The sequence below is a fragment of the Falsiroseomonas sp. CW058 genome (genome assembly GCF_050563535.1).
Classification (GTDB): Bacteria; Pseudomonadota; Alphaproteobacteria; order Acetobacterales; family Acetobacteraceae; genus Falsiroseomonas.
The window spans coordinates 1-190441 of record NZ_JBNXUO010000007.1; the positions used below are offsets into that span (position 1 = coordinate 1).

Genomic DNA, 190441 nt, shown 5'->3' on the forward strand with positions numbered 1-190441 from the left:
GAAGCGCGCGCCGCGCGGCTTGCCGCCATGCAGGCCGCGCTCGACGACCTGCCGCGCGCGGGCGGCCCGCGCTAACCTCGCCTTCACCACCGGCCGGCATGATGGGCGGCGCGGGGCCAGCAGAAGGTGCGGCCCCCGCCGGCCGCGCCGCGGCGCGCCGGCTTCCGCGGTAGGGCGGCAAGACGCTTCATCCCACTGTGGCGTGATCTCCAAGGATCAGGCGCCATGTCCTCCATCAACACCAATGTCTCCGCGATGGCCGCGGTGCGCTCGCTGAACAGCATCTCGACCGAGATGGGCCGCACGCAGCAGCGCATCGAAAGCGGGCTGCGCATCGGCAAGGCCAACGACGACCCGGCCGTCTTCACCATCTCGCAGAAGATGCGCGCGGACCTGAACGGCCTGAATGCGGTGGTGGACAGCCAGAATTTCGGCCGCGCCACGCTCTCCGTCGCGCGCGACGCCGCGACGCGCATCAGCACCGAGCTCGGCAAGCTGAAGCAGACCATCACGCAGGGCCAGCAGCAGGGCCTGGATCAGGCGACGATGAACGCGCAGATCACCTCCGCGCTGTCCAACATCGACGCCTTCGCGGGTTCGGCCTCCTTCAACGGCGTCAACCTCATCAATGGCGGCGGCGGGTCGCTGACCGTGCTGCGCGACATCGCCGGCAGCACCACCTCCATCGCCGCCTCCGACATGCGCTCCTCGGCGGGCGGGCTGAACCTGGCAGGGCTGACCGTGACGCAGGGCGCGCGGCAGATTGCCTTCGACAGCTCGCTCGCCATCTCCGACGGGATGGGGCTGTCGGTGACGGTCGGCACCACCACCTTCGTCTTCGAATTCAACAGCGACGCCAGCCTCGCCGGATCGGCCGGGCCGAACACGGTGGTGCGCGCGGTCGAGTTCAGCACGGCGCAGTCGCCGTTGCAGCGCCTGGGCTCGCTGCTGAACGCCATGTCGGAGGAGGGCATCAATGCCAGCTTCGACAACAGCGGCAACATCGTCGTCAGCAACGCCACCAACGTCGCTTCCGGCGGCAACGGCGCCACCGCCATCACCGGCGCGACGGTGACGCAGATCGGCGGCGCGCAGGGCGCGATCGCGCGGGTGGACGGCGCCATCACCACGGCAGGCAACGTGCTGGCCCGCCTCGGCGCCTCGCTCCAGCAGATCGAGGGGCTGCGGGACTTCAGCGTGCAGCTGCGCGACAGCCTGCGGGAGGGGCTGGGCGCGCTGGTCGATGCCGACCTGGCGGAGGAGAGCGCGCGGCTGTCCAGCCTGCAGACGCGCCAGCAGCTCGCCACGCAGTCGCTGTCCATCGCGAACCAGCAGAGCCAGTCGCTGCTCGGCCTGTTCCGCTGATCCGCGGCCGCGTGGGGAAGGGCGCCGCCGCCGCGTGCGGCGCCCCGCCCGTCACTCCGCCGCCGGTTTCAGCACGCCGCGGCGGATCTGGTCCAGCTCGATGCTCTCGAACAGAGCGCGGAAGTTGCCCTCGCCGAAGCCCTGGTCGCCCTTCCGCTGGATCAGCTCGAAAAAGATCGGGCCGATGACGGTGCCGGTGAAGATCTGCAGCAGCCGCCCGCCTTCCGGCGTCGGCGCGCCGTCGGTCAGGATGCGGTTGCGCGAGAGCCGCGCCACCTCCTCCCCGCCCAGGTCCGGCATCCGCTTCGGCAGCAGCTCGTAATAGGTGTCGGGCGTGTCCATGAAGGACAGGCCGTTGGCGCGCAGCCCCTCGACGCTGGCGAAGATGTCGTCGGTGCCGAGCGCGATGTGCTGGATTCCCTCGCCGTTGTAGGCGCGCAGGTATTCCTCGATCTGCGACCGGTCGTCGGAACTCTCGTTGATCGGGATGCGGATCTGCCCGCAGGGCGAGGTCAGCGCGCGGGACTTGAGCCCCGTCAGCTTACCCTCGATGTCGAAGTAGCGGATCTCGCGGAAGTTGAAGAGCTTCTCGTAGAACTGCCACCACACATCCATCCGCCCGCGATGGACGTTGTGGGTGAGGTGGTCGATCACCGTCAGCCCGTCGCCCGCCGGCCGCGGGTCGGCCCCGTCGAGCCAGCGGAAATCCACGTCGTAGATGCTGCCCTTCGCGCCGTAGCGGTCCACGAAATACAGCAGCGACCCGCCGATGCCCTCGATGGCCGGGATGTTCAGCTCCATCGGCCCGACCTTGCCGGTGACCGGCTTCGCGCCGAGCGCGACGGCGCGCGCATGGGCGCGGGCGGCGTCCGCCACGCGGAAGGCCATGGCGCAGGCCGAGGGGCCGTGCACCTTCTGGAAGGCCTGGGCGAAGCTCTCCGGCTCGGCGTTCAGGATGAAGTTGATGTCGCCCTGCCGCCACAGCGCCACCTGCTTCGACCGGTGCCGCGCCACGGGTGCGAAGCCGAGCCGGCGGAAGGTGGCTTCCAGCGCCGCGATGTCCGGGCCGGTGAACTCGACGAATTCGAAGCCGTCGGTGCCCATCGGGTTGGCGTCGCTGATCGCCCCGGCCAGGGCGGTGCGGTCGGGGGGGATGTCCATGGCGCGTTTCTCTCCGGCGTTCCGTGCCGCTAGCGATAGCGCAGCCGGCGGGGTGGAAAGCGCCGGAGATCGCGCCTAGCCTGCCCCTGCGTGCAGTCTTTCACTCAAACCGGGGCAGTGCATGGCGGGATCCACCATCGAGCTCGATGCGACCGACCGCCGCCTGCTGCGCGCCCTGCAGCGCGACGGCCGCGCCCCGGTGACCGCGCTGGCCGAGCAGGTGGGGCTGTCCGCCACGCCCTGCCTGCGCCGGATCAGGCGGCTGGAGGAGGCGGGCGTCATCGCCCGCTATGCCGCGGTGGTGGATGCCGCGAAGGTCGGGCTGCCGATCCAGGCCTTCGTCCAGGTCGCGCTCTCCTCCCACGCCGAGGAGGTGGTGGCGGCCTTCCACAAGGCGCTCGCCGCGCGGGAGGAGGTGCTGGCCGCCTGGGCGATGAGCGGCGAGATGGACTACATGCTCCACGTCCTCGCCCGCGATTTCGAGGCCTATGCCGACTTCGCCCTGAAGGCGCTGCTGCGGATGCCCGGCGTGAAGGAGACGCGGAGTTCCTTCGTGCTCACCGCCCTCAAGCCGCCGGGGGCGGTGCCGGTGTGACCTGCGAACGGGCAGCCGCGAAGGCCAGCGCGCCCCTTGCCGCCGCCACCCCGGTCGCGAAGCAGGCCTGCATCAGGTAGCCGCCGGTCGGCGCTTCCCAGTCCAGCATCTCGCCGCAGGCGAAGACGCCCGGATGGCGGCGCAGCATGAACGCCCCGTCGATCTCCTCCCAGCCGAGCCCGCCGGCCGAGGAGATGGCGCGCGCCAGGCCCTGCGCCGCGCGCGTGGTCACGGGCAGGGCCTTGGCGAGCCCCGCCAGGTCGTCGCGCGGGGCGCCGGCATGCAGGGCCTCCTGCACCAGGGCCACCGCCACGGGCGGCAGGTTCAGCCCCTTGCGCAGCCGCGCGCTGACCGTCTCCGCCCGGCCGCGCATCGCCATGCGGGCGCGCGCCTCGGCGGGCGGGATGTCGGGGCGGAGGTCGAGGGTGAAGGTCGCGCTGCCGTCGCGGGCGATGGCGTCGCGGATGGCGGCGGACAGCGCATAGATCGCGCCCCCTTCGATCCCGGTCGCGGTCAGCACCGCCTCGCCGCGGAAGGTCCGGCCCTCGAAGGTGGCGGCGATGCGCTTCAGCGGCGCGCCCGCATGCGCGTCCCGCAGGCGCGGCGACCAGTCCACCGCGAAGCCGACATTGGACGGCGCGAAGGGCGCGGTGCGGAGGCCCGGCAGCAGCGCGGGCCAGGTGCCGTCCGAGCCGAGCCGGGGCCAGGAGGCGCCGCCGAGCGCGAGGACCACCGCCCCCGCCTCGTGGCCGGCCTCGCCCGCCGGGGTGGCGAAGCGCAGCGCGAGCGGACCGGCGCCGAAGCCGGTCCAGCGGTGGCGGGGCCGGATCTCCACCCCGAGCGAGGCCAGGCGGCCGAGCCAGGCGCGCAGCAGGGGGGACGCCTTCAGCGGCTTCGGGAAGACCCGGCCGGAACTGCCGATGAAGGTCTCCACCCCCAGCCCCTCGCACCAGGCGACCAGCGCCGCGGGCGGGAAGGCGCGGACGGCGTCGAGCAGGCGGGGCTCCGCCGGGCGGTACTGCGCGAGGAAGGCGTCCAGCGGCTCGGAATGGGTCAGGTTGAGCCCGCCGCGACCGGCGATCAGGAATTTCCGCGCCACCGAGGGCATGTGGTCGAAGACCGTCACGCGCGCCCCGGCGGCGGCGAGCGTTTCCGCCGCCATCAGCCCGGCGGGGCCGGCGCCGACCACGGCGATGTCTGCTTTGCTGTCCATCGCGGCTTTCTGCGCCCCGGCGGGCGCGATATCCACCCGCCATGGACGCGACCCTGGTCACCGGCGGCGCCGGCTTCGTCGGGCTGAACCTCACCGAGGCGCTGCTGGCGCGCGGGGGGCATGTGGTGGTGTTCGGCCGCGAAGCCGCGCTGCCCGGCGCCGCCCCGGCGCGCTTCGCGCGGCTTCCCGGACGGCTCGAAGTGATCGCGGGCGACGTCAACGACGCCTCTGCCCTGCGCGCCGTCTTCGCGGGGCGGCGCATCGGCGCGGTCTTCCCCTTCGCCGCCGTCACCGCCGGGCCGGAGCGCGAGGCGGCGGACCCGCATGGCGTGCTGGACGTGAACCTGCACGGGCTGATCCGCACGCTGGAAGCGGCGCGGGATGCGGGCACGGTGCGGCGCGTGGTGCTGCCGGCCTCGGCCGCGGTCTATGGCGAGTCGGCCTATTCCCACGCGGTGCTGGACGAGGCGACGACGCCGGCCGTGCCGGTCAGCCTCTACGGCGTCACGAAATACGCGGTGGAACGTGCGGGCCTGCGGCTCTGCGCGCATTGGGGGCTGGATGCGGTGGCCGCGCGCATCGGCGCGTGTTTCGGCCCCTGGGAACGCGACACCGGGCTGCGCGACACGCTGTCCCCCCATCTGGCGCTGGCCACGGCGGCGCGGGCGGGGCGGGAGGCGGTGCTGCCGCCCGGCCTGCGTCTGTCCTACGACTGGGTCTATGTGCGCGACCTGGTGGCGGGGCTGCTGGCGCTGCTCGATGCGCCGGCGCCGCCGCACCGGGTCGTGAACCTCGCCTCGGGCGAGGATTTCGCCCCCCGTCTCGATGCCTGCCTTGGCGTCCTCGCGGCGCGTTTCCGGGGCTTCCGCTGGCGCGACGCGGCGGCAGGGGAAGCCGCGACCATCCGCGTCAGCGAGGCGCGGCCGAGGGGCGTCATGGCCATCGCGCGCGCGGCCGCGTTCGGCTGGCGCCCGCGCTTCGCGCCGGTGGCAGCCTATGAGGATTACGTCGGCTGGCTGTTGGCAAGCGCGGATCAGGGCCTAGGGTAGGGAAGACGCCCTCGATCGCCCCGGCCCCCGCGCCGCTGCCGGCCCCACGCAAGGGGGGAGCACGCCGGCGGCCGGGCCGAGGATGGGGGCAGGGAGAAGCAGGACCACATGCCCGACACGAATGTCTTCGATCCGACGCGCCTGAAGTTCGGCATCGGCCAGCCCGTGCCGCGGGCCGAGGACCCGGTGCTGCTGACCGGCCGGGGCCGCTACACCGACGACCTCTCGCTGCCCGGCCAGGTCTGGGCCGTGATGGTGCGCAGCCCCTACGCGCATGGCGTGATCCGCTCCGTCGGGACGGAGGGTGCGCGCGCCATGCCCGGCGTGCTCGGCGTCTGGACCGGCGCCGACCTGGCCGACTATGCGCCGATGACCTGCGGGATGCCGCTGAAGAACCGCGACGGCACGCCGCTGGTGACGACGAGGCGCCTGCCGCTGGCGACCGACAAGGTCCGCCATGTCGGGGACCCGGTGGCCTTCGTGGTGGCCGAGACCCGCGCGCAGGCCAAGGACGCCGCCGAGGCGGTGGAGATCGAGGTGGACGCGCTGGACGCGGTGACGGAGGCCTCCGCCGCCGCCGCGCCGGGCGCGCCGCTGCTGTACGACGACATCCCCGGCAACCAGGTGCTGGACTACGCCGCGGGCGATTCCGCGAAGGTGGCGGAGGCCTTCGGCCGCGCGGCGCATGTCACGCGGCTGACGCTGCGCAACAACCGCGTGGTGGTCGCGGCGATGGAGCCGCGCAGCGCGATCGGCAGCATCGAGGACGGGCGCTGGGTGCTGCGGACCGGCAGCCAGGGCGTGTTCGGGATGCGCGCGCAGCTGGCCGGGCTGCTGCGGGCGGACACGAAGCAGGTGCGCGTGCTGACCGGCAATGTCGGCGGCAGCTTCGGGATGAAGGCGGCGGTCTATCCCGAATACCTCTGCGTGCTGCACGCCGCGAAGGCGCTCGGCCGGCCGGTGAAGTGGACGGATGAGCGCAGCGGGTCCTTCCTGTCCGACGCGCATGGCCGCGACCACGAGGTGGAGGCGGAGCTCGCGCTGGATGCGGAGGGGCGCTTCCTCGCGGTGCGGCTGACCAGCTTCGCCAACATGGGCGCCTGGCTCAGCCCGGTCGCGCCGCTGATGGGCACGGGCAACTTCTTCAAGAACGTGCAGTCGAACTACGCCACCCCGGCGATCGAGGTGGTGACGCGCTGCCTGGTGACCAACACCACCCCGGTCAGCGCCTATCGCGGCGCGGGACGGCCGGAGGGCAACTACTTCATGGAGCGGCTGATCGAGGCCGCGGCGGAGGAAATGGGCATCCCCGCCAACGAGCTGCGCCGCCGCAACCACATCCGCGCCGAGCAGTTCCCCTACGCCGCCGCCTCGGGCAGCAGCTACGACGGCGGCGACTTCACCGCCCTGCTGGACGAGGCGGTGGCGGCCGGCGACGTCGCCGGCTTCCCCGCGCGGCGGGAGGAGAGCCGGGCGCGGGGGATGCTGCGCGGCCTCGGCATCGGCAACTTCCTGGAATGCACCGCGCCGCCGGCCAAGGAACAGGGCGGCATCCGCTTCGAGCCGGACGGCACCGTCACCATCGTCACCGGCACGCTGGACTACGGGCAGGGGCACCTGTCGCCCTTCGCGCAGGTGCTGCACCAGCATCTCGGCGTGCCGTTCGACAGGGTGCGGCTGCTGCAGGGCGATTCGGACGAGCTGGTGGCGGGCGGGGGCACGGGCGGGTCGAAATCCGTCATGGCCTCCGGCGCCGCCATCATCGAGGCCTCGGCCAAGGTGATCGAGAAGGGGCGCGCCGCCGCGGCCTGGGCGCTGGAGGCGGCGCCGGGCGACATCGAATACGAACCGCATGGCGCGGGCGGGGAGGGCCGCTTCCTGGTGGCCGGCACCGACCGCGGCATCGGCATCATGGACCTGGCCGCAAGGCTGCGCGCGGCGCCGAAGCTGCCCGAGGACGTGCCGGGGAGCCTCGACGTCACCCATGTCTTCGACCAGGCGCCGATGGCCTATCCCAATGGCTGCCATGTCTGCGAGGTGGAGATCGACCCGGAGACGGGCATCACCCGCATCGACCGCTACCTGGCGGTGAACGACTTCGGCGTGCAGGTGAACCCTCTGCTGGTCGCGGGGCAGGCGCATGGCGGCATCGCGCAGGGCATCGGCCAGGCGCTGATGGAACATGTGGCCTATGGCGAGGACGGGCAGCTGCAATCCGGCAGCTACATGGACTACGCCCTGCCGCGCGCGGGCGACGTGCCGGCCATCGCGACCGGCAGCCATTCGGTGCCCTGCACCACCAACCCGCTCGGCGCCAAGGGCTGCGGGGAGGCGGGCTGCGCGGGGTCGCTGCCGGCGGTGATGAATGCAGTGGTGGACGCGCTGCGCCCCCTCGGCATCCGCCACATCGACATGCCCGCGACGCCGGAACGCGTCTGGCGCGCCATCCAGGCGGCGCGTCAAGGCTGAGTGAGGCGGGCGGCGGCCGCATGGCCGCCGTCCGGCCTGCCGTGTTGTGACGGAACGACCGGCATCGCATTCCGCATGGCATGCGGCTTGCGAAGCCCGTGGCGCCCCTGAAGGGGCGTCGGATGCCGTTGCAAGATGCGAGGACCGTGGTGCCTGCCAGCCCAACCCTGCGACAGACCTTCCCGCGCTGGCGGATCGAGCGGAGCGCGGCGGAGGTCCTGCCCGCGCCGCCACGCTGCGCGAAGGTCATCCCCTTCCCGGGGGCGGCGGCGCGGCGATCCTCCGTCGTGACCTATCCGGCGGCACTGGTCATGCCGGCACGGCAGTTGCCCGCGCCGCCGCCGCCCGCGCTGACGGAGGACCGCCGCGTGCGACTCGCCGCGGCCGGCGGGCTGGCCGCGTCCCTTCTTGCCGCCTTTCTCCTGATGCCGTGACGCCCGGCCGGGCGGGCGCCGTCAGGCGGCGCGGCGGGTGACAGACCGGGCGGCGCTGCCGAGCGCGGCATCCCGCTGTTCGGCCGCCCAGACGGGGCCAGCCGCGAGGAAGGCATCGAGTTCGGCCACTGCCAGCGTCTCGAGGTGTTCGGCGGCGGTGGTGGTGGCGGGATCCCAGCCGCGCATCACGCGCAGCACGGTCGCTTCCGCCTCGCTCGGGGCCTCATGCCGCGGCAGGGCGATGGAGGCGACGCGGCGCGCAGTCACCAGCAGCCGCACCCCGGCATCGATGCGCATGCGTTCGGCCAGGCCGCCATCGGCCAGTTCCGCCACCGCCTGCATCACCCGCGCCGCCTGACGCGACACGGCAACCCCGATATCCGGCATCGTCCAGCATCTCCCGGTTGCTTCGCCGCGCCCCGCTGCGGCGCGCGTGGGAATGGTGACGCTCAAGCCCGCCTGCAAGACCGTGATGCACGAAAATGTGAAAATATGACATGCGGGACGCCGTCCCGCGACCGCGTCGGGTGGTCAGATCCGCTCCCAGAGTGAGGTTTCCTCGTTCAGCCGAGCATGTTCGATGGCGCGGAAATCCCCGCGCGAGACGACGCCCACCACCCGGCCCTCCCGCACCAGCGGCACGTGCCGGAACCCCCCATCCTGCATCAGCCGCAGCGCGTCCAGCGCGCCCGCGCCGGGCGGCAGGCTGACGGGGCGGTGCGTCATCGCCTCCCGCAGGGTGGTGGCGCGCGGGTCGCGGCATTCGGCACCGATGCGGCAGACCGCATCACGGCCCGTGAAGATGCCCAGCAGGCGGTTGTCCTCCGCCACCACCACGACGCAGCCGACGCGCTTCTCGCGCATCTTCTCGCAGGCCTGCTGCACGGTGGCGTCGGGCGGCAGGGTCACGGGGTCGCGGTGATGGACCAGGTCGGCGAGGGGACGGTTGTGCATCGCGTCCTCGGGGGCTGTGTTGCGTCCGGATGACACTTTCTGCGCGCAGTCTTCCATCGACCATGATCTGGCGCAATTGACGCGCGCGCCAGGGCCGGGCGAGCCTGGGGGCCATGCCGCCGGGGGTTGATGCCAGGGTGCCCGATTCGCTGACCGCCGACGAGGCCGCGCGCATCCATGCCGCGACCCTCTCCCTCGACACCCATGTGGACATTCCCTGGCCCGACACCCCCGACCCGGCCGGCGAAACCGGGCGGCGGGTGGACTTCCCGAAGATGCGCCGGGGCGGCATGTCGGGCGCGATCTTCATCGCCTACCTGCCCCAGGGGCCGCGCACCGCGGAGGGGCACGCCGCCGCCGCCGCGCGGGCCGAGGCGATGCTGCGGGCGATCGCGGCCTCCGCCGCGCCGGATGCCGCGCGCGCCCGCTTCTGCCGCGATGCCGCGGCGCTGGAGGCGGCGCATGCCGCCGGCCTGACCGGCGTGCTGGCCGCGGTCGAGAACGGCTACGCGATGGGGGAGGACCTGTCGCGGCTCGCGCTCTGGCGCTCGCTCGGCGCGGTCTACCTGACGCTGACCCACAACGGGCACAACCTGCTGGCCGATTCCGCCATCCCGCGCCCCGATCTCGGCGACGGGCCGGCGCTGCATGGCGGGCTGTCCGCGCTCGGCCGGCAGGCGATCGCGGAGATGAACCGGGTGGGGCTGCTGGTCGATGTCTCCCACGCCTCGCGCGATGCGATGCTGCAGGCGGCGGAGGCCTCGCGCACGCCGGTGGTGGCCACGCACACCGCCTGCGCCGCGCTGCGGGCGCATCCCCGCAACCTCGACGACGGGCAGCTCGATGCGCTGAAGGCGGTGGCGGGGCTGGTGCAGGTCACCGCCGTCGCATCCTTCCTGAAGGAGGCGCCGGCTGGCCATTCTGCGCGGGCGACGGTGGCGGACTACGTGGACCACGTGGACCACGCGGTGCGCCGCATCGGCATCGAGCATGTCGGCCTCTCCTCCGACTTCGACGGCGGCGGCGGCTTCGCGGGCTGGCACGACGCGTCGGAGACGGCGGCGGTCACGGCGGAACTGCACCGCCGCGGCTACGGCGCGCGGGAAATCGGGCTGCTGTGGAGCGGCAACTTCCTGCGGCTCATGCGGCTCGCGGCGATCGCGGCGCGGTAGGCGGGACAGCGCGCCTACCAGAGCCCCATCAGGCGGGTGTCGAAGGTCACCGCGGTCAGCTTCGGCGCGTCGGTCCGCAGCGAGTCCGCGTAATAGGCCGATCCCTGGATCACCTTGTCGGTGTCGAGCGACTTGGCGGCGAGGACATCCGCGAAATTCTCCCGCAGGACGTCCTCGATCCCCGCCATCAGGTCGCTGCCGACGGCCCCGCGCGCGCCGCGGTCGCTCCAGTGCTGGAGCTTGCCGATCCAGGTCTTCACCGACCTGATCTCCTCGACCCGCTTCAGCAGGTCCTGCCTGCGGGAGATGGTGAACTTGGATTCCTTCGAGCCGGGATTGATCGGGCTCAGCAGACTCATGTTCAGCGACGTCCCGATGGAGCCGTCGGACTGCTTCAGCCAGGTGTCCACGATGAAGATCGCCCGCCGCTTGCTGGGCGCGTGCTTGAACTGCTGGACCGCCGCCCAGCACGCATACTCGTTGCCCATCAGCTCCTGGCACCAGAAGCAGAAGATGCGGTGGTAGGTCTCGACCGGCGGGGAGGCCGCCATCATCGGATGGGCCGTGGCCAGCTCGTCCATCGACTTGTATTTCGGCATGCGACGTCCTGCGTCCTCGCGAGAGATGCCGGCCGCCGCCGGGCCCGGCACGGAAGCCAGAGGGTTCGAGGCCGTAACATAGGCGGTCCGGAACGCGCCGGGAATATCTGCGGTGTCGAAGCCCCCGCGCCGACACCACTTCACGTTGCATCGCCGGCCTTGTTGCGATACGCTTGAGACGTAACGTATTTTCTGGACAGGCGCGCAGCCGTGACGCTGGTCCGGGACGAACCTCACCGGGCCGACCGATGACAGACCAGGCCGCGCCACTGTTCCGCCGCGAGGCGGTGGCCGAAGCCGCCGCGCCCGACCGCTATGACGAGGCGCTGCGGGTGATGCGGCCCTGGACCTGGGCCGTGGGTGCCGCGCTGTTCGCCATGGCGCTGGTCGGACTCGTCTGGGCGTCGCTGGTCGACGTGCCGGTTAAGGTCCAGGGCAGGGGCATCCTGCTGCCGCCGGGCGGCGTGGTGGACGTGGTCGCCGACACCGATGGCCGGATCGACCGCCTGCTGGCCCGCCCGGGGCAGCGGGTGGAGGCGGGCGCGCCGGTGGCGATGGTCGACCAGTCCGAGGTTCGCCTCCAGCTCGCCCTGGCCGAGGGCCAGGCCGCCGACGCGATGCGCCAGCTGCGCGAGCTTCGCGCCTTCCACGCGCGGGAGGAGGCGGCGGCGGATGCCTTCCGCGTCGCCCGCGACGCCGCGCTGGTGCAGACGCTGCGACTGCTTGAAGACAGGCTCGGCATGATGCGGGAGAGGGAGGAGGTGCTGCGCGGGCTCAGCCAGCAGAACCTCGTGAACCGCGACCGCTTCCTGTTCTCCCGCGTCGAGGTCTTCCAGGTGCGCGAGCAGATCGCGGGGGCGCAGAACGAACGCCAGCAGCTCGTGCTCGACCAGCAGCTGAAGCGCACCCAGCGCGAGCGCGAGGTGCTGGAGGCCGAGCGCCGCCAGGACGAGACGGGGCGGCAGGTGGAGGCGCTGCGCGAACGCCTCACCCGCCTCGGCGCCGTGCTCGCCCCCTTCGCCGGCCGCGTGGTGGAGGCGAAGGCCAATCCGGGCCAGGTGGTCACCCGCGGCACGCCGCTGCTGACCATCGAACGCGACCCCGAGGGCGGCCGCGGCGCGCCGGTCGCGATCCTCTATGTCGGGGCGCAGGACGGCAAGCGGCTGTCGCCGGGGATGCGGGTCGAGGTCTCGCCCTCCTCCACCCGGCGGGAGGAGCACGGCTTCGTCTTCGGCCGCGTCGCCCGCGTGGCCGACACCCCGGCCTCCTCCGCCGGCCTGCTGCGGACGTTGCAGAACGACGGTCTGGTGCGCAGCTTCACCACCGCCTTCGGCGGCACGCCCTTCGAGGTGGAGGTGGCGCTGGAGGCCGACCCGGCGACGCGCAGCGGCCTGCGCTGGTCCACCGCCGCCGGCCCGGAATTCGCGATCGAGAGCGGCACGCTGGCGGATGGCGAATTCACCGTCCGCTCCGTCCGCCTCATCGGCCTCGCCTTCCCCGCGCTGCGCGGCTGGCTGACGCGCAACGCCGAAGCGGCGGCGCCGTGACGGGCGGGCAGGGCGCGGCGGCGGCGCGGGCGCGGCGCGTCCGCACGCCCACCGTGCTCCAGATGGAGGCGGTGGAATGCGGCGCGGCGGCGCTCGGCATCATCCTTGCCCATCACGGCCGCTTCGTCCCGCTCGAGGAGCTGCGGCTGGCCTGCGGCGTCTCGCGCGATGGCAGCCGGGCGAGCCATGTGGCGAAGGCCGCGCGCGGCTACGGGATGGAGGTGCAGGCCTTCCGCATCGAGCCCGCGCACCTGCCGGAGATGGAGCTGCCCCTCATCGCGCATTGGGGGATGAACCACTTCGTGGTGGTGGAGGGGATCGGGCCGCGCCACGCCTGGCTGAACGACCCCGCCACCGGCCCGCGGCGCGTCCCGATCGAGGAGCTGGACCGCAACCTGACGGGCGTCGTCATCACGCTGTCGCCCGGGCCCGCCTTCCGGCCGGGTGGCGAGGCCCCGCGTGCCATCGCCGGGATCCGCCGCCGGCTTCTCGGCAACGAGGCGAGCTTCGGCTACGCGCTCGGCGTCAGCCTGCTGCTGATGGTGCCCTCGCTGCTGGTGCCGGCCTTCAGCCAGGTCTTCGTGGACGACGTGCTGGTGGGCGGCTTCCATGACTGGCTGCGGCCGCTGCTGCTCGGCATGGCCGGCACCGCGGTCGTGATGGTCCTGCTGACCTGGCTGCAACTGGACACGCTGCTGCGGCTCGAGACGCGGCTTTCCGTCGCCGGCTCCGCCCGCTTCCTGGAGAGGCTGACGCGGCTGCCGGTGGGCTTCTTCGCGCAGCGCCACCCGGGCGACGTGGCCGGGCGCGTGCTGCTGAACGACCGCATCGCGCGGCTCGTCTCGGGCGATGCGGGGCGGGGGCTGCTCGGGCTGATCCAGGCGGCGATCTACGCGGCGGTGATGGCGGTCTACGATGTCGGGCTGACCGCCATCGTGGTGCTGGCCGCGGGCGTCAACCTCGCGGCCCTCGCCTGGCTCGCGCGGTCGCTCAGTGACGACAACCAGCGCCTGCTGTCGCGCACGCTGCGGACCGACGGCCTTGCGAAGCAGGGCCTGCAGATGATCGAGACCTACCGCGCCTCGGGCACGGAAGGGATGCTGCTGGCGCAGCTCGCGGGGTCGCGCGCGGCGGTCGCCAACCTCACCCAGGGGCTCGCGCTGCGGCGCGCGGTGCTGGAAGGGCTGCCCGGCTTCATCGCCATCCTCGCCGCCGCGGCGGTGCTGGTGGTGGGGGGGGCGCGGATCATGGCGGCGGAGATGACGGTCGGCCAGCTGGTCGCCTTCCAGGCGCTGGCCATGGCCTTCATGGGACCGGTGACGATGCTGGTCGGCGTGGCGACGCAGATGCAGGACGCGAAGGCGAACCTCACCCTGCTCGAGGACACGCTGCACCATCCGCTGGCCGCGGAGTTCGCGCAGCCCCCGGCGCGCGCCGCCGCCGCGCGCTTCGCAGGCCATGTGGAGCTGCGGGAGGTCACCTTCGGCCACAGCCGGCTGGAGCCGCCGCTGCTCGACCGCGTCTCGCTCGTCATCGAGCCGGGGCGGCGGCTCGGCATCGTCGGCGGGTCGGGGTCGGGCAAGTCCACGTTGGCGCTGCTGATCGCGGGGCTCTACCGCCCCTGGTCGGGGGGGGTGCTGCTGGACGGGCGCGACATCGAGGCGATCCCCCGCGCGGAGCTGCGGCGCGAGGTCGCGGTGGTGGACCAGCAGGGCTTTCTGTTCGACGGCACGGTGCGCGACGGCATCGCCATGTGGGACGCGACGCTGGCCGATGAGCGCCTGGTTGAATGCGCGCAGGACGCGGTGGTGCACGCCGACATCCTGGCGCGCCGCGGCGGCTATGCCGGCCCGGTCGCGGAGGAGGGGCGCAACTGGTCGGGCGGCCAGCGCGCGCGCATGGAACTGGCCCGCGCGCTGGCGACCGACCCCTCGATCCTTGTGCTGGACGAGGCGACGGCCGCGCTCGACAACCGCACCGAGGCGATGCTGATGCGGAACCTGCGCCGCCGCGGCTGCACCATGCTGATCGTGGCGCACCGGCTGAACCTGGTGCGCGACTGCGACGAGGTGATCGTGATGGAGCGCGGCCGGATCGTGCAGCGCGGCCGGCCCGAGGACCTCGCCGCGGCGGAGGGGCCGTTCCGCGCCATGCTCGCCCATGGCTGACCCCGGCGTCCCGGCGCCCGAGGGCGCGGCCGCGCCCCCGCCGCCCACCCTGCCGCTGCCCGCCCATGCGCCGCTGATGCTGCACGAGCCCGGCCGGCGCTGGCTGGTCGCGGCGGGGGAGGTGTCGCTGTTCCTCCAGCGCCCGCCGCCCGGCCCGGCGCAGGAAGGCAGCCGGCGCTTCCTCGGCACCGTGCCGATGGGCGGGATGCTCTGCGGGCTCGGCACCGACGATGCGGGGGGCGTGGTCATCGCCGTCGGCACGGCGGAGACGCAGCTCCAGGACTTCGACCTGCCCTGGCTGCTGGCCCAGCCGGAACCGGGGCGGCGGCTGGCGGATGCCGTCGCGGCCTGGACGCGGGCGCTGGCGGAGGGGATCGCGCGGCCGATGTCGCCGCGGCCGCGGGCCGATCTGGCGCTGGCGGAAGGCGGGCCGGTGCTGCGGCCCGGCGCGGGCGCCACGCTCGCGGCGCGGGGGCGGCCGGCCTGGGCGCGGTTGCAGGGCGGCAGCTTCCTGCTGTTCGGCCTGGAACGCGTCTCCGGCCTCGTGCCCCTGCCGGCCGAGGCCTGGCTGACCGGGGGCGGGGGCACCGCGCAGGCGGTGCCGGCGGCCGAGGCGGTGGCGGACCCGGACTGGGAAGCGGGCCTTGCCGCCTTCAACGAGGCGTGCCTCGGCGCGCTGCCCGCCGCGCTCGCGCTCGACGCGGCGGACGAGATCAACCGCCTGCGGCTCCGCAACGCCCGCGATGCGGAGGCGGAGGCGGAGCAGGCGGCGGCCTTCGGCAGCATCCTCGGCGTCGCGCCGGCCGAAGGCGGCGCGGCGGCGGACGGCGACCCGCTGATGCCGGTCTTCCGCCTGGTCGCGGCCGAGTTCGGGTTGCGGGCGAAGCGGCCGGTGCGGGTCAGGCGCATCGACGTGGACGCGGTGCCGACGCTGGAGGAGCTGGCGCGCGCGACGGGCCTGGCGCTGCGCCCGGTGCGGCTGGAGCCGGGCTGGTGGGGCGCCGACCAGGGGCCGCTGCTCGGCCATCGCACCGACGGCACGCCGGTCGCGCTGCTGCGCCGGCGCGGGGGCTACCGGATGCATGCCGCGGGCGCGGCGCCGCAGCCGGTGGATGCGGCGCTGGCGGCCACGCTGCGGCCGGTGGCGCAGGCGCCGCTGCTGCCGCTGCCCCGCCGGAAGCTGACGATGATGGACCTGCTGGCGGCGGGGATGGAGCGGGGCGGCGGCGACGTGGCGGCGCTGGTCGCGCTGCTGCTGCTCGGCGCCGCGCTCGGCCAGGCGGTGCCGCTGGCCACCGGCGTCGCCTTCTCGCTGCTCATTCCCGGCGGGCACCTGCCGGAACTCGCGCAGCTCGGCGTCGCGCTGGGGCTGGTGGCGGGGGTGGGGTGGGTCGCGCAGATCGGCGGCGCCATCGCGCGCGCGCGGATCGAGGCGCGGGCCGGCCCGGCACTGCATGCCGCGGTGTGGGACCGCGTGCTGCGCCTGCCGCTTGCCACCTTCACGAAGCAGACGGTTGGGGAGACATCGGGGCGCGCGGCGTCGGCGGTCGGCATCGCGGCGCAGCTGCGCATGTTCGCCTTCGTGCTGGCCACCGCGGTCGCGACCATCCTGTCCTCCACCGCGATGATGCTGCTGTCGCAGCCGGTCGCGGCGGGCATCGCGCTCGGCCTGCTGCTGGTGCAGATAGGGGTGGCGAACCTGTTCGGCTGGCTCCAGGCGCGCGCCTTCGCGACCGGCGAGTCCCTGTCGGGCCTGGCGGATGCGATGGTGTTCCAGATCGTCTCCGGCGTGGTGAAGCTGCGCCTGTCGGGGGCGGAGGCGCGGGCGCAGGGCGTCTGGGCCACGCGCTTCGCGGAGATGCGCCGGCGGATGACCGCGGCGCGGCGCATCGGCAACGCCTATGACGCCTTCGCGGCGGGCTTCGCGGTGCTGTCCACCGCCGGCGCCTTCTTCATCATCGCGATGATGCAGCGGGTGGAGCCGGGCCAGGCGCCACCGAGCCTGGCGGCGGTGATGACCTTCATCTCGGCCTATGGGCTGATGGTGGCGGCGGGGACGCAGCTGGGCAAGGCGATGTTCGGCCTGTGGTTCCTGATCCCGAGCGTCAAGTTCGCCCGGCCGCTGATGGATGCGGTGCCGGAAGGCGATGCCGGCCGCGTCGATCCCGGCCGGCTCGCCGGGCAGGTGGAGCTGTCGAACGTCACTTTCCGCTACCCGGGCGCGGAGGCGCCGGTCTTCGCGGGGCTGTCGCTGCGGATCGAGGCGGGGGAGTTCGTGGCGATCGTCGGCCGGTCCGGCGTGGGCAAGTCCACGCTGGTGCGGCTGCTGCTGGGGCTGGAGGAGCCGGCCTCGGGCGCGATCTACCTCGACGGGCACGACCTGCGGGGGCTCGACCTCGCGGTGCTGCGGCGGCAGGTGGCGACGGTGCTGCAAGCCGGCCGGGTGCCGCCGGGCAGCCTGCGCGACGCCGTGCGCGGGCTGACCGACGCCGCCGAGGAGGAGGTGTGGCGCGCGCTGGACCGCGCCGCGCTCGGTGCCGATGTCCGCGCCATGCCGATGGGGCTCGAGACGATGCTGACGGATGCGGCGCGCGTGCTGTCGGGCGGGCAGGTGCAGCGGCTGCTGCTGGCGCGCGCGCTGCTGCAGAAGCCCGCCGTGCTCGTCCTGGACGAGGCGACCAGCGCGCTCGACAACGTCACCCAGCGCGCGACCATGCGGGCGGTGCGGGACCTGCCGGCGACGCGCATCGTCATCGCCCACCGCCTGTCCACTATCCGCCATGCCGACCGGATCATCGTGCTGGATGGCGGCCGCATCGCCGAGATGGGCACCTTCGAGCAGCTGCTGGGCCGCCGCGGCGGGATCTTCCACCGGCAATACGCCGAGGAGGCGAAGTGGCAGGCGGGCCGGAAGGGATAGGCCACCCGCCGGCCGGGGACGCGGTGGGCGGGGAGGGGCGATACCGCCGCGCTACCCCCTGACCTCCGCGATCAGCGTCTTCATCCGCCGCACCGCGCCCGGCAGCCCCTCGAACACCGCCTGGCCGACCAGGAAATGGCCGATCGACACCTCGTCGACCTCGGGGATGCGGGCGATGTCCTGGATGGTGTCGTAGGCGAGGCCGTGGCCGGCATGGCAGGCGAGCCCGTTCGCCGCCGCGGCGCGCGCGCCGTCCCGCAGGCGGGCGAGATGGGCGGGACGGTCGGCCGGCGCCGCATCGGCGAAGGCGCCGGTGTGCAGCTCGACCGCGCGCGCGCCGAGCCGCGCCGCGGCCTCGATCTGGCGGGGATCGGCCTCGACGAAGATGGAGGTGCGGATGCCGGCGGCGTTGCAGCGCGCCACCGCCTCGGCCAGGAATGGGCCGGCGCGCGTCACGTCGAGCCCGCCCTCGGTGGTCAGTTCCGCCCGCTTCTCCGGCACGATGCAGCAATCGGCGGGGCGCAGGCGTTCGGCGATGGCCACCATCTCCGCGGTCGCCGCCATCTCGAAGTTCAGCGGCGCGGCGATGGCGGCGCGCACGCGTTCCACATCGGCGTCGCGCACATGGCGCCGGTCCTCGCGCAGATGCATGGTGATGCCGTCGGCGCCCGCCTCCAGCACCGCCAGCGCGGCGGCGAGCGGGTCGGGGTGCGACCCGCCGCGGGCGTTCCGCAGCGTCGCGACATGGTCGATGTTGATGGACAGCCTCATCCGGTGGTCCCCTTCGCGCGCGATGCCGCGATTTCCGCCGCCATCCGCAGGGCGGCGACCAGGCTGCCCGGGTCGGCGCGGTCCTGCCCGGCGATGTCGAGAGCGGTGCCGTGGTCCGGGCTGGTGCGCACGATGGACAGCCCGAGAGTGACGTTCACGCCGCCATCCATGTCGATCGTCTTGATCGGGATCAGCGCCTGGTCGTGGTACATGCCGAGCGCGCAGTCATATCCCGCCCGCGCGCGCGGCGTGAACAGCGTGTCCGCCGGCAGCGGGCCGCGCGCGTCGATGCCCGCGGCGCGCAGCCGCGCGACGGCGGGGGCGACGACCTCGATGTCCTCGCGCCCCATCGTGCCGTCCTCCCCCGCATGCGGGTTCAGTCCGGCGAGGACGAGGCGCGGGCGGGGAAGGCCGAAATCCTCGCGCAGCGCCGCCGCAACCAGCATCCCGTGCTCCACGATCATGGCCGTGGTCAGTCGGGCGATGGCGTCCCGCAGCGACAGGTGGACGGTGACCGGCACGACCCGCAGCCCGGGGCAGGCCAGCATCATCACCGGCGTCTGCCCGGTGCCCGCCAGCTCGCCCAGGAACTCGGTATGGCCGGGATGCGGGAAGCCCGCGGCGGCGAGGACGGATTTCTGGATCGGGTTGGTCACCACCGCCCCGGCGCGGCCCGATTTGGCGAAGCCGACCGCCTGCTCGATGGAGGCGATGACGGCGGGCGCGTTGGCGGCATCGGGCCGTCCGGGCAGGGCGGGCGCGGCAAGGCGCAGCGGCAGCACCGGCAGCGCGCGCGGGAAGGCGGCAGCCGCATCCTCGGGTGCGGCGATCACGGCATGGGGCACGCCGCGGATCAGCGCCGGATCGCCGAGGAAGAAGAAGGGCACCGCGCCCGCGCGCGTGGCGGCCCAGGCCTTGGCCGCGATCTCCCCGCCGATGCCGGCGGGCTCGCCCATGGTGAGCGCGAGGGGAAGGGATGGCATGCGGACTTCGTGCCCCCGGCCGGGTCATCCCCGCAAGCGGGGGAGGGGGCGCGCGGCGGCGTCGGCATCCACCTGGCGTTGCAGGCCACGCAGCCGCGCCAGCAGGGCGTCCACCTCCTCCGCGGTCTGGTAGATCCCGAAGCCGAAGCGCAGGCGCGTGCCGCGGCGGTCGGTGACGATGCGCGCCGCCTCCAGCCGCGCCTGCCATGCGCCGGCATCGGCCAGGTCGAAGGTCAGGAAGTTGCCGCGGCGCGGTTCGTCCAGCGGCACCACCAGTTGCGACGCGTCCAGCCCCGTCCCCTCCAGCCCCGCGGCGAAGCGGCGTTGCAGCGCATGGGCGTGGGCGTGGATCGCCGCCGCCGTCAGGCCCTGGGCGCGGACCCAGCGCAGCGCGGCCCGCAGGCGATACAGGCCCGAAGGGTCGAAGGTCGCGCCCATGAAGCGCCAGCCATCATCGGCGTAGCCGACCTCGCGCCCGGTGGCCGCCAGCGCGCCGAAGGCGGCGTACCAGCCGGTGGCGCGCGGACGCGGCAGCCAGCCGGGCGGGCAGTGCAGGAAGCAGCATCCCTCGCCCGCCATCGCGTATTTGTAGCCGCCCGCGGTGTAGAAGGCGCGCGCCGCGAGCCGCGAGAGGTCGACCGGGCGCGCCATGAAGGCGTGGTAGCCGTCGAGGACCAGCACCGCCTCGCCGGCCGCCCCGGCCAGCGCCTCCAGCCCCGTCAGGGCGAAGCCGGATGAGAACAGCACCTCGCTCACCCAGACCAGGTCGAAACCGCCGCGCGCCGCCGCGACCAGGCGCTCGAGGCAGGTGGCATGCGGCGCGGCCGGCACGCGGGTCACCTGCACCAGCCCTTCCTCCTCCAGGCGGGCAAGCTGGCGGGTGAGGCTGTGGAACTCGGCATCCGTCGCCAGTACGCGGGGCGGGCGGCCCACGGGCAGGGATGAGAGGATGCGGAGCAGGAAGTCATGCGTGCTGGGGGCGAAGACCAGGGTGGCGGGGTCGGGCAGGCGAAGCTCGGCCGCCACCAGGGCACGGCAGTCGGCCAGCACCGGGCCCAGCACCTCCTCCCATTTCGCGTCCTGCAGTCGCGCGGCGGTGTCCCAGGCCTCGACCTGCGCGTCTCGGGTGGCGTCGGGCCAGGGGTGGTGGCTGTGCGCGGCGAAGTGCAGCCGCCCCGGCTCGGCGGCGAGGAATCGGGAGAAATGCGGGCGGAGGTCGAGCATGGCCTGTCGCATGTGGCGTCGGGCCGCCGCCGCACCAGATAGGAGGGGGCGGAGGATGTCCCGATGGACGACAGGGCGGATGGCGCGGCACCGGGGGGGATCGAGACCGACTTCTCCCGCCGGATGAGCTATGGCGACTACCTGGGCCTCGATGCCCTTCTCGCGGCGCAGAAGCCGCTGTCGGGGCAGCATGACGAGATGCTGTTCATCGTCATCCACCAGGTCCAGGAACTGTGGATGAAGCTGATGGCGCATGAGATGGCGCTGGCCATGGAGTGCCTGCGCGCCGACGACCTGCGCCCCGCCTTCAAGGCCACCGCCCGCATCGGCCGCATCCAGAAGCAGATGGTCGAGGCGTGGGAGGTGCTGACCACCATGACCCCGCATGACTACCTGGCCTTCCGCCCCAGCCTCGGCAGTTCCTCGGGCTTCCAGTCCTGGCAGTACCGGCTGCTGGAGATCCGCATGGGCGCGCGGGACGCCTTCCTGCTGAAGCCGCACCGCCACCGCGCCGACATCGCGGCGCTGCTGGACGAGGCCTTCCGCGCGCCTGGCATCTATGACGAGGCGCTGCGCCTGCTGGCGCGGCGCGGCCTGGCGGTGCCCGCGCATGTGCTGGAGCGGGACGTGACGCAGCCCCACGCGCCCGACCCCGGCGTGGAGGCCGCCTGGGCCGAGGTCTACCGCGACGCGGAGCGGCACTTCGACCTCTACGAGCTGGCCGAGGAGCTGGTGGACCTGGAGGACGCCTTCCGCACCTGGCGCTTCCGCCACCTGAGCACGGTGGAGCGCATCATCGGCGGCCGCCCGGGGACGGGCGGCAGCGCAGGCGTGGGCTATCTTCGCGGCGTGCTGGAGAAGCACTTCTTCCCGGAGCTCTGGACGGTCCGGGGCAGGCTGTGAGGGATGGGGCCGGGCGGCGCGCCGCCCGGCCCCCTTCGGCGTCAGAAGATGCCGTCGGCCTGGTACATCCGCACGTTGTCGAGGCTGATGGTCACCTGCCCCGGCGTGCTGCCGTCCGGCGCGCCGCCCATCCAGGTGTCGGCGTCGCTGCCGACGAAGCCCATGGCGCCGAAGCCGTGCGGCACGTCCGGGATTTCCGCCGGATCGGTCCAGTGCGCCATCACCTGGCCGTCCACCTCGATGGTCAGGCTGTCCGGCAGCCAGGTCACCTCGTAGTGGTGCCATTCCGAGGCGTCGTAGGTCGAGGAGCGGATGGAGTCGAAGTAGTGCTCCCCGTTCGGGCCCTCGTAGTGGGTCGAGAACATGTTCTCGCTGAACGGGGTCTCGAGGATGTCGATCTCCCCGTCGCGCGGCCAGTTGTCGCTCGACGGCCAGGTGAGGATGGCGGTCATCGTGCCCTGGTGGTCGGGGACCTTCGCGTCGAACTCGATCTTCCCGTAGGTGATCGTGTGCCCGGCGGTGAAGGAGTTGAAGCCCCCCGCGGTCCAGTTGCCGTCATCCTGCTGCGTGATGGTCACCTGCATCTCGCCGTCGCGCACCGCCACGTCGTCGGCGTTCCAGGTGAAGGCGCCGTTCCAATAGACGCTGCCGTGGTAGGGGTTGCCCCAGGTGGCGGTGGAGTAGCCGTCCGAGAAGTCGTCGGCGAGGACGAGGGTGTAGCCGTCCGGCGTCGCGCCGCCGGTCGGGGGCGTGCCGCCGCCCGTGCTGCCGCCCGCATCTCCCGGGGGCTGCCCGGCATCGACCTCGCCGCCATCCGCTTCGCCGCCGTCGGCGGGGGGCGCGCCGGCGGTCAGCGTAGCGCTCCCCTCGGTCCAGAGCGTGCGGGCCGCGCCGGCGATGGCCTCGCCGTTGTAGCTGGCGCTGTCGATGTGGAGGTTGCGGTCGGTGTCGGCCGTGCCGCCCCAGCCGTCGTTCAAGAAGGCCACGCTGACCTTCGTATCGGCGCCCCAGTCGCCGCGCAGGGTGACGGTGTCGCTGCCGTCGCCGTGCTGCGTGACGGCGGTGAGGACGCCGCCGACCTGCTCGCCATTCACCTGCACGGTGAACTGCGCGTCGCCCTGCCAGGATTCGCCGCTGACCTTCAGCACCAGCTCGTCGGCGCCCTGCGCCGGCGGGGCCGTGCCGCCATCGGCCGGGGGCGTGCCGGCGGTCAGCGTGACGCTCTCCTCGGTCCAGAGCGTGCGGGCCGCGCCGGCGATGGCCTCGCCATTGTAGCTGGCGGCGTCGATGTGGAGGTTGCGGTCGGTGTCGGCCGTGCCGCCCCAGCCGTCGTTCAAGAAGGCCACGCTGACCTTCGCATCGGCGCCCCAGTCGCCGCGCAGGGTGACGGTGTCGCTGCCGTCGCCGTGCTGCGTGACGGCGGTGAGGACGCCGCCGACCTGCTCGCCATTCACATGCACGGTGAACTGCGCGTCGCCCTGCCAGGATTCGCCGCTGACCTTCAGCACCAGCTCGTCGGCGCCCTGGCCGATTTCCGTGGCGTGGCCGGCAGCGGCCGAATTGTTGCTGTCCTGCACCGACGAAGCGCGCAGGGTCTCGGGCAGGGCGGTGAGCCCCGTGCTGGCGGCCTGGGTCATTCCTGATCCTCGATGTCGCGTCCGAGCGGGGGTCGGATCGCAGCGGTTGCCGGTGTGCCCCTTGGGGCGATCCCCTCCATATCCGCGTTCAAAGCGTATACAGTATTCCTACCTAGGGTTTCATTGACCGCCCCGTCAACCCTAAATTTCACGGTTCCGTGATCGCACAACCTTTGCGGGTTGTGCGGCCCGTGGGCGGCGCCGAGGCGTGCCGGCGGTTGATGCACCGCAAGGACGACGCTGGCCTTCCCCTGTAGGAAGGCTCCGATGCTCGCGAACTGCCTTCACGACCTGACCGCGATCGGGCCCGGCGGCCTGCCGGCGGTGGCGCTTGCCCTGTTCCTGGCGGGGCTGGCGGGTGGGCTGACCCATTGCGCCGGGATGTGCGCGCCCTTCGTCATCGCCCAGTCCGGCGCGCTGGCGGACCACGCGGCGGGGGGCGGGATGCTGGCGCGGCTCTCGGGCGCGGCGCTGCTGCCGTACCATGCCGGGCGGATGATCGGCTATTCGCTGCTCGGCGCGCTCGCGGGCGGCACGGCGGGGCTGGTGACGGGACTGTCGGGCATGCGCTTCCTGTTGGCGGCGCTGCTGGCCGCGGCGGCGCTGCTGATGCTGGTGCAGGCCTCCACCCGGCTGCCGGCGTCCTGGCGGGCATGGCTGCCGCGGATGCCGGTCCGGCTTCCGGCACCAGGCGCGGCGCTTGGGCGGCGGATGGCGCCGCTGCTGGCCTCGCCGACCGGGGGGCGGGGCGTGATGCTCGGCCTGATGCTGTCGGCCCTGCCCTGCGGGTTGCTCTATGCCGCGCTGGCCGGGGCGGCGGCGACCGGCAGCGCGCTGGCTGGCGCCATCGCCATGGCCGCCTTCGTGGTCGGCACCGTCCCGGCGCTGGTCGGGGTCGCGCTGCTCGGCCGGCTGTTCCTGCGCCGCGCGGGGCAGGGGTTGCAGCTTGCCGCCGCGGCGCTCTTCGCGCTGAACGGCGTGGTGCTGGCGGGCATGGCGTGGAACCTGGCGCTGTGACGGCCTGTCCGGCCCTGTCGTAACCAGCGGGAAACCGGCGCTGCCCTAACCCTGGCCGGTCACCAGGACGGGACGCGGCCGATGTCCGGCACCGCGCCGGCATCGGTCACGGGCATCGTGCCGGCGACGATCTTCGAAGATGCGCGGCCGGGCGACTGGGTGGCGGAACTGCGCCCGTCCCCCGGCGTGGTCGAGGTTGCGCTGACCGGCCCCGACGCGGCGCGCTTCGTCGCCACCCTGTCCGCCGGCATCGTCCTCATCACCCCCGCCGAGGCCTTCGATGCCGAACGCCTCGGCCCCGCCATCTTCCGCTTCGGCCTGGCGGCCCGCACCGCGGCGGGCTGGCAGGACCTGCCCGGCGGCTACGAGGTCGCGCTCCTCGGCATCGACGACACGCCGCCTCAGGCGCTGCGCTTCGCCCTTGGCGGCAGCGTGGCTGCGAACGACGTCGGTGGCGTCGTCGGGACGCTGCTGGCCGAGGACCCGGACACCGACGGGCCGCTCGACTACGCCGTCGCCTGGCCGGACGCGGCCTTCTTCGAGATCATCGGCGCCACGCTGAAGCTGCGCCCCGGGGTCGACCTGCTGGCCCTGGCCGGCACGCAGCGCGACGTGCTGGTCGAGGTGTCGGACGGCCTCAACACGGCCGCCTTCACGCTCGCCATCGCGGTCCTGCCCCCCGCCGCGCGCGACGTGCCGCCGCAGGACGGCACGCTGGAGGCCGACACCATGCAGGGCGGCGCGGGCGCGGACTGGCTGCTCGGCCATGGCGGCGCCGACCTCCTCCAGGGGTTCGACGGGGCCGATACGCTGGAAGGCGGGGCGGCGGGGGACGCGCTGGATGGCGGCGCGGGCGCCGACCTGCTGCGGGGCGGCGCGGAGGGCGACCTGCTGGTCGGCGGCACCGGCGCCGACCTGCTGGCGGGCGGGGAGGGCAACGACACCCTCCGCGCCGGCGCCGATGCCGACACCCTGCTGGGCGAGGCGGGAGCCGATTTCCTCGATGGCGGCAACGGCGCCGACAGCCTCGATGCCGGCGAGGGGACGGACCGGCTGTTCGGCGCCGGCGGCACCGACACGCTGCGCGGCGCCGCGGGCGCCGACACGCTGGACGGCGGCACGGAAGCCGACCTGCTGGATGGCGGCCCCGGCGACGACTGGCTGACGGGCGGCGACGCCGGGGACTGGCTTTCGGGCGGCGCCGGCGCTGACACGCTGGAAGGCGGCGCCGGCGCGGACACGCTGGCCGGCGGCCCCGGCGACGACAGCTACATCCACGAGGACGCGGCCGACCTGGTGGTGGAACTGCCGGGGGAGGGCCTCGACGAACTCGTCGTCACGCTGTCCTTCACCATCCCGGCCGGGTTCGAGCGGCTGCGCCTGCGGGACGGCGCGGGCGCCATCTCCGCCACCGGCGGCGCGCTGGCCGACCTGCTGGCCGGCAACGACGCCGCCAACCTGCTGCTGGGCCTCGCCGGGGACGACACGCTCGACGGCGCCGCTGCCGGCGACACCATGCGGGGCGGCGAGGGCGCGGACCGGCTGCTGGGCGGTGCCGGCGCCGACCTGGTCGAGGGCGAGGCAGGCGCCGACACGCTGGAGGGGGGAACGGACGCGGACACGCTGGCGGGCGACGAGGGGGCGGACCTGGTGCTTGGCGGCGCGGGGGCGGACCGGCTGGAAGGCGGCGCGGAGGCCGACACGCTGGAAGGCGGCGCGGAGGACGACACGCTGGCGGGTGCATCGCAATCCGACCTCCTCTCGGGCGGGGAGGGCGCGGACCTGCTGGCGGGCGGGGAGGGGGCGGACCTGCTGTCCGGCGGGGGGGGCGCGGACCGGCTGGCCGGCGAGGCCGGGGACGACCTGCTGTTCGGGGGCGCGGAGGCCGACACCCTGGCGGGCGGGGATGGGCGGGACACCGCCTGGAGCGGCGAGGGCGCGGACCTGCTGGATGGCGGCGCGGGCGAGGACCTGCTGCTGGGCGGGGCGGGCGCGGACACGCTGCTCGGCGGTGCAGGGGACCGGCTGGATGGCGGCGAGGGTGACGACCTTCTCCGCGCGGGTGCCGGGGGCGGGGTGGAACTGCGCGGCGGCGCCGGGGCCGATACGCTCGACGCGACCGGGGACGGGGGCGCCGCGGCATGGCTGTCCGGGGGCGAGGGGGATGACCTGCACCTGGTCGATTCGCCGCGCGACCTGGTGCTGGAGGAACCCGGCGGCGGCGCCGACACGGTGCGGGCTCTGATCCCCGGCGGCGGATACGCGCTGCCGGCGGAGGTGGAGACGCTGGTCCTGCTCGGCGCCACCGCCTGGGGCACCGGCAATGCGGGCGCCAACCGCATCGCCGGCAGCGACGGTCCCAACCTGCTGCGCGGGGGCGCGGGCGCGGATACGCTGGAAGGCGGCGGCGGCGACGACACGCTGCTCGGCGGGGCGGGCGCGGACCTGTTCGTGGTGGGCGTGGGGCAGGGGCGGGACGTGCTGCGCGACTTCGCGCCGGGCGAGGACCGGCTGCTGCTGTCGCGCACCGGCCATGCGGATGCCGCGGCGGTCAATGCGGCGCTGGAGGTCGCGGCCTGGGGGGCCTGGCTGCCGCTGCCGGGGGGCATGGGTCTGGCGATCGAACGGCCCGGGCTGGTGGCGTTCCGCCCGGGCGACCTGCTGTTCGGCTGACGCGGCGCGCGGACGCTACCGCACCAGGTCCCGGTAGGCATGCCAGGTGGCATGCCCCACCAGCGGCAGCACGAGCGCGAGGCCGAGGAAGAACGGCACCAGCGCCATCGCGGTGAAGACCACGATCAGCCCGGCCCAGAAGGCCATGGCGCGCCAGTTCTCCGCCGTCGCCTTCATCGACACCATCACCGCCTCCATCGCGGTGATGTCGCGGTCCACCAGCATCGGGATCGACACGGCGGAGACGGCGAAGGCGGCGGTGGCGAGCACGAAGCCGATCCCGGTGCCGATGACCAGGAAGGGCAGCAGGTGGTCCGACCGCAGCAGCGCGGTCGGCAGCGTCTCGATCGCCGGGCTGAAGCCGAGGCCGAAGAACACCGCGAAAAGCAGCCCCGCCATCCGCACCCAGAACAGGTGGATGATGGTCAGCAGCGCCCCCATCAGCGCAAGCTGCGGCCCGTTGCGGCGGAACGCGGCGAAGGCCGCCGGCAGGGAGGCGTCCTCGCCCCTCTCGCGCCTGCGGCTGGTCTCGTAGATGCCGGCGCCGAGCAGGGGGGCGATCAGGAAGAAGCCCGCCGTCGCCGGCAGCACGGCCCAGGCGGCGCCCATCTGGAGCAGCATGATCACCACCACCCAGCCCGCCGCGACGACCGCCGCGCCGTAGAAAAAGCCGACATGCGGCGCGGCCATCAGGTCGCGCCAGCCGGCGGCGAGCCATGTCCAGGGGCGGTCGGGGGCGACGTGGTGGATGCGCACCGCCGCGGGGGCGGGTGCCGGGATCGCGTCGATGTTCATTCTCGGTCCCTCCTGGGGAACTTTCCCCGCTTGCGCGCAGCCTACAGCAGGACGGCGTCCGGCAGGAAGTTGACGCGTTGGGAGGGTCCCTGGACCCGACTGCGGACCGCCGCCGCGGCCGTTCCGGTCCGCCCCCGGAGCGTTCGTGCTGCGGTGCACGCGGACTTGATCCGCATCAAGGACGCGCGGCCCGGCCCCGTGTTCTCTGCGCCCCTGACGCCTGGTCGGTCCGCGACCTGTGCGTGCGCAGGGGAGACCGACCCAATGGCTCATGTCGGCACTACCGCGGACCTGGCTCCTGCAGCCAGCGTCACGCGGTCAGAGCCTTATGTGGAGGCGCCGATCCGCGCCTTCGCGATCGCGACCGTCTTCTGGGGCGTCGCGGGATTCCTGGTGGGCGTGCTGATCGCCTCGCAGCTGGCCTGGCCGCTGCTGAACCTCGACCTCGAATGGACCACCTTCGGGCGGCTCCGCCCGGTGCACACCAGCGCCGTGATCTTCGCCTTCGGCGGCAACGCGCTGCTCTGCACCAGCCTCTACGTCGTGCAGCGCACCTGCCGCGCGCGGCTGTTCGGCGGCGAGCCGATGGGGTGGTTCCTGTTCTGGGGCTACCAGTTCTTCATCGTCACCGCCGCGCTCGGCTACGTCATGGGCGTGACCCAGGGGAAGGAATACGCCGAGCCGGAGTGGTACGTGGACCTGTTCCTGACGGTCCTGTGGGTCCACTACCTGGTGGCCTTCGGCGGCACGCTGCTGCGGCGCGAGGAGCCGCACATCTACGTGGCGAACTGGTTCTACCTGGCCTTCATCGTCACGGTCGCGATGCTGCACATCGGCAACAACCTGGCGCTGCCCGTCGACTGGTCGGGCAAGAGCTACGGCGCGGCGTCGGGCGTGCAGGACGCCATGATCCAGTGGTGGTACGGCCACAACGCGGTGGGCTTCTTCCTGACCGCCGGCTTCCTCGGCATGATGTACTACTTCATCCCGAAGCAGGCGGAACGGCCGGTCTATTCCTACCGGCTGTCGATCGTGCACTTCTGGTCGCTGATCTTCCTCTACATCTGGGCCGGCCCGCACCACCTGCACTACACCGCCCTGCCGGACTGGGCGCAGACGCTGGGCATGGTCTTCTCGATCATGCTGTGGATGCCGTCCTGGGGCGGCATGATCAACGGCCTGATGACGCTGTCGGGCGCGTGGGACAAGCTGCGCACCAATCCCGGCCTCCGCTTCTCGGTCACCGCAGTCGGCTTCTACGCCATGGCCACCTTCGAGGGGCCGGTGATGTCCATCAAGGCGGTGAACGCGCTGAGCCACTACACCGACTGGACGATCGGCCACGTGCATTCCGGCGCGCTGGGCTGGAACGGCTTCGTGACCTTCGGCGCGCTGTACTGGCTGTTCCCGAAGCTGTGGGGCAAGAAGGCGCTGTATTCCGAGCGGCTGTGCTCCTGGCACTTCTGGGTCGCGACGCTGGGCATCGTGCTCTACATCACCGCGATGTGGGTGTCGGGCATCCTGCAGGGCCTGATGTGGCGCGCCTATGACGAGCTGGGCTTCCTCCAGTACTCGTTCATCGAGACGGTCGCCGCGATGCACCCCTACTACGTCATCCGCACCCTCGGTGGCCTGCTCTACCTGAGCGGCGCGCTGATCATGGTCTACAACCTCTGGATGACCGTGACCCGCGGCGAGAACGAGGAGGTCGCGGCCCAGCCCGCGCCCGCCCCGATCGGCGCCCCCGTCCCGGCACCGGCCGAATAAGGGAGGCCGCACCATGCGTCGGTTCACCCACGCCATCATCGAGAAGAACCTGATCCTGATGGGCGTGCTCACGCTCATCACGGTCTCCATCGGCGGGCTCGCGCAGATCGTGCCGCTGTTCACGGTGGACAGCACGATCGAGCGCGTGCAGGGCATCCGTCCCTACACGCCGCTCGAACTCGCGGGCCGCGACATCTACGTCCGCGAGGGCTGCTACACCTGCCACAGCCAGATGGTGCGGCCGTTCCGCGACGAGCTGGAGCGCTACGGCCACTACAGCCTGGCCGCGGAGAGCATGTACGACCATCCCTTCCAGTGGGGCTCGAAGCGCACGGGGCCGGACCTCGCGCGCGTCGGCGGCCGCTATTCGGACGCCTGGCAGGCGGCGCATCTGCGCAGCCCGCGCGCGGTGGTGCCGGAAAGCGTCATGCCGCCCTACGCCTTCCTCGACCGGCCGCTCGACTACTCCGGCATCGCGGGCAACCTGCGCGCGCTGCGCGCGGTGGGCGTGCCCTACACGGACGAGATGATCGCCAATGCCCGCGCCGACCTCGAGGCGCAGGCGATGCCGGACCGCGACGGCAGCGCCTTCCAGGGCCGCTATGCCCGCGCCCGCCAGTCCGCCTTCGATGGCGAGGGCGGCGCGGTCACCGAGATGGACGCGCTGGTGGCCTATCTCCAGATGCTCGGCACGCTCGTGCAGTTCCGCGACGTGACGCCCGAGCAGCTGCGGCAGCAGTGAGGGGGGAAGCCATGCACGCCCTCGCCTCGCTCCAGTCGCTGTTCTCCACCCTGTGGGTGGTCTGGTTCTTCGTCCTCTTCACCGGGATCATCCTCTACGTGATGGCCCCGCGGCGGAAGGGCACCTACGAGCGGGCGGGCGACATCCCGTTCCGCGACGAGGACGCCGCCCCCTCCGCCCGCAAGCGCTCCTGAGGAGTGGCATCCGATGCCGACCAAGATCGAGAAGGATGCCCTGACGGGCACCGACACCACCGGCCATGAGTGGGACGGGCTGAAGGAGCTGAACACGCCTCTCCCGCGGTGGTGGCTCTATGTGATGTACGCGACCATCGCCTTCGCCGCGGTGTGGGTCGTGCTCTACCCCGCCTTCCCCTTCAAGGGCGCCACCGGCACCACCGGCTGGGTCGCGCGCGAGGCGGTGGTGGGCGACGTGGCCGAGGCGAATGCCCGCATGGCCCCGATGATGAACCGCATCCGCGAGGCGACGCCGCAGCAGATCGCGGCCAACCCGGAGATGCGGGCCTTCGCCATGGCCGGCGGGCGCATCGCCTTCGCCAACAACTGCGCCGCCTGCCACGGCGCGGGCGGGCAGGGCGCGCCGGGCGGCTTCCCGAGCCTGGCGGACGACGACTGGATCTGGGGCGGCACGCATGACGCGATCCGCGCCACCATCACCCACGGCATCCGCGCGGGCGAGAGCGACGAGGAGCGGACGAGCATCATGCCGCGCTTCGTGGCCGACGGCGTGCTGACCGTGGCGCAGGTGTCGGACGTGACCGAATACGTCCTCGGCCTCGGCGGCCGTTCCACCGACGCCGCCGCACGCGGCCGCGGCGAGGCGCTGTTCGCCGAGAACTGCGCGAGCTGCCACGGCGAACGCGGCGAGGGCAACCGCGACGTCGGCGCCCCTCGCCTCGGCGACCGCGTGTGGCTGAACGGATCGGAGAAGGCGGAGATCGTCCGCTTCATCGGCAACCCGCGGCTCGGCGTCATGCCGGCCTGGGGGCCGCGCCTCGACCAGGCGACGATCAACATGCTCACCGTCTACGTCCACGCGCTGGGCGGCGGCGAGAACTGAGCCGAACCGACCGCGAGCAGGGCACGAGCATCCCCCCATGACGTCGATCCCGGCCAAGGACCATCTGAAGCCGACCGGCGCGGCCCCCGGGCCCGACCAGCCGCTCTACGCCACCCGCCAGAAGGTCTATCCGAAGGCGGTCTCCGGCGCGGTGCGGCGGGCGAAATGGACGGTGCTCGCGCTCTGCCTCGCGGCGTACTACCTCGTGCCCTGGCTGCGGTGGGACCGCGGCCCGAACGCGCCGGGCCAGGCCGTCATCGTCGACATGGAAGCCGGCCGGCTGCACTTCTTCTTCTTCGAGATCTGGCCGCAGGAGGTCTACTACCTCACCGGCCTGCTGATCCTCGGCGCGCTCGCGCTGTTCGCCGCCACCTCGCTCTTCGGCCGCGTCTGGTGCGGCTTCGCCTGCCCGCAGACGGTCTGGACCGACCTGTTCATGTGGGTGGAGCGCCTGATCCAGGGCGACCGGAACGAGCGCATGCGCCTCGACAAGGGGCCCTGGACCGCCGAGAAGTGGCGCAAGAAGGTGCTGACGCACGGCGCCTGGCTGCTGATCTCGGCCGCCACCGGCGGTGCCTGGATCATGTATTTCAACGACGCGCCGACGGTCACGCGCGACCTGCTGACCGGGCAGGCGAGCCTCAACGTCTATTTCTTCTTCGGCCTCTTCACCGCATCCACCTACCTCCTCGCCGGCTGGGCGAGGGAGCAGGTCTGCACCTACATGTGCCCCTGGCCGCGCTTCCAGGCGGCGATGCTGGACGAGAACTCCCTCGTCGTCTCCTACCGCGACTGGCGCGGCGAGCCGCGCGGCAAGGCCAAGGCCGAGGGCGTGGGCGACTGCGTGGACTGCCGCGCCTGCGTGAATGTCTGCCCCACCGGGATCGACATCCGCGACGGGCAGCAGCTGGAATGCATCGGCTGCGGGCTCTGCATCGACGCCTGCGACGACATCATGAAGAAGCTCGGCCGCCCCACCGGCCTGATCGCCTTCGAGACGCTGACCAACCTCGCCGCATCCACCGCCGCGACGCGGGCGATGCCCGTCTCCCCCGCGCGCTGCGCGAAGGGGATGGAGGTGCGGCGGGTGCCGAAGCTCATCCGGCCGCGCACCCTGCTCTATGCCGGCATGCTGTCCGTGGTGGTCGCCATCATGCTCGGCGCCTGGATGCTGCGGCAGACGGTGACGCTGTCGGTCATCCGGGACCGCGCGCCCCTGTTCGTCACGCTGTCCGACGGCGGCGTGCGCAACGCCTACACGCTGAAGATCGCCAACAAGCTGCGCGAGGCGCCGGAGCTCACCCTCGTCGTCGAGAGCCCCGCCCCCCTGCAGCTGAACGTGCAGGAGGCCGAGGCCATCGGCCCGAACCGCGTGCGCGTGACCACGCGCGCCGACGGCATCACCCAGTGGCGTGCCCTGCTGACGCTGCCCGCGGGCGAGCCGACGCGGGAGAGCACGCCCGTCACCTTCCGCCTGCTGGATGGCCGCGGCCGCACGGTCGAAAGCCACGGCAGCGTCTTCCTGGGGCCGCAATGACATGAGCGACACCGTCCTCCGCGCCGGCCGACCCGCGCCCGACCACGATCCGCGCCGCAGCAGGTGGATCCCCTGGGCCTTCGTCGGCGGCATGCTCCTCGTCGTCGCGGTCAACGTGATGCTGGTGTATTTCGCGCTGTCCACCTTCACCGGCGTGACCGTCGGCCAGTCCTACGACCGGGGCCGCACCTACAACAACGTCATCGCCGAGGCCGCGCGGCAGGATGCGCTGGGCTGGCGCGCGCAGGTCGCGCTGGACGGCGCGGTGCTGTCCGTCGCCGTCGCCGACCGCGAGGGCCTTCCCGCCCAGGGCCGGATCGAGGGCGTGATGCTGCGCCCGCTCGACGGCACGACGCTGCCGCTGGACTTCGCCGCCGCCGGCGCGGGCCGCTTCATCGCCGCCGCCCAGCCGCCGATGGCCGGCCAGTGGGAGGCCCGCCTGGTCCTGCACGGACAGGACGGCGCGCGCTTCGACATCCGGGAGCGGATCTTCGTGCGGGAGGCCGCGAGGTGACCATCGCCGCCCCCCTGACGCCCGAGGGATTCGCGCCCGGCCAGGCCGGCCTGTCGCGCGCGCATTGCGCCCATTGCGGCAGCGGGCTCGCGCCCGGGCAGGGGGAGTTCTGCTGCAACGGCTGCGCCGGCGCGCATGCGCTGGTGCGGGGCCTCGGGCTCGACAGCTTCTATCGCCGGAACGAGACGGCGGCCGGCACGCTGCGCCCGCCGGAGGCGCCGCCCGCGGCCGATTTCGCCGCCCTCGCGCAGGCGGGGCCGGGCGGCACGCAGACGCTGGAGCTGATCGTCTCCGGCCTCACCTGCGGCGCCTGCGTGTGGCTGGTGGAACAGGCGCTGGCGGCCGAGCCGGACGTGGTGAAGGCGCGCGCGAGCCTGTCCACCCGCCGCCTGTCGATCGCCTGGCGGGGCGAGGCGTCCCGCGGGCGGGACCTGGCGGCGCTCGTCGCGCGGCTCGGCTTCCGCGTTGCGCCCTGGTCGCCGGCCTGCCTCCGCGCGACGGAGGATGCGGAAGGCCGCGCGCTGGTGCGCGCGCTCGGCATCGCGGCCTTCGGGTCGATGAACGTCATGCTCGTCTCCGTCGCGGTCTGGGTGGGCGGCGACATGGACGCCTCCACGCGGCACCTGATGCACTGGCTGGCGGCGCTGATCGGACTGCCGACTGTGCTGGTGGCGGGGATGCCCTTCTACCGCTCCGCCTGGGAGGCGATCCGGGCGGGGCGGGTCAACATGGACCTCGCCGTCTCGATCGGCGTCATCGCGACCACGCTGATGTCGGTCAGCGAGACGATGCGCAACGGCGACTACACCTGGTTCGACGGCGCGACCGCGCTGCTGGCGCTGCTGCTGGCCGGGCGCGTGCTGGACCGCGCGATGCGCCGCAAGGCCCGGCAGGCGGTGGCGGAGCTGCTGGCCCTGCAGGAGGGCAGCGTGGCGCTGCGCCTGCCGGACGGCACCACCCGCCAGGTCCCGGCCGAGAGCGTGCGGGCGGGCGACCTCGTGATGGTCTCCGCCGGCGAGAGGCTCGGCCTCGACGGCGTGGCGGCGGAGCCGGTGCTGCTCGACACCTCCGCGACCACCGGCGAATCCCTCCCGCGCGAGATGGCGCGGGGCGAGCCGCTGCCGGCGGGCGCGGTGAACATGGGCCAGCCCTTCGTCCTGACGGTGACGGCGGCGGCGCGGGACGGCTCGCTCGCGCAGCTCGCGCGGCTGCTGGAGAGGGCCGAGCAGGGGCGCGGGCGCTTCGTCTCGGTTGCCGACCGGGCGGCGCGGCTCTACGTGCCGGTGGTGCATGCGGTGGCGGCGGCCACCTTCCTCGGCTGGTGGCTCGGCGTCGGGGTTTCCTGGCAGGCGGCGCTGGTGCCGGCGGTGGCGGCGCTGATCGTCACCTGCCCCTGCGGGCTCGCCATCGCGGTGCCTGCGGTGCAGGTCGCGGCGGTCGGCGCGCTGTTCCGCCGCGGCGTTCTCGTCGCCTCGCCGACCGCGCTGGAGCGGCTCGCCACCGCGGACCATGCCGTGCTCGACAAGACCGGCACCATCTCCGAAGGCCGGCCGGAGTTGCTGGCCGATGACGCGGTGGACCCCGCCGTGCTGCGGGACGCGGCCGGCATGGCGCGCGCCAGCCGCCACCCGCTGGCGCAGGCGCTGGTGCGCGCCTGTCCGGACGCCCCGGCGCTGGACGGCGTGCGGGAAGTGCCCGGCCGCGGCCTGGTGCGCGGCAGCCGGCGCCTGGGCAGCCCCGCCTTCTGCGGCGTGCCGGACCGCGAGCATTCCGGCATGACGCTGATCCACTGCGTGGCCGGCGAGGAGCCGGTGACCTTCCGCTTCGCCGACCGCCTGCGCGGAGATGCGGGGGAGGCGGTGGCGCAGCTGCATGCGCTCGGCCTCGGGACCGAGCTCCTGTCGGGCGACGGGCCGGGCGCGGTGGAGGCCGCGGCGGCGGCGACCGGCATCGGCCCCTGGCAGGCCCATGCCACGCCCGCCGACAAGGCCCACCGGATCGAGACGCTGCGCGAGGCGGGGGCCCGGCCGCTGATGGTCGGCGACGGCATCAACGACACGGCGGCGCTGGCGCTGGCGCATGTCTCGGTCAGCCCCGCCAACGGCACCGACGTGGCGCAGGCCGCCTCCGACATCGTGCTGCGGGGGGAGGGGCTGTCGGCCCTGCCGGCCGCGATCCGCGTGGCGCGCAGGGCGCAGCGGCTGGCTTTGCAGAACATCGCCTTCAGCCTGGCCTATAATGTGGTGGCGGTGCCGATGGCGGTGCTGGGCTTCGTGACGCCGCTGATCGCGTCGGTCGTGATGGCCAGCAGCTCCATCATCGTCATCCTGAACGCGCTCCGCGCGGGGAAGGAGACTGCCGCATGAACATCCTCGTCTTCCTGGTGCCGGCCGCCCTGTTCCTGGGGCTTCTCGGCCTGGCCCTGTTCCTCTGGACGCTGCGCAACCGCCAGTACGACGACCTCGACGGCGCGGCGTCCCGCATCCTGTTCGACGACCTCCCGCGGAAGGACCCCACGAGATGACCTATTTCCTCGCGCTCTCCGGCCTCATGGCGCTGATCGGCCTGACCATCGCCGCCGCGGCGACCACCGGCCCCTTCACGGCCTTCGGCTTCGCGCTGTTCGCCTTCGGCGTGCTGTTCGGCTTCTTCCTGATCAAGCGCCACTTCGACGAGAAGGACGCGGCGCAGCACTGATACTGGCCGGCGTGAATGCTGACACATTCACGCCCCTCAGACGCCGGGCGGGCCGCATCCGCGTCCCCCGGCTTCGCCGCAGATGCGGCGGCCGCCATCCGGCGGCTCGGCGGGCTTCGCCCGCCGCCATCGGATCACCTTCAACGCCGGCCGGTATGACACGCGCGGCGACCTGGCGGCGCGCGGGGCGCGCCGCCCGCCTCATTCCGGCACCGGCGACAATTCCCGCTTGAGGCAGCGCAGCGCGAAGCTGGTGCGGGTGTGCCGCACGCCCGGCAGGCGGTACAGGCGGTCCCGCAGCAGGCGCTCGTACCCCGCCGTGCCGCCGACCGCGGCCTTGATGACGTAGTCGTATTCGCCGGTGACGAGGTGGCATTCCAGCACCTCGGGGATGGCCAGCACCGTCGCCTCGAACCGGCGCAGGCTGTCCTCGTCGTGGCGCTCCATCATCACCTCGATGAAGACCGTGTCCGGCAGGCCGAGCGCGGCCTGGTCCAGCAGCGCGGCATAGCCCTTGATGATGCCGGCCGCTTCCAGCCGGCGCACCCGCGTCCAGCAGGGGGAGGGCGAGAGGCCGACCTGTTCCGCGAGTTCGGCATTGGTCAGCCGGCCGTCGCGGGCCAGTGCGCGCAGGATCTTCCGGTCGATCGCGTCCATCGCGGAAGCTCTTTCCATTTCTTCGGCGCTGCACAACAGACTACGGAAGCACCCGCTTGCGCAACCGGCGCATCCTTCCCATGGTCAGGATGCAAGCCGGGAGTCGTCCATGGGCAGCCTTCAGCGCCCCGAAGCCAGCCTCGAGGATCGTTGGGACGCGGCGGGGGAGCCGGTGGTGCTGACCGGCATCCAGGCGCTGGTGCGCCTGCCGCTGCTGCAACGCCAGCTCGATGCCGCCCGGGGCTGGAACACGGCGGGCTACATCAGCGGCTATCGCGGCTCCCCGCTCGGCGGCTACGACAAGGAGCTGGAGAAGCAGGCGGCGCGGCTGGCGGCAGCGGGCATCGTCTTCAACCCCGGCCTGAACGAGGACCTGGCCGCCACCGCGGTCTGGGGCACGCAGCAGCTGCACCTGTCGCCGGGCGCGCGGCATGAAGGCGTGTTCGGCATGTGGTACGGCAAGGGCCCGGGGGTGGACCGCAGCGGCGACGTGCTGCGCCACGCCAATTCCGCCGGCACCTCGCCCCGCGGGGGCGTGCTGGCACTGTCCGGCGACGACCCCGCGGCCAAGTCCTCCACCGTCACCTCGGGCTGCGAGTTCACCTTCCAGGACCTCGAGATCCCGATGCTGGATCCGGCGGATGTCGCGGAGGTGCTGGAATTCGGGCTGAAGGGCATCGCGCTGTCGCGCCATGCCGGCACCTGGGTCGGCATGAAATGCGTGGCCGAGACGATGGATGCGGGCGCGACCTTGCGGGTGGACCCCGCGCGCTACGCCACGCAGCCCCCGCCGGGCCCGGACCTGCCGCCTGACGGGCTGCACCTGCGCGTTCCCGACACGGCGCAGGCGCAGGAGAGGCGGCTGCGCCTGTTCAAGCTGCCCGCCGCGGTCGCCTTCGCGCGCGCCAACGGGCTCGACCGCATGGTGGTGGACGGCCCGGCCGCCCGCTTCGGCATCGTGGTGCGCGGCAAGGCCTTCGCCACGCTGCGCCAGGTGCTGGCCGATGCCGGGATCACGCCCGAGGCGGCGCGGGCGGGCGGGCTGCGGATCTGGAAGGTCGGGCTGGCCTGGCCGCTGGATGCCGAGGCCGCGCGCGCCTTCGCCCAGGGGCTGGAGGAGGTGCTGGTCATCGAGGACCGGCGCGCCTTCCTGGAGCCGCAGCTGAAGGACGCGCTCTACCCGCTTCCCGACCGCCCGCGCGTCACCGGCAAGCGCGACGAACGCGGCGCGCCGCTGCTGTCGGAACTGACGGAGCTGGACGCCGCGCAGGTCACCCGCGCGCTGGCGATGCGCCTGCCCGCCGCCCTGCGGACCGAGGCGCTGGCCGCCCGCCTGCGCGAGATCGAGGCGCTGGAGCGCGCGGCGGCGGAGCCGCTGGCCGCGCGCGATCCCTTCTTCTGCCCCGGCTGCCCCCACAACACCTCGACGCGCCTGCCCGAGGGCTCGCGCGGATTGGCCGGCATCGGCTGCCACTGGCTCGTCACCAAGATGCCGGAGCGGGACTCGCTTCCCTTCACCCAGATGGGCGGGGAAGGCGTGCCCTGGCTCGGCGTCGCGCCCTTCACGGACGAGCGGCACATCTTCGCCAATATCGGCGACGGCACCTGGGCGCACAGCGGGTCGCTGGCGCTGCGCGCGGCGGTGGCGGCGAAGGCGAACATCACCTTCAAGGTGCTGGTGAATTCCGCCGTCGCCATGACCGGCGGGCAGCATGTGGAATCCGACATCACCGTGCCGAAGGCGGCCGCCCAGGCGCGGGCCGAGGGCGTGCAGCGAATCGCGGTGGTGGGCGACGACGAGGATCGCCACCGCGGCGACCCGATGATCCCGCCCGGCACCACCTTCCACCACCGCAGCGCGCTCGACGCGGTTCAGCGGGAGCTGCGGGAGGTGCCGGGCGTGTCCTTGCTGGTCTACGACCAGGAATGCGCGACGGAACGCCGCCGCAAGCGCAAGCGCGGCACGGCGGCGAAGGCGGAACGCCGGGCGGTGATCAACCCGCGCGTCTGCGAGGATTGCGGCGAATGCTCCCGCACCTCCAACTGCATCGCGGTGGAGCCGCTGGCCACGCCCTGGGGCCGCAAGCGCCGGATCGACCAGTCCGCCTGCAACCAGGACCTGTCCTGCGTGCAGGGCTTCTGCCCGTCCTTCGTCACGCTCGTCGGCGCCGAGCCGGCGAAGCCGAAGCCGGCGACACCGATGGCCGGCGCGCTGCCCGATCCCGCCCTGCCGGAGCCGCCGGACGGCGTGGCGTGGAACGTGCTGGTGGCCGGCGTCGGCGGGCAGGGTGTCACCGCGCTCGGCGCCATCCTCGCGATGGCGGCGCATCTGGATGGCCGGCCGTCGAAATCGGTCGATACGCTGGGCTTCGCGCAGAAGGGCGGCGGCGTGCATGTCCAGCTCCGCATCGGCCGCCCCGGCGCGGGGGAGGACAGCATCCCCGCGCCCCGCATCGGGGCGGGGCAGGCGGACCTGCTGATCGCCTCCGACATGGTGGTGGCGCATGGCCGCGCGGCGCGGCCGCTGCTGGGGCCCGCGCGCAGCGTCGCCATCGTCAATGCCGCGATGGCGCCGACCGCCGCCTTCGTGCGGGACACGGGCACGCGCTACGACACGGCCGGGATGCTCGACAGCCTGCGCGCGGCGACGCGGGAGGCGCATGTGCTCGACGCCGCGGCCGAGGTGGTGGCGGCGCTCGGCGATGCCATCTTCCTCAACATCTGGCTGCTCGGCCTCGCCTTCCAGCGCGGGCTGGTGCCGGTGACGGCGGCGGCGATCGAACGCGCCATCGCGCTGAACGGCGCGCAGGTGGAGCGCAACCTGGCGGCCTTCGCTCTCGGCCGCCGCGCCGCGCTGGGGGACCGGCCGCCGCCGCCGCGGGAGGAGACGGTGGAGGAGATCGTCGCCCGCTGCGCCGCCGACCTCACGCAGTACCAGGACGCCCGCTATGCGGCGCGCTACCGGGACTTCGTGGCGAAGGTCCGCGCTGCCGAGAATGCGGCCCTGCCGGGCGAGGCGCGGCTGTCCCGCGCGGTCGCGGTGCAGCTGCACCGGCTGATGGCCTTCAAGGACGAATACGAGGTGGCGCGGCTGCATGCGTCGCCCGAATGGCACGCCCAGCTTGCCCGCGACTTCGCCGGCGCGCCGCGGGTGGAGATGAACCTGGCGCCGCCGATCCTCTCGCGCCCCGATCCCGCGACGGGGCTGCCGCGCAAGCGCCGCTTCGGGCCCTGGATGCTGCGGGCCATGGGGCTGCTGCGCCACGGCAAGGTGCTGCGGTTCACGCCGCTCGATCCCTTCGGGCGCACGGAGGAGCGGCGGATGGAACGCGCGCTGGTCGAGGAGTATCGGGCGGCGATCGAGGGGTTCCTGCCGCGCCTGTCGCCCGCCACCCATGGCGCGGTCTGCGACTGGGCGGAGGCCGCGGCCGGCATCAAGGGCTTCGGCCCGGTGAAGGCGCGCAACCTCGCGGCCACGCGCGCGCGGTGGCGGGAGGTCGAGGCACGGCTATAGTCGGCGCGGAGGGACGCCTCCCGCCCCGAGGAAACGACCCATGCCGCTCGACGACGCCGCCATCTTCGACCTGCCGGACGCGACGCGCGACCTGCGCGAGACCGCCCTGGCCTTCGCGCGGGACCGCCTGGCGCCGCATGCGCTGGACTGGGACCGGGACCGCCACTTCCCGGTGGACGTGATGCGCGAGGCCGCGTCGCTCGGCATGGCCGCGCTCTACGTGCGGGAGGGGTCGGGTGGCGCGGGGCTCACCCGGCTCGACGCCGCGGTGGTGTTCGAGGCGCTGGCGACGGGCTGCCCGACGGTGTCCGCCTTCCTGTCCATCCACAACATGGTCGCCTGGATGATCGACCGCTTCGGCAGCGACGCGCAGCGCGCGGAATGGCTGCCGCAGCTCGTCGGCATGGACCGGATCGCGAGCTACGCGCTGACCGAGCCGGGGGCGGGCAGCGATGCCGCCGCGCTGGCCACGCGCGCGGTGCGGGACAACGAGGGCTACGTGCTGAACGGCACGAAGCAGTTCATCAGCGGCGCGGGTGTCTCCGACCTCTACCTCACGATGGTCCGCACCGGCGGGGCGGGGGCGGGCGGCGTCTCCGCGCTGCTGGTGCCCAAGGACACGCCCGGCCTGTCCTTCGGCGCCAATGAGCGGAAGATGGGCTGGAACGCGCAGCCCACGCGCCAGGTGGTCTTCGAGGACGCGCGCGTGCCGGCGGCGGCGCTGCTGGGCGAGGAGGGGCAGGGCTTCCGCTTCGCGATGGCGGGGCTGGATGGCGGGCGGCTCAACATCGGCGCCTGCTCGCTCGGCGGCGCGCAGCGCGCGCTGGAGATCGCGCTGGCCTATGTGCAGGAACGGCGCGCCTTCGGGCAGGAGGTCGCGCGCTTCCAGGCCACCCAGTTCCGCCTGGCCGACATGGCGACGGAGCTGGAAGCCGCGCGCACGCTGCTGTGGCGCGCCTGCGCGAAGCTGGATGCCGGGGCGCCGGACGCGACGGCCTTCTGCGCCATGGCCAAGCGCCTGGCCACCGACACCGGCTTCAAGGTGGCGGACGAGGCGCTGCAGCTGCTCGGCGGCTACGGCTACCTGGCGGAATACGGGGTGGAGAAGATCGTCCGCGACCTCCGCGTCCACCGCATCCTGGAAGGCACCAACGAGATCATGCGCCTGATCGTGGCGCGCGGCATGCTGGGGCGGTAGCCGGCCGGCCCGCCCTGGACCTGTGCCTCCATCCGGCGCATGGTCCCGGCCCTGATCGTCAACCGCGACGGGGTGAGTGAATGGGTACGCGCGAAGGCGCCATCGGCCGGGCCCTGGGCTTCTTCGACGATGGCGGGTTCGAGGATCTGCTCGGACGGCTCGTCGCCACGCCCTCCACCTCGCAGGAGGAAGCTGCCGCGCCGGCGCTCGCCCGCTATCTCGACGCCGAGATGCGCCCCTGGCTGGAGCGGCTGGGCTTCGAGGTGGCGATCCATCCGAACCCGCTGGCCGGCTTCGGCCCCATCCTGACCGGGATGCGCGTGGAGGACCCGGCGCGCCCGACGGTCCTGCTCTACGGCCACGGCGACACGGTGCGCGGCCTCGACGACCAGTGGCGCGCCGGCCTCGCGCCCTGGGCGGTGACGCGCGAGGGCGACCGCTGGTACGGCCGCGGCACCGCCGACAACAAGGGTCAGCACGCCATCAACCTGGCGGCGCTGGAGGCGGTGATCGCGGAGCGCGGCGGCCGGCTCGGCTTCAACGTCAAGCTCGTGCTGGAGATGGCGGAGGAACGCGGCTCGCTCGGCCTGAAGGACTTCGTGGCGGCGCATGCCGCGGAACTGGCGGCGGATGCGCTGATCGCGTCCGACGGGCCGCGGGTGGAACCGGGGCTGCCCACCATCGCGACCGGCACGCGCGGCACCTTCCACTTCGACCTGGCGGTGCGCCTGCGCGAAGGCGGGGTGCATTCCGGCCACTGGGGCGGGCTGACGACGGACCCGGCGGTGCTGGTGGCGCATGCCATTTCCACCATCATGGACCGCGACGGCAAGATCCTGGTGCGGGACTGGCTGCCGCCCGGCGGCGTGCCCGAGGAGGTGCGCTCCGTGCTGGCCGGCTGCCCGGTCGGCGGCGGCGAAGGCGCGGCCACGATCGACGCGGCCTGGGGCGAGCCCGGCCTGACGGCGGCCGAGAAGATCTATGGCTGGTGCAGTTTCATCGTGCTGGCCATGGTGTCCGGCCGGCCGGAGAACCCGGTGAACGCGGTGGCGCCGGATGCGCGCGCGCATTGCCAGATCCGCTACACCGTCGATGCCGACGCGACGGGGTTCGAGGCCGCGCTGCGCGCCCATCTGGATCGCCACGGGTTGCAGGCCGTCGCGATCGAGAATGCGCGCATCCGCATGCCGGCCAGCCGCACCGCGCCCGACCACCCCTGGGTGCGCTGGGCGCAGGCGTCGATGGAACGCAGCCTCGGCAAGCGGGTGCAGGTCATCCCGAACAGCTCGGGCGGCCTGCCGGGGGATGTCTTCGTGGACCATCTCGGCGTGCCGCTGGTCTGGGTGCCGCACAGCTACAACGGCTGCAAGCAGCACGGCCCGGACGAACACCTGCTGATCCCCGCGGCGCGGGAGGGCATCGCCGCCTTCGCCGGGATGTGGTGGGACCTGGGCGAGGGCGGGACGCCGCCGCGGGGCTGAGCAACGCGGCTGTTACCTTTCATCACCGCCCGACACCGCCTCCGAAACGCGCGCGTTGCATGCGCGCTTCATCTTCATCGTGTCGCCGGCCCCTGCCGGTGCAAGGAGACCAGACGATGAAGACGACGAGGATCGCCCTGCTCGCAGGCGCCGCTGTCACCGCCGCGGCGCTCGCCATCGCTCCCGCCTTCGCCCAGCCGGGCCCCGGCGGCGGCCCGGGCGGCCCCGGTCGCGGCGCCCCCGGCTTCGCCATGGGCGAGGCCTTCGCCCGCGCCGATGCCAACAATGACGGCCGCGTGAGCCGCGACGAGGGCTGGGCCTGGCTGCAGGCGCGCTTCGCCGAGGTGGACGCGAACCGCGACGGCGGCGTGACGGTCGAGGAATTCCGCGCCCACGCGCAGTCCCGCATGGGCAACCGCCAGCCGCCGGCCGAGATGCGCGAACGCGCCGAGCAGCGCGGCCAGGGCATGTTCCGCGCGCTCGACGCCAACTCCGACGGGCGCGTCACGCTCGAGGAGATCCGCCCCTTCGCCGAGGCGATGTTCCGCGCGCGGGACACCAATGCCGACGGCGCCCTGTCGCGCGACGAGGTGGTGACGCGCCGCGGCGGCAGCCATCACGGCCGCCACCATGGCGGCCAGGGCTACGGTCCGGGGGGCTACGGCCAGGGCGGCGAGCGTCGCGGCCCGCCCCCGGCGCAGGCCCCGGCCCAGCCGCCGGCCACGCAGCAGAACTGAGCGCGATGCACGCCCCCGCGGCCCTGGCCGCGGGGGCGGCTTGCGTACGCTCTCACGCCAGCAGCGCCTCCGCCTCGGTCCAGACGCGCCGCACCACCTCCGCCGCCGGCTCCGCCCGGGCGAGCGCCGCGCCCTGGCCGGCCCACATCTGCATGCGGCCGGCGTCGTTCGCCCTGGCGGCCGCTTCCCGCATCGGGCCGGTCGCGACGCGCTGCAACGGATAGGGCAGGGGGTCCGGCGCGGCGCGGAGATAGGCGTTGCGGATCGCGCGCCCCAGCCTGCCGCTGAAGGCACGCGTGGCGGTCGTGTCCTCCGGCGCCGCCGCGCCGATCGCATCCGCCCAGGCCGGCGGGATGCCGGCTTCCGGGCAGCGCAGGAAGGCGGTGCCCATCTGCACCGCGCTCGCGCCCAGCGCCAGCGCCGCCGCCACGCCGCGCCCGTCCATGATGCCTCCCGCCGCGATCACCGGCACCGCCACCGCATCGGCGATGCGCGGCAGCAGGGCCACCAGGCCGGTCGACTGCGCCTCGGCCAGCGCCGCGTCGAAGCTGCCGCGATGGCCTCCCGCCTCGGCGCCCTGCGCCACCACGGCATCGGCGCCCGCGGCTTCGGCCGCGCGGGCCTCCGCGACGCTGGTGACGGTCGCGAACCAAGCGATGCCGCGGGCCTTCAGGCGCGCGACGAAGCCCGGCGGATACAGCCCCATGATGGAGGAGACGACCGGCGGCGCCGCGGCCAGCACCGCCTCGCATTGCGTGTCGAAATCCTGCAGCCAGGGCCCGTCGCCGAGCGGCACCGGCGGCGGGCCGAACCGCGCCATCGCGGACAGCACCGCGGCTTCGCGGGCGGCATCGCGCGGCGGCGGCGGATCCGGCACCCAGAGATTGACCTGCACCGCGCCGTTGGACGCGGCGCGGAAGGCCGCCGTCCAGGCGGCGATGCCGGCGGCGTCCTGGAGGAGCGCGCCGCTGGCGCCCATGCCCCCCGCATTGGCCACCGCGGCCGCCAGCGCCGGCGGGCAGGACCCGGCCATCGGCGCCAGCAGGACCGGCACGCGCAGCCCGTGGCGGGTGCAGAAGGCGGCGGCGCGGTCGCGGGGGGTCATGTGGGTCTTCCTTGTTGCCGTGTGCTGCCGGGGAAAGCCCCGCTTCGCCGCCCTGTCGCAGGCGGAAGGGGACGGTCGCAGGGTCAGCCGAGACGCGCGAATTCCGGCGCGCGTTCCAGCATCGCCGCATCCAGCGCGGCGCGGCGCGCCCAGAGGTCGCGGTACCAGTCCAGCCGCCGCTGCACATGCCCCGCCAGCATCCGGTTGCCGCGCACCCAGCCGTGCGCCGCCTCGCCCAGCGCCATCGCCTCCTCCGGATGGGCCAGCAGGCGGCGCAGCGCCGCGTGCAGGTCGTCCGGGGTGCGGACCAGCAGCCCGGTCTTGCCGTGCCGCACGGTGGCGCCATAGACCACCGGGCTCGCCAGCACCGCCAGGCGGTGCGCGCCGGCCTCGACGAATTTCAGGTCGGACTTGTGGTTGTTGAAGGGCGTGTCGGCGAGCGGCATGAAGGCGATCTCGCAACTGCCCATCAGCGCGCGGTACGCGGCATATGGCAGGATGCCGTGGAAGCGCTTGTGCGGCGTCGCCAGCGCGTCGAAGGTCCCGCGGTCGAACAGCACCTCCACCGCCAGCCGCCCGCCGGCTTCGGCCAGGACCGCGTTGAGCGCGGGCAGGAAGGGGGCGATGTCGTCCTCGCGCCGCAGCGCGCCGAGGAACAGCGTCATCCGCCGCGGATCGGCGAAGTTGCGGCGCTCCGGCAGTTCCGCGACGGTGTTCGGGAAGACCGCGACCTCCCCGTTGTACTGGCGGAACAGCGTCTCCAGCCGGGGCGTGGTGGTCTGCACGGCATGGACGCCGCGGAAGGCGAAGTGGCCCGACTGCGCCACCACCGGCCAGTGTGCGGGGTCGTCATCGAATTCCTGCACCACCACCCAGCCGCGCCGACGGAACTGCTGCACATGGGCGGCCGCATCCGGGCCGTTCAGCAGGCGGCGGTGCAGCAGCATGATGCGCGGCGTCTCCGCCGCCAGGGCCGGCGTGTCCGGGTTCTGCGCGATGCGGATCCGCACGCCGGGCCGCGTCGCCATGGCGTTCAGCGGCAGGTCGATCCGCACGTCGTTGACGCCGCCGACCGGCTTCAGCACATGCGCCACCACCACCAGCGGCGTCGCGCGGCGCCGGGCGGCGCGCCAGATGTGCCGGCGCGGCGCGGCGCGGGCGGCGAGGGCCCCTGCCTCGACCCCTAGGGCGGGGAGGGAGGGGGCGATCCGCCGCGCGAAGGCCGCGGCTTCCTCCTCCTCCACGCCGTCGGGCAGCATGTCGAGCGGGACCAGGCCCGCGCCCTGCAGGGCGTCCCCCACCGCCTCCGGCGTGAACAGGCGCAGATGGCCGGGGCCGAGGGGGCCTTCCCCGCCCGGGTCCCAGCCGCCGCGCAGCAGCCGGTCGGCGAAGGTCCAGTGGAACGGGTTGGGCACGGCGGCGACGAGCACGCCATCCGGAGCGAGCAGCGCGGCCGCCTGGGCCAGCGCGGCGGCGGGGTCGGCCAGCCGCGCCAGCACGTCGGGCCAGACCAGCGCATCGACGCTGCCGCGCAGCAGCGGCGGGATGCCGGGCGGCAGGGCGCGCAACTCCACCACCTGCGCCGCCGGATCGCGCCTTCGGATCGCGGCCGCCAGGCCGGCCGTGCCGGTCCCGGCCAGCGCCACCAGGCGCACGCCCATCGGCACGCGGGAGAGGAGCGCGGCTTCCTCCACGGGGCCGGCGGGTCCAGGCGCGGCGGCGGGGATGGCGGGGGCGGTGCTCATGCCGGGCGCAATCTGTCCCGGCGGCGGCGGCGCATCAACCCGTCTCAACCATCGCGTGCGGAACGCCCGGTCACGCCGCTTGTCCGGGAACACGAAGGCGTGATACCGCTTCGGCAACACCTCAACATCCTGGCGCCGACCGGCCGCCCCCAGCGCCCTTCGGTGCAGCCGCCCGCCGGGCGGGCCGGAGCCCATGCCGCCGCCACCTGCCGCCCGCACCCTCCGCGCTGCACCGCCCGACCTCGCCCGGCAGGAAGCCGCCCTGCGCGCGCGCCTGGCCGAACAGCCGGCCAGCGGGCAGCACTGGCAGCAGCTGGCCGGCGTGCTGGCCCAGGCGCAGCGCCAGGCGGAAGCTGCGGACGCCTTCGCCCGGGCCGCGGCGAACGGCATCGCGCCCCAGTCCATCGCGCTGCCCTGGGCGCTGGCGTTGAGCGGGGCGGGCCGCCATGCCGATGCGGTGGAGGTGCTGCGCCCCGCGCAGGCGCGCAAGCCCAAGGACTTCGTGCTGGCCAACACGCTCGGCGTGATGCTGAAGCGCGCGGGAAGGCTGGAGGAGGCCGTGGCCGCGCTGGAAGCCGCCCGCCGGCTGGAGCCGCGCAACGTCTCGCCCTGCCAGAACCTCGGCAACGTGCAGGAGCTGCGCGGGGACTTCGCCGCCGCCGCCGCCGCCTTCGCCGCCGGGCTGCGGATCGACCCCCGCAACATCGAGCTGTGGCGCCTGCATGGCCGCGTGCTGCGCGCGCTCGGCGACCAGGACGGCGCGCTGGCGAGCCTGGAGAAGGCTTTCGCGCTGGACCCGCGCGACCGCGACGCGGCGGCGGTGCTGGCGGGGCTGCACATGGACCGGCGCGACTGGGCGGCGGCGGAACGGGTGTGCGTGCGGCTGCGCGCGGCGCGGCCGGGTGATTCCGCGGCCGACGTGATGGCCGCCCGCCTGCTGCTGCGCCAGGGCCGCATCGCCGAGGCGCAGGCCCTGCTGGATGGCGTGATCGCGCGCGAGCCGGGGGAGCGCAACGCGAACCTCCTGCTGGCCCGCCTGCATGGCGACGGCGACCGGCAGGCCGCGAACGAGGCGCTGCGCCGCGCGCTGGCCGCCAACCCCGACAACCCCGAGCTGATGGACGCGCTGATCGAGAGCCTGTCGCGCAGCCGCTACGGCGACGAGACGCAGCACATCGAGGAAGCCTACGCCGTCGCCTGCCGACTGATGGAGCGACATCCGGACCGCGTCACGCGCTCCGCGCGGTCGCTGCGGACCATCTTCCAGCGGACGATGGACGTGGACCGCACGCGGCGCACCGGCACGCTGGCGCAGCTCGCGCCGCACTGGCTGGCGGAAGGGCGCCTCGCCGCGCTGCACTACGAGCTGGGCCAGGTGGAGACGCTGGAGGACCGGATCCGCATCGTCGAGTGGCACCGCGAATGGGGCCGGCGCGAAAGCGCGTCCCGTCCGCCGGTGGAGCGGCCGGCGATGCCGGCGATCGACACGGGTCGCAAGATCCGCGTCGGCTTCATGTCGTCGGACCTGCGGAACCACCCGGTCACCTATTTCGCGTTGCAGCTGCTGGAGCTGTACGACCGCGACCGCTTCCAGGTCTTCTGCTACTCCTTCTACGAAGGCCAGAAGGACCAGGTGCAGCAGCACATCGAGGGGAAGGTGGACGCCTTCCGCTGGTGGCCGCGGCGCCCGGATGCCGAGGTCGCGGCCGGCATCGCGGCGGACGGGCTCGACATGCTGTTCGAACTCGGCGGCAGCACCGCGATGAACAAGCTCGAGGTCATGGCGTACCGGCCCGCGCGCATCGGCGCGTCCTGGCTGGGCTATCCCCATTCGGCGGGTATCGAGGCGATCGACTACATCCTGACCGATCCCTACATCCGCCCCGCCGATCCGCGGCTGCTGATCGAGAAGGGGTTCGAACTGCCCGATACCTGGGTCAGCCTCGGGCGGCTCGGCTTCTCCGACCGGCAGGAGATACAGGACGGCCTGCCGGAGGAGCGGTTCGGCCGGCTGACCTTCGGCACCATGAACAACCCCTACAAGTACACGCTTCCCTGCCTTGACGCCTGGGCGACGGTGCTGCACGCGGTGCCGGACAGCCGCTTCCTGTTCGTGCGGCCGGAAGGCGCCTCGGCCGCCTTCGTCGCCAATGCCCGCGCGGTCTTCGCGGCGCGCGACGTGGACCCGCGGCGGATCGACTTCGTCGGCGTCCGCGGCAAGCACATGCCGCACTACAACAGCATCGACATCGCGCTCGACAGCTTCCCCCATGTCGGCGGCACCACCACCTGCGAGACGCTGTGGATGGGGGTGCCGACCGTCTCGCTCGCCGGGCCGGGCTTTCCGGAGCGGCTGTCATATTCGAACCTGTCGAATGCCGGCGTCGGCGACCTCTGCGCCTTCACGGCGGAGGACTACGTGGCGAAGGCGACGGCGCTGGCGGAGGACCGCGCGCGGCGGCGCGACCTGCGGAAGAACCTGCGCGCCATGATCCGCGCGCGGCCGCTCGGCGATGTCGACCGCTTCGTGAAGGCCTTCTACGGCAAGGTGGCGGAGGTCGCGGAGCGATGAAGGCGGTGATCCTGGCCGGCGGCCGCGGCACGCGGCTGGCCGAGGAGACGGCGCTGCGCCCGAAGCCGATGGTGGAGATCGGCGGCTGGCCGATCCTCTGGCACATCATGAAGATCTACGAGGCGCACGGCATCAACGAGTTCGTCGTCTGCCTCGGCTACAAGGGGTGGATGATCAAGGAGTTCTTCCTGAACTACCGCAGGCACTCCTCCGACATCTCCGTCGATCTCGGCACCGGCCGGGTCGAGGTGCTGCGGCCGGCGGCGGAACCCTGGCGCGTCACGCTGGTGGACACGGGCGAGGACACGATGACCGGCGGGCGCCTGAAGCGCGTGGCGCCGCACCTGGCCGGCGAGGACGCCTTCTGCATGACCTATGGCGACGGCGTGGCGGATGTGGATGTCCGCGCGCTGGTCGCCTTCCACCGCGCGCATGGCAGGCTCGCGACCGTGACGGCGGTGGCGCCGCCCGGGCGGTTCGGCGCGCTCGACCGGCGCGGCGACGCGGTGGACGCCTTCACCGAGAAGCCGCCCGGCGATGGCGGGACCATCAATGGCGGCTTCTTCGTGCTCTCGCCGCGCGTGATCGACCGTGTCGGCGGCGATTCAACGGTTTGGGAGGAGGAACCGTTACGGGGACTCGCGCGCGAAGGTGAATTGCGCGCCTTCGACCATCGCGGTTTCTGGCAGCCCATGGATACGTTGCGCGACCGCGACCAGCTGGAACGGCTCTGGGCCGGCGGGGCCGCGCCGTGGAAGGTGTGGTGATGGCCAATCCGGATCCCGCCTTCTGGCGCGGTCGCCGCGTGCTCGTCACGGGGCATACCGGCTTCAAGGGCAGCTGGCTCTGCCGCGCGCTCGCGGTGCTTGGCGCGGAGGTCACGGGGCTGGCGCTCGACCCGCCGCCCGGCCCCTCCGCCTTCGCCGCGATCCGCGCGGGCGAGGTGCTGGCCGGTGACCTGCGGGTCGACATCCGCGATGCGGCGGCGCTGGCCGCGGCGCTGCGCCGCGCCCGGCCGGAGGTGGTGCTGCACCTCGCCGCGCAGGCCTTCGTCGGCCGCGGCTACCGCGAGCCGGCGGCGACCTTCGCGGTCAATCTCGGCGGCACCGTGAACCTGCTGGAGGCGATGCGCGGCCTGCCCGGCCTGCGCGCCGCGCTGGTCGTGACCTCGGACAAGGTCTACCGGAACGACGGCGCCGGCCGCCCCTTCACGGAGGCGGATGCGCTGGGCGGCCACGATCCCTACAGCGCGTCGAAGGCGGCAGCGGAGATCGCGGCCGCGTCTTACCGCGCGTCCTTCCCCGCGGAACTGCCGCCCATCGCCAACGCGCGGGCCGGCAACGTCATCGGCGGCGGCGACTTCGGCGAGCAGCGGCTGATCCCCGACCTGGTGCGCGCGCAGATGGCGGGGGAGGTGCTGGTGCTGCGCCGGCCCGATGCGACGCGGCCCTTCCAGCATGTGGTGGACGTGCTGCGCGGCTACCTCATGCTGTCCGAGCGGCTGGCAACGGCGCCGGCGGAAGCACCAGCTGCGCTGAATTTCGGCCCGCGCGACGGCGAGATCCGCGTGCGCGACCTGCTCGCCCAATGGGCCGCCGCGACCGGCGAGGCCGCGTCCTGGCGGCTGGAAGCCGGCCCGGTGATGGACGAGGCGCGCCGCCTGGCGCTGGATTCCACCCTGGCCGGCGGGGCGCTGGGCTGGCACCCCGTGCTCGACACGCCGCGCGCCATCGCCGCCACCGCCGCCTGGTACGCCGCCTGGCGCCGGGGGGAGGACATGGCCCGCGCCACCGACGCCGCGCTGGCCGAGGCGCTGGGCCCGCGGGCGATGGCGGCATGAGCGGCCGGTCCCATCCCGTCACCGCCTGCCGTGCCTGCGGCGGCGCGCTGGGCGCCACCTTCTGCGACCTCGGCACAATGGCGGTCGCCAATTCCTACGTCCCGCCCGACCGCGCCGGGGCGCCGGAACCCGCCTTCCCGCTGCGCTGCGTCGTCTGCGACGAATGCCGGCTGGTGCAGCTCGACACCGTGGTGGATGCCGAGGGCATCTTCTCGGACTACGCGTATTTCTCCTCCGCCTCGGCCTCCTGGCTCGACCATGCGCGGCGCTTCGCGGCGGCGATGACGGAACGCCTCGGGCTCGGCGCCGGCAGCTTCGTGGTCGAGGTCGCGAGCAATGACGGCTACCTGCTGCGCAACTTCGTGGCCGCCGGCATCCCCTGCCTCGGCATCGAGCCGGCGGCGAATGTCGCGGAGGTCGCGCGCGCCGGGGGCGTGCCGACGGAAACCCGCTTCTTCGGCGCGGCTGCGGCGCGCGACGTGGTGGCCCGCCGCGGCCATGCCGACCTGGTCGTGGCGAACAACGTGCTGGCGCATGTGCCGGAGGTGAACGACTTCGCCGCCGGGCTGGCGCTGCTGGCGGGGCCCGCGGGCGTCGTCTCCATCGAGGCGCCGCACCTGGTGCGGCTGGTGGAGGGCGTGCAGTTCGACACGATCTACCACGAGCACTACGCCTACTGGTCGCTCCTCTCGATGGAGACGCTGCTGGCGCGCCACGGGCTGCGCGTGTTCGAGGTGGAGCGACTGCCCACCCATGGCGGGTCGCTCCGCGTGCTCGCTTCCGCCGCCGACCGGGGGGAGGGCGCGGGCCTGCGGGACGTCCGGACGGAGGAGGCAGCGCGCGGGCTCGACGGCAACGCCTTCTACCAGGGCTTCGACGCGCGGGTGCGGGCGGTGCTGGCGGGCTTCCGCGGCTGGCTGGACGGCGCGCTGGCCGAGGGCCGGCGGATCGGCGCCTATGGCGCGGCGGCGAAGGGCAACACGCTGCTGAACGCGGCGGGGGTGAGGGCGCCGCAGATCCTCGCCGTGGCGGATCGCAGCCCGGCCAAGCAGGGCCGCCTGCTGCCCGGCAGCCACATCCCGGTGGTGACGCCGGAGGCGCTGCTGGCCATGGCGCCCGACGACATCCTCGTGCTGCCCTGGAACATCGGTGCCGAGATCGCGGCGCAGCTGCGCGCGAACGGCTTCCGCGGCCGCCTGCTGACCGCGGTGCCGGAAATGCGGGAGATCGTCGCATGATCTTCCGCCCCACCGCCATCGCCGGCCTCGTGGAACTGCTGCCGGAACGCCACCGCGACGCGCGCGGCGCCTTCTTCCGCACCTGGTGCGCCGAGGAGCTGCGCCGCGCGGGGATCGACTTCGCGCCGTCGCAGATGTCGCTGTCGGAGAACACGCACCGGCACACGCTGCGCGGGATGCATTTCCGCGCCGCCCCGAAGGAGGAGCAGAAGCTGGTCCGCTGCGTGCGCGGCGCCGTCTTCGACGCCGCGATCGACCTGCGCCCCGGCAGCCCCACCTACCTCCGGCACGAGGCGGTGACGCTGAGCGCGGAGGCGGGCAACGCCTTCTTCATCCCGCGCGGCCTGGCGCACGGCTTCCTGACGCTGACGGAGGATGCGGCGGTCGAATACCTGATCGACCTGCCCTATGCGCCCGGCCATGACCGCGGCGTGCGCTGGAACGACCCCGCCTTCGGCATCGCCTGGCCCGCGCCGCCCGCGGTGATCGGCGAACGCGACGCGACCTATCCCGACCATGGCTGAGCGCGTCCTGCTGACCGGCGCGGGCGGCTTCGTCGGCCGCGCCGTGGTCGCGCCGCTGCTCGCGCGCGGGGTGGAGCTGCACGCCGTCTCGCGCAGCGCGGCGCGGGCCATCCCCGGCGTCACCTGGCACCGGGCCGACCTGCTGGACGAGGCGGAGGCGCGGGCGCTGCTGCGCGAGGTGCGGCCGACGACGCTGCTGCACGCCGCCTGGTATGTCGAGCACGGGAGGTTCTGGACCTCGCCCGAGAATGCGCGCTGGGTCGAGGCCTCGACCGCGCTCGCCCATGCCTTCGCCGAACTCGGGGGGCGGCGCATGGTGGGGCTTGGCACCTGCGCCGAATACGCCGAGGTCGCGGCGGATGACGGCGAGCCCTGGCCGGAGACGCGCGCGCTGGGCGGCGGCACGCCCTATGGCCGCGCCAAGGCGGAACTGGCGGCGCGGCTGCTGGCGCTCTCGCCCCGGCTCTCGGTCGCCTGGGCGCGGCTGTTCCACCTGTTCGGAGAGGGGGAGCCGGCGGCGAAGCTGGTGCCCGACGTCGCGCTGTCGCTGCTGGCGGGGCGGGAGGCGCGCTGCGGGTCCGGCCGGGCGGTGCGGGACTATGCCTCGACCCGCTTCGCGGGTCGGGCGCTGGCGGCGCTGGCCACCGGCGGGGTGACGGGGCCGGTCAACATCGCCTCCGGCACCGGCCGCCCGATGCGGGAGGTGATCGAGGCGATCGGCACCATCACCGGCCGCCCGGACCTCATCCGGCTCGGCGCGCGGCCGGACCCGGCGGGGGAGGTCCCCTTCATGGTGGCCGACACCAGCCGTCTGCGGCGTGAGGTGGGCTTCACCGGGACGGCGGACCTGCATGGCGACCTGGCGGCGCTGGTCCACGCCCTGCGTGCCGCGCCGGTGGCGGCCTGACGGGTTCCCACCCCCGCCCCGCCTGACCTACCCTTGTCGCCACCAGGGCAGGAAACAGGGACACGCCATGCGCATCCGCCTCGTCGCCGCGCTCACCGCGGCGCTCATCGCCGCGCCGGCTGCCGCGCAGATGTCCGTCATGCCGGCCGAGTTGCAGGCGACGATGGACCGCATCGGGCCGGTCTGGGGGACCGACATCCTGGGCAATGTCGCCATCTCCGAACGGGCCTACACGCCCCTCCTCGCCGCCGCGCCGCGCGACGGGGTGGAGGTGCGCCGCGACGTCGCCTATGGGCCGGACCCGAAGCAGGTGCTGGACATCCATGCGCGGCCGGGGCTGACGCGCGCGCCGGTGGTCGTGTTCTTCCACGGTGGCGCCTATGTGCGCGGCGACAAGCGCGTGAACGACGAGATCTACGGCAATGTCGCGACCTGGTTCGCGCGGCAGGGGATGGTCGGCATCAACGCGACCTACCGGCTTGCGCCTGCCTCGCCCTGGCCGGGGGGGGCGCAGGATGTCGGCGCCGTCGTCGCCTGGGCGCGGGAGAATGCGGCGCGGTTGGGCGGCGATCCCGACCGCATCCTGCTGATCGGCCATTCGGCCGGGGCCACCCATGTCGCGAACTACGCCTTCGACCGGTCGATCCACCCGGCGGCGGGGCCGGGCGTGGCGGGCGTGGTGCTGATGAGCGGGCGCTACCGCCTGGAATACGTGGCGAACGACCCGAATGCGCGCAACATGCAGGCCTATTTCGGCGCGGATGCCGCCCAGTACCCCGCGCGGTCGGCCATCACCCATGTCGGCGGCAGCCGGCTGCCGGTGTTCATCGTGGTCGCCGAATACGACAACCCCGGCCTCGACGTGAGCGGGGCGGAGCTGTTCTCGGCCATCTGCGCGCGCGACGGCGCCTGCCCGCGCTTCGCCCGGCTGGAGCGGCACAACCACCTGTCGATGGTCCACCACTTCAACACCGCGGACGAGGCGCTGGGGCGGGAGATCCTGGCCTTCCTGCAACGCGGCCGATGAGCGGCCCCGGGCTGGCGCGGCGGGACTTCGACGCCGCCGCGCGCGGCGCGCTCGACGGGGTGCGGGTGGTCGACCTCTCGCGCCTCGTCGCGGGCAATGTGCTGACCAAGGTGCTGGCCGACCACGGCGCCGAGGTCATCAAGGTGGAACCCCCCGCCGGCGACAGCCTGCGCGCCTGGCGCGTGGGCGGCGTGGAGACGAGCTGGAAGGCCTATTGCCGGAACAAGCGGAGCATCTGCCTCGACCTGCGCCGCGCCGAGGCGATCGCGGCGGTGGGGCGCCTGGCGGAGGGCGCGGCGATGCTGGTCGAGAGCTTCCGCCCCGGCGTGCTGGAGGAGATGGGGCTGCCGCCTGCGGCGCTGCTGGAGGCGAATCCGCGTCTCGTCGTCGTCCGCATCTCCGGCTGGGGGCAGACCGGGCCGTTCCGCCACAAGCCCGGCTTCGGCACGCTGGTGGAGGGCTATGCCGGCTTCGCCGCGCAGAACGGCTTCGCCGACCGCGAACCGGTGCTGCCGCCGATGTTCATGGCAGATGCCTATGCCGGGCTCTACGGCGCCTCCGCCGCGATGATCGCGCTGCGCCATGCGGAGGCGACGGGCCAGGGGCAGGTGATCGACCTGTCGCTGTTCGAGCCGCTGTTCGCGGTGCTGGAGCCGCAGATCGCGAACTGGCGCCTGACCGGCCAAGTGAAGCCGCGCACCGGCAGCCGCAGCACCAACACCGCGCCCCGCAACGCCTATCGCACGCGGGATGGTGGCTGGGTCGCGCTGTCGAGCTCGACACAGGGGATGTTCGTGAAGCTGATGGCGTCCATCGGCCGTCCGGAACTGGCCGATGACCCGCGCTTCCGCACCAACCCCGACCGGCTGCGCCATGTGGAGGAACTGGACACGGTGATCCGCGACGCCATCGCCGGGATGACGATGGCGGAGGCGCTGGCGCGCTTCGACCGCGACGGCGTGACGATCGGCCCCATCATGGACGCGGAGGGCCTGGACGCGGACGCCTATGTGGCGGGGCGCGAGGCGCTGGTGGAGGTGCCGGACGAGGAGATGCCGGGCGGCGTGCTGCCGATGCATGGCGAGGTGCCGCGCCTGTCCGCCACGCCCGGCCTGTTCCGCAACCCGGCACCGCGGCTCGGCGCCGACAACGCGGCGGTGCTGGCGCCGCTGCTGGGCGAGGCGGAGTTCGCGCGGCTGCGGGCCGCGGGCGTGATCCTGGAAGGTGGTGCGACGAGATGAGCCGACCCTGGCGTTCGATGCTGTATGTCCCGGCCAATGTGCCGCGCTTCGTCGCGAAGGCGCCCGGGGCGGGGGCGGATGCCGTCATCCTCGACCTCGAGGATTCGGTGCCGGCCGACCGCAAGGCCGATGCCCGCGCCGCGCTGGCCGAGGCGGTGCCCACCGCACGCAGTGGCGGGTCCGACGTGCTGGTGCGGGTGAACCGCCCGCTGCGGCTCGCAGTGCCCGACATCGAGGCGGCGATCGCGGCGGGCGCGGACGGGATCCTGCTGACCAAGGCGATGGGCGCCGAGCATGTGGCGCTGGCGGCGGAGATGCTGGAGGGCGCGCCGCGTCCGATGCGCCTGGTCCCGATGATCGAGGGTGCGGCCGCGATCCCGCGCATGGAGGCGATCGCCCGCGCCTCGCCGCGGGTGGCGGGGCTGCTGATCGGGGCGGAGGACCTGGCGGCCGAATGCGGCGCGGCGGCGGATGACGAGACGATCGTGCTGGCCAAGAGGCTGATGGTGCTGGCGGCGCATGGCGCGGGCGTCGCGCCCTTCGGCACTCTCGGCACCGTGGCGGATTACCGCGATGCGGAGCGGGTGCGGGACCTGGTGGCGCGGTCGAAGCGCGCGGGCCTCGTCGGTGCCACCTGCATCCACCCCGCGCTGGTGCCGGTGCTGAACGAGGGCTTCGCTCCGAGCGCGGCCGAGATCGACCTCGCGCGCCGGCAACTGGCCGCGGCGGAGGATGCGGCGCGCGAGGGCCGCGGCAGCTTCAGCGTGGATGGGCGGATGGTGGACGAGCCGATCCTGATCCGCGCGCGCCGGGTTCTCGCGCAGGCGGGAGGATAGACAGGCGCCCGGCCCATGAGGGCATGGAGAACCCCGGACGGCGGTGCCGTCCGAGCCGCCGGATGGCGGCCGCCGCAGGTGCGGCGAGCCAAGCCGGCGGATGCCGGCGCCCGGCGATTGAGGGCACGGGAAACCCCGGACGGCGGTGCCGTCCGAGCCGCCGGATGGCGGCCGCCGCAGGTGCGGCGAGCCAAGCCGGCGGATGCCGGCGCCCGGCGATTGAGGGCATGGAAAACCTCCACACGAAAAAGCCGCCCGGAAGGGCGGCCTTTTCGTGTGGAGGATGGTGGGCGCGACAGGGATTGAACCTGTGACCCTTCGCGTGTGAAGCGAATGCTCTCCCGCTGAGCTACGCGCCCATCCGTCGGGAGGCGCTGGATAGTGGGGCAGGGCCCGTCCTGTCAAGCGCACCCCGCGACGCCTTGGCAGCGCAGCGCCGCCTGCCGATATGGCGGAGATGCGCACCGGCCCGATCCTCCTGCCGATCCTCGCCCTGCTGGCCGCGCCCGCCGCCGCGCAGCAGCCCGTGGTCGCGACCTACGAGGTCTATGCGGCCGGGATGACCGTGCTCCAGCTCGAGGCGCGATTCGACGTGTCGGAGGCGGGCTACCGCATCCGGACGCAGCTGCGCACCCGCGGCATCGCCGCGGTCTTCGCACCGGGCGAACAGGCGACGCAGGTGGAGGGCGGCTGGGCGGGTGCCGCGGCCGCGCCGCGCAGCTACCTGACGGAGGGCACCTTCCGCGGCCGCTACCGGCGCATCGCGCTGGCCTGGCAGGGCGGCGCGCCGCAGGTGCTGGAACTCACCCCGCCCGAGACGGATGAGCGCGAGCCGGTGCCCGCCGCGCTGCAGCGGAACACGATGGACGCGCTGTCGGCCATGGCGCAGCTGGCCCGGCTGGTGGACCGCAGCGGCGGCTGCGACGGCGCGGTTCCCGTCTTCGACGGGCGGCGGCGGAGCGACTACGCCTCCCGCACGGAGAGGCGGGAGCTGATCCGCCCCTGGCGCGGCGCCTGGTCGGGCGAGGCGCTGCGCTGCGCCTTCGAGGGGCGGCTGGTGGCGGGGTTCCGCCATGACCAGGACCGCGCCGCCAGCGCGGCGCCGCAGACCGGCACCGCCTGGATCGCCGCGCCCTTCCCGGGCGCGCCGCCCATCCCCGTGAGGCTCGAGATCCCGAACCGCTGGGTCGGCCACGCGACCGCGGTGCTGCTGCGGGCCGAGCCCTCAGCCGCGCTGGCGCAGCCCGTCCAGCAGCGCCGGTAGGGCCGCGGGCGCCGCCGCCACCGGCGAATCGGCCGCCATCTCCCGCGGGCCGTAGCCCCAGCCGGCGAAGATGCAGGGGATGCCGGCGCCGCGGGCGGCGTTCACGTCGTTGCGGTGGTCGCCGATCATGACGGCGCGGTCCGGGTTGCCGCCCGCCAGCGCGACGGTGCCGAGGAGATGCGCGGGGTCGGGCTTGCGGGTGGCGAAGCTGTCCCCGCCGCCGAGCGCCGCGAAATGCCGCCCGAGGCCGAGCGAATCGAGCAGGGACCGCGCCGGGGTCGCCGGCTTGTTGGTGCAGACCGCCAGCCGCCATCCCGCTGCGGCCAGCGCGCCCAGCACCGCCTCGATCCCGTCATAGGGGCGGGTCAGGCGGGCGGCGTGGATGTCCTCGTCGGCGAGGAAGGCGGCGTGCAGCGCCGGGTCGAAGGGCAGGCCGCGCGCGGCCAGGGCCTTCTCGATCAGCGCCTTCGCGCCGTCGCCGATCATCGCCGTCACCTCCGGCAGGGCGAAGGGGGCGATGCCGGCCGCGGCCAGGGCGCGGTTCAGGGCGGCGGCGATGTCGGGCGCGCTGTCGAGCAGCGTCCCGTCGAGGTCGAAGACGGCGAGGGGGGGCATGGGGCGCGGTTCTGGCCCGCCGCGCGGGGGCTGGCAACCTCGGGAAACGCGAGTTGACCGCGGCGGGCTTGCGGGCACGGGGCGCGGGGGGGTACCGGGTGGGAATGAAGGCTGCCATCCTCCTCGCTGCCGGGCTCGGCACGCGCATGCGCTCGGCCCTGCCCAAGGCCATGCACCCGATCGCCGGGCGGCCGATGCTGCGCCACCTGCTGGCCTCGGCGGAGGCGGTGTTCGACCGCGTCGTCGTCGTGGCGGGGCCGGACATGCCGGAGCTGGAGCGGGCGGCGGCGCCGCACGCCACCGTGGTGCAGCGGGACCGGCTGGGCACCGGCCATGCCGCCCTGCAGGCGGCGGCGCTGCTGGAGGGTCATGGCGGCGATGTCGCGGTGCTCTACGCCGACAATCCGCTGGTCACGCCCGCGACGCTCGGGCGGCTGGTGGCGGCGCGGGCGGGGGCGGGGCTGGCGCTGCTGGCCATGCGGCCGGCCGACCCGGCGAGGTATGGCCGGGTGATCCAGGACGCCTCGGGCGGGGTCGTGCGCATCGTCGAATGGGCCGATGCGGACGGGGAGGAGCGCGCGGTCGGGCTCTGCAATGCCGGCGTGGTCTGCGCGCCCGCCGCCGATCTGTTCCGCTGGCTGCGCGCGGTGCGGAACGACAACGCCAAGGGCGAATACTACCTGACCGACGTGGTCGCGCTCGCCGCCGGCGAGGGGCTGCGCGTGGAGGCGGTGGAGGCGCCGGAGGCGGAGCTGCGCGGCATCAACAGCCGCATGGAACTCGCCGAGGCCGAGGCGGAGATGCAGCGCGCGCTGCGCCGCGCCGCGATGGAAGGCGGCGCGACGCTGACGCAGCCCGACAGCGTGGTGTTCAGCTTCGACACCAGGCTCGGCCAGGACGTGACGGTCGGGCCGAACGTGGTCTTCGCCCCCGGCGTCGCGGTGGAGGACGGGGTCGAGATCCGCGCCTTCAGCCACCTCGAAGGCTGCACCGTCAGGCGCGGGGCCGTGATCGGCCCCTTCGCGCGGCTGCGGCCGGGGACGGTGGTGGAGCGCGGCGCGCATGTCGGCAATTTCGTGGAGTTGAAGGCCGCCGTGCTGGGAGAGGGCGCGAAGGCCAACCACCTCAGCTATATCGGGGACGCGACGGTCGGCGCGCGGGCGAATATCGGCGCGGGCACCATCACCTGCAACTACGACGGCGTGAACAAGCACCGCACGGAGATCGGGGAAGGCGCCTTCATCGGCTCCGACACCGCGCTCGTCGCGCCGGTGCGCGTAGGCGCGCGGGCGCTGGTGGGCGCGGGCAGCGTGGTGACGGAGGACGTGCCGGACGACGCGCTGGCGGTGGCGCGCGGGCGGCAGGTGAACAAGCCGGGGCGCGGCTTCAAGGGCAAGGGCAGGTAGGACGCATGTGCGGCATCGTCGGAGTGGTCGGAGTGGAGCCAGCCGCGCCGCGGCTGCTGGAGGCGCTGCGGCGGCTGGAATACCGCGGCTATGACAGCGCCGGCGTCGCCACGCTGGTCAACGGCCACATCGAGCGCAGGCGCGCGGAGGGGAAGCTCGGCAACCTCGCCGCCGTGCTGGAACGCGCGCCCCTGCCCGGCACCACCGGCATCGGCCACACGCGATGGGCCACCCACGGCGCACCGGTGGAGCGCAACGCGCATCCGCACGGCACGGCCCGCGTCTCCGTCGTCCACAACGGCATCATCGAGAACCATGCCGAGCTGCGCGAGGAGCTGGAAGCCAGGGGCGCCGAGTTCGAGACCGAGACCGACACCGAGACCTTCGCCCGCCTGGTGGACTGGCACCTGGCGCAGGGCGCCGCGCCGGAGCAGGCGGCCGCCGCTGCGCTGAAGCGCGTCCATGGCGCCTTCGCGCTGGCGATGATGTTCGCCGGCCACCCGCGCAAGCTGATCGCCGCGCGGCAGGGCGCGCCGCTGGCGATCGGCTATGGCGAGGGGGAGATGTTCGTGGGTTCCGACGCGCTGGCGCTGGCGCCGCTGACGCGCCGCATCGCCTATCTGGAGGAAGGCGACTGGGCGGTGGTGTCGGAGGACGGCGCGCGCTTCTTCGACGCGGCGGGCAACGAGGTGGAACGCCAGGTGCGGCTCACCTCCCTGTCCGGCGCGGCGGTGGGCAAGGGCAATTTCCGCCACTTCATGGAGAAGGAGCTGCACGAGCACCCCGCCGTGCTCGGCGACACGCTGCACCAGTATCTGGACCCCGGCACGCGCAGCGTGTCGCTGCCGGCGCTGCCCTTCGACCCGGTCTTGGTGCCGCGGCTGACCATCACCGCCTGCGGCAGCGCCTTCCTCGCGGGGCAGGTCGGGCGCTACTGGATCGAGGGCCTGGCGCGGATCCCGGTGGATGCCGATGTCGCGAGCGAGCTGCGCTACCGCGAGCCGCCGCTGGCGCAGGGCGGGGCGGCCATCCTCGTCTCCCAGTCCGGCGAGACGGCGGACACGATGGCGGCGCTGAAGCTGCTGCGCGACGGCGGGCAGAAGGTGCTGTCCGTGGTGAACGTGCCGGAAAGCACCATGGCGCGGGAAAGCCATGGCGCGCTGCTGACGGTGGCGGGGCCCGAGATCGGCGTCGCCTCCACCAAGGCCTTCACGGCGCAGCTCGCGGTGCTGGCCTGCCTCGCCATCGGCTTCGGCCGCGCGCGCGGCACGATCGGGGAGGACACGGCGCGGCAGCTTGCCGCGGCGCTGACCGAGGTGCCGGGCCATGCGGCGGCGATCCTGGAGAAGGACGCCGAGATCCGCGCGCTGGCCGCCGAGGTCGCGAAGGCGCGGGACGTGCTGTTCCTCGGCCGCGGGTCCCTGATGCCGATCGCGATGGAAGGCGCGCTGAAGCTGAAGGAACTCTCCTACATCCACGCCGAGGGCTATGCGGCGGGCGAGATGAAGCACGGACCGATCGCGCTGATCGACAGCGCGGTGCCGGTCATCGCGCTCTGCCCCTCCGGCCCGCTGTTCGAGAAGACGGCGAGCAACCTGCAGGAAGCCGCGGCGCGGGGCGGGCGCATCATGGCCTTCACCGACCCGCAGGGCGCGCCTGCGCTGCGGCGCTTCGCCGAACAGGTGATCGAGCTGCCGGCGATCCATCCCTTCGCGGCGCCGATCCTGCACGCCATCCCGGTGCAGCTGCTCGCCTATCACGTCGCCGTGCTGAAGGGGACCGACGTGGACCAGCCCCGCAACCTGGCGAAGAGCGTCACGGTCGAGTAGCGGCGCCGCCCCGCGGCGGATGGCTGACAGCATGGGGGCAGGCGCCTATCCTCCGGCGGGCCGAAGGGAAGGAACGCCGCCATGCTGGACGCCATCGCCAAGCTGCCGCTGAAGGACCCGGACCTGTTCCGGCAGGCCAACCTGATCGGCGGGCAATGGGTGCAGGCCGCATCGGGCCGCACCATCGCCGTGCGCAACCCCGCGACGGGCGAGGTGATCGGCCACGTCCCCGCCATGTCGGCGGCCGAGACGCGCCGCGCGGTCGAGGCCGCGCAGGCCGCCTTCGCGGGCTGGCGCGCCATGCTGGCGAAGGAACGCGCCGCGATCCTGCGGAAGCTGAACGACCTGATGCTGGCCCATGCCGACGACCTGGCCGCCATCATGACGGCCGAGCAGGGCAAGCCCCTGGCCGAGGCGAAGGGCGAGGTCGCCTACGCCGCGTCCTTCATCGAGTGGTTCGCCGAGGAGGGGAAGCGCATCTACGGCGACACCATCCCGCAGAACGCGAAGGGCCGGCGCATCATCGTCCTGAAGGAGCCGATCGGCGTCTTTGCCGCCATCACGCCCTGGAACTTCCCGGCCGCGATGATCACCCGCAAGGCGGGCCCGGGCTGGGCCGCGGGCTGCACGGGCGTGATCCGCCCGGCCAGCCAGACGCCCTTTAGCGCGCTGGCGCTGGCGGTGCTGGCGGAACGCGCGGGGATGCCGCCCGGAGTCTGCAACGTCATCACCGGCCCTTCCGGCGAGACGGGGGGCGAGCTGACCTCCAACCCGCTGGTGCGGAAGTTCAGCTTCACCGGATCGACCGAGGTCGGGCGGCTGCTGCTGGCGCAATGCGCGACGACGATCAAGAAGACCTCGATGGAACTGGGCGGCAATGCGCCCTTCATCGTCTTCGACGATGCGGACCTGGATGCCGCGGTGCAGGGCGTCATGGCGTCGAAATACCGCAACACCGGCCAGACCTGCGTCTGCGCCAACCGCATCTTCGTCCAGGACGGCGTCTTCGACGCCTTCGCGGGGAAGCTGAAGGCGGCGGTGGAGGCGCTGAAGGTCGGCAACGGGATGGAGCCGGGCGTGACCCAGGGCCCGCTGATCAACGCCGACGCGGTCGCCAAGGTGGAGGAGCACATCGCCGACGCGACCGCCAAGGGCGCCAGCATCGTCACCGGCGGCAGGCGACACGCCCGCGGCGGCAACTTCTTCGAGCCCACGATCCTGGCCGACGTGCCGCCTTCCGCGCTGGTCTTCCGCGAGGAGACCTTCGGTCCCGTCGCGCCCCTGTTCCGCTTCCGGACGGAGGAGGAGGCCGTGAAGCTCGCCAACGACAGCGAATTCGGCCTCGCCGCCTATTTCTACGCCCGCGACATCGGCCGCATCTTCCGCGTGGCCGAGGCGCTGGAGAGCGGCATCATCGGCATCAACGAGGGCATCATCTCGACCGAGGTCGCGCCCTTCGGGGGCGTGAAGGAAAGCGGGCTGGGCCGCGAGGGGTCGAAATACGGGATCGAGGACTACCTCGAGATCAAGTACCTCGCCCTCGGCGGCATCGGGAGCTGAGCCGCGGGGCGCCGTCCCGCATGGGCCGGGACGGCGCAGGCCGCCTCACGGCAGCGACACGTCGCGGAGGTAGAGCGGGTAGGCCGTCACCGCCACCACCTCTGCCTCGGCCAGTTCCGGCAGGTCCGCGACCGCGAAGGCGGCCGAGAAGCGGTCTGCCCGGTCGATGCCGGCCGGGCGGCTCCGGACCACGTCGAGAACCTCGTCCGTGCGGTAGATCCGGTGGAAGCCCGGCTCGACGGAGGAGTAGATCCGCAGTTCCCGCTGCGCCCGTGTCGGCCGGCCGCGCCGGTAGTCGACCGACAGGGAGATGCGGTCGCCGTTCGCGGCCTGCATCTCCCAGGCTTCGGACGCGGTGCCGGGCGCGAAGGCCGGGCCATCGGAGGAAAAGCGCCGGCGCGTCTCGGCGGGGACGCCGTTGCGGTAGGGGCCCGGCATCAGCGACGCGTCGGGCAGGTAGATGCGGGAGACGACGAAGGCGCTCTCGCCGCTGTCCCGCGACCGTGCGAAGGGCGCGAGCACGACGAAGCGCGCCGTGGCCTGCGGCGGCACCTGTCCGGCGCCGTCCAGCGCATGCGCGCGGTCGTAGAACAGCACGAACAGGTTGGCTCCGGCGAAGGGGCCGGGCGGCTGGCCCGCCGTTTCCCAGGGGCCGGAAAGCTGGCGCTGCACGGCGGCTGCGGGCAGCCGCAGCGCCAGCGCCAGCCTGCTCTCGACGTTGCGCTCCACCAGGGTCGCGGCCCGCACGCCCTGGCGCATGACGAGGCCAGTCCCCGCGCCGGCCAGCAGGGTCATCAACATCCGACGGTTCATCGCTTTGTCATCCCTCCCGGTCCGGGCCCCCGGGCCGCGCGGCTCGGGGCGGCGGCCGCCCATACATGCGGATCGCATTATGTAACGGGGTGACGCGGGCCGGGCGACGCCCTATCTGTCACACTTTCGCGCGGTGGACCCCATGACCTACGATTTCGACTTCTTCGTCATCGGCGGCGGCTCGGCGGGGGTGCGCTGCGCGCGCATCGCGGCCGGTCACGGCGCGCGCGTCGGCATCGCGGAGGAACGGTTCTGGGGCGGCACCTGCGTCAATGTCGGCTGCGTGCCGAAGAAGATCATGGTGAACGCCGCAGAATACGGCGCCTGGGCCGAGGATGCGGCCGCCTTCGGCTGGAACCTGACCAACCACGGGCATGACTGGGCGAAGCTTGCCGCTGCGCGGGATGCGGAGGTGGCGCGGCTGTCGGGCATCTACGACAAGCTGCTGAAGGGCGCGGGCTGCAACACCTTCGATGCGCGGGCCACCTTCCTCGACGCCCATACCCTGCAGGTGGGGGAACAGCGCGTCACGGCGGAACGCATCGTCATCGCCACCGGCGGCACGGCGCAGAGGCTCGACATCCCCGGCGCGGAACTCGGCTTCATCTCGGACGACCTGTTCACGCTGCCGGCGCTGCCGAGGCGCGTCGCGGTGCTGGGGTCGGGCTACATCGCGCTGGAATTCGCCTGCATCCTGCGCGGGCTCGGCGCGGAGGTGGACCTCATCTATCGCGCCCCGCTGCCGCTGCGCGGCTTCGACGACGACATCCGCGCGGCGCTGGCCGAGGCGCTGACCGCGCAGGGCATCCGCCTGAACCCCGACGTGACGCCGACGCGCATCACCACCGTGGATGGCGAATTGCTGCTCGGCCTCTCGACGAACTTCGTGCGGGAGGTGGACGCGGTGTTCTTCTGCACCGGCCGCCTGCCCAACACGCGGGGCCTCGGCCTCGATGCCGCCGGGGTGCGTTGCGCGGCGAACGGCGCGGTGGTGGTGGACGAGGACCACGCGACAAGCCAGCCGCACATCTTCGCCCTCGGCGACGTCATCGACCGGGTGAACCTGACCCCCATGGCCACCGCCACCGGCCATGCCCTGGCCGATACGCTGTTCGGCAACCGCCCGCGGAAGGCGAGCTACGAGAACGTGCCGAGCGCCGTCTTCACCTCGCCGCCCGTCGGCACGGTCGGGCTGACGGAGGCCGAGGCGGCGAAGCGCGGGCCGGTGGACATCTACCTCACCCGCTTCACGCCGATGCGCCACACGATCAGCCGGCGCGAGGGGCGGAAGACGGTGATGAAGCTGGTCGTCTGCCAGCGCACGCAGCGCGTGCTCGGCGCCCATATGCTGGGGGAGGACGCGGCGGAGATGATGCAGGGCATCGGCATCGCGGTGGCCATGGGCGCGACCAAGCAGGACTTCGACCGCACCATCGGCATCCACCCGACCGCGGCGGAGGAGTTCGTGACGCTCCGCACCCGCGTGCGGGAGGCCGGGGCGGGGGTGAGGGCGGCCGCCGAGTAGCCCGCGATCGCCCCCACCGTGCACGCCGAAGGCGGGCAGGGTGGGGGCGTGAATCGCCGGGCTCACGAAAGGCTGGACCCGGGCCAAGAGCGTGGTTTCCCGCCGCGCCGGCTGGGGCTAAGGTCCGCTCCTTGGACTTTGGCCAGGACAGGACCGATGACGCGCGCTTGGACCCCCGAAAGCTGGCGGGGCATGCCGATCCGGCAGGTGCCGGACTACCCCAGCGAGGCCGCCCTCAAGGCCATGGAAGCCAAGCTGCGCCGATTTCCCCCCCTCGTTTTTGCAGGCGAGGCGGAGCGGCTGAAGGCCCAGCTGGCGCGTGCGGGCGACGGGGAGGCCTTCGTCCTCCAGGGCGGCGACTGCGCCGAGAGCTTCGCGGAGTTCAACACCAACACCATCCGCGACACCTTCCGGGTGCTGCTGCAGATGGCGGTGGTGCTGACCTTCGGCGGCGGGCTGCCGGTGGTGAAGCTCGGCCGCATGGCGGGCCAGTTCGCCAAGCCCCGCAGTTCCGACACCGAGACGCTGGCGGGCGTCACGCTTCCCTCCTACCGCGGCGACATCATCAATGGGCCCGACTTCACGGCCGAGGCGCGCATCCCCGACCCGGGGCGGATGGAATTCGCCTATCTCCAGTCGGCCTCCACGCTGAACCTGCTGCGCGCCTTCGCCACCGGCGGCTATGCCGACCTGCACCAGGTGCATCGCTGGAACCTCGATTTCGCCCGGCGCAGCCCGCTCGCCAGCCGCTACGAGGACCTGGCGGGCCGCATCGACCAGACGCTGTCCTTCATGTCCGCCTGCGGCATGTCCGACCTGCCGCAGCTGCGGGAGACGGAGTTCTACACCTCGCACGAATCGCTCCTCCTTCCCTTCGAGGAGGCGCTGACGCGGGAAAGCTCGGTCCATCCCGGGCGGCACTGGGCGTGCTCGGCGCATTTCCTCTGGATCGGCGACCGCACGCGCCAGCCGGACGGCGCGCATGTGGAATTCATGCGCGGCGTGCAGAACCCGATCGGGATGAAGGTCGGGCCGAGCATGGAAGCCGATGAGCTGGTGCGGCTGACCGAGATCCTGAACCCGGCGAACGAGAAGGGGCGCCTCACCCTCATCGCGCGCATGGGGGCGGAGAAGGTGGAGGCGAAGCTGCCCGGCCTGCTGCGCGCGGTGAAGCGCGCGGGGCGCAAGGTGGTGTGGCTGTGCGACCCGATGCACGGCAACACGGTGAAGGCGGGCGACTACAAGACGCGCAGCTTCGATTCCATCCTGTCCGAGGTGCGGCGCTTCTTCGACTGCCACGCGGCCGAAGGCACGGTGCCGGGCGGCGTCCATGTCGAGATGACGGGCCAGAACGTCACCGAATGCCTCGGCGGCGCGCACCGTCTGACGGAGGCGAACCTTGCCGAGAACTACGCCACCTTCTGCGACCCGCGCCTGAACGCCGAGCAGTCGCTGGAACTCGCCTTCCTTCTGGCGGAGGAGCTGAAGGCGCGCCGCCCCGGCCCGGCGGTGCCCGCGCAGGCCGCGCAGTAGCCGCCATGCCCGACGACATCAGCGGGCGGACGGACAGCTACTTCAACCGCACCAAGGCGATCGTCCGCCGCTTCGGCGACTGCCGCGTGACCTATGCGGTGTTCCTGCGCCGCCCCGTCGTCTCCGCCCACCGGCTCGCCACTTCCTGGCTGGAGGCGGTGGCGGCGGAGCGCGGGACGCGCTTCGACATCGAGGTGATGCACCAGGAAGGGGACTGGGTCGGCGCGGGCGACCCGATCTTCTACGTCTCCGGCTCCTTCGCGGAGCTGGTGGACCTGGAGACGGTGATGCTCCAGAAGCTCGGCGCCGCCTGCGTCGCCGCGCACAACGCCTACCAGATGGCGCTGGAACTGCCGGGTGTCGCCTTCCTGGCGATGGAGGCGCGGCACTGTGCGGGCGCCGAGATGCAGGAGATGATGTCCTACGCCGCCGCCATCGGCAGCCGCACCGCCCAGCGCGAGGGCGCGCGCGGCTTCATCGGCAACGCGAACGACGCCACCGCGCACTGGTTCGGCCTGCGCGCCGGCCGCGGCACCATGCCGCATGCGCTGATCGGCTATGCCGGCTCCACGCTGCGTGCGGCGGAAATGTTCCACGAGACCTTCCCCGACCAGGACCTGACGGTGCTGACCGACTATTTCGGGCACGAGGTCACGGACGGGCTCGAGGTCTGCCGCCGCTTCCCGGAACTGGCGGCGGCGGGGCGGATGGCCGTGCGGCTCGACACCCATGGCGGCCGCTTCCTCGAAGGGCTCGACCCCGCCGAGAGCTACGCGGTGCTGGAACGCCACGCGCCGCAGGCGGTGCGGCGCTACCGGTCCGAGACGGAGCTGCGCAACCTGGTCGGCACCGGCGTCTCCGCCGCCGCCATCTGGCGGATGCGCGAGGCGCTGGACGAGGCCGGCTTCCCGAAGGTGCGGATCGTCGCCTCCTCCGGCTTCGGTGTGCAGAAATGCCGCGTGATGGCCGAGGCGAAGGCGCCCATCGACGTGGTGGGCACCGGCAGCTTCATCCCCGATGCCTGGAGCGAGACCTACGCGACGGCCGACATCGTGGAATATGACGGCGCGCCCCGCGTGAAGGTCGGGCGCGAATTCCTGCTGCGCCGGAACGGCAGCCGCAAGAAGGCGAACGGGGCAGGCGGGTAGCGCGCCCGCCCGCCAATCTAGCGCATCTGCACGCCCATGTTCCCGCGCGCCGCGGCTTCGGCCATCAGCCGGCGTTCCTGCTGCGCGCCTTCCGCGTCGGTGAAAAAGGTGAAGATCGCGAAGCGGCGGCCGCTCGTCACCGGCAACGCCTCGTGCAGCAGGTCGCAGCTGAAGATGGCGCAGCCGCCGGCCTCGGGCTCGTAGGCCTCCGCGCCGAATTCGGCGAAGCGGAGGGCGCCGCCCTCGTATTCGCCGGTGTTCAGGTTCAGGCTCATCGCGAAGCGGCGATGCGCGGTGTAGGGGGTGCGGTTGTCGCGATGCGGGCCGAAGGCGCCGCCCGCCGCGCCGTCGTAGCAGCCGATGCGCGGCGCCTCGAAGCTGGCGGCGCGGAAGCGGAAGGCGCGCCACATCTCCGGCACGACGCGCCGCTCGATCCGGCGCTGGAAGCCCAGGTACAGTTCCCGGTCGTCGAGGAAGACATCGGCGCGGCGCTTGATGCCGGCCGCCGCCATGCCGCCGGACTCGGCACGGGCATTGGCGACGAGGTCGGCCGTCTTCTCCCCCGCATCCCAATGCGCCAGCAGCCGCGCCACGAAATCCGGCTCCAGCACGCCGGGCACCAGCAGCACCGGCGCACCGGTGCGGCGGATCGGTGCCGGCGCCGGCGGCTCAGGCAGGGCGGCCAGCGCGCGGTCCAGCGCATCCTCCCCCGCGGCGGCGAAGGCGAGCCGCCCTCGGGGCGAGATCACGGCGGCGCCGCCCTCGGGCAGGCCGAGTCCGGCGAACAGCTTGCGGTCCGCATCGAACAGCCGCACCGGCCCGCCGCCGCGGCGGGAGCCATCCGGCTTATGGCCGGCCACCACCAGCACCGCCGCGCCGCGCGCGCCCGCCGCCGCGACGGCCGCATCCAGCCGGGCGCCGGCGAGCGGGCGGCCGAGGACCAGCAGCCGCGGCTGCCCGGCGATGGCCTGGCCCGCGAGGTCGAAGGCGGTGCCGTCCGCCTGGGGCAGCATCAAGGGAGGCAACATGTCGCCGGGGCGGAAGGGGTCGGGCGTGCTCATGGCCGGCATGATGCCATCCGTCTGGCCCGGCGGGAAATGCGGGCTACCATGCCGCGATGCAGCAAACGCACCATGCCCGCGAGACACGGATCGGCTATGCCTGCGCCATCGCGGTGCTGTTCGTCTGGGCGGGGTTCCTGCTGTCCTCACGGCTCGGCGCGCGGCAGGATTTCACGCCCTGGGACGTGGCGGCGCTGCGCTATGCGGGCGCCTTCCTCGGCGCGTTGCCGCTGCTGGCGGTCTTCGGGCTGCCGCGGCTGCCGCCGGCCCGGCTGGCGGTGGTGGTCGCGACGGCGGCCTTCGGCTTCCCGATCCTGGCCTATCACGGCTTCGGCTTCGCCCCGGCGGCGCATGGCGGGGTGATGCTGCCGGGGACGCTGCCCTTCCTCACCGCCGCGCTCGGCCTGGTGGTGCTGGGGGAGCGGTGGACGCGGCGGCGCCTGGTCTCGCTGCTGGTGGTGGCCTGCGGGATCGGGCTGCTGGCGGGCGACACCTTCGGCAGCCATCCCGGCGCCTGGCGGGGGGACCTGCTGTTCCTGGCGGGGTCGTCCTGCTGGGCGGTCTACACGCTGGTGGTGCGGCTATGGGGCATCGACGCGCTGCGGGCGACGCTGTCGGTCGCGCTCTGGGCGGCGCCGCTCTACCTGCCGGTCTGGTGGCTGCTGCTGCCGTCGAACCTGGCCGCCGTGCCGGTCGGGGCGGTGGCCTACCAGCTGGTGTTCCAGGGCATCTTCGCGGTGCTGGTGGCGGGGTTCCTGTTCACCCGCGCGGTGCAGGCCATCGGCGCGCCGCGCACCACCACCATCACCGCGCTGGTCCCCGGCATGGCGGCGCTGGCCGCCTGGCCGCTGCTGGGGGAGCCGCTGGGCCCGGCCGGGCTGGCGGGGGTCGCGCTGGTGACGGCGGGGATGGTCATCGCCGTCCTGCCGCCACGGCCGCGTTGACCCCCCCGGCCCCCGTCCCTAGCTTCGCCCCATCATGACAGACCGCCTCCGCATCGCGCTCGCGCAGATCAACCCGCATGAAGGCGCGCTGGACCGCAATGCGGACCGCATCCGCGCCGCGCGGGCCGAGGCCGCGGCCGCGGGGGCGCAGCTGCTGGTCACGCCGGAATTCTCCATCGCCGGCTACCCGCCGGAGGACCTTGTCCTCAAGCCCGCCTTCGTCGAGGCCTGCACCGCCCGGATCGAGGCGCTGGCGGCGGAGACGGCGGATGGCGGCCCGGGGCTGGTGGTGGGCGGCCCCTGGCGCGAAGGCGGGCGGCTGCACAACGCGCTGTTCGTGCTCGACGGCGGCAAGGTCGTCGCGCGCCGCGCCAAGCACGAGCTGCCGAACTACGGCGTCTTCGACGACAAGCGCGTCTTCACCGCCGGCCCCGCGCCCGGCCCGGTGATGTTCCGCGGCGTGCGGCTCGGCCTCATGGTGTGCGAGGACTGGTGGTTCCCCGCGGTGAGCGAGACGCTGCAGGAGAGCGGGGCGGAGATCCTGATCTCCATCAACGGGTCCCCCTTCGAGGCGGCGAAGCAGGACCTGCGCGTGCAGCTCGCCGTCTCCCGCGTCGTCGAGACGGGGCTGCCCTTCGTGTTCCTGAACCAGGTCTGCGGCCAGGACGAGCTGGTCTTCGAAGGCGCATCCTTCGTGCTGAACGCCGACCGCGCGCTGGCCGTGCAGATGCCGATGTTCGAGGAGCAGGTCGCCGTCACCGACTGGACGCGCGGGGCCGCGGGCTGGGCCTGCGCGCCGCGGCCGCTGGCGCCGCCCGTGCCGCGGCCGGAGCAGATCTACCGCGCCATGATGCTCGGCCTGCGGGACTACGTGGACAAGAACGGCTTCCCGGGCGTGGTGCTCGGCCTGTCGGGCGGCATCGATTCCGCGCTGAGCGCGGCGGTGGCGGCCGATGCGCTGGGCCCCGACCGGGTGCGGGCGGTGATGATGCCCTCCCCCTACACCTCGGCCGGGAGCCTGGAGGATGCGGAGGAATGCGCCCGGCTGCTCGGCATCCGCTACGAGAACATCCCGATCGCCCCGGCGATGGCGGCCTTCGGCGCCATGCTCGCCCCCGCCTTCGGCAACCGCCCGCCGGACATCACGGAGGAGAACATCCAGTCCCGCATCCGCGGCGTGACGCTGATGGCCCTGTCCAACAAGTTCGGCGACATGCTGCTGACCACCGGCAACAAGAGCGAGATGAGCACGGGCTACGCCACGCTCTACGGCGACATGTGCGGCGGCTATTCGGTGCTGAAGGACGTCTGGAAGATGACCGTCTTCGAGCTGTCGCGCTGGCGCAACGCCAACCGCCCGCCCGATGCGAAGGGCCCCGCCGGGCTGGTGATGCCGGACCGCGTCATCACCAAGCCGCCCTCGGCCGAGCTGAAGCCGGACCAGAAGGACCAGGACACCCTGCCGCCCTATGAGGTGCTGGACGCCATCCTGGAAGGCCTGGTCGAGAAGGAGCAGGGGGTCGATGCGCTGGTGGCGGAAGGGCACGACCGCGCCACGGTGCTGCGGGTCTGGCGGATGCTGGACCGGGCCGAGTACAAGCGCCGCCAGGCGCCGCCGGGCGTGAAGATCACGCCGCGGGCCTTCGGGCGCGACCGGCGCTACCCGCTCACCAACGGCTTCTCCGCGCTGGTGGGCTGAGCCGCGCCCCGGGCAGGGCCGGCACCGAGGAAGGGAATGGTCGCATGAGCGACGAGAACGAAGGCGACCCGATCTTCGCCGACCGCGGCTTCGGCCGGGTGCCGGGGCTGGTGGTGCGCATCATGGACCTGTCGGGCGCCAACGGGTCCGACCCGGTGGAGGTGGTGCGCGGCTTCGACACCATCGCCCATGCCAACGCCTTCGCGCGCCGCTACGTGCGGGACAGCGTGGACCGCTGCCGCACCCCCGGCATGGCGGCCGATGCGGTGCTGGAAACCTGGTTCGCCTTCGGCGAGGACGCCGAGGTGCAGGGCGCGGGCGACGATGCCTGGCGCAGCGCGAGCGAGTTGCAGGATTTCGCCGCCCGCCGCGCCGTCGACCCGGAGGAGCGCAACTGGCGCGTCCTCGACCCCCGTCGCGAGGACGGGGAGGAGGACGAGGAGGAGTGACGCCCCCCGGCCCGGGGCGCGCCCGTCACCAGCCCGGCTTGCCCGGCACCCAGCCCATGCCGGGCTGCCAGACGGCCGGCGGCGGCTGGTAGACCACCGGGGGCGGCTGGTAGACCACGGGCGGCGGGGGCGCGTAGTACACCGGCGGCGGTGGGGGCGCGTAGTAGACGGGCGGCGGGGCGGCCAGCGCCGAGCCGATCGCCACCCCCGCGCCGAGGCCGATGATGGCGCCGAGCGCCGCGCCGCCGCCGTTCCAGCCGCGGTGATGCTGGTGGTAGCCATGGCCGTAGCCATAGCCGCGGCCGCGCCAGTCGGCCTCGGCCGCCCCGGGCAGCGCCATCGCGCCGGCCATCAGCGCCGCGCCGAAGACCATCGGCCTGAGCATCCTGCGCCTCATCGGCGGAACTCCCGTGGGCCATGGCGGGAAGGCGGCAGGCCCGTGCCTCTGGCCATCCTAGCACCCCGATTGCGCCGGGATGATGGCGAATCCGGGTCCGCGCCTTGCCTTTCCCGCCACGATGCCGTTCCTCTGCGGCCGATGAAGGTCCGTTTCGCCCCGTCCCCCACCGGTCTGCTGCATGTCGGCAATGCCCGGATCGCGATCGCCAACTGGTGCCTGGCCCGGCGCGCCGGCGGGCGCTTCCTGCTGCGCCTCGACGATACGGATGCGGAGCGGTCGAAGCCCGAATACGCCGCCGCCATCGAGGAGGACCTGCGCTGGCTCGGCCTCGACTGGGACGAGATGCTGCGCCAGTCCGACCGGCTGGACCGCTACGCCGCGGCGGCGGAAAAGTTGAAGGCCGCCGGCCGGCTCTACCCCTGCCTCGAGACGGAGGAGGAGCTGACCTTCAAGCGGGAGCAGCGGGCGAAGCAGGGCAAGCCGCCGATCTACGACCGCGCCGCGCTGAAGATGACGAAGGAGCAGCTGGACCGCGCCATCGCCAACGGCAAGGCGCCGCATTGGCGCTTCCTGCTGTCCGGCGGGCAGGCGGAATGGCAGGACGGCGTGCTGGGCCGGCGCTCGGTCAAGCTGCCCAGCCTGTCGGACCCGGTGCTGATCCGCGCCGATGGCAGCTTCCTCTACACCTTCACCTCGGTCGTGGACGACGTGGAGATGGGCATCACCGACATCATCCGCGGCGAGGACCACGTCACCAACACCGGCATCCAGATGGACATCATGGCGGCGATCGGCGGCAACCCCCGCCAGAAGCGCTTCGCCCACCTGCCGCTGCTGACCGATGCCGATGGCGGGCCGCTGTCGAAGCGCACCGGCAGCGTCGGGCTGCGCCAGCTGCGGCGCGACGGGGTGGAGCCGGAGGCGCTGGTCGGCTACCTCGCCGCGCTCGGCTCCTCGGCCGACCCGGCGCCGGGCCGCGCGGCGGAGGTGGCGGGGACCTACGACCTGTCGAAGGCGTCGAGGTCCTCCGCGCGCTTCGACACGAGGCAGCTTCTCGCGCTCAACCGGAAATGGCTGCACGACCTGCCCTTCGACGCGGTGCGGGACAGGCTGCCGGAGGGCGCGGGGGACGCTTTCTGGACCGCCGTTCGCGGCAATCTCGACCTGTTCCGCGAGGTCCGGGATTGGTGGGACGTGGTGGCGGGTGACATCGTGCCGGTGGGCGATCCCGGCGATGCGCAGCTTCTGCGGCTCGCGGCGGAATCCCTGCCCGAGGAGCCCTGGGACGAGGCCACCTGGCCGGCCTGGACGGCTGCGCTGGCCGGCAGCACCGGCCGCAAGGGCAAGGCGCTGTACCTGCCGTTGCGCCGGGCGCTGACCGGCGAGGATCACGGGCCGGACCTCAAGGCCTTCCTTCCCCTGATCGGCCGCGCGCGTGCGAAGGCGCGCCTGCTGGCCGCCGCGACGAGTGCAAATTGATGGACCTGCATCTCCACAACAGCGCGACGCGCCGCAAGGAACGCTTCGAGCCGATCGACCCGCGGCATGTGCGGATGTATGTCTGCGGCCCGACCGTCTACGACCTCGCCCATCTCGGCAATGCGCGGCCGGTGGTGGTGTTCGACGTGCTGGCGCGGCTGCTGCGCCGCGTCTACCCGCAGGTCACCTATGCGCGGAACATCACCGACGTCGACGACAAGATCATCGACCGCGCGCGCGACAGCGGCGAGGGGATCGACAGCGTGACGGCGCGCACCACCGCCGACTTCCACCGCGACATGACCGCGCTCGGCTGCCTGCCGCCGGATGTGGAACCCCGCGCGACCGGCACCATCCCGGAGATGGTGGCGCTGATCGAACGGCTGATCGCCAACGGGCACGCCTATGCGGCGGAAGGGCATGTGCTGTTCTCCGTCGGCAGCTTCGCGGAGTACGGCCGGCTGTCCGGCCGCAGCCCCGACGAATTGCTGGCCGGCGCGCGGGTCGAGGTCGCGCCCTACAAGCGGGACGCCGGCGACTTCGTGCTGTGGAAGCCGAGCGACGCGACGCAGCCCGGCTGGGACAGTCCCTGGGGCCGCGGGCGGCCGGGCTGGCACATCGAATGCTCCGCCATGTCGTGGAAGCATCTCGGCCCGGATTTCGACATCCATGGCGGCGGCGCCGACCTGATGTTCCCCCACCACGAGAACGAGGTGGCGCAGAGCCTCTGCGCCTTCCCCGGCAGCCATTTCGCCCGCATCTGGATGCACAACGGCATGCTTCTGGTGGACGGGGAGAAGATGTCGAAGTCGCTCGGCAACTTCCGCACCGTGCAGGACATCCTGGCGCTCGGCCCCTGGGCGGGGGAGGCGTTCCGGCTGCTGCTGCTGAAGACCCATTACCGCGCCGCGCTGGACTACTCCGAGGCGGCGCTGCAGGAGGCGCGTCGGGAGCTCGACCGCGTCTACCGGGCGCTGTCGAAGATGGCGGAGGTGACGCCGGAGCGCGGCGGGGAGCCGCATGCGGTGGAACAGCCGGGCGTGGAGGCGGCGCTGGCCGACGACCTCAACACGCCGCTCGCGCTCGCCAGCCTGCACTACCTGGTCTCCGCCGCGAACGACGCGCTGGCGAAGGGCGAGCACGCGGCGCTGCCGCACCTGAAGGGCCGCATCCTGGAAGCCGGGGCGATGCTCGGCCTGCTGCGGCACGATCCGGAAGCCTGGTTCCGCGGCGGCGCCGATGACGGCGCGGCGGCGATCGAGGCCGCCATCGCCGCGCGGCTCGCGGCGCGCAAGGCGAAGGACTGGGCCGAGGCCGACCGCATCCGCGCGGAGCTGGCCGCGGGGGGAATCCTGCTGGAGGACGGGCCGCAGGGGACGACGTGGCGGCGGGCGTGAGGCCGGCGGCACGGGGCGGGGCGGGCGCGGATTCTCCCTTGCCTTGCCACATGGGAAGGCTGCGACGCTGGCTGCGACCAGCACCCGGAGATCACGCCATGCCCCGCCTTTCCGTCGCCGCCGCGCTCGCCCTCTCGCTCGCCACCCCCGCGCTGGCGCAGCAGTCCCACGGGGGCCACGGCGCGCCCCGCCCCGGCACGCAGGAGCCTGCCAGCACGCGGGAGCTGCGCGAGGTGAACAGCCGCATGCACCGCGACATGGCGATCCGCTTCACCGGCAATGCCGACCGCGACTTCGCCGCCGCCATGATCCCGCACCACCAGGGCGCCATCGACATGGCGCGCGTGCAGCTTCGCCACGGCACCGATCCCGAGATGCGCCGCCTGGCCGAGGAGGTCATCCGCGCGCAGGAGGCCGAGATCGCGCAGCTGCGCGCCTTCCTCGCCCGAACCGCGCCCCCGGGACGATGACGGGCGGCCGGGGGGAAGGCGGCGCGGCGCTGACGCCGCCGCCGGGCGAAAGCCCGATCGTCGTGCTGGTCCGCCCGCAGATGGCGCAGAACATCGGCACCGCCGCGCGCGCCATGGCCAATGGCGGGCTGTTCCACCTGCGCGTCGTCGCGCCGCGCGACGGCTGGCCGCAGCCCAACGCCTATGCCGCGGCGTCGGGCGCGGATGCCATCCTGGATGCCGCGCAGGTCTTCCCGGACCTGCGCGCCGCGCTGGCGGATTGCCACCGCGTGCTCGGCACCTGCCCGCGGCCGCGCCACGTCATCATCCCCATGCGCGACGCGCGCGCGGCGGCCGAGGACATGCGCGACATCAACGCGCGCGGCCTGCGCTGCGCCGTGCTGTTCGGGCCGGAACGCGCGGGCCTCGAAGCCGACGACCTGGCGCATTGCGACACGCTGGTGCGCTATCCCCTGAACCCGCAGCACAACAGCCTGAACCTGGCGCAGGCGGTGATGATCCTGGCCTATGAGTGGTGGATGCAGGCCGAACGCACGCCGCCGCGCGACTTCCAGACGAACGAGACGCGCCCCGCCACCAAGGGCGAGCTGGAAGGCTTCCTCGACCGCCTGGTGTCGGAACTGGATGCCGCGGGCTTCCTGCACAACCCGCCGAAGCGCCCGGGCATGATCCGCAACCTGCGCCACTGGTTCCAGCGCGGCGAGGTGACGGAACAGGAGCTGCGCACGCTGCACGGCGTGGTGACGGAACTGTCCCGTGGCCGCATGGTGCGCGGGCGATTCGCCGCCGACGCGCCGGCGGCGCCCTGGGAGGAGACGCCATGAACCACCCCGACGGCACGCCGGTCCCGCCGCTGCCAGACCTGCGCTTCGCCGAGGTGGATGCGGGCAGGCTCGGCCTGGAGGGCCCGCGGCTGTCCTACATGGAGGCCGGCGGCGGCCCGCGGACGCTGCTCTGCCTGCACGGCATCGGCGCGAATTCCACCGGCTGGCGCTTCACCCTGGCCGCGCTGTCGCAGGGCTGCCGCGTCATCGCCTGGAACGCGCCGGGCTACTTCCTGTCCGACGGCTTCGTGGCGGAGGCGCCGCGCGCGGAGGACTATGCCGATGCGGCGGTGGCGCTGCTCGATGCGCTCGGCGTCGCGGGGCCGGTGTTCCTGGCGGGGTCGTCCTTCGGCTCGATGCTCGGCGCCTGCCTCGCCGCGCGGCATCCGGGGCGCGTGGCGCGGATGGCGCTGATGGGCACCTCGCGCGGGCAGCGATGGAAGGGGCCGGAGGGCAGGGCGCAGATGCTGGCGATGCGCGCGGCGTCCGTCGCGGAAGGCGGCGTCGCGCTGGCGCGCACGCGCTCGGCGCGGCTCGTCTCGCCGGCCGCGCCGGCCGAGGTGCTGGCGATGGTGCAGGCCGTGGTCGCCGCCACCAACCCGCGCGGGCTGATGCAGGCGGCGCGCTGCACCGACCAGGTGGACGTGATCGAGGATTTCGCGCCCCGCATCGCCTGCCCCGTGCTGGCGGTCACCGGCGCCGATGATGCGGTGAACCCGCCCGAGGTCGGCCGCGCCATCGCGGCGGTCATCCCGGGCGCGCGCTTCGTCTCGCCGCCCGGCATCGGCCACCTGCCGGAGCTTGAAGCGCCGGCGCAAACCCTCGCATTGTTGCGGCGGCACTTCTTCGGAGACTGAGCGTGGCCCTGTTCCGCCGCACGCTGCTCGCCGCGCTGGCGCTGCCGGCCATCGCCGCCGCGCAGTCCGACTTCCCGCAGCGGCAGGTCCGCATCGTCGTGCCCTTCCCGCCGGGCGGCGGGCTGGATGCGCTGGCGCGCGCCCTCGCGGACCGGCTGCAGGCCGGCTGGCGGCAGGCGGTGGTGGTGGACAACCGCCCGGGCGGGTCCACCGTGCCGGGGACCGACCTCGTGGCCAAGGCGGCGCCCGATGGGCACACGCTGCTGGTCACGGCGGACAATTCCATCACCTCCAACCCGCACCTGATCCGCGCCCTGCCGCATGACCCGATGCGGGACCTCGCCCCCGTCAGCCTGCTGGTCGATGTCCACCAGATGATCCTGGTGAACCCCGCCATCGGCGCGCGCAGCATGGCGGAGCTGGTGGCGGCGGCGCGCGCCGCGCCAGGGCGGCTGAACTTCGGCAGCTACGGCAACGCGTCGCAGCCGCATCTCGCCTTCGGCGCGCTGATGGCGCGGGAGGGGATCGAGATGGTGCATGTCCCCTATCGCGGCCTGACGCCGGCGGTGCTGGCGACGCTGTCGGGCGAGGTGCAGATGACGCTCGCCGGCATCGCCTCCGGCGCCGAGCACATCCGCGCCGGCACGCTGCGCGCGCTGGCGGTCGGGCGGCCGACCCGGTTCGAGGCGCTGCCCGAGGTGCCGACCCTGGCCGAGGCGGGCTACCCCGAGATCGACCCCCGCACCTGGTTCGGCGCCTTCGCCCCAGCCGGCACGCCGGCGCCGCTGCTGGCGCGGCTGCACCGGGACATCGCCGCCGCCATGGCCGACCCCGCGGTGCGGGACCGGCACCTCGCGCCATCCGGCTACACCGTCCATGCCGCGACGCCGGAGGCGACGGCGGCCTTCCTGCGCGAGGACCTGGAGGTCAAGCGGCGCCTCATCGCCGCGGCGGGCATCCGGCCGGAGTAGCGGGCCTCACCCGCGCGGGTGAGGCGATGCGCGTGACGGTCGAACGATGCGACGGAACATCACGCGAAACCGGATCGCGGTGCGGCGGTCCGGTTGGGCCTGGTGCGACCGGTCACGCCGCCGCGTCGCGCCGTTGGCAAAACGAATCCCTGCGCATTCAACCCATCCGCCTCGTCAGCTTGCGCGCAAGCATGTAGCCGAGTGCGCCCGAGACCGGCGCACCGGGCAGCAGAAGCAGCCAGCCGAGATGCTGGCCGTTGACGACCAGCCCCATCCCGATGCCGAGCATCATCCCCCCGACCAGGCTGCCCACCACCCCGGCGGTGAGGCCGAGGACCAGTATTTCTTCGCGCGTGACCATGGCGCCGGAGTAGGGGAGGGGGCGGCGGTTTGACAAGCGGCGGCCCGGCCGCCTATAGGCCCCCCACTTCCGGGAACGTGGACGCGGCCCCGTGCCGTGCGCCCGCCCCTGGCCATGTCGGCCATGGGCCTACCGGGACAACCAGGCCGACCAGGGCGCCAGCCCGTGGCCACGAAGAAGGACCGGACCCGCGAGGGCCGGCAGCCATCGCCGCATGACCAAGCGCGCTGAATCCAAGTACAAGATCAATCGCCGCCTCGGCGTCAATCTCTGGGGCCGTGCCAAGTCCCCCATCGCCAAGCGTGAATACGGCCCCGGCCAGCATGGCCAGCGCCGCAAGCAGAAGCCGACCGACTTCGGCGTGCAGCTGATGGCGAAGCAGAAGCTGAAGGGCTACTACGGCAACATCGGCGAGAAGCAGTTCCGCAAGTACTACGAGGAAGCCGTGCGCCGTAAGGGCGACACCTCGGAGAACCTGATCGAGCTGCTGGAGCGCCGGCTGGACACCGTGGTGTACCGCATGAAGCTGGCTATCACGCCCTTCGCCGCGCGGCAGCTGGTGAACCACGGCCATGTGCTGATCAACGGCAAGCGGCTCAACATCCCGTCCTACCTCGTGAAGGACACGGACGTGATCGAGCTGAAGGAGAAGTCGAAGCAGCTGACCGCCGTGCTGGACGCGGCGCAGAGCGGCGAGCGCGACGTGCCGGAATACATCGAGATCGACCACCGCGCGATGCGCGGCCGCGTCCTGCGCGCGCCGAAGCTCTCCGACGTGCCCTATCCGGTGCAGATGGAGCCGAACCTGGTGGTCGAGTTCTACTCGCGCTGATCCGGGCCACGCGCCGAGCCTGCCGGAACGCCGGTCCCGCGAGGGGCCGGCGTTTCGCGTTTCATCCGGCCGGGTAGCGCGCGAAGGGCCCGTGCAGACGCGCGGGCAGCAGCGGCAGCAGATGCGCCGCCGCCAGCAGGGCGGCGCGCTTCGGGCCCGGCGCCGCGGCGAAGGCGGTGCGGAGCTTCGCGAGGCCGCCGGCCTGCGCGCCGTGGCGGATCATCTCCTTCCCGACCACCCAGGCATTCTCGGCCTCCGCCCGTGCGCGGAGCCGCGCGGCGCGCTCCGGTCCCAGATGGGCGAGCAGGTCGGGGTTGGACCAGATAGCGGCCATGGCCGGCGCGAAGGCTTCCGGCGTGCCCGCCATCCGGCGATAGGCGCTGCCCGCGCGTTCCCGCACGAACAGCAGCGGCTCCCGCCCCGGCACGGCGGCGAAGGGCCCGCGGAGAGCGAGCCGGATCCAGCAGTCCCAGTCCTCGCCATAGCGCAGGCCGGGGCGGAAGCCACCGGTGGCCGCGAAGGCGTCCCGCCGCGCCAGCAGGTGCCCGCCATTGGCCAGCAGGTTCTGCACCAGCAGCCGGTCCAGGATGTCGCCCGAGGGATAGGGGCCGGGCTTGAGGCGAAGTGGCGGGTCGCCCGGGCGCGCCGCCTCGGCCACCGCCGCCCAGGCGCCATAGGCGGCCACCGCGCCCGGCGCCGCGTGCAGCGTCCGGGACAGGCGGCCCAGCGCGTCCGGCGCCAGCCAGTCATCGGCATCGAGGAACAGCAGCGCCTCGCCCCGCGCCGCGGCGATGCCGGCGCCCCGGGCGACCGACACGCCGGCATTGGCCTGGCGCAGGATGCGGATGCGCGGGTCGCCTTCCGCCGCGTCCTCGGCCGCACGGGCGGTCCCGTCGCGCGATCCGTCATCGACCACCACCATCTCCCAGGCCGGATGGTCCTGGGCGCGGGCGGAACGGACGGCATCCCCGACATAGGGGGCGACGTCGAAGGCGGGGGTGACGATGGAGATCAGGGGGGCCGGCACGCACCCCAGAGTGGAGAGGCGGGCGGCCGGGGCAAGTCACAGCGCCGCGGGGTGGCGGCGCCGGGCACCCGCCCAACCCTCCCCCGCGGGCGGGGGAGGGCCAGGCAGGACGCAGGGGTTGGCGTCAGGCGGTCGCCTTCGGCGTCACGCCCTTCTCCTCGAACATGCTCTGCAACTCGCCCGACTGGAACATCTCGGTGACGATGTCGCAGCCGCCGACGAATTCGCCCTTCACGTAGAGCTGCGGGATGGTCGGCCAGTTGGCGAAGCTCTTGATGCCCTCGCGCAGCTCCATGTCCTCCAGCACGTTCACGCCCTTGAAGGGCACGCCGACATGCGAAAGGATCTGCACGACGCGGGCCGAGAAGCCGCATTGCGGGAAGACCGGCGTGCCCTTCATGTAGAGCACCACCGGGTTGTCGCTGATCTCCGCCTGGATGCGGGTGTGGACGGGTTCGGTCATCGCTGTGCGTGTCCCTGGATGGTGATGCGTGGTCAGTCGGGTGCGGAGGTCTGCAGCGCCAGCGCGTGCAACGCGCCGCCCATGCGCCCCTGCAGCGCGGCATAGACGATCTGGTGCTGCTTGACGCGGGAGATGCCCTTGAAGGCGGAGGAGACGACGGTGGCGGCGTAGTGGTCGCCGTCGCCGGCCAAGTCCTCGATCGTGACCTGGGCGTCGGGCAGGGCGGATTTGATCAGCGCCTCGATCTCCGCCGCATTCATCGCCATCAGCCGATCCCCTCCATCAGCGCGGGCAGCGTCGCTTCGTGAGCGGCCCGCAACGTCGCGACTGATATGGAGGAGCCGTCGGGCAGAACCAAGTCCCCGCCGCCGCTTCGGCCGAGCCGCATGGCCGGCACCCCGGCGGCGGCGGCGGCGGCCAGCACCGGGCCGGCCTCGGCCACCGCCAGGACGTAGCGGCCCTGGTCCTCGCCGAACCACCAGGCATGGGCGGGGATGCCGGCGGGGGGGGCTTCCAGCGTGGCGCCAGTGCCCGCGCCCATCGCCATCTCCGCCAGCGTCACCAGCAGGCCGCCATCGGCGCAGTCATGGCAGGCGCGGACCCCCCCAGACAATATCAGACCGCGCACGAAGTCGCCGTTGCGCCGTTCCGCCGCGAGGTCCACGGGCGGCGGTGCGCCGTCCTCGCGCCCCGCCACCTCGCGCAGCCAGAGCGACTGGCCGAGCCAGCCCCGCGTCTCCCCCACCAGCACCAAGTCGAGCCCGGGGGAGAGCGCGAGGCCCACCGCCTGGCGCGCATCCTCCAGCACGCCGACCCCGCCGATCGCGGGGGTCGGCAGGATCGCCCGGCCTTCCGTCTCGTTGTAGAGCGAGACGTTGCCGCTCACGACCGGGAAGTCGAGCGCGGTGCAGGCGGATGCCATGCCGCGCACGGCGCCCGCGAACTGGCCCATGATCTCGGGCTTCTCGGGGTTGCCGAAATTCATGTTGTCGGTGATCGCCAGCGGGCGGGCGCCGACGGCGGTCAGGTTCCGCCACGCCTCCGCCACCGCTTGCCGGCCGCCTTCCTCGGGGTCCGCCAGGCAGTAGCGCGGGGTCGAGTCGGTGGTCATGGCGAGGGCGCGCGCCAGCCCCTCCAGCTTCACCACCGCCGCATCCGCGCCGCCTGGGCGCTGCACGGTCTGCCCGCCGACGGTGCTGTCGTACTGGTCCCAGATCCAGCGGCGGGAACAGAGGTCGAGGCTGCCCACCAGCCTCTCCAGCGCCGCCGCGATGCCGATGGGGTCCGGGATGGCGGAGGCGTCCAGCACCGGCTGGCGCGGCGTCTCCGCGGTCGGGCGGCGATAGAGCGGCGCTTCGGATTCGAGCGGCGCGAGGGGGATGTCCGCCTCCACCTCGCCGCGGTGGCGGATCACGATGCGGCCGGTGTCGGTCAGGTGGCCGATCACCGCGAAGTCCAGCTCCCACTTGCGGAAGATCGCCTCGGCCTGCGGCTCGGCGCCGGGCTTCAGGATCATCAGCATGCGTTCCTGGGATTCCGAGAGCATCATCTCGTAGGCGGACATGCCCGTCTCACGCTGGGGCACGCTGTCGAGGTGCAGCTCGATCCCGACGCCGCCCTTGCCCGCCATCTCGACCGAGGAGCTGGTCAGGCCCGCCGCGCCCATGTCCTGGATGGCGACGATGGCGTCGGTGGCCATCAGCTCCAGGCAGGCCTCGATCAGCAGCTTCTCCACGAAGGGATCGCCGATCTGGACGGTGGGGCGCTTCTCCTCGGAATCCGCGCTGAATTCGGCGCTGGCCATGGTGGCGCCGTGGATGCCGTCGCGCCCGGTCTTCGACCCGACATAGACCACCGGGTTGCCGATGCCGGCCGCGGCCGACAGGAAGATGCGGTCGGCAGGTGCGATGCCGACCGTCATGGCGTTGACCAGCGGGTTGCCGTTGTAGGCGGGATGGAAGTTCACCTCGCCGCCCACCGTCGGCACGCCGACGCAGTTGCCGTAGCCGCCGATGCCGCGCACCACGCCATCGATCACCCGCTTCATCCGCGGCGCGTCGGGGCTGCCGAAGCGCAGCGCGTTGAGGTTCGCGACCGGCCGCGCGCCCATGGTGAAGACGTCGCGCAGGATGCCGCCGACCCCGGTGGCCGCGCCCTGGTAGGGCTCGATGAAGGAGGGGTGGTTGTGGCTTTCCATCTTGAAGATGGCGGCCAGCCCGTCCCCGATGTCGATCACGCCCGCATTCTCGCCCGGACCGTGGATCACCCAGGGCGCCTTCGTCGGCAGGGTCCGCAGCCACACGCGGGAGGATTTGTAGGAGCAGTGCTCCGACCACATGACGGAGAAGATGCCGAGTTCGGTCAGCGACGGCGTGCGGCCGAGGATGGCGAGCACGCGGTCGAACTCGTCCGGCTTCAGGCCGAACTCGGCGGAGAGCTGCCGGGCGCGCGCGGGGTCGAGCGGGGTGGGGCGGTCGGTCATGTGGCGTTCCTGCGCGCCTCAGGCGGCGGCGAGCGTGGCGACGAGGGAGGTGAACATCGGCAGGCCGTCGGTGCCGCCCATGAGGTCGTCCACCAGGTCCTCGGGGTGGGGCATCAGCCCGCAGACGCGGAGGTTGGGGGACAGGATGCCGGCGATGGCGTCGCGCGCGCCGTTGCGGTTCGCCTCCGGCGTCACCCGGCCGTCGGGCGTGCAGTAGCGGAAGGCGACCAGGCCCTCGCCGTCGAGGCGCGCCACCGTCTCCGCGTCACCGAACCAGTTGCCGTCGCCATGCGCCATCGGCGCGCGGAACACCGCGCCCTGTTGCCAGTGCGCGGTAAAGGGTGTGCCCGCGCGTTCCACCCGCATGTGGCAGTCCATCGACAGGAAGCGCAGCGAGGCGTTGCGCAGCAGCGCGCCCGGCAGCATCCCCGCCTCGCAGAGGATCTGGAAGCCGTTGCAGACGCCGAGGACGTGGCCGCCGCCTTCCGCGAAGCGCCGCACGGCCCGCATGATGGGGGACTGCGCGGCCATGGCGCCGCAGCGGAGATAGTCGCCGTAGGAGAAGCCGCCGGGCAGCACGACGAGGTCGGTCCCCGCGGGAAGCTCGGCCTCGCGGTGGAACAGCGTCACGGGCTTGCGGCCGGTCGCGCGTTCCAGCGCGATCGCCATGTCGCGCTCGCGGTTGGTGCCGGGGAAGACGACGATGACGGCCTTCATGTGCCTACCTGAACGGGATGTGCGCGGCGGCCGGGGCGGCCGCTGCGGGAAGTGCCGGGATCGGCCCCGGCCATGACGGCCCGGCCGCGGGGATCGCGCGCGGCAGGTCGGCGAGCGCCTGCATCCCGCCGCCCGCCCCTAGCCGATCCAGACGCGCAGCCAGTGCAGCCCGCCGGCCACCAGCAGCGTGAAGACCGCGGCCAGCGCCGCGGCGGTCACCCAGCGGTCGAGCCCCTTCTTGCCGCGCGCCAGCAGGTCGAGCCGGTTGCGGGCAGCCACCTGCGGCGCCCGTCCCTCGCGCCAGCGCAGCCCCATGGCGATCAGCACCGTGAGGATCGCCATGACGAGGAGCGAGGCCTTCACCATGGCGGGCTAGACCAGCTCCACCCGGAAGCTCTCGATCACGGTGTTGGCGAGCAGGCGGCGCGCCATCTCCTCGGCGGCGGCGCGCGCCTTCGCGGCATCCGTCTCGGCGAGGTCGAGCTCGATCACCTTGCCCGCCCGCACCTCGCCCACCCCGGCGAAGCCGAGGCCTTCGAGCGCATGGCCGATGGCCTTGCCCTGCGGGTCGAGCACGCCCGCCTTCGGCATCACATAGACGCGCGCCTTCATCGTCCGGACCTCCGCTCCGCCTGTCCGCGGCTCACTGGACCGTCTCCGGCCCCTTCATGTCCCGCACCCCCGCCTCGGGCAGGATGCCGAGGCGGCGGGCCACTTCCTGGTAGCCCTCCTCGACCTTGCCGAGGTCGCGGCGGAAGCGGTCCTTGTCCATCTTCTCGCCGGTCTTCACGTCCCACAGGCGGCAGTTGTCGGGGCTGATCTCGTCGGCGAGGACGATCCGCATCTCCTCGTTCTCGTAGAGGCGGCCGAATTCCAGCTTGAAGTCCACCAGCGTGATGCCGACGCCGAGGAAGAGGCCCGTCAGGAAGTCGTTCACGCGCAGCGCCAGCGCCACGATGTCGTCGAGGTCCTGGGTGGAGGCCCAGCCGAAGCAGGTGACGTGCTCCTCGCTGACCATCGGGTCGCCGAGCGCGTCGTTCTTGTAGTAGTATTCGAGGATGGAGCGCGGCAGCCGCGTGCCTTCCTGGATGCCGAGCCGGGTGGAGAGGCTGCCGGCCGCCACGTTGCGGATCACCACCTCCAGCGGGATGATCTCCACCTCGCGGATCAGCTGTTCGCGCATGTTCAGGCGGCGGATGAAGTGGGTGGGCACGCCGATCTCGTGCAGGCGCATCATCAGGTATTCGCTGATACGGTTGTTCAGCACGCCCTTGCCGGTGATCGTGCCCTTCTTCTGCGCGTTGAAGGCGGTGGCATCGTCCTTGAAGTACTGCACCAGGGTGCCGGGCTCGGGCCCCTCGAACAGGATCTTGGCCTTGCCCTCGTAGAGCTGACGGCGGCGCGCCATGGTGCAGGAACTCCTCGGTGCCGCGGACCCGGGGGGTGGGACGCGCGAAGCCGCAGGGCCACAGGGCCCCGGGCGGGGGGTCGCTATAGCAGGGGTTTCGGGGGGCCGCCACGCCGCCGGCAGGGGGCAGACGTGCCGGCGGCGTAGGGCAGGGCCCGCCTCAGCCGGGCAGGGCCACCGGACGGAACGGCGCGGTCCCGGCCGGGCCGGGGCAGAAGCGCCAGCTCCGCGACCCGTCCGCGCCCAGCGCCGCGAGGCTGGCCGAGACGGTGCCGAACCCCTCCACCGGGGGCACGCGGAGCGCATCGGCGATGCCGTCCGGGCCGGTGCTGTCATCGGCCAGCAGGGCTTCCCAGGCCGCCCAGTCCCCGGTCGCGGGGTCGGGCGCGGGCGCCGCGCGGAAGTGGGGCAGGTGGCGGCGGATGCGGGGGCTCGCCGGGTCGTCCGGGTCATGGGCGGTGACCATGTGGACCCCCGCCGGGAGGCCGAGTGCCTCCGGATGGCCGTGCCCGAGGCCGCGGAGGAAGACCGCGCGGTCCCGATCGGCGACCACCAGGTTGAAGGGGCGCCATTCCCCTGCGTCGAGGGCGACGAGATGCCGCACCGCCGCCGCCGCCGAAGGCGCCGAGGCCGCGATCAGCGGCAGCACCCCGCGCGACCGCTTGCCGGGGGCGGGGCCGAGGCTGCCGGGCCGGTTGAGCGCCGCGGCGACGACGCGCGCCCCCATCGCCATCCAGCTGCCGCCGCCGCTGCGGTCCCGACCGCCGACCACGCCCGGATGCCCGGGCCAATGGGCGGCCGGCGGGTCCCAGGCGCGGTCCAGGCGCTCGTCGCGATTCGCGGCCAGAAGCAGCGGCCAGGGATGGCCGGGGCGATGGAGGATGACGACGGTGCACACCCCGCCATCCTGCCACCCGCAGCCCCGCCCGGCAGCCCCTTCAGCCCATCCCCCCGGGGCGGGTCAGAAGCGGAAATACAGCCCGACGCCCGGCGGCGGGGGCGGCGGGCGGTAGTAGCGCGGCGGCGGCGCGTAGTAGGCCGGCGGCGGGGGCGCGTAGTAATGGCGCGGCGGCGGCCCGTAATAGGCCGGCGGCGGCGGCGCGTAATGGCGCCGCCAGGGCGGCGGGCCCGGCACGTAGCGCGGCGGCGGGTCGTACCAGTAGCCGACCTGCCGCACCGCATCGGCCGGGGCGCGGGCCGCGGCCTCCGCGGCGGCGGGTTGCGTGGCGCCGACCAGCAGGCCGGCAGCGGCCACCATCGGCAACAGCCTGGTCAGGATGCGCATGACGCCTGATCCTCCTTGCCCCGCGTATATAGGCACGGCCTGTGGCGAGACCTGGGCAATATGAGGGCGGACCGTTCCGTCAGGCACCGAGCACGCGGGCGAAGGTTGCCTCCACGAAGCGGAAGTCGCGCGCCGGGTCCATCGCGGCGTCCAGGGCGGCGGCGTCCAGCTTCGCCGCCACCTCGGGATCGGCCAGCAGGTTGGCGCGGAAATCCTGCGCGCCGGGCTCGCCCAGCATCGTCCAGGTCGCCATCGCCGCGCGCTGCACGGCGGCGTAGCTCGCCTCCCGCGACAGCCCCGCCTGCGTCAGCGCCAGCAGCACCTTCTGCGAATGCACGACGCCGCCGAGGGATTCCAGGTTCTGCCGCATCCGCTTCGGGTGGACCGTGAGCTTCGTCATCATCCCCGTCGCCCGCGCCAGCGCGAAATCGAGCGCGATGGTGGCGTCCGGCCCGATCACGCGCTCCACGCTGGAATGGCTGATGTCGCGCTCGTGCCAGAGCGCCACGTTCTCCAGCGCCGGCATGACGTAGCCGCGCACGAGGCGCGCGAGGCCGGTGAGGTTCTCGCTCAGCACCGGGTTGCGCTTGTGGGGCATCGCGCTGCTGCCCTTCTGGCCGGCGGAGAAGAACTCCTCCGCCTCCCGCACCTCGCTGCGCTGGAGGTGGCGGACCTCGGTCGCCAGCCGCTCGATCCCGGCGGCGACGACGCCGAGCGCCGAGAAGAAGGCGGCGTGGCGGTCGCGCGGGATGACCTGGGTGGAGACCGGCTCCACCGCCAGGCCGAGCTTCGCGGCCACATGCGCCTCGACCCGCGGGTCGACGCTGGCGAAGGTGCCGACCGGGCCGCTGATGGCGCAGGTTGCGACCTCGGCCCGCGCCGCGACCAGGCGGGCGCGGTTGCGCTGGAATTCCGCGAGGTGGCCGAGCAGCTTCAGCCCGAAGGTCGTGGGCTCGGCGTGGATACCGTGGCTGCGGCCGATGGTCGGCGTGTGCTTGAACTCGACCGCGCGCGCGCGGAGCGCCTCGATCAGCGCGTCCACATCCGCGACCAGCAGGTCCGCCGCGCGAGTCATCTGCACCGCGAGGCAGGTGTCGAGCACGTCGGAGGAGGTCATGCCCTGGTGCATGAAGCGCGCCTCCTCGCCGATCCCCTCGCCGAGCCAGGTGAGGAAGGCGATCACGTCATGGCGCGTCTCGCGCTCGATCGCATCGATGCGGTCGAGGTCGGCCTGCGTGATGTCGGCCACGCGCCGCGCGCCGCGTTCGCGGATCGCGCGCGCCGCTTCCTGCGGAATGGTGCCGAGCCCGGCCATCGCCTCGGCCGCGGTCGCCTCGATGTCGAACCAGATGCGGAAACGTGTCTCGGGCGACCAGATGGCGGTCATCTCGGGGCGGCTGTAGCGGGGGACCATCGGTCGTCCTGTTCATGTTCGCAGTCGTGCGCGCCCTCGCCTCATCGCGCGCAAAGGCGCCAGTTGACAAGCCTGCCGTGCCAATCGCATGAGCGCGGAAACCGGGAACTGGGCTGTCCGATCATGGATTTTTCTTCATTCTATCCGCAACTCGTCGCACTCGGGCAGGTTCTGCTCATCGACATCGTGCTGGCGGGCGACAACGCCATCGTCGTCGGCATGGCGGCAGCCGGCCTGCCGGCGGAGCAGCGGAAGAAGGCGATCTTCTGGGGCATCGTCGCCGCGACGGTGATGCGCATCGCCTTCGCCTCGATCACGGTCCAGCTGCTGTCCATCGTCGGCATCACCCTCGCGGGCGGCGTGCTGCTGCTCTGGGTCTGCTGGAAGATGTACCGCGAGCTGCGCGACGGCGGCCATGGCGACCCGGACGAGGCGCTGGCGGCGGCCGAGGGCGAGGCGGGCGGGCAGCGCAAGACGCTGCGCCAGGCGATCACGCAGATCCTCGTCGCCGACGTCTCGATGAGCCTCGACAACGTGCTGGCGGTGGCCGGCGCCGCGAAGGACCACCCCTACATCCTCATCATCGGGCTGGCCTTCAGCGTCGTGCTGATGGGCATCGCGGCGACGCTGATCGCGCGGCTGCTCGACCGGCACCGCTGGATCGCCTGGGTGGGGCTGCTGATCATCCTCTACGTCGCCGCCCAGATGATCTTCGAGGGCACGCATCAGGTCGCGGACAACGTGCCGGAAGCCTATGGCTACCTGATGCTGCCGCTTGGCTGGATGGCGCTGCCGGGGGTGTTCCCGGTGGGGCTCTGGGCCTTCGCCACGATCTTCCACGTCGCGATCATCGCGATGGTGGCGACGCTGGTGGCAGACCTGACGCTGAACCTCATCCGCAGGAACCGCTGACCCATGCGCGCCGCCCTCCTCCTGCCCGTCCTGACCGTGGTGGCCTGCGCGCCCGGGCCGGGGGAGGGGCCGGGGACGCGCCCCGGCGGGGCGGCCCTGCCGCTCGATGCGGCGGTGGCCCGCCTGCCGGCGAATGTCGCGGGCTTCACCCGCGGCGATGCCGCCTGGCATGAACGCGACACGCCCGGCCTCGGCGCCGCGGTGGACTATGCGGGGCCGGCCCGGTCGGCGGTGGCGACGGTCAGCCTCTACGACCGTGGCCAGGCGGTGACGCCGGGCGACCCGGCATCGCCCCGCGTGCAGGGGGAATTCGCCGCCGCGGTGGCCGACGCCGTCGCGACGGCCGGCACCCGCACCAGCCAGCAGATCACCGAACGCGAGCGGTCGGAGCTGCCCGTCCCCGGCGGGCCGGCGCTGAGCTGCGCACGGCTGTCCGGCACCTATGGCCGGCAGGAGGTGCGGACGCTGCTGTGCCTCGGCACCGCCGATGGCCGCTTCCTGAAGGTGCAGGTGACGGCGCCGGCGCGCCAGGTGCGGCCGGTCGACCCCATTCCCTTCGTCATCGGCATCGCCCAGGCGGCGCGCGGCCAGGGCTGAGCGGGGCCCGGCCGGGATACCGGCCGGGCCGCCTGGCGGCCACGGGCCCGCCGCGGCGGACCCGTGGCCGCAGCGGAAGCGCCGGTGTCAGGCGTCCACCGCCTCGTCGTCGAGCTTCGCCGCATTCTCCTGGATGAAGCGGAAGCGGAGTTCCGGGCGGCGGCCCATCAGCGCCTCGATCAGTTCGGAGGTGCGGGCGCGTTCCTCGGGCGGCATGACGACCTTCAGCAGGGTGCGCCGCCTCGGGTCCATCGTCGTCTCCTTCAGCGAGGCGGGCGGCATCTCGCCCAGGCCCTTGAAGCGGGAGACGTCGACCTTCTGGTTCGCCTTGAATTCCTTCTTCATCAGCCGGTCCTTGTCGGCGTCGTCCCTGGCATAGACCGTCTTGCCCGGAGCCTGGAGGCGGTAGAGCGGCGGCTGCGCCAGGAACAGGCGTTCCTGCCGGACCAGCTCGGGGAATTCCTTGTAGAAGAAGGTCATCAGCAGGGCTGCGATATGGGCGCCGTCCACATCGGCATCGGTCATGATGACGACGCGGCCATAGCGCAGGCGGGCCACGTCGAAACGGTCCCCCGCGCCGCAGCCCAGCGCCTCGATCAGGTCCTTCAGTTCCTGGTTGGCCCGCAGCTTGTCGGCCGAGGCGCTGGCCACGTTCAGGATCTTGCCGCGCAGGGGCAGCACCGCCTGGGTCTCGCGGTCGCGCGCCTGCTTGGCGGACCCGCCGGCGCTGTCGCCCTCCACCAGGAACAGCTCCGTCCCCTCCGCGCTCTCGCGCGAGCAGTCGGCGAGCTTGCCGGGCAGGCGCAGCTTGCGGGTGGCGGATTTCCGCGGCGTGTCCTTCTGGTCGCGCCGGCGGATGCGTTCCTCGGCGCGCTCGATGGTCCAGGCGAGCAGGTTGTCCGCCGTCGCGGGGTCGCCGGCCAGCCAGTGGTCGAAATGGTCGCGCAGCGCGGCCTCGACCAGGCGCGCGGCTTCGGGGCTGGTCAGCTTGTCCTTGGTCTGGCCCTGGAACTGCGGGTCCCGCACGAAGACGCTGAGCATCCCGGCAAGGCCGCCCAGCACGTCCTCCGCCGTCACGCTCGCCGCGCGGCGTTCCTTGCGGTGCTCGCCATAGGCGCGCAGCCCCTTCACCAGCGCGGCGCGCAGCCCGGCCTCATGCGTGCCGCCCTGCGGCGTGGGGATGGTGTTGGCGTAGGTGGAAAGGAAGCCTTCGCCCTGCTCCAGCCAGGTCAGCGCCCATTCCGCGCGGCCGGCGCCGTCGGGGAAGCTCGCCTCCCCCGCCCAGGGGGCCGGGACCACCGCCGCGCGGCCCTCGATCGAGGCGGCGAGGAAGTCCCGCAGGCCGCCCGGGAAATGCAGCGTGGCGGCCGCCGGCGTGTCCGTGCCCTCGACCAGGGCCGGGTCGCAGGACCAGCGGATCTCCACGCCGCGGAACAGGTAGGCCTTGGACCGGCAGAGCCGGTGCAGGCGGGCGGGGGAGAAGGCCTGCTTGCCGAAGATCTCGGGGTCCGGGCGGAAGCGCACCGTGGTGCCGCGGCGATTGTGGATCGGGCCCATGTTCTTCAGCTTCTGCACGGGCTTCCCGCGCTCGAACGCATGCGCGAACAGGGTGCGGTCGCGCGCGACCTCCACCTCCAGCCGGTCGGACAGCGCGTTCACCACGGAACTGCCCACGCCATGCAGGCCGCCCGAGGTGTCGTAGGCCTTGCCCGAGAACTTGCCGCCGGAGTGGAGGGTGGTGAGGATCACCTCCAGCGCGGAGAGCTTCGGGAACTTGGGGTGGGGGTCCACCGGGATGCCACGGCCGTTGTCGCGCACGGTCAGCCAGTTGCCGGGCTCGAGCGTGACCTCGATGCGGTCGGCATGGCCGGCCACCGCCTCGTCCATGGCGTTGTCGATGACCTCGGCCGCCAGGTGGTGCAGCGCATTCTCGTCGGTGCCGCCGATATACATGCCCGGGCGGCGCCGCACGGGTTCCAGCCCCTCCAGGACCTCGATGTCCTTGGCGGAGTAGCCGGTGTCGGCAGGGGTGAAGTTGGGCGTGGCCTTGGCGGCAGGCTTGGGGGACCGGCCGCGGCCAAACAGATCGTTCATGCTGTGTTCTCGCTCGCCGGGCCAAGATAGCGGCGTGGGGCGGCGGGTTCAACCTGAGCCGGGCCGGCCCTGCCGAGGTGGACGGTGCCCGGCCGTCGTGTAGTCTGCTGCCGGACGAAGGCTTGGCGTCGCAGCGGTCGCGGCTTCACTCGCCCGCGCACAGGAAGGACGGATCCGTATTGACGGAAGTGTTCTTTTTCCGGACGGACGAGGAAGAATTCGCCGCCGGCGAGTTCCTGCTGCTGTCGACGCCGGAGAAGGACTGGGTTCTTCGCCAATGCGCCCGGGCCGGGGAAAGGTGGCTTCGCCGTCGCAGCGGCCTCCTGGCATGGCCGCGACAGCTGCCCATATTCGTCGACCCACGAGGCATTGAGGTCTTCCGCGAAGAACGCGACTCGTGCGTCATGCTATACTCGGTGACACCCGCGATGGACGGGGAGCCGGTCGTCACCGTCCTGTACCTGGGCGGTGAGTTGCTGACGACCGGGCAACTTGCCCGCATGGCGGCCGAACGCGTGCAGGCCTGCTTCTTCGGAAGGGTTCGGTGATGACCATGAGCGCCCGGCGGGGCGGAGTTCCACGGCCGATGGGCGCCAGCGCCGTCGAGGTGCTGGAGTCCCTGCCGGCGGCGGAACGCGAGCAACTCGCGGCGGCAGGTCATTCCCCCGCAGCCATGCGCCTTGGCGGCAGCCTGCGCGCCGCGCGCCGCCGCGCCGGCCTGGGGGTGGAGGCGCTGGCGCGCCGGCTCGACCTGCCCGCGGAGGAGTTGCGCGCGATCGAGTCCGGCGTGGTCGAGGCGCAGGCCGATGAGACGCTGCTGATCCGGCTCTTCGCGACGCTCAACGCCGCCCTCCCTGCCTCCCGCATGCAGGACCGCTACGGCCACGCCTTCAGCGCGGCCGAGAGTCTCGGGCACGAGGCGGGCGTGGCGGAAACCTGGCACGGGTTCGACGCGAAGGCCTGAAGCCTTGTGGGACCTGGCGAAGGACGCGCTGGGTGTCCTCGGGTCCCTCCTGATGGCCATCCCCTGGTTCCTGGACTACCTCGTCAAGCGCGACCTCGAACGCGCGCGCCGGACGCGGATCCGGGGCGAGGACCCGGTCCGGAGCCAGATCCGCAAGGATCTCCAGGGCTGGCAGGGACGGTTGCGGGACAAGCTGGAGAGGCCGAGCAGCGGGCAGTTGCGGTGCCAGCTCCTCGGCGTGCTCCTGGTCGGCGCGAGCTTCGCGATCAGCCTGCTGCGCGGGATCGGCGTGCTGCAGGGCTGAGCCGCCCGGGTCTGCCCGCGCGGTGACGGATGGCGCCCCGGCCGGGGTGGGGGCGCCGGATCAGCCCTCCGCCGTCGCCTCCATCATCCAGACGGCCTTGTCGAGGTTCCGCGACACGCCGGTCAGCAGGTCGGCGGTGTCGGCATCGCCCGCCTCGTCGGTGGCGTCGATGCCTTCGCGCACCGTCCTGGCCGCGGCGCAGTACCGCTCCAGCAGGGCATGGAGGTGTTCCGAGCCCTGGCGGATGCCGGCCGGATAGGGCGCGAGGCGGGTGCCGCCGGCGACCGACTGGCTGGTGCCCATCGCCGTGCCGCCGAGCTGGACCAGCCTTTCGGCGATCTCGTCGATGTCGGTCTCCATCTGGGTGTAGAAGGTCTCGAACAGGGTGTGCAGCGAGTGGAACTGCGGGCCCTTCACGTTCCAATGGGCCTGGCGGGTGCTGTTGTAGAGGTCGATGCTGTCGGTCAGCACGCCCTGCAGCACCTCGATGGAGGCCTTCTTCGCGTTGTCGGCCAGGTCGAGCCGGGTGCGGGGCTTGCCCTCGGATTTCGGCATGCGGGATCTCCCTTCCGTTGCGTCCGCGCCCCAACGTGGTTCATCGGGGTCGCGTTGCATCCGATCAGCCGATCCCTGGCGGCATGACGTTGAGGTAGCGCGCCGCCTCCGGCGGGGCATCGCCGCGGTGCAGCGCGTTGGCGCGGGCGAGGACGGCGCGGTCATGCTCGGTCAGGCGGTCGGCCTCGCGCAGGTGGTCGGTCCAGCTCTCCACCACCCACAATTCCACCCAGCGTTCGGGATGGGCCACATCCTCGTAGAGCTGCCAGGCCAGCGCCCCGGCGCGCAGGCGGACATGGCGGCTTTCCGCCATGGTCGCCAGGAAGCGGGCGCGGTCGGCAGGATCGATGACGTAGCGGACCACCTCCAGCACCCGCCCGGATTCGCCGGTGAGGAGGGGGGCGAGCACGGCGGCGGCGGGTTCCGGCTTCGGCACCGGGGCGGGGGGACCGGCGGGAAGGGCCGGGCTGGCCGGCGGCTCGATCGACAGGTGGCGCACCATCACCGCGCCCAGGCCGCAGGCCAGCCCGAAGGCGCCGAGGGCGGGGGAGAGGCCGAACACCTCCCCCGCCCAGCCGCCAAGCGCGGTGCCGAGCGCGAGCGCGCCGAAGGTGCCGAGCTGGTAGATGCCGATCGCCCGCGCCCGCACCCAGGCCGGTGCGGCCAGCTGCGCCGAGGCCTGGAGCGTGGAGGCCCCGGCGATCCAGGCGAAGCCGAAGCCGAGCATGGCGAGGATCGCGACCGACCAGTGCCCCGCCTGCCCGAGCAGCGCGAGCGAGGCGCCGCCCAGGATGCAGGCCGCCACCACCGTCCCGCCGCGGTCGAGCCGCCGGCGCAGCGCGGGCAGCAGGAAGCCGCCGGTCACCGCGCCGACCCCCATCGCCGCCAGCGTCGCCCCGTACCACTCCGGGCCGAGGCGCAGCTGTTCGCGCACCAGCAGCGGCAGCAGCCCCCAGATCGCGGCGAGGAAGCCGAAGAAGACGCAGCCGCGGATGATGGTGGCGCGCAGCGGCGGGCTGGCGCGCACGAAGCCGATGCCGGCGCGCATCGCCGACAGGAAGTGTTCCTTCGGCAGCGTCCGCCGCGGTTCCTCCCGCCGCCAGGCGACCAGGGCGAAGATGACGACGATGAAGGACAGCGCGTTGAGCGCGAAGGTCGCCTCGGGCCCGGCCAGCGCGACCGTGAAGCCGCCGATCGCGGGGCCTATGGCGCGGGTCAGGTTGAAGCCGATGCCGTTCAGCACGATGGCCTGGGTGAGGTCCTGCCGGGGCACGACCTCGGGCGTGGTGGCGGCCCAGGCGGGGGAATTCATCGCGGTGCCGGCGCCGATCGCGAAGGTCAGCGCCAGCAATCCCCAGGCGCCGAGCACGCCCGCGAAGGTCAGCACCGCCAGCAGCGTGCCGCAGAGCGCCATCCAGGCCTGCGCGGCGATGAGGTAGAGGCGGCGGTCCAGGATATCGGCCAATGCGCCGGCGGGCAGGGCCAGCAGGAAGACCGGCAGCAGGGCCGAGACCTGCACGAGGCTGACCATCAGCGGCGAGGGGGCGAGTTCCGTCATCAGCCAGCCCGCGCCGGTATTCTGCATCCACATGCCGGTGTTGGAGCAGAGATTGGCCAGCCACAGCAGCCGGAAGGCCGGGTGGCGCAGGGGGGTCAGGGCGGTGGGAAGTCGCATTGGGATCAAAATGGCAGTCCAGTGGGGCAGGGGGGAAGCGCGAAGCGGGCCATCTGGATGCTGGAACCGGTGGGGGTGGGGAGGCTAAACTTCCCTCCATGTCCGCCGGCCGCATCGCCACCTATGCCGAGTTCTGGCCCTTCTACCTGCGGGAACATGCGCGCCCGCTGACGCGGCGGCTGCATGCGGTTGGCACGCTGGCGGGTGTCGCGCTGGTTGTCGCGGCGGTCGCGTTCGGCTGGTGGCCGTGGCTTCCGGCCGGGCTGGCGGTGGGATACGGGCTGGCCTGGGGGTCGCATCTGGTGGTGGAGCGGAACCGGCCCGCGACCTTCCGCCACCCGCTGTGGTCGCTGTGGAGCGACCTGCGGATGGCCTGGCTGATGCTGACGGGCCGTCTGGACCGCGAACTTGCCGCGGCCGGGATACCTTCAGGGCCGTCTCAAAAATAAGACGATACGATATCGTCAAGACTTCGTGCCCTGCGTGGCGGCAGGGTCGGCCAGGGCGCCGGTCGTGCGGAGGGTATTGGTTGCCAACGATTTCAACAGGATGTTGCGATCCGGCCCGCCTTGGGGCTGAGGGCGGAGATCCCGCGGGCGCGTCTCAAGAATCGTAAACCGTCCGTAACAGACGACAATTCGATACGCAGAGGCTATTTTTTCGTTGACGGGCAGACTGTCCAAAATATAGGAATCATCCCAATGAAAGCGGCGTTCCCGTCCGCAGCCCGCCCGCAGGAGCCCCCCAATGTCCGGCTACGCCTCCATCCACGGCACCGACAGCAGCGAGACGATCGACACCACGGGCCAGGGCAACCGCAGCGACTGGATCTGGGCCAAGGACGGCAACGACACCATCTCCAGCGGCGGCGGGGATGACGGCATCCATGCCGGGTCGGGCAAGGACCTGGTCTATGCCGGCACCGGCAACGACACCGTCTTCGGCCAGGCCGCGCAGGACCGCCTGTATGGCGAGGGCGGCAACGACTTCCTCGACGGCGGCAACAGCAACGACCTGCTTTCGGGCGGCGCCGGCAACGACGCGTTGATCGGCGGCAAGCAGGACGACACGCTCGAAGGCGGGGCCGGCAACGACCTGCTGACCGGCGACGGCACCAGCCTGATGAGCGGCGACGCCCAGGGCACCGGCGCCTACGGCACCAGCAATGACGGCCAGGACGTCTTCTACTTCGACAACGGCTTCGGCCAGGACACGATCCTGGACTTCAACCTGGGCGACGACATGCTGGAGATCCGCTCCGGCATCAACGGCACGGGCATCAGCAACCCGACCGACCTCGTCCCCTATATCGGCGAGGCGAGCGGCAACGCCGTCATCACCATCGGCGCCGACAGCATCACCCTCGTCGGCGTCAGCAAGGCTGACCTGCTGGCCAACCTGCAGGACGTGGTGGACATCGTCTGACCGGGTTGGTGCCGCGCCCCACCCGGCGCGGCACCCGGCCGCAGGAGGCGGCAGGCGCCGGGGGAAGACCCCCCGGCGCCCTTTTCGCGCGTCGCTTCAGGCCAGCGCGAACTTCACGGCTGACAGCGCTGCCAGAAGCCAGACCGCGCCATGCACCTCGGCCGCGCGGCCGGCCACCGTCTTGACCAGCGCATAGGTCAGGAAGCCGAGCCCGATGCCGGTCGCGATCGAGAAGGTGAAGGGCATGGCCAGGGCGGTGACGATGGCGGGCAGGTATTCCGTCTCGTCGTCCCAGGCGATGTCCTGCAGCCCCTTCGCCATCAGGCAGGCGACGAAGACCAGCGCCGGCGCGGTGGCGAAGCCGGGGATGGAGGTGGCGAGCGGCGCGAGGAACAGCGTCAGCAGGAACAGCACCGCCACGGTCAGCGCGGTCAGCCCCGTGCGGCCGCCCGCCTGGATGCCCGCCGCGCTCTCGATGTAGCTCACCGTCGTAGAGGTGCCGAGTGCGGCGCCGATCATCGCGCCGCCCGAATCCGCGGTCAGCGCGCGGCCCAGATTGGGGACCGTGCCGTCCCGCCGCATCAGCCCCGCCCGGTGCGTCGTCGCGATCAGCGTGCCGGTGTTGTCGAGCAGGTCCACCAGGAAGAAGGTGAAGACGATACCGACCAGGCCCACGCCCAGCGCGCCGGCCAAGTCCATCTGCAGGAAGGTCGGCGCCAGCGAGGGCGGGGCGGAGACGATCCCCCTGAAGCTGGTCAGCCCGAAGGGCAGTCCGATCAGCGCGGTGGCGAGGATGCCGAGCACGATCGCCCCCGGCACCCGGCGCGCCACCAGCCCCGCGATGATGACGAAGCCCGCGCAGGCGATCAGCGTGGAGGTGACGGACAACGGGCCAAGCCCCACCAGCGTCGCCTGGTTGGCCACGACCAGGCCCATGCCGCGGAGTCCGATCAGCCCGAGGAAGAAGCCGATCCCCGCCGCGATGCCGAGCTTGAGCGACAGCGGGATGCCGTTCACCAGCCATTCCCGGATCTTCAGCACGGACACCAGGAAGAAGATCATCCCCGAGATGAACACCGCCCCCAGCGCCACCTGCCAGGGGATGCCCATGGCGCCGACCACCGCGAAGGCGAAATAGGCGTTCAGCCCCATGCCCGGCGCCAGCGCGATCGGGAAATTAGCCAGCAGCCCCATCAGCGCGCTGCCGATCGCGGCGGCAAGGCAGGTCGCGACGAAGGCGGCACCGGGGTCGATGCCCGCGGCGGCCATGATGGAAGGGTTGACCACGACGATGTAGACCATCGTCAGATAGGTCGCGAGGCCGGCCATGACCTCGGTGCGCGGCGTGGTGCCGCGTTCGGAAAGCTGGAAGAAGCGGTCCATGCGGGGGAGACTCCAGGGGACGGGCGGCAAGACTAAAGCCTGATCCGGCGCCATGGCCCAGATCGTCGCCCCATCCTGGCCTACCGCCCTGCCGCGTCCCACGCTCCGCCTCCTTGCGGCCGGCGCCCGGGGTGTCCGGATGAGGGGCAGGGCAACCCCCGCGCGGCGGATGCGCTGCCGTGGCGACGAAGGAGGAGACGGGTCTTGGCGTGGGCGATGCTGGTGCTGGCCGGGGTGCTCGAGGTGGGCTGGGCGATCGGGCTGAAGGTGAGCGAGGGGTTCAGCCGGCTCTGGCCCAGCGTCTGGACGGTGCTGGCCATGGCGGCGAGCATCGCCCTGCTGGGCCTCGCGCTGCGCACGTTGCCGGTGGGCACGGCCTATGCGGTCTGGACCGGCATCGGCGCGGTGGGCACGGCCGCCTTCGGCATGCTGGTGCTGGGCGAGCCTGCGACCGCCGCGCGGATCGGCGGCGTCGCGCTGATCGCCGCCGGCATCGCGGTGCTGAAGGCGTCCGGCTGAACGCCCGTCAGTAGTTCGCCTTCTTCTCGACGTCGTAGCCGCGCTTGGCGATCAGCATCGTGCGGTCGAACTCGCAGACCAGCACGCCCGCCTGGTTGAAGCCGCGGGTGCGCACGCCGACGATCCCGGCATTCGGGCGCGACCTGCTCTCGCGCTTGTCGAGCACCTCGCTCTCGGCGGTCAGCGTGTCGCCGGCGAAGAGCGGGTGGGTCAGCCTGATCTCCTTCCAGCCGAGATTGGCGATCGCCTTCTGGGACACGTCGCTGACGCTCATCCCCACCAGCACCGCGACCGTGAAGGGGGAGGCGATGATGCAGCGGCCGAACTCGCTGTGCTTCGCGTATTCGACGTCGAAATGCATCGGGTGCTGGTTCATGGTCAGCAGGGTGAACCAGGTGTTCTCCGTCTCGGTCAGGGTCCGGTTCGGCCGGTGCTCATAGATGTGGCCGACCTCGAAATCCTCGTAGAAGCGGCCGTAGCTTTCGCGGAAGCGGTTGGGGGCGACCTCGTTGTGGGTCTGGACCATGGGGGTTGCTCTCCTCGGGCGGGCGCGGACTTGTCCGGACAAATCCTGTGCCGCCTGCGCGCCCGCCGGTCAAGCGGTCCTCCCCGCGCGGAGCGCGGTTGGGGCGCCGGCGCGCGGAGCGCGGTCAGGTCGCCCGGCGCGCCCGCAGCGCGCGATAGACCGGCGCGACCATCACCGGCATGACGAACAGCGAAAGCTGCGCCGCCGCCACGATCAGGCCCAGGTCGCTGCCGCCCGGCGCGCCGATGGCGGCCAGCAGCAGCACCATGTTCCGCGTGCCCGTCACCAGCCCGGCCGACAGCGCCGCGGCGACAGGGGCGGCGGCGAAGACGGCATAGCCCAGCGCCTGCAAGGCCAGGTTCAGGCCCAGCGCGAAGCCCAGCATCGCGGCGAAGTCGAGCGGTCGCTGCGCCAGCGCCGCGCCCACGCCATCCATGCAGGGCACGGCGGAGGCCACGACCAGCAGCACGATCCAGGTGTCGATCGCCGGCGCCCGCGCCCGCAGCGTGGGGCGGCCGACCAGCCGGATGGCGAGGGCCGCGGCGCCGAAGCTGCCGAAGACCAGCAGCGCCAGCCGCAGCGCCATGGCCCGCGGATCCACCTGCGCCGAGACGCCCATCAGCCCCGCCACCAGCGGCAGCCAGGCCGGCGCGAAGGCGTTGGAGGGGATGGCCACCACCGTCAGCAGCGCGGCATCGGCGCCGAGCAGGATGGCGAAGACGGCGGCCGACATGACCGAGGGCGTCGCCGCGATCAGCACCGCCGCGGCCAGGTATGGGCTGTCCGCCGGCAGCAGCGGCGCCAGCGCCGCCCAGACCAGCAGCGGCACGCCGAAGGTGACCCACAGCAGCAGCACCACCGCCATGCGCGGGTGCCGCAGCACGCCGCCCAGCGCCGCCGGCTCCACCCGCAGCAGCGCCAGCGCCATGACGGCGAGCGAGATCCACAGCAGCAGGGGCCGCGTCGCGGCGGCGAGGTCCGGCACCGCGATGCCGCCCAGCGCCCCGGCGGCGATCAGCAGCATCCCGTGGCGGCGGATGGCCGCGCTCATCCCCCGCGCGTCGAATGCGGCAGGAAGGTCACGATCTCCGGGAAGGCGGTGATGACGCCGGTGAAGACCATCATGATGACGCAGAAGGGCCAGGCATAGGCGGCGATGCGGAAGATGCCCTCCCTCGTCAGGCCCTGGATGACGAACAGGTTGAACCCGACCGGCGGCGTGATCTGCGCCATCTCGATGGTGATGATGAGGAAGACGCCGTACCAGATGGGGTCGAACCCCGCCGCCACCGCCAGCGGCAGGGTGACCGGCAGCGTCATCACGATGGCCGACAGCCCGTCCAGCACGCAGCCCAGCGCCAGGTAGAACAGCAGCAGCACGCCGATGAGCATCCAGGGCGTGAGCCCCCAGGACTGGATGGCGTTCGCGATGTCCGCCGGCAGGCCGAGCCGCGCCATCGCCTTCGACAGGAACAGCGCGCCCACCAGGATCAGCCCGATCATCGAGCAGGTCCGCACCGTGCCGAGCAGCGCCTGCCACAGGCCGCGCCAGGTCAGCGTGCGCTGCGCCAGCGCGACGATGAGCGCGCCGAGCACGCCCATCGCCGCCGCCTCGGTGATGCTGGCGAAGCCGAAATACAGGCTGCCCATCACGAAGCTGATGAGGAACACGATGGGGATGAGCTGGCCTAGCGCGCGCAGCGCCTCCGCCCGCGGGATGGCGGGTTCCTGCGGCGGCACCAGGGCAGGGTCCAGCCAGGCCCGGAAGGCGATCCAGCCCATGAACATCGCCGCCAGCAGCACCCCCGGCACGAGGCCGGCGATGAACAGTTCCAGGATGGAAACGTCGGCGACGACGCCATAGACGATCATCGGGATCGAGGGCGGGATGAGGAAGCCGAGCGTCCCCGCCCCGGCCAGCGACCCCACCGCCAGCCGCCGGTCATAGCCGCGCGACAGCAATTCGCCGAGCGTGATGCGCCCGACGGTCGCCGTCGTCGCCGCGCTGCTGCCCGAGACGGCGGCGAACAGCGCGCAGCCCATCACGTTCACATGCACCAGCCGCCCCGGCAGCCGCCGCGTCCAGGGCGACAGGCCACGGAACAGGTTCTCCGACAGGCGGGTGTGGAACAGCAGCTCCCCCATCAGGATGAACAGCGGCAGGGTGATGAGCTCGACCGCGGTGGAGGAGGACCAGATGTCGCCCGCCAGGAAGCGGTCCACCCGCATGTCGCGGAACACCTCCAGCGCGACGATGCCGATCGACATCAGCGACACGCCGACCCAGACGCCCCCCGCCAGCGTGGCGAACAGCATCCCGAGGACGAGGAGGAGCGGGCCGGTCATTCCACGCCGCCCCCGGTCAGGCCCGCCGAGAGATCCGCCTGCTGGCGGAGCGCCAGCCGTACCAGGCGCGCGAGGAAGCCGAGCGCCAGCAGGGTGATGCCCACCGTCAGCAGCCCCTGCGGGATCCAGAGCGGGGTGCCCATGGGGTAGAAGCTGGTGGAGCCGAATTCGACGCTGCGGACCAGCTGCTGCCACAGCGCCCAGCTTGCGAAGCCGGTGACGCCGAGCGCGAAGACCGTGCCGACCATGTCGAGCAGCCGCGCCGCAGCCGGCGGCAGGGCCTGCATCACCACCGCCACCCGGATGTGGCCGCCCTGGCGCAGCGTCCAGCCCGCGCCGCAGAACAGCACGAAGCATTGCAGGTAGATCGCGTATTCCACCGCCCAGGGCTGTGACCAGCCGAAGAAGCTGGTCGCCACCACCTCCGTGATCAGGATCAGCGCCAGCGCCGCGGCCGACAGCGCGGCGAGGAAGGCGCCCGCCGCGCAGGCCAGGTCGATGGCGCGCAGCAGCGCCGCCAGGGCCGGCGGCGCCGCGCGCGCATCGTTCGCCGGCGTCACGCCCGGCCGACGCGCTGGCGGAACTGCTGGAGGATGGGTCCCGCGGCCGGGTTGGCGCGCACGAACTCCTCGCCCATCGTCGCGGTGGCCTGCCGCAACGCCTGCACCAGGGCGGGCGAAGGCTCCTCCACCGTCATGCCGTTCTGCCGCAGCTCGCCCATGCGGGTGTCGTGCTCGGCCTTCGAGACGTTCCAGAATTCCGGCTCCAGGCGCTTCGCCAGGTCCTGGACCTGCGTGCGCGTGGCCTGCGGCAGGCGGCGCCAGGCGTCGTTGTTCACCACCATGAAGTTCGTGGCCCAGAGATGGTTGGTGACATAGGCGTGGCGCAGGAATTCCCAGTATCGCTGCGCCACCGCCGTGGTGCCGCTGGTCATCACCGCGTCGATCCGGCCCGAGGCGAGCGCCGGCACCACGTCCGGGTTGGTCAGCTGCTGCGGCACCATGCCGAGCCGGGTGCACATCTCCGCCGTCACGCGGTCATAGGTGCGCATGCGGATGCCGCGGAGATCCGCCGCAGTCGCGATCGGGCGCTTGAAGTAGAACAGCTGCGTCGGCCAGGGGCACATGTAGAGCACCGTCTGGTTCCGCCGCTCCAGCTCCCTCTCCCAAGTCGGGCGGACGAGGGAGTGCATGACCGCCAGCTCGTCGTAGTTGGCGATCAGGAAGGGGATGCTCTCGATGCCGAGGATCGGCAGGTCGCCCACGTTCTGGAAGGCGGTGAATTCCGCCATCGGCACCACGCCGTCGCCCACAGCGCGCACCGTCTCGTTCGCGCGCACGCCGAGCGCGCCGCCCGGATGCACCGTCATCTGCACGGCGCCACTGGTGGCGCCGCGCACCTCGGCCGCGAAACGCTGGGCGTTGAGGGTGTGGAACTCCGACGGGCCCCAGGGAATGGAGATGTCCCAGCGCACCGGCGCCTGCGCGCCCGCCTTGCCGGGAATGGCCGCGGCGGCGGCAAGGCCGGCGCCGGTACGAATCAGGTCGCGTCGTGTCGCAGCGGACATCGTCTTCCCTCCGTTCTCCCCGAAGCCCGGACTTCACCATGCGGGCAACCCGGTGACAACACTTGTTCGGACAAATCCGGGGCGCGAGGATGCCCCCGGCCCGGCGGCCGGGGAGGGAAGGCGATGGCGGACGCCACGACGCATTTCGGCGGGACGATCGGTGGGGTGCCGGACAGCGTCGCGCTGCTGCAACGCCACGCGCCGGACGCCTTCGCGGCCTACCTGGCGGCTCGCGAGGCGGCCTACCGCCCGCCGCCGGAGGGGCACCTGCCGGTCGCCCAGAAGGAACTGGTCTTCATCGTGCTCGACGTCGCGGCGGGGCATGTGGAAGGCGCGCTGGCGCATGCCGAGGCGGGGCTGCGCGCCGGGCTGACGGCCGGGCAGATCATGGAGGCGCTGTCGATCGCCATCCTGGTCCATGGCCACCAGTGCTGGGCGCGTGCCGGCGCGGCGGTGATGCGGCGGGTGGAGGAACTGTCCGCATGACCGGCGCGCTGCGGCTGGAACGCGACGGCGCCGTCGCGACCCTGGTGATCGACCAGCCCGCACGCCGCAACGCGATGACGCGGGCCATGTGGCTGGCCCTTCCCGCGCTGGTGGCGCAGGCGGTGGCGGACGACGGCGTGGCGCTGCTGCGGGTGCAGGGCACGGGCGGGCATTTCTGCGCCGGCGCCGACATCGCCGAATTCGCCGCCACCTACGCGACCGCGGAGGGCGCCGAGGCCGCGAACGTCGCCATCGCCGCCGCGGCGGACGCGCTGGCCGCCTGCCCGAAGCCGAGCGTCGCGGTGATCCGCGGCGCCTGCGTGGGCGGCGGCGTCGCGCTGGCGCTGGCCTGCGACCTGCGCCTGGCCGCGCCCGATGCCCGGTTCGCGGTCACCCCGGCAAAGCTAGGCCTCATCTACTCGCATGCCGACACGCTGCGGCTGGTGCGCGCGGTGGGTGCGGCCATGGCGAAGGACCTGCTGTTCACCGCGCGGGTGGTGGAGGCGGAGGAGGCGCTGCGGATCGGGCTGGTGCAGCGCATCGCGGCCGCCGCCGAGGTCGAGGCCTGCTGCGCCGCGCTCGCCACCGCATCCCGCCCGGCGCTGCGGGCGACCAAGGCGATGGTGGCGGCGATCGAGGCCGGCGCCCTGCGGGAGACGCCGGACCTCTCCGCCCTGTTCCGCGATGCCTTCTCCGGCGCGGATTTCCGCGAGGGCCGCGACGCCTTCCTCGCGAAGCGCGCGCCGGTCTTCACGGCGCGCTGAGCGCCTCCGCCAGCCCCACCAGCAGCGCCTCGGCATGGGGGTGCCCGACCAGCTGGACGGAGGCCGGCAGGCCGCCATCCGCGGCTGGCCAGGGCAGGGCGAGGGCGGGCAGGCCGGCGATGTTGGCGATGGCGCAGAAATCGGCCTGGTCATGCGGCGGCGGCGAGCCATGCGCGAAGGCGCGCTGCGGCGCGGTGGGCAGCAGCAGCGCATCGCAGCGGTCGAGCGCGCGCAACGCGCCGCCCCGCGCCTCCGCCAGGCGGAACAGGGCGCGGGCGAGCCGGATGCCGGTGAGGTCGCGCCCATAGGCCAGCGCGGCGCGGAAGCCGGGCGTCGCGGCGGCCGGGTCGCCGATCAGCGCCTCGTGCAGGGCGGCGGCCTCGGCCTCGATCAGCAGCAGGCCGGCGCGGCGGGTGGGCGAAGGCTCCCACCCCGGCACCGGCACCGCCTCGACCCGCGCGCCGAGGTCCCGCAGCCGTCCCGCCGCCGCGTCCCAGGCCGTGCGGATCGCGGGTTCCACCGTCGCGTCCAGCGCGGGCTGCGGCAGGCCGATGCGGATGCCGTGGACCACCACCGGCTCGGCCGGCACCGCGTGCCAGCCGCGCGGGGCGGGGCGGCTCGCGGGGTCCGCCGCATCCTCGCCGGCCATCGCCTGCAGGCCGAGCGCGGCGAGGCGCGGCGTCCGCGCCAGCATGCCGACATGGTCGAGGCTGGGCGACAGCGGCACCACCCCGCTGCGGGGGACCAGCCCCGCGGTCGGCTTCAGCCCGGCCACCCCGCAATAGGCGGCGGGGATGCGGACGCTGCCCATCGTGTCCGTGCCGATGGCGAGGTCCGCGAAGCCCGCCGCCACCGCGGCGCCGGACCCGCCGGAGGACCCGCCCGGCGTGAAGCCGGGGCGCAGCGGGTTCTGGCAGGGCCGCGGCAGGTCGGTGGTGGCGCCGAGCGCGCCCTCATGCATCGCGACCTTGCCGAGGATGGTGACGCCATGGCGGCGGATCGCGGCGACGCAGGGCGCGTCCCGCGATGCGACGCGGCCCTCGAAGGCGGCGAGGCCGGCGGTGGTCGGCATGCCGGCCACGTCGACATTGTCCTTCACCGCAAGCGTCAGCGCGGACAGCGTGCCGCCCGGCGCCGGCGCCTGCGGCGCGAGGTGCCAGAAGATGCCGAGCGCGGCGTCGCGCGCCCGGATCGCGTCGGCGTTCATCGACGTTCATCGACGAGGCGGATCGCCTTCTGCCGGCTTTCCACCTGCGTCAGCGCGGCCAGCGCGCCCGGCGCTTCCAGCGCCACCGCGATCTCGATGCCGAGCCGGGTCTTCAGCGCGGCCTCAAGCCGGTCCTTCAGCGCCCCGTCCGGCGTGCCGCGCACTTCGAGATGCGCGGTCATCGCGTCGCGCGCACCTTCGCGGTGGACGCGGCAGATGAATTCCCCGGTCGCGGCCTCGCACTGCTCGACCAGCAGCGCGCCGATACCGGTCGGGAACAGGTTGATGCCGCGCAGCTTCACCATGTTGTCGCTGCGGCCGAGGAAGCCGCGGATGCGCCGGAAGGGCAGGCCGAGCGGGCTTTCGCCCGTCACCTCCTCGGTCACGTCATGGGTGTTGAAGCGGATGATCGGGAAGATGTCGTCCTTGAACAGGCAGGTGCAGACCATGTCGCCGAGCCGTCCGGGCGCCACCGGCAGCCCGGTGTCGGGGTCCGCGATCTCCAGCGCGTGGGCATCCTCCATCACATGCATCCCGGTGCGGTCCGGGAATTCGCCGGCGATGATGCCGGTGTCGCCGACGCCGTACCAGTCGAACACCGCCGCGCCACCCCAGGCGGCCGAGAGGCTCGCCTGCGATTCGCTGCCGAGATGGGCGCAGATCAGGCGGATGGGGATGTCGCGCCCGGGCTCGAACCCTTCCTCGCGCGCGACTTCCGACAGGCGCTTGATGTAGTCCGCGAAGCCGATGATCGCGGTGGCGCCGAATTCGCGCATGATGAAGATCTGCTGCGCGCTGCGCGTCTCCACCCCGGTGCCGGCGGACATGAAGCGCGCGCCGACCCAGTGCTGCACCGTCTCGCGCACGTAATGGCCGCCGTTGATCAGGCCGTGACCGTAGACGCTGTGCACCACGTCGTCACGCGTCATGCCCGCCATCAGGTATTGCCGCGCCAGCAGCCGGTTCTGCACCTCGCGCGACCTCGGCCCGAACAGCAGCGGCTGCGGCTTGCCGGTGGTGCCGCTGGTGGTGTGGAAGATGATTTGCGGGCGCCGGTCCGCCGGATGCGCGTCCTGCCCGTGGAAATCGCCGAGCGGCGGGTGGTCCGCGACGGACTGCATGATGTCCGCCTTGTCGTAGCTCGGCAGCTTCGGAAGGTCGTCGAGGGTGCGGATGTCGCCCGGCTCGATCCCCTTCGCACCCCAGAGCCGGCGGTAGAAGGGCACCTTCCAGGCGAAGTCCAGCACGCGGCGGAAGTCCCGTTCCTGCCGCGCGCGCAATTCGTCGCGCGACAGGCCAACCAGGGCGCGGCGGAATGCGTCGCCGATCGGGTAGTCGCGCCGCAGCGCCTCCGGGTCCATCGCGGTGACGTAGTCGAACTCGCTCATGCCGGGGCCCTCAGGGCAGGACGTCGTTGAGGCGCGCGACCGGCGCGCCATCGGCCAGCGACAGCGCGGCGTCGACCACCGCCGCGATGCGCTCCTCCGGCACGCCCGCGCTGGCCATCAGCATCCGCGCCTTGTCCAGGATCTGCCCCTCGGCCAGCGGGTTCTCGGGGTCGCCCAGCGCATCGGGCACCGTCCGCCGCAGCTCGCTGCCATCCGCCAGCGTCAGCGTCACGGCAGCGCCGTAGCGCAGGGGATAGGCGGCGTGAAGCGCCGGGTCCTGCACCAGGGTGGTGCGGGCGCGCAGCGCGGCCAGTTCCGGCCGGGCGATCGCCGCGGGCGCGAAGGCGTCGAGCGGCGGGCGGCCATCGTGCAGCGCCACCGCCGCGGCGTGCTGGAGCGAGAACTTCGCCTGGACCGTGCTTTCGGGCGCAGGGCGGTCGCAGAAGGTGAGGGCATCGCCATAGGTGCCGATCCCGATCCGCGTCACCTCGCGCCCCGCGACCTCGCCGCGCAGCGCAAGGATGGCATCGATCGTGGCGTGGCAGTGGCGGCAGGCGGGCCAGGGCTTGAAGCTCGTCGCATGCATCAGCCAGGGCGCGTCGGGCTCCGCCAGCACGCGGTCGGGCCTGGCATCCGGCGCGAGGCCCGCGAAGACGCCGAGCGGCGCCTCCAGGATCAGCCGCGGGCCTGTCAGCCCGTCCGCGGCCAGCAGCGCCGCCTGCAGCCCGGTGGCGGCAGCATGGGCGGTGTGCAACTGCTTGGTCATCACCGGCTCCGCCCGGCATTGCCACACCCCGCCGGTCTGCGTGCCGGCATTGCCGAGCGCCCAGACCGTCCGCTCCGCCGGAAGGCCGAGAAGGGAGGCGGCGGCGGCGGCGGCGCCGAAGGTCCCGCAACTCGCGGTCGGGTGGAAATGGCGGTAATGCGCCGGGCCCATGGCGCGGCCGATGCGGATCATCGCCTCGTAGCCGCGCAGCAGGGCGTCGAGCAGCGCGTGCCCGTCCGCGCCGCGTTCCGCCGCCAGGGCCAGCGCGGCCGGGGCGACGACCGGGCCGGGATGCAGGATGGCTTCCCGGTGGACGTCGTCCATCTCCAGCACGTTGCCGAGGGCACCGTTGGCCAGCGTGGCGTCGCGCGCGCCGACGCGCGGGCCGAGGATGACCTTCGCCGCGCCGGCGGGCTGGCGCGCCGCATGGGCGCGGAACACCGCCCCTGTCTCGCCCGCGGCGCCGGCCGCGGCGCAGCCGACCCAGTCGAGCAGGTGCAGCGCCGCGCGCGCGCGGTCCGCGGGCGCGATCGGCCGGGCGAGCAACGCGACGAGGCCTTCGGTCAGCGAGGTCATGGGAGGAGTGGACGTCCGACTTGTCCGGACATATCAGACGAAGCATGGCCCGCACGCAAGCAGCCCGAATGACGACGCCCGAGGCCTTCGCCGCCGCGCTGCGGCCGGGCCTGCGCATCTTCCTGGGCGATGCCGCCGGCCAGCCGGATGCGGTGCTGGACGCGCTGGCTGCGCGGCCGGAGGCGCTGGCGGGCGCCACGCTGATCCAGGTGCCGGTTCCCGGCGCCAACCGCCGCGACCTGTCGGCCCTCGCCCCGGTCGAGGTCACCTTCATGACGCCGGAGCTGCGGCCGGGCCTGGCGGCGGGGCGCGTGGCCTTCCGCCCGATGCACTATTCCGCCGGCTTCCGCTGGCTGCGCGATGCGGCGCGGCCCGACCTTGCCGTGTTCCGGTGCAGCGCGCCGCGGGATGGGCGCGTCTCGCTCGCCCTGGCGCATGACTTCGTGCCGGCGGCGGCGGCGGCGGGGGCGGGGCTGGTCGGGGTGGTGGACCCGGCGCTGCCCTTCGTGCCGGACGGCATGGAGCTGGAGGTGGAGCGGCTGCACGCGCTGGTGGATGGGCCTTCGCCCTCGCCCGAGTTGTCGGTGGACGCTCCGGATGCAGCGATGCGGGCGATCGGCCTGCATGTCGCGAAGCTGGTCCGCGAGGGAGACACCGTGCAGGCCGGCATCGGCGGGGCCGCGGATGCCGCGCTGCGGGCGCTGCGGCATCACCGGCGCCTGCGCTACCACGGCGGGATGCTGGCGGATGCGGTGCTGGAGCTGATGGATGCCGGCGCGATCGACGGTGCGGTCTGCGCCGTCGCGCTCGGCAGCAGTGCGCTCTATGCCCGGCTTGCCGGTGAACGGCGCATCGGCTTCCGCCCCGTCGGCCACACGCATGATGCGGGCGTGCTGGGCGCGATCCCGCGCCTCGTCGCGATCAACGCGGCGGTGGAGGTGGACCTGCTGGGCCAGGTGAATTCGGAGATGATCGGCGGGCGCCAGGTCTCGGGCCATGGCGGCGTCGCGGATTTCGTGCGTGCGGCGCGGGGGCGGGGCCGCGCCGTCTTCGTGCTGCCCGCCACCGGGCGGGGCGGGGCGGTGTCGCGCATCGTGGCGAAGCTGCCCGCGGGGACGCCGGTGTCCGTCACCCGCGCCGACATCGACGTGGTGGCAACGGAATTCGGCGCCGTGGAACTGGCGGACCTGCCGATCGACGAGAGGGCGGAGCGGCTGATCGGCATCGCCGCGCCGCAGTTCCGCGACGCGCTGGCCGGCGAATGGGCGGCGATGCGGCGGGCGATGTAGCCGGCCGGACGCTACCGCGCGAGCCTCGCCCGCGCCTCCGCAACCACCTCCGCCGTGTGCTCGCCCAGCTTCGGCAACCGCGGATTCAGCGTCCCTGGTTCGTCGCGGAACTTGATGGGCAGGCCGACATGCAGGTTGCCCTCCTCGTCGCGCAGCAGCATCTTCCGCGCGGCCGCATGCGGTCGGTGGAAGGCCTCGTGCAGGTCGAGCAGCGGCGCGAAGCAGACGTCGCGACCCTCGAACCAGGCTTCCCATTCGTCCCGCGTGCGGGTCGCGAAGGTCTCGCGCAGGAAGGCCTTGGCCGCATCGTGCCCCGGGCCGGGCGGGCCGGAGGCGCCCTCGATCAGGTCGGGGCGGCCAAGCGCGTGCAGCAGGTTCTCGACGAACTTGTGCTCGCTGCCGCCGAGCACGACGTGTCGGCCGTCGCGGGTCGGGTAGATGTTGTAGAAGCTGCCGCCGCCCCACTGGCGCACGTTCTTCACATCCGGCGCGCGATCCTCGCCGAGGACGGCGCCTGTCGCATTCGGCAGCCAGGACAGCGTCGCGTCGTACATCGCAAGGTCGATCACGTCCCCGCGCCCCGTCCTCTCGCGCCGGTACAGCGCCATCAGCACGGCCGAGAGCGCGAGGAGCGAGGCGGTGGCATCCGCGATCGGCACGTTCGGATGCGTCGGCAGCCCGTCCTGCCCGAGGTTGCAGGACAGCGTGCCGGCCAGCGCCTCCACCGCGAGGTCATGCGCCGGCCGGTCGCGCAGCGGGCCGTCCTGCCCGAAGGCGGAGATGGAGCAGTAGACCAGGCGCGGGTTGATCTCCGTCATCCGCGCCGTGCCGAAGCCGAGGCGATCCGCCACGCCCGGGCGGAAGGCCTCGATGAAGACGTCGCAGCCGCGCGCGATGTCGTGCAGGGCTGCCAGCTCCTCGGGCTTCTTCAGGTCGAGCTGGATGGACTTCTTGCCGCGGTGCGTGTTGCGGAACCACACCGTCTCGCCGCCCGCGCGCTGGCCGAGATGGCGGACCGGCTCGCCGCCCGGCGGTTCCAGCTTGATGACCTCCGCACCGTGGTCCGCGAGCACGGTGGTCAGGTAGGGTCCGGGCAGGAACAGCGACAGGTCGAGTACGCGCACGCCTTCAAGCTTCATCTCACACCGCCCCCAGCGCGCGCAGCTGCGCGATCTCGTCCCGCGTGTACCCCGCTTCGGCCAGCACCGCATCGCTGTCCGCGCCATAGCCGGGCCCGGCGCGGCCGGGCAGCGTGGCGCCGTTCAGGCGGATGGCGCTGGCGACCACCTTGAGGTCCGGCCGCGCGGGATGCGGCAGGTCCAGCACGCCGCCGCGGGCGCGCAGATACGGGTTGTCCAGCGCCTCGGCCAGCGTCAGCACGGGCCCCACCGGGACCCGGCCCGCCAGCAGCGCCACCCATTCGGCCGAACTCCGGCCCCGCATCACGGGGTCGAGGATCGCCATCAGCGCGTCGCGGTTGGCCAGGCGTTCGTCGAAGCCACGGAAGCGCGGGTCCCTCGGCAGGTCCGGCAGGCCGGCAATCTCGCAGAAGGCACGCCAGAAGCCGGGCTTCACGCACATGACGAAGACGTGCCCGTCGGCGGTCGGCATCATCTCGCAGGGGACGATGAAGGGATGGCCGCCGCGCGGGCGGCGCGGCACGGCGAAGCGGTCGTTCAGGTACCAGCTCGCGACATAGGTGAGGTTCTGCACCGCGACGTCGTAGAGCGACACGTCGAGGTCGCAGCCGCGCCCGGTGGCGCGCGCGCCCATGACGCCCGCGAGCAGCGACATCGCGGCGGTGAGGCCCGACAGCATGTCGATCACCGGCAGCCCGGCGCGGGCCGGCCCGGCCCCCGGTTCCCCGGTCAGCGCGGCGAAGCCCGCCTCGGCCTGGGCGAGGTAGTCATAGGCCGGCCAGGCCGCGCGTTCCCCGGTGCGGCCGTAGCCCGAAAGGTGGACGCAGACGATCGCCGGCTTCACCGCCGAAAGCGCGGCGTGGTCGAGCCCGAGCCGCGCCGGCAGGTCGCCGCGCAGGTTGTTCAGCACGGCGTCGGCGCCGCGCACCAGGCGGTGCAGCGCGTCGCGCCCCTCCGGCCTGCGGATGTCGAGCGTCAGGCTGCGCTTGTTGCGGTTGAAGGACTGGAAATACTGGCTGTCGTTCTCGCCGAGCGCGAAGCCGCCGGTATGGCGCGCGATGTCGCCGGGCGGCTCGTCCCCCGCTGGCGGGGGTTCCACCTTGATCACCTCGGCGCCGAGATCGGCGAGGTTCATGGTGGCGAAGGGACCGGCGCCGAACTGCTCGAAGGAGACGAGGCGGAGGCCGGCGAGGGGAAGGCCCTCCCGTGCGATGCCGCCGCCCCGACCCTCCCCCGCCGCGGCGGGGAAGGGGGGCGTCGTGGTCATGCCGGGTTCCGTTCCACCAGCTGCTTCGCGATGATGATGCGCTGGATCTCGTTCGTGCCCTCGCCGATGCACATCAGCGGCGCGTCGCGGTAGTAGCGTTCGACGTGGTATTCCTTGGAATAGCCGTAGCCGCCATGGATGCGCAGCGCCTCCGTCGCGTTGGTCAGCGCGGCCTCGGAGGCGAAGTATTTCGCCATGCCCGCTTCCATGTCGCAGCGTTCCCCGGCGTCATAGGCGCGCGCGGCCTCATAGGTCAGCAGCCGCGCGGCCTGGGTGCGGGTCGCCATCTCGCCGAGCTTCAGCTGGATCGCCTGGTGTTCGCAGATCGGCTTGCCCATGGTCTTGCGGATCTGCGCGTAGCGCACGCTGTCCTTCAGCGCGGCCGAGGCGATGCCGACGCCGCGGGCGGCGACGTTGATGCGGCCGAGTTCCAGCCCGCCAAGCGCGGTCTGCAGGCCCTTGCCCTCCACCCCGCCGATGAGGTTCGCGGCCGGCACGCGGTAATCGTCGAAGATCAGCTCGGCGCTGTCGATCCCCTTGTAGCCGAGCTTCTCGAGCTTCTTCGAGACGCGGAAGCCCTCGCCCTTCGGGGCCAGGATCATCGACATGCCCTTGTGGCGCGGCGTCGCTTCCGGGTCGGTCTTGACCAGCAGGGCGAAGCAACTGCCCTGGATGCCGTTGCTGATCCAGGTCTTGGTGCCGTTGATGACGTAGTGGTCGCCGTCCCGGCGCGCGCGGGTGCGGATGGCCTGCAGGTCCGTGCCGCAGTCGGGCTCGGTCAGCGCCAGGCCGCCGCGGATCTCGCCGCTGGCGAATTTCGGCAGCCATTCCGCCTTCTGCTCGGCCGTGCCGAGCCGCGTGACGCAGGCCGCCATGATGAGGTGGCTGTTGAAGATGCCCGACAGCGACATCCAGGTCTCGGCGATACGCTCCACGATCTTCGCATAGGTCGTGGCCGAGAGGCCGAGGCCGCCGTATTCGGCCGGGATCGTCGCGCCGAACAGGCCGAGCTCCTTCATCTGCTCGACCATCTCGTGCGGATATTCGTCGGCGTGTTCCAGCCGCAGCACATGGGGACGGACGTCGCGGGCCAGCCACTTCTCGATGGCGTCGAGGAGTTCCGCATCGCTGTCGGTCTGGGGGACATGCGTGTCCATGGCGGGCTCCTCCGTGGGAATTTGTCCGGACAATTTGGGCGCGCCCGCGCCCGGCGTCAATCGCGCCCGGCCAGGGCGGCGGGCAGGGCGGCGATGTCGGGCAGCGATTCCACCCCTGCGACGAGGTCCATGATGCGCCGTGCGCGGGCCTCGGGCAGCGCGGGGTCGGCATGGGTGCAGCAGCGGAGGAATTTCTCCTCGTTCTCCGCCGGCGTCAGCGGCGCCTCGGGATGGCCATAGGCGTGCGGCACCATGACCTCCCGCACCGCGCCCGACCTCAACCGGATGGTGAAACGCTGCGGGTCGAGGGCATTCTCGTTGGCGTTGCCGTCCGGCTCGTGGCGGATGCGTGCGGCATGGGCGTGCACCCGCGGATCGCGCAGCGCCTCGCCCCGGAAATGCGGCACGTCGCATTGGCCATGCACCAGGAACACGCCGCCGACGAAGGACAGGCAGAGCTTGGCGTAGTTGGAAGCCGGGTCCGGCACGTCCGGCCGCCCGACCAGGCGGCGGACCAGGGGCGGGACGTGGCAGACCACCTCCTCGATCTCCTCGGCGGCGGTCCCGGTGCGCGTCACCTCCCGCAGGGCGTGGACCAGGCCGTGGGTGAGGCGGCCGGAGGGGAAGGGCTTGTGGGAGAGCTGCTCGATCTCCCAACGCCGGCCGAGGCGTTCGGCGACGCGCCCCGGGTGGAACTGCCCGTCCTCGATCAGCACGTAATACCCGTAGCGGCCGTGGAAGACATCGACCGGCCCCTGCATCCCCGCCATGGCGAGGTCCACCGCCGCGATCGCGCCGCGCGCGTTGAAGGCGATCTGCATCCCGAGGGCGGGCGAGCCTTCCAGATGCGCCTGCATCGTGCCGCAGGTCTGGGCGTACATGTGGCCGAAGGCGCTGCGGATGGTGGCGGCGTCGAGCCCGGCGAGGTTGGCGATCCCCGCCGTCGCGCCGAAGCCGCCGGCGGTGGCGGGGCGGAAGAAGCGCAGCGGCGCATCCGTGGCCATGCCGAGATTCGCCGCGACATCGACGCCGACCGCCATGGCGGCGAGGAAGCGGCGGCCATCCACCGGGCGGCCGCGCGCCGATTCGCGTTCCGACCAGGCCATCAGGGCGGAGAGCAGCGTCGCCATGGGATGCACCACGGCGCCTTCATGCACGCAGTCGAATTCCAGGCAGTGGATGAGATAGGCGTTGACGATCGCGGCCGACCCCGCGGACATGCGCCGCCCGCTGATCCAGGCGGTGGCCTCGTCGCCCGGCCCCCAGGACTGCGCGAGGTCGAGCACGGCGGCGACATTGGCGCCGCTGCTGCCCGCCAGGCCGACGCCGAGCGTGTCCAGCAGGAAGGTCTTCGCCTTGGCGACCGCCGCCGGGCCCAGCGCGGCATGGCGTGTGCGCGCGGCATGGTCGGCCAGCGCGGCGGTGACGTCGTAGTCCATCTCTCAGCCCTCCCAGGAGGGGGTGGCGGGCGGCGGCATGCTGGCCGCGAAGGCACGCGCGATCGATTCGCGCGTCGCGATCCAGGTGCCGGGGCGGGACCGCGCGTGCTGGAGGAAGCGGTCGAAGGCGCGGATGCGCCCGGGCCGGCCGATGATCCGCAGATGCACGCCGAGCGACATCATCCGCGGCGCCGCGCCGCCTTCCTCGTGCAGCACGTCGAAGGTCTCGACCGCGTAGTCCAGCCATTGCTGCGGCGTGTAGCCGGGCGCGAGCCAGAACTTCATGTCGTTGCTGTCGAGGGCGTAGGGCATCACCAGGATGGCGCGCGGTCCGTCCCGCGTCTCCACCACGTCCCAGCGCGGGATGTCGTCGCTGAAGTCGTCCATGTGGTAGAGGAAGCCTTCCTCCGCCAGCGTGGCGCGCAGGCGGGGCGAATGGAGGTAGCGCGACAGCCAGCCGAGCGGCCGGGTGCCGGTGGTGGCGCGGATGCTGTCCACCGCCTTCCGCACGAAGTCGCGCTCCCGCGCCTCGTCGTAGGAGAACTGGTGGACCCAGCGCCAGCCGTGGCTGCACGGCTCGTGCCCGCCATCCGCGATGGCGCGCCCGATCTCCGGCGCGCGTTCCAGCGCGACGGCGGCGGCGGTGAAGGTGGCGGGGACGGCGTGCCGCGCCAGCGCCGCCTGCACCCGCGGCCAGCCCGCGCGGATGCCGTAGAGGTAGTTGCTCTCGTTGGCGAAGTTGCGGATCGGCACCTTCAGGTGGACGCCGAGTTCGTCCACCGGCTCCGGCCCCTTGTCGCCGTCGCGGGTGGACATCTCCGCCCCCTCCTCGACATTGACCACGACCGAGAGGGCGAGGCGCGCGTCACGGGGCCACATGCGGGTCTTCCTTCGTTGTCCCGGTGGAGGGCGCGGGGGGCGTCACTCCTCCCCCCGCTTCAGGCGCATGGCGTAGCTGAAGCGTTCCGCCGGGTGCCAGCTGCGCGACGCGATCATGGTGCCGCCTTCCGCATCGAGGTAGCGGCGCAGGAACAGCATCCCGACCTCCCGCGGGCGGCGCTTCAGCGCCCGCGCCACCTCCGCCGGCAGCATCCCGGCCGCGATCTCCTGCGCGACCTCCGCCACCTGCACGCCGAAGCGGCGCTCCACCACCGCGTAGAAGGCCTCGTGCTGCGGCAGGGCATCTGCGATGGCGGCGAAGCGCGGATGGACCAGGATCTCCGTCACCGCGATGGGCTTGCCCGCGGCGCCGAGCCGCAGCGCCTCCACCTTCAGCCAGGCCGCGCCCGGCTCGCCATGCGCCAGGGCCGCATCCTCGGCGTTCAGCGGCGCCACCCGGCAGGACCGGACCTCCAGCCGCGTGTCCGAGGCGTATTGCATCAGCGCGGCGATGTCGCGGATCGACTGCGCCTCGTGCCGCGGCGGTTCCCGCGCGACGACGACGCTGCCTGCGCCCTGCCGCCGCTCCACCATGCCGGCATCCACCAGGCGGCGCAGCGCCTCCCGCACGGTGTGGCGGGAGACGCGGAGCTGCGCGCAGAGCTCCGCCTCCGTCGGCAGCAGCGCGCCGACGGGGTGGCGGCCTTCGGAGATCGCGTCGCGCAGGCGCTGCTCGATCCGCTGGTACAGGGGCTGGCGCGCCGTCATGCGCCACGCCGAATCGCGCTGTCCGCCATGGTCGCTGCCGTCCCCCGCATCGCGGGAGGGTAGCGCGGCGGGGATGTCCGGACAAGTTTCGGCGCGGCGCGCGCCGCGCCGTGTGCGGTCAGGCGACGACCGGCAGTTCCACGACCTCGTAGGCATGCTCGATCGTGCGGCCCAGCACGGGGTCGTGCAGGCGCATGGCGAAGCGCGCAGCGGGGCGGATGCCGCCGATGGCGCCGAGCGTGCCGCAGAACATCGCCGTGCCGGGCGGCAGGTCCGGCCCGCCGGGGCGGCGCGCGAGCAGGTCCCGCGGGTGGCGCATCGCGGCGAGGGTGCCGCGCTGGTAGACCACCTCGGCGCCGCCCTCCGTGATGGTCGCCGTCAGCTCCAGCGCGTCCCAGTGCGCCTCCACCTCCTCGAGCCGCCACAGCGTCGCGGCGACGGGCTTGGCGCAGAGCTGCTTCGACAGCGCGATGCCCTGCGCCTCCGCCACGCGGTCCGTGTGGTCCGAGCCGAGGCCGAGCCAGAGTCCGTCGGCGAGGGAGACCACGACCGGCTCCGCCTCGCCCGAGCCGTGGGGGCCGAGCATCTCGACGCGGGCGGCCTGGGTCAGGTTCGCGGCGGCGACGCGGTAGAAGACCGGCACGGAGGAGGGCGGCGGGACGCCGATCGCCTGCAACTCCTCGATGTGGTGGCGGACCGCCGCCTCGTCCCGCCCGGTCCAGCCGGCGATGACGAGGGTTTGGATGTCCGCCGCGACGCGGTCGGCGCCGCGCGCGGAAAGGCGGGTGACGTGCAGCAGGGTCATGGTCCGGCGATCCTCGGCAGCCAGAGCGCGATCTCCGGCATCAGCATCAGGAGGAAGATGGCAAGGATGTAGACGCCCACGAAGGGCAGCACGCCGCTGAAGACGTCGGTGATCGGCCCGCCGTCGCGGCGCATCCCCTGCAGGACGTAGAGCACCGTCCCGTCGGGCGGGCTGATCAGCGCGATCTCGACCAGCATGGTGACGACCACGCCGAACCAGATCGGGTCGTAGCCCAGCGCCATCACCACCGGGAAGATCACCGGGATCGTGGTGATGATCATGGAGAACCCCTCCATGAAGGTGCCGAGCGCGAGGTAGAAGCCGATGATCAGCGCCATGATGACCCAGGGCGGCAGCGGCAGCCCGCCCACCGCCTGCGCCATCATCTGCGGGATGCCGAGCAGGGTGATGACGTAGTTCAGCACGTAGGCGCCGAGCAGGATGAGCCCGATCATCGCCGTGTTGCGCGCCGTCGCCTCCGCGCTCGCATGCAGCATGCGGAAGCTGAAGCGCCGTTCCGCGACCGCGATCAGCAGCGAGGCGACGACGCCGAGGGCGGCTGATTCGGTCGGCGTCGCGATCCCCGCATAGATGGTGCCGAGCACGACGAGGATCAGTGCCAGCGTCGGCAGCAGCCCGACCAGCGCGCGCAGCTTCTCCGCCAGCGGGATGCGCGCGCCCGGCGGCGGGGCCGCGCCGCGCTTCAGCAGGATGACCAGGATGAAGCAGGCCATCACCAGCAGCGCGGGGCCGAGCGCGGCGAGGTAGAGCGCGCCGACCGAGGTCTCGGTGATCAATGCGTAGATGATGAAGGTGATCCCCGGCGGGATGAGGTTGCCGAGCGCGCCGCCCGCGGCGAGCGAGCCCATCACCACCTTCGGGTCGTAGCCGCGGCCCTGGAAGAAGGGCATGGCGACATTGCCCATCGCCGCGGCCGTCGCCACGCTCGACCCGCTGATGGCGGAGAAGACGCCGGAGGCGACGATGTTGGTGTGCAGCAGCCCGCCCGGCATCCGGTCCAGCCAGACGTTCAGCGCGCGGTAGAGCCGTTCCGACAGGCCGGCGCGCAGCAGGATCTCCCCCATCAGCAGGAACAGCGGCACGCTGACCAGCACGAAGGAGGAGGAGGGTCCCCAGACGGTCTGGCCGAGGAAGGCCCAGAAGGGCCGGTCGGAGAAGGCGAAGCCCATCAGGATGCCGAGCACTCCGAGCGCCGCGCCCACATAGATGCCGGCCGCGAAGAAGCCGCAGAACAGCGCGAGCACCAGCAGGATGGGCAGCACCGGCAGGTCGCCCGCCCCGCCCACGCCGAACAGCGACAGGCCGAGGAGGAGGCCGAGCAGCAGCAGGATGAAGACGACGGCGATCACGGCGCCTTCTCCGCCCGCAGCGCGTCGAGCGCCTCCTCCGCCTCCTCGGTGTAGGTGCGGGACGACAGGTTGCGCTCCGCCTCCCGCGCGTCGCCGGACAGCACCAGCAGCAGGTTCTCGACGAACATGCAGGCGATCAGCAGCAGGAACACGCCCAGGCCCGCGGCCCAGAGCCCCTGCGGGATGGCAAGCGGCGTGCGCAGCGCGCTGATGTCGGTCGCGTTGAACAGCAGGCTCTCATCCACCAGGTCCCAGGCGCCCTTGGCGATGAAGCCGGCCAGCATCCCGAGCAGCGCGAGCGAGACCAGGTGCAGCCAGGCGCGCGCCGGGCGCGGCAGGCGGTTGATCAGCACGTCGATCCGCACATGCCCGCGCTGCGCCAGCGTGTGCGCCAGCCCCCAGGACAGCCCGAAGGCCAGCATGTAGCCCGAGAGTTCGACGGTGGACCCGGTGCTCGTGCGCAGGACGGCGCGGGCCAGCACCTCGGCCGCGATGAAGAAGGCGCACAGCACGAAGCCCCAGCCCGCGACGATGCCCATGAAGGTGGCGATGCAGGCGACGCCGCGGCGGAGCAGGGTTGCGGCCTTCAGCACGGCGGGCCCCCCGCGGTGCCCGCCCCGGTCCTTCCCCGCGCGGGCGGGAAAGGGGGTGGCGAGGTGGCGGGCAAGTCAGCGCGCCTCGAACCGGACGCCGGAGATCGGCGCGACGAGGCGGTTGTACGTCTCGCCGCAGGGGGCGCCGCAGCGGCGCACGAAGGACGGCAGCACGTTGTCGCGCAGGATGCCGCGCAGCGTCTCGAGGTCCTGCGGCGTCGCGCGGGTGTAGGTCATCGGCCGGTTCTCCACCAGGCGGCCGATCGAGCAGCCGGCGCGCTCGCCCGCGTTGCAGGCCACGCCGTCATCGGTGGCCTCCTCGCCCAGCTTCCACTGCTGGTCCATGATCTCGGCGAAGGTCTGGGTCAGCAGGTCGCGCGCCGGCGCGTCGAGCCGGTTCCACCAGGCGAGGTTGACGAAGTAGCCGTAGGTGCTCCAGGCCACCGGCAGCACGTACATGTGCGTCGTCACCTCGTACCAGCGCGCGCCGTTGCCGCTGCCCGTGCCGGTGATGGCGCAGTCCACCACGCCGCGTTCAAGCGCGCCGTAGACCTCGGGGAAGCCGATGCCGACGGCCTGGCCGCCCACCGCGGTGACGAAGTCGTTGATGCTGCCGCCGCCGGTGCGGATCCGCTTGCCGCGCAGGTCGGCCAGGCTGTTCACCCGCTCGCGGCAGAACAACACCTGCGCGGGGTAGGGGGCGGTGGCGATCAGCCGCACCCCGAAGCGTTCGAGCTGGCGGTTGATGTCGGGCGTCAGCGCCTCCGCCACGCGGCGGGCCTGGCCGATGGTGGGGTTCAGGCCGGCAAGGTCCGGCATGTCCAGCATCGGCACGTCGCCGGCCACCGTGTTCAGCGGCACGCCGCCGATCTCGACCTGGCCGGACCGGACCAGGCGCACGATCTCCGGCCCGTTCAGGTTGCGCTCCGGCCAGGCGGCGAGGTTGACGCGGATGCGGCCGTTGCTGCGCGCGGGCAGGCCGTCGCGCAGCATCGGGATGTCGACGCGCGTGTATTGCGGGATGGACGGCGTCGGCTGCGTCACCGCCTGGATGGTCAGCTGCGGGCCCTGCGCCGCGGCGGGACCGCCGAGCAGCGCCGCGCCGAGGGCCGCGCCAAGCAGCGCGCGCCCGATGCCTGCGATGGTCTTCATGGTTCGCCTCGTCTCCCTGTTCTCGGCGGAATCGGCCCGCTACAGCACCGCCAATGCGCTGTTGCGGAGGTCGGTCACCAGCATGCAGCCGGGCGCGTGGGTGATCGCGAAATCCGGCTTCGCCGCGGCGATGACGGCCTGGGGCGTGACGCCGCAGGCCCAGAAGACCGGGATCTCGTCCGCCAGCACCTCCACCGCGTCGCCGTAGTCGGGCCGCGACAGGTCCCCGATGCCGATCATGTGCGGGTGGCCGAGATGCACGGGCGCGCCGTGCACGCCGGGAAAGCGGCTCGTCACCTGCACGGCGCGGATGGCGTCGGCGGGGCGGAAGGGCCGCATGGAGACGACCATCGGCCCGGCGAAGGGCCCGGCCGGGGCGCAGGCGATGCTGGTGCGCCACATCGCCACGTTGCGCCCCTGCTCCACATGCCGCAGCGGGATGCCGTCCTCGATCAGCGCATGTTCGAAGGTGAAGGAACAGCCGATGACGAAGGCCACCAGATCGTCGCGCCAGAGATGGCGGATATCGGCCGGTTCCTCCACCAGTTCGCCCCGGCTCCAGACGCGGTAGCGCGGCAGGTCGGTCCGCAGGTCGAGGTCGGCGCCGAGTTCCGGCAGGTGCGGGCTGCCCGGCTCCGCGATGCCCAGCACCGGGCAGGGCTTAGGGTTGCGCTGGCAGAAGCGCAGGAAATCCGCCGCCAGTTCTGCCGGCAGGATCGCCAGGTTGCCCTGCACGAAGCCGGGCGCGAGGGAGGAGGTGTGGCCGGCCAAGGCGCCGGCCCGCGCGGCCAGCCGCACGGCCAGGCCGGTCTGCGGCGCGGGTTGCGGCTGCGCGCGGGTCGCGGCTTCGTTCGGCATGCGCGGGGTCGGGCCTCCTCGGGGCGGCGCCTGGGTTGCTGGACGTTGCGGCGATGATGCCCGCCCCGGCGTTGCGCGCCAATCATGATTCCACCGCCCCGGCCGCGCATGGCCCGGCGGGGCCGATGCGCAGGCTCAACCGGCCTCGCCGAGATTGCGGCGCGCGCGCCGCAGGAGCGCCAGCAGCGTCGCGACCTCCTCCTCCGACATGCCCCGGGTCGCGAGGCCGATCACCTCCCTTGCCTGCGGCAGCAGGGATTCGCGGAGCGCGCGGCCGGCCTCGGTCAGGCTGACATGCACCTTGCGCCGGTCCTCCGCGCTGCGGTCGCGCCGGATCCAGCCGGCGCGCTCCATGCCGCGCAGCGCGATCACCGCGGTGGGTTCCTGCATGCCGATGCGGGTGGCGAGCTCGCGCTGCGTCAGGCTTTCCTCCTCCCACAACACGCGCAGGAAATACCAGGCGCCCTGCGCCACGCCGCGCGCCTGCAGCCGGGCCCCGAGCGCGCGCTGCATCAGACGGTTGAGGTCGCGCAGCTGGAAGCCGAGGCTGTCCTCCAGCGGCAGCGGCGCCGCCCGGCGGGTCATCGCGGGCGGTTCGCGGCGGCGGTGATGCCGGCGATGAAATCCTGCTCCGCCGCCGCGGCGGAGGCGTAGCGCGGGGCGGTGGTGACGAAGGGCTCCGCGCTGTCGGCCGGCAGGTGGACGGAGAGGTAGAACAGGCCGGTGGCCGCGTCCTGCCTCGGCTCGATCCGCAGCGTCGCCATGGCGTCAGTCCCTCGTCGCAACCTGGTGGTGCAGCATGACCTCCCGCCCCTCGCGCGAGGAGCGGAGCAGGGCGAGGCAGGCTTCCAGCGTCGCAAGGCCCCAGGCGCCGTCATGGGTCGGCGCCGCGCCATCCAGCACGGCGGCGCAGAACTCGTCCAGCACCTCGGCCCGCGGCAGGGGGGGCAGGGGGGTGGGCTCCAGCCAGCGGCGGTCGTCGGCATGGATCACCACGCCCTCGGCCGTGGGGCGCAGGTCCGCGCCCTCGCAGCTGGCGAGGACGAAGCCGAACTGGTTGTGGAAGGCGGGCGGCGCGGCCGGCGGCAGGCCGGGGGCGGAGCCGGGCGCGCCATAGGCGCGGCCGCGCTTCAGCGCCTCCTCCTCCTCCGGCGTGGCGGCGCCGGACAGGGCGGCGCGGGCGGTGCCGTAGGCGCCGGGGTCCTTGCGCGCGCCCAGCTCCCCGACCCAGCCGAGGAACTCGTCGGAATCGAACCTGCCATGGCCGCTGTAGGTGGCGGTCGCGGCGGCGCCCGATTCGAATTGCAGGAAGGCGGCGTAGGCTCCCTCGGTCGGCCGCGCCGGGTCCCAGGCGAGCGCCTGCGCCCGCAGGCTCCGCAGCATCCCGCCGCCGAGCAGCCGGATGATGTCGAGCTGGTGCGCGCCCTGGCTGAACACCACCCCGCCGCCCTCGGCGGTCACCAGCTCCTCGCGCCGGCGGGGGCGGTAGAGGAAGTCGGTCGCGTTCAGCGCCGTCACCATCCGCACCGCGCCGTAGCGGCCGGAAGCGATCAGGCGCCGCGCATGCAGGATCGGCCCGTCCTGGCCATGGCTGTGGCCGACCAGCAGCCGCGTCCCGGCCGCCCGCGCCGCGGCCACCATGGCGTTGGCCTCCTCCAGCGTCACCGCCATCGGCTTCTCGCACAGGACGTGCCGGCCGTGGCGCGCGGCGGCGACCGCCTGCCCGGCATGGAACTGATGCGGCGTGGCGAGGTAGATCGCCTCCACCGCCGGATCGGCGCAGAGCGCCTCGAACCCCTCATGCGCCGTGCCGCCGAAATCCTGCACGAAGCGGTCCCGCGCCTCCCGCCGCGGGTCGAAGGCGGCGACCAGCTCCACCCGGCGGTGATGCGCGAGCGCCGGCAGCATCAGCATGAAGGCGCGGCCGAGCCCGGCGACGCCGAGGCGGAGGCGGCGCATCGCTAGAGGTCCAGCACCAGCTCGTCGCAGCCCGGTGCGGCGCGGGACACGCAGGGCATGATCCAGCCGGCCTTCTCGTGCTCCATCAGCACGAGGTCGCGATGGTCCGCCGCGCCGGAGAGCAGGCCCGTGCGGCAGGTCCCGCAGGTTCCGGTCTCGCAGGAGGAGGCCGGCGCGTGCCCCGCGGCGCGCAGCGCATCGAGCATGGTGGTGCCGGCCGGAACATCGACGCCGCCGCCGGACCGCGCGAGCCGCAGGCGGAAGGGCAGGTCCTCCGGCCGCGGCTTCGCGGCGCCGCCGAAATCCTCGAAATGCACGGCGGAGGCGGGCCAGTGGCCGGTCATGTCGCGCACCGCCTGCATCAGCCCGCGCGGGCCGCAGCAATGCAGGTGCCGCCCCTTCGGCTGTTCCAGCACCGGCCACAGGTCGAAGGCGCGGTCCGGGTCGCCGCCGTCGTGGTGGACCACCACCTTGCCCCGATATGCGGCCAGCTCCTCGGCGAAGGCCGTATGGGCGGGGCTGCGGGTGAGGTACCACAGCTTCCAGGGCGGCCCGCCGCCGCCTTCCAGTTCCCGGATCATCGACATGATGGGGGTGATGCCGATGCCGCCCGCGATGAACACGCGGGAGACCGGGCGGCCCTTCAGCGGGAAGTCGTTCCGCGGCGCCGTGCAGGGCAGCAGGTCCCCCTCGCGCAGCCCGTCGCAGAGCGCGACGGAGCCGCCCTGTCCGCCTTCCTCGCGCTTCACCGCGATGGCGCAGGCGGACAGGTCCGCCGGGTCGGAGCAGAGCGAGTAGCGCCGCACCAGCCCGTTCGGGGTGCGGACCTTCACATGCGCGCCGGCCGTGAAGGGCGGCAGCGCCGCGCCGTCGGGGTGGACGAGGTCGAAGCGGTGGATGTCGAGCGCGATGCGCCGCGCGGCGGCGACGCGCAGCGGGTGGAAGTCCTCGGCGTCCGGCACGCGGCGTTCCCCTGGTGGCAGGCTGGTACTTAGAAAGCTAAGCATCCCGGGTCAATGCCCTGGACAGCCCCGGGCAGCGCCGGCATATCTTAGCCATCTAAGTATCGCGCCGCCACGCGGGAGGACACGCCATGCTCACCGGTGCCGAGAACGACCTGCTGTGCCGCGTCGAGGGCGAGGCGCCGATGGGCCGCTTCATGCGCCAGCACTGGCTCCCCGTCTGCCTCTCGGAGGAGGTGGAGGAGCCCGAGGGCAAGCCGGTGCGCGTGGAAGTCCTGGGGGAGAAGCTGGTCGCCTGGCGCGACGCCGAGGGACGGGTCGGGCTGGTCGGCGAATTCTGCCCGCACCGCAAGGCCAGCCTGGTCTATGGCCGGAACGAGGATGGCGGGCTGCGCTGCCTCTATCACGGCTGGAAGGTGGATGCCGACGGCCAGGTGGTGGAGATGCCCTCCGAGCCGGCCGAGGCCTGCGCCGCGGCGAAGTTCCGCCACACCGCCTACCCGACCGAGGAGGCGGGCGGCTTCGTCTGGGCCTGGATGGGCGACCGCGCGGCGATGCCCGCCTTTGAGCCGCCGCCCTTCGCGCCGTCGCCGGACACGCGGGTGTCCATCGGCACCGCGCGGGTGGACTGCAACTGGGCGCAGGTGGTGGAAGGGCAGATCGACAGCGCGCATTCGTCGTCGCTGCATTCGTCGGACATGGTGCCGGCGCGCGTCGGCCGGGCGGGGGCCAATGCGAAGACCTGGACGCGCCCTTCCACCGACAAGGCGCCGCGGCTGCAGGTGCAGCTGACCTCCTACGGCTTCCGCTACGCCGCGATCCGCCGGCCGATCCAGAACGCGGCGACGCACGACTACATCCGCATCACCACCTTCGTCGCGCCCCTGACCAGCCTGATCCCGCCCAATGCCAGCTACAACGTGGCGCAGGTGACGGTGCCGGTGAACGACACCACCTGCATGTTCCACTTCATCGCCTGGGGCGAGGGGCCCGACGTGCCCTCCACCGCGGAATGGCGGCGCTTCCTGTCGCTGACGCCGGGGGTGGACGTGGACCCCGCGCGCGGCTGGCGGCGCCTGCGCGTGCGGGAGAACGACTACCTCCAGGACCGCAACTGGATGAAGGCCGGCAACTTCACCGGCATCAAGGGCATCCCCGCGCAGGACATGGCGATGTGGGAGAGCATGGGTCCGGTCGCCGACCGCAGCGCCGAAAGGCTCGGCGCGTCCGATGTCGCGATCGTGCAGTGGCGCCGCCTGATGATCGAGGCGGCGCGCGCCTTCGCCGAGGGCGCCCCCGCGCTTGGCCGCACCGAGCCGCGCGTGCCGCTGCGCGACATCGCGAGCTTCGAGGGCGTGGTGCCGAAGACGACCGACTGGCGCAGCCTCGGCACCACGGAGCTGGAGCGGGAGAGGTTCGCCGGCGCGCCGGGGATGCGGGCCGCGGAGTGATACCGCCTGCCGGGGGGCAGGTGTAGGCTGCGCGTGGAGAATCGAGTCCGGGAACCGCGCATGTCCAGCCTGCAGCTTTCGGTGGCGATCGGGCCGTATGACCGCATGATGCCGCTCGTCCAGGGCGAGGTGCGGATCGACGCGGTGGACCCGCAGTTCATGCTGCTCGAGCCGGAGGAGATCTTCTTCCGCGCCATGCGGCACGAGGCCTTCGACATCTGCGAGCTGTCGCTCTCCTCCTACGCGCTGCGCGTGGCGCGCGGGGACAGCCCCTATGTCGCCGTCCCCGTCTTCCCGTCCCGCGCCTTCCGCCACACCTGCATCGTGGTGCGCGCCGACCGCGGCATCCGCACGCCGGCGGACCTGCGCGGCAAGCGCATCGGGATGCCGGAATACCAGCTCACCGCCAATGTCTGGGCGCGCGCCATCCTCGAGGAGGAATACGGCGTCCACCAGCGCGACATCACCTGGGTGCGCGGCGGCTACGAAAGCCCCGGCCGGGTGGAGAAGCTGGCCGTCACGCTGCCCGAGGGCGTGCGGGTGGAGGATGCGCCGGCGGGCGCCACCATCTCCGCCATGCTCGCCGCCGGCGAGCTGGACGGCGTGATGGGCCCGCGCGCGCCGTCCTGCTTCGAACGCGGCGACCCCGCCATCCGCTGGCTGTTCGACGACCCGACGGCGGAAGCGACGGCCTGGTTCCGCAAGACCCGCATCTTCCCCGTGATGCATGTGCTCGGCATCCGCAGGTCCCTGGCGGAGCGCCACCCCTGGCTGCCGGGCGCAGTGACGAAGGCGTTCGAGGCATCGAAGCGCCGCGCGATGGAGAAGCTGGCCGATACCTCCGCCACCAAGGTCACGCTGCCCTTCGTCGAGGAAAGCCTGTGCCGCGCGCGGCAGCTGATGGGCGAGGACTTCTTCAGCTACGGGCTGGCGCCGAACCGGCATGTCTTCGAGTATTTCCTGCGCCACCACCACGCGCAGGGCCTGTCGGGCCGCGTGCTGAGCCCCGAGGAACTGTTCCACCCGAGCACGCTGGAAAGCCACAAGGTCTAGCGCACGACCCCGCCTGCCGGACGGTGCCGGGCGGACGGACAGCTAGGAAAGAAGGAAGCGGACTGGATGCAACTGATCGTTCTGCCCGGCGACGGGATCGGCCCGGAGATCACGGAGGCGACCGTCGCCGTGCTGGAAGCGGCCGCGCAGGCCTTCCAGCTGCGGCTCGACCTGCAGCACGACGTGGTGGGGCTGGAGAGCCACCGGCGCCACGGCACCACCGTCCAGCCCGCGCTGCTGGACCGCGTGCGGGCGGCTGACGGCCTCATCCTCGGCCCGACCTCGACGCTGGAATACAGGCCGGGGGACCCCGGCCAGGTCGGCCCGTCGAAGTTCTTCCGCAAGGGCCTCGACCTGTTCGCGAACATCCGTCCCGCGCGCACCTATCCGGGGATGCCCGCGCGGCTCGGCCAGTTCGATCTGGTGGTCGTGCGCGAGAACACGGAAGGCTTCTACGCCGACCGCAACATGGAACAGGGCAATGCCGAGATCCTGGTGACGCCCGACGTCGTCGTCTCGATGCGGCGCATCACGCGGCATTGCTGCCTGCGCATCGCGCGCGCGGCCTTCGAACTGGCGCAGCGGCGCCGGAAGAAGGTGACGGCGGTGCACAAGGCGAATGTGCTGAGCGTGGGCGACGGCATGTTCCTCGACTGCTGCCGCGAGGTCGCCAGGGACTTCCCCGAGGTGACGCTCGACGAGGTGATCGTCGATGCGATGATGGCGCATGTGGTGCGCAACCCGGCGCGCTTCGACGTCATCGTCACCACCAACATGTTCGGCGACATCCTGTCGGACCTGACGGCGGAGATGTCGGGCAGCCTCGGCCTCGGCGGGTCGCTGAACGCGGGGGCGGACAGCGCCATGGCGCAGGCGGCGCACGGCTCGGCCCCCGACATCGCGGGGCAGGGCATCGCGAACCCGGTCTCGCTCATCCTCTCCACCGCGCTGCTGCTGTCCTGGCACGGGCGGCGGAAGGGCGAGCCCCGCTTCGCCGAGGCGGGCGCGGCGATCGAGGAGGCGGTGGCGGCCGCGATCGGCGCGGGCGAGAGCACGCGCGACCTCGGCGGCGGGCTCGGCACGCGGGATGCGGGCGCGGCGGTCGCGGCGCGGCTGAAGCGGGGCTGACGCGGCTCAGCCCATCGCGTCGGCGAGCGCCGTCATGCTGGGCAGCACCAGGTCGGGCTGGTGCGGCCAGCGCGCGAAGGGGCGGCGGCGGCGGTCGATGAAGGCGGCGCGCATCCCCGCCGCCTTCGCGCCGACGCAGTCGAATTCGTGGTTGGCGACGAACAGCACCTCCTCCATCGCCACGCCCATCTTCCGCGCCGCCATCTCGTAGGTGGCGCGGTGCGGCTTGAAGGCGTTGGCTTCCGCCACGCTGATCACCGCGTCGAAGGGGATGCCGTGATGCGGCTTCGCCGCCTCCAGCATGTCCGGGTCGCCGTTCGACAGCACGACGATGCGGTAGCGCGCCTGCAGGCGGGCCAGCGCCTCCGGCACCTCGGGGAAGCAGCGCAGGCGCTCGATGCAGGACACCAGCCAGCGCACCTCCTCCTCCGTGTGGTCGATCCGCGCGCGGGTCAGGACGTGGCGGACCGACAGGTGGCCGATCTCGCGGTAGGAGGTGTGGTCCCGCCCCAGCAGCGCATCGATCATCGAGTTCTCGAAATGCGTCCGCCGCCACCAGGTGACGAAGGCGTTCGGGTCGCCCGCCCAGCCCTTGGCGGCGAGGAAGCCCGCCGCGGCGTCCCGCAGGCCGCCCTGCATGTCCACCACCGTGCCGTACTGGTCGAACATGCAGACCTTGATGCGGGTCCTGAGCGTCGCGGCGTCGGTCATCGGTGCTGGTCCTCCTGTGCCGGGGCGCAGCTTCGCCGGGCGGGCCGGGGCTGGGAAGCCGCGCGTCAGGCGCCGCCCCGCCAGGCGGCTTCCTGCGCCATCAGCGCTCCGGTGCCCACCACGCCGTCGCGCAGGCTCGCGGGGGCGAGGTCGGCGGCCATCGCCCGGCTGTCTCCCGCCTCCAGCACCGTGGCGAAGCAGCGCGCCATGGCCGCGATTGCGGCGCGCTGCGCGTCGCCCGGATAGATGATGATCCGGACGCCGAGCGCGCCGAGGCGCTCGGGCGGCAGGGGCAGGCCGGTCGCGCTCATGCTCGCGTTGAACAGCAGCGGCGCGGGGTGCAGCGCGGCGGCGGCGCGGGCGATGGCCCCGGCATCCTCCAGCCCCTCCACGAAGGCGATCTCGGCCCCGGCGGCGAGATAGGCGCGCATCCGGGCGAGCGCGGCGGCCTCCCCCTCGGCCTTCAGCGCATCGGTGCGGGCGATCAGCAGCGGCCCGCCGGGCGGCAGGGCCGCGCGCGCGGCGCGCATCCGCGCCAGCATCTCCTCTGCCGCCACCACACCCACGCCGTCCAGCAGCCCGCATCGCTTCGGGAAGGGCTGGTCCTCGATGTGCAGCGCCGCGACGCCGAGTCGCGCGAGGCGCCGCGCCGCATGGGCGACGTTCAGCGGCCCGCCATAGCCGGCATCGGCATCGGCGATCACCGGAACCCCGCCCGCGCCTTCCACGATCTCGCCGATGCGGGCCTCCATCTCCGCCAGGCCGATGATGCCGAGGTCGGGCTGCCCCGCCGCGCGCGCGATGGCCCCGCCCGAGGCGTGCAGCGCCGCCGCCCCCGCCCGCACCGCGAGCCGTGCCGACAGGCCATCCCACACGCCGGGCGCCAGCACGGGCCGGGCGGGGACGGCCATCAGGCGGAGAAGGCGGGCGGCCGGGCTGTCCTCGGGCATGGCGGGTCCTCCGGGCGGGGTGGTTGGGTCTTGCGGCGGGGCGGCTAGTTCGATATGCCGAACGGAGTTCGGAATAGCCCCGTGCCGCCCCACCCCGTCAAGTCCGCCACCCGCGCCCTGGACGTGCTCGAACTGCTGGCCGACCGGCCGCAGCCCCTCGCGCATGGGGAGATCGCGCGCGTCCTCGCGGTGCCGAAATCCAGCATGACGGAGCTGCTCGCGACGCTGGAGGCGCGCGGCTATGTTGCCGTGGAGGCCGACCGCTACCGGCTCGGCCCCGCGCTGCTGACCCTGGCGGGGACGCTGCTGCGCCGGACCGACGTGGCGCGCATCGCGCAGCCCGTCGTCGCCTCGCTCATGCTCCGCAGCGGCGAATCCGCGGCGCTGGTGCTGCGCGACGGGGCGGAGGTGGTGGTGGTCTGCAAGGAGAATTGCGACCAGCCAATCCTCTATTCGCGCCAGCTCGGCCAGCGCGGGCCGATCAACGCCTCGGCCGGCGGCAAGGCGATCATGGCCTTCCTGCCCGCCGAGGAGAGGGAGGCCTGGCTCGGCTCCGGCGCGCTGCGGCAGGTGACGCCGCATTCCGTCACCGATCCGGCGGCGCTGCGGGCGGAACTGGCGGCGGTTGCGGCCGGCGGCATCGCCTGGAGCCGGGAGGAGATGGTGGCGGGCATCGTGGCCATGGGGCTGCCCGTCTTCGATGCCACGGGGCGACCCTGCGCGGGGCTGTCGGTCGGCGTGCCGCTGGCGCGCTTCGATGCGCCGCGGGAAGCGAGGGTGGAGGAGGCGCTGCGCGCCGCGGCGGCGGAGATCTCCGCCGCGCTCGGCTGGTGCGGTGGGGAGAGGAGGGCGGCGGAGTGAAGCGTGCGCAAACCATGGCCGAGGCGATCCTGTCGCGGGTCTGCGGCCGGGCGGTCGCGGCGGGCGAGATCGTGATGCCGGAGGCCGAGCTGGTCACCGTGCATGACTGGTACACCGTGAACGCCTTCCGCACGCTGGAGGAATTCGGCGTGACGCGGCTGCACGACCCCGCCCGCGTGCTGCTGGTGACGGACCACGAACCGCTTGCCGTCTCGCCACAGGCCTTCGCGCGCCAGCAGGCGGTGCGGGCCATCGCGCAACGCTTCGGCGTGGCGCACCGCGATGCCGGTCGCGGCGGCCTCGGCCATGTGTTCCCGGTGGAGGAGGGGATCGTGGTGCCGGGCATGTTCGTCCTGGCCTATGACCCGCATGTGACGAATTACGGCGCGGTCGGCGCGCTCGGCGTCGCGGTGCTGACGGAGGTGCCTGAGGTGCTGGCCTGCGGCTCGGTCTGGCTGCAGGTGCCGGAGACGCTGCGCGTCGAGCTCGCCGGCGCGCTGCCCTTCGGCGTCTTCGCGCGCGACGCGGCGCAGAAGCTGATCGCCAGCCACGACGCCGCCCTGTTCGAGGATGCGGTGGTGGAATACGGCGGCCCGGGCCTTGCCGCGCTGCCGATGGATGCGCGCCACACGCTCTGCAACACCCCGGTCGAGCTCGGCGCCGTGTCGTCCCTGGTGGAGCCGGATGCGCGCTGCCTGGACTATGCCCGCGCCCGCGCGCAGCGGCCGATGCACCCGGCGCTGCCCGATGCCGGCGCGACCTATCGCGCGCGCGTCACGCTCGACCTCTCCGCCCTCGCGCCGCAGGTCGCGCTGCCGCCGACCCCCGATAACGCGGTGGACGTGACGGAGGTGGCGGGCCGGCCGATCCAGCACGCCTTCATCGGGTCCTGCGCGTCGGGGATGCTGGACGACCTGCGCGTGGCGGCGAACCTGCTGCGCGGCCGGCAGGTGGCGCCGGGCGTACGCCTCATCGTCACGCCCGCGACGCAGCAGGTCGCGGCCGATGCGGCGGCCGAAGGGCTGGTCGAGGTCTTCCTGCGCGCCGGCGCGATGGTGACGGCGCCGGGCTGCGGCGTCTGCGCGGGTGGGCGGATCGGCGGCGTCGCGTCCGGCGAACACTCGATCGGCACCGGCACGCGCAACGAACCCGGGCGGCTCGGCGCGCATGACGCGGTGCTGCACATCGCGGGGCCGGCGACCGTGGCGGCATCCGCCGTCGCGGGCGCCATCGCCGATCCGCGCCCCCTGCTGCGGGAATCCGGCTGGAGGCATGCGGCATGAGCGACCTGGTCCTGCGCGGACGCGCCTGGGTCTATCCCGACAACGTCGCCATCGACGGTGACCTGATGGCCCTGGAATGGGCCCTGAAGCGCGAGACGCGGCCCGAGGTGCTGAAGGACCACGTCTTCGCCGGCCTCGACCCCGGCTTCCCGAAGCGCGCGCAGCCCGGCGACATCGTCGTGGGCGGGCGCCGCTTCGCGCAGGGCAACGCGCATATCCAGGGCATGATCGGGCTGAAGGGCTGCGGCGTTGGCCTGGTGGCGGAGAGCATCCCGATCGGGTCCTTCCGCAACGCGCTCGCCGCCGGGCTGCCGGTGCTGCCGCGCTGCCCCGGCGTCCGCGCCATGTTCGCCGACGGGGAGGCGGTGGAGGTGGATTTCGTCGCCGCCCGCGTCCGCAACCTGGCGCGCGGCACCGAGGCATCCTTTCCGCCGCTCGCGCCCCATCTGGTCGAGATGCTGCGCGCGGGCGGCTGGGGCCCGATGTTCCGTCGCCGCCTGGATGCCATGGCGGCCGCCTGAGAGAGGGGGAGAGACATGATCCAAGCCTTCCGCACGCAACGTCGCGCCCTGCTTGCCGCCGTCGCCGCGACCGCGCTGCCGCTGCCGGCCCTGGCGCAGGCCTATCCGTCGCGCCCGGTGCGGCTGGTGGTGCCCTTCCCGCCGGGCAACACCTCCGACATCCTCGCCCGCCTCGTCGCGGAGGAGCTGCAGCGCCGCCTCGGCGCGACGCTGGTGGTGGAGAACCGGCCCGGGGCCTCCGGCGCGCTCGGCGTGCAGGCGGTCAGCGGCGCGCGGCCGGACGGGCTGACGCTGCTGGTCACCACCCAGTCGCCGCTGGTCATCAACCCGCCGTTGACCCGCAACCTGCCCTATGACCCGATCCGCGACCTGGCGCCGATCGCGCTGTTCGCGCGGACCGGGTTCGCGCTGGTGGTGGCGCCCGACTTCCCCGCCCGCACGATGGCCGAGGCCGCGGCGCTGCTGCGCGCCGCCCCGCCCGGGCTCTACACCGCCGCCAATCCGGGGCTGGGCACGATGAGCCACCTGGCGATGGAGCTGCTGGCCCATTCGCTGGGCGCGCGCGTGGAATCGGTGCCCTATCGCGGCAGTTCGGCGGCGCTGCTCGACCTCGCGGCCGGGCGCGTGCAGCTGATGATCGACGGCTTCAACTCCGCCCTGCCGCAGGCCCAGGGCGGCCGCGCGCGGCTGCTCGGCGTCGTCGCGCGGCAGCGTTCGCCGCTGGCGCCGGACGCGCCGAGCATGGCGGAGAGCGGGGTGGCGGAACTCGCCGGGCTCGAGGCGATGTCCTGGACCGGGCTGCTCGGCCCGGCCGGCACGGCGCCGGAGGTGGTGGCCTGGTGGAACGCCGCGCTGCGCCAGGTGATGGGCGACCCCGCGGTGGCGTCGAAGCTCGCCCAGACCTACATCGAGGCGGTGGTGCCCGGCGGCCCCGAGCCCTTCGCGCGGGAGATCGCGTCCGATCTCGCGAAGTGGACCGGCGTGGTGCGCGACGCGCGGATCGAGCCGCAGTAGCGGCGGCGCGGCGCCACGGGCCGAGATTGCCGGCGGCGCCGCTTCCCCCTATGCGGGCTGCGGCACAGCACCGCCCAGGAGCCCCCATGCGCACCCACCGCATCGCCGCGATTCCCGCCGACGGCATCGGGAAGGAGGTCATCCCGGCCGGGCTGCAGGTCCTGCGGGCGCTGGCCGAGCGCGATGGCGACTTCCGCCTCGACGTCACGGAATTCCCCTGGGGCAGCGACTACTACCGCGAGACGGGCCGCATGATGGCGGAGGATGGCCTGGACGTGCTGAAGGGCTTCGACGCGATCTTCTTCGGCGCCGTCGGCGACCAGCACCTGCCGGACGACATCACCCTGTGGGGCCTGCGGCTGCGGATCTGCCAGGGCTTCGACCAGTATGCGAACATCCGCCCGACCCGCGTCCTGCCCGGCCTGACCAGCCCGCTGCGCGCCGTGAACCCCGGCGACATCGACTGGGTGATCGTGCGCGAGAACAGCGAGGGCGAATACGCCGGCCATGGCGGCCGCGCGCATCGCGGCCATCCGGAGGAAGTCGCGACCGAGACCGCGATCTTCACCCGCGCCGGCGTCACCCGCATCATGCGCACCGCCTTCGGCATCGCCGCGTCCCGCCCGCGCAGGCTGCTGACCGTGGTGACCAAGTCCAACGCGCAGAAGCACGGGATGGTGTTCTGGGACGAGATCGCGGCCGAGGTCGCGCGCGACTGGCCGCAGGTGACGTGGGAGAAGGAGCTGGTGGATGCCATGGCCGCGCGCATGGTCCGCCGCCCGGCCAGCATCGACACGGTGGTGGCCACCAATCTCCACGCCGACATCCTGAGCGACCTTGCGGGCGCGGTGGCGGGCTCGCTCGGCGTGGCGCCGACCGCCAATCTCGACCCGTCCCGCCGCTTCCCCTCGATGTTCGAGCCGATCCACGGATCGGCCTTCGACATCGCCGGCAAGGGGGTCGCGAACCCGGTGGCCACCTTCTGGACCGCCGCGATGATGCTGGACCATCTGGGCGAGGCCGCGGCCGCGGCGCGGCTGATGGCGGCGGTGGAGCGGGTCTGCGCCGATGGCGTGCTGACCGCCGACCTCGGCGGCAGCGCGACCACGGCGCAGGTGACGGACGCCGTCTGCGCCGCGATCCGCGGCGCGAACTGACGCGCGGCGGCCCGCGCGCCGGTCAGCCGCGCCCGGGACGCGGCAGCACGGCGCGGAGCGAGGTGCGGATCACCGCAGCCAGCGGCCCGGGCGCGCGCAGCGCCGCGGCCAGGGCGGGCAGGTCGGCGCGGCCCTCCACCCGCAGTACCGGGGCGCCGAAGGCGCCGGCCCAGGCCGCGAAGTCGGGGTTCGCCAGGTCGGTGCCGCTGGCGCGGCCGCCATGCTCGCGTTCCTGGTGGATGCGGATGGAGCCGTAGGACCCGTTGTCCGACAGCAGCAGCTTCACCGCCGCGCCGCGGGCCATGGCGACGGCGAATTCCCCGCCCGTCATCAGCGCGCCGCCATCGCCCACCGCGCAGATGACCTGCCGCCCGGGATGGCGCAGCGCGGCCGCGACGGCGGCCGGCATGCCGAAGCCCATCGCGCCCGAGATCGGCGCCAGCAGGCGCTGCCCCTGCCGCCAGGCGACCTTGCGGTAGAAGGGCGCGCCGAAGGTGCCGGCATCGAGCGTGACGATCGCATCCGGCGCCGCCGCACCCTCCACCAGCTTCGCGACCTCGGCGAAGGCGACGCCGTCCGGCCAGTCACCCGGCGCGACGGCGCAATCCGCCAGGTGGATCGCCCGCAGCGCGGCGACCCACTCCTCACGCCCTGCCGGCGCGGAGGGCGTCTCGGCATCGAGCGCGGCGAGGGTGGCCAGCGCATCGGCGGGCAGGGCGAGCGTGGCCGGGAACTGCCAGCCGAGGAAGCGCGGATCGGCGCAGCCATGCACCAGCGCCTGGCCGCGCGCCGGCCAGGTCCAGCCCTGCGTCGTGATGTCGGTCAGCCTTGTGCCGAGCGCGAGCACGAGATCGGCCTCGGCGAAGGCCGCGCGCTGCGCGTCGGGGTTCCGCAGCCCCATGTCGCCGGCGTAGAGCGCGTGGTCGTTCGGGAACAGGTCCTGCCGGCGGAAGCTGACCGCGACAGGCAGGCGCCAGGCCTCGGCGAAGCGGAGCAGGGCGGCGCGCCCGCCCGGGGCCTCGAAGCCGTGCCCGGCGAGCAGGATCGGCCGCCGCGCGGCGCGCAACAGGGCAGCGAGCCGCGTGGCATCGGCGGGCGCCGGCGGCGCGGGAAGCGGCCGAGTGGCAGGGGGCGCCGGCGCGGGGCAGGGCATGGCCAGCACGTCCTCCGGCAGGCTCAGCACCACCGGGCCGGGCACGCCGCCGGTGGCGATGGCATGGGCACGCGCGATCATCTCCGGCACCTGCCCGGGCTCCGTCGCCTCGCCGATCCACTTGGCGATGCCGCGGAACATCACGGCATAGTCGATCTCCTGGAAGGCGTTGCGCCGGAGCGACGCGCGCGGCACCTGCCCGACCAGCAGGATCAGCGGCACCGCATCCTGTTCCGCCGTGTGAACCGCGATCGCCGCGTTGCAGGCGCCCGGCCCGCGCGACACCATCACGACGCCGGGCCGCCCCGTCAGTCGCGCATCCGCCACCGCCATGAAGCCCGCCCCGCCCTCCTGCCGTGCGGTGACGAGGTCGATGGTCGGGTGCCGGTGCAGCGCATCGAGCAGCGCGAGGTAGCTTTCGCCCGGCACGCAGAAGGCACGGTCGATGCCCTGGGCGGCGAGGAATTCGACGAGGCGCGCGGCGGCGGTCGGATGGGGCTGCATGCCGGAAGATTAGCGGCACCCTGCGCGGTGGGAAGGCCGCTAGCCGCCCAGCACGCCCTTCGCGCGCAGCGCCGCGATCCCGGCATCGTCGAAGCCAAGCTCGCGCAGCACCTCGCCGCCGTGCTGGCCGAGAAGCGGCGGCGGCCGCAGCGCCGATTGTTCCTCGCCCGGGAACTTGATGGGGCGGCCGAGCAGCTTCAGCGTCCCGGCGGACGGGTGCTCCACCTCCGCCACCATGCCGCGCGCGGCGGCGTGGGGATGGGCGAGCGCGGCGTTGACGCCGAGGACGGGCGCGTGCGGCACGTCATGCGCGGCCAGCCGTTCCTCCCACTCCGCGACCCTGCGCGTCGCGGTGATGGCGGCGATGCGGGGCTCGATCTCGCCGCGGTGTTCCCGCCGCAGCGCCATGGTAGCGAAGCGCGGGTCGGCGCCCATCTCCGGGCAGTCCAGCGCGTCGCAGAGCTTCGGCCAGAAGCGGTCGGCGAGGCAGGCGATGACGATGACGCCGTCGCGCGCCGGGAAGCCGTCATAGGGCACGACGGAGGGATGGCGCGACCCCATCGGCGCGGGGTCGCGCCCGGTGACCTGCGCGAGCTGCGCGAGGTAGCCGAGCAGCGACATGGTGCCATCGTAGAGGCTGACATCCACCACCCGCCCCCGACCCGTGGCGTGGCGCTCGTGCAGGGCCGAGAGGATGCCGATGGCGCCGAAGATGCCGCCCGACATGTCGCCCACCGGCAGGCCCATCTTCACCGGCGCCGCGCCTTCCTGCCCGTTGACGCTCAGCACGCCGCTCAGCGCCTGGGTGACGATGTCGAAGGACGGCTTGTCGCGCAGAGGCCCGGTCAGCCCGAAGCCGGAGATGGCGCAGTAGATCAGGCGGGGATTCGCCCCCATCAGCGCCGCGGCGCCGAGGCCGAGGCGGTCCATCACGCCGGGGCGGAAGTTCTCCACCAGCACATCCGCGGTCGCGGCGAGCCGTCGCAGGATCTCCGCGCCCTCGGCTTGGCGCAGGTCCAGCACCAGGCTGCGCTTGCCGCGGTTGAGGCCGACGAAATAGTGGCTCTCCCCCCCGACGAAGGGCGCGAAGCCGCGCGTCTCGTCCCCCGTGCCGGGCGGTTCCACCTTGATGACCTCGGCGCCGAGGTCGCCCAGGAACTGCGTCGCCAGCGGCCCGGCGAGGACGCGGGTGAGGTCGAGCACGCGCAGCCCGGCCAGCGGGCCGGGCCAGGCGCCGGCATCGTCCATGCCGCTACTGCGCCGTGATGCCGAGGCTGCGGATCACCGGCTCCCACTTCGCCCGGTCGGTCCGCATCAGCGCGGCCAGGTCCTCGGGCGTGCCGCCGATCGGCTCGGCGCCGCCATTGATCACCGCCGCGCGCAGCGCCGGGTCGGCGAGCGCGGCGTTGGACGCGGCGTTGAGCGCCTGCACGATCTCCCGCGGCGTGCCGCGGGGGGCGTAGAAGGCGTTCCAGGCATCCACCTCGACATCCACGCCCTGCTCGCGGAAGGTGGGCAGCCCTGGCAGCGATTCCGACCGCCGGCCGAGCGAGACGCCGAGCGCGCGCACCTGGTTGCCGCGGATGGCGCCGAGGGTGGAGGCGAGCGTGTCCACCACCGCCTGCACGTCGCCCCGCAGCGCGCCGGTCAGCGCCTGGCCGCTGCCATTGTAGGGCACCGGCGTCAGCTCAACCCCGGCCGCGCGGCGCAGCATCTCCAGCGCGGCACGGGCCGTTGTGCTGGGCACGCCGACCGAGACCTGCCCGGGGCGGGCGCGCGCGGTGGCGAGGAACTGCGGCAGGGTCTGCGGTTCCGCCTGCGGCCCGGTGAAGACGACCATGCCGAGCCGCAGGATGCCCGCGATCGGTTCGAAGTCGCGCACGGGATCGAAGCCGAGCGAGGCGAACATGAACTCGTTCGCCGCATGGGTGGCGTTGGTGCCCCAGAGCAGCGTGTGGCCGTCCGGCTCCGACCGCGCGACGAAGGCGGTGCCCACGTTGCCGCCGGCGCCGGCGCGGTTCTCCACCACGAAGGGCTGGCTGAAGTGGCGCGCGTAGAAATCGGCGAAGCGGCGGCCGAAGATGTCGGTGCCCTGGCCGGCGGGATAGGGCACGACGATCCGCACCGGCCGCGCCGGCCAGGATTGCCCGAGGGCCGGCGACGCCAGCGCCGCGACTGGCAGGGCGAGCAGGCTTCTCCGCCGCATGTTGCGTTTCCTCCGTGTCTTGTCGTTCAGCCGCGCGAGGGTAGCGCGACCGTTCCGGTCCCGACCACCGACAACTCGCCATCCTGGTTCCGCGCCTCCTGCGCGATGTCCACCAGGTGGCGCCCGCCCTCCACGCGCTTGGCGGTCACCCGGCCGTCGATGAACAGCAGGTCGCCTTCCGGATTGTGGCGGCGCAGCTTGCTCGTCGCGCGCACCAGGAAGCCGCTGTCGCCCATCCAGTCGGTCAGGTGGTGGGTCAGCCAGGAACAGCGTTCCGGGCCGTAGTCATAGGCGCCGGGGGCGCCGACCATCAGCGCCATCTCCGGCTCCCAGTGGACGCGCTCGGGGCAGTCGGGGATGTTGAAGCGGTTGCGGATGCCAAGCCCCGGATGCGCCTTCACCTGCTTCCAGGCGAGGCGGTTGGCGCGGATGTAGAGCCCGCCCCAGCCCTGGGCATAGGCGATGAAGCCGGTGACGGTCATCGGCCCCTTGGGCATGGTGGGCAGCGTGTCGCCGACCTCGACATCCTCGAAGTGGCGCGGGGTCGCGCCGCGCGGCTTCTCCTGCGCGTAGAGGCTCCAGATCCGCTCCAGCTCGTCGTCGGTGTAGCGGCGCGGAGGCTTCCGCTTCAGGTCGCGGTACTTCGTGCCTTCCTCCCGCGCCGCGTCGCGATCCGTGCGGAAGCACCAGCTGTCGGCCTCGGCCACCAGGTCGCCGCCCTCGCCGAAGAAGCGGACATGGTAGACCTGCTGGATGGAGCGGCCGGCGAAGCTCGTCCGGTGCTCGACCAGGTCCTTCAGCCAGGCCTCGGTGGTGATCGTCTCGTTGCGGCGGACCCAGCGGTGCCAGGTCCAGTCCGCGCCGGCCCACATGGCATGCACGCCCGGGATGCCGCCGACATAGCCGGAGACGATGCGGCTGGTGGAGAACAGGAAGGAGGGCAGGGCGACGAGGCCGCCCAGGTCGGACTTCGCGGCATAGGCCGGGTCGCACCACAGCGGGTTGTCGTCGCCGATGCCGTGGGCGTAGTGGCGGATGTTGTCGCGCGTCGCCTCGTGGCACCAGGGTTCCTGCGTGTTCTCGATCCGCACGCCGATGCGCGCGCGCAGCTCGTCCAGCGCCTGTTCGGTGATCCGGGGGAAGAGCCGCGTCGTCGTCTCGCTCATGCGGGGTGTCCTTCGGGTGTGGCGGGGCGGGCGCGCGCTGCCTCGGCCTGGCGCAGCGCCTTGCGGTTGACCTTGCCCGCGGGCGTCTTCGGCAGCTCGGCCACGAAGGCGACCTGGCGGGGGTATTCGTGCTGGCTGAGGCGGTTGCGGGTGAAGTCCTGCAATTCCCGCGCGAAGTCCTCGCCGGCGGGGCGGCGGCTGACGACGAAGGCCTTCACTACCTGTCCGCGCGTGGCGTCCGGCACGCCGATGGCCGCGGCCTCCGTCACGTCGGGGTGCTGGAGCAGCACGTCCTCGATCTCCACCGCGCTCATCGTCCAGCCGGCGGAGATGATGACGTCGTCGGCGCGGCCGGCATGGTGGAAATAACCGTCCTCGTCGATGCGGCCGAGATCCTTGGTCGGCACCCAGGCGCCGCGGCGCAGCACCTTGATCTCCCCGGTCTCGCCCGGCGCACACGGCGTGCCGTCGGGGCGCTGCACCTCCACCCGCAGCCCGGGCACGGGCTTGCCGAGGGCGCCGGGCTTCACCGCGAAGTCGGCCGCGCCGGGGTAGTTCACCAGCACCACGCCGACCTCCGTGGTGCCGTACATCGAGCAGGCCGGCACGCCGAAGGTCGCGTCGATGAAGCGCAGCGTCTCCGCGTCGATCGGCTCGCCGGTGAAGGACAGCTTGCGGATGGCGAAGCGGAAGCGCGACGCCTCGCCGGAGGTCCGCATCATCCGGTAATGGGTCGCGGCGGCGGAGAGGTTGGTGATGCCGTAGTCCTGCAGCGCCCGCATCAGCCGCACCGGGTCGAAGCGCCCGGCATAGGTGCCGGTGGTGACGCCGAGCGCGAGCGGCGCCAGCGTGCCATGCGCCAGCCCGTGCCCCCAGGCCGGGGAGGAGGGGCAGAAGAACTCGTCGCCCGGCCGGATGCCGGTGCCGTACAGCGCGGCGAGCATCAGCACCACGACCGACCGGTGCGTGTGCTTCACCGCCGCCGGCAATTCGCGCGTGGTGCCGGAGGTGTACTGGAACAGCGCCATGTCGTCGGCGCGTGTCGCGGGGCGCCATTCGGCGGGCAGGGCGGAGAGTTCCTCCAGCCAGCGCGCATCGGCCACCACCACCTCCACCCCCGGGATGCCGGCGGCGGCCGCGGCCTTGTCGGCGCCGGTCAGCAGCACGCGCGGCGTGCAATCGGCCGCGCGCAGCCGCACGCCCTCCGGCCCGAACAGGGTGAACAGCGGCACCGCGACGGCGCCGCGCTTCATCGCGCCGAACATCGCGGCGTAGAAGGGCAGGGAGGGGTCGAGCATCACCGCCACGCGGTCCCCGGGCATCACGCCGCGGCGTTCCAGCCAATGCGCCACGCGGCCGGACCAGTCGGACAGGGCGCGGAAGGTCAGCGCCTCGTCGCGGCCATCGGCATGGGCCACGCGCACGGCCAGGCGCGCGGGGTCCGCCGCGTGCCGGTCGATGCACTCATGCGCGATGTTCAGCGCGGCGCGGTCGCCGTCGAAGAACTCCCACAGCTTCCCGGGCGCGAAATTCGCCTGGGCGAAGGCGTAGCCCGTGCTGTCGGTCAGCCTCGGCATCCGGCGTCGTCGCTCCCTGCGTGCTGCGGCGGGAAGTGGAGCCGTTCGGCCATGCTGTTGTCAATGCGCATATCCTATTGTATCGAGACAACATGCCGCCCGCGCCGCGACCCCGCGCCGATGCCCTTCCGCCCGCCCCGCGGGGGGGCGGCGCGGTGATCCGCGGGGTGCCGGCGGTCACGCGCGCCGCCGCCATCCTCCGCCTGCTCGCCCGCAGCACGGAGCCGCTCGGCGTGCAGCCCATCGCCCGCGCGCTCGGCCTCGTGCCCAGCACCTGCCTGCACATCCTCCGTGCCCTCGCGGCGGAGGATCTCGTCTCCTTCGACCCGGTGACGAAGCGCTACGGCCTGGCGGGCGGCGTGCTGGCGCTGGCGCGGGCGATGCTGCGCCACGACGCCTTCGGCAACCTGGCCCAGCCCGTGCTGGACCGGCTGGCCACGCGCCACGGCGCGACCGCGATCGGGGTGGAGGTGGCGGGGCTGGAGCGCATCGTGGTGGTGGCCATCTCGCGCCCCGGCCAGGCGCTGCGGCTGCAGGTCGACATCGGCAGCCGCTACCCGGCGCTGATCAGCGCGACCGGCCGCTGCATCGCGGCCTTCGGCGGCCATCCCTGGCCGGTGCTGGAACGCCGCTTCGCGGCACTCCGCTGGGAGGACCCGCCGAGCCTCGCGGAATGGCGGGCCGACATCGCGGCCACGGCGCAGGCGGGCTACGCGGTGGACGAGGGGCGCTACATCGCCGGCGTCACCGTGGTCGCCGCCCCGGTAATGCCGCATGGCCGCGTTTCCCATGCCGTGGTCATGGTGGGGGTCAGCGAACAGCTGCGCCGCATCGGGCTTGCCGCGCTCGGCGAGGAGCTTCGCGCGGAGGCGGCGGCGCTGACGCGGCGGCTGGAAGGCGGATGAGCATGCCGGGACGGTTCGGCGGCCTCGGCGCCGCGCTGCTCGCCACCACGCTGGCGCAGGCGCTGGCGACGATGGCGGTCTATGCCCTGCCGGTGATGGCGCCCGTCGCGGCGCGCGACCTCGGCCTCGGCGCGCAGCTGATCGGCGCGCAGGTGGCGCTGGTCTACGGCGCGGCGGCGGCCGCGTCCTTCGTCTGCGGCGGGCTGCTGCCGCGGGTGGGTCCGGCGCGGCTCACGCAGCTCGCGCTCGGGCTCGGCGGGGCCGGCAGCGCGGCCATCGGCCTGGGCGGGCTGGCGGGGGTGGCGGCCGGTTCGCTGCTCCTCGGCATCGGCTACGGGCTGACGACGCCGGCGGCGACGCAGGTGCTGAACCGTCGCGCGCCCGCGGCGCGGCGCAACCTCGTTTTCTCGGTCAAGCAGATGGGCGTGCCGCTGGGCGGGGTGATGGCGGGGCTGCTGCTGCCCGCCGCGTCCCTGCTGGCCGGCTGGCGCGGCACGGCGCTCGGCGTCGGCCTGGTGCTGCTGCTCGCGGCCGCGGCGCTGACCCCCTTCCACCAGGCCTGGCGCGACGATCGCGACCCGGCGCCCGCCCCGGCTGCGGCGCCGGGCGGGGGTGGCGTGCCGCGCGCGGGCCGCGGTCTCGGCGCGCTCGCCGCGATGGGGGCGCTGTTCTCCACCGTGCAGCTGTCGCTCGGCGCCTATGGCGTGACGATGCTGGTGGCCGAGTTCGGCTGGACGCCGGTGGCGGCGGGTGCGGCCACCGCGGCAGTGCAGGCCAGCGGGGCCGCGGCACGGCTGGCCTGGGCGCTGCTGGCGGACAGGCTGCGCGCCGGGCTTCCCACCCTTGCGCTGCTGGGCTGCGGCATCGGGCTGGCGGCGCTGGCTATGCCGCTGGCCGCGCAGTGGCCGGCGGGGGCCGTGCTGGCGCTGCTCTGCGCCTTCGGCGCCTGCGCCAATGGCTGGGCCGGGATCGCCATGGCGGAGGTGGCGCGCCTGGCCCCGCCGGGACGCGCGGGGGCGGCGAGCGGCGCGGTGATGGGCGCGACCTATGGCGGCATCGTCGTCGGCCCGCCGGCCTTCGGCGCGGCGGTGCTGCTGCTCGGCTCCTACGCCGCGGCCTTCGCGGCGGTGGCGGTGCTGCCGCTGGCGGGGGCGGCGGTCGTCTGGCGGGCGCATCGCGCGCGCGGCGCCTGACCTGCGTGCGCCCCCCTCGCGCGGCGGCTGGGGAGTTGGCATGCTGCCGGGGAACAGGGGGCGGGAGAGGCGGGCGATGGTCCATCCGGTGGTCGAGGGCGTGCGGGCCTGGCAGGAGGATCTCGCCGCGATCCGCCGCGATATCCACGCCCATCCCGAACTCGGCATGGAGGAGGTCCGGACCTCCGCCCTCGTCGCGCGGGAATTGCGGGCGCTCGGCATCGAGGTGACGGAAGGGGTCGGCCGCTTCGGCGTGGTCGGCACCATCCGCGGCAGCCGCCCGGGGCAGCGCGTGGTCGGGCTGCGGGCCGACATGGACGCGCTGCAGATCCCGGAGGCGACGGGAAAGCCGTGGGCGTCCACCCATCCCGGCCTGATGCATGCCTGCGGCCATGACGGACACACCACCATGCTGCTCGGCGCCGCGCGGTGGCTGGCGGCGCACCGGGACTTCGCCGGCACCGTCCACCTGATCTTCCAGCCCGCCGAGGAGGGGCGCGGCGGCGCCAAGGCGATGCTGGAGGACGGGCTGTTCGACCGCTTCCCCTGCGACGTGGTCTATGGCCTGCACAACAAGCCCACCATGCCCGCCGGCAGCTTCGCCATCCGCACCGGCCCGGCGCTTGCCGCCGCCGACCGCTTCCGCGTGACCTTCCGCGGCACCGGCGGGCATGGCGGGTCCACCCCGCACCTCGCCACCGACGTGACGGTGGTGCAGGCGCATTTCGTCCTCGCGCTCCAGACCATCATCGGCCGCAATGTCCCGGCGGTGGAAGCCGCGGTGCTGAGCGTGGGCTCCATCGAGGGAGGATCGCCCAAGGCGTCGAACGTGATGCCGGCGGAGCTCACCGTCACCGGCACATCGCGCAGCTACACGCCGGCGGTGCGTGACCTGCTGGAGCGGCGGATCGGGGAGCTCGCCCGCGGCCTTGCCGCGGCGCATGGCTGCGCGGCGGAGGTCGAGTACACCCGCGGCGTGCCCGCCCTGGTGAACCACGCGGAGCAGGCGAAGGTCGCCTTCGCCGCCGCGGCCGCGCTGGTGGGAGAGACGGCGGTGGACCCCGCCCACGCCCCCGTGACGGGGGCCGAGGATTTCGCCCTGATGCTGCAGGCGCGGCCGGGTGCCTTCATGTTCATCGGCGGCGGCGCGGGGCCGGACGGCACCTCGGCCAACCTCCACACGCCGCATTTCGACTTCAACGACGACATCATCCCGCTCGGCGTCGCTTATTGGGTGAGCGTGGTGGAACAGGAAATGGGCAGCCTGCGCGGCTGACGGGACGGGTCGCGGAAAAGCGTGCAGGGCTGCCGCGTCATCATGTAGCGTTCGGGAAGCAACAGGGGGCGGGCCACGCGCGAAAGGCCCGCCGGGCGGAGATGGGAGAACGGGCATGACGGCAGACGACCTGCGCCAGATGATCGGGCGCGTGCAGCGCGGCTCACTCTCGCGCCGCGGCTTCGTGCGGCGGCTCGCGGCCTTCGGGCTCACCGCGCCGATGGCGACGCAGCTGCTCGCGCTGTCGGGCATCCCGGCCGCCTCGGCGCAGAGCGTGCCGCAGTACAGGCCGACGCGGCGCGGCGGCGGCGGGCCGCTGAAGATCCTGTACTGGCAGGCCTCGACGCTGCTGAACCCCCATTTCGCCGTCGGCACCACAAACCAGGACGCCAGCCGCATCTTCTACGAACCCCTGGCCGGCTGGGCGCAGGACGGCACGCTGCATCCCATCCTGGCGGCCGAGATCCCGTCCACCGACAATGGCGGACTGTCGGCCGACGGGCGCTCCGTCACCTGGAAGCTGAAGCGCGGCGTGAAGTGGCATGACGGCCAGGACTTCAGCGCCGACGACGTGGTGTTCAACTGGGAATACAACCGCAACCCTGCCACCGCCACGGTCAGCTCCGGCAGCTACCGCGACATCAACGTCACCAAGGTGGACGACTTCACCGTCCGGGTGGAGTTCGAGCGGCCGACCCCCTTCTGGGCGGATGCCTTCGTCGCCACGCGCGGGATGCTCATCCCGAAGCACCTGTTCAAGGACTATGCCGGCGCCAATTCGCGCGATGCGCCGGCCAACCTGCGTCCGGTCGGCACCAGCCCGTACCGCCTGGCCAGCTTCGCCCCCGGCGACACGGTGCGGGCCGAGCTGTTCCAGAACTACCACATGGCCAATCGCGGGCATTTCGACACGGTGGAGGTGAAGGGCGGGGGCGACGCCGTCTCCGCCGCGCGGGCGGTGCTGCAGACCGGCGACTTCGACTATGCCTGGAACCTCCAGGTCGAGGACGAGATCCTGAAGCGCCTCGAAGCCGCGGGGCGCGGGCGCGTGGACATCGTGGAAGGCGGCGACATCGAGTTCGTGATGCTGAGCGTCACCGACCCGAACCGCGAGGTGAACGGGGAGCGCGCGCATGTCAGCACGCAGCACCCCGCCTTCCGCGATCCCGCGGTTCGCCAGGCGATGGCGATGCTGCTGGACCGCAACGCGATCGAGCAGTTCATCTACGGCCGCGGCGGGCCGGCGGCGGCCAACTTCCTGAACAACCCGCCGCGCTACCGTTCGGACAACATGCGGTGGGAGTTCAGCATCCAGAAGGCGAACGAGGTGCTGGACCAGGCCGGATGGGCGCGCGGGCGCGACGGCATCCGAGCCAAGGACGGCGTGCGGCTGCGCTTCGTCTTCCAGACCTCGGTCAACACGCCGCGCCAGCGCACCCAGGCGGTCTACAAGCAGGCGGCGCAGCGCGCGGGCATCGACCTCGAGCTGAAGTCGGTCGTCGCCTCTGTCTTCTTCTCGTCGGATGTCGCAAACCCGGACACCTACACGAAGTTCTGGACCGACATGCAGATGTACACGACGACGATGCCCCAGGCGGACCCGCAGCTGTTCATGAACCAGTTCGTGTCGTGGGAGATGTCGACGAAGGAGAATTCCTGGCAGGGCCGCAACATCCTCCGCTGGCGCAGCGAGGAATACGACCGCATCTACCGCGAGGCGGAAGGCGAGCTGGACCCGGTGAAGCGGGCGGCGCTGTTCATCCGCATGAACGACCTCGTCGTGGGCAGCAACCACATCATCCCGGTGGTCCGCCGCCCGCGCGTGCGCGCCAGCCTGAACAACCTGCGCCCCGTGCTGAGCGCCTGGGACAACGACTTCTGGCTGCTGGGCGACTGGTACCGGGAAGCCTGATGCCGGCCGTCCGCGACGCGTGACCCAGTACCTCCTCCGGCGCCTGCTCATCGCGATCCCGAGCCTGCTCGGGATCAGCGTCGTGCTGTTCACGGTGCTCGCGCTCGCTCCCGGCGATCCGTTCGAGGAGCTGGCGACCAACCCGGCCATCCCGCCCGAGGTGCGCGCCGCGCTGCGCGCCAGCCTCGGGCTCGATGACCCCGTCCATCTCCGCTACTTCCACTGGCTCGGCGCCATGCTGCGCGGGGACTGGGGGTATTCCTTCGTCAGCCGCATCCCGGTGGACGACCTGATCCTGCAGCGCCTGCCGACGACGCTGGTGGTGATCGGCGCGTCGCAGGTGCTGGCGCTGGCGGTCGCGCTGCCGGTCGGGGTCTATGCCGCGACGCGGCCCTATTCGGTCTTCGACCAGGTGGCCAACACGCTCGCCTTCGTCGGCTTCTCGTTGCCCACCTTCTTCACCGGGCTGCTGATGATCCTGCTGTTCTCCATCACGCTGGACTGGCTGCCCTTCGTCTACCGCACGCAGATCGACGCGACGGGGTGGCGGTGGTGGTGGGAACACCTGCGGCAATCCATCATGCCGGTGCTGGTGCTGGGCCTGTTCCAGGGCGCGGCCTGGACGCGCTTCGTGCGGTCCGCCGTGCTGGACGTGGTGCGGCTGGACCATGTGACGACGGCGCGCGCGAAGGGGCTGCCGGAAGGCCGCGTCACGCGCCGCCACGTCGTGCGCAACGCGCTGATCCCGGTGGTGACGCTGGTGGCGCTGCAGATGCCCACCGTCTTCGGCGGCGCCATCGTGACGGAGCAGATCTTCCGCGTCCCTGGCATCGGGTCGCTGCTGATCAGCGCCATCCTGGCGAACGACACGCCGGTGATCATGGCCGTGACCTTCGTCTTCGCCTGCCTCGTCATCTTCTTCAACCTGGTTGCGGACATCCTGTATGGCTGGCTCGACCCCCGCATCAGCTATCGCTAGCCAGCCCGCCGCCGCGCGCCCGCGCATCGGGCCCTGGCGCGAGGCCTGGCGACGCTTCCGCAAGCACCGCCTCGCCGTCGTCAGCGCGGCGGTGCTGCTGCTGCTGGTGCTGGCCGTGCTGGTCGGGCCGCTGCTGTGGCGCCTGCCGATCGACGAGATCGACTTCACCGCGCGGCTGCAGGGGCCGTCCTGGGACCATCCGCTGGGCACCGACGACCTCGGGCAGGACCTGCTGGCGCGCATCCTCTATGGCGGGCGCATCTCGCTTGCGGTGGGGTTCGCGGCCATGGCGGTGGCGGTGCTGGTCGGCGTGCTGGTCGGCGCGGTGGCGGGCATGGCGGGGCCGCGCCTCGACGCCGCGCTGATGTGGGTGACGGACCTGTTCCTGTCGCTGCCGCAGCTGCCGCTGCTGCTGCTGATCATCTACCTGTTCCGCGACACGCTGACCGGGCTCGTCGGGCCGGAGGTCGGCGTCTTCATCCTGATCGTCATCGTCATCGGCGGCTTCCGCTGGATGCCCGTGGCCCGCCTGGTGCGGGCGCAGTTCTTCTCGCTGCGCGAGAAGGAATTCGTGGAGGCCGCCCGCGCGCTCGGCGCCAACCGCACGCGGCTGGTGGTGCGCCACATCCTGCCCAACGCGCTCGGCCCGGTGATCGTGGCGGCGACCATCGACGTGGCGGCGGCGATCATCGCGGAAAGCACGCTGTCCTTCCTCGGGCTCGGCTTCCCGCCCGACATCCCGACCTGGGGGCGGCTGCTGTTCGACGCGAAGGACAACCTGGATTTCGCGCCGCACTGGGCGCTGTTCCCGGGCCTCGCCATCTTCCTGACCGTGCTGGCCATCAACTTCGTGGGCGACGGGCTGCGCGACGCGCTGGACCCGAGGCGCGTGCAGTGACCGCGCCCCGCCTGCTCGACATCCAGGGCCTCAAGGTCCATTTCCGCACCGATGACGGCATGGTCCGCGCCGTGGATGGCGTGGACATCGCGGTGGACCGGGGGGAGACCGTCTCCGTCGTCGGCGAATCCGGCTGCGGCAAGACCGTGACCGCCATGACGGTCCTGAAGCTCATCGCCATGCCGCCCGGCCGCATCGTCGATGGCCGCATCCTCTGGCAGGGGCGGGACCTGGTGCCGCTCGATGCAGACGGGATGCGGGCCATCCGCTCGAAGGAGATCGGCTTCGTCTTCCAGGAGCCGATGACCTCGCTCAATCCCGTCTACACGGTGGGCGAGCAGATCGCCGAGACGGTGCGCCAGCACGAGGGCCTGTCGCGCCGCGCCGCGCTCGACCGCGCGGCGGAGATGCTGCGCCTGGTGAACATCCCGAACCCGAAGGGCCGCGTCCACGACTACCCGCACCAGTTCTCGGGCGGCATGCGCCAGCGCGTGATGATCGCGATGGCGCTGTCCTGCAACCCGAAGCTGCTGATCGCGGACGAGCCGACGACCGCGCTCGACGTCACCATCCAGGCGCAGATCCTCGACCTGCTGAACGAGATGAAGGAAAGGCTCGGCATGGCCGTCCTCCTCATCACCCATGCGATGGGGGTGGTGGCGGAGACGGCGCAGCGCGTGGTCGTGATGTATGCCGGCAAGGTGGTGGAGGAGGCGCCGGTCGGCGCGCTGTTCGCGCGGCCGCGCCACCCCTACACGCAGGGCCTCATCCGCTCCATCCCGCGCCTCGACCTCGCGGCGACGGAACACCGGCGGCTGGAGGCCATCCCCGGCACGGTGCCGAGCCTGCTGCACCCTCCGCAGGGCTGCCGCTTCGCCGCGCGCTGCCGCTTCGCCATCGAGGCCTGCACCGCCGCGCAGCCGCCGCTGCGCGAACTCGCGCCCGGCCACAAGGCCGCCTGCATCCGTGCGGAAGAAATCGCATGACCGAACCGCTGCTGCGCGTGGAGAAGCTGGTCAAGCGCTTCGCCGTGAAGGGGGGCGTGCTGCGCCGCACGGTGGGGGAGGTGCACGCCGTCAGCGGCGTCAGCTTCGACCTCGCGCCAGGGGAGACGCTGGGCCTGGTCGGCGAATCCGGCTGCGGCAAGTCCACCACCGGCCGCCTGATCCTGCGCCTGATCGAGCCGACCTCCGGCCAGGTCTGGTTCGAGGGGCGGGAGATCACCGCCCTCGACAACCAGCGGATGGTCGCCCTGCGGCGCGACATGCAGATCATCTTCCAGGACCCCTACGCCTCGCTCAACCCGCGAATGACCGTCGGCGCCATCATCGCCGAGGCGCTGGTGATCCACGCCCTCGCGAAGACCGCGCGGGAGCGGGAGGAGAGGGTGGTGAACCTGCTGGAGACGGTCGGCCTGAACGCCGACCACACCCGCCGCTTCCCGCACGAATTCAGCGGCGGCCAGCGCCAGCGCATCGGCATCGCGCGCGCGCTGGCCGTCTCGCCGAAGCTCATCATCTGCGACGAGCCCGTCAGCGCGCTCGACGTCTCGATCCAGGCGCAGGTGGTGAACCTGCTCGAGGACCTGCAGGAGAAGTTCGGGCTCACCTACCTGTTCATCGCGCATGACCTCAGCGTGGTGGAGCACATCAGCGACCGGGTGGCGGTGATGTATCTCGGCCGCATCGTGGAGATCGCCTCGGCGCGGGATCTCTACGCCACCCCGCTGCACCCCTACACCGAGGCGCTCCTGTCCGCCGTGCCGATCCCGGACCCGACGGTGAAGCGTCAGCGCATCCGTCTGCAGGGCGACGTGCCGAACCCGCTCAACCCGCCCTCCGGCTGCCATTTCCACACGCGCTGCCCGATCGCCGATGCCGGCGCCTGCCGCAGCGTGACGCCGGAACTGCGGGAGGCACGGCCAGGCCACTGGGTCGCCTGCCACCACCGGGGCTGACCGCCGCGGCGCGAGGCCCGTGATTCGGCGGCGCGGGCCGGGGGAGGGCATGGTCCCGCCTGCGGGCCGGGCAGGGCAAACATCCCCCGTGGAACCCTCCCCGCCGAACATCTTCGCCCGCGCCCGCGCGCATTTGCCACCGCCGCGGCGGCCGTGACAGCATGCTGCAACAGCGAAGGGATGTTCCTGCCATGATCCGCCGTCGCGGTATCCTGTTTGCAACCGGCGTGCTTGCGGCGCCTGCAGTGCGCGCCCAGGGGGCGTGGCCGTCGCGCCCCATCCGCATGATCGTCCCCTACACCCCCGGCGCCGCGACCGACGCGATGGCGCGGCTGGCGGCGCAGAAGCTGGGCGAGAGGCTCGGTGTGACGGTGGTGGTGGAGAACCGGGCCGGCGCCAATGGCGCCATCGGCAGCCAGGCGGTGCTGCAGGCGCCGGCGGATGGCTACACCATCATGGGTTCGGCCTCGATCCACCCGATGGCCCGGCACGTCATGAAGAACGCGCCCTACGACCCGGTGGCGGATTTCGTGCCGCTGGCGCGCACCGCCCGCGGCCCGCTGGTGCTGGTGATGAACCCGCGCCTGCCCCAGGCCACCATCCCCGCCGTGGTCGAGGCCGCGAAGCGCGACCCCGCGCGCTGGTCCTTCGCCACCAGCAGCCTCGGCGCCGCCGGCCACCTGGCCAGCATCGAGTTCAACCGCCTGACCGGCGCCAACATCGAGATCGTCGGCTATCGCGGAAGCGCCCCGGCGCTGACCGATGTGGCGGCGGGCAACGCGCAGCTGATGTTCGACCCGGTGCTGGCGACGCTGCCGATGGTGCGCGGCGGGCAGCTGCGCGCGCTTGCCATCGCGACCGCCGCGCGCACGCCGGTCGCGCCCGACCTGCCGACGGCGGCGGAAGCCGGGCTGCCGGGCTTCGAGTTCTATTCCTGGTACGGCGTCTGGGGCCCGCGCGCCATGCCGCGCGAGATCGCGAACCGCATCAACCAGGCGCTCGTCGCCGGCCTGTCGGAACCCGAGGTGGTGACGCGCCTCACCGGGCTCGGCTTCGAGCCGGTGGCGGAGACGGTGGAGGAGGCGGAACGCTTCATCGCCGCCGATGTCGCCCGCAACGCGGAGCTGCTGCGCATCGCGAACTTCCAGCCGGAATAGCGGCGCGCCGTCAGGGCGCGAGTGCGTCGAGCAGCGGGGCGGCGGCTTCCAGGCAGCGGAAGTCCAGCCGCACCGCGCCCTCGCGCACCCTGCCGATCACCGGCACGCGCAGCGCGCGCAGCCGCGCGGCCATCGCACCGGCCGCCGAGCCGGGCAGGCCGGGCACGGGGTGCAGCGCCAGACCCGCGCTCGGCAACGTTTCCACCGGCAGCGCGCCGGAACCGATCTGGCTGCGGCAGGCCACCACCTCCACCCGCCAGTCCCGCCCCGCCCAGGCCGCAAGGGGCGCGCGGCAGGCTTCCGCCACCGCGCGGATCTCCGCCTCCCCGCGCAGCAGCAGCCGCAGCGCGGGCAGCCGGCGCGGCAGGCTGTCCGGGTCGCGGTACAGGCGCAGCGTCGCCTCCAGCGCCGCGATCCGCACCTTGTCGAGCCGCAGCGCGCGGCGCAGCGGATGCGCGGCGCAGCGCGCGACGAGATCCGCCCGCCCCAGGATGAACCCCGCCTGCGGCCCGCCCAGCAGCTTGTCGCCGGAGAAGGTGACGAGGTCCGCGCCGTCCCGCACCGCTTCCGCCACCGTCCGTTCGGCCGGCAGGCCGAGCGCGCGGAGATCGGCCAGCGTGCCCGATCCCAGGTCGTCCATCATCGGCACGCCATGCGCCCGCGCGATCGCCGCCAGGTCGCGCGGCGCGACCTCGGCGCTGAATCCCTCGATCCGGTAGTTGGAGGTGTGGACCTTCAGCAGCAGCGCCGTCCGCTCCGTGATCGCCCCGGCATAGTCGCGCGGATGCGTGCGGTTGGTGGTGCCGACCTCGACCAGGCGCGTGCCGGCGCTCGCCATGATGTCCGGCATCCGGAAGCTGCCGCCGATCTCGATCAGCTCCCCGCGGGAGACGACCGTCTCCCGCCCCGCCGCCAGCGCGGCGAGGGCCAGCAGCACGGCGGCGGCGTTGTTGTTGACGGCCAGCGCATCCTCCGCGCCGGTCAGGTCCCGCAGCAGGCCGCGCAGGTGGTCGTCGCGCTCGCCGCGGCCTCCGCGCCCGGTGTCGTATTCCAGCGTGACCGCGCCGCGCATCGCGCCCGCCGCGGCGGCCACCGCCTCCTCCGCCATCGGGGCGCGGCCGAGATTGGTGTGCAGAACCGTGCCGGTCAGGTTCAGCACGGGGCGAAGCGAGGGCACGGAAGCGCGTTCCAGCAGCGCCGCGGCGGCGGCGGCCAGGGCTTCGGCCGCGCGGACGCGCCCCGCGGCGCGGTCCGCCGCCACGGCCTCGCGCACCGCCCGTGCCGTCGCCGCGCGGCCGAACCGCGCGATCGCGGCCGTGCCGCCCGCGCTGCGCAGCACGGCGTCGACCGAAGGTGGATGGTGCGGCGGTGGCGCGGACTGGTCCATGCGGGGTGGCCCGGAAGGGTAAGGGGGGCGGTTGCCCGCCCCCGCCCCCTTCATCCCACGGCCGCGCCGCCGCGTCAGGCCTTTCCGGAGGCAGACGCCGCCAGCTTCGCCTCCCAATCGCGAGGCAGCGCGACCCGCTTGCTGACGGGTGGGCCCTGGACATGGTTGTTGACGTAGCCCTTGGACTGGTTGCGCCCCCAGTCGCCCGCGACCACGATGCCGATCCACTCCGGCTTCTGGAACACCGGGACCATCCGGTCGGGATCGCGCGATTCCCCGTAGGTCGGCGGCAGCAGCCCCTGGTCCACGGCATCGTCCACGCGGAAGCCGGTCTGCCCGCAGTAGTAGGTGTAGCGTTCGACCAGCGACGCCTTCACCTTCACGTTCTCGTGGAGGTATCGCCGCAGGTCGTCCTTGCTCCACCCGTCCTTCGCGAAGACCCGCGCAATGGAGGGGCCGAGCATGATCAGCGGGTGCCAGTTGCTGTAGACCATGCCGAGCGCGGTCCAGTAGCCGCAGGTCCGCTGCCCGATCACGTCGGCGATGAGTTCGGCGTGTTCGACCGCGTTCTCGCTGCCCGAATAGGTAGGCGGGCTGATCGCCACAACCGACTGCACGGTGACCACGTTCTCCCCCGCCGCGAAGCCGCGATCCACGCTAAAGGGCTGCCAGCCGAGTTCCGCCACCGCCTCCTCGTTCTCCGCCGCGGCGACCAGCCAGGTCTGGCCGATGCTGCCCTTGTCCGACCCTTCCGGCGCATGGTGGAAGCCGCCGATGTTGCGCAGGAACAGACGCAGGAAGCGCCCGATGGAGGTGTTGGCGATCTTGCCCACCCGCATCACGCCCTGCCCGGAATTGAGGTGGAGCTGCCGCGCGACGGGGCCGTTGACCACGATCATCGACTCCCAGCCCGGGGTCGATCCCGCATCCTCGATCCGGTAGCGCGGGTCGGCCACCGCTTCCACGGCGGCCAGCAGCACCGGCATGTATTCGGGGCGGCATCCCGCCATCACGCCGTTCACCGCGACGTTCCACACCGTCGCCTCGCGGTTGGCGATGGGGATGCAGCCGATCACGTCCTGCGGCGGGCGGTCGGTGAATTCCAGGAAGCGCGCCACGCGGTCGGGCGTCGGCGGGGTGATGGGCAGGCCGTCCGACCAGTTGCGTTCGTAGAAATGCTCGTTCACCGCGTCGAGCGAGCCGCGGAAGACGACCTCGCCCGGCGTCGGCTCGGCCGGCGGTGCGGCGAAGGCGCCGGCGCGGGTCTTCGACAGGCCTTCGATGATGCGGGGCAGCAGGTGACCTTCCACCTTCGCCACCAGCTCCTCGGTGCTGTCGGTCATCGGGACGCCGGGAAATTCGGCGATGGCCAGGTCGGGCAGGCCGAGCCCGCGCGCCACCACCGCCGCCTGCTTCAGGAAGCCCGACGAGATCACGGATACGGCCGGCACCCCGGCCCGTTCAGCCACTGCACTGGCCCGCAGCACGGCGGGCGTGCAGGCGCCTCAGGCGCCTATCGCGGATATGACCGCATCGACCTTGTGCGCCTTCAGCAGGTCCGGCACGCGCGCCACCAGCTCCCGCTGGTTCGGGCCGTGCAGGTTGCCGAAGGTGTCGTAGGTGACGAAGCGGATGCCCGGATAACGGGCGGACAGGCGCTCCCGCAGGATCGGGAAGATGTCCTCGCCCCGGAACAGGTAGTCCCAGAACTCCGCCACCGTCTTGCCCGACAGGTCGGCCACCCGGTCCTGCGTCGCGACCTCGGGGAAGACCTTGCGGCCGAGCGGCCACACCACCTCGTATCCGGGTTCCTGCGGAACGGCTGCGGCCATCGCGGACTTCCTCCCTCCCGCGTCGGCGCGCGGGTCCACCGGCATGACAGACCCCGTGCGCGTCGACGTCAAGCAGGCTTGGAAGGCGGCGCGAAACGCGCTTCGCTGCGTGCGGGAAGAAGGACGCGTCCAGGTGCAGGCGGCAACGGGCGACGAGGGCCTGATCCTCGCCACGGCGGGGCATATCGACCACGGCAAGACCACGCTTGTCGGCGCGCTGACCGGCACCGACACGGACCGCCTGCCGGAGGAGAAGGCGCGCGGCATCTCCATCGACCTCGGCTTCGCGCATATGGACCTGCCGCCGCCCCTGCGCGGCCGCATCGCCTTCGTCGACGTGCCCGGCCATGAACGCTTCCTCCGCAACATGCTGGCCGGCGTGGGCGGCGCGGGCGCCGCGCTGCTGGCGGTCGCCGCCGATGACGGCGTGATGCCGCAGACGCGCGAGCACCTGGAGATCCTCGACCTCCTCGGCATCCCCGGCGCCGCGGTCGCCATCACGAAATGCGACCGCGTGGCCGCCCCGCGCCTGGCGGAGGTGACGCGCGATGTCGCCGCGCTGGTCGCCCGCACCAGCTTGGCCGGCGCGCCCGTGGTCCCGACCGCGGCGCCTTCGGGGCAGGGCATCGCCGCGTTGCGCGATGCGCTGGTCGACGCCGCGCGCCGCCATGCCGGGGCGGCCGGCGCGCTGGCCGGCGAGCCCGTCCGCTTCGTCGTGGACCGCGCCTTCACCGTCGCCGGCAGCGGCAGCGTGGTCACCGGCACGGTGCTGCGCGGCGCGGTGGCGCCGGGCGATTCGCTGCTGCTGGCGCCACGCGGGCATCCGGTGCGGGTGCGGGGCGTGCAGGTGGCCGGCGCAGCGGTGCCGCGGGCGGGGGCGGGCCAGCGTTGCGCGCTGAACCTCGCCGGGATCGAGCGGGCGGAGCTTGGCCGCGGCGACTGGCTGCTGCCGCCGGCGCTGCATCGCCCGACCGCGCGGCTGGACGTGGAGCTGCGCGCGGCGCCCTCGGCCGGGACGGGGCTGGCGCACTGGACGCCCTGCATCCTCCATCTCGGCGCGGCGGCGGTGCCGGGGCGGCTGCGCCTCCGCCGCGGCGCCGCGATCGGGCCGGGCGCGGATGGCGTGGCGCAGCTGGTGCTCGATGCCTCCGTCGTCGCCCTCGCCGGCGAACGCTTCGTGCTGCGCGACCCGGCGGGGCGCCGCACGCTGGCCGGCGGACGCATCCTCGACCCCTTCGCGCCGTCGCGCGCCCGCCCGGGGCGCGTGGCGGAGCTCTCCGCGCTCCGCGAGCCTGATCCAGCCCTCGCCCTGAGGGCCCTGTTGGCGGCCCGGCCCGAGGGCATCGACCCCTCGCCCTTCGCCGCTGCGCGCAACCTCGACGCGCCGACGCTCGATGCCGCGCTGGCCCGCGCGGGAGCGGTGCTGCTCGGGCGGCCGCCGCGCTGCCTCGCGCGCACCGCGCTCGATGCGGTCCGGGCCCGCATCGCCGCGCGTCTCCGCGAAGGCGGCGCGGGGGTGGCGGCGGAGACGCTGCGCCGCGCCGCCGCGCCCCCCGGCCTGCCGCCCGCGGCCTTCGCGGCCCTGCTGCGGGCGATGGCGGCCGAAGGCGCGCTGGACCTGTCGGCCGGCGGCGTGGTGCGGCTGCCGGAGGCGGCGCGGCAGGCGACGCTCGCCCGCCGGGACGGGCGGCACGCCCTGCTGGAGGAGCTGGAGAGGATCGGGCGGGACGGCGTGGCTGCGGCGGATGCGGGGCGGCTGCTTCACGCCCCGCCCGCCTTCCTGCTCGCCCTGCTCGACGGCCTTCGCCGGGACGGCCTGGCGCATCAGGTCGCCGGCCGCTGGTACGCGGCCGCCGCGATGGACGGCCTGGCGGAGGTCGCGGCGCGGCTGGCCGCCGCCCGCCCCGGCGGCTTCACCGCGGCCGAGTTCCGCGACGCCGCCGGGATCGGCCGCAACCGCACCATCGAGGTCCTGGAACACCTGGACGCGGTCGGCGTCACGCGGCGGGAAGGCGCGGTGCGCCGCCTGTCGCCCCGCGCCGCGCATCACCCTGCGGGAGCCGGCCATGCCGAATGACGCCTTCGACCATGACGTGCTGGTGATGGGCGCCGGCATCGCGGGGCTTGCCGCCGCCACCGCCTGCGCCGCGGCCGGGCTGCGTACTGCGGTCGCCGGCACCGGCCTGTTCGGCGGGCTGGTGCTGAACGTCAACGACCTGGTCGAGCCGCCGCGGCCCGACCAGGCCTCGGGCGCCGACTATGCGGCGACGCTGTTCGGCGAGGCGATGGAGGCCGGGGCCGAGCCGATCGACGGCCCCGTCGCCACGCTGTGGCGCGATGGCGCGGGCTTCGCGGCGCGGCCGGAGGAGGAGCCCGGCCGGGTGCTGCGCGCGCGCGCCGTCATCTGCGCCACCGGCGCCTCGCCCCGGCCGCTGCCGGTGCCGGGCGCCGGGGCCTTCGCGCATCGCGGCATCGCCCATTGCGCCGATTGCGACGGCCCGCTGCATCGCGGCCGCCCGGTGGTGGTGGTGGGCGGCGGCGATGCGGCGCTGCAGGGCGCGCTGACCCTGGCCGCCTGGGCGTCCGAGGTGCATGTCCTGCTCCGCGGCGCCGCACCCCGCGCGCGGGCGGAGTTCGTGGCGCGCGCAGCGGCGGAACCCCGCATCCGGCTGCACCGCAATGCCGAGATCCTCCGCCTGCTGGGCGAGGACGGGCTGGAGGCGGTGGAGGTGCGGGAAGGGGCGGGAGCCCCGCTGCGGATCGCCGCCCGCGCGGTCTTCCCCTGGATCGGGCTGATGCCCAACACCGCCGCGCTGCCGGCGGAGGTGACGCGGGACGCGGATGGCGCGGTGGTGGTGGATGCGGCGCTGCGGACCTCGCTGCCCGGCCTTTTCGCCGCGGGCGCGGTTCGCGCGGGGCATGGCGGCCGGTTGCGGCATGCGCTCCACGATGGTGAAGGCGCCGCACGCGGCGTCATCGCGATGCTGACGACCGGAGCCGCCGCATGACCCATGCCCCCGCCGACGCCCCACGCCTGACGCAGATGGCCCATGGCGGCGGCTGCGGCTGCAAGCTGGCCCCTGCCGTGCTGCAACGCCTGCTCGCCGGCCAGCCGGCGATGGCGGCCTTCCCGCAACTGCTGGTCGGCACCGAGACGGGGGACGACGCGGCGGTCTGGCGGACGCCGGAGGGCGGCTGCATCGTCGCCACCACGGACTTCTTCATGCCTGTGGTGGACGACCCGCGCGACTTCGGCCGGATCGCCGCGACCAACGCCATCAGCGACGTCTACGCAATGGGCGCGCGGCCGATCTTCGCGCTCGCCATCCTCGGCCTGCCGCTCGGCGCGCTGCCGGTCGAGGTGGCGGGCCGCATCCTGGCGGGCGGGGCGGAAGCCTGCGCGGCGGCCGGCATCCCCGTGGCCGGCGGCCATTCGATCGACACGGCGGAGCCGATCTACGGCCTCGCCGTCATCGGCACCTGCCGGCCCGGGCAGGTGCGGCGCAACGCGGGGGCGCTGGATGGGGATGCGCTGATCCTCACCAAGCCGCTCGGCGTCGGCGTGCATGCGAACGCCCATCGCCGCGGCGAACTGGACGCCGCGGGCTATGCCGACCTCATCGCCACCACCACCACGCTGAACCGCATCGGCGCCGAGCTCGGCGACATGGCGGAGGTGCATGCGGTGACGGACGTCACCGGCTTCGGGCTGCTGGGGCATGGGCTGGAGATGGCGCGCGGCAGCGGCCTCGCGCTCCGGATCGACCCCGCGTCGGTGCCGCTGCTGCCGCAGGCGATGGCGCTGGCCGAGGCCGGCTTCGTCACCGGCGGGTCGCTGCGCAACTGGGACAGCTACGGGAGTGAGGTGGCGCTGCCGGACGCCTTGCCGGAGGCGATGCGCCACCTGCTGACGGACCCGCAGACCTCGGGTGGCCTTCTCATCGCCTGCGCGCCGGAGGGCGCCGGCGCGCTGCTCGGCCGCATCCGCGCGGCGGGCCATGCGGCCGCGGCGATCATCGGGCGGGTGGAAGGGGGGCCGCCCCGCCTGGTGGTGGCGGAAGGGAATGGGAGTCGAACCCACCAGGGACCGCCGGGCGGCCCCTCCCGGATTTGAAGTCCGGACGCCCCACCGGGGAACGCTTCCCTTCCGCGGGCGCGCCAGCCTGCCGCACCGCCGCGCTGGCGTCCATCGCATCACCCGTTGCGCGCCGCGGCGCGGACCGCGCATCATCGCCGCAACGGCGGCGGCGACGAAGCCGCCCGATCAGGGAGGAGCGTTCGCCATGCGTGCCATGTCCCGCCGGGCTCTTCTGCTCGCCATTTCCGCCGCACCGGCCGCGCCGCGCTTGGCGCAGGCGCAGTCCGACTTCCCGAACCGGCCGCTGCGCATCATCGTGCCCTTCCTGCCCGGCGGCGGGCTCGACCTGCTGGCGCGGCAGATGGCGGAACCGATGCGCGCCGCGCTCGGCCAGCCCGTGGTGGTGGAGAACCGGGCGGGCGCCGCCGGGCAGATCGGCACGCAGGCGGTCGCCCGCGCCGCGCCCGATGGCTACACGCTGCTGCTGGCCACCGCGGGCGAGATCGCGGTGGCGCCGCCGCTCTATGGCGATCGCCTGTCCTACGACCCGCTGCGCGACCTCGCGCCCGTCACGCTCGCGGCGCGCATCCCGAACGTGCTTGTGGTCGGGCCGCAGGTGCCGGCCCGCAGCGTGGGCGAACTGCTCGCGCTGGCGCGCGCCAACCCGGACCAGCTCTCCTTCGCGACCGGCGGCGTCGGCAACATCCAGCACCTGAACGGCGAGATGATGAACCGCATCGCCGGGGTGCGCACGGTGCACGTCCCCTATCGCGGCACCGCCGCGGCGATCACCGACGTGGCGGCCGGGCGCGTCACGATGCACTTCGCCGGCGCCGCGGGGATGCTGCCGCTGATCCAGGAAGGCAGGCTGCGGCCGCTCGCCGTCACGTCGCGCACGCGGCTGCCGAGCATGCCGGACCTGCCCGCCATGGCGGAGGACCCCGCCCTGGCCGGCTACGAGCTGGAGAACTGGTTCGGCCTGCTCACCACCGGCGGCACGCCGGAGCCGGTCGTGGCGCGGCTGAACGCCGTCGCGACCGCCGCGCTGCGCAGCGCCGAGCTGGCGTCCCGGATGCTGGAGCAGGGCTCGATCCCCGCGCCGATGGCGCCGGCCGAGTTCCGCCGCTTCATCGAGGCGGAGATCGCCAAGCTCGGCACCATCGTGCGGGAGGCGCGGATCACCCCCGAGGGCTGATCCCGCCGGCCGGCGGGCCTCAGCCGGTCGTCAGCAGCCGCCGGAGCTCGCGCAGCGGCACCTCCTCCATCGCCAGCACGGCGTCGCGCAGGCTTTCGGCGCGCGCGCGGTCGATCGCTGTGGTGGAGGTGTCCATGTATTTCTCGACGATCTCCGCATTCGAGATCGCCCGCTCCCCCGCGCCGCGATTCACCGGGATGTGGCGGCGGATCACGCGGCCGTCGCGCAGCGTCACCTCGACCCCGCCGGAATAGGCGGTGGGGAAGTGCGTGTCGGGGTCCACCACCACCTCGACCCGTTCGGACAGGGACAGCAGGCGCTCATCCGCCAGTGAGTCCGGCTCCAGCTCCGCAAGGCCGAAGCGGCCGCGCAGCAGGCTGGTGGCGGTGACGAACTGCGCGCTGAACTTCGCCTCGTAGTCAGTGGTCGGGCGTCGCTTCTTCGCCAGCGGCTCGCTGATGATGGACATGGTCGGTTCGGCCACGAAGGCGCGCAGCGCGGCGATGTCGCCGGGCTCGGGCCTCTCCTCGCGCCAGATCAGCGCGGCGGCCTCCGCGCAGCCATGCAGGAAGTGGCAGACCGGATACGGCTTCACCGCCATCGCCTCAGTCTCCCACACCGTGCCGAGGCCCGCGGTCATCGCGGCGTAGTCGACATCGTCCTTGTGGTCCTGGAGGTGGCTGTGGAACAGGCCGTAGCGGCCCTCGTACGGGCGGGCGGGCGCGACGAAGCCCGCCTGGGCCAGCCGCGCCGCGGTGATGCCGCCGACGCCGCCCCAGCCCGGATGCATCCGCTTCGTCCAGGCGCCTTCCTCCAGGAAGACCTGGATGCCGGAGGCGGTGCTGGCGGCGATGCCCTGCGCCGCGGCGAGCTGTTCCGCCGTCAGGCCATACAGCCTGCCGGCGACGAGCGCGGCTCCGAAATGCGCGCAGATGGCAGTGGCGTGGAAGCCGCCATGGTGGAAGCCGCCCTTCACCGCCATGCCGACCCGCAGCGAAGCCTCCATCCCCGCGACATAGGCGGTGACAAGGTCCGCGCCGCCCGCCCCCGCCTCCAGCGCCGCAGCCAGCGCGGTGGGCAGGCAGTAGGTGGTCGCGTGGACGATCGCCTTCATGTGCGTGTCGTCGTAGTCGAGCCCGTGCATCAGCCCGGCATTCACCAGCACCGCGTTGCGCGGCGTCAGCGTGACGGCGCTGCCCAGCACCGGGCTCGTGCCGCCTTCGCCGAGCGCCTGCACGCCCCGCAGCAGCGGGCCCGCGAAGTCGTGGCGCGTGGCGGCGAGGCCGAGCCCGATAGCGTCCAGCATCAGGTGCTTCGCGCGCATGCGGGTCGCGGCCGGGATGGCTTCGTGCCGCAGGCCGTGCACGAAGCCGGCGAGCGTGGTGGAGATCGGGGTCGTCTTCGCCTGCGTGCCGTCCGGCATTCCCGTTTCCTCCCTCAGCCGTCGCGCGTCACGGAACCCAGCTCGTCTCGAGCGGGACGCCCGTGCGCTCCACCTCGGCGAAGCGCGGCGCCTCGGTCGGCGCGGGCCTCTCCAGCAGGCGCGTCACGTCGCGCATGTCGGCCGCTTCCTCCAGGCATTCCAGCCGGTCGAACAGCGGCGCGACATTCTCGCGCGGGATGCCGCGCTCGGCGCAGTCGGCGAACTTGGTCCACAGCTCCTTGGAGCTCATCGGGTTGTCGCCGCCGCGGCCCACCATCTGGTCGACGCGACGCGACAGGCGGCGGCCGTCCTTCGTGGTGACGATGACCTCCGCCCCCCACTGCTCCGCGGCGTCGAGCGGCATGGAGGGATGCGGCGCGGCGCTGGTCAGCGCCAGCAGCCGCTGCACCTCCGGCTCCAGCGCCGCCTCGCCCTCGAAATGCGCGAGCTTCGGGGCGCCCGAGAGCAGGGCGCGCACCACCGCATACTGCACGCTGAACTTCGCCTGCAGCGGCGTGACGGGGCGCGGGTTGTCGGTGTGGGGCAGCCGCCGGGCATGGGGCAGCACCTCGATGCGCGCGACGTCGGCGGCGGTGATCGCCTCCTCCTTCGCCAGCTTCAGCATCATGGCGATGGCGGGGTGCGTGCTGCCGCAGCAGGGGAACTGCTTCAGCGCGATCCCCGGCGCCTCCACCTCCAGCGGCGCGGCCCAGCCTTCGAAGATGCGCGACGCGTCGTGCTGCCCCGGGCCGTTGTAGACATCGAGGAAGCCCTGCCGGTGCTCCATCACGCCGTGCCGCGCCTCGAACCCCTGTTCGGCCAGCAGCGCCGCCAGCAGCCCGTTCCGCGCGCAATGGCCGACATGGAAGGGCTTCGTCATGCTGCCGAAATTGGCCTTGAGGCCGGATGCCATGGAGGCCGCCAGCGCCAGCGCGGTGGCGGTGCGCTTCGCGTCCAGCCCGATCAGGTGGGAACAGCCCGCGGCGGCGGCGAAGACCCCCATGGTGGCGGTCGGGTGCCAGCCCTTGTCGTAGTGGACGAAGTTCACCGCCCGCGCCAGGCGGATCATCACCTCCATGCCCACGACATAGGCCAGCATCACCTTCATGCCGGACAGCCCGCGCTCCTCCGCCAGCGCGAAGAGCGGCGAGACGAGCGGCACGGACTGGTGCCCGCCGAGGTCGCTGCTGAAGTCGTCGTAGTCGAGAGCGTGGCTCGCCGTGCCGTTGACCAGCGCGGCATCGAGCGCGGAGCAGCGCCGGTGGGTGCCGAACAACGTGGCGCCGCCGGGGGCGGTGGCCACCCCCGGCGTACGCAGCAGGATCTGCGTGCAGTCCTCCGGCACGCCGGCCAGCGTCACGCCGACCGTGTCGATGATGCCGGTGCGCGCCGCCTTCAGCGCGCGCGGCGTCAGGTCGCGGCGGGAGAAGGCGGCGACCCGCTCCGCCAGCCGCAACGCGATGGGTTCGCCGGTCTCCGCCATCTCCGCCTCCCGCTCAGCCGTTGCCCGGCCGCGCGGCCTCGCGGCCCGCGATGCGGCCGAAGGTCGCGCCGGACACCAGGCCGGTGCCGGCCGGGTAGTTGTCGTAGAACAGGCCGCCCACCATCTCGCCGCAGGTGTAGAGCCCGTCGATCGGGCGCCAGTCGGTGCCGATGACCTGCGCCTTCTCGTTCACCCGCAGGCCGCCGAAGGTGAAGGTGATGCCGCCGGTGGCCGAGTAGGCGTGGAAGGGCGGCTTGTCGAGGCGGAGCGCCCAGTTGGTCTTGTCGAGGTCGAGCCCCTCGGTGCGGAAGCCGTCCTTGCGCGCCGGGTCGTAGCCGGCCTCGTTCACGCGGGCGGCCGCGTTGTAGGCCGCGATGGTCTTCGCCGCCGTCGCCTTGTCCTCGATGTCGAGCTGCGCGAGCAGCCCCTCGATCGTGTCGGAGACGATGGGCTTGCTGGTGGAATAGCGCGGCTCCAGCAGGTGCAGGACCTTGCTGTCGAAGATCTGCCAGGCCTTGGCGCCGGGCTGGGCCAGGATGGCGCGGCCGAACTTGGCGTAGGTGAACAGCGCGCCGTCCTCGCCCTCGTCCACGAAGCGGCGGCCGGCGCGGTTCAGCATGACGCCGTAGATGTAGGAAAGCCGGTTCGACTTGTCGGTCAGCTCGCGAGGGGCGAAGTCGCCCCAGTCGGCGCTGATCGGGGTGGCGTGGCAGCCGCTCCACTGGCCCCAGGGCATGGCGCCGATGGCCATCGCCATCCGCAGCCCGTCGCCCTGGTTGTGGGGCGTGCCGCGCACCTTCGCCGCGCCGACCAGCGGGCCGATATGCTGCGTCCGCATCTGGACATTCGCCTCGAACCCGCCGCAGGCCAGCACGACGGACCGACCCGCGACCTCGTGGATGCCAGCGTCATCCTTCACCTTCACGCCCGAGACGCGGCCCGAGGCGTCCTGCAGCAGCGCCTGCGCGGCGGCGCCGTAGCGGATCTCGATCCCCATCTCCTCGGCCGTGTTGAACCAGCAGCGGGACAGGCCGACGCCTTCGTGCGAGGCGCGCACCACCAGGCCCCGCGCCCAGACCAGCTTGTTGTCCTTGCGCACGGCCGAAAGGGTGGTGGCCGGTTCCATCTCGACCTTGCCGGTGTTCTTCATCCAGAACACCGTGTCCTTGGAATTGTCGACCAGGATGCGCGACAGCACGGGGTCGGTGCGGCCGCTCGTCACCCGCATCAGGTCGCCGTGATAGTCTTCCCGCGTGTAGGGCTCGATCCCCGCGTAGAAATCCTCGTGCTCCTTCTCGGCATCCGGCACCAGGGGCGCGATCTCGCGCGGGTCGTCGAAAGCGAAGCGCAGCACGGCGCCGGACCAGTGGGTGTTGCCGCCCCGCATCCCGCGCGGCGCCTTCTCCAGCACCAGCACGCGTTCCGCCCCATTCTCCTTCGCCGAGACGGCGGCGGCCAGCGCCGCGTTCCCCGCACCCACCACAACCACATCGTAGGCGGACATCGTCGTTTCCCCCAAACCCATCCAAGCCGGGGCGGCGGCGGTCGCCGGCTCCCGCATCCTCAAGCGGCGGCATCCGCCCGCCCTAGTCCTGCGCGGCGGCTCCGCGCATGTGCTGCCGCACCTCGGCGCCGTGGCGCACATGGGCGCGCATCACGGCTTCCGCGGCGGCGGAGTCCCTTTTCTCGATCGCATCCAGCACCTGGCGGTGCTCGGCCTGCGCCTGCGCGCGGCGGTCCGGGCGGGCGAGGGTGGTGGGGCCCAGCAGGGTCAGCGCGTCGTGCAGGACCTGCAGGCTCTTCACCAGGAAGCGGTTGTGCGACGCGGCGAGCACCGCCGCGTGGAAGATGCGGTTGTGCCGCTGCTGCTGCACCGGGTCGTCCGGCGCCAGTTCCTCGGCCGCGAGGATGGAGCGCATGGCGGCGATGTCGCGCGGGTTGGCGTAGCGCGCGGCAAGCTGCGCGGCGGTGCCTTCCAGCGCCTCCCGCGTCTCGTACAGCTCGATCACGCCGGCATCGTCGAGCTCGGCCACCGCGAGGCCGCTGCGCGGCTGCATCACCAGCAGCCCGTCCGCCTGCAGCCGCGAAAGCGCCTCCCGCACCGGGGTGCGGCTGACCTGGAGGCGTTCGGACAGTTCCTGCTCGCGCATCCGGTGCCCGGGCTGGAGATGCCCGCCCATGATCTCGCCGCGCAGCGTCGCATAGGCGAATTCGGCGGCGGAGCCGTACTGCGCCCGTTCCGTCATGCGCGCGCGCAGCCCCGTCATCGCGCTGCCCTTCGGCAGGCGAGGTCGGGCGCGGCGTTGCGCGGATCGGGCGTCCTCATGCGGGCCGATGTATACATCGGTATGCGGCGGTGCGCAACGGCTCAGCCATGTGTCGCGCCAGCCCGGCCGAAGCGGTCCAGCAGCGCAGCGATGTACCCCGCCCCGCATTGGCCGAGCCGCGCGGCATCCCGCAGCAGCCCCGGGCCATCGTCGGCGCCGAAGGCGGCATCCAGGCAGTCGCTCCACTTGGCCTGCAACGCCGCCTCCGCGACGGGCCGTCCCCAGATGCCGGGCGGGCCGTCGCAGGCGCCGTGCAGCCGCGTGCCGTCCGCCAGCCCGACCTCGACATCGACGCGCATCCGGTCGAAGCGCCCCTCGCGCGCTGCGTCGGGCAGCACCGCGATGCGCGGCAGCAGGGCTTCCATGTCGGGCGCGAATCGGCGCGCATCGGCGAAGCTGTCCACGCCGACGCGCCCATCCAGCAGCGCGGCGGCGGCCGTGTACTGGAAGCTGAACTTCCCCGCGAGGCCACTCGCCGGGATCGGCCGGTCCACATAGGCCATGGCGGGCGCGGTGATGGTGGCGCGCGCGATCGCGCCCCGCCCGTCCCATCCCGCCCGCGCCGCCAGCGCCGCGGCGATGACGAAATGCGTGCCATACTGGCTGGGGTAGAGCTTGAAGGCCGGTCCCGGCGCCGCCACCAGCCACTCGCCCATCGGCTCGGTCAGCGCCTCCGCGCGGAAGGCCGCGCCGCTGAAGGCGCGGCCCCAGCCGCGTGGGCTGCCGATGGCGTCCGCATCCGCGGTGAAGCCGCGCGCGGCGAGCAGCGCGGCCTCCAGCCCGCCTGCCGCGGCATCGCCGCAATGGAGGCATTTCACCATGCTGCCGACATTGGCGATGACGCCGCCCGCGCGCGACGCCGCGATGCCCAGCGCATGGGCCAGCCGCCCCGCATCGAGGCCGAGCAGCACGCCGCAGGCCGCCGCCGCCCCCATCGCGCCGACCATGCCGGGCGGGTGGAACAGGAAGGAACCCGGCTCGAACTGGGCGGAGGCGATGCGCAGCCTCTCCTGCGCCTCCACCCCCACGGCCAGGGCCAGCAGCAACCGCGCGCCGTCCGGCGCGGCGCCGCCCCGGCGCGCCAGCGCCTCGGCCAGCGCCAGCAGCGCGGGCAGGGTGGTGGACAGCGAATGGTTGGCGGGGTTCCACATCGGCTCGAAGTCGAGCACATGCATCGCCGCGCCGTTCACCCGTGCCGCCGCCACCGGCGGCACCCGCGTCAGGCCCTGCGCCAGCAGCGTCGATTCCGGCGCGCCGCCGGCTTCCGCGGCCAGCGCCGCCAGGTGCCGCGGCGGCGCCTCGCCCGCGCCGAGCGCGCCGACGGCAAGCCCGTCGCAGACAAGCTCCCCGCAGCGTCGCGCCGCAGCGGCCGACAGTCCCGCCGAAGCCTGCCGCAGCAGCCCCTCGGCGAAGCCCTGCGTGACGGAACCCGCGCTCATGCCGCCGCGCTCCAGGCCAGGCCGCGCACCAGCACCGCCCCTTCGAACAGGCGCCGGGCCGTGCGGAACAGCGTCGCGTGCTCGCAACCCAGCCCGCCCCGGGCCGCGGCATCCGGCACCACCACCGCATCCACCAGCACCAGGCCGGAGGCATGGGCGATGCGGATCGGCCGGTCCGGCACGGCGCCCGCCGCCATCTGCGCCGCGATGCTGCCGGGGATGCGGCAGGCGACGCCGAGGCAGAGCGCCCCCGTCGCCGTCACCGCCCGGTGCGGCTGGCCCATCGAGATCATGCGGATGGTGACGTCCGCTTCCGCTGCCGACACGCGGCGCCCATTGGCCAGCACCGCGTCGCGCCCGGGCGCCAGCATCGCCACCCGCGGCAGGCTCGGCTTCGCGCGCGCCGCTTCGGCATCCGCCGCCAGCCCCATCGCGACGGCGGCGTGGCGGCGGATGAGGTCCAGCCTGTCGAGCAGGCGCGCATCGCCATCGAGTCGCTGCGGCGTCTCGGTTGCCGTCGCGCCGACTGCCTCGGCGCGGATGAAGACGCAGGGGCTGGCCGCGTCCACCATCGTCGCCTCGATGGCGCCGAGGCCGGGTATGTCCAGCACGTCCGTCGCGTGGCCGGTCGGCAGCAGGTGGCCGGACCGGCCGCCGCCCGGGTCCATGAAGTCCAGCCGGATCGGCGCGCCGCTGCCCGAGACGCCGTCCAGCACCAGCCCGCCCTCGACCAGTGCCTCGCCGTCCTTCGCCTGGAAGCGGGAGACGATGATGCGCCGCGCATTGGTGTCGTGGATGCGCACCACCACCTCGCCGTCGCGCGGCGCCCCGGGCAGCATCCCTTCCTCCAGCGCGAAGGGACCGATGGCGGAGGACATGTTGCCGCAACTGCCCGAATAGTCGACCAGCGCATCCCTCACCGCGACCTGGCCGAAGGTGTAGTCCACATCCGCATCCGGCCGCGTCGGCGGCCCGACGATGCACACCTTGGACAGCGAGGAGACGCCGCCGCCCATGCCGTCCAGCTGGCGTCCCTCGGCATCCGGGGAACCCAGCGCCGAAAGGAAGATCCCGTCCCAGGCCGCGCGATCCTCCGGCAGGTCATCGCGCCGGAACATCACCGCCTTGGACGTGCCGCCGCGCATGAACACCGCGCGGATGCGCCGCTGCCGCATCGCCTCGACTCCCCCTTACCGGCGCGTCGCATCGAATGCCTGGACGTCGCTCGGGATACTGTTGTATGCAGAGACCGCCCGCGGCGCCATGGGGAAAATCCAGCGCCGCGTCCTGCTGCGTCGCAGCGGGGTGCCGACGGGCGGCGCGCGGCCAGGACGCGCGACCAATCAAGGGAGAGTTGTCCATGGTTGCGCGACACGCCGCCGGCCCGACCCGGCGCGCCATCCTCGGCTCGGCGATCGGTGCGGCTGCGCTGTCGCGCGCGCCCGCGGCCGCCGCGCAGGGCGCCGATGACTGGGCGCAGGTCACCGCCGGCGCGCGGCGCGAGGGCAGGGTGGTGTTCTACTGCAACCTCCAGCCGAACGGGATCGAGCCGCTGCTGCAGGCCTTCCGCGAGGCCAATCCCGGCATCCGCACGGAATATATCCGCCTCGGCAGCGCGCCGCTGATCGAGCGGTTCCAGACCGAGTTCAACGCCGGCCGCAACCTGGCCGACGTGCTGATCACCTTCCCCGACGAACGCTTCGACGACGGGCTGAAGAATGGCTGGGCCGCGCGCTGGACCCCGCCCGAGCTGCCGAACTTCGACCCCTCCATCGTGCGCGAGGGCGCGGCCTTCGCGCTGCACCAGTCGCGCGAATGCATCATCTGGAACCGCAGCCTGGTGCGCGACGCCGACGCGCCGAAGGAGTGGGAGGACCTGATGGACCCGCGCTGGCGCGGCCGGGTCGGCATGAACCCGCCCTGGCGGTCCGTCTCGGTCCAGCAGATCGTGGCCTATTGGGAGGACATCGGCATCCGCGACGCCGCGGAGCGCCTGCGTGCCAACCAGGTCCGCTTCTTCGAAGGCTCGGGCGGCATCATCCAGGCGGTCGTGCGCGGCGACGTGCGCGTCGCCCACCTGACCGACCTGCCGCTGAACCCGATGCTGGAGGATGGCGCGCCGCTGGGCTACGTCTACCCGCGTTCCGGCACCACCACCTCCTCGGGGTGCATCATGGTGGCCGCGCGGGCGCCGAACCCGAATGCAGGTCGCGTCTTCGTCAACTGGCTGATGACCGCGCCGGGGCAGGAGGCGCTGCAGCGCCTGGGCGGCCTGCCGGTCACGCGCCGCGGCGCACCGCCGATGTCGAAGCTGCCGGCGACGGCCCAGCTGCCGAAGGTGGTGGACGGCGAATCCATCCTGACGCCGGAACGCCAGGCGCGGATGATCAGCCACTGGCGCACGGTCTTCGGCGTTCGCTGAGGCGGCCGGCGTGTCGACGACTGGCAAGGCCGTTCCCCGGCTCGCGGGGAGCGGCGCGCTCGGCTCCTCCGCCCATGGCGGGCGCACCGGCATCGCGGCGTCCGAGATCGCGCTCCGCGCCCTCTACGTCCTGACCTTCGGGGCGGTGCTGCTGCTGGTGCTGGTGCCGATCTCGGCGCTGCTCTACGGCAGCTTCCGCACCACCGCGCCGGGGCAGGCGGGGGGCGAGTGGACGCTGCGCAACTACGCCAACCTCGCTTCCGAAGGCGTGGTCAACACGATCTGGACGACGCTGTGGATCGGCCTGCTCTCGGCCGCCTTCTGCATCGTCATCGGCACGGCACTGGCGCTGATCGTGCACCGGACCGACTTCCGCTGGCCGCGCACGATGACGACTCTGATCGGGCTGGCCTTCTACTTCCCGTCCTTCATCGTGGCGATGGCCTGGATCATCATGGGTTCGCCGGGCGGCATCGTGAACGCGGTTCTGCGGGACATGCTGGGCCTCGACTGGCTGGAGGTGGACATCTATTCCGGCCTCGGCATCGTCTTCGTCACGGTGCTGCACCAGGTGCCCTTCGTCTACCTGACGGTGCGCGGCCCCATCATCCACATGGACGCCACCTATGAGGAAGCGGCGAGGGCCTCCGGCGCCCGTCCGGCCACGGTGATGCGGAAGGTCACGCTGCCGCTGCTGGGCTATTCGCTCGCCTCCTCCTTCATCCTCGTCTTCGTCCTGGCGATCGAGCAGTTCGCCGTCCCCGCGCTGATCGGCATCCCGGGGCAGGTCTCGGTGCTGGCGACGCAGCTCTATCTCCTGGTGCGCTTCACGCCGGTGGATTACGGGCTGGCGGCGACGGTGGGCCTCGCCCTCTCGGCCATCACCGGGGCGGCGATCTGGGCGCAGCGGCGAATCACGAAGGCGGGGCGGCTGACCACGGTGACGGGGAAGGCGGGCCGCGTCGCGGCCATCCCTCTCGGCCGCTGGCGCTGGGCGGCGAACCTGTTCTGCTTCGGCTTCATCACGCTCGCGCTGCTGCTGCCGATGGTCATCCTGCTCTACACCTCCGTCCTGCGCTGGTTCACGGCCAATCCCTTCGCCGGGATCTACACCTGGCGGAACTACGTCTTCATGTGGGAAAGCTCCTCCACCTGGGACAGCTTCTGGAACACGCTGCTGGTCTCCGGCATCGGCGCCGCGCTCGGCGTCGTGCTGGGCCTGTCCTGCTCCTACTTCACGCTGCGGGTGCGGCCGGGCGGGCACAAGCTGCTGGACTTCGTGGGCGTGCTGCCCTTCGGCGTGCCTGGCATCGTCATCGGCCTCGGCCTGCTCTGGGCCTATGCTTTCCTGCCGCTGCCGCTCTACGGCACGCTCGCGGTCATCATCATCGCCTTCGTCACCCGCTTCCTGCCCTATGCGACGGAGACGATCGGCGGGCAGATGGTGCAGATCGACCGCAGCCTGGAGGAAGCGGCCTGGGTAGCCGGCGCTAACCGGCTTTCCGCCGCGCGGCGCATCATGCTGCCGCTGGTGGCACCTTCCGTGCAGGGCGCCTACTTCCTGCTGTTCATGGCCTTCTTCCGGGAGATCTCGGCGGCCATCCTGCTCTACGCGGCGGACACCAAGGTGATCTCCGTCTCGATCTGGGCTTTCTTCGAGCAGGCGAACTGGGGCCAGGCGAGCGCGCTGTCGGTGGCGGCCACGCTCGTCATATTCCTCGTCCTCCTCGTCATCGGCTGGCTGGTGCCCGCCGGGCGACGCTTCTGAGCGGAGCAGAACCTTGGGCATCGCGGTCCGCGACCTCGCCAGGCACTACGGCAACGTCCACGCCATCGACGGCATCTCCTTCGACATCGCGGACGGCGAATTCGTCTCCCTCCTCGGCCCCTCGGGCTGCGGCAAGACGACGACGCTGCGCTGCATTGCGGGGCTGGAGGACCCGACCGGCGGGACCATCAGCGTCGACGGGCGCATGGTGTCCGCCCCCGCGCAGGGGCTGCTGGTGCCGACGCATGAACGGCGGCTCGGCATGGTGTTCCAGTCCTACGCGGTCTGGCCGCACATGACGGTGCGCCAGAATGTCGGCTTCCCGCTATCCGTCCGCGGCGCCGCCGCCGGCGACATCGCCCGGCAGGTGGACGAGGCGCTGCGCGTGGTCGGCATGGCGCACCTGGCCGAACGGCACCCGTCCCAGCTTTCGGGCGGGCAGCAGCAGCGCGTCGCGCTGGCGCGCGCCATCGTCGGCAGCCCGCGCGTGCTGCTGTTCGACGAACCGCTGTCGAACCTCGACGCCAAGCTGCGCGAGGGGATGCGCGGCGAGATCCGGCGCATCCAGAAGCGGCTCGGCGTCGGCGCCGTCTACGTCACCCATGACCGGGAGGAGGCGCTGTCCATGTCCGACCGGGTGATCGTGATGAACCAGGGCCGCATCGCCCAGGTCGGCACGCCGCGCGATCTCTACCGCCGCCCGAACAGCCGCTTCGTCGCGGATTTCGTGGGCAAGGTCGGCCTCATCGAGTTGTCGCGCGACGAGGCGGGGTGGCGCACGGCGGACGGCACGCAGATCCGCGCCAATGCCGGCCGGGCGGACGGCGCGCAGGCCCTCGGCGCCGTCCGGCCGGAGAACATCCGCCTCCAGACCGGCCACGGCGCGGCGACCGAGGGGCTGAACCACCTGACCGGCCGCATAGCGGAGGCGCAGTATCTCGGCCCCTTCACCGAATACGTGGTCGAGGCGGCGGGCGTGACGCTGCGCTCCTACGCGCAGGCGGACCTGGAGCCGGGCGCCGAGGTCACGCTCGCCATCGCGCCCGACGACATCGTGCTGCTGCCGGCCGAATAGCGGCCGCCCGGAGACCCGACATGCCGCGCCGACTGCTCCTCGCCGTCCTGATGCTCGCCGCCGGGGCGCTGCCCGCCGCGGCGCAGGTCGATCCCCGGCGGCCGATCCGCCTCGTCGTCGGCTTCGGCTCCGGCAGCGTGCTCGAGGTCGGCGCCCGCGCCATCGCGGATGCGTTGCAGCAGCGGCTCGGCAGCCCGATCGTGGTGGAGAACCGCCCGGGCGGCGGCGGCGTGCTGGCGAACGAGATCGTGGCCCGCGCGGCGCCGGACGGCCACACGCTGGTCGTCGGCGGCCTCGGGTCCCACGCCGTGCTGCCGGCCATGCGCCGGCGCCTGCCCTTCGACATGGAACGCGACTTCACCGCGGTTGCGCGATACGGCGAATTCGCGCTGGTGCTGATGGTGCCGCCGGCCAGCCCGGCGCGGACGGTGCAGGACTTCGTCGCGCTGGCGAAGGCGCGGCCGGGGCAGCTCAACTTCGGCACCAGCGGGGTCGGCACCTCGCCCCACCTGTCGGTGGAGCTGCTGCAACTGCGCGCGGGCATCCAGCTGACGCATGTGCCCTATCGCGGCACCGCCGGAACCTCCACCGCGCTGATCGCGGGGGAGGTCCAGATGACCGCCGATGCGCTGCCCGCGGTGATGGGCCTCGTGCAGCAGGGCACCATCCGCGCGCTCGCCGTCACCTCGGCCGAGCGCGACCCCGGCATCCCGGATGTCCCGACGCTGCGGGAATCCGGCCTGCCGGACATGGTGGTGACGAGCTGGATCGGCATGTTCGGCCCCGCGGGGATGCCGCGCGCCACGGTGGAGCAGCTCTCCGCCGCCATCCTCGACGCCGCCCGCGCGCCGGAGCCCTCGGCGCGCCTCTCGGCGATGGGTGCCCGCCCGGTCAGCGAGGGCGCCGCCCAGTTCGATGCCGCCTGGCGGCGCGAAATCGCGCTCTGGCGCAGCGTGGTCCGCGACGCGCGGGTCCCTCAGGAGGATTGAGGGGGCCGCTGCGCGGCGTCGAGCTCGGCGATCGCAGCGGGGTCGAGCGCGAGGCGCATGGCGCCCAGCAGCTCGTCCAGCTGCGCCGTGCTCGTGGCGCTGGCGATCGGCGCCGTGATGCCGGGCCGCGCCATCAGCCAGGCGAGCGCAACCTGCGCGGGCGTCGCGCCATGCGCCGCCGCCACGCGGTCCAGCAGCCCGAGCAGCGCCAGTCCCGCGGCGTCCAGGTATTTCGCCACGCTGCGCCCGCGCGCCTTGCCCTCGGCCTGGGCGGGGTCGCGGTACTTCCCCGTCAGGAAGCCCGAGGCGAGGGAGTAGTAGGGGATGACGCCCAGCCCCTCGCGCCGGCACAGATCCTCCAGCGCGCCGGCATAGCCGCTGCGGTCCACCAGGTTGAAATGCGGCTGCAACGTCGCGTAGCGCGGCAGGCCCAGCCGGTCGCTGATCGCCAGCGCCGAGCCGAGCCGCGCGGCATCGTGGTTGGAACACCCGATCGCCCGCACCTTGCCGGCGCGGACGAGATCCGCGAAGGCGCCGAGCGTCTCCTCCTGCGGGGTCGCCTGGTCGTCCCAATGGGCCTGGTAGAGGTCGATCGCTTCGATCCGCAGGCGCCGCAACGAATCCTCCACCGCCCGGCGGATCCAGGATGCGCGCAGGTCCTTGCGGCCCTGGCCCATGTCGCTGCCGACCTTCGTCGCGATCACCACGCGGTCGCGCCTGCCGCCGCGGGCCAGCCATTCGCCGATGATCGTCTCCGATTCCCCGCCGGCATGGCCGGGCACCCAGCGCGAGTAGGAATCCGCCGTGTCGATGAAGTTGCCGCCGCCATCGACGAAGCGGTCGAGCAGCGCGAAGGACGTGTCGCGGTCGGCCGTCCAGCCGAACACGTTGCCGCCGAGGCAGAGCGGCGAGACCTGGAGGCCGGTGCGGCCGAGCGGGCGAAGGTTCATGGCGCGTCTCCTGGCGGGCGGCGATCCTGCCCGCCGCCCGGCCCCGCTTCAACCGCGCGGCCCCGGCCGGCCGGCGCGCGGCCGGCACCGGCGAGGGCTGCGGGAAAGCCGCGCGGCGGCACCAGCGGGGGAACGGTCGTTTCGGTCTCAGCCCTTTCCAGGCGTTACCAATAATTGCACAATGCGCGGACGAACTCCCGGATCACGCGATGCGACGCTTCCTCGCCCCGATAGCCTTCGGTGTTGGGCTTCCGGCCGCCTTCGCGGCCACCGTGGTCGCGCAGGTCGGCGCCCCGGTGCAGACCAACCCGATCGAGCGCCTCGCCCCGGTCGCGCCCCCCCGGGTCGCGCCTTCGGTCGAGGGGCCGCCGCTGGTGGCGCAGACCGGCCCGGGCGCCGCGCAGCGCATCCGGGTGGGCGCCGCGACCGTGTCCGGCAACGAAGCCGTGCCGGCCGGGCGCTTCGCCACCGCGCTCGCCGCCCTCGCCGGGCAGGAGGTCACGCTCGCGCAGATCGAGGAGACGCGGATCGCGATCCTCAGCGCCTACCGCGCCGAGGGCTACCCCTTCGCCGCCGTCGATGCCGGCCTGACGCCGCGTGCGGGCGGCACCGCCGATGCCGCCTTCCGCATCACCGAGGGCTACATCGCCGAGGTCCGGCTGGAGGGCGACATCGGCCCGGCCGGCACGCAGGTGCTGCGCTTCCTCGAACCCCTGACGCGCCAGCGCCCGCTGACCGGCGCGGCGCTGGAGCGGGCGCTGCTGCTCGCCTCCGACATCCCCGGCGTGTCGGTGCGCGGCGTGGTCCGCCCGATGACGGCGGAGCCGGGTGCGCTGCAACTGGTCGCGCAGGTGTCGCGGCGCCCCTTCGGCGGCTACCTCAACCTCGACAACCGCGGCTCCAACCTGGCGGGGCCGTGGCAGGGCCTGCTCGCATTCGGCGCGAACGCCTTCACGGAATACGGCGAGCGGAGCGAGCTTGCGGTCTTCAGCGCCGAGGGTGGCCAGCAGGACTTCGCGCAGGGCACCTTCGAGGCGTTCATCGGCGGCTCCGGTCTGCGGGCGCGCGCCTGGGCCGGCGCGGGCCGCGCACGCCCGGGCTCGGCGCTCGCGGCCATCGGCTATGCCGGCGACACGCAGGTGTTCGGCGCCGCGCTGACCTACCCGGTCATCCGCACGCGGCCCTTCACGCTGACCACCACCGGGCAGTTCGACGGGCTCGAGAGCGAGGTGAGGACGGACACCGGCGGCGGCAGTTCGGTGGCCAGCCGCGATTCCGTCCGCAGCCTGCGCGCCGGGTTCGAGATGCAGGCGCTCGACACCCTCATCCCCTTCCTGCCGCCGGCCGTCACCAGCGGCCAGGTGCGGCTGCACCACGGCCTGTCCGGCTTCGGCGCGAGCGCGAACGGCGATGCGCAGGCCACCCGCACGGGCAGCCGGTTCGACTACCTGAAGGCCAGCTTCGAAGCCACGCGCGTCATGCCCCTGTTCGAGCCGGTGGAGGGCTGGACGCTCGGGCTGCAGGGCCATGCGGCGGGCCAGTACTCGAACGACGTGCTGCCGCAGGTGGAGAAGTTCTACCTCGGCGGGTCGCGCATCAACCGCGGCTTCTACGCCGGCCAGGTCACCGGTGACACGGCCTTCGCCTATGGCGTGGAGCTTCAGCTCAGCACCCGCTTCGAACTGCCGGGCGAGGCGCCCTGGGGTCTGTCCAACCGGCTCGACGCGCAGTTCTACCTGTTCCGCGACCAGGGGCGGAGCTGGGAGAACGTGGCCACCGACCCGAACCGGCGGCTCGTCTCCTACGGCCTCGGCGTCCGGCTCAACCTGTCGGAAGCCCTCGCCCTTGAACTCGAGGGTGTGCGCCGGCAGACCCGCCGGCCAGCGGGCCAGGCGGAAGACCCGCTCGACCGCGACGCGGTCTATTTCCGCAGCCTGGTCCGGTTCTGAGGAAGAAGCAGATGGGCCCCGTTCCCGCCTCCGTCCGCGGCTTCCTCCTCGGCACCACCGCGCTGCTGCCGGTGCTGGCCGGCCCCGCCGCCGCCCAGGCGCCCAACGCGCAGCCCACCGGCGGGCGGGTGGTGGCCGGGCAGGCCAGCATCGCGCGAACGCCGGCGCAGACCACCGTGACCCAGCGGTCGGACCGCGCCGCCATCGACTGGCAGCGCTTCGACGTGGGCCGCGACCAGACCGTGCAGTTCCAGCAGCCGAATGCCGGCAGCTGGACGCTGAACCGCGTCACCACGCCCGACCCCTCGCTCATCGCGGGCCGCATCCAGTCCAATGGCGGCGTCGCCATCGTCAACCAGTCGGGCATCGTCTTCGCGCAGGGCGCGTCGGTGAATGTCGGCGCGCTGATCGCCAGCGCCGCCAACATCACGAACGAGGCCTTCATGGCCGGGCGGATGGAATTCACCGGCGCGCCGCGGCCGGGCGCGCGGGTGGAGAACCACGGCACGGTGACGGTCGCGGATCGCGGCCTGGCCGCCTTCGTCGCACCCGGCGTCAGCAACACCGGCACCATCCGCGGCCGGCTCGCCCGCGTCGCGCTGGCGGGGGCCGAGACCTTCACGCTCGACATGGCCGGCGACGGCCTGCTCTCCATCGACGTCACCGGGGCTGTCCGCGGCAACGGCGCCGCGCTGGTGACCAACAGCGGCACGATCGAGGCGCCCGGCGGGTCCGTCCTGCTGTCCGCCAACGCGGCGTCCGGCCTGGTGGAGGACGTGGTCCGGAACAGCGGCCGCATCAGCGCCAACACCGATGCCGCGACCGGCCGCACCGGCCAGGTGGCGCTGCGCGGCGGGGGCGGCGGCGTGCGGATCGAGGGCGTGGTGGAGGCGGCGGGCGCCGCCCCCGGCACGCGCGGCGGCCGGGTGGAGGCCGCGGGCAGGTCGGTGACCGTCGCGCAGGGCGCGCGGGTGGACGCTTCCGGCACCGCGGGTGGGGGCGAGGCACGGCTCGGCGGAGCCACGACCGACCGCGTGCGGGTGGAAGGGCAGGTGGCGGCGGCCGGCACGGGCGCGACGGCGCGCGGCGGCCTCGTCACCGTGCAGGCGAAGGACGGCGTCGCGGTCGCGGGCGGCGCGAAGCTCGACGCCTCGGGCGGCGCGGGCGGCGGGGCGGTGCTGGCCGGCACCACGGGCATTGGCCGCGCGCAGCAGATGTCGCGCGAGACGGTGGTGGAGCGCGGCGCGACCATCGCGGCCGACGCGACGGCGCGGGGTGATGGCGGTCTCGTCGTCGTCAACGGCACCGAGGCCACCTCGGTCCGCGGCCGCATCTCCGCCCGCGGTGGCGCCTCGGGCGGCGATGGCGGCTTCATCGAGGTCTCCGGCATGGCCGGCATCGACCTGCCGGGCCTGTCGCTGCTGGATGTCGGGGCCGCGGCCGGCCGCGCGGGCACCGTGCTGCTCGACCCGCAGTTCATCACCATCGTCAACGGCACGCTCGTGGCCGCGCAGGGCGACGTGGCCGCCGGCGACAACGGCGATGCCACCGCCGGGCCGCCACCCGGCTTCTCCCCGACGCTGACCATCCGCAACGCCGACATCAACGCCAGCGCCGTCAACCTGGTGCTGGAAGCGACGGACGGCATCACCGTCCAGGCCGGCGCCACCATCAGCAAGGCCGCCGGCGACCTGACGCTGCGGACCACCACGAATTCCGGAACCGTCACCGTCAACGGCGACATCACGCTCGCCGCCGGGCTGCTGTCGATCGGCAGCGGCAGCATCACGCTCAACTCCACCGTCGAGGCGACGGGCCTCGCCCTCACCGCCCGCACCGGAATCGACCAGGCGGGCGGCCTGATCAGGCATGCCGGCGGCGCGGCGACGCCGCTGGCCGTCTCCGCGCGCACCACGGTCAGCGGCGCCGTCACGCTCGCGCGCGCCGGCAATGGCAGCCTGTCCTTCGACACGGGTGCGGGCAGTTCCGGCGCGGTCAGCCTCGCCAGTGCCGGCACCATCACGCTGAGCGGCACGGTGGAGGCGACGAGCCTGTCGCTGGTCGCGGGGACCGGGATCAGCCAGGCGGGCGGGGCGGTCCGCCATGCCAGCGGCGCCAACACCGCGCTGACCGTCACCGCCCGCACCACGACCAGCGGCGACGTGCTGCTGACGGACACCTCGAACGGCGCGCTGTCCTTCGGCACCGGCGGGCTGAGCGCGGGGGCCGTCAGCGTCACCACGGCCAACAACCGCGACCTCGTCATCGGCTCCGCCCTCCAGGCGACCGGCGGCGTCACGCTGGCATCGGGCCGCGACGTCTCGGTGGCCGCCGCGCTCACATCGGGGGGCGACGTGGTGCTCACCGCCGGGCGGGACGTGTCGGTCGCCGCCGCGCTGACCGCCACCGGCCGGACGGTGTCGATCAACGCGGCGCGCGACATCGGGCAGACCGCCGCGGGGGTCATCACCGCCGCTACGCTCAACGCGCGCGGCGAGGGCGGCACCGGGACCGAGGCGCGCGCGGTCGCGCTCGGCACCGCGCTGAACGTGGTCGGCGCGGTGGCGGAGATGCGGGCGCAGCAGAGCGCGATCCTGCGTTCTTCCGCCAACATGTCGGTCGGCACGGTGGTGATCGGCGGCGCCAACGGCACGCTGATCGACCTTCAGGGCAATGGTGGGCTGACGCTGACCGGCGCGCTGGACAGCAACGGCCAGACCATCATCCTCCGCACCGGCGACAGCTTCGACGCGCCGGCAGGAAGCGGGAACATCACCCAGGCCGTGGGCAGCACCGTCGCCACCGGCTGGTTCGGCGCCTCGGCCGCCGGCAGCCTGGCGGTCGACCAGCCCGGCAACGCCATTGCCTGGCTCGGCCGCGGTGCGGATCTCGACGGCACCGCCGCGACACGCGCCCTGACGGCCGGGGGCGCGGCCTCGCTGCGGACCGGCGTGGACCTCCAGGTGTTCGACCCGGTCAGCGCCGCGAACCTGACGGTCGCCGCCCCGACCCTCACGCTCGACGCCACGGCCTCGCTCGCCGTCGGCAGCGGCGGGGCGCTCACACTGCGGGCGGACGACATGCTGCTGTCCGGGCGCATCCGCGCGCCGGCAGGCACCATCACGGTCGCGGGCGTCACCGCCGGGCGCGATGTCTTTCTCGGTGCGGACCGGGGTGGTGGCGACCCGGCCGGGCTCTACCTGAACGCGGCCGAACTGGCGCTGTTCGGCGGCAATGGGGCCGCCGGCGCGACGGATCCCGCCACGCGGCTCCGCGTGACCACGACGGGCGACGTGCGGGTGCCCGGCGACATCTCTCTGCGCAACCGCGTCGGCGCGCTCCTCGTCGACGGCAGCGCGACAGGCTACGATCTCGGCGGGGCCGGCATCGACGTGGCGCGCCTGGTCGTCCGCGCCGGCGCCGGCAATGTCAGCGCGACACACGCCAACAACCGCATCGACGAACTGGCGGTGCTCGGCACCGGCGGTGCCGGCAGCAGCGTGAACGTCGCCAGCGGCGGCAGCGGCGTCCTGGCCGTGGTGTCCGATCTCTCGCCGGCCGGCACCACCTCCGGCATCTCCGGCTTCGGTACGGTGACGCTCGGCGCGGCGGGGCTGGCGATCGAAGCGCCGGTCGCGGCCACGGGCGGGGCGGGCAGCGTCGCCCTCACGGCGACCGGCGCGGCCGGCATCACGCAGGGCAGCGGCGGGCACATCACCGCGGCCACGCTGACCGCCAGCGCGACCACGGCCGGTGCGGGCATCGTCCTGAACGCGGGCGGGTCCGCCACTGTCGCGAACTGGAACCGGGTGTCCAGCCTCGGCGCCAGTACGGCGGGGGGCGCCTTCGCGCTGGTCAATGACGGGGCGCTACTGGTCGGGGGGGCGCTGTCGGCCGGCGGGGCGCTCGGCATCTCGACGACCGGGACTCTGACCCTCGGCGCAACGGTCGGGGCGCAGGGCGACCTGACCCTGCGCGCGCCGGCGCTGGTGCAGAATGCGGGCGCGGCGGTCAGCGCCCATGCGGCGGGCGCGACGGTGCTGCTGCAGGCGGACGTCTTCACCCTGTCCGGCACCCCTTCCGTCACCGCCACGGGCGGCGGCACGACCATCGCGCTGCAACCCTTCAGCGCCAACACCGGCCTCACCTTCGGCGCGGCGGGCGGGTTGCAGGTCACGGCCGCGCAGGTCGCGCAGCTTTCGGCCGACACGGTCTCGCTGCGCGCGAGCGGGACGGGCAATGTCGCCATCGCCGATGTCCTCGACATCGGCGCGCAGGCGCTGGACCTGCGCGGCGCCGGCATTGCGCAGACGGGCGGCGAGATCAACGCGGCGGGCCTGACCTTCACGGCGACGGGCGCGGTGACGCTGAACCGGCCGGCGAACACGATCGGCGGCTTCTCGGGCACGACGGCCGGCGCGGTGGTGCTGGTGACGGACGGGGCGGCGACGCTCGGCGCGATCACCGGCGCGAGCATCACGGCCGGCGCGGGCGGGCTGCTGACCGTCTCGGGCGCGCTGCTGGCGAACACGGGGGCGATCGGCCTCACCGGCGCAGGCGTCGCGCTCGGGGCGAACGTGACCGCGTCGGGGCAGGCGGTGACGGTGACCGCGACGGGGGCGGGCAACGGCATCGCGCAGAGTGCGGGCATCGTCACGGCGGGCGCGCTGGTGCTCGACGCGGCGGCCGGCATTGCGCAGACGGGCGGCGAGATCAACGCGGCGGGCCTGACCTTCACGGCGACGGGCGCGGTGACGCTGAACCGGCCGGCGAACACGATCGGCTCCTTCGCGGGCACGACGGCCGGTGCGGTGGTGCTGGTGACGGACGGGGCGGCGACGCTCGGCGCGATCACCGGCGCGAGCATCACGGCCGGCGCGGGCGGGCTGCTGACCGTCTCGGGCGCGCAGGTCGCGAACACGGGGGCGATCGGCCTCACCGGCGCGGGTGTTGCGATCGGGGCGAACCTCACCGCGAGCGGGCAGGCGGTGACGGTGACCGCAACGGGGGCGGGCAACGGCATCGCGCAGGGCGCCGGCATCGTCACGGCGGGTGCGCTGGTGCTCGACGCGGCGGCCGGCATCGCGCAGACGGGTGGCGAGATCAACGCGGCGGGCCTGACCTTCACGGCGACGGGCGCGGTGACGCTGAACCGGCCGGCGAACACGATCGGCGGATTCGCGGGCACGACGGCCGGCGCGGTGGTGCTGGTGACGGACGGCGCGGCGACGCTCGGCGCGATCACCGGCGCGAGCATCACGGCCGGTGCGGGCGGCCTGCTGACCGTCTCGGGCGCGCAGGTCGCGAACAGCGGGGCGATCGGGCTCACCGGCGCGGGCGTGTCGATCGGGGCGAACGTGACCGCGTCGGGGCAGGCGGTGACGGTGACCGCGACGGGGGCGGGCAACGGCATCGCGCAGAGCGCGGGCATCGTCACGGCGGGCGCGCTGGTGCTCGACGCGGCGGCCGGCATTGCGCAGGCAGGGGGTTCGCTGTCGGCGGTCAGCCTTGCCATGACGGCGGGCGGGGCCATCACACTCGACAACGGCGCGCCCGCGGCGACCACCGGGCTGAATGCGGTCGGCTCGCTGGGGGCGGTGACGGTCGGGGGCGCATTCACGCTGCGCAACGCCGGGACATTCAGCATCGACGGCGCCGTCACCGGCCCCGGCGGCATCCAGGCTGGCGCCGTCACACTGCATTCGCAGGGCGGCAACATCACCTTCGGCGTCGCCGGGCGGATAGGCGCCGGGATCGCCGGCAGCATCGGCGCGATGTCCCTCACCCTGACCGCACCGAACGGCAATGTCAGCGTGCCTGGCGCGATCTCGACCCAGACCGGGGTGACGATCCGGGCCGGCGGCGCGATCGGCGTCGGCGGCGCCATCGCCAATGCGACCAGCGGCGGCATCACGCTCGTCTCGCCCGGCGCGATGACGCTTGGCGGGGCGCTGACCGCGGCGGGCCAGCGCGTGACGATGGCGACGAACGCCACGGTGGCCCAGCCTGGCGGCATCGTCACCGCGCAGGAACTCGTGGTGACCGGCGCCGGCGGCACCGGCACCTCGGCGGCGAGCATCGACCTCGGCGGCGCCAACGCCATCCGCCACGTCGTAGAGGCGCGCGCGACCGGCGCGGCGCGACTGCGCACCACCACCGCGCTCGACATCGGCGGCGCGGTGCGTGCCGGCGCCAATGGCACGCTTCGGGTCGAGGCGGGTGGCGCACTGACGGTCAATGCGGCGGGCTCCGTCCAGGCCGGGACCTCCGGCGCGGGGACGGGCGTGGTCAGCCTCTGGGGTTCCTCGATCGACCTGCGGGGGCCGGTCCAGGCGGGCGCCGCCATCGCGCTGATCGCATCCGGCGGGGTGGACGCCTTCGCCTCCATCGCGGCCAACCCCGCCGCCACCATCACCCAGTCCGGCGCCGGGACGCTGACCGCGCCGGCGCTGGCCACCGCGGCAGGCGGCGCGGTCACGCTCGACCTGGCCGGCAACAGCTACGCCCTGGTCGCCTTCGCCGGGGCGGGAAATGGCGACGTCACGCTCGAACGCGCGGCGGGGACGCTGACCATCGGCGGGGTGGCCGGGCTGGCCGATCCCACCGGCAGTTCCTTCTCCATCTCCGGCGTGACGGCAGGGACCGGCACCGTCACGCTGACGGCCGACGACCTGGCGATCGGCGGGATCGTGCGCGGCGGCACCGTCGTGCTACGCCCCTACACCGCCGGCACCGGCTTCGCCCTCGGCGTGACGGGAACCGAGCCGACCGGCGTCATCTCCCTCACCACCGCCGAGGTCGCGAATATCCGCAGCACGACGCTGCGGATCGACGGCAGCGCGGGTTCGGGCAGCGCCATCAGCCTCGGCGCGCTCGACCTGCGCACGGGCGGGACGACGACGCGCGTGGCCCGCATCCTCGACCTGCGCGGCGCGTCGGTGACGCAGCTTGCCGGCGGCGAGCTTTCGGTCGAGCGGCTGACGGCGGCGGCGACCGCCGGGTCCGTCCTGCTGAACCAGGGCGGCACGGCGACCGCGGCGGGCAACACCCTCAACATCCTCGGCCCCGTCAGCGCCACGGGCGACATCTCCATCGTGGCGGGTGGCGTGCCCAATGGCGGCGCGGAACGCCGCGCGCCGACGGTGCTGGCCGACGGCACGGCGGGCGGCGGCACCCAGGCGCTGCGCCTGGCCGGCGCGGTGAATGCCGGCGGCGCGCTGACGCTGCGGACCGACGGGCTGGCGCTGGCGGGCGGGTCGCTGCGCGCCGGCAACGGCAGCATGACCATCGGCACCTTCGGCAGCGCGGTGAACATGCTGCTCGGCGCCGGCACGCCGGACGGGGCAGGGCTGCGGCTCGGCAGCGACATCGCCGGCGCGCTGACCCTGGCGGGCGGCGGGACGCGCGTGCTGACGCTGCTCGCCCCATCCGGCGACCTGCGGGCGGCGGGGGCCTTCGACCTCGGCCCGAGCGGCGCGCAGCGGCTCGTCGTGCAGGCCGGCAGCGTGAGTTCCGCGGCGGGCAGCGCGCTGTCCGTGGCGGATCTCGACATCACGGCCGCGACCGGCGGCGCCGACCTCACGCAGGGCGCGCATGCCGTGGGGACGCTCCGCATCGAGGCGCCTTCCGGCGCGACGACGGGGATCGCCTCGACGCTGGACCTCACCGTCCTTGGCGTGTCGACGCCGGCATCGGGGCGTGTCGGGAGCGTGTCGCTGACCGGCAACTCCATCGGGCTTGCCGGCGCCGTACGGGCCGACCTGGCAGTCCTCGCCGCCACCGGGGCCGGCGGCGCGATCACCCAGTCCGCGCCGCTCGACGCCGGACGGCTGGACCTGCGGACGAGCAACGGCGCGGTGACGCTGACCCATTCCGGCAACGCCATCGGCTGGCTGCGCTCGGCCGACCTGCGGAATCCGGGGCTGACCGAGGGCGCGGCGCTCACGCTGTCGACCACGGCCAACCTGTCGCTCGACCGCGACGGGATGCCAGGGGTCTTCGCCGGCACGGTCGAGCTCACGGCGACGGGCTTCGGCCCGGCGGCCCCGGGCGGCACGCAGGCCGTGGTGATCCGCGCCATCGGCACCGGCAGCGCGACACCCTTCCTCGACCTGACCGCCACAGCAGGCGGCATCTCGCTCGGAACCGGGTCGGACCTGGCGGCGGTGGGCGGCACGGTCGCGCTGGCCGCCACCGGCAACATCACCACCTCCGGCACTTCCATCGCCGCCGGAACGGTGCTCACCGTGCTGGCCGATGGCGCCGCGAGCCTGACGGGCGGCAGCCTCGGCGGGACCACCAGCGTCGAGGTGCGCGGCGCGGCCTCGACCACGATGACCGAGGTCGGGGTTACCGGCGGCAACGTGACGCTGCACTCCACCGGCGGCGCGGTGACGCTGGCCGGCGCGGCGGGGCTGACCGCGGTGGCGGCGACCGGCGAGGTGCTGGTGCAGTCCGCGGCGGGCGGCGCGCTCGCCGTCACCGACATGGCGATCGGCGCCGCGGGCAATCTCGATCTGCTGGCGGGAGGTGCGCTCACGCTCACGCGCGGTTCGGCCGGCGCGCCTGGCCATCGCATCCGCGCCCACGCGGCCACCGCGCTGCAGACCACGGATCTCGCCCTGTCCGGGGAAGTGATCGATTTGCGGGCCGGCAGCACGGTCAGCGTCACCGGCGGCTCGGCCACGGCCTCCGGCAGCTACGGCGCCGCGGCGGGCGCGGCGGCGACCTTGCAATCCACCACCATCGGCGCGGCCGGCGCGCTCGCCATCTCGGCCGGCACGACGCTCACCCTCGCTGCAAGCACGCTGTCCGGCACGCCGGTGACGCTGGGCGGCGGCACGGGCCTTGCAATCGCCGGCGGATCCGTCGCCTCGGGCGGCGCGGCCACGCTGGCGGGCGGCAGCGGCGATGTCGTCCTCGGCGGCGCGACCCTCGCCGCCACCGGCGTGCTCGGCATCGGCACGGCCGCGCGGCTCGCGGCGACCGATGCGGTGCTGACAGGCGCCAGCATCGCCCTCCAGGGCGGGGCGCGGCTGGAAGTGACCGGCGGCTCCGCCACGGCGGGCGCCGGCCTCACGGCCGGCACGGAGGGTGCCGCCGTCCTCGCCCGCACCCGCCTTGCGGCCGGCGCGGCGCTGGCGGTGACCGCGGCGGGTGCGTTGCAGGCCACCGGCACCACCTTCTCCGGCACGACAGCACTGGTCGGTGGCGGGGGCGGTCTCTCCCTCACCGGCGGTGGCGTGACCGCGGGTGGCGCGCTGACGCTGGCAGGTGGCGGTGGCGACCTCGTCGCCGGGTCCGCCGCCTTCTCGGCCGGGGGCGCGGCGCAGATGACGGCGGGCGGCGCTCTGCGGCTGACGGCCAGCGACGTCACCGCCGCCAGCCTGGCCGGGACGGCGGGCGCGGGTGGCGCAACGGTGCAGTCCACGACCATCTCCGTCGCGGGCGCGATCGGGCTGACATCGGGCGGGGCGATGCAGGTCGTCGGCTCCACGCTGAACGGCGGCACGGTCGCGCTGCGCGGCGCCGGGGGCCTCACCCTGTCGGGCGGTGGCGTCGCCACCCCCGGCGCCTTCAGCGCGCGGTCCGATGCCGGGGCGGTCGCATTCCTGGGCACGCAGGTGGCGGCGGGCTCCACGCTGCTCGTCAGCGCCGGCGGGGACCTGCGGATCAACCCCTCGCGGCTGTCCGGGCGGACCGTCACGCTCACCGCGGCGGGTGGCGCGACGCTGGTGGACAGCAGCGTCACCGCGGCCCAGGACATCGCGCTGACATCCGGCGGCGGCTTCGCCATCTCCGGCGGCGGCCTCTCGGCCGGCGGGGCGGTCAGCGTCGACGGGCGGAGCGGGGCGAGCCTCCGCGCCACCAGCCTCGATGCCGAGACGGCGGCCTTCCGCACCACGGGTGCGCTGACGGCCGGCGGCGTGACGGCGCGGATCGGCACGCGCCTGCTGCTCGCGGCGGAGGGTGGCCTCGCCTCCTCCGGCGCCATCGCGGTCTCGCCGCGCGCGGCGGGGCAGCGCATCCCGGCGGTCGTGCTCGACACGCGGGCGGGGGCCGCGACCTCGGCGCTGCCGCTGGTCGTGCAGGCGGACCTGCCCGGCACGGTGCCGACCGCGCAGCCGACGCAGATGCGCGCGGCGCCGCGCAGCCAGGCGCCGGGCGCCTTCGGCCAGGCGCTCGACGTGCCGGCGGCGGCGATGGCCTTCTCCATCCTCGCCCCCGACAGCCCGGTCTTCCTGCTGGCGGATGGCGCGCGCATCACCGGCACGATCGTCGCCGCGCGGCTCGGCGTGCACGGCACCGGCGGGGCGGCGACGCTCACCGGCACGCTCGCGGGGCGGGACGGGATCGCGGCGGCGGAATACGGCGACCTGACCCGCCCGGTCCTGCCGGCCGCGCTGCAGCAATACCGGTTGAACGGCTGCGTGCTGTCGGCCGTGAACTGCGTCGTCCTCCCGCCGGTCATGGTGGTGCCGAGCCGCCTTGCGGCGGATGTGGTGGTCGCGCTCGACCGTCAGCGTGCCCGCAACCCGGACGTGGTGGTCCCCGACGTGGCGCAGGAGGATTTCTGAGATGCGCAAGACCCTGCCGGCTCTCGTCCTTCTCGGCCTGCTCGGCGCCTGCACGAGCCCGCCGCCCGAGGCCTACGTCGCCGGTGCGAACAGCCTCGACCCCGGGGAGCCCGCGGGTCAGGATTCCCGCGGGGAGGCCTGCCTGATGTCCCGCGGCGCGGCGCCGCGCAGCGACCTGCCGGTGCTGCGCGCGCGCGACATCTTCTGCGGCGGCTACACCCAGCCCGCCGCCCGCGTCGCCGAACTGCGCGGCCCGGCGGAACGCGAGGACCTGATGCGCATCGCCACCGGCGGCCTGTGGCGCACCGCGCTCGACAGCCGCGTCGCCGCCTGCGCCGCCCCGCAGGAGACGCGGGTCGCCGGCAACCGCCCCGCGCTGCTGCTGAGTTGCACGCGCCGCAACGGCGGCTGGCCGCATGTGGCGCTGGTCGCGCAGGGGCCGGAAGGACCGGTGCTGGCCGACGGCGTGCCGACCGTGCTGCCGGTGATCGAACGCATCGCGGCCGGCCAGGCACCCGCATCGGGCGGGGCCGCGGTGGCGCGCTCCGCGGCGCTCGAACTCGCGGCGCAGCGCCAGGCGGCGGCCGCCTTCGGCGCCAACGAGGTGGGCGGCTACGAGAGGCTGATGGCGCTCGGCCGCGCCCTGAACCAGGCGGAAAGCTTCGCGGCGGCCGAGGATGCGTATCGCGGCGCGCTGGCGATCCAGGAACGCGTGCTCGGCGCGGGCAGCCCCGACACGGTGACGGCGCTGATGCACCTGGCGCTGAACCTGTCCAACCAGGACCGCCGCGCGGAGGCCGAGGCGCTGTTCGCGCGCGCCGCGGCGCTGGCGCCGCGGGCCGCCGACCCGGTCGCGACGATCCGGCTTCGCCACTACCGCGGCCTGCACGAGCTGAACGCCAACCGGGCCGAGCCCGCGCTCGCCCTCCTGCGGGAGGCGGAGGCCGGCTACGCAACCCTCGTCCCACCCGCGCTGCTGCGGAACACGACGGCGGAGGCCAATCTCGGGCCGGTCGGCGATGCGGTGCTGGAAAGCGCGATCCTCGGACTGGCGGAGGTGTGGCGCAGCATGGCCGCCGCCGTGGCGCGCGGGCCGGAACCGCAGCGCGCCGCGGCGCTCGCGGCTGACAGCCGCAGCCTGCTGCGCCGCACCGGGCTGGAACAGGGGCTGACGGCCGGGCGCGGCCTGCGCAGCGAAGCCGCCGCCGCGGCCAGCGGCGGCCGCCAGGACGAGGCGGCGCAGAGGCTCGAGCAGGCGGCGCGGCGCTTCAACGCCGCCGCGCCGGGCGAACGGCCGGAAGCGGTGACGCTGTTCCTCGCCGGCCGCACCCGCGCCGAGCTCGGCCGCGGCGAATCCGCGCTCCAGGCCTTCCGCACCGGCGCCGCCATCCTCCGCGCCAGGCAGATCGCCCTGCCGGTCGAGGTGGTGATGCCCTATCTCGACACGCTGCACGCGGCGCAGCTGGCCGCCGGGCCCGATGGCGGCGCTGCGTTGCGGCGGGAGATGTTCTCGGCCGCCCAGCTGGCCCAGCGCAGCGGCACGGTGCGCTTCGTCCAGCTCGCCTCCGCGCGCATCGGCGCGGCATCGGGCGACCCGCGCGTGGCCGATGCGGTGCGGCGGCTGCAGGATGCCGACCGCACGCTGCGCGACCTCTACGCCGACCGCGACGCGATCCCCCCCGGCTCACCGGCCGCGCAGGCGCTCGACCGCCGAATCGCCGACCTCCAGCGCGACCGCGCCGAGGCGGAGGGCGAGGTGGCGGCCGCCGCCCCGGGCTACCGCCAGCTGCTGCTCGCCTCGGTCGACGCGGATGCGGTGACGCGCGCGCTGGACCCGGACGAGGTGCTGGTGACGATGCTGCTCGGCCGCGACCGCGGCTACGTGCTGGCCATGCGCGGGGATGGCCGGGTGGCCGCGCACCGCACCGCGCTGGGCGATGCCGCGGCCGCCGCGCTCGTGCAGCGCGTGCGCGCCGGGATGGAGGTGCAGGGCAGCGCGCCCGGTTCGTTCGACACGGCCGCGGCGGCGGAACTGCACGCCGCGCTTCTCGCCCCGCTCTCCGCCGCGATGGACGGCGTGCAGACGATGGTGGTGGCCCCCGACGGCCCGCTGCTGGGCCTGCCCTTCGGCCTGCTGCTGACCGGCCCGGCGGACCCCGCCGCCCTCGGCGCGGCGCCGTGGCTGATCCGGCGGCACGCGGTGGTGCATGTCCCATCCCCGCAGACGCTGGTGACGCAGCGCGCGGCCGGCCGCGGCAGCAGCGCGCCCAATCCCTATCGCGGCTTCGGCGACTTCGCGCCGCCGAGCGCCGCCCAGCTGGCCGCCACCTTCCCGGAGGACCGCTGCGCCGCCGATGCGCGGCTGGCCGCCGGGCTCGGCCGCCTGCCGGGCACGCGGGCGGAAGTGCTGGCGGCGCAGCGGTTGACCGGCGCGGCGCCGGATGCGGTGCGGCTCGGCACGGATTTCACCGGGGCGTCGCTGCGGCAGGCGCGGCTCGACCAGTATCGCGTCATCCACCTGGCGACCCACGCGCTGCTGCCGGGCGAACTCTCCTGCCTGCCGGAGCCGGCGATCGTCGTCTCCGCCCCGCCCGGCGCGCGCGACGCCTCGGCCGCCTTCATCCGGGCTAGCGAGGTGCTGGGGCTGCGCATGGATGCGGACCTGGTCGTGCTGTCGGCCTGCAACACCGGCGGCCCCGGCGGGGAAGGCGGGGGCGAGGCGCTGTCGGGCCTTGCGCGGTCCTTCTTCTACGCCGGCGCGCGCGGCCTGCTGGTGACGCACTGGGCGGTGGACGATGCCGCCTCCGCTCTGCTGGTCGCGGACACGCTGCGCCGGCAGGGCGCGGGGGCGCCGTCCTCCGCCTCGCTCCGCGGCGCGCAGCTGCTGATCGTGGAGGAGGCCGGGCGCCGGCTTCCCGCCGCCTTCGCCCACCCCTATTATTGGGCGGCCTTCGCGCTGATCGGCGATGGCCGCCGCGCCGCGGCGCCCACGCGGACCGCGTCGGTCACGGAGGCGACGCGACTCTAGGCCTTCCCTCCCGGCGGGGGCGGGTCCGCCACACATCATCGCGGCCACCGGCCGCCGCACCGGGGGCCCGATGCTGCCGATCGAACTCTCCGGCAAATACGAGGAACGGGCGACCCTCGGCGCCGGCGCCATGGGCACGGTGGTCGAGGCCTTCGACCGCATGATCGAGCGCAGGGTCGCGGTGAAGCTCGTCCGCCTGCCGGGCGGCGGCGATGCTGAGGCCGCGGAGGCCCATGCCCGCTTCCGGCGCGAGGCGCAGGCCGCGGGCCGCCTGTCGCATCCCAACATCGTCGGCGTCTACGACTACGGCGAGAATGCCGACACCGCCTGGATCGTGATGGAGCTGGTCGAGGGCGGGTCGCTGAAGAACATCCTCGACCGCGGGGAGAGGATGGCCGTCCCCCAGGTCGTGCGGGTGATGGAGGAGGTGCTGGCGGCGCTGGCCTATTCGCATGGCCGCGGCGTGGTCCACCGCGACATCAAGCCTGCCAACATCATGCTGTCCGGCGACGGGACGGTGAAGATCGCGGATTTCGGCATCGCCCGCATCGAGAGCTCGACCATGACGCAGGTCGGCACCGTGATGGGCACGCCGAGCTACATGGCGCCCGAACAGCTGCGCGGGGAGCCGGTGGATGCGCGCGCCGACATCTGGGCCGCCGGCGTCATGCTCTACCAGCTGCTGACCGGCGAGAAGCCGTTCGACGGCAACTACACCGCGCTGATGCACCGCGTGCTGAACAGCGAACCGCCGCCGCCGTCGCAGCTGGCCGTGACCGTGCCGCGCGCCTTCGATGCGGTGATCGCCCGCGCCCTCGCGAAGCGCCCGGAGGACCGCTTTCCCAACGCCGCCGCCTTCGCCGAGGCGATCCGCGCCGCCGGCAGCGGCGCCGCTGCGGCGGAAGCCCCCGGCGGCAGCTTCGCCGGCGCGGGCCCGCTGCCCGGCCTCGACGACAGCACGATGGTGGCGACCGC

The 190441-nt window shown here is 73.4% G+C and carries 161 protein-coding genes, 2 tRNA genes and 3 pseudogenes; 91 read left to right on the forward strand and 75 right to left on the reverse strand.

What is annotated here, in order from left to right:
* Positions 1-225: 225 nt before the first annotated feature.
* Complete coding sequence (locus ACK8OX_RS07810; RefSeq protein ID WP_430663405.1) at positions 226-1365, forward strand: flagellin; 1140 nt, start codon at positions 226-228, stop codon at positions 1363-1365.
* Between the two features lie 51 nt (positions 1366-1416).
* Here ACK8OX_RS07810 and hppD read toward each other — a convergent pair whose 3' ends face one another.
* Entirely contained in the window at positions 1417-2526 is a 1110-nt protein-coding gene (gene hppD, locus ACK8OX_RS07815) for a 4-hydroxyphenylpyruvate dioxygenase (protein WP_430663406.1), read from the reverse strand.
* Between the two features lie 121 nt (positions 2527-2647).
* Here hppD and ACK8OX_RS07820 point away from each other — a divergent pair, with 121 nt between their 5' ends.
* Positions 2648-3121: an Lrp/AsnC family transcriptional regulator gene (locus tag ACK8OX_RS07820; protein WP_430663407.1), complete on the forward strand. Its 474-nt coding sequence runs from the start codon at positions 2648-2650 to the stop codon at positions 3119-3121.
* Here ACK8OX_RS07820 and ACK8OX_RS07825 read toward each other — a convergent pair.
* Positions 3093-4334 carry a TIGR03862 family flavoprotein gene (locus ACK8OX_RS07825; protein ID WP_430663408.1) on the reverse strand — a complete coding sequence of 414 codons (1242 nt, stop codon included), beginning with the start codon at positions 4332-4334 and terminating at the stop codon, positions 3093-3095. The genes ACK8OX_RS07820 and ACK8OX_RS07825 overlap by 29 nt on opposite strands.
* A 41-nt stretch (positions 4335-4375) precedes the next feature.
* Between ACK8OX_RS07825 and ACK8OX_RS07830 the strand changes: the two genes are divergently transcribed.
* The 3 genes from ACK8OX_RS07830 to ACK8OX_RS07840 all read left to right on the forward strand — a co-directional run bounded on the left by ACK8OX_RS07830 (position 4376) and on the right by ACK8OX_RS07840 (position 8286).
* On the forward strand, positions 4376-5383 hold the full coding sequence (locus ACK8OX_RS07830) for an NAD-dependent epimerase/dehydratase family protein (RefSeq protein WP_430663409.1): 1008 nt from the start codon (positions 4376-4378) through the stop codon (positions 5381-5383).
* Between the two features lie 108 nt (positions 5384-5491).
* Entirely contained in the window at positions 5492-7852 is a 2361-nt protein-coding gene (locus ACK8OX_RS07835; RefSeq protein WP_430663410.1) for a xanthine dehydrogenase family protein molybdopterin-binding subunit, read from the forward strand.
* Between the two features lie 149 nt (positions 7853-8001).
* A complete protein-coding gene (locus ACK8OX_RS07840; RefSeq protein ID WP_430663411.1) occupies positions 8002-8286 on the forward strand; it encodes a hypothetical protein in 285 nt (94 codons plus the stop codon).
* A 21-nt stretch (positions 8287-8307) separates the two neighbouring features.
* Here the strand turns inward: ACK8OX_RS07840 and ACK8OX_RS07845 are convergent, their stop codons facing one another.
* Positions 8308-8673 carry a hypothetical protein gene (locus ACK8OX_RS07845; RefSeq protein ID WP_430663412.1) on the reverse strand — a complete coding sequence of 122 codons (366 nt, stop codon included), beginning with the start codon at positions 8671-8673 and terminating at the stop codon, positions 8308-8310.
* A gap of 144 nt (positions 8674-8817) precedes the next feature.
* Positions 8818-9240: a CBS domain-containing protein gene (locus ACK8OX_RS07850; RefSeq protein ID WP_430663413.1), complete on the reverse strand. Its 423-nt coding sequence runs from the start codon at positions 9238-9240 to the stop codon at positions 8818-8820.
* 137 nt (positions 9241-9377) lie between these two features.
* On the opposite strand from ACK8OX_RS07850, the gene ACK8OX_RS07855 reads away from it, so the two are divergent.
* On the forward strand, positions 9378-10412 hold the full coding sequence (locus ACK8OX_RS07855; protein WP_430663414.1) for a dipeptidase: 1035 nt from the start codon (positions 9378-9380) through the stop codon (positions 10410-10412).
* 14 nt (positions 10413-10426) lie between these two features.
* On the opposite strand, the gene ACK8OX_RS07860 is transcribed toward ACK8OX_RS07855, so the two are convergent.
* A complete protein-coding gene (locus ACK8OX_RS07860; protein WP_430663415.1) occupies positions 10427-11011 on the reverse strand; it encodes a hypothetical protein in 585 nt (194 codons plus the stop codon).
* Positions 11012-11259: 248 nt separating this feature from the next.
* On the opposite strand from ACK8OX_RS07860, the gene ACK8OX_RS07865 reads away from it, so the two are divergent.
* The 3 genes from ACK8OX_RS07865 to ACK8OX_RS07875 are packed head-to-tail and all read left to right on the forward strand — an operon-like array spanning position 11260 to position 17646.
* The gene (locus ACK8OX_RS07865) at positions 11260-12558 is read left to right on the forward strand and encodes an NHLP bacteriocin system secretion protein (RefSeq protein WP_430663416.1); all 1299 of its coding nucleotides are present in this window, start codon (positions 11260-11262) and stop codon (positions 12556-12558) included.
* Complete coding sequence (locus ACK8OX_RS07870; RefSeq protein ID WP_430663417.1) at positions 12555-14726, forward strand: NHLP family bacteriocin export ABC transporter peptidase/permease/ATPase subunit; 2172 nt, start codon at positions 12555-12557, stop codon at positions 14724-14726. Before ACK8OX_RS07865 ends, ACK8OX_RS07870 begins: the two co-directional genes overlap by 4 nt.
* On the forward strand, positions 14719-17646 hold the full coding sequence (locus ACK8OX_RS07875; RefSeq protein ID WP_430663418.1) for an ATP-binding cassette domain-containing protein: 2928 nt from the start codon (positions 14719-14721) through the stop codon (positions 17644-17646). The genes ACK8OX_RS07870 and ACK8OX_RS07875 overlap by 8 nt, the downstream gene beginning before the upstream one ends.
* A 51-nt stretch (positions 17647-17697) precedes the next feature.
* Here the strand turns inward: ACK8OX_RS07875 and ACK8OX_RS07880 are convergent, their stop codons facing one another.
* From ACK8OX_RS07880 to ACK8OX_RS07890, 3 genes are read right to left on the reverse strand one after another with little or no spacing between them, the layout of a single operon-like run.
* Positions 17698-18417: a pyridoxine 5'-phosphate synthase gene (locus ACK8OX_RS07880; RefSeq protein ID WP_430663419.1), complete on the reverse strand. Its 720-nt coding sequence runs from the start codon at positions 18415-18417 to the stop codon at positions 17698-17700.
* Entirely contained in the window at positions 18414-19400 is a 987-nt protein-coding gene (gene pdxA / locus ACK8OX_RS07885) for a 4-hydroxythreonine-4-phosphate dehydrogenase PdxA (RefSeq protein WP_430663420.1), read from the reverse strand. The genes ACK8OX_RS07880 and pdxA overlap by 4 nt, the downstream gene beginning before the upstream one ends.
* A gap of 24 nt (positions 19401-19424) precedes the next feature.
* A complete protein-coding gene (locus tag ACK8OX_RS07890; RefSeq protein ID WP_430663421.1) occupies positions 19425-20624 on the reverse strand; it encodes an aminotransferase class V-fold PLP-dependent enzyme in 1200 nt (399 codons plus the stop codon).
* A gap of 63 nt (positions 20625-20687) precedes the next feature.
* Here ACK8OX_RS07890 and ACK8OX_RS07895 point away from each other — a divergent pair, with 63 nt between their 5' ends.
* The gene (locus tag ACK8OX_RS07895) at positions 20688-21527 is read left to right on the forward strand and encodes a tryptophan 2,3-dioxygenase (protein ID WP_430663422.1); all 840 of its coding nucleotides are present in this window, start codon (positions 20688-20690) and stop codon (positions 21525-21527) included.
* A 41-nt stretch (positions 21528-21568) separates the two neighbouring features.
* Here ACK8OX_RS07895 and ACK8OX_RS07900 read toward each other — a convergent pair whose 3' ends face one another.
* Positions 21569-23164, reverse strand: coding sequence for a carbohydrate-binding domain-containing protein (locus ACK8OX_RS07900; protein WP_430663423.1), 1596 nt, complete (start codon positions 23162-23164; stop codon positions 21569-21571).
* Between the two features lie 267 nt (positions 23165-23431).
* On the opposite strand from ACK8OX_RS07900, the gene ACK8OX_RS07905 reads away from it, so the two are divergent.
* Positions 23432-24181, forward strand: a complete 750-nt coding sequence (locus ACK8OX_RS07905) for a sulfite exporter TauE/SafE family protein (RefSeq protein WP_430663424.1) — start codon at positions 23432-23434, stop codon at positions 24179-24181.
* Between the two features lie 81 nt (positions 24182-24262).
* Positions 24263-26854 (forward strand): calcium-binding protein, encoded by a 2592-nt coding sequence (locus ACK8OX_RS07910; protein WP_430663425.1) that lies wholly within the window; start codon positions 24263-24265, stop codon positions 26852-26854.
* A 15-nt stretch (positions 26855-26869) separates the two neighbouring features.
* Here ACK8OX_RS07910 and ACK8OX_RS07915 read toward each other — a convergent pair whose 3' ends face one another.
* Positions 26870-27649 carry a DUF2189 domain-containing protein gene (locus tag ACK8OX_RS07915; RefSeq protein ID WP_430663426.1) on the reverse strand — a complete coding sequence of 260 codons (780 nt, stop codon included), beginning with the start codon at positions 27647-27649 and terminating at the stop codon, positions 26870-26872.
* Between the two features lie 330 nt (positions 27650-27979).
* On the opposite strand from ACK8OX_RS07915, the gene ccoN reads away from it, so the two are divergent.
* Genes ccoN through ACK8OX_RS07960 form a run of 9 tightly spaced genes read left to right on the forward strand, consistent with a single transcriptional unit; the run spans position 27980 to position 35986 of the window.
* Positions 27980-29416 carry a cytochrome-c oxidase, cbb3-type subunit I gene (gene ccoN, locus ACK8OX_RS07920; RefSeq protein ID WP_430663427.1) on the forward strand — a complete coding sequence of 479 codons (1437 nt, stop codon included), beginning with the start codon at positions 27980-27982 and terminating at the stop codon, positions 29414-29416.
* Between the two features lie 13 nt (positions 29417-29429).
* The gene (gene ccoO / locus ACK8OX_RS07925) at positions 29430-30158 is read left to right on the forward strand and encodes a cytochrome-c oxidase, cbb3-type subunit II (RefSeq protein ID WP_430663428.1); all 729 of its coding nucleotides are present in this window, start codon (positions 29430-29432) and stop codon (positions 30156-30158) included.
* An 11-nt stretch (positions 30159-30169) separates the two neighbouring features.
* The gene (locus ACK8OX_RS07930; protein ID WP_430663429.1) at positions 30170-30352 is read left to right on the forward strand and encodes a cbb3-type cytochrome oxidase subunit 3; all 183 of its coding nucleotides are present in this window, start codon (positions 30170-30172) and stop codon (positions 30350-30352) included.
* 13 nt (positions 30353-30365) lie between these two features.
* Positions 30366-31238 (forward strand): cytochrome-c oxidase, cbb3-type subunit III, encoded by an 873-nt coding sequence (gene ccoP, locus ACK8OX_RS07935; protein WP_430663430.1) that lies wholly within the window; start codon positions 30366-30368, stop codon positions 31236-31238.
* A gap of 37 nt (positions 31239-31275) precedes the next feature.
* Complete coding sequence (gene ccoG, locus ACK8OX_RS07940) at positions 31276-32775, forward strand: cytochrome c oxidase accessory protein CcoG (RefSeq protein WP_430663431.1); 1500 nt, start codon at positions 31276-31278, stop codon at positions 32773-32775.
* 1 nt (position 32776) lies between these two features.
* The gene (locus ACK8OX_RS07945) at positions 32777-33289 is read left to right on the forward strand and encodes a FixH family protein (RefSeq protein ID WP_430663432.1); all 513 of its coding nucleotides are present in this window, start codon (positions 32777-32779) and stop codon (positions 33287-33289) included.
* The gene (locus tag ACK8OX_RS07950; protein ID WP_430663433.1) at positions 33286-35655 is read left to right on the forward strand and encodes a heavy metal translocating P-type ATPase; all 2370 of its coding nucleotides are present in this window, start codon (positions 33286-33288) and stop codon (positions 35653-35655) included. Before ACK8OX_RS07945 ends, ACK8OX_RS07950 begins: the two co-directional genes overlap by 4 nt.
* Positions 35652-35813: a cbb3-type cytochrome oxidase assembly protein CcoS gene (gene ccoS, locus ACK8OX_RS07955; protein ID WP_430663434.1), complete on the forward strand. Its 162-nt coding sequence runs from the start codon at positions 35652-35654 to the stop codon at positions 35811-35813. The genes ACK8OX_RS07950 and ccoS overlap by 4 nt, the downstream gene beginning before the upstream one ends.
* Positions 35810-35986 carry a hypothetical protein gene (locus ACK8OX_RS07960; protein WP_430663435.1) on the forward strand — a complete coding sequence of 59 codons (177 nt, stop codon included), beginning with the start codon at positions 35810-35812 and terminating at the stop codon, positions 35984-35986. Before ccoS ends, ACK8OX_RS07960 begins: the two co-directional genes overlap by 4 nt.
* A 201-nt stretch (positions 35987-36187) precedes the next feature.
* Here the strand turns inward: ACK8OX_RS07960 and ACK8OX_RS07965 are convergent, their stop codons facing one another.
* Complete coding sequence (locus tag ACK8OX_RS07965; RefSeq protein WP_430663436.1) at positions 36188-36643, reverse strand: Lrp/AsnC family transcriptional regulator; 456 nt, start codon at positions 36641-36643, stop codon at positions 36188-36190.
* A 109-nt stretch (positions 36644-36752) separates the two neighbouring features.
* On the opposite strand from ACK8OX_RS07965, the gene ACK8OX_RS07970 reads away from it, so the two are divergent.
* The 4 genes from ACK8OX_RS07970 (at position 36753) to ACK8OX_RS07985 (ending at position 43573) form a co-directional block, all read left to right on the forward strand.
* Complete coding sequence (locus ACK8OX_RS07970; RefSeq protein WP_430663437.1) at positions 36753-40157, forward strand: indolepyruvate ferredoxin oxidoreductase family protein; 3405 nt, start codon at positions 36753-36755, stop codon at positions 40155-40157.
* 40 nt (positions 40158-40197) lie between these two features.
* The gene (locus ACK8OX_RS07975) at positions 40198-41355 is read left to right on the forward strand and encodes an acyl-CoA dehydrogenase family protein (protein WP_430663438.1); all 1158 of its coding nucleotides are present in this window, start codon (positions 40198-40200) and stop codon (positions 41353-41355) included.
* An 80-nt stretch (positions 41356-41435) separates the two neighbouring features.
* Complete coding sequence (locus tag ACK8OX_RS07980) at positions 41436-42836, forward strand: M20/M25/M40 family metallo-hydrolase (RefSeq protein WP_430663439.1); 1401 nt, start codon at positions 41436-41438, stop codon at positions 42834-42836.
* 116 nt (positions 42837-42952) lie between these two features.
* Positions 42953-43573 (forward strand): EF-hand domain-containing protein, encoded by a 621-nt coding sequence (locus tag ACK8OX_RS07985; protein WP_430663440.1) that lies wholly within the window; start codon positions 42953-42955, stop codon positions 43571-43573.
* Positions 43574-43625: 52 nt separating this feature from the next.
* On the opposite strand, the gene ACK8OX_RS07990 is transcribed toward ACK8OX_RS07985, so the two are convergent.
* Together ACK8OX_RS07990 and ACK8OX_RS07995 are read right to left on the reverse strand one after the other, a co-directional pair.
* Positions 43626-44678 (reverse strand): NAD(P)H-dependent flavin oxidoreductase, encoded by a 1053-nt coding sequence (locus ACK8OX_RS07990; protein ID WP_430663441.1) that lies wholly within the window; start codon positions 44676-44678, stop codon positions 43626-43628.
* 83 nt (positions 44679-44761) lie between these two features.
* A complete protein-coding gene (locus ACK8OX_RS07995; protein WP_430663442.1) occupies positions 44762-46423 on the reverse strand; it encodes a methyltransferase domain-containing protein in 1662 nt (553 codons plus the stop codon).
* 193 nt (positions 46424-46616) lie between these two features.
* Between ACK8OX_RS07995 and ACK8OX_RS08000 the strand changes: the two genes are divergently transcribed.
* The 9 genes from ACK8OX_RS08000 (at position 46617) to ACK8OX_RS08040 (ending at position 56608) form a co-directional block, all read left to right on the forward strand.
* Positions 46617-48995, forward strand: coding sequence for a tetratricopeptide repeat protein (locus ACK8OX_RS08000; protein ID WP_430663443.1), 2379 nt, complete (start codon positions 46617-46619; stop codon positions 48993-48995).
* A complete protein-coding gene (rfbF, locus tag ACK8OX_RS08005) occupies positions 48992-49762 on the forward strand; it encodes a glucose-1-phosphate cytidylyltransferase (RefSeq protein WP_430663444.1) in 771 nt (256 codons plus the stop codon). The genes ACK8OX_RS08000 and rfbF overlap by 4 nt, the downstream gene beginning before the upstream one ends.
* Entirely contained in the window at positions 49762-50835 is a 1074-nt protein-coding gene (rfbG, locus tag ACK8OX_RS08010; protein ID WP_430663445.1) for a CDP-glucose 4,6-dehydratase, read from the forward strand. The genes rfbF and rfbG overlap by 1 nt, the downstream gene beginning before the upstream one ends.
* Complete coding sequence (locus ACK8OX_RS08015) at positions 50832-52073, forward strand: methyltransferase domain-containing protein (RefSeq protein ID WP_430663446.1); 1242 nt, start codon at positions 50832-50834, stop codon at positions 52071-52073. The genes rfbG and ACK8OX_RS08015 overlap by 4 nt, the downstream gene beginning before the upstream one ends.
* A complete protein-coding gene (locus tag ACK8OX_RS08020) occupies positions 52070-52597 on the forward strand; it encodes a dTDP-4-dehydrorhamnose 3,5-epimerase family protein (protein WP_430663447.1) in 528 nt (175 codons plus the stop codon). Before ACK8OX_RS08015 ends, ACK8OX_RS08020 begins: the two co-directional genes overlap by 4 nt.
* The gene (locus ACK8OX_RS08025; RefSeq protein WP_430663448.1) at positions 52590-53504 is read left to right on the forward strand and encodes an NAD-dependent epimerase/dehydratase family protein; all 915 of its coding nucleotides are present in this window, start codon (positions 52590-52592) and stop codon (positions 53502-53504) included. Before ACK8OX_RS08020 ends, ACK8OX_RS08025 begins: the two co-directional genes overlap by 8 nt.
* A 67-nt stretch (positions 53505-53571) precedes the next feature.
* Positions 53572-54531 carry an alpha/beta hydrolase gene (locus ACK8OX_RS08030; RefSeq protein ID WP_430663449.1) on the forward strand — a complete coding sequence of 320 codons (960 nt, stop codon included), beginning with the start codon at positions 53572-53574 and terminating at the stop codon, positions 54529-54531.
* A complete protein-coding gene (locus ACK8OX_RS08035) occupies positions 54528-55772 on the forward strand; it encodes a CaiB/BaiF CoA transferase family protein (protein ID WP_430663450.1) in 1245 nt (414 codons plus the stop codon). Before ACK8OX_RS08030 ends, ACK8OX_RS08035 begins: the two co-directional genes overlap by 4 nt.
* Positions 55769-56608 (forward strand): HpcH/HpaI aldolase/citrate lyase family protein, encoded by an 840-nt coding sequence (locus ACK8OX_RS08040; protein ID WP_430663451.1) that lies wholly within the window; start codon positions 55769-55771, stop codon positions 56606-56608. Before ACK8OX_RS08035 ends, ACK8OX_RS08040 begins: the two co-directional genes overlap by 4 nt.
* Before the next feature lie 284 nt (positions 56609-56892).
* On the opposite strand, the gene ACK8OX_RS08045 is transcribed toward ACK8OX_RS08040, so the two are convergent.
* Positions 56893-56967, reverse strand: a tRNA-Val gene (locus ACK8OX_RS08045).
* 98 nt (positions 56968-57065) lie between these two features.
* Between ACK8OX_RS08045 and ACK8OX_RS08050 the strand changes: the two genes are divergently transcribed.
* Entirely contained in the window at positions 57066-57872 is an 807-nt protein-coding gene (locus ACK8OX_RS08050) for a DUF3108 domain-containing protein (RefSeq protein ID WP_430663453.1), read from the forward strand.
* On the opposite strand, the gene gph is transcribed toward ACK8OX_RS08050, so the two are convergent.
* Entirely contained in the window at positions 57834-58487 is a 654-nt protein-coding gene (gph, locus tag ACK8OX_RS08055; protein WP_430663454.1) for a phosphoglycolate phosphatase, read from the reverse strand. The genes ACK8OX_RS08050 and gph overlap by 39 nt on opposite strands.
* Positions 58488-58591: 104 nt before the next feature.
* Here gph and glmU point away from each other — a divergent pair, with 104 nt between their 5' ends.
* The 3 genes from glmU (at position 58592) to gabD (ending at position 63282) form a co-directional block, all read left to right on the forward strand.
* On the forward strand, positions 58592-59893 hold the full coding sequence (gene glmU, locus ACK8OX_RS08060) for a bifunctional UDP-N-acetylglucosamine diphosphorylase/glucosamine-1-phosphate N-acetyltransferase GlmU (protein WP_430663456.1): 1302 nt from the start codon (positions 58592-58594) through the stop codon (positions 59891-59893).
* Positions 59894-59898: 5 nt separating this feature from the next.
* The gene (gene glmS / locus ACK8OX_RS08065; RefSeq protein WP_430663457.1) at positions 59899-61722 is read left to right on the forward strand and encodes a glutamine--fructose-6-phosphate transaminase (isomerizing); all 1824 of its coding nucleotides are present in this window, start codon (positions 59899-59901) and stop codon (positions 61720-61722) included.
* An 81-nt stretch (positions 61723-61803) separates the two neighbouring features.
* Positions 61804-63282, forward strand: coding sequence for an NADP-dependent succinate-semialdehyde dehydrogenase (gabD, locus tag ACK8OX_RS08070; RefSeq protein ID WP_430663458.1), 1479 nt, complete (start codon positions 61804-61806; stop codon positions 63280-63282).
* 45 nt (positions 63283-63327) lie between these two features.
* Here gabD and ACK8OX_RS08075 read toward each other — a convergent pair whose 3' ends face one another.
* Entirely contained in the window at positions 63328-64095 is a 768-nt protein-coding gene (locus tag ACK8OX_RS08075) for a hypothetical protein (RefSeq protein WP_430663459.1), read from the reverse strand.
* 142 nt (positions 64096-64237) lie between these two features.
* On the opposite strand from ACK8OX_RS08075, the gene gorA reads away from it, so the two are divergent.
* The 3 genes from gorA to ACK8OX_RS08090 all read left to right on the forward strand — a co-directional run bounded on the left by gorA (position 64238) and on the right by ACK8OX_RS08090 (position 68301).
* Positions 64238-65620: a glutathione-disulfide reductase gene (gorA, locus tag ACK8OX_RS08080; RefSeq protein ID WP_430663460.1), complete on the forward strand. Its 1383-nt coding sequence runs from the start codon at positions 64238-64240 to the stop codon at positions 65618-65620.
* 156 nt (positions 65621-65776) lie between these two features.
* The gene (locus ACK8OX_RS08085) at positions 65777-67153 is read left to right on the forward strand and encodes a class II 3-deoxy-7-phosphoheptulonate synthase (protein ID WP_430663461.1); all 1377 of its coding nucleotides are present in this window, start codon (positions 65777-65779) and stop codon (positions 67151-67153) included.
* A gap of 5 nt (positions 67154-67158) precedes the next feature.
* The gene (locus ACK8OX_RS08090; protein WP_430663462.1) at positions 67159-68301 is read left to right on the forward strand and encodes a nicotinate phosphoribosyltransferase; all 1143 of its coding nucleotides are present in this window, start codon (positions 67159-67161) and stop codon (positions 68299-68301) included.
* 17 nt (positions 68302-68318) lie between these two features.
* Here the strand turns inward: ACK8OX_RS08090 and ACK8OX_RS08095 are convergent, their stop codons facing one another.
* Positions 68319-69362: a 2OG-Fe(II) oxygenase family protein gene (locus ACK8OX_RS08095; protein WP_430663463.1), complete on the reverse strand. Its 1044-nt coding sequence runs from the start codon at positions 69360-69362 to the stop codon at positions 68319-68321.
* A gap of 56 nt (positions 69363-69418) precedes the next feature.
* On the opposite strand from ACK8OX_RS08095, the gene ACK8OX_RS08100 reads away from it, so the two are divergent.
* The 3 genes from ACK8OX_RS08100 to ACK8OX_RS08110 are packed head-to-tail and all read left to right on the forward strand — an operon-like array spanning position 69419 to position 72454.
* A complete protein-coding gene (locus tag ACK8OX_RS08100; protein ID WP_430663464.1) occupies positions 69419-70306 on the forward strand; it encodes a DMT family transporter in 888 nt (295 codons plus the stop codon).
* 34 nt (positions 70307-70340) lie between these two features.
* On the forward strand, positions 70341-72005 hold the full coding sequence (locus tag ACK8OX_RS08105; protein ID WP_430663465.1) for an NAD+ synthase: 1665 nt from the start codon (positions 70341-70343) through the stop codon (positions 72003-72005).
* A 44-nt stretch (positions 72006-72049) separates the two neighbouring features.
* Complete coding sequence (locus ACK8OX_RS08110) at positions 72050-72454, forward strand: hypothetical protein (RefSeq protein WP_430663466.1); 405 nt, start codon at positions 72050-72052, stop codon at positions 72452-72454.
* Positions 72455-72479: 25 nt separating this feature from the next.
* Here the strand turns inward: ACK8OX_RS08110 and ACK8OX_RS08115 are convergent, their stop codons facing one another.
* Entirely contained in the window at positions 72480-72851 is a 372-nt protein-coding gene (locus tag ACK8OX_RS08115; protein ID WP_430663467.1) for a hypothetical protein, read from the reverse strand.
* Positions 72852-72992: 141 nt separating this feature from the next.
* Between ACK8OX_RS08115 and gltX the strand changes: the two genes are divergently transcribed.
* The 6 genes from gltX to ACK8OX_RS08145 are packed head-to-tail and all read left to right on the forward strand — an operon-like array spanning position 72993 to position 78852.
* Entirely contained in the window at positions 72993-74333 is a 1341-nt protein-coding gene (gene gltX / locus ACK8OX_RS08120; protein WP_430663469.1) for a glutamate--tRNA ligase, read from the forward strand.
* The gene (gene cysS / locus ACK8OX_RS08125; RefSeq protein ID WP_430663470.1) at positions 74333-75730 is read left to right on the forward strand and encodes a cysteine--tRNA ligase; all 1398 of its coding nucleotides are present in this window, start codon (positions 74333-74335) and stop codon (positions 75728-75730) included. Before gltX ends, cysS begins: the two co-directional genes overlap by 1 nt.
* 50 nt (positions 75731-75780) lie before the next feature.
* The gene (copM, locus tag ACK8OX_RS08130) at positions 75781-76200 is read left to right on the forward strand and encodes a CopM family metallochaperone (RefSeq protein ID WP_430663471.1); all 420 of its coding nucleotides are present in this window, start codon (positions 75781-75783) and stop codon (positions 76198-76200) included.
* Positions 76197-77024, forward strand: a complete 828-nt coding sequence (locus ACK8OX_RS08135) for an RNA methyltransferase (RefSeq protein WP_430663472.1) — start codon at positions 76197-76199, stop codon at positions 77022-77024. Before copM ends, ACK8OX_RS08135 begins: the two co-directional genes overlap by 4 nt.
* Positions 77021-77881 (forward strand): alpha/beta fold hydrolase, encoded by an 861-nt coding sequence (locus ACK8OX_RS08140; protein WP_430663473.1) that lies wholly within the window; start codon positions 77021-77023, stop codon positions 77879-77881. The genes ACK8OX_RS08135 and ACK8OX_RS08140 overlap by 4 nt, the downstream gene beginning before the upstream one ends.
* A 2-nt stretch (positions 77882-77883) precedes the next feature.
* Positions 77884-78852 carry a Bug family tripartite tricarboxylate transporter substrate binding protein gene (locus ACK8OX_RS08145; protein WP_430663474.1) on the forward strand — a complete coding sequence of 323 codons (969 nt, stop codon included), beginning with the start codon at positions 77884-77886 and terminating at the stop codon, positions 78850-78852.
* A gap of 157 nt (positions 78853-79009) precedes the next feature.
* Here ACK8OX_RS08145 and ACK8OX_RS08150 read toward each other — a convergent pair whose 3' ends face one another.
* Positions 79010-79213, reverse strand: coding sequence for a hypothetical protein (locus ACK8OX_RS08150; RefSeq protein ID WP_430663475.1), 204 nt, complete (start codon positions 79211-79213; stop codon positions 79010-79012).
* Positions 79214-79427: 214 nt separating this feature from the next.
* Between ACK8OX_RS08150 and rpsD the strand changes: the two genes are divergently transcribed.
* Positions 79428-80045: a 30S ribosomal protein S4 gene (rpsD, locus tag ACK8OX_RS08155; RefSeq protein ID WP_430663477.1), complete on the forward strand. Its 618-nt coding sequence runs from the start codon at positions 79428-79430 to the stop codon at positions 80043-80045.
* Between the two features lie 61 nt (positions 80046-80106).
* Here the strand turns inward: rpsD and ACK8OX_RS08160 are convergent, their stop codons facing one another.
* The 11 genes from ACK8OX_RS08160 to purB form a co-directional block, all read right to left on the reverse strand.
* Positions 80107-81072: a glycosyltransferase family 2 protein gene (locus tag ACK8OX_RS08160; RefSeq protein WP_430663478.1), complete on the reverse strand. Its 966-nt coding sequence runs from the start codon at positions 81070-81072 to the stop codon at positions 80107-80109.
* Positions 81073-81196: 124 nt separating this feature from the next.
* Entirely contained in the window at positions 81197-81535 is a 339-nt protein-coding gene (grxD, locus tag ACK8OX_RS08165; RefSeq protein ID WP_430663479.1) for a Grx4 family monothiol glutaredoxin, read from the reverse strand.
* A gap of 32 nt (positions 81536-81567) precedes the next feature.
* Positions 81568-81801: a BolA family protein gene (locus ACK8OX_RS08170; RefSeq protein WP_430663480.1), complete on the reverse strand. Its 234-nt coding sequence runs from the start codon at positions 81799-81801 to the stop codon at positions 81568-81570.
* Positions 81801-84017, reverse strand: coding sequence for a phosphoribosylformylglycinamidine synthase subunit PurL (gene purL / locus ACK8OX_RS08175; protein ID WP_430663481.1), 2217 nt, complete (start codon positions 84015-84017; stop codon positions 81801-81803). The genes ACK8OX_RS08170 and purL overlap by 1 nt, the downstream gene beginning before the upstream one ends.
* Before the next feature lie 18 nt (positions 84018-84035).
* Positions 84036-84734 (reverse strand): phosphoribosylformylglycinamidine synthase subunit PurQ, encoded by a 699-nt coding sequence (gene purQ, locus ACK8OX_RS08180; protein WP_430663482.1) that lies wholly within the window; start codon positions 84732-84734, stop codon positions 84036-84038.
* Positions 84735-84872: 138 nt separating this feature from the next.
* Positions 84873-85100: a hypothetical protein gene (locus ACK8OX_RS08185; protein WP_430663483.1), complete on the reverse strand. Its 228-nt coding sequence runs from the start codon at positions 85098-85100 to the stop codon at positions 84873-84875.
* 6 nt (positions 85101-85106) lie between these two features.
* Positions 85107-85346, reverse strand: coding sequence for a phosphoribosylformylglycinamidine synthase subunit PurS (purS, locus tag ACK8OX_RS08190; protein WP_430663485.1), 240 nt, complete (start codon positions 85344-85346; stop codon positions 85107-85109).
* A 31-nt stretch (positions 85347-85377) separates the two neighbouring features.
* Positions 85378-86142 (reverse strand): phosphoribosylaminoimidazolesuccinocarboxamide synthase, encoded by a 765-nt coding sequence (purC, locus tag ACK8OX_RS08195; protein WP_430663486.1) that lies wholly within the window; start codon positions 86140-86142, stop codon positions 85378-85380.
* A gap of 160 nt (positions 86143-86302) precedes the next feature.
* Positions 86303-87040, reverse strand: coding sequence for an NRDE family protein (locus ACK8OX_RS08200; protein ID WP_430663487.1), 738 nt, complete (start codon positions 87038-87040; stop codon positions 86303-86305).
* 63 nt (positions 87041-87103) lie between these two features.
* Positions 87104-87427: a hypothetical protein gene (locus ACK8OX_RS08205; RefSeq protein WP_430663488.1), complete on the reverse strand. Its 324-nt coding sequence runs from the start codon at positions 87425-87427 to the stop codon at positions 87104-87106.
* Between the two features lie 79 nt (positions 87428-87506).
* Positions 87507-88841: an adenylosuccinate lyase gene (gene purB / locus ACK8OX_RS08210; RefSeq protein WP_430663490.1), complete on the reverse strand. Its 1335-nt coding sequence runs from the start codon at positions 88839-88841 to the stop codon at positions 87507-87509.
* A 123-nt stretch (positions 88842-88964) separates the two neighbouring features.
* Here purB and ACK8OX_RS08215 point away from each other — a divergent pair.
* Together ACK8OX_RS08215 and ACK8OX_RS08220 are read left to right on the forward strand one after the other, a co-directional pair.
* Positions 88965-89588, forward strand: a pseudogene (locus tag ACK8OX_RS08215) (TerC family protein); the annotation flags it as partial.
* A gap of 168 nt (positions 89589-89756) precedes the next feature.
* Positions 89757-90350 (forward strand): hypothetical protein, encoded by a 594-nt coding sequence (locus tag ACK8OX_RS08220; protein WP_430663491.1) that lies wholly within the window; start codon positions 89757-89759, stop codon positions 90348-90350.
* 87 nt (positions 90351-90437) lie between these two features.
* Here ACK8OX_RS08220 and parE read toward each other — a convergent pair whose 3' ends face one another.
* Positions 90438-92444 (reverse strand): DNA topoisomerase IV subunit B, encoded by a 2007-nt coding sequence (parE, locus tag ACK8OX_RS08225; protein WP_430663492.1) that lies wholly within the window; start codon positions 92442-92444, stop codon positions 90438-90440.
* 179 nt (positions 92445-92623) lie between these two features.
* Between parE and ACK8OX_RS08230 the strand changes: the two genes are divergently transcribed.
* The 3 genes from ACK8OX_RS08230 to ACK8OX_RS08240 are packed head-to-tail and all read left to right on the forward strand — an operon-like array spanning position 92624 to position 93712.
* Positions 92624-92992 (forward strand): hypothetical protein, encoded by a 369-nt coding sequence (locus ACK8OX_RS08230; RefSeq protein WP_430663493.1) that lies wholly within the window; start codon positions 92624-92626, stop codon positions 92990-92992.
* 38 nt (positions 92993-93030) lie between these two features.
* Positions 93031-93408 (forward strand): helix-turn-helix domain-containing protein, encoded by a 378-nt coding sequence (locus ACK8OX_RS08235; RefSeq protein ID WP_430663494.1) that lies wholly within the window; start codon positions 93031-93033, stop codon positions 93406-93408.
* Positions 93409-93460: 52 nt separating this feature from the next.
* Complete coding sequence (locus ACK8OX_RS08240) at positions 93461-93712, forward strand: hypothetical protein (protein ID WP_430663495.1); 252 nt, start codon at positions 93461-93463, stop codon at positions 93710-93712.
* Between the two features lie 60 nt (positions 93713-93772).
* On the opposite strand, the gene dps is transcribed toward ACK8OX_RS08240, so the two are convergent.
* A complete protein-coding gene (gene dps / locus ACK8OX_RS08245) occupies positions 93773-94267 on the reverse strand; it encodes a DNA starvation/stationary phase protection protein Dps (protein WP_430663496.1) in 495 nt (164 codons plus the stop codon).
* A 64-nt stretch (positions 94268-94331) separates the two neighbouring features.
* The gene (locus ACK8OX_RS08250) at positions 94332-95942 is read right to left on the reverse strand and encodes an MFS transporter (RefSeq protein WP_430663498.1); all 1611 of its coding nucleotides are present in this window, start codon (positions 95940-95942) and stop codon (positions 94332-94334) included.
* Positions 95943-96040: 98 nt separating this feature from the next.
* Between ACK8OX_RS08250 and ACK8OX_RS08255 the strand changes: the two genes are divergently transcribed.
* Together ACK8OX_RS08255 and ACK8OX_RS08260 are read left to right on the forward strand one after the other, a co-directional pair.
* Positions 96041-96391, forward strand: a complete 351-nt coding sequence (locus ACK8OX_RS08255) for an Mpo1-like protein (RefSeq protein ID WP_430663499.1) — start codon at positions 96041-96043, stop codon at positions 96389-96391.
* A 298-nt stretch (positions 96392-96689) separates the two neighbouring features.
* Positions 96690-97367, forward strand: a complete 678-nt coding sequence (locus tag ACK8OX_RS08260; protein ID WP_430663501.1) for a calcium-binding protein — start codon at positions 96690-96692, stop codon at positions 97365-97367.
* A gap of 96 nt (positions 97368-97463) precedes the next feature.
* On the opposite strand, the gene ACK8OX_RS08265 is transcribed toward ACK8OX_RS08260, so the two are convergent.
* On the reverse strand, positions 97464-98750 hold the full coding sequence (locus ACK8OX_RS08265; RefSeq protein ID WP_430663502.1) for an NCS2 family permease: 1287 nt from the start codon (positions 98748-98750) through the stop codon (positions 97464-97466).
* A 204-nt stretch (positions 98751-98954) separates the two neighbouring features.
* On the opposite strand from ACK8OX_RS08265, the gene ACK8OX_RS08270 reads away from it, so the two are divergent.
* On the forward strand, positions 98955-99269 hold the full coding sequence (locus ACK8OX_RS08270) for a DMT family transporter (protein WP_430663503.1): 315 nt from the start codon (positions 98955-98957) through the stop codon (positions 99267-99269).
* A 7-nt stretch (positions 99270-99276) separates the two neighbouring features.
* Here ACK8OX_RS08270 and ACK8OX_RS08275 read toward each other — a convergent pair whose 3' ends face one another.
* From ACK8OX_RS08275 to ACK8OX_RS08295, 5 genes are all read right to left on the reverse strand, one after another.
* The gene (locus tag ACK8OX_RS08275) at positions 99277-99795 is read right to left on the reverse strand and encodes a MaoC family dehydratase (RefSeq protein ID WP_430663504.1); all 519 of its coding nucleotides are present in this window, start codon (positions 99793-99795) and stop codon (positions 99277-99279) included.
* A 124-nt stretch (positions 99796-99919) separates the two neighbouring features.
* Positions 99920-100846 carry a hypothetical protein gene (locus tag ACK8OX_RS08280; protein WP_430663505.1) on the reverse strand — a complete coding sequence of 309 codons (927 nt, stop codon included), beginning with the start codon at positions 100844-100846 and terminating at the stop codon, positions 99920-99922.
* Positions 100843-102141, reverse strand: coding sequence for a TRAP transporter large permease (locus ACK8OX_RS08285; protein WP_430663506.1), 1299 nt, complete (start codon positions 102139-102141; stop codon positions 100843-100845). Before ACK8OX_RS08285 ends, ACK8OX_RS08280 begins: the two co-directional genes overlap by 4 nt.
* Positions 102138-102701: a TRAP transporter small permease subunit gene (locus ACK8OX_RS08290; protein ID WP_430663507.1), complete on the reverse strand. Its 564-nt coding sequence runs from the start codon at positions 102699-102701 to the stop codon at positions 102138-102140. Before ACK8OX_RS08290 ends, ACK8OX_RS08285 begins: the two co-directional genes overlap by 4 nt.
* Positions 102698-103708 carry a TRAP transporter substrate-binding protein gene (locus ACK8OX_RS08295; protein WP_430663508.1) on the reverse strand — a complete coding sequence of 337 codons (1011 nt, stop codon included), beginning with the start codon at positions 103706-103708 and terminating at the stop codon, positions 102698-102700. The genes ACK8OX_RS08290 and ACK8OX_RS08295 overlap by 4 nt, the downstream gene beginning before the upstream one ends.
* A gap of 123 nt (positions 103709-103831) precedes the next feature.
* Here ACK8OX_RS08295 and ACK8OX_RS08300 point away from each other — a divergent pair, with 123 nt between their 5' ends.
* Entirely contained in the window at positions 103832-104194 is a 363-nt protein-coding gene (locus ACK8OX_RS08300) for a carboxymuconolactone decarboxylase family protein (protein WP_430663509.1), read from the forward strand.
* Complete coding sequence (locus ACK8OX_RS08305) at positions 104191-104958, forward strand: enoyl-CoA hydratase/isomerase family protein (protein WP_430663510.1); 768 nt, start codon at positions 104191-104193, stop codon at positions 104956-104958. The genes ACK8OX_RS08300 and ACK8OX_RS08305 overlap by 4 nt, the downstream gene beginning before the upstream one ends.
* Here the strand turns inward: ACK8OX_RS08305 and ACK8OX_RS08310 are convergent.
* Genes ACK8OX_RS08310 through ACK8OX_RS08320 form a run of 3 tightly spaced genes read right to left on the reverse strand, consistent with a single transcriptional unit; the run spans position 104945 to position 108895 of the window.
* A complete protein-coding gene (locus ACK8OX_RS08310; RefSeq protein ID WP_430663511.1) occupies positions 104945-106165 on the reverse strand; it encodes an amidase in 1221 nt (406 codons plus the stop codon). The two genes, ACK8OX_RS08305 and ACK8OX_RS08310, sit on opposite strands and share 14 nt — an antisense overlap.
* The gene (locus tag ACK8OX_RS08315; protein ID WP_430663512.1) at positions 106162-107553 is read right to left on the reverse strand and encodes a phenylacetate--CoA ligase family protein; all 1392 of its coding nucleotides are present in this window, start codon (positions 107551-107553) and stop codon (positions 106162-106164) included. The genes ACK8OX_RS08310 and ACK8OX_RS08315 overlap by 4 nt, the downstream gene beginning before the upstream one ends.
* A 10-nt stretch (positions 107554-107563) precedes the next feature.
* Positions 107564-108895 carry an MmgE/PrpD family protein gene (locus ACK8OX_RS08320; protein WP_430663513.1) on the reverse strand — a complete coding sequence of 444 codons (1332 nt, stop codon included), beginning with the start codon at positions 108893-108895 and terminating at the stop codon, positions 107564-107566.
* Positions 108896-108963: 68 nt separating this feature from the next.
* Between ACK8OX_RS08320 and ACK8OX_RS08325 the strand changes: the two genes are divergently transcribed.
* Positions 108964-110184 (forward strand): acetyl-CoA hydrolase/transferase C-terminal domain-containing protein, encoded by a 1221-nt coding sequence (locus ACK8OX_RS08325; RefSeq protein ID WP_430663514.1) that lies wholly within the window; start codon positions 108964-108966, stop codon positions 110182-110184.
* A gap of 11 nt (positions 110185-110195) precedes the next feature.
* Here ACK8OX_RS08325 and ACK8OX_RS08330 read toward each other — a convergent pair whose 3' ends face one another.
* The 15 genes from ACK8OX_RS08330 to ACK8OX_RS08400 all read right to left on the reverse strand — a co-directional run bounded on the left by ACK8OX_RS08330 (position 110196) and on the right by ACK8OX_RS08400 (position 124532).
* A complete protein-coding gene (locus tag ACK8OX_RS08330; protein ID WP_430663515.1) occupies positions 110196-111323 on the reverse strand; it encodes a CaiB/BaiF CoA transferase family protein in 1128 nt (375 codons plus the stop codon).
* Between the two features lies 1 nt (position 111324).
* Complete coding sequence (locus ACK8OX_RS08335) at positions 111325-112590, reverse strand: CaiB/BaiF CoA transferase family protein (RefSeq protein ID WP_430663516.1); 1266 nt, start codon at positions 112588-112590, stop codon at positions 111325-111327.
* On the reverse strand, positions 112587-113747 hold the full coding sequence (locus ACK8OX_RS08340) for an acyl-CoA dehydrogenase family protein (protein ID WP_430663518.1): 1161 nt from the start codon (positions 113745-113747) through the stop codon (positions 112587-112589). Before ACK8OX_RS08340 ends, ACK8OX_RS08335 begins: the two co-directional genes overlap by 4 nt.
* 56 nt (positions 113748-113803) lie before the next feature.
* Positions 113804-115186: an MmgE/PrpD family protein gene (locus tag ACK8OX_RS08345; RefSeq protein ID WP_430663519.1), complete on the reverse strand. Its 1383-nt coding sequence runs from the start codon at positions 115184-115186 to the stop codon at positions 113804-113806.
* Positions 115187-115189: 3 nt separating this feature from the next.
* Positions 115190-116065: a polysaccharide deacetylase family protein gene (locus ACK8OX_RS08350; protein WP_430663520.1), complete on the reverse strand. Its 876-nt coding sequence runs from the start codon at positions 116063-116065 to the stop codon at positions 115190-115192.
* 42 nt (positions 116066-116107) lie between these two features.
* Complete coding sequence (locus ACK8OX_RS08355) at positions 116108-116833, reverse strand: GntR family transcriptional regulator (RefSeq protein WP_430663521.1); 726 nt, start codon at positions 116831-116833, stop codon at positions 116108-116110.
* 118 nt (positions 116834-116951) lie between these two features.
* Positions 116952-117638, reverse strand: a complete 687-nt coding sequence (locus ACK8OX_RS08360; RefSeq protein WP_430663523.1) for a DUF2848 domain-containing protein — start codon at positions 117636-117638, stop codon at positions 116952-116954.
* Positions 117635-119008 (reverse strand): TRAP transporter large permease, encoded by a 1374-nt coding sequence (locus ACK8OX_RS08365; RefSeq protein WP_430663524.1) that lies wholly within the window; start codon positions 119006-119008, stop codon positions 117635-117637. Before ACK8OX_RS08365 ends, ACK8OX_RS08360 begins: the two co-directional genes overlap by 4 nt.
* Entirely contained in the window at positions 119005-119601 is a 597-nt protein-coding gene (locus ACK8OX_RS08370) for a TRAP transporter small permease subunit (protein WP_430663526.1), read from the reverse strand. The genes ACK8OX_RS08365 and ACK8OX_RS08370 overlap by 4 nt, the downstream gene beginning before the upstream one ends.
* Before the next feature lie 75 nt (positions 119602-119676).
* Positions 119677-120753 (reverse strand): TRAP transporter substrate-binding protein, encoded by a 1077-nt coding sequence (locus tag ACK8OX_RS08375; protein ID WP_430663527.1) that lies wholly within the window; start codon positions 120751-120753, stop codon positions 119677-119679.
* 39 nt (positions 120754-120792) lie between these two features.
* On the reverse strand, positions 120793-121611 hold the full coding sequence (locus tag ACK8OX_RS08380; RefSeq protein ID WP_430663528.1) for a putative hydro-lyase: 819 nt from the start codon (positions 121609-121611) through the stop codon (positions 120793-120795).
* 135 nt (positions 121612-121746) lie between these two features.
* On the reverse strand, positions 121747-122196 hold the full coding sequence (locus tag ACK8OX_RS08385) for a MarR family winged helix-turn-helix transcriptional regulator (protein ID WP_430663529.1): 450 nt from the start codon (positions 122194-122196) through the stop codon (positions 121747-121749).
* Positions 122193-122375 (reverse strand): hypothetical protein, encoded by a 183-nt coding sequence (locus ACK8OX_RS08390; protein ID WP_430663530.1) that lies wholly within the window; start codon positions 122373-122375, stop codon positions 122193-122195. Before ACK8OX_RS08390 ends, ACK8OX_RS08385 begins: the two co-directional genes overlap by 4 nt.
* 4 nt (positions 122376-122379) lie before the next feature.
* Complete coding sequence (locus tag ACK8OX_RS08395; RefSeq protein WP_430663531.1) at positions 122380-123570, reverse strand: Gfo/Idh/MocA family oxidoreductase; 1191 nt, start codon at positions 123568-123570, stop codon at positions 122380-122382.
* Between the two features lie 2 nt (positions 123571-123572).
* Entirely contained in the window at positions 123573-124532 is a 960-nt protein-coding gene (locus tag ACK8OX_RS08400) for a PDR/VanB family oxidoreductase (RefSeq protein ID WP_430663532.1), read from the reverse strand.
* A gap of 131 nt (positions 124533-124663) precedes the next feature.
* Here ACK8OX_RS08400 and ACK8OX_RS08405 point away from each other — a divergent pair, with 131 nt between their 5' ends.
* The 3 genes from ACK8OX_RS08405 (at position 124664) to ACK8OX_RS08415 (ending at position 128164) form a co-directional block, all read left to right on the forward strand.
* Entirely contained in the window at positions 124664-125983 is a 1320-nt protein-coding gene (locus tag ACK8OX_RS08405; protein ID WP_430663533.1) for a Rieske 2Fe-2S domain-containing protein, read from the forward strand.
* 60 nt (positions 125984-126043) lie between these two features.
* Complete coding sequence (locus tag ACK8OX_RS08410) at positions 126044-127036, forward strand: PhnD/SsuA/transferrin family substrate-binding protein (protein WP_430663534.1); 993 nt, start codon at positions 126044-126046, stop codon at positions 127034-127036.
* Positions 127037-127102: 66 nt separating this feature from the next.
* Positions 127103-128164: an isocitrate/isopropylmalate dehydrogenase family protein gene (locus tag ACK8OX_RS08415; RefSeq protein WP_430663535.1), complete on the forward strand. Its 1062-nt coding sequence runs from the start codon at positions 127103-127105 to the stop codon at positions 128162-128164.
* A gap of 6 nt (positions 128165-128170) precedes the next feature.
* On the opposite strand, the gene ACK8OX_RS08420 is transcribed toward ACK8OX_RS08415, so the two are convergent.
* Together ACK8OX_RS08420 and ACK8OX_RS08425 are read right to left on the reverse strand one after the other, a co-directional pair.
* Complete coding sequence (locus tag ACK8OX_RS08420) at positions 128171-128875, reverse strand: haloacid dehalogenase type II (RefSeq protein ID WP_430663536.1); 705 nt, start codon at positions 128873-128875, stop codon at positions 128171-128173.
* A gap of 65 nt (positions 128876-128940) precedes the next feature.
* Positions 128941-129825, reverse strand: a complete 885-nt coding sequence (locus ACK8OX_RS08425; protein WP_430663537.1) for an isocitrate lyase/PEP mutase family protein — start codon at positions 129823-129825, stop codon at positions 128941-128943.
* An 81-nt stretch (positions 129826-129906) separates the two neighbouring features.
* On the opposite strand from ACK8OX_RS08425, the gene ACK8OX_RS08430 reads away from it, so the two are divergent.
* The 5 genes from ACK8OX_RS08430 (at position 129907) to ACK8OX_RS08450 (ending at position 134661) form a co-directional block, all read left to right on the forward strand.
* Entirely contained in the window at positions 129907-130686 is a 780-nt protein-coding gene (locus ACK8OX_RS08430; protein ID WP_430663538.1) for an IclR family transcriptional regulator, read from the forward strand.
* On the forward strand, positions 130683-131969 hold the full coding sequence (locus tag ACK8OX_RS08435; protein ID WP_430663540.1) for a 3-isopropylmalate dehydratase large subunit: 1287 nt from the start codon (positions 130683-130685) through the stop codon (positions 131967-131969). Before ACK8OX_RS08430 ends, ACK8OX_RS08435 begins: the two co-directional genes overlap by 4 nt.
* Positions 131966-132490 carry a hypothetical protein gene (locus ACK8OX_RS08440; RefSeq protein ID WP_430663541.1) on the forward strand — a complete coding sequence of 175 codons (525 nt, stop codon included), beginning with the start codon at positions 131966-131968 and terminating at the stop codon, positions 132488-132490. Before ACK8OX_RS08435 ends, ACK8OX_RS08440 begins: the two co-directional genes overlap by 4 nt.
* A 15-nt stretch (positions 132491-132505) precedes the next feature.
* Positions 132506-133504, forward strand: coding sequence for a Bug family tripartite tricarboxylate transporter substrate binding protein (locus ACK8OX_RS08445; protein WP_430663542.1), 999 nt, complete (start codon positions 132506-132508; stop codon positions 133502-133504).
* A gap of 86 nt (positions 133505-133590) precedes the next feature.
* Positions 133591-134661: a tartrate dehydrogenase gene (locus ACK8OX_RS08450; protein WP_430663543.1), complete on the forward strand. Its 1071-nt coding sequence runs from the start codon at positions 133591-133593 to the stop codon at positions 134659-134661.
* A 22-nt stretch (positions 134662-134683) separates the two neighbouring features.
* Here the strand turns inward: ACK8OX_RS08450 and ACK8OX_RS08455 are convergent, their stop codons facing one another.
* Genes ACK8OX_RS08455 through ACK8OX_RS08475 form a run of 5 tightly spaced genes read right to left on the reverse strand, consistent with a single transcriptional unit; the run spans position 134684 to position 141267 of the window.
* Positions 134684-136318 carry a thiamine pyrophosphate-binding protein gene (locus ACK8OX_RS08455; RefSeq protein ID WP_430663544.1) on the reverse strand — a complete coding sequence of 545 codons (1635 nt, stop codon included), beginning with the start codon at positions 136316-136318 and terminating at the stop codon, positions 134684-134686.
* A gap of 39 nt (positions 136319-136357) precedes the next feature.
* Complete coding sequence (locus tag ACK8OX_RS08460; protein ID WP_430663545.1) at positions 136358-137566, reverse strand: CaiB/BaiF CoA transferase family protein; 1209 nt, start codon at positions 137564-137566, stop codon at positions 136358-136360.
* Positions 137567-137570: 4 nt separating this feature from the next.
* Positions 137571-138524: a Bug family tripartite tricarboxylate transporter substrate binding protein gene (locus ACK8OX_RS08465; RefSeq protein ID WP_430663546.1), complete on the reverse strand. Its 954-nt coding sequence runs from the start codon at positions 138522-138524 to the stop codon at positions 137571-137573.
* A 26-nt stretch (positions 138525-138550) separates the two neighbouring features.
* The gene (locus ACK8OX_RS08470; RefSeq protein WP_430663548.1) at positions 138551-139690 is read right to left on the reverse strand and encodes an FAS1-like dehydratase domain-containing protein; all 1140 of its coding nucleotides are present in this window, start codon (positions 139688-139690) and stop codon (positions 138551-138553) included.
* Positions 139687-141267, reverse strand: a complete 1581-nt coding sequence (locus ACK8OX_RS08475) for an acyl-CoA synthetase (protein ID WP_430663549.1) — start codon at positions 141265-141267, stop codon at positions 139687-139689. Before ACK8OX_RS08475 ends, ACK8OX_RS08470 begins: the two co-directional genes overlap by 4 nt.
* A 92-nt stretch (positions 141268-141359) precedes the next feature.
* Between ACK8OX_RS08475 and ACK8OX_RS08480 the strand changes: the two genes are divergently transcribed.
* The 9 genes from ACK8OX_RS08480 to ACK8OX_RS08520 all read left to right on the forward strand — a co-directional run bounded on the left by ACK8OX_RS08480 (position 141360) and on the right by ACK8OX_RS08520 (position 151544).
* Positions 141360-142172 (forward strand): IclR family transcriptional regulator, encoded by an 813-nt coding sequence (locus tag ACK8OX_RS08480; protein ID WP_430663550.1) that lies wholly within the window; start codon positions 141360-141362, stop codon positions 142170-142172.
* A 2-nt stretch (positions 142173-142174) separates the two neighbouring features.
* Positions 142175-143365, forward strand: a complete 1191-nt coding sequence (locus tag ACK8OX_RS08485) for an MFS transporter (protein WP_430663551.1) — start codon at positions 142175-142177, stop codon at positions 143363-143365.
* Positions 143366-143441: 76 nt separating this feature from the next.
* Positions 143442-144641 carry a M20 aminoacylase family protein gene (locus ACK8OX_RS08490; RefSeq protein ID WP_430663581.1) on the forward strand — a complete coding sequence of 400 codons (1200 nt, stop codon included), beginning with the start codon at positions 143442-143444 and terminating at the stop codon, positions 144639-144641.
* Positions 144642-144756: 115 nt separating this feature from the next.
* Positions 144757-146553: a peptide ABC transporter substrate-binding protein gene (locus tag ACK8OX_RS08495; protein WP_430663552.1), complete on the forward strand. Its 1797-nt coding sequence runs from the start codon at positions 144757-144759 to the stop codon at positions 146551-146553.
* A 19-nt stretch (positions 146554-146572) separates the two neighbouring features.
* Positions 146573-147532, forward strand: a complete 960-nt coding sequence (locus ACK8OX_RS08500; RefSeq protein ID WP_430663553.1) for an ABC transporter permease — start codon at positions 146573-146575, stop codon at positions 147530-147532.
* Positions 147498-148430: an ABC transporter permease gene (locus ACK8OX_RS08505; protein WP_430663555.1), complete on the forward strand. Its 933-nt coding sequence runs from the start codon at positions 147498-147500 to the stop codon at positions 148428-148430. Before ACK8OX_RS08500 ends, ACK8OX_RS08505 begins: the two co-directional genes overlap by 35 nt.
* Before the next feature lie 59 nt (positions 148431-148489).
* Positions 148490-149416 carry an ABC transporter ATP-binding protein gene (locus tag ACK8OX_RS08510; protein WP_430663583.1) on the forward strand — a complete coding sequence of 309 codons (927 nt, stop codon included), beginning with the start codon at positions 148490-148492 and terminating at the stop codon, positions 149414-149416.
* Positions 149413-150387, forward strand: a complete 975-nt coding sequence (locus ACK8OX_RS08515) for an ABC transporter ATP-binding protein (RefSeq protein ID WP_430663556.1) — start codon at positions 149413-149415, stop codon at positions 150385-150387. The genes ACK8OX_RS08510 and ACK8OX_RS08515 overlap by 4 nt, the downstream gene beginning before the upstream one ends.
* Before the next feature lie 284 nt (positions 150388-150671).
* Positions 150672-151544: a Bug family tripartite tricarboxylate transporter substrate binding protein gene (locus ACK8OX_RS08520; RefSeq protein WP_430663557.1), complete on the forward strand. Its 873-nt coding sequence runs from the start codon at positions 150672-150674 to the stop codon at positions 151542-151544.
* A gap of 10 nt (positions 151545-151554) precedes the next feature.
* Here the strand turns inward: ACK8OX_RS08520 and selA are convergent, their stop codons facing one another.
* The 3 genes and pseudogenes from selA to ACK8OX_RS08535 all read right to left on the reverse strand — a co-directional run bounded on the left by selA (position 151555) and on the right by ACK8OX_RS08535 (position 154763).
* Positions 151555-152931, reverse strand: coding sequence for an L-seryl-tRNA(Sec) selenium transferase (selA, locus tag ACK8OX_RS08525; protein WP_430663558.1), 1377 nt, complete (start codon positions 152929-152931; stop codon positions 151555-151557).
* Between the two features lie 74 nt (positions 152932-153005).
* A pseudogene (locus ACK8OX_RS08530) lies at positions 153006-154424 on the reverse strand (UGSC family (seleno)protein); the annotation flags it as partial.
* Positions 154425-154436: 12 nt separating this feature from the next.
* The gene (locus ACK8OX_RS08535) at positions 154437-154763 is read right to left on the reverse strand and encodes a UGSC family (seleno)protein (RefSeq protein ID WP_430663559.1); all 327 of its coding nucleotides are present in this window, start codon (positions 154761-154763) and stop codon (positions 154437-154439) included.
* Positions 154764-154896: 133 nt separating this feature from the next.
* Between ACK8OX_RS08535 and selB the strand changes: the two genes are divergently transcribed.
* From selB to selD, 3 genes and pseudogenes are all read left to right on the forward strand, one after another.
* Positions 154897-156840: a selenocysteine-specific translation elongation factor gene (gene selB / locus ACK8OX_RS08540; protein WP_430663560.1), complete on the forward strand. Its 1944-nt coding sequence runs from the start codon at positions 154897-154899 to the stop codon at positions 156838-156840.
* On the forward strand, positions 156830-157771 hold the full coding sequence (locus ACK8OX_RS08545) for an NAD(P)/FAD-dependent oxidoreductase (protein WP_430663561.1): 942 nt from the start codon (positions 156830-156832) through the stop codon (positions 157769-157771). Before selB ends, ACK8OX_RS08545 begins: the two co-directional genes overlap by 11 nt.
* Positions 157768-158790: pseudogene (gene selD, locus ACK8OX_RS08550) on the forward strand (selenide, water dikinase SelD); the annotation flags it as partial. The gene ACK8OX_RS08545 and the pseudogene selD, both read left to right, overlap by 4 nt.
* A 25-nt stretch (positions 158791-158815) precedes the next feature.
* Here the strand turns inward: selD and ACK8OX_RS08555 are convergent.
* A tRNA-Sec gene (locus ACK8OX_RS08555) sits at positions 158816-158912 on the reverse strand.
* 134 nt (positions 158913-159046) lie between these two features.
* On the opposite strand from ACK8OX_RS08555, the gene ACK8OX_RS08560 reads away from it, so the two are divergent.
* Complete coding sequence (locus ACK8OX_RS08560; protein ID WP_430663562.1) at positions 159047-160036, forward strand: Bug family tripartite tricarboxylate transporter substrate binding protein; 990 nt, start codon at positions 159047-159049, stop codon at positions 160034-160036.
* 19 nt (positions 160037-160055) lie between these two features.
* On the opposite strand, the gene ACK8OX_RS08565 is transcribed toward ACK8OX_RS08560, so the two are convergent.
* From ACK8OX_RS08565 to ACK8OX_RS08590, 6 genes are all read right to left on the reverse strand, one after another.
* Entirely contained in the window at positions 160056-161459 is a 1404-nt protein-coding gene (locus ACK8OX_RS08565) for an MmgE/PrpD family protein (RefSeq protein ID WP_430663563.1), read from the reverse strand.
* Between the two features lie 28 nt (positions 161460-161487).
* Complete coding sequence (locus tag ACK8OX_RS08570) at positions 161488-162942, reverse strand: MmgE/PrpD family protein (protein ID WP_430663564.1); 1455 nt, start codon at positions 162940-162942, stop codon at positions 161488-161490.
* Between the two features lie 13 nt (positions 162943-162955).
* Positions 162956-164446 (reverse strand): FAD-dependent tricarballylate dehydrogenase TcuA, encoded by a 1491-nt coding sequence (gene tcuA / locus ACK8OX_RS08575; protein WP_430663566.1) that lies wholly within the window; start codon positions 164444-164446, stop codon positions 162956-162958.
* An 82-nt stretch (positions 164447-164528) separates the two neighbouring features.
* Positions 164529-165209 carry a GntR family transcriptional regulator gene (locus tag ACK8OX_RS08580; RefSeq protein ID WP_430663567.1) on the reverse strand — a complete coding sequence of 227 codons (681 nt, stop codon included), beginning with the start codon at positions 165207-165209 and terminating at the stop codon, positions 164529-164531.
* Positions 165210-165310: 101 nt separating this feature from the next.
* Positions 165311-166708, reverse strand: a complete 1398-nt coding sequence (locus ACK8OX_RS08585) for an MmgE/PrpD family protein (protein WP_430663568.1) — start codon at positions 166706-166708, stop codon at positions 165311-165313.
* Positions 166705-167883, reverse strand: coding sequence for a 2-methylaconitate cis-trans isomerase PrpF family protein (locus ACK8OX_RS08590; RefSeq protein ID WP_430663570.1), 1179 nt, complete (start codon positions 167881-167883; stop codon positions 166705-166707). Before ACK8OX_RS08590 ends, ACK8OX_RS08585 begins: the two co-directional genes overlap by 4 nt.
* Positions 167884-168068: 185 nt before the next feature.
* Between ACK8OX_RS08590 and ACK8OX_RS08595 the strand changes: the two genes are divergently transcribed.
* Genes ACK8OX_RS08595 through ACK8OX_RS08610 form a run of 4 tightly spaced genes read left to right on the forward strand, consistent with a single transcriptional unit; the run spans position 168069 to position 172962 of the window.
* Positions 168069-169130, forward strand: coding sequence for an ABC transporter substrate-binding protein (locus ACK8OX_RS08595; protein WP_430663571.1), 1062 nt, complete (start codon positions 168069-168071; stop codon positions 169128-169130).
* A gap of 10 nt (positions 169131-169140) precedes the next feature.
* Positions 169141-170898 carry an ABC transporter permease gene (locus ACK8OX_RS08600; RefSeq protein WP_430663572.1) on the forward strand — a complete coding sequence of 586 codons (1758 nt, stop codon included), beginning with the start codon at positions 169141-169143 and terminating at the stop codon, positions 170896-170898.
* A gap of 13 nt (positions 170899-170911) precedes the next feature.
* Positions 170912-171973, forward strand: coding sequence for an ABC transporter ATP-binding protein (locus ACK8OX_RS08605; RefSeq protein ID WP_430663573.1), 1062 nt, complete (start codon positions 170912-170914; stop codon positions 171971-171973).
* A gap of 20 nt (positions 171974-171993) precedes the next feature.
* Positions 171994-172962 carry a Bug family tripartite tricarboxylate transporter substrate binding protein gene (locus tag ACK8OX_RS08610; RefSeq protein ID WP_430663574.1) on the forward strand — a complete coding sequence of 323 codons (969 nt, stop codon included), beginning with the start codon at positions 171994-171996 and terminating at the stop codon, positions 172960-172962.
* Here ACK8OX_RS08610 and ACK8OX_RS08615 read toward each other — a convergent pair.
* Complete coding sequence (locus ACK8OX_RS08615; protein WP_430663575.1) at positions 172950-173912, reverse strand: aldo/keto reductase; 963 nt, start codon at positions 173910-173912, stop codon at positions 172950-172952. The genes ACK8OX_RS08610 and ACK8OX_RS08615 overlap by 13 nt on opposite strands.
* Before the next feature lie 209 nt (positions 173913-174121).
* On the opposite strand from ACK8OX_RS08615, the gene ACK8OX_RS08620 reads away from it, so the two are divergent.
* The 4 genes from ACK8OX_RS08620 to ACK8OX_RS08635 form a co-directional block, all read left to right on the forward strand.
* A complete protein-coding gene (locus tag ACK8OX_RS08620) occupies positions 174122-175861 on the forward strand; it encodes a ShlB/FhaC/HecB family hemolysin secretion/activation protein (protein WP_430663577.1) in 1740 nt (579 codons plus the stop codon).
* Between the two features lie 11 nt (positions 175862-175872).
* A complete protein-coding gene (locus ACK8OX_RS08625) occupies positions 175873-186438 on the forward strand; it encodes a filamentous hemagglutinin N-terminal domain-containing protein (RefSeq protein WP_430663578.1) in 10566 nt (3521 codons plus the stop codon).
* A gap of 1 nt (position 186439) precedes the next feature.
* Positions 186440-189466 carry a CHAT domain-containing protein gene (locus tag ACK8OX_RS08630; RefSeq protein ID WP_430663579.1) on the forward strand — a complete coding sequence of 1009 codons (3027 nt, stop codon included), beginning with the start codon at positions 186440-186442 and terminating at the stop codon, positions 189464-189466.
* A gap of 70 nt (positions 189467-189536) precedes the next feature.
* A partial coding sequence (locus ACK8OX_RS08635; protein WP_430663580.1) for a serine/threonine-protein kinase occupies positions 189537-190441 on the forward strand: 905 nt, incomplete at its 3' end.

Coding starts and splice junctions, on each gene's coding strand:
- gabD (WP_430663458.1), top strand. CDS start 61,804: ATGCTGGACGCCATCGCCAAGCTGCCGCTGAAGGACCCGGACCTGTTC.
- ACK8OX_RS08075 (WP_430663459.1), bottom strand. CDS start 64,095: ATGAACCGTCGGATGTTGATGACCCTGCTGGCCGGCGCGGGGACTGGC.
- ACK8OX_RS08595 (WP_430663571.1), top strand. CDS start 168,069: ATGGTTGCGCGACACGCCGCCGGCCCGACCCGGCGCGCCATCCTCGGC.
- ACK8OX_RS08110 (WP_430663466.1), top strand. CDS start 72,050: ATGAGCGACGAGAACGAAGGCGACCCGATCTTCGCCGACCGCGGCTTC.
- ACK8OX_RS08265 (WP_430663502.1), bottom strand. CDS start 98,750: ATGGACCGCTTCTTCCAGCTTTCCGAACGCGGCACCACGCCGCGCACC.
- ACK8OX_RS08015 (WP_430663446.1), top strand. CDS start 50,832: ATGAGCGGCCGGTCCCATCCCGTCACCGCCTGCCGTGCCTGCGGCGGC.
- ACK8OX_RS08610 (WP_430663574.1), top strand. CDS start 171,994: ATGCCGCGCCGACTGCTCCTCGCCGTCCTGATGCTCGCCGCCGGGGCG.
- ACK8OX_RS08590 (WP_430663570.1), bottom strand. CDS start 167,883: ATGCGGCAGCGGCGCATCCGCGCGGTGTTCATGCGCGGCGGCACGTCC.
- purB (WP_430663490.1), bottom strand. CDS start 88,841: ATGGTCCCCCGCTACAGCCGCCCCGAGATGACCGCCATCTGGTCGCCC.
- ACK8OX_RS08485 (WP_430663551.1), top strand. CDS start 142,175: ATGCCGGGACGGTTCGGCGGCCTCGGCGCCGCGCTGCTCGCCACCACG.
- ACK8OX_RS07985 (WP_430663440.1), top strand. CDS start 42,953: ATGAAGACGACGAGGATCGCCCTGCTCGCAGGCGCCGCTGTCACCGCC.
- ACK8OX_RS08025 (WP_430663448.1), top strand. CDS start 52,590: ATGGCTGAGCGCGTCCTGCTGACCGGCGCGGGCGGCTTCGTCGGCCGC.
- ACK8OX_RS08385 (WP_430663529.1), bottom strand. CDS start 122,196: ATGACCCGCCGGGCGGCGCCGCTGCCGCTGGAGGACAGCCTCGGCTTC.
- ACK8OX_RS07970 (WP_430663437.1), top strand. CDS start 36,753: ATGGGCAGCCTTCAGCGCCCCGAAGCCAGCCTCGAGGATCGTTGGGAC.
- ACK8OX_RS08480 (WP_430663550.1), top strand. CDS start 141,360: ATGCCGCCCGCGCCGCGACCCCGCGCCGATGCCCTTCCGCCCGCCCCG.
- ACK8OX_RS08340 (WP_430663518.1), bottom strand. CDS start 113,747: ATGGACACGCATGTCCCCCAGACCGACAGCGATGCGGAACTCCTCGAC.
- ACK8OX_RS08560 (WP_430663562.1), top strand. CDS start 159,047: ATGCGTGCCATGTCCCGCCGGGCTCTTCTGCTCGCCATTTCCGCCGCA.
- ACK8OX_RS07865 (WP_430663416.1), top strand. CDS start 11,260: ATGACAGACCAGGCCGCGCCACTGTTCCGCCGCGAGGCGGTGGCCGAA.
- ACK8OX_RS08380 (WP_430663528.1), bottom strand. CDS start 121,611: ATGCCGAACGAAGCCGCGACCCGCGCGCAGCCGCAACCCGCGCCGCAG.
- ACK8OX_RS08580 (WP_430663567.1), bottom strand. CDS start 165,209: ATGACGGGGCTGCGCGCGCGCATGACGGAACGGGCGCAGTACGGCTCC.
- purQ (WP_430663482.1), bottom strand. CDS start 84,734: ATGAAGGCCGTCATCGTCGTCTTCCCCGGCACCAACCGCGAGCGCGAC.
- ACK8OX_RS08585 (WP_430663568.1), bottom strand. CDS start 166,708: ATGAGCGCGGGTTCCGTCACGCAGGGCTTCGCCGAGGGGCTGCTGCGG.
- ACK8OX_RS08235 (WP_430663494.1), top strand. CDS start 93,031: ATGGGCGCCAGCGCCGTCGAGGTGCTGGAGTCCCTGCCGGCGGCGGAA.
- ACK8OX_RS08470 (WP_430663548.1), bottom strand. CDS start 139,690: ATGAGCGAGACGACGACGCGGCTCTTCCCCCGGATCACCGAACAGGCG.
- ACK8OX_RS08355 (WP_430663521.1), bottom strand. CDS start 116,833: ATGACGGCGCGCCAGCCCCTGTACCAGCGGATCGAGCAGCGCCTGCGC.
- gorA (WP_430663460.1), top strand. CDS start 64,238: ATGACCTACGATTTCGACTTCTTCGTCATCGGCGGCGGCTCGGCGGGG.
- ACK8OX_RS08535 (WP_430663559.1), bottom strand. CDS start 154,763: ATGGCCGCAGCCGTTCCGCAGGAACCCGGATACGAGGTGGTGTGGCCG.
- ACK8OX_RS08620 (WP_430663577.1), top strand. CDS start 174,122: ATGCGACGCTTCCTCGCCCCGATAGCCTTCGGTGTTGGGCTTCCGGCC.
- ACK8OX_RS07965 (WP_430663436.1), bottom strand. CDS start 36,643: ATGGACGCGATCGACCGGAAGATCCTGCGCGCACTGGCCCGCGACGGC.
- ccoS (WP_430663434.1), top strand. CDS start 35,652: ATGAACATCCTCGTCTTCCTGGTGCCGGCCGCCCTGTTCCTGGGGCTT.
- grxD (WP_430663479.1), bottom strand. CDS start 81,535: ATGACCGAACCCGTCCACACCCGCATCCAGGCGGAGATCAGCGACAAC.
- ACK8OX_RS08415 (WP_430663535.1), top strand. CDS start 127,103: ATGCAACTGATCGTTCTGCCCGGCGACGGGATCGGCCCGGAGATCACG.
- ACK8OX_RS07945 (WP_430663432.1), top strand. CDS start 32,777: ATGAGCGACACCGTCCTCCGCGCCGGCCGACCCGCGCCCGACCACGAT.
- rfbF (WP_430663444.1), top strand. CDS start 48,992: ATGAAGGCGGTGATCCTGGCCGGCGGCCGCGGCACGCGGCTGGCCGAG.
- ACK8OX_RS08360 (WP_430663523.1), bottom strand. CDS start 117,638: ATGACCCTGCTGCACGTCACCCGCCTTTCCGCGCGCGGCGCCGACCGC.
- ACK8OX_RS08445 (WP_430663542.1), top strand. CDS start 132,506: ATGATCCAAGCCTTCCGCACGCAACGTCGCGCCCTGCTTGCCGCCGTC.
- ACK8OX_RS08395 (WP_430663531.1), bottom strand. CDS start 123,570: ATGCGCCGCCTCCGCCTCGGCGTCGCCGGGCTCGGCCGCGCCTTCATG.
- ACK8OX_RS08315 (WP_430663512.1), bottom strand. CDS start 107,553: ATGAGCGAGTTCGACTACGTCACCGCGATGGACCCGGAGGCGCTGCGG.
- ACK8OX_RS08630 (WP_430663579.1), top strand. CDS start 186,440: ATGCGCAAGACCCTGCCGGCTCTCGTCCTTCTCGGCCTGCTCGGCGCC.
- ACK8OX_RS08300 (WP_430663509.1), top strand. CDS start 103,832: ATGGCGGACGCCACGACGCATTTCGGCGGGACGATCGGTGGGGTGCCG.
- ACK8OX_RS07850 (WP_430663413.1), bottom strand. CDS start 9,240: ATGCACAACCGTCCCCTCGCCGACCTGGTCCATCACCGCGACCCCGTG.
- ACK8OX_RS08505 (WP_430663555.1), top strand. CDS start 147,498: ATGGCTGGCTCGACCCCCGCATCAGCTATCGCTAGCCAGCCCGCCGCC.
- ACK8OX_RS08545 (WP_430663561.1), top strand. CDS start 156,830: ATGCCGAATGACGCCTTCGACCATGACGTGCTGGTGATGGGCGCCGGC.
- ACK8OX_RS08310 (WP_430663511.1), bottom strand. CDS start 106,165: ATGAACGCCGACGCGATCCGGGCGCGCGACGCCGCGCTCGGCATCTTC.
- ACK8OX_RS08185 (WP_430663483.1), bottom strand. CDS start 85,100: ATGGTGAAGGCCTCGCTCCTCGTCATGGCGATCCTCACGGTGCTGATC.
- ACK8OX_RS08170 (WP_430663480.1), bottom strand. CDS start 81,801: ATGGCGATGAATGCGGCGGAGATCGAGGCGCTGATCAAATCCGCCCTG.
- ACK8OX_RS08345 (WP_430663519.1), bottom strand. CDS start 115,186: ATGGACTACGACGTCACCGCCGCGCTGGCCGACCATGCCGCGCGCACA.
- ACK8OX_RS08280 (WP_430663505.1), bottom strand. CDS start 100,846: ATGAGCGCGGCCATCCGCCGCCACGGGATGCTGCTGATCGCCGCCGGG.
- ACK8OX_RS08615 (WP_430663575.1), bottom strand. CDS start 173,912: ATGAACCTTCGCCCGCTCGGCCGCACCGGCCTCCAGGTCTCGCCGCTC.
- ACK8OX_RS08100 (WP_430663464.1), top strand. CDS start 69,419: ATGCAGCAAACGCACCATGCCCGCGAGACACGGATCGGCTATGCCTGC.
- ACK8OX_RS08020 (WP_430663447.1), top strand. CDS start 52,070: ATGATCTTCCGCCCCACCGCCATCGCCGGCCTCGTGGAACTGCTGCCG.
- purL (WP_430663481.1), bottom strand. CDS start 84,017: ATGACCGACCGCCCCACCCCGCTCGACCCCGCGCGCGCCCGGCAGCTC.
- ACK8OX_RS08450 (WP_430663543.1), top strand. CDS start 133,591: ATGCGCACCCACCGCATCGCCGCGATTCCCGCCGACGGCATCGGGAAG.
- ACK8OX_RS08440 (WP_430663541.1), top strand. CDS start 131,966: ATGAGCGACCTGGTCCTGCGCGGACGCGCCTGGGTCTATCCCGACAAC.
- ACK8OX_RS08475 (WP_430663549.1), bottom strand. CDS start 141,267: ATGCCGAGGCTGACCGACAGCACGGGCTACGCCTTCGCCCAGGCGAAT.
- ACK8OX_RS08330 (WP_430663515.1), bottom strand. CDS start 111,323: ATGAAGCTTGAAGGCGTGCGCGTACTCGACCTGTCGCTGTTCCTGCCC.
- ACK8OX_RS07890 (WP_430663421.1), bottom strand. CDS start 20,624: ATGCTCGACCTCCGCCCGCATTTCTCCCGATTCCTCGCCGCCGAGCCG.
- copM (WP_430663471.1), top strand. CDS start 75,781: ATGGGAAGGCTGCGACGCTGGCTGCGACCAGCACCCGGAGATCACGCC.
- ACK8OX_RS08205 (WP_430663488.1), bottom strand. CDS start 87,427: ATGCGCATCCTGACCAGGCTGTTGCCGATGGTGGCCGCTGCCGGCCTG.
- purS (WP_430663485.1), bottom strand. CDS start 85,346: ATGAAGGCGCGCGTCTATGTGATGCCGAAGGCGGGCGTGCTCGACCCG.
- cysS (WP_430663470.1), top strand. CDS start 74,333: ATGGACCTGCATCTCCACAACAGCGCGACGCGCCGCAAGGAACGCTTC.
- gph (WP_430663454.1), bottom strand. CDS start 58,487: ATGCCCCCCCTCGCCGTCTTCGACCTCGACGGGACGCTGCTCGACAGC.
- ACK8OX_RS08000 (WP_430663443.1), top strand. CDS start 46,617: ATGCCGCCGCCACCTGCCGCCCGCACCCTCCGCGCTGCACCGCCCGAC.
- ACK8OX_RS08320 (WP_430663513.1), bottom strand. CDS start 108,895: ATGACCTCGCTGACCGAAGGCCTCGTCGCGTTGCTCGCCCGGCCGATC.
- ACK8OX_RS08305 (WP_430663510.1), top strand. CDS start 104,191: ATGACCGGCGCGCTGCGGCTGGAACGCGACGGCGCCGTCGCGACCCTG.
- ACK8OX_RS07880 (WP_430663419.1), bottom strand. CDS start 18,417: ATGAGGCTGTCCATCAACATCGACCATGTCGCGACGCTGCGGAACGCC.
- gltX (WP_430663469.1), top strand. CDS start 72,993: ATGAAGGTCCGTTTCGCCCCGTCCCCCACCGGTCTGCTGCATGTCGGC.
- ccoO (WP_430663428.1), top strand. CDS start 29,430: ATGCGTCGGTTCACCCACGCCATCATCGAGAAGAACCTGATCCTGATG.
- ACK8OX_RS07915 (WP_430663426.1), bottom strand. CDS start 27,649: ATGAACATCGACGCGATCCCGGCACCCGCCCCCGCGGCGGTGCGCATC.
- hppD (WP_430663406.1), bottom strand. CDS start 2,526: ATGGACATCCCCCCCGACCGCACCGCCCTGGCCGGGGCGATCAGCGAC.
- ACK8OX_RS07900 (WP_430663423.1), bottom strand. CDS start 23,164: ATGACCCAGGCCGCCAGCACGGGGCTCACCGCCCTGCCCGAGACCCTG.
- ACK8OX_RS08095 (WP_430663463.1), bottom strand. CDS start 69,362: ATGAGCACGCCCGACCCCTTCCGCCCCGGCGACATGTTGCCTCCCTTG.
- ACK8OX_RS08335 (WP_430663516.1), bottom strand. CDS start 112,590: ATGACCACGACGCCCCCCTTCCCCGCCGCGGCGGGGGAGGGTCGGGGC.
- rpsD (WP_430663477.1), top strand. CDS start 79,428: ATGACCAAGCGCGCTGAATCCAAGTACAAGATCAATCGCCGCCTCGGC.
- ACK8OX_RS08135 (WP_430663472.1), top strand. CDS start 76,197: ATGACGGGCGGCCGGGGGGAAGGCGGCGCGGCGCTGACGCCGCCGCCG.
- rfbG (WP_430663445.1), top strand. CDS start 49,762: ATGGCCAATCCGGATCCCGCCTTCTGGCGCGGTCGCCGCGTGCTCGTC.
- ACK8OX_RS08520 (WP_430663557.1), top strand. CDS start 150,672: ATGATCGTCCCCTACACCCCCGGCGCCGCGACCGACGCGATGGCGCGG.
- dps (WP_430663496.1), bottom strand. CDS start 94,267: ATGCCGAAATCCGAGGGCAAGCCCCGCACCCGGCTCGACCTGGCCGAC.
- ACK8OX_RS07835 (WP_430663410.1), top strand. CDS start 5,492: ATGCCCGACACGAATGTCTTCGATCCGACGCGCCTGAAGTTCGGCATC.
- ACK8OX_RS08030 (WP_430663449.1), top strand. CDS start 53,572: ATGCGCATCCGCCTCGTCGCCGCGCTCACCGCGGCGCTCATCGCCGCG.
- ACK8OX_RS08410 (WP_430663534.1), top strand. CDS start 126,044: ATGTCCAGCCTGCAGCTTTCGGTGGCGATCGGGCCGTATGACCGCATG.
- ACK8OX_RS08510 (WP_430663583.1), top strand. CDS start 148,490: ATGGTCCGCGCCGTGGATGGCGTGGACATCGCGGTGGACCGGGGGGAG.
- ACK8OX_RS07895 (WP_430663422.1), top strand. CDS start 20,688: ATGGACGACAGGGCGGATGGCGCGGCACCGGGGGGGATCGAGACCGAC.
- ACK8OX_RS08295 (WP_430663508.1), bottom strand. CDS start 103,708: ATGTCCGCTGCGACACGACGCGACCTGATTCGTACCGGCGCCGGCCTT.
- ACK8OX_RS07930 (WP_430663429.1), top strand. CDS start 30,170: ATGCACGCCCTCGCCTCGCTCCAGTCGCTGTTCTCCACCCTGTGGGTG.
- ACK8OX_RS08260 (WP_430663501.1), top strand. CDS start 96,690: ATGTCCGGCTACGCCTCCATCCACGGCACCGACAGCAGCGAGACGATC.
- ACK8OX_RS07905 (WP_430663424.1), top strand. CDS start 23,432: ATGCTCGCGAACTGCCTTCACGACCTGACCGCGATCGGGCCCGGCGGC.
- ACK8OX_RS08420 (WP_430663536.1), bottom strand. CDS start 128,875: ATGACCGACGCCGCGACGCTCAGGACCCGCATCAAGGTCTGCATGTTC.
- ACK8OX_RS07820 (WP_430663407.1), top strand. CDS start 2,648: ATGGCGGGATCCACCATCGAGCTCGATGCGACCGACCGCCGCCTGCTG.
- purC (WP_430663486.1), bottom strand. CDS start 86,142: ATGGCGCGCCGCCGTCAGCTCTACGAGGGCAAGGCCAAGATCCTGTTC.
- ACK8OX_RS08085 (WP_430663461.1), top strand. CDS start 65,777: ATGACGCGCGCTTGGACCCCCGAAAGCTGGCGGGGCATGCCGATCCGG.
- ACK8OX_RS08140 (WP_430663473.1), top strand. CDS start 77,021: ATGAACCACCCCGACGGCACGCCGGTCCCGCCGCTGCCAGACCTGCGC.
- ACK8OX_RS08105 (WP_430663465.1), top strand. CDS start 70,341: ATGACAGACCGCCTCCGCATCGCGCTCGCGCAGATCAACCCGCATGAA.
- ACK8OX_RS08275 (WP_430663504.1), bottom strand. CDS start 99,795: ATGGTCCAGACCCACAACGAGGTCGCCCCCAACCGCTTCCGCGAAAGC.
- ACK8OX_RS08425 (WP_430663537.1), bottom strand. CDS start 129,825: ATGCCCGAGGACAGCCCGGCCGCCCGCCTTCTCCGCCTGATGGCCGTC.
- ccoP (WP_430663430.1), top strand. CDS start 30,366: ATGCCGACCAAGATCGAGAAGGATGCCCTGACGGGCACCGACACCACC.
- ACK8OX_RS08040 (WP_430663451.1), top strand. CDS start 55,769: ATGAGCCGACCCTGGCGTTCGATGCTGTATGTCCCGGCCAATGTGCCG.
- ACK8OX_RS08150 (WP_430663475.1), bottom strand. CDS start 79,213: ATGGTCACGCGCGAAGAAATACTGGTCCTCGGCCTCACCGCCGGGGTG.
- ACK8OX_RS08405 (WP_430663533.1), top strand. CDS start 124,664: ATGCTCACCGGTGCCGAGAACGACCTGCTGTGCCGCGTCGAGGGCGAG.
- ACK8OX_RS08050 (WP_430663453.1), top strand. CDS start 57,066: ATGCGCACCGGCCCGATCCTCCTGCCGATCCTCGCCCTGCTGGCCGCG.
- ACK8OX_RS08625 (WP_430663578.1), top strand. CDS start 175,873: ATGGGCCCCGTTCCCGCCTCCGTCCGCGGCTTCCTCCTCGGCACCACC.
- glmU (WP_430663456.1), top strand. CDS start 58,592: ATGAAGGCTGCCATCCTCCTCGCTGCCGGGCTCGGCACGCGCATGCGC.
- ACK8OX_RS08325 (WP_430663514.1), top strand. CDS start 108,964: ATGACGACGCCCGAGGCCTTCGCCGCCGCGCTGCGGCCGGGCCTGCGC.
- ACK8OX_RS07830 (WP_430663409.1), top strand. CDS start 4,376: ATGGACGCGACCCTGGTCACCGGCGGCGCCGGCTTCGTCGGGCTGAAC.
- ACK8OX_RS08515 (WP_430663556.1), top strand. CDS start 149,413: ATGACCGAACCGCTGCTGCGCGTGGAGAAGCTGGTCAAGCGCTTCGCC.
- ACK8OX_RS08350 (WP_430663520.1), bottom strand. CDS start 116,065: ATGTGGCCCCGTGACGCGCGCCTCGCCCTCTCGGTCGTGGTCAATGTC.
- ACK8OX_RS07810 (WP_430663405.1), top strand. CDS start 226: ATGTCCTCCATCAACACCAATGTCTCCGCGATGGCCGCGGTGCGCTCG.
- ACK8OX_RS08250 (WP_430663498.1), bottom strand. CDS start 95,942: ATGCGACTTCCCACCGCCCTGACCCCCCTGCGCCACCCGGCCTTCCGG.
- ACK8OX_RS08460 (WP_430663545.1), bottom strand. CDS start 137,566: ATGGACGATGCCGGCGCCTGGCCCGGCCCGCTGGCCGGGCTGCGCGTG.
- ACK8OX_RS08115 (WP_430663467.1), bottom strand. CDS start 72,851: ATGAGGCGCAGGATGCTCAGGCCGATGGTCTTCGGCGCGGCGCTGATG.
- ACK8OX_RS08390 (WP_430663530.1), bottom strand. CDS start 122,375: ATGGCGACGCTGCGGATCGAGCCGAGGCAGGACGCGGCCACCGGCCTG.
- ACK8OX_RS07960 (WP_430663435.1), top strand. CDS start 35,810: ATGACCTATTTCCTCGCGCTCTCCGGCCTCATGGCGCTGATCGGCCTG.
- pdxA (WP_430663420.1), bottom strand. CDS start 19,400: ATGCCATCCCTTCCCCTCGCGCTCACCATGGGCGAGCCCGCCGGCATC.
- ACK8OX_RS08495 (WP_430663552.1), top strand. CDS start 144,757: ATGACGGCAGACGACCTGCGCCAGATGATCGGGCGCGTGCAGCGCGGC.
- ccoG (WP_430663431.1), top strand. CDS start 31,276: ATGACGTCGATCCCGGCCAAGGACCATCTGAAGCCGACCGGCGCGGCC.
- ACK8OX_RS07975 (WP_430663438.1), top strand. CDS start 40,198: ATGCCGCTCGACGACGCCGCCATCTTCGACCTGCCGGACGCGACGCGC.
- ACK8OX_RS08240 (WP_430663495.1), top strand. CDS start 93,461: ATGGCCATCCCCTGGTTCCTGGACTACCTCGTCAAGCGCGACCTCGAA.
- ACK8OX_RS08285 (WP_430663506.1), bottom strand. CDS start 102,141: ATGACCGGCCCGCTCCTCCTCGTCCTCGGGATGCTGTTCGCCACGCTG.
- ACK8OX_RS07980 (WP_430663439.1), top strand. CDS start 41,436: ATGGGTACGCGCGAAGGCGCCATCGGCCGGGCCCTGGGCTTCTTCGAC.
- ACK8OX_RS08375 (WP_430663527.1), bottom strand. CDS start 120,753: ATGAAGACCATCGCAGGCATCGGGCGCGCGCTGCTTGGCGCGGCCCTC.
- ACK8OX_RS07860 (WP_430663415.1), bottom strand. CDS start 11,011: ATGCCGAAATACAAGTCGATGGACGAGCTGGCCACGGCCCATCCGATG.
- glmS (WP_430663457.1), top strand. CDS start 59,899: ATGTGCGGCATCGTCGGAGTGGTCGGAGTGGAGCCAGCCGCGCCGCGG.
- ACK8OX_RS08490 (WP_430663581.1), top strand. CDS start 143,442: ATGGTCCATCCGGTGGTCGAGGGCGTGCGGGCCTGGCAGGAGGATCTC.
- ACK8OX_RS08090 (WP_430663462.1), top strand. CDS start 67,159: ATGCCCGACGACATCAGCGGGCGGACGGACAGCTACTTCAACCGCACC.
- parE (WP_430663492.1), bottom strand. CDS start 92,444: ATGAACGATCTGTTTGGCCGCGGCCGGTCCCCCAAGCCTGCCGCCAAG.
- ACK8OX_RS07875 (WP_430663418.1), top strand. CDS start 14,719: ATGGCTGACCCCGGCGTCCCGGCGCCCGAGGGCGCGGCCGCGCCCCCG.
- ACK8OX_RS07995 (WP_430663442.1), bottom strand. CDS start 46,423: ATGAGCACCGCCCCCGCCATCCCCGCCGCCGCGCCTGGACCCGCCGGC.
- ACK8OX_RS07845 (WP_430663412.1), bottom strand. CDS start 8,673: ATGCCGGATATCGGGGTTGCCGTGTCGCGTCAGGCGGCGCGGGTGATG.
- tcuA (WP_430663566.1), bottom strand. CDS start 164,446: ATGTCCGCCTACGATGTGGTTGTGGTGGGTGCGGGGAACGCGGCGCTG.
- ACK8OX_RS08565 (WP_430663563.1), bottom strand. CDS start 161,459: ATGCCGGACGGCACGCAGGCGAAGACGACCCCGATCTCCACCACGCTC.
- ACK8OX_RS08465 (WP_430663546.1), bottom strand. CDS start 138,524: ATGCGGCGGAGAAGCCTGCTCGCCCTGCCAGTCGCGGCGCTGGCGTCG.
- ACK8OX_RS07990 (WP_430663441.1), bottom strand. CDS start 44,678: ATGACCCCCCGCGACCGCGCCGCCGCCTTCTGCACCCGCCACGGGCTG.
- ACK8OX_RS08035 (WP_430663450.1), top strand. CDS start 54,528: ATGAGCGGCCCCGGGCTGGCGCGGCGGGACTTCGACGCCGCCGCGCGC.
- ACK8OX_RS08570 (WP_430663564.1), bottom strand. CDS start 162,942: ATGGCGGAGACCGGCGAACCCATCGCGTTGCGGCTGGCGGAGCGGGTC.
- ACK8OX_RS07825 (WP_430663408.1), bottom strand. CDS start 4,334: ATGGACAGCAAAGCAGACATCGCCGTGGTCGGCGCCGGCCCCGCCGGG.
- ACK8OX_RS07910 (WP_430663425.1), top strand. CDS start 24,263: ATGTCCGGCACCGCGCCGGCATCGGTCACGGGCATCGTGCCGGCGACG.
- selA (WP_430663558.1), bottom strand. CDS start 152,931: ATGGACCAGTCCGCGCCACCGCCGCACCATCCACCTTCGGTCGACGCC.
- ACK8OX_RS08455 (WP_430663544.1), bottom strand. CDS start 136,318: ATGCAGCCCCATCCGACCGCCGCCGCGCGCCTCGTCGAATTCCTCGCC.
- ACK8OX_RS08255 (WP_430663499.1), top strand. CDS start 96,041: ATGTCCGCCGGCCGCATCGCCACCTATGCCGAGTTCTGGCCCTTCTAC.
- ACK8OX_RS08220 (WP_430663491.1), top strand. CDS start 89,757: ATGCGCGCCGCCCTCCTCCTGCCCGTCCTGACCGTGGTGGCCTGCGCG.